Source organism: Pedobacter segetis (assembly GCF_016623585.1).
GTDB lineage: Bacteria > Bacteroidota > Bacteroidia > Sphingobacteriales > Sphingobacteriaceae > Pseudopedobacter > Pseudopedobacter segetis.
The window spans coordinates 1-171071 of sequence record NZ_JAEHFY010000008.1 but is presented as its reverse complement, the minus strand read 5'-3'; the positions used below and the strand labels follow the sequence as shown (position 1 = coordinate 171071).

Genomic DNA, 171071 nt, shown 5'->3' with positions numbered 1-171071 from the left:
GCTGTTCTTCGCATCCTAGAACAGCTTCTTTTGCTATTTATCCTTGGGTACGCAATTAGGCACTTTTTTGCCATCTTTTTTCTTGGTACCTACTTGGTGGTAATCTTTCCAACAAGGGTCTTCTTTCTTTTTTTCTTTGTGCTTCGTTTTACTCATGGCTTTTGATTTATCAAATCAAAAACCAATTTTGTGCCATTATTTCTTTGCGGAAGTTTTTGCCATACTTTCTGCCAATTTAATGGCATTATAGGTATTAACCACACCGCCAGAAATACAAAGATCGCTAAACGGAACAGTTTTCTTATCTTTTCCTATCATCAGTTCTACAGGGTGGTTTACCTTCACAACTGATTGCATGATTGCGTTTTTTACTTCTGGGGCCGTTAGTTTTGGGAAATAACTTCTTATTAAAGTAGCCAAACCAGCAACAACCGGCGATGCCATACTGGTGCCGTCTTCTTCTGTATAGGTACTGTTTGGGGTGGTAGAATAAATACGTTCTCCTGGTGCAAAAACATCTACACTTGTTTTGCCATAATTAGAGAAACTTGCTTTCAAAGAGGCATCATCCGTTGGCCCAGAAGCACCAACTTCTATCCAAGAAGGAGCAGCGGTACCCGTTTGATCTGCATAGATCCTGTTAGGGTAGTTCTTGCTGCTTTCTAGATCCAGGTTCATATCATCGTTACCTGCAGCATGCACCAAAAGCACATCTTTAGAAACGGCATACTTTACGGCATCGTCAACCACATCTTTATGAGGAGAATATCCCTTACCAAAACTCATGTTGATTACTTTTGCGCCATTATCAACAGCGTATCTAATGGCATTGGCAACATCCTTATCTCTTTCATCGCCATTGGGCACAGCTCTTACAGACATGATAATAGCATGGTTGGCAACCCCTTTTATACCAAGGTTGTTATCTCTATTGGCACCAATTATTCCGGCTACGTGTGTGCCATGTAAGGCATCTGGGCCGGTTACATCGTTATTACCATAGATTTTTTGTCTAGGATCGTTCTCGTCATCCCCAACAATATCCCTTGGATTGTAATCTATATTGTAGTTATAATCTACTTGTTCTTTAAAATGATCAAAAGCGGCATCTATTTGTTCTTTCTTAAATGTTGCGAAATCTGGCTCTTCTTTCATCACGTTCAACATCACTTTTTTTACTTGTGCTTCGCCCCTTTCGGTTGGTTCAAAAGCTTCAAAATCTGCTAAAGCAGGGTTTTCTTTACCCATTTTCTTTACCATGTTTTCTAAAACGGTTTTAAAACCATAAATGCCGTTGAGGTTATTTTTGGCCTCGGTCAGTTTTTGGTTCAGTTCGTTTTTCATATTTAGGTATTTCAGATACTCGGCTTCATTTGTTTTAGAAAGGCTATCGGTACTTTTGTTCTCGTATTTAGGGTTTAATGCTCTTATCTGCCTTACCAGTTCCAAGGTCTCAAACTCAACATCGCCCTTTGGGCCACCCAAAAAATCCCAACCGTTAATATCATCTATATAACCGTTTTTATCATCGTCTTTACCATCTAACTTCTCTTTAGGGTTGGTATAGATAACGCTTTTTAGGTCTTCATGAGAAATATCTACCCCGCCATCAATTACCGCTACTACCACATTCACCGCTTTCTTGTTTTTTAAAAGCTCTTGATAGGCTTTTTCTGTACTAATGCCAAAAGTGGTATCAGAAACAAGATCTAGATTTTGCCAATTGGCTTTATAAGTTAGATTTTGTGCTTCGCTAATGAATGGCCCCATGGCCAGAGCAAGGGCAATGAAAAGATATTTTATTTTATTTTTAAACATATTATCTGTGTTTTTATTTTAGATTTTAATATTAACAATTTTTAAGTAGATTGAAACGAGATGCGTTATTTTTTATTTCGATAAATAACAAATCCAACAAAATGTTTACAATAAGATCAAATATTTTAAACCTTTTGATTAAAAAACCGCAAATTTGCGATTGAAATTATACCCATGATCAAAGCGAAAGATTTCTTATCCAAACTGGTTTACAACAAATTTTTATGGCAATTGGTTTTGGGCATTTTCATGATCGGGATGGCCATTTTCTTTATCAGGCATGAGCATATAGAAGTGCTGAAAATCAAAGATCAATTAGCTTATTGCAGCCCGTTTTATATTATCATAGGCATCTTGCTTACGTTAATTTACATAGCCGTACAAGGCTTAATGTATGTTTTTAGCTTTAAATCTTTAAATAAAAAGCTTTCTTTCTTTTTAGCTATCACGCTTTTTTTAAAGCGGAATTTTGTGAGCGTTTTTTTACCCGCAGGGGGCTTTTCTTCATTGGCCTTTTTCACAAAAGATATAGAAAACAAAGGGGTTACCAAGTCTCAGATACATTTGGCAAGTACCATATTTGGCTTTTGCAGCATTTTATCTGTGGTTTTAGTGGCTGTACCGGTTTTGGGCATAGCATTGCTTTTTACCAAGTTAGGCCTTGCAGAACTTCTTGGCTTTGTGTTTTTGTTGGTATTGACTGGTTTCTTCATCTATCTTATCTACTCGATCTCTAAAAAAGGGAAGGCCTACCAGTGGCTATCTAAAGTAAAACCATCCTCTGTTTCTATGATGGATGAGATGTTGGAAGAAAAAATCAACAGGAAAAACTTTTACCTCACGTTGGCAACTTCTATTTTGATCGAACTGATTGGCATTGCACACCTCTATATTTGTATGCTGGCTTTAGGTTTCGATGCGAGTTTACCGGCAGCCATAATTGGTTATATCGTAATGGTGATCTTATTGATAGCCTCTCCGTTTTTAAGGGGTTTGGGTGCAATTGAAGTTTCCCTTACCTTAGTATTACAACAATTTGGTTTCCCTATAATTGCCGCAGCTACCATTACCCTATTATTTAGGTTTTTCGAGTTTTGGCTTCCGTTGATCGCCGGTATCCTAAGTTTTATTACCAAAAAAGATAACATCTTATTAAGGATCCTGCCTGCCTTTATCATCCTGATTTTGGGCGTGGTCAACATCATATCGGCCATTAGCCCTGCAATACCCAGCAGGTTAAGGTTAGTGAAAAACTTATTACCAGAAGAATTAATAGTAACCAGCAACTCTATGGTTTTAATCTTCGGGCTAATTTTGGTTATCCTGAGCGTTTTCTTGCTACAAGGTTCTAAAAGAGCTTGGTACATGGCATTATCTCTTACCCTGTTTTCTGTAATTGGCCATTTACTAAAGGCCGCTGATTATGAAGAGGCCATATTGGCATTTGTGGCGGCAGCTGCCTTAATTTACACCAAAGGTTCTTATAAGCTAAAGCCACATCCTAAACTTGCTTATTTTAATATCTGGATAGTTTTTTATGCCGTTATAGCTTTTATAGCTTATGGTGTCTTAGGTTTTTATTTTATAGATAAACGCCATTTTGGTATAGATTTCACTTTTATAAATGCCTTTAGATCTGTATTAAAAATTTTCTTTTTGTTTGATGATAAAACCATTGTACCGCTAACAAAATTTGGTGCCCGTTTTATAATTTCCATTTATGTAGCAGGAGGCAGTGTGATATTGTTTTTGCTTTACTGTTTGCTGAGCCCTTATTTTTCTAAGCCTTATAATACGCCAGAAGAGTTTGAAGAAGCAAAGGATATTTTAAAGAAATGTGGCGTTTCTGCATTAGATTATTTTAAAACCTATCCCGATAAATTCTTGTTTTTTAATCACGATAGGACAGCTTTTATCAGCTTTAAGCTAACCAGGCATTTTGCCGTTGTTTTAGAAAACCCCGTAGCTATCAATGATGAGGAAAGAAAAAATATGCTGGTATTATTTGAGGCTTTTTGCGAAGAAAACGGCTTTATAAGCACCTATTACCGTGTTCCGCACCAATCTTTGGATCTTTATAAATCATTAAAGAAAAAAGCGATACCTATTGGTGAAGAAGCTATTTTAGATCTAGAGACCTTTAAACTAGAAGGTGGGAAAATGAAAACCACCAGAAGCGCTATAAGCAGGCTAAGCTCAGAAGGTTATGATTTTAAGGTTTATAAAGCCCCCATTAAAGATGGCTTACTACAAAAATTAGAAAAGGTATCTGATAATTGGTTAACCGAATTGGGCAAAAAAGAAGTTGCTTTTACCCAAGGTATCTTTGATACTTCTATTTTAAAGCACCAAACTATTTTAACCATAGAAGATCAAGAAGAAAAAGTATATGCCTTCTTAAATATCATCCCTGATTTTGCGCCCGGAGAAGCTACTTATGATCTGATCAGGAAAGTTAATGACGCACCAAATGGCGTTTTGGATATGTTACTGGCAAAAACTTTTATTTACTTACAAACCGAAGGTTTTAAATCTGTAAATATGGGCCTAGCACCAATGAGCGGCATGGAAAACGTAAACATAACGCAGAAAACCATCAAATACGCTTATGAAAACTTAAGGGCTTTTGGAGCTTTTAAAGGCCTAAGAAAGTATAAAGAGAAATTTTATCCATCGTGGGAAAAGAAATACCTCATTTACAATCATAATTACCATCTTTTCCAAGTGCCATCTGCTTTAAAAAGGGTTTCTGAAGGAAGTTAAATGAGTTCATTGGTTGTCAGTTTATTAGTCAATGGTTGATAGTTGATGGTCAATAGTGCGCAGTTAGGATGTATATTAATTTTGGCTCTTGTTTCTTAACTCTTGTTTCTTAACTCTTGCATCTTGTTTCTTAACTCTTGTTTCTTGCATCTTGCATCTTGTTTCTTGCATCTTTGCTCTCAAATCTTGATACTAATTACTTAACACTCAATAAAACCGTCCTTAATACCAAAGAAAAATCATCGTTATAATGGTGGTTGCCTTTGATTATTATTTTATGGATAGTTTTTGTTTCCTTTAATGCCGGTTTAAAATCACTATCGTCATCGCTACCAAAAACACAAGTTACCGGAAAAGCGATTTTTAAAAGTTCTGGGTAAACCTTATATTTTTCTTTATTAGAATCGCCTCCGCTATTTAACATATCCATCAGTTTAATTTCAAATGAAGTAGAAAAGCTAGGCGAAAGCAACACCATAGATTGGATGTTTTCTTTTAAAGATGGGTCCAAGTTTGATGGCAAAAATGAGCCAACATCGGCACCAAAAGAATAGCCTATAATGATCAGGTCCTTTTTGTTCCATTCTTTTTGATAGTAAACGATGGCCTTTTGCAGGTCTTGGGCAAATTTAGTGGGCGTTTTTTTACTCCAAAAATATTTATGGCTATCCAAACCCAAAACAGCCAATCCGTTCTTGTTTAAACCGTTAACCAATTGGGTAGAGAAATCGTTCCAGCCGCCATCTCCAGAGATATAAACCACAAGCGCTTTATTGCCAGTGCTTTTTAATAGCTTAAGGGGTAAATCGGGCAATTTATCTTGAGCCGTTGATCGTAAAAAAAATAACAGAACAAAACACACTAATAGACTACTGATAAGCTTAATTTTATTTTTTTCGCACATAATGTTTGATAAGGTTTTTCACGATGGTAGGGATAGCATCTTCGGTGTATTTATGCCCCCCGTTTAGTTCATATAAATGGAAACGCCTCTTATTAACGCCACTTAAAGGTTTTGGTTCTTCCTCTTTACCATAATAACAGCTAATGGGTAGCCTTATTTTTTCTACCTCTTTGGCAACTTTAAATTTACGGTTATCGCCTCCCAAATTTAAAAGATCGGCAGTATAAACCACAAAATCTGTAGAAGCAAAAGGCGATAGTAATATCAAAGACTTTACCCTGATTTTTTCTTTAAGGTTTAGGTTGCTATAAATAAACGGTACAACATCTGCACCAAAAGAATAACCGCATAAAACCACATTCTTACAATCAAAATTCTTAAGATAAACCTGTATTAAGGCAGATAGATCTTTACCTATTTGTTTTGGCGTTTTCTTATCCCAAAAATAAGACCTAGAATTAAAACCAAGGGTATTAAATCCATTCTCAGAAAAAGCCACCGCTAAATTATCATCAAAAGTTAACCAACCGCCATCCCCAGATAAGAAAACGATCATTGTTTTGGTGTTTTCTACTTTGGTAGGATATACGATAATGGGAAGATCAAAATCGGCCTTTGGGATACCCCTGTTTTTTGTAACCCTGTTTTTATTGAGGATGGCACAACCAGACGAAGAAATAACCACGGCAAACAGGCAAAAGAAAAAAATCTTCTGATGAAACGCATTGTTAACAGAGGCACCTATTTTTATCATTTTAATAATCCAAATATCATGATAAGCGATGATTATTTTAAGCGGATAGACCTTTTAATCAAAATTTAGTTTAACAAGAACACATTTATGACATCCTTTTGATAAGTACAATTGCCCAACAAAATTGAATACTTTACTTTTGTAGTGCTGTTGAATGTAATAAGTTTAGAAACTTTTAACAATCAACTTTTTACTTTTAATTTTAATAAAGATGTATCCAGAATATTTAGTTGCCCCAATGCGTACTGATTTAACCAGTGCCGGTTTTGAAGATTTAAAAAATGCGGAAGATGTTACCAAAGCCATAGAAAGCGAAGGGACTACTTTTGTGGTTGTAAACTCTGTATGCGGTTGTGCTGCTGCAAATGCCCGCCCCGCCGCAAAAATTGCCGCTGCCAACTCTAAAAAACCCACCAAGTTGATTACCGTTTTTGCAGGAATGGAAAAAGATGCCGTTGATGCGGCAAGGAACCATATGTTGCCTTACCCTCCGTCTTCACCATCTATGGCTTTATTTAAAGACGGTAAATTGGTCCATATCATAGAGCGTCATCAGATTGAAGGCCGCCCTGCACAAATGATTGCCGATAATTTGATCGGAGCTTTTGAGCAATATTGTTAGTTAGGCAGAAAGCTTAAAGCCTAAGGCTGAAAGCAAATATCTAATTTAATAAAAGTCGATTTGGTAATCCCAAATCGGCTTTTATTTTTTGAAATGCAAACAAAATATTTGGTTCTGCTACTTTCTCCGTTTTCACAAGAAACAAAATTCCCCCATTAAAGGTTAGTGAAGAAACTAACCAACATGGTTAAAACCGCATAAAGCAGAACAGTTTGTTATGCTGAGCGGATTAGAAGCATAAAGCCTAACGCCCCCCCTTCGACTCCGCTCTGGGTGACATTCCTTCGACTCCGCTCTGGGTAACATTCCTTCGACTCCGCTCTGGGTGACATTCCTTCGACTTCGCTCTGGGCGGCATTCCTTCGACTTCGCTCTGGGTGATGTTCACTTCCACTCCGCTCTGGGCAGCATCCCTTCGGCTTCGCTCTGGGTAATGTTCACTTCCACTCCAATCAGGGTAGCACACCTCCAATTGTGAATAATCGAGCTTTTTACCTTAAGCTTTTAGCTCTTTAAAACCCCAATCTTTACAAACTTCTCAAAAACCTTTTCGGTATGTGGCGCATCTTTTAGTTCATCGGTTAAATCTTGCCCTGCCCAATGTTCGTAATGCTTACCATCTCGCCATAGCCGGCTTTCGCCCACATCATAAATAAAGCCTAAATAAGCCACCCAAATCTGGGGTTTATCTTGTCCGTTTCGCAAAGCGAGTTGAGATCTGGTATATTCAGGAAGCGGTTGCATGTGTTTTTTTGTTCCTGAAATATTCAAAGAAAATAAGGTTTAACAATATCAAAGACATAGAATAAAAATGATCTTCAAAAGGGACGGTGCCCACCCTAAAACCCATATTTTCTGCATTATTATAACTCACAATGGGTATAGCGGTTAAAATACCATTTACGATATAAAACGGGATCAATGAGACCAGATAGGCAACAAAAAATTTACCCATATCCAATTTCATATCCTTCAATAAAGTAAAAACCAAGATGATGGCTAAAGTGCTAAAGTTGATCAGGCTGTACAACCGATCGTGATAAAGAAATACTAAAACAATGCAAAGCAATAATAAAATGTAACTTATCATTTTACTGATGTTTCTCGAAATATACAGCTTGAAGTAACAAAGCAAGCACTCGTAAATAAAAATGCAAGCGAACGGGACGGTAATAAAGAATAGGATTTCTTCTAGCGGAAGGCCAAAAAATTTAATGCCTAAAATATAATCGGGGTTAAAGGACCATACCTGGTTAATAGTAAACAAATAATCCCATAAAAGATAGAGCGATCCAGAGAGAAACATCCCAGGAAGAATAAATTTCCACTTTTTAAAAAAGCTTACTTTTTTATCGAACGATAAAAAAATGGGGAATAAAACGGTTAGAACATTGATCAATAAATAGGTATAATGTTTATCCATATAGTTTAAACTAATACCTTCTTTAAAACGGCGATCTCTTCGGCGTTACATTTTTTGCTATCGATCATAAAATTGACCATGTTTTTCAAAATATCGCCATCAACATCTAATTTAGAGGTATGGGCATTTCTTAAAATAGATATGATCTTGTTCTTGTCGTTTATTAAATTCTTACTGTAACCCAAAAAAGCAGGCACATAATATTGAAGACTAAACCTTAAAAAACGCACCTCTAATTGATTGGGGTCCTTTGCTACGGCTTTGTTAATAGTTCCAAAACCTTCTTTGAGATAGCTCATCTTGCTTACCGGGTTCCAAGCATGTTTTGCTTTTATGGCCTGTACAGAACCCAAATAAGCCATAATCAAAGCACTAGGATTTTTAATTTCTTCTAATTGATTGCATAATTTATCGGCCATATCGCTATCATTAATAGATGCAATATAATCTTCACGGATTTGATCTAGATTACTTGCTTGTGCAAATAAAGAGCTAGAAACGGTAATCAATAATATGATGAATAAATTTTTCATTTTCTGCTGTTTGGTATCTTCATTAACGAGAAATACCTAAACATAGTTTAGTTTATTTTTTACAATAGCCTGGGCCATCAAAATTAACTTTTGGCTATCAGAAACCCTAATCCTCTTATTAGAAATGATATTTGCGGGCGTATTTTTTATCTTTTTAAATAGTTCTAAGTAATACAAATAGGCAATATAAACGCCTAATTTAGAACCGTTTGGCAAATTTTTTATGCCTTCAAAAGCATCATCAAAATCTACCTTAATGTCTGCTTCAATCTCTTGCTTATCTTTTTCAGAGAAATTCTTAAAATCTACTTTCGGGAAATAAGTGCGTCCCCTTTCATCAAAATCGGCTTTGATATCCCTTAAGAAATTGATCTTTTGAAATGCCGAACCTAAGCTCCTGGCCTTTGGCAATAATTTTTGATAATTGGCATCATCGCCCTCACAAAATATCCTTAAACACATTAAACCAATCACTTCCGCCGATCCATAAATGTATTCTTTATAGCTTTCATCGGTATAGGCGGTTTTATCCAAATCCATTTCCATAGATCTTAAAAAGGCATCGATCAGCTCATACTCAATATGATATTTATTAACTACTATTTGAAAAGATTGTAAAACAGGATTTAAACTTATTTTCTGTTCTATGGCTTCTTGGGTATCATCCCTAAATTTTTTAATAAGATACGCCTTATCTTTATCGTGAAAAGTATCTACAATTTCATCGGCAAAACGCACAAAGCCATAAATAGCGTAAATAGGATATTGAAATCTTAGATGAAACGCCTTTATGCCCAAGCTAAAAGAAGTGCTGTATTTATTGGTAATGATTTTACTGCACTCTAAACAGGTTTCATTATAAAGATCCATAAAGGCTTAAACGTTTTTTTAGCAAATTAAGGTTTTTTAGCTCAAATTGTTTTCAAAAGCTACAAACAAAATCTTTAATTTCGGATTTTAAGAACATGCAACAAAATTTTAAAGTACATATCATAGGTTCGGGTTTTTCTGGTTTGGCAGCGGCGGCGGTTTTAGCAAAGCAAGGTTATGGCGTTACCATCATCGAAAAAAATAACCAAGCAGGTGGCAGGGCCAGGTTATGGAAAAGTGAGGGTTTTACCTTTGATATGGGCCCAAGCTGGTATTGGATGCCCGATGTTTTTGAGAATTATTTTGCCTTGTTCGGGAAAAAAGTAAGCGATTTTTATGATCTAAAAAGATTAGACCCCGGTTACAGGGTTTATTTTGGCAAGGATGATTTTATGGATATCCCTGCCAATATGGAACAATTGGAAGCTCTTTTTGAAAAATATGAAAAAGGGAGCAGCATTGGTTTAAGAAAATTTATGGATCAAGCGGCTTATAAATATAAATCTGCCATGGGCGATTATGTTTTTAGGCCTTCCCACTCCATTACCGAGTTTATAGATATTAGGTTATTGATAGAAAGCATAAGGATACACATGTTGAAACCCATGAGTAAACATGTACGCCAGTATTTTACCAATCCGAAGCTCATACAACTCTTAGAATTCCCGGTACTGTTTTTAGGTGCAACGGCACAAAAAATCCCGGCTATGTACAGCCTAATGAACCACGCAGATTTAGCCCTGGGAACTTGGTACCCCATGGGCGGGATGTATGAAATTGTTAAAGCCATGGTAAAGGTTGCAGAAAGCCAAGGTGTAAAAATAATGCTCGATACAGAAGTTAAAAAGATTGAAATAGAGAACGGAACGGCCAAAAAACTGATCACCTCTAAAGGTAATTTTGAAACCGATTTTGTGGTTGCCGCTGGCGATTATCATTTTATAGAACAAAACCTGATAGAGAAAAAATACAGGAATTACGATAAAAAATATTGGGACAGCAGGGTAATGTCGCCTTCTTCTCTACTATTTTATATCGGTTTGGATAAAAAAATTGAAGGCATACAACATCATAATTTATTTTTTGATGAAGATTTAGACCAACACGCAAAAGAGATCTATACAGAACCACAATGGCCCAGTAAACCCTTATTCTATGTTTCTTGTGTTTCTAAAACAGATCTAGATGCTGCTCCGGAAGGGAAAGAAAACTTGTTCTTTTTAATCCCCTTAGCTCCCGGATTAAAAGATACCGAAGAATTGAGGGAGAAATATTATCAGATCATGATGGATAGGTTTGAGAAAATCACAGGGCAAACCATACGTGGGCATGAAATTGTAAAACGCAGCTACGCCATGAATGATTTTGTGAACGATTATCACTCTTTTAAAGGAAATGCTTACGGTTTGGCAAATACCTTATCTCAAACAGCTTTTTTTAAACCATCTATGAAAGCTAAAAAAATCGATAATCTTTTATATACCGGCCAATTAACCGTTCCTGGCCCAGGTGTTCCCCCCTCAATAATTTCTGGCCAAGTGGTGGCTAAAGAAGCGGGTTTGATCTTGAAGAAAAGATAGATTTTGAATCAGAACACCTCTTGCCCTCGCACCTCCATCATGCTGATTACCATTGTTATGATGAAGGTTAATATATTTTAAACAACGTTAAACCTCATAATTTAATGAACAATTAAAGGAGGTGTTGCCCCTGAGCGAAGTCGAAGGGGAGCGAAGTCGAAGGGGAGCATAGGGATATTTAAGCAAAAATGTAATCTACTCTAAAACCTTATCCACATAATCAGAGTTCATGATCCCTAAAACGCCCATATACTTTAGCTTAAAGCTGATGGTATCCCCAACTTTATAACCCGCATCATTCTGATGCACATCTAGCACCAACATATCAGAGCTTGCTTCAATTATGGTAATGTTTTCATCATCGGGAATCAAATATTGAGGATTGCAATCTAACAAACCTATATCTAAAATGGCCCTGTAAGAATGTTTCCCATAATCTTCTTTTGGGTAATTTGGTGTTTCTCCGGCTACGTTAAAACCTTGGTCGCCGGAGGGCACTTTGGGCTTTTCATACAGTTCTATAATCTCGGTATATAACCTAAAAACATCGTTGTTCATCCCAACTATGGTTTGGTTGGTAAATAAATCGAGGCCGAAGAACAACACCTCTCCCACCCTAAAATGATTGATTTGTTTTGGTAATTGCTCCTTTATCAATAGCGGAACGGTTACGCTTGTTCCGCCAGAGATCCATGGGATCTTTATATTAAATTTTGCCTCTATCAATTGTTTGTACAAACTCAGTTGGATCAATTTGTCTTGCGATGGCAAGATGCCGTTTAAACAGTTCAGGTTTGTGCCCAAGCCTACAATATTTATGTTTGGCGAATGGATAACTTGATCGTAAAAATCCAACAAATTTTCGCCAACCACACCTTCCCTAAGATCGCCCATTTCTATCATGATAATGATCTTATGCGTTTTATTTTGCTTTACCGCTTCTGCGCTTAGCATCTTGATTGTGGTATAATCAGTATTAAAACTAACATCTGCATATTTGATAATGCTTGGGATAGTCCGTTTTGCGGGCGGTTTGATATAAACCGTTTGGGCTTTTGGTGCCACCTTTTTGATCATCTTTAAGTTGCTTATCCTGGTATCATGAAACTCGGTAACGCCAAGTTTAACCAATTCTTGCAAATATAACTGATTGCCGCACAATAATTTAGACACAACTCCCCACTCCACATCATTATCTGTAAACCATTTTTCTAGCATCGAATAATTGTGCGCTAGTTTTTCTTTATATAATTTTAAATATGCCATTAATCTAATATTGTTCTTGGGATATCATAAGGTAAACGGGTAAGTAATTCGTAGTTCAGCTGATCGCTCATATTCCCAAATGATGCCACAGAAATGGTTTTGCCTGCTTGAGAGCCAATCAAGATAACATCATCGTTAATCTTAACATCATCAATATGAGAAACATCTACACAGAGTGCGTTCATGTTTACGATACCACAAATTGGTGCTTCCTCTCCTCTTATTAAAACTTTACCGCTGTTGCTCAAACTTCGGCTATAGCCATAAGCATAACCAACTGGTATTACGGCTAAAGTCATATCGGCGTAAGCCTGAAAACTGGTGTTATAACCCACGTAATCGCCCTTTTTTATTCGTTTAAGCGTCATCACTTTACTGCTCCAACTCATCAAACGGTTTAAAGTACCGTCATTTTCCCTACTATTTCCGTTATACCTGATCAAGGTTTCTTCATTTGGCCAAAACCCATATTGCATGATCCCGATCCTTACCATATTACTGATGGTTTCTGGGTAGTTCATCATTGCGGCAGAACAAGCACTATGAATATATTTGGGCTTTAAGGCCGATTGTAACAGCAGATTTTGCGCTTCGGTAAATAAATTAATCTGCTCCCGAACCCGAAAATCGTTTACCAAACTTTCTGCACCTGCATAATGAGTTGCAAAACCAGTTAGTTCAATAAAGTTTGAATGTTGTTTTATAAAGTTAAAAACCTCAGTTAATTCGCTGATTAAAAAACCGGTCCTATTCATCCCTGTTTCTACTTCTATATGGATTTTAGCTTTTTTATTTAGTTGAGAAGCGATTTTTAAAGCCAATTTTAGTTTTTCAAAATCGAAAATAAAAAACTCTACAGCATTGGAGATTGCCCAATTCAAAGAGTTTTCATCCGTCATCCCCATAATGATTAAATCGGCATTGGGCAGTGCATTTTTTATCTCAAAAGCTTCTGCTGATGAATAAACCGCAAAATAATCTACTCCGTTTTGATAAGCCATCTTCACAAAAGGCACCAGGCCATGCCCATAAGCATTCCCTTTTACCACGCTGCAAAAACGTACGCCATCGCCACAGCGCTTTTTTATAAAAGCTATATTGTTTTGATATGCAGAACTGCTGATGCTTAAAGCTGATGTTTCAAACATTTATCCTAACCTTTCTTTGATGATGCCCTTAAAAATATTTATCCCGGTTTCTATAATCTCATCGGGGAAATCATAATCGGGATGGTGTAGTGCGGGATGCTCTTTACCTGCACCTAAACCAAATAAGCACCCTTTATATTTTTTTGTGAAATACCCAAAATCTTCTCCCCATTTAAAAGGGAAATCATTTTCTAAAAGTTGCAAACCCAAATTATCGGCTGCTTTTCTTACTATACCTACACTATTTTTATCGTTAATGTTTGCGTAAAAATTCTCTAAGAAAAAGTGTTTGGCTTTAAGCCGATGATTTGCAGCAACGCTGGCTACAATATCTAAAATATCGGATACCAGATCATCCAGATTTTCATTGCTCCAACTTCTGGTGGTGTAATGTAGCTCTGCATCGGCAGCAGAGACTCCGTAAGCCATGCTTCCGATATTTACATAGATCAGGGTTGCTAGTTTAAAATTATCATCCTTTGGATGGTTAAAGTTTAAAGCCTCTACTTTTTGCAAAATATCGGCCACAGCCAAAGCTGGGTTAATTCCGTTTTCTGGTTCGGCGGCGTGTGCGGTTTTGCCTTCTAGTTTTATCACCATGCTTTTTACGGCGGCCGTAAAAGCATTCTCTTTTACCACGATGGCTCCATAATCATATCCGGGCAAATTATGGAGCGCAAAAACCTCATCAAATTTAAGATTAGCAAATTTTTTGTCGGTGATAACCGCGGTTGCGCCCTCTCCGGTTTCTTCTGCAGGCTGAAACAACAAACTTACTTTACCTTTTTGTATGGGATGTTTAGTCAAAAACAAAGCTAGCCCCAATAAAATGGTCATGTGCCCATCATGCCCGCATTGATGCCCTTTACCATTTATGGTAGATTTATAAGGGAGTTCTGAAGTTTCTTGGATAGGCAAACCGTCTAATTCTGCCCTAAATAATAAAGAATCGCCCTCAATTTTGCTATCAAAAACTACCAAAAAGCCAAATCCCGCTATTTTTTCAATAATTTCTGAAGTGTTCAACTTTATAAATTCCGTTAAAAGAAATTCCGAGGTTTTTTCTTCAAAACCAGAAATATCGGGGTTTTGGTGCAAGTGCCTTCTTACAGATACAAGATGATCTAAAACTAGATTCATCGTTTTAAACGCATTTCTAAATACTTATTGGTAAAGCCTAAACGCTCATATAATTTTTTTGCAGGGTTATCTGGCTCCACATGCAAGGCAATGCTTCCTTTAGCATTTTCTATGGCTTTTTCCATCAATTTACTGCCCATGCCCTTCCCTCTCTGGTTTTCATGTACGGCAATATAAACCAATATGTTTTCTGGGATGTAATCTTTCATCCCGGTTTCGTTGATCACAACCGCACCAATGATCTGTTGGTTATCGATAGCTAAAGTAATTGCACCTCCTTTATCGAAAACATAAGCAATACATTTTAAAATATCGGCTTTTTTATCGCCGTAACGGCCCAAATGAAGTTCTAAAAACGATGCAATGGCATCATTGCTAAAGCTTTCATCTTCTTTTGTTGATTTATTTATGATCTTAAATTCCATTTAATTAATTTTTAAGGCTGGTTTTTTTTGTGGGAAAACCATTAACCCTATGAAGAACAACAATAATGACACCGTAATCCCAAACAGGTTTGGGTCTAAGCCTAATGGCAGGTTTTTAATAAATAAAGTAAGAAATAGGGTAGTAAAGCCACCGCCTAGCATTGCCATCAAAGCTGCTTTTGAGTTTGTTTGCTTAAAAAATACCGCCGCTATCAACGGAATTAACAAACCCGAAACCATAAACGCATAACTATAAAGCATCATATTAAGTACATTTTCCATCATAGAGGCTAAAACAATAGCTATTATACCTAAAACAAAAGTTAACAATTGGGAAAGCTTCAAAAGATGACCATCGTTTAAAGGCTTTTTCCTCAATACAGAAATTATATCTGTTAAAACATTACCTGATGCAGCCATTAAACAACTATCTGCCGTTGATAAAATCGCAGAAAAATAAACCGACATCATGATGCCCAACAAACCAATGGGCAATATTTGTTTCAATAATAAGGGTAAACCCATTTCTGGATCCATAGCATTTGCAGTAGCGAAGCCAATACCGGCAAACATTCCATTTTCTGCTGCTACTCTTGCAAACAATCCTAACAAAACGCCCATAAAAGCCATAATTGGCCATTCAAAAAGCCCAGCTATAAACCAAGCTTTTTTAGCTTCTTTTTCGCTTTTACTGGCATAAATTCTCTGATAGAGTGTCATCCCCACAAACCAAATAGGGATAATGGTTACTGTCCAATTAACAACGGTTTGCCAAGATACATTGGTCAAAGAGAAAAATTCTGGTCTTAAAGTTTGGGTAATGGTTTCATAACCGCCCACTGCATAATAGGCTAAGGGTAAACCAACAAAAAATAATCCGCCAATTAATACGATCCATTGAATGGTATCAGTATAAATTACTGCTTTCATACCACCCAAAACAGTATAGCCAACGGTAATGCCACCCATAATCAACAAAGCTGTGGTCATGCTTAATCCATCAAAAGATGCCGAAGCCAGTTTTGCGCCTGCTAATATTTGCGAACTTGTAAAACCTAAATACCCTATTGCAGAAATAATGCCCGCAATAAAAGCAACTTTTCTATTAAAAAAGTGATTGAAAACTTGAGGGAAAGTCATGAATTTGCTCTCGCTTCCTAGCTTATAAATTTTAGGAATAAGGATAACGGCACTTAACCATGCACCAATTAAACCGGTAAATAACATCCAAGAACCTGAAAGCCCCGTCATAAAACCCAATCCTCCTAAACCTATAGAAAACCCCCCACCAACATCAGTTGCAACCACAGAAAGACCAATATGCCAGCGGGTCATGTTTCTTCCACTCACAAAATAATCATCAGCATCCTGATTTTTCCTCATGAAGTGAAAACCGATAGCAACAAGGCTTATCATATAAAGTATAAAAATGCTGGCATCTATCCAGTGCATAATATTTTTTTGATTTTTAAAAAGAAACAATGCCCTCTAAGACCAGACGGCGTGAAGTAAGCAAATTTAAGAAAATAATTTAATTATTAATTACTTAAAATCCAATTCTATAACCATTAGATAATTGCTGCAATCAAAATATAAGCATCATAATCCTAAAATTCGTTTATCTTAGCATTTGCAGTAGCAGATATTTTATGACTACATATACCATATTAATACTTCTTAGCGGACTGGTGATTTTCTCTTACCTGTTTGACATGATTTCTAAAAAAACAAAGATCCCCTCTGTTTTATTATTGCTTTTTTTAGGGATCGGATTAAAGCAAATAGTTACCTATTTTCAATTAGAAACATTTGATTTTTTAAAGATATTGCCCACCTTGGGCACCGTAGGCCTTATACTTATTGTTTTTGAAGGTGCATTAGACCTAAAGTACGATAGTGATAAAAATAAGCTGATCAAAAAAGCATTTTTCTCTGCGGTTATTATTTTATTGGTAACCGTAGCCGCAATAACTTTCATACTTCATCAGGTTACTTCCTATTCTTATTATCTTTGTTTTATCAATGCCATCCCGTTCAGTATCATCAGTTCGGCCATTGCCATACCTTCTGTAAGTAGTATCAATAAGGCACAAAGGGAGTTTGTTATTTATGAATCTTCCTTTTCTGATATAGCGGGGATTATCCTTTTCAATTTTGCCATCAGCAATGATACCTACAATATTGCTGCCTTTACCAATTTAGGGATAGAGCTAGTGTTGATCATTTTATTTGCAATGCTTTCTTGTTTGCTGCTGTTATACCTTATCGGTAGGATCAGCCATCATGTAAAGTTCTTTCTCATCATCTCTATTTTGGTTTTGGTTTATGCCATCGGGCAAAGTTTCCATTTATCTGCCTTGATCATTGTTTTGGCTTTTGGCCTATTCTTAAATAATGCAGACGAAATTAGAATTCCGTTTTTCAGAAAATATTTTATCTACCCTAATATCTCTAAAGATTTAGTACAACTACATCAACTCTCTGCAGAAAGTGCCTTTATCATCCGTACTTTTTTCTTCGTGATATTTGGGTTTACCATTATTATAGAGCAGTTTCAAGATTTTACCTTGATACAATATGGTTTGCTAATTTTAGGGGCAATTTACCTCATCAGGCTGCTTTATCTAAAATTTGTTGCCAAAATGCCGCTCTCCCCTTCTGTTTTTATCACGCCAAGAGGGCTGATCAGCATTTTATTATTTTACAATTTACCAAAAGAAATGAGGATAAACGGCGTAGAAACCGGTTTACTCTTCTTGATTATTTTAGCTACTAGCATTGTAATGAGCTTAGGTTTGTTGGGCGCTAAGAAAGAGGGGGAAGTAGTTAAGAAATAATAAATTGTTGCTATTAATAAGTGGTTTGGAGTATGATGCAATTTATATTCTTAATCTATTTTCTATATCTTTGCAACGATCAAAAAAGCATAGTAAATATGTGATAATGACCAACACCTTACATGAATATTAAATTTCAAATCATTAAAAATCAAATATTTAAGAATAAATCTTCAAATGATTTAAGGTGCATTTTAAATCCATTGATTATTCACACTTCAAAAATATTTAATAAACAATGTTAAATCTTTGGAGGTTCATCAGTAAGTTTAACGCCTTTTTCTTTTTGATCATTTACCTGGTAATTTCCATCACGCTTTTGGTAAAAAACAACGATTTCCAGAGGGCAAGTGTTTATAACAGTTCAAACGAGGTAATTGGCAGTATTTATCAAAAAGTAAACATCATAAATAAATACCTAAACCTCTCTTTGGTAAATGATAGTTTGGCCAAAGAGAATGCACATTTGAGAAACCAATTAAAGTCTTCTTTTTTGGATGATAGCCTGATAACAAAAACAGTTGATGATACCATTAACAAAGTAAAATACCAGTATATTTTGGCCGAAGTTGTCAATAAATCCATTACAGCAAGAAACAACTATATCACAATAAACAGGGGAAGCAAAGAAGGAATAAAAAAAGGAATGGGCGTAATTGGGCCAAATGGTGTGGTTGGCATTGTTTGGAACGTATCAGAAAACTTTTCATCCATACAATCCATTTTGCATGAAGACACCAGGATAACATCATCAATTGAGGGCACACCTTATTTTGGGCCTTTAATCTGGGAAGGAAAAGACCCAAGCTTGGTAACATTAACAGACATCCCCAACCAACTTAATCTAAAACCTAAAGCAAAGGTGGTAACATCTGGCTTAGGCGTTATTTTCCCTAAGGGGATATTGATAGGTACGGTAGAAAAAGCTGGCGTAAAGGGCGGAGGAAGTTTTTTAGATATTTCTGTAAAGCTTTCTACCAATTTTTATGCGCTAGAATATGTATATGTTATAAAGAACAATTTCCAAACAGAACAACAAGATCTAGAGTTGGATAATAAGGAGAGCGTTAATGATTAGGATATTAGTAAATATTTTACGCTTTGTGGTATTGGTTGCGATACAGGTGTTTTTATTAAAGAACATGGTAATTTATGGTTTAAACGTTCCTTATCTCTATATTTTATTTATCCTCTTACTCCCGTTTGAAACACCAAATTGGCTGTTATTTTTACTGGCATTCTTGATAGGGATTTCTGTGGATCTATTTAGCGATACTTTAGGTTTACATGCCACTGCCTGTGTGATTATGGCTTTTTTTAGAACAGTGATCATTAGGGTAACCGTACAAGAAGATAATTATGATAGTGATCCCGAACCAACATTAGGAATAATGGGATTTAGATGGTTTTTCTTTTATGCGCTCATTTTAACGCTGATCCATCATTTTTTTCTTTTAAATTTTGAGGTTTTCAAATTTTCTGAGATCCCGAACATACTAAGCCGGGTTTTAATTAGTTCATTATTTACATTGGTTTTAATTTTTATCACAGAATTGGTTTTCTTTAGAAAGAAACAACGTAAATGAACAGCTTTTTCAAACGCCGGTATATCATCCAAGGAATTTTCATTTTAGTTGCGCTCATCCTCTTAGGCAGGCTTTACTACATCCAGGTTGTTGATGATCGTTATAAGCTATCGGCCGATAATAATGTATTGAGAAAATTGGTCATCTATCCCGCTAGAGGAGTTATTTTGGATAGATTTAGTAAAGTTTTAGTACAAAACGAACCCGTTTATGATTTGATGGTTATCCCTGGGCAGGTTGAAGAAATGGATACCTTAGAATTTTGTAAACTGATAAAGATTTCTAAACCAGCTTTTGACAAAGCCTTTAAAAAAGCCAAAAACTATTCGTTATACAGGGCTTCTCTGTTTCAAAAACAATTATCTGCGGTAACATACGCCGCTTTTCAAGAGAAACTTTTTGAATACCCGGGTTTTTATGTGCAAAACAGATCGGTAAGGTTTTATCCAGACTCTACCGCTGCGCAATTTCTTGGTTACATTGGGGAAGTGAATGATAGAGAGATAAAAAAGTACGATGGTTTTTACAGCCAAGGAGATTACATTGGTAAAACGGGGATAGAAAAATCTTATGAAGAGCTTCTACGTGGGCAAAGAGGAGTAAGAAACATCATGGTTGATGTTCACAACCGTGATCAAGGGAGTTTTTTTGATGGAAAATACGATACAACCGCCGTTGCCGGAGATAACCTCATATCATCTTTAGATAAAAAGCTGCAAATGTTCGGCGAAAGTTTGATGGTTAACAAAATTGGCAGTATAGTAGCCATAGAACCATCAACCGGAGAAATTTTAGCTTCCATTAGTAGCCCTGGGTATGATCCCAACATGATGGTTGGCCGTGAAAGAGGTAACAATTACATGAAATTGTTGAACAACCCATTTAAACCCATGTTCATTAGGCCAATACAGGCAGAATACCCTCCTGGATCTATCTTTAAAGTAATTAACGCACTTGTTGCCCAAGAAATGGGCGTTATAGATGCAAACACTTATTTTAATTGCCCCGGAGGCTATAAATACGGTAGAAACGGTTGGATGGGCTGTACTCACGTACATGGAACCATAAATTTAGAACAATCTATAGAAGAATCTTGCAATACCTATTACGGTAATACCTTTAGCAGAATGATAGACCACTCTGGGCTAAGGCCTGTAAATGCCTACACAAGGTGGCGAAACATGGTAATGAAATTTGGGATCGGCAATGCCTTAGGTATTGATCTGCCCGCAGAAAGAAACGGTTTGATACCAACTGCCGATTATTATACCAAACGATTTAAAAACGATAAATGGACATCGAGCTTTAACATTTCTTTATCCATTGGGCAAGGAGAGCTGGGGATCACACCATTGCAAATGGCAAACGTAATGGCTATTGTTGCAAATAGGGGTTTTTACTATAAACCACATCTAATTAAAGCCATAGGCGATAAAAAAATAATCAAAGAAGAATATACCATAAGAAACGATGCCGGTATAGAAGCTAAATATTTCGATCCTGTGATACAAGGGATGAGCAATGTGGTAAATGCCCCAAACGGTACAGCATACAATGCTAAAATAAACGATATAGAGATTTGTGGCAAAACAGGTACGGTACAAAACCCCCATGGCGATAATCACTCGGTTTTTGTAGCTTTTGCACCTAGGGAAAACCCTAAAATTGCGATAGCCGTTGTGGTAGAAAACGCAGGCTATGGTGCAACATGGAGTGCCCCTATCGCAAGCTTAATGATAGAGAAATATTTGAGGGACAGCATTACCCGGCCAAAATATTATATGGATAGGTTACTTAATGCAAACCTCTTGCCGGGGCAAAAAAAACTGTATAACAAACCATCGGTTAAAAAAGATACCATCATCCCTATTAAAATGGAAAGCACAAAACCCGTTTCTATCATAAAGCAAACCATCCACTAAATAAGATGAGCAACCAAAACAGAAGTTTTTTCTTTAACGTGGACTACATTACCATATTCCTTTACATTTGCTTAATGGCTATTGGATGGTTTAACATTCATGCGGCTGTTTATAATGCAGATGAATCCATCATCAACCTAACAAGTAATTCTGGTAAACAACTCATCTATATAATAGTTGCCCTAATTGTTGCAATTGCTATTTTATTGCTAGATTCTAAATTCTTCTTTACGTTTTCGCCTGTTTTTTATGGGATAACCATTTTACTGTTAATGGCGGTTTTGGTAGTTGGGAGAAATGTGGGAGGAAACCAAGCTTGGATACCGATCGGGAGCTTTAGGCTTCAACCCTCAGAATTTGCAAAATGGGCAACAAGCCTGCTTTTGGCAAGGCAATTAGGCGTTGTAAACACCAAAATATCAGAACTTAAAACCTTATTGCCAACTTTGGCCGTTTTAGGTTTCCCTATATTGCTCATCATATTACAGCCCGATGCAGGATCTGCCTTGGTGTTTATATCATTAATTTTTGTGCTTTACCGCGAAGGTTTATCGCCGTATTTTTTGATCGGCGGCTTTATAATGGTGCTGCTTTTTATACTTACCCTGCTCTATCCAAAACTATACATCATCATGGTTATGGTGCTTCTGGTTGCTTTTTTATCCTATCAATTTAGAAAAAACAGGAAAATGATAACCGTGTTTTTATCTGGCCTTATACTTTCCCTGCTGTTTGTTTTTAGTGTAGATTTTGTTTACAACCATATTCTTAAACCTCACCAAAAAGTAAGGATAGATCTAATTTTGGGGAAAGTAAGCGATTTAAGAGGCGTTGGTTACAATGTTAACCAATCTAAAATAGCTATCGGTTCTGGTGGCTTAATCGGCAAGGGGTATTTGCAAGGCACTCAAACAAAGTTCGATTTTGTGCCAGAACAAAGTACAGATTTTATATTTTGCACCGTTGGCGAAGAGTGGGGCTTTATAGGAAGCTTTATAGTGATCGGATTATACGTTTTCTTACTGTTGCGCATCATTCATATAGCAGAAAGGCAAAGGGCGCCCTTTGGCAGAATTTATGGATATGCCGTTGCCTGCATTATCTTTTGCCATTTTTTTGTGAACATTGCCATGACAATTGGCTTGATGCCGGTAATCGGTATCCCGCTTCCGTTCATAAGTTATGGTGGATCATCCTTGTTGAGCTTTACGATCTTGCTTTTTACCTTGATCAAACTCGATTCTAACAGAATGGGGATTGTTTAAAACTATAAAAGCAACAATCCGTTTTCTCTCAAAACCTTAATAGGTTTTGAATGCCAAAACAACTCGAAATTTTCTAAGTCGCTCTCAAAATCAGCTTTAAGCTGATGAAATGTTAAATGGTTTTCTTGGTAAACAGATAGTTTCTCTAAAGCTTTTACCAGCCAATCTCCTTTGTCTTTATCCAAAGCTATCTCAAAACTGGCTCTCTTATCATTAAAAATGAGCTGGATCATTTCCCAAGAATTCCCTTTCTTAGATTTTGTAAAATAGCTTGCTTCTGGATCATTGCCCAGCCAAACAACTTTGGAGTTGGGTTTTGTACCCAAATTATCATCCAAGATTAAAGAATTTTCTATAAAGTTTTTATTAATGGTAGTTTTTGGAATCTTAAAATCGAACCATTCTTGTAGGGGCAAATCAAAACAGATCCCATGCATATAATTGAAGAGCGATTTTTTTAATCCGTAACTGAATTTATCATGGTGGATGCCCGTTTTATCTTTAAATTGTATATCGTTATGGGCAAAGCCGATGGGTTGTTGCTCGGGGATTATCCCATATTCTGCAGGGCTTAAACCAACCGGGCTATGGGCCGTTAAAGCAAATTGGTGCCAAAAACCCGATTGTAGGATTTCCAACTCAAACATTTGCCTTACCATTTCTAAACTATCTACCGTTTCTTGCACCGTTTGCGTAGGATAGCCATACATTAAATAAGCATGCACCATTATCCCGGTTTCGGTAAAATGGTTGGTAACTTGGGCAACTTGTTTAACCGTTACCCCTTTTTGTATCAAGGCCAATAACCGATCAGAAGCAACCTCTAAACCTCCAGAAACCGCAATACAGCCAGAATTTTTTAATAAAACGCATAAATCTTTGGTAAAGCTTTTCTCAAACCGGATGTTTGTCCACCACGTAACCTTTAACTTTCTTTTGATGATTTCAATGGCCAAAGATTTCATTAAGGCGGGTGGCGCAGCTTCATCTACAAAATGAAAACCATTTTCTTTGGTTTGGGCAATAATTTCTTGCATCCTATCAACCAATAAACTGACCGCAATAGGTTCATAAAGTTTGATATAATCTAAAGAAACATCGCAAAAAGTACATTTGCCCCAATAGCAACCATGTGCCATGGTAAGCTTGTTCCAACGGCCATCGCTCCATAAACTGTGCATTGGGTTTGCCAACTCTATAACAGAAATATAACTATTGAGCGGTAAATCAGAATAATCTGGGGTACCCAATTCGCTTTGTTTATAATCTTTTCTTAACGAAAGGTTGTTATAAAAAACCTCTCCCTCTTCCATTAAAAAAGTTCTTTTAAACAGATGCGTTTCAATAGGTTTTGATAAAGATTCTACCAGAAGCTCAATGGGTAGCTCACCGTCGTCTAAAGTGATATAATCGAAAAACTCAAATACCCTTTTATCTTTTAAACCCCTTAATTCTGTATTTGGAAAACCACCACCCATTGCAATTTTGATAGTTGGGAATTTTGCTTTGATATTTTTTGCGCTTCTAAAGGCACTGTATAAATTCCCTGGAAAAGGAACAGAAAAACAAATCAGTTTTGGATTAACGGTTCGGATGGTTTTATCCAATAAACCTAAAGTGATCTGATCTATATAAGTTGGTGGTTGCTTTAAAGCTTCGTAAAGTTCGTCAAATTGGTTTGCGCTTCTGCCCAAACGTTCGGCATATCGGCTAAAGCCAAAGTTCTCATCAACACATTCAATGATATAATCAGATATATCTTCTAAAAACAAAGTTGCCAAATGCTTTGCCTTATCTTGCACACCCATATTACCAAAAGCCCATTCTAGATCATCTAAGGCTTTAAACCTGGCAGCTTGCGGCAAGCAACCGTGGGTGCAAATTTGCCTTGCAAAAGTTTGGTTCTTACCCTGTAAAAAAGAAATTACCTCATCAATATTTTGTAGGTAATCGTCCTTTAAGGCAAAGATCCGTTTGGCGTTATCAGAATGTGTTGCATTTTTAGAAAAATCGAAGATATCTTTCAATCCGTTTTTAGAGAATATCTCTAAGATTACTTCCATCCCCAAATCCATTTGAAATGCAGAAATGTTTTTGGTGTTCAAAAAACCTTTTAAATATGCCGTTGCAGGGTATGGCGTATTTAATTGCGTAAAAGGCGGAGTGATCAAAAGTATATCTTTCAAAAGATTACAAAGTTATCGAAAAATATGATTAACCGGATATGATTAGAAATTGATAAGCTAAATCATCATTATAAATGAATACCATTATCTTTGCACCACATGCTTAGTCACAAACAATTATTCTTATTAAATACTGCACAAACATCAGACTTTCCACGCCTTTTAGAAATTGAGAAGGCCGAGGGTTGCTATTTGTATTCCCCTGCCGGGAAAAAGTATTTAGATCTTGTTTCTGGTTTTGCGGTTAGCAATTTAGGCCACAGGCACCCAAAGGTGGTAAAGGCCATCAAAGATCAGGTTGATAAATACCTTCATGTAACTGTTTACGGCGAATATATTCAAGCTCCACAAGTTTTGTACGCACAAAAATTGGCATCGGTTTTACCCCAAAGCTTATCATCTGTTTATTTTACAAATTCTGGGGCAGAGGCAACGGAAGGTGCATTGAAATTAGCTAAGAAATATACCAATCGTTCTCATATCGTATCTTTTAAAAACTCTTATCACGGCAGCACACAAGGTGCTTTAAGCGTAATGGGGAACGAAGAATATAAGCAAGCTTATCGTCCGCTTTTGCCAGATATTAGTTTTATCAAACTTAATGCTTACGCCGATTTAGACATTATTACCCGCCAAACTGCCGCCGTTATTTTAGAAACCATACAAGGTGAAGCGGGGGTAAGAGTGCCTGATAAAGATTACCTAAAAGCACTTCGTAAGAAATGCAATGAAACAGGTGCTTTATTGATTTTTGACGAGATACAAACTGGTTTTGGCAGAACCGGAAAATTATTTGCTTTCGAGAATTTTGGGGTAATACCAGATATTTTGTTAATGGCCAAAGGTATGGGAGGCGGAATGCCGATAGGTGCTTTTATAGCTTCAAAAAGTATTATGGATGTGCTAAAAGACAATCCCATTTTAGGGCATATTACCACTTTTGGCGGCCACCCGGTAAGTTGTGCGGCAGGTTTAGCCACTTTAGAAACAATCTTATCAGAAAATTTAATAGCTCATGTTGAAGAAAAAGAAAAACTTTTTAGGTCTTTGCTAACCCATCCAAAAATCAAAGAGATAAGAGGTAAAGGATTAATGCTTTGCATTCAATTAGATTCTTTTGAACAGGTTGAAACCATCAGCAAGAAATGCGTAGAAAACGGCATAATCATAGATTGGTTTTTACATTGCGATACCGCACTGCGCATAGCACCGCCCTTGATCATAAACAAAAAAGAGATTGAGCTTGCCTGTAAGGTCATTTTAGAGGCCCTCTCCTCTCTATAGCTTAATAATTTACCTCAATTTTGTTTTTTTTGCAGAGTTTTTGTACTATATTCTAAAATTAACGATAACAAATTTTAAAATATGAATTTCTTAGATCAAGCAAAAGTGTTTTTAGCAACAAAAGGGGTAGATTTTGGTATCACATTAGTGAAAGCCGTATTGGTTGCTTTTATTGGTTGGCAAATAGTTAAGTTTTTATCTAAAGCATTTGGTAACTTATTGATCAAAAAAGAGATAGACCCTTCTTTAACTGTTTTCTTAAAAAGTTTAGTACACAACGGTTTACTGATCTTGTTGATTTTTAGCGTACTCTCCACTTTAGGAATAGAAATGACTTCTTTCATCGCAATTTTAGGGGCGGCCGGTTTGGCAATAGGCTTAGCTTTGCAAGGTAGTTTGGCAAATTTTGCAGGAGGCGTTTTAATATTGGTTTTTAAGCCCTTTAAAGTGGGCGATGTAATTGAGGCGCAGGGCGAGGTTGCTTCTGTTTCTGAAATACAGATTTTCCACACGGTTTTAAAAACATTTGATAATAAGACCATTATTTTGCCAAACGGTAATCTTTACAATAACAAAATCATCAATTACAGTACAGAGCCTGCCCGTAAAATGCAATGGGTTTTTGGCATTGGTTACAATGATGATATTGATAAAGCAAAACAAATTATTAAAGATGTGATTTATGCCGATGAAAGAATACTTGACCGCGATACGCCTTATATCTATGTTGATAGTTTGGGGGATAGCTCTGTAAACATACGTTGCAGGGCCTTGGCCAGTAATGCCGATTTTTGGGACATCTATCTTTCTAAACAAGAAGAGGTAAAAAAAGCGTTCGATAAAGAAGGTATTTCTATCCCTTTCCCACAAAGGGATGTACACCTTTACCAGCCCAAAAATTAATTTCCGGTTATTTTGGGATAATCATTAACCCAGGCAAATTTTTCTCTCATAATTTGCTCTTTATTGGTTTTTACAAATTCTAAAAAAGCATTTGCTACGGGCGATAGGTTCTTGTTTTTTAACCAAATCATGTTCCACTCTGATAGTATAGGGAATCTTTTGATGGGGATAATCTGAAGTACGTTATTTTTTAATTCGTTTTTGATACCAATAATTGGCATAATAGAATAACCCAACCCAGCAATTACAGCTTGTTTAACCGCTTCGTTAGAAGTTAGTTCCATTTTTTTGATCACATGTAGGTTGTTGCCCTTAATAAATTGTTCCATGGTAAAACGTGTGCCAGAGCCAGCCTCTCTGTAAATTAATGGCAGCTGCTCTAATACATCAATGTCGTAAATTTCTCTATCAAATAACTCATCGGTGTTGCCAACCAAGTACAATTGGTTTTTCATTAGGCTCACAGACTCTATTTTTAATTGCTCTGGTAATATAGAAACCAAAGAAAAATCAACTTCATTTTTCTCTATGCTTTCTATCACTTTAGCTTTATTGGTTACATCCATAACCAATTCTACACCTTCATTTTGTTTTAAAAAATTGGTAAGAAAAAAAGGCATCACATATTTAGCCGTAGAAACCACAGATAGTTTTAACCTGCCCGTTAATTGGTTTTTAAAAGCCAAAGTTTTAAAATTTATGGCATAAACCTCATTCAATATGTTTTCTGCTGCTTGCGCAATCTCTTTTCCAAAATCAGTTACGTAAAGTTGTCTTCCTACAACCTCTGTTAGCGGTATGGCAAATTGATCTTGTAAATTTTTGAGCTGTATAGAAACCGCCGGCTGCGTTAAATGCAATTCTTCGGCCGCTTTTGTGATGCTTTTTGTTTGGGTTATTTTTAAGAATACCTGTAATTGGTGTAACGTATAATTCATAAATACATTTTATTGAAAGCATAACAAATATAAATAAAAAATGATGCTTTGATTTTAAGATTTTTGCCTAATTTTTACCAAAATTATCATGATGATAAGTACTGATCTAAAAAAAGCGATAGCGGTTTTAAATAACGATGATATAATTGGTTTCCCTACAGAAACAGTTTATGGCCTAGCCGGAAACATATTTAGTGAAACCGCGATAAAAAAAATATACCAACTTAAAAAGCGGCCATTATTTAATCCTCTGATAGTGCATATTAAATCTATAGAGGGTTTGGATAATATTGCAAGGGATATACCGACCTCGGCACAAAAATTAGCTAAAACATTTTGGCCCGGCCCGCTTACGCTCTTATTAAAAAAGAAAGAGATCATACCAGATTATATAACGTCTGGAAATAAAACCGTAGCGGTAAGGATCCCCAACCATGCGGTTGCCCTTGCGCTATTGCAGCAGCTAGAATTCCCTTTGGCCGCCCCAAGCGCCAATCCATATACCCGCATAAGCCCTACATCTGCAAAACATGTAGAAGATTATTTTGGGAAACAATTAAAGGTTATCTTAGATGGTGGCCATTGTAAATCGGGCGTAGAATCTACCATTATAGGCTTTGATGGCGAACAACCTATCGTTTACAGGTACGGCGCTATTTCCCAAGAAGATATAGAGGCGGTTGTTGGAAAAGTGAAAATCATCAACAAAAACGAAAAAAAACCAGAAGCCCCTGGCATGGCTTTAAAACATTATGCCCCTAGATCATTACTTCATTTAACAGATCATATCTTAGACGACTTAAAACTATTCCCAAATAAAAAAATAGGCTTTTTGTTGTTTAACAAAGCTTTAGCATCTGTTAATGAAGACCATCAAATTGTACTCTCTGCTTCTGCCGATTTAAAAGAGGCCACAAAAAATTTATATGCCGCTCTGCATAAGCTAGACAGTAAGGGTTTTGATGTGATCATCGCAGAGCGTTTCCCCAATAATAACCTAGGCAAAACCATAAATGATAGATTAGAAAGGGCGATGGTAAAGGTTTAACAAATCCTTTATCATTTCATAAGATATCGATAGCAAAAAAGAAGATTTTGAATCAATAGCTTTATAACTTTAAGGAAAAACCAATATTAAATTTGAACAAAAAAAAAACCGGTTCCTAATCAGAAACCGGTTCTTAAAATTAATTGTCAACCTTAATTACTTTGGCATCAAAACCGAATCGATTACGTGTATAACACCATTTTTTTGGTTTACATCTGCAATAGTAACGTAAGCAGTACCACCCTTAGCATCCCAAAGTTTAACTTTTTTACCATCCATTGATGCGTATAAATCCTCACCTTGTACAGTTTTAAAAGTTGCTTTTCCGTTTCCTTTTTTAATGGCAGCCATAATATCTTTTGCACTGTATTTACCAGATAAAACGTGGTAGGTTAAAATTTTAGTTAACAAAGCTTTGTTTTCTGGCTTTACTAAAGTTGCAACTGTACCTGCAGGCAATTTATCAAAGGCTTCGTTTGTTGGTGCAAATACCGTAAATGGCCCAGCACTTTTTAAGGTTTCTACCAAACCGGCAGCTTTAACGGCCGCAACCAAAGTGGTATGATCTTTAGAATTTACCGCATTATCAACAATATCTTTAGTTGGGTACATTTCTGCACCACCTACCATTGGGTTAGACATTTTTTGTGCGAAAGCTTGAGGTGCGAATGCGATAGCTACTAAGGCAAATGCTGCTACGAATAATTTTTTCATTTTTTTAGTTTTCTTTATTTGGGATGATTAACGCAGAAAAATTAAGCTTGGATTTTAGAAAAATGAAAAAATATTAAGTTTAACAATTTGTTAATGTTAATTGGAAATAGATTCTTATTTTTGATTATGACTACTATAATAGCTAACATACCCAATAACTTAAAAAGTACTGTTAAGAAGTTTATTGAAGAAATTGGCGGAGAAATTATTTCAGAGAAAGAAGTAAACAAACTTACCGTTTTAAAAGATTTAGAGGAAGCTTTTTTAGAAGCTAAACAAATAAGGGATGGTAAAAAAGAAGGCTACACACTTAAAGAAATTTTAAATGGCAAATAAGGTTTTAGCAACCTCTGTATTCAAACGTAAAGTAAAATCATTACTAAAAAAACACAAAACACTTTCTATTAGCTTGTTAAAATTAGAAGATCAGCTTCTAGAAAATCCTTATTTAGGCGTTAATTATGGATCTAATATTTATAAAATAAGATTAGCGGATACATCAAAAGGGAAAGGGACAAGCGGTGGATTTAGAATTATAACTTATTTAATTAATGAAGAAGCGAATTCTATTACTATCCAATTAATTACCATTTTAAATAAATCAGAAGAGGATTCAATCACAAAAAAAGAAGTATTGGATTTAATAAAAAAATGCGATTTGTAGTTATTACCCAACACGATCAATATTTTTTTCAATAAATAGAAAGCCCGTTTACACCCAAAATTAGATCATTTAAGATTGGTGGAATTCAACGCTTAAACAACCTTCCGCTTTCTGATCATTTTAGAAAAATAGCCCGGGGCAAATCGCTTCAGATAAACGCCATAAGTTTCTTTACCCCCTATCAAAACCTCTTCTTTGTTTTTATCTATTGCTTTTAAAATCTGTTGGGCACAATCACTAGCCGTCATCCCGTTTTCTTGGTTTTGATCCATCTTTCCATATTTTTTGCCGTTTTCTGTAACAGAATTAATGGTGATATTGGTTTTTATAAAACCCGGGCAAATAATATTTACATGAATTCCTTTATCAAAAACTTCGCAACGTAAAGAATCAAAATAACCTTCTAAAGCATGTTTAGAGGCGGCATAACTACTGCGGAATTGTGTGCCGAACTTCCCAACTATCGAGCTTAAAACCACTAAGTTACCACTGCCTTTTTCTATCATCTTTGGTAGCAATGCCTTGCTTAAATTTACGGTGCCCCAATAATTGATGTTCATTATTTTTTGCTCAACGGCACTTTCTGTTTCTAAAACGGTGCTGCGTTGGCTAATTCCACCCGCATTGATCAAAATATCAATTTTGCCGTATATTTTCCAAGCGTCATCTGCTTTAGTAAAAAGTGTTTCGGTTTGCTCTAGATCCAATGGCAAAACATGTACATCTAAGGGGTTTTTCTTGCACTTTTGCTTTACTTGGTAAAGTGCATCTGCTCTTCTTGATGATATGATCAATTTTGCCCCTGTTTGGTTTAATAAATAAACCAAAGCTTCGCCTATACCAGAAGAAGCGCCCGTGATCCAAACAATTTTATTCTTGAAATCCATTTTCTGAAATAAATAATTCTGATGCAATCAAATCTGCGTAAAGTTTTCCTTTATGCGTTAAAATCAATTTTTCATCGGCCAAAGCCAACCAATTTTTATCCAAATATTCCTCGGCGCAAGCCATTAAATTATTTTTTTGATCTGCCCCAAAGTTCTCTGTAATTTTTGATAAATCTATTCCCCATAGTGTGCGTATGCTTGTCATGATGTATTCGTTATATTTATTTTCTAAGGTTAGTTTTTCTACCTCGAAGGGGATTTGTCCCTTTAACATTTCGGCCAAATATTTTGCATTATTGGCTACATTCCATTGCCTGTTATTGCCGTTAAACGAATGTGCAGAAGGGCCAACTCCCAAATAATGTACGCCACGCCAATAATTGGTATTGTGTTTAGAATATTGGTTTGGCCTTGCGAAATTAGAAATCTCGTAATGTTCGAAATCATTTGAAGTCAATTCTTCCATCAAAATTTGGAATTGTGCAGCACTTTGCGCCTCATCCATCGGTTTTTGTTTTCCCTTGTTGATAAATGTTGCTAAAGCTGTTTGCGGCTCAACCGTGATGCCGTACGAAGAAATATGGGGAATATCGAAATCTAAAGTTTTTTGAATGTTATGCTTCCATTTATCATCGCTTAAAAGCGGATAGCCATAAATTAAATCTATGGTGATATTCTCTAAGCCAAAATCTTGTGCCCTTTTAATGGCTGTTTCTGCTTCTTGAGCTTTGTGCGCCCTGTTCATCCATTTTAAATCCTCATCAAAAAAAGATTGAACGCCAATACTTAACCTGTTAATTGGTGTATTTCTCAAGTCTTTTTGCTTTTCGATGGTCAAATCATCAGGATTGGCTTCTAGAGTAATCTCGGCAGTTTTATCAACCTCAAAATTGGTTTGGATTGTGGCTATCAATCTGGATATTTCATTGGTGTTTAATAAAGATGGGGTGCCGCCGCCAAAATAAATGGTTTCTATTTTTTGATCATTTAGATAGCTTTTTTGAAGTGCTATCTCTTTGTGGATGGCACCGATCATCTCATCTTTGTATTTTAAGGAAGTGCTAAAATGAAAATCGCAGTAATGGCAGGCTTGTTTACAAAAAGGAACATGAATATAGATGCCTGCCATTTGGCAAAAGTAAGGAAATAGATCTTTTATTTCTTTACAAACGCTTTATAACCGAAACGGATAAGCCAATTTTCGAAAATTATCGTTTCTTTTGTTGATATGCTCAGGTTCTATTTTATAACCATATTTTTATTTGCATCCCAAATCGGCGTAAGCCAAACAAAAAATATAACCTTAGTTATTAACGGTTTACCAAAAAAAATTGAACGTGGCAATGTGCAGTTTCCAGACTCGCTTTCTGCGGCCAAAGATCTTAAAAGCCAGATCAGATCGCTAAAATTAAATGGCTACTTCAATTTAAGATTAACCGATCATCGTTTTAAAAACGACACCTTATTTGCCGAAATAACGACCGGAAAAATATATGAAGGTATTTATTTAGGGAACGGGAATGTGCCCCAAGAATTGGTTTATCAGCTTGGTTTAAAAGATCAGTTCAAAAAAGAAAAGCCTTTGCAACTTAAATATTTCCAAAAATTATATCATACTATCTTAGGTTTTTATGAAGATAACGGATATCCGTTTGCCGCACTCTATTTAGATAGTTTAGAGGCATTTAAACAAAATTTTAAGGCGCAACTATTTATAATCCCCAATAAAAACATTAGCATCGATACCATAAGGCTGATAGGTTCTGCAAAATTGAACAGCGGTTTTTTAAACGCTTATCTTGGGATAAAAGAAGGGCAGGATTATAACGAGGAAAAAGTTAAAAACATTGATAAAAGATTAAGGGATTTATCTTTTGTGAGTGTCCCCAAAACTTACGAGGTGGTTTTTAATGGCGAAAAAGCCGCTATTAATCTGTTTTTAGATAAGCAAAACGCCAACCAGTTTGATGGGATTATCGGTTTTTTACCTAATTCGCAAACCGGCAAAATTCAAATAACCGGTGATTTTAAGCTTAATTTAAAGAACGCCTTAAAAAGTGGCGAAACTATCGATTTTAATTACAGAGGCTTACCTGCACAATCGCAAGAGTTGGCCTTAAACTTAGCTTATCCTTATATATTTAAAAGCCAGTTGGGGGTAAACGCCAATTTTCAATTATTTAAGCAGGATAGCAGTTTTTTAAACCTCAACACAAGGTTAGGCTTCGATTATAGTTTTACCACTACCCAAAAACTGAGCTTTTTTATAGAAAACTTTAAGGGCAACCAAGTTGCTACCGATAGTTTAACTAGTTCTTCTATCCCAAATTTTGCCAACATAAAATCTACTTTTTACGGTATTGCGGGTAATTATAAGAAACTCGATAATAGGATTACGCCTTTAAAAGGTTATGATTTAACGCTACAAGCTGCCGTTGGGAGCAGAAAAATAAATCCTTCAGAAAACTTTAGGCCCGAAGATTTTTTTACCGCACAAACCAGCCAGCAATTCAAATTACAGGCAGATCTTAAATACTACCTAAAAACTGGTTTAAGGTCTGTTTTGTTTTTACATAATAATGCCGCGATCTTAACAGGGCAAAACTTGTTCGAAAACGAGGCTTTTAGAATTGGCGGGGCAAAAACTTTGAGGGGCTTTGATGAGCAATCACTTAACGTCAATAGCTTTTCTATCCAAACCCTAGAGTTTAGATATTTGATAGAGCAAAATTCTTTCATCAATATATTTTATGATCAAGCTTATATCAACCAGCAATTTGTGAACAAAAGCTCAACAGATTATCCTTTAGGGGTTGGGCTTGGCATTACGTTTCAAACCAAGGTTGGCATTGCATCTTTAAGCTATGCTTTAGGGAAACAAAAAAATAATCCATTAGATTTGCAGAAAGGAAAGATCCATTTTGGTATTGTTAGTTATTTTTAAATGAAGCGCTTCTCTATTTTAATCTTGTTTTGTTTGTTTTACCAACAAACAGTTTTAGCGCAAAACATCCCAGATTCTTTGGCCAATAATTTAGATACCACCCTAAAACACCAAAAAACATATTATCCCATCATAGATTCGGCTGCTTTGGCAAGAAAAAACTTTGTTAGGGATTCTGTTACCAACCATTATTTAAAACCAGATCCAAAAAGGGCAAACCCTTATTTTGATAAATTGATAGCTGATAACTTGGTAACAGACCCGTATTTGCTCTCATTGCCCAAAAACATAAAAATAGTTAAATCTAATTACGGCCTCGGCCATTTCTTAAACAAAGGGCCAATTTGGTTTTTATTGGCAGTTATGCTGATCTTACTTTGCTTTGGGATATTAAAAGCTATATTTTCAAAAGAGATCACGCTATTATTTAAGGCTTTTTTTGATACCAGAACCCTTGCCCAGATCAATAAAGAAGATAATGCTTTGGTATCTTGGCAGTTTTTTTTCTTATATATATTGTTTTCCCTAACACTTGGCCTCTTTATCTGTATTTCGCTTTATAAAATAAAAGGTTCTGCACCTGCCAAAAACATAGAAACTTATTTGGTGATATCCGGATTGGTTTTTATATTTTTTGCCATAAAGATATTTATACTAAGATTTATAGGTTTTCTATTTCAAATACAACGTTTGGTAAAAGACTACCTAAATTTGATCTATCTAAGTTATTTTAATTCTCTTTTTTTATTGATGCCAATTACGTTCTATTTGATACTAACCAACAACTTTAATAGAAATATGATTTCAAATATATTATTGATTATATTTTTAGGGATAATAGGTGTGCAGTTTGCAAGGATCGCGATTAAAATTTTATTAAATTACAGGCTATCAAAATTTTATTTAATTCTTTATCTTTGCGCTCTTGAAATTTGTCCGATTATTTTGATCGCAAAAACAATTAGTACTAGTTTATAGTGAATATGGCAATTAATTTGGAAGAGAGAAAAACTAAAGTAAAAAGCATACTTGTAACCTTACCAGAACCCGAAGGGGAAAAATCTCCTTATTTTGATCTAGCTGCATCTTTAAATTTGAAAATAGATTTTAGATCTTTTATTCATGTAGAGGGTGTACCAGGAAAAGAAATAAGAAAAGATAAAATAAACTTATCTGATTTTACTGCTGTTATCCTAACCAGTAGAAACGCAGCCGATCATTATTTTAGAGTTTGCGAAGAGCTTAGGTATGAAGTACCAACCGATATGAAGTATTTCTGCTTATCAGAATCTATAGCACTTTACCTGCAAAAATATATACAGTACAGAAAGCGTAAAATATTTTTTGGCAAACAAACAGCAAGAGATTTAGCCGAGGTATTGAAAAAACACGGTGCAGAAAAATTTTTATACCCCTGTTCTGATGTTGCCGCAGAATCTACAGAAACCCTATTAAAAGCACAGGGTATAGATTTTACGCCAGCGGTACTATTTAAAACGGTTGTATCAGATCTTTCTGATCTTGCAAATGTGTTTTATGACATCATCGTTTTCTTCAGTCCTTCTAGTGTGCAGTCATTATTCGTTAATTTTCCAGAATTTAAACAAAATAATACCAGGATTGCAGCGTTTGGGAAAACAACGCAGCAAGCAATATTAGATGCTAACCTAATTTTAGATATCCCCGCTCCATTGCCAGAAGCACCATCCATGACAATGGCTTTAGAGCAGTATATAAAATCTATCAAATAGTAGCATACAAGAAATATGATAAAGCGACCTGAACTAGAGGTCGCTTTTTTTTTGAAACTTTTATAAAACCAAACCGTAATAGACTAAAAATTCAAACCAAAAAATACCTAGTAGTTGGTATTGAAATGAGAATTTTAAGATTGTATTTTTATGTTTTTCGTAAACCATTAACAGATTAATTTACAATTGAAAAATAATTTATTTGAAAATGTTGAATTTCTGTATATTAGACACGTTTTTTACACAAGAAAAACACAATAAAACTTGTATAGCACATGAAGAATTTATACGTATCAGCTCTGATATTGATTTCTATTGCCTTTTCTAGTTGTGGAAAAGGAGATGGAAGAGGAGAATTAGTTGGTGTTAAAACCAAAACGGTTAAGCAAGAATTACCTTACGGGATGGTTTATATCCCAGCTGGTACTTTTGTTATGGGCCAAGTAGATCAAGATGTAACCATTTCTCAGTTCCCTCAAAACAAACAAGTTACCATATCTGCATTTTACATGGATGAAACCGAGATATCTAACAGTGAGTACAAGCAGTTTGTTAACTGGGTTAGAGATTCTATTGCTTTTTACCAAGTTGGCAAACCCGCCAAATACCTCTTAAAATCTAAAGGCGGTAAAGCAAGTACCTACATCAATTGGAAAGCTGTAAATTCTAAAAAAGGTTTGTGGGGCGATAAAACATTGAAAGATAAACTAGAAAAAACCATGTATTATGATGGCAACGAAAAGTTTTTCAATAAAAAAGAATTAAAGGTAGAGCAATTAAAATATGAATATGCTTGGGTTGATTACAAAAAAGCCGCTGCATACAGGGGAGCAAGGGATCCTAATTTAAACAAAAATGGGATTTCTGTTGGCAGAGATGAGTTCATCGTTAAAGAAGAAACTTATGTTTACCCTGATACCTTGGTTTGGATATCTGATTTTACGTACGCCCAAAACGACCCAATGGCGAAAGGATATTTTTCTCATCCTTCATTCGCAAATTACCCTGTTGTAGGCGTAAATTGGGAGCAAGCAAATGCCTTTAACATCTGGCGATCCAGGTTAAATGAATCTTATAAAGACTCTAAAAAACTTACCAACAAAAGATTAGACTATGAACTGCCAACAGAGGCACAATTTGAATATGCCGCTAGAGGTGGCAGGGTGCAAACAAGTTACCCATGGGGAGGCCCATATATCAGAAACGCCAAAGGATGTTTGTTAGCCAATTTTAAACCGGGAAGGGGTAATTATATTGATGACGGGGGAGCCTTTACAGTTTACGTAAAATCTTATTTCCCTAATGATTACGGACTTTACAATATGGCGGGCAACGTTGCAGAATGGACAAGTTCTATTTACAGCGATGCAGCAACCGCTTATGTAAGTACCATTAACCCTTCATTTAATAAAGCAGTAAAAAAAGGCGATCCAGACTATAACAAGAAAAGAGTTGTAAAAGGTGGCTCTTGGAAAGATATAGGCTACTTTCTACAAAATTCCGCAAAATCTTACGAGTATCCAGATTCTGCAAGGTCTTCTATCGGTTTTAGGTGTGTAACCCCTTTCTTGGGAAGAGACATCAAAGACAAACCAGGAAGAATGAAACCTTAAACACTTAACAGCACAATAAATAACACGATAAAACAAAAATCAAAACGTTCAAAAAATGGCTCAAAAAAAGAAATTCAAAATAACCCTTGATGCAATTATATCTTGGGGCGCAACAGTTGTAATCATCGGTGCAATGTTTAAAATCCTCCACTTACCTGGGGGCGAGATGATCATTGGTATTGGTTTGGGTACTGAAGCATTATTATTCTTTATTATGGGTTTTGTACCTCCACATAAAGATCCTCATTGGGAAAAAGTATATCCTCAACTTTCAGAAGATTTTGTAGGAAACCCAATAGATATGAATAAACCGGTTAAACTGAACGAATTGGAGATAAAAGGTTCTGCTGGCGGCGGTTTCCCTGATTTAAAAGTTGGTGATGATGTTGTAGCCAAAATTAAAGAAGGATTAGAAAATTTCAGCAATAAAGTAGGTGCTATCTCTAATTCTGCAGATGCTACCATTGCCACCAATGAGTTTGCGGCAAACGTAAAAACCGCTTCTGCTAAAGCTTCTGGCTTAAGTACTGCTTTTGATCAAGCTACGGCGGGCGTTACAGAAATTGCAAATGCTTCTACCGGATCTAAAGAATATCATAACCAAATAAGTAATTTGGGTAAAAATATCTCTGCATTAAATGCTGTGTACGAATTAGAATTACAAGATTCTAGCGCACATTTAAAATCCATGAATAAGTTTTACGCTAACTTATCACAAACCATGTCTAATTTTAATGAATCGATGGATGATTCTAAGCAATTTAAAGATGAAGTTGCTAAGCTATCAAAAAATCTATCAAGCTTAAACGCTGTTTATGGCAATATGCTTTCTGCCATGAACCAACCTAGAGCTTAACTAACTCATTATTATTTTATTTAAACAAGCTTAAAGATTTAAGATATGGCAGGCGGTAAGGAAACCCCAAGGCAGAAGATGATCGGTATTATGTATTTGGTGCTAATGGCAATGTTAGCGTTAAACGTAAGTAATACCGTATTGGATGCCTTTAAAACAGTAAGAGATGGTTTAGAAAAAAGTAATGATAACATGAACGATCGTTTAAAGTTTATCATGACGCTTTTCAAGAATTATTATGATAACGCTCCAAAAAAAGCAGAAGTAAACTACAATAAAGCAAAAGATGCCAAAAACATAGGCGACGGTATTGTTGCAGAAATTGAAAAAGTAAAACAAGAATTAATTAAAGAAACCGATGGTTTAGATGCCAATGGCGATTTAAAAAAGAGAGACGACCTGGGTATTTCCCATAAAGAACTGGTAGAAGGTAAAAAAGGCGATGCTTTACAGAAAAAAATAGAAGAAGCTGCTAAAAAATTAAGTGCCTTGATAGGCCAGAGCCCAAAAGGTATCGGTTTAGAACTAGAATGGCCCAAAATAAACAAAAGTACAGGTACAAGCCAATCTTGGGCCGATTATAATTTTGGCGAAGGAAAACCATTAACATCAACTATTACCCTTTTATCCAAGTTTCAAAACGATGCAAAAAACGCGGAAGCTTATGTAATTAACAAATTATACCAAGAAACAACAGGTGGTGGTGTGGTAGATTCTTACAGAGCTGTTGCGGTTGCGAAAAGCAGCTATATATTAGCTGGCCAAACCTATGAAGCCGATGTGTTTTTAACCGCTGGTAGTTCTAGCATTCCTATTACCGCAACCGTAAACGGAGCTACTTTACCTAACGAAGGTGGCGTGGGCAAATATAAATCTGGTGGCACAAAAGAAGGTGTTTATAAATGGACAGGTACCGTTTCTTTTAAAGATCCTACAAGCGGAGAAATCAAATCTTTCACAACCGATCCTATAGAATATCAAGTAGCAAGGCCTTCTGCGGTTGTTTCTCCAGATAAAATGAACGTTTTTTATATGGGAGTTGCCAATCCGGTATCGGTATCGGCACCAGGTATCCCTAAAGAAAATTTAAAAGTAAGCATTAGTGGTGGTTCTATTTCTGGAGCTAACGGAAGTTATATTGTGAAGGTTAACGGTGGAACCGAGGCAACCGTTACCGTTTCTGCAGAAATAGAAAAAGGAAAAAACCAAATTTTGGGTTCCACAAAATTTAGGGTAAAAAGAGTACCAGATCCAATTGCAACTTTTGCGGGTAAGGTTTCTGGTAGAGTTCCTCTATCTACGCTAAAATCAACAAATAGATTAGAGGCAGAACTGAAAGATTTTGATTTTGACCTAAAATTTACCGTAACAAAATTTACCGTTCTATTTTCTAAATACAGACAAGATCCTATCATCCTTCAATCATCAGACGGTAGTTTTACTAGCGATATCAAAAGGATTATGAATACTTTAACTGCTGGGGATATTGTTACGTTTCAGAATATTGAAGCACATGGCGAAGATAACACAACCAGAAAATTAGATAATGTAGTATCAGTTTCAGCAAATTAATTATGAAAAAGATTTTAATTTACTTAACGCTAATGTTTGTTGTAAGTTTTGCATTTGCGCAAAACCCAACCGTTACTCCGGTAGCAAGTGGTACGGCAGACACTATTAAAAAACAAGTAAAACCTATTTATTCCATCTTCCAACAATCTGAAGAAGATAAAGCTGCGAGGGAAAAAGATATGGGCAAATCAGAAGTTAAATGCGCCCCTGCTTTGCCTCGCGTAAAAAGTGATGATGTTATCTTTGCCAAAAGGATCATTAGGGATATTTACTTTGCAGATCCAGCAAACCGATATTTAGTGCCGGCAGATATGGAAAAGAATTTCATAGATGTTTTAATGAGGGGCGTGGATGGTTTCAAAATTGAAGCTTACCAACAATGGGATAAAAACGTTGGGCAATTAAAAGAACCTATACCACAAGAAGCAGATGCCTTAAAAGGTATCTTAGATAGTAAAGTTGGTTCTTTTGGCCCAAGGCAGTACGGAGACATGAAGGTAACTTCAAAATTAGCTTTAAGGGTAATTGAAGATTGGTATTTTGATACCAATAGATCAGAATTCAAATCTTTTATCATTGCAATGGGTATCGTTTATCCCGGAAACAATATTTTGGCTACTTTAAGTCCAGAAAATAAAAATTTGGCAGATCCACAAATAAAACTGGGAGAAGTAGGTGCAGATATGACTCCTTTATTTTGGGTAAATTACCCAACCGTAAGGGATTATCTATGCAAATTCACTGTTTATCATCCTAACGAAAAAATCAGATATACTTTTGACGATGTATTTCAGTTAAGATATTTCTCTAGCGTAATTGTAGAAGAATCTAACCCAGAGGGTAATAGCTTAGCCACAAGACCAGATTTAAAATCGGGTTTGGATAAGTTATTAGAATCTGATCGGATTAAAAAATCTTTGATCCAATATGAACAAGATATGTGGAAACAATAAAGCTACTAAAACCCAAAAGAAAGCCCTTTCTATTCGGAAGGGCTTTTTTGATGGAAGAAATCCAATATCGCTTTTGCTTGTTTAGTGTTTACGATTTCTAAAAGCTCTTTTTCTGTTGCTTCTTTTATTTTTTTTACCGATTTAAAACGGCTCAATAGTTTTTCTGACGATGTTTTACCTATTCCGGTAATTAATTCTAGTTCTGTTTTTAATGTTCCTTGGTCTCTTTTTTTTCTATGGAAGGTAATACCAAACCTGTGTGCCTCATCCCTTAATTGTTGGATGATCTTTAAAGTTTCTGATTTTTTATCCAAATATAAAGGATATTGATCGCCCGGATAATATAGTTCTTCTAAGCGTTTGGCAATACCAATTATCGCAACCTTATCATAAATACCCAAAAGTTTCAAGCTTTTTACAGCAGATGATAATTGCCCTTTCCCTCCATCTATAACAATAAGTTGGGGCAATGGCGATGTTTCTTCTAACATTCTTCTGTACCTTCTAAAAACAGCCTCCTCCATCGTTGCAAAATCATTTGGGCCTTCAACAGTTTTTACGTTAAAATGCCTGTAATCTTTCTTTGATGGTTTGGCATCCTTAAAAACTACAATGGCAGAAACTGGGTATTTTCCTTGAAAGTTGGAGTTATCAAAACATTCTATATGCCTTGGAAGTTCGCTCAACCTCAGATCTTTTTGCATCTGCGTAAGCAAACGATCTGTTCTTAGATCGGGGTTTAGCTTTTCGTATTGTTCTATCCTATCCTTTTTAAAAAACAATACGTTTTTTTGTGATAGTTCTAAAAGCTTCTTTTTCTCCCCTTGCTTCGGTACGGTAAATTTTACGTTTTCATCTTCTATATCCATTTCAAAAGGGACTATGATTTCTTTCGATTGGCTTTGAAAACGCGACCTAAATTCTGAAATGGCTATCGAAAGCAGGTCTTCATCAGACTCGTCTAATTTTTTCTTTATCTCTATGGTTTGGGTTTGGATGATGGTACCATGCATCACCTTTAGGTAATTTACAAAACCAAACTTCTCATCAGATGCGATACTAAAAACATCCACCTCTGTGATAGAAGAGTTTACAACAGTAGATTTGCTCTGATATTTCTCTAAAAGTTCGTATTTACGCTGTAAGTGATGGGCGGTTTCGAAATTTAATTCACTAGCAGCCTCATTTATCTTATCTTTTAACTGCTTTAAAACCTGCCCCGTTTTACCGTTAAGTATATCTTTGATTTCTTCTATAGATTGATTATAATCTTCTTCATTTTGATGGTTTTCACAAGGCCCTTTACAATTGCCGATCTGGTATTCTAAACATACCTTAAACTTTCCGGCCAGTATATTTTCCTCATTTAAGGGCAAACTACAAGTACGCAACTGGTAGGTTTCTTTGATCAAACCTAAAATAGAGTGCATCATACTAACAGATGGGTATGGGCCCAAATATTTCGAGCCATCTTTAACCAGCCTTCTGGTCCATTGTATGCGTGGAAACTTTTCGTTTTTGATAACAATCCATGGGTAGGTTTTATCATCCTTCAGCATGATATTGTACCTAGGTTGGTGCTTCTTTATCAAACTGTTTTCTAATAGCCAAGCGTCAATCTCGGTATCAACAATGGTAAAACTGATATGATTGATCTTACTTACTAAAACCTTTGTCTTTGCGTTTACCTTGTAGGTATCGTTATTAAAATAAGAAGCAACTCTATTTCTTAGATCTTTGGCCTTGCCGATATAGATCAATTCTTTGTGCGCATCATAATATTGATAAACACCTGGTTTATGCGGGATATTTTTAAGTGCAGCTTTATAATCGAACATAAGATCTACAAAAATAAAAAGGATGTATTCTCAAATATAGAATTTGTCATGCTGAACTTGTTTCAGTATCTCAATTGCAGATTAGCAGACAATGTGAGAACTTATTCTGATGAGATTCCGAAATAAATTCGGAATGACAATTTCGCAAAACAGTCTTAGCAAATACTAATATTTTTTAAAACCCTAGCCGTTCATCTAAATCTGAACCGGTTGACTTAGGGTTGCCATTGCCTTGATTTTGATTAGGTGCTTGGTATTGGTTACAATCTAAGGTGATATTTAAACCGCCCTTTGGTGGCTCAAAGTCTCCCTTTTTTATCCCTAAAGAAGGATCGGCATAAACTTTTTTCATAAAAAGCGCAAATATGGGCAATGCGGTGTTTGCCCCTTCGCCCAAGTTTGTGGTCCTAAAATGGATGGCCCTATCCTCGCAACCTGTCCAAACACCTGCAACCAATTGTGGGGTAATCCCCATAAACCAACCATCAGAGTTATTTTGTGTGGTTCCTGTTTTACCCCCGATCGGGTTTGTTAAACCATATTTATACCTCAACCTCACACCGGTTCCTTCTTCTACAACCCCTTTTAACATATAGGTCATTACGTAAGCATGTTGATCATTTAAGGCTTGTACAACTTTAGGTTTACGGCTATATAATTCATTTCCGTTTTTATCCTCGATCCTGGTTAAATAGGTTGGCTCTGTCCAAACACCATGGTTTACAAAAGCACTATATGCACCAGTCATATCATAAACAGAGGCTTCAAAAGATCCCAACGCAATTGAAGGGTAAGGTGGCACAGGCGATGTAATGCCCATTCTTTTAATCAGATTAGCAACTTCTGTGGGGCCAACTTGCTGCATTAACCAAGCAGTAATATAGTTTTGGGAATTTGCTAATGCTTTGCGCAGTGTTAAAATGCCGGGAATAGACCCATAGCCATTTGGTGTCCAAGGTTCGCCATAACCTGTTACCGTAAATGGCACATTATTTACCTCGTAACAAGGCGAATAACCATGCTGAATGCCTACGGCATAAGTAAAAGGTTTTGCGGTTGAGCCAACTTGCCTTGTACCCATTTTAACTTGATCGTATTTAAAATGCTCGTAATCTATCCCTCCTACCCAGGCTTTCACATCCCCGGTTTTGGGGTCCATTGCCATCATAGAGTTACGCAAGATCATTTTATAGTATTTTATAGAATCCATCGGGGTCATGGTGGTATCAATATCGCCTTTCCAGGTAAAAAGGCTCATGCTTACCGGTGTATTAAAACTTTCCTTTATCTCTTCATCAGATTTACCGGCTTCTTTTAAAGCGGCGTACCTATCTGATCTTTTCATCCCTTGGATCAACAATGCCTCATTACCTTTAAAAGGATTTCTACCTTTCCAATGTGCGTTAAATTGCTTCTGTAAATCTTTCATATAATCCCTTTGGGCTTCTTCCGCATATTTCTGCATCTTAGAATCTATGGTGGTATAAATTTTTAAGCCATCGCGATCTAGATCATATGGGGTTCCGTCTGCCTTGGTAATGGATAGATCATTAAAGGTTTTTTGAATGTCTTGTTTTAAGATTGTTCTGAAATAGGTTGCCAAACCTTCGTTATGGTTTGTTGGCCTAAAATGCAAATCTAAAGGGAGTGCTTTTGATGTCTGATAATTTTCTTGAGTGATATAATTTTGATCGGCCATTTTGCTCAAAATCAAGTTTCTGCGCCCTAAAGAACGCTCTGGATTTCTGGTTGGCGAGTACAAAGTGACACCTTTTAATATACCCACTAGGGTTGCAGCTTGGGAGGCGCTTAAATTTGCTGGCGAGACATTAAAATAAGTGTGGGCTGCCGCTTTAATACCATAAGAGTTGTTACCAAAATCTACCGTATTAAGGTACATGGTAATTATTTCTTCTTTTGTGTAGTTACGCTCTAATTTGATTGCAACAATTAGCTCTCTTAGTTTTTGAGGTATGCGCTTAAAAGCAGATTTTGCCCTTGGTTCGCCAGAGAATAAATTTAAAGCCAATTGTTGTGTAATGGTACTTCCACCTTGTTTTTTACCGATTAAATTATAAAAAAAGATGGTAAAAGTTCTTTTAAAATCTATCCCAGAATGCTCTTTAAACCTCACATCTTCTGTAGAAATTAAAGCATTAATTACATTGGGAGAAATCTCTTGATAGCGAACATTAGATCTATTTTGAACAAAATAATTGCCCAGCTCATTTTTATCAGCGGTATAAATAATGGATGCTTGGTTGCTTTTTGGGTTTTCTAAATCTCTAAAAGACGGCAGTTCTCCAAATAAGCCAAAACTAGTAGCTAAGATGATCAAAGTGAAAAACAGAAAAAACCCTAAAATAGTCTTCCAAAAAATCCCGGTATATCTCTGTATATCACTATTGGTTAGTGTTTCTTTCTTTTGCATTATTTCGAAATAAATTTTAAGTACTGATCAATGGCATCCTTACTTACCAAAAGCTTTAAATTACTTTCAGACACCACAAACTTTTGATAAAGGTTTGTTTGGCCTTCCATAATTTTAGGCAAACTACTGTTTAGATCATCAGAAACAGTTTGTACCTCTTGTTGGGTGTAAAAATCGCCACTGATGATGATAAACTTTTCTGTACCTCCAACAACCCTGATCACCAGCCTTACAGATGAGGGGTCAAATTTAGAATAAAAATATTGAGATAGCTTAGAAAACGGCTGGGCAATATTTTGTTTTGGGTCAGAAATATCTATCACAATAAAGTATTTCTGCCTGGTATTATCCGTAAACTCAATAGCTTTGGGCTTTTCTGGCACTATTACCTTTGGTTCTTCTGCTACCGGTACCGGTTTTAATACTTCAGGAACGATTGGAGCCTCTTTACCAACTTCGTTATTGGGAATTGCTATTGCCGGGTTTTCAATTTTCGTAACCTGTTCTACTGGTTTTATCTCCTCTTTAGGTTCTTCCTTTTTGGGTTCTGTTACTTTTGGCTTTTCCTGCTTGGGCTCATCAACTTTTTTTGCTTCGGCAACAACTTTAATAGGTTCGGGTTTTTTATCCTCTATTTTAGGAATATCTACAAAAACAGGTCGATCTAATAAATAGTCATTTCCGTCTTGATCTATCAAAGCGGTAGGTCTTAAATTAAAAGCTGTTTGGTTTGCCTCAATAAAGCTGATCTGCTTTTTAACCCTTGGTGTAACCTCAGCATCATTAGGATAGTTGGTAGCTATTTCATTTAAACTAGCCAAAAATACGGGTGCTTTTTGTGTATGGCCAATAGCCAACGATTTTAAATAGGCGTATTTTGCATCCATCTCTTTAAAGTCATCAACTTTAGCTTTTAAATCATCTATTTTTTTTAATACCTCATCGTACTTCTTTAGTTTGTATGTTTCATAAACAGCATCATAATAGTCTTTGATTTTCTGTTTTAAAAGTTCGGCATCTTTACCATAATTTGGGTCCAAAATTGTTTTGGCATATATAGAGCCTGGATATTTTTCTAACAGTTCTTGTTTATATTTTTCAGAAGTGTTTTTATCCATAGCGGCCGTTAATCTATATAGTTGATAATATATACTGGCAGCATTTTCTTGATTGGGATAATTTAAAACGATAGCTTCATAAGCTTCTACAGCCTCCAAATTGTCTTTCAAAACATCTTTGTAGAAACCGGCAATCTCATACAAGGCTTTAGCGATCTTATTATTAGCTTGAAACTTTTGGTAAGGGCTGTAAGGAATTGTTCTGATAAACCTCGCTTTCAAAGAATCTACATTTTCGCCAATGGTAGAAATATCTGCATCAACCCCGGTTCCTAGGTTACTGGGATAATTCCCGTTTTTTGCCGCCTCTGTTGGCAAGCTCACATCGCTAATACGCCAATTATCCGCCAACTTTCTGTTTCCCCATTTTTGTTTAAACGATGATAAACCCTGGCTTAATGCCGCATTATTATAAAAATAAAAAGTGCCCGCTGTTTTGTTAGAGGCAGAAAAATCTTGTATGCTTGTTAAAGCCCCGCTATTTACAATACTGTTTTGATTTGGGTCTAAAGCTGTTTTCACTACAAATTTCTGATCCAATTTTTTAGCCAGATCATCTTCAGAAAGATTAGAAAGTTGCAACAGTTCTTTTTGATCGTCTATAATGTTTAATCTATCTGCCAAATATTGAAGATTGTTTGCTTTAACGGCTATCTCGTTATAGCCCGGATAGGTTTTAGGCAAATATTGCAAAGTACTATCATAATAGAGCTGAGATTTCTTGTAATCCTTTAATTGCTCAAAATTGATCTGTGCTAATTTAAGGTAACTCAAGCCTTTTTGCTTAACCGTACCCGGAACCGTATGGGCAGAAGTAGAATAAAAAAGATCGGCATTTGCCAAGTCATTTTTGTCTGCGTAGGCATTTCCGATCTGGTAATAAATTTGCTCTTTAAATTCTTGGTTCTTATCTTCTTTTAATAACCTTTTTAAAGTAGCGATCTTATCAAACTCTTTTCCTTGTTGGTTTTCCGTAATCCTAATTTTAGATAAATTGGCATTAAAAGATATTTCAAAGGCCGCATTGCTTTTTGCGATTTTATCATAATTGAAGGCTGCTTTATCGGGTTGTCCGTTTTTCTCTTGCAATTGTGCTAAAATATATCTCCATCTTGTTTTTAGATATTTTTCTTTGGTTTGCCCTACGGCTTTTGAAAGATGGTCAATAGCCTCTGGTAGGTTGTTTTTACGTAACGCAAGCTCTGCTTGTGAAGCCTCTAATTCATCTTGTTGATATTTAAAATTTAAGGCTTTAGCTAATTTTAAAACAGAATCTGCCTCATCGTTAAGGTCTAGCGCAAAATCACTTTTTACCTGCCCCAAATAAGCCGCAATTTTATTCTTTTTCTCATCAGGGAAAGTAATGCTTACATAGCTATCGTACTCAATTGCGTTATAAAAGTCCCTTTTTAGGTACTCAGCCTCAGCCAACAACAAAAATGAATCATCTAACCATTTGCTATCATATTTTTCTACCGCTATTCTATTAACTTTAGTAATAACGGTATTAAGGTTTTCTTCTTCATTTGCAGATGATGACTCGTCTGGCAATGGGAAAATGGACAAGGTTTGGCTAAAATCATCTTCTCTTGAGTTTCTTATGGTTAGTTTACTTTCTTTTAGCTGCTCGCGGGCATTAAAATAAATGTTATAATGCGCCGTTACATTTTTCATAAATTTAGTTTTCTTACCGCTTTTCTTTTTAGAAGAACAACTAATTGTGATCATGCAAAATAACACACTCAAAAAAACAAGAAATCCCTTTTGTGATATTTTCAATATTTTAATTTTAGGCGTTGTAATTTAATACGGGCAAAATTATTTTATATTGCCGATAATAACGAATTAAAGATATTAATTAAGATAAGATTTTTATCCCCAATAAATGAGTAAGAGAAAAAAACTCATAGAAAAGCTTAAAGAGAAATACAAATTGGTCATTTTAAATGACGATACTTTTGAGGAGAAAGCTTCATTTAATGCTTCATTATGGTATTTAATTATTGGTGCTGCGGCTTTTGCCATTTTATTCATATTTCTAACCATTACCACTATAAGATTTACTCCCTTAAAAGAATATTTGACAGGGGTTACGGATGCAAGTTCAAAAAAAGACATCGTTGCTGCCTATTCTAAAGTAGATTCTTTAGAACAACTGGCAAAAGCTAACGATGCTTATTTGAAAAATCTAAAAAATGTAATTGATGGAAACATTGGCACCAAACAACCAAAAAAACCAGAAACCGATAATTCAAAAGCAACGGATAGCATAGTTTTAAATCAGAAAATCTCTAAAGAGGAAAAAGACCTAAGAAAAATGATAGAATCTGAGGGGAAATTTGATTTGAACGATGACAATGACAAAGTAAAAACAGGGATTGCCTCATATACTTTTTTTAGCCCGTTGAGAGGGCAAATAACCCAAGATTTTGATCCTAAAAAGCAGCATTACGGGATCGATGTTGCCACAAGGAAAAACGAAAACATCAAAGCAACTTTGGAAGGAACCGTTGTGTTTTCTAACTTTACTTCAGAAACAGGTTATGTAATTGTTTTACAGCATAGCAATAACCTCTTATCAATATATAAACATTGTTCTGTACTATTGAAAAAGGTGGGGAGTTTTGTGAGGGTAGGTGAGGTAATAGCTATCGTTGGAAACACTGGTGAGTTTTCTACTGGCCCGCACCTTCATTTTGAACTTTGGTTTAACGGGGCGGCCGTTAACCCAAAGAATTATATGACATTTTAAAACAATAAACATGTTTAAAAACAGAAAAACTGAAATTACCGATAAAGAACTAAAGGCAGGCTCTATCAATATTGTAGGTTTAGGTACAGAAATTAAAGGGAACTTAAACACCAAAGGGGATGTGAGGATTGATGGTAAAATTGAAGGGAATATTATCTCTAAAGCCAAAGTTGTAATAGGTAGTACGGGCGAAGTGATCGGGAACATCAATTCTGAAAGTGCCGAGATTAACGGGAAGGTTAATGGCAACATCTGTACCGCAGAAATATTGTTCTTAAAGGCAACTTCAAGTTTAATTGGCGATATTTCATCTAATAAATTGGTGGTAGAAAATGGCGCTAATTTAACAGGCCAGTGCCAAACCGGGATTTCACAAACAAAATCTATTCACAAACCAATTTTTAATGGACCAGAAGCAATCGGAAAAAGAGAGGCAACGGCTTAATTCATATGCCAAATATTCTTCCCTAGGGTTTCAAATGGTAGGTATTATCGGCGTTTTTACTTTTATAGGCTACAAGATTGATGAAAGTACGCAAAACCAAACCCCTTACTACACAGCAGGCTTTAGTTTGTTAGGGGTTGCCATCTCCTTATATTTTGTTTTTAAAGCTTTAAAATAACATTGACACTTAAAATTTTTTCTTTTCTCTATATAATGCTGGTTATTTTGGCGGCATTGGGTTATTGGACCATAGACTATCTATATTTTCCAAACCATTTTTTGATACCGCATTTTTGGGTGGTTTTTTTTTACATGGCATTTATTACGCTATTGGTTTATTTGTTCTCTTACATAGGCTTAAAAAAAGGCGGCGATCAGCAAAGCAGCATTTTGCTAGGGGCCATTGTAATACGCTTAATTTTAACATTGGCGTTTATCCTTATTTACACGCAAAAAATCAAGGTAGATAGTGTTTTATTTATGCTCAACTTTTTTTCTGTTTATTTATTGTTTACAACCTTTGAAATTTATTGTTTGTTACGTAACTTGCGCCACCAAATCAAGAAGTAAAAAACACGTAATAAATGGATTTTAGCCACTTTTTAAATTATAAAAATTCATCAATAAAGGCTGTATTCGCTTTTTCCATGCTATTTTTATCGTTTAATTCTTATGCCCGCCAACAAAATCAAGATATTCAAGAGGTGGTTAAAGAAGAAGTAACCACGGGAACACATGAAGAGAAAAGCGAGAAATTTGATCCAACAGTTGTTATTTTAGAACACATCGGCGATTCGCACAGTTGGCATCTATGGGGGCATACCTCTATTCCGTTACCCGTTATTTTATTTACACCTTCTGGTTTAGAGATTTTTTCTTCTGCCAATCTTCTTAATGAGCATCATGAAGCTATCCCTTATAAAGGGAAAAACTACACCTATCTTAATGAAGAAGAACACATTGTTGTTTTAGGCAATGATGGTAAAGTTAATGAAGAGGTCTCTTCTAAAATAATCGATTTTTCAATCACAAAGAACGTAGCGGCATTATTCATATCTGTTATCGTTCTGGTTTTGATATTTACCAAAGTTGCAAATTCTTACAAAAATAGAATTGGGAAAGCCCCAAAGGGTTTACAATCTTGGATAGAGCCGATAATCATTTTTATTAGGGACGATATTGCGAGGCCTAATATTGGCTATAAATTTGAGAAATTTATGCCTTTGTTGTTAACCGTGTTTTTCTTTATCTGGATCAATAACTTAATGGGCCTAGTGCCTTTATTCCCAGGAAGCGCAAACGTAACCGGTAACATTGCCGTAACCCTGGTTCTATCGGTAATTATCTTAATTGTTGTGAACATCAACGGCAACAAATATTATTGGGGGCACATATTTAAACCAGACGTTCCTTTTTGGTTATTGCCCATCATGTGGGTAGTAGAGGTTATAGGTATATTTTCTAAACCCTTTGCCTTAATGATCCGTTTATTTGCAAACATAACCGCCGGGCATATTATAGTATTGAGTTTAATCTCATTGATATTTATATTTAAGACATTGGCCATGGCCCCTGTTTCTATTTCATTTGTAATTTTTATGGATGTTCTGGAATTATTGGTTGCCTTTTTACAGGCCTTTATTTTTACGATGCTTGCCGCCCTATTTATAGGTATGGCGGTAGAAGAGCATCATCATTAATTAGAAACATTTTGTTTAACAATCATATATAAATTAAAACAGTTATGGTAGGTTCAATCGCTGCAATTGGTGCAGGTTTAGCAGTTATCGGTGCAGGTATCGGTATTGGTCAAGTTGGTGGAAAAGCAATGGAAGGTATTGCTCGTCAGCCAGAGGCTGCTTCAAAAATTCAAACTGCTATGATCATCGCAGCAGCCCTTGTAGAAGGTGTTGCTTTGTTTGGTGTGGTAGTAGCTCTTTTAGGTAACAACGTAGGAGCTTAAGAATTAAACCAGAAATGTAACGATTGGTTGCATTTCTGGTTTTTAAAATGATTAACATAAAATTAGTATAGCAATAAGATGGATTTAGTAACCCCAAGTATTGGATTGGTTTTTTGGACAGCAGTTTCTTTTTTGATACTTATAGTACTATTAAAAAAGTTAGCCTGGAAACCTGTATTAGGTGCCATTCATGAGCGTGAGCTCTCAATTGAAGATGCTTTAAATAAAGCAGATTTAGCAAGAGAAGAGATGGCTCGTTTATCTAACGAGAACGAAGCTTTATTAAAACAAGCTAGAGTGGAGCGTGATGAGATTTTAAAAGAAGCTAAAGAATTGAAAGACCAAATTGTTGCCGATGCAAAAAATGCAGCGCAAGAAGAAGGTGCAAAAATGATCGAAAAAGCAAGAATAGAGATCAATAACCAAAAAATTGCTGCTTTGAGGGAAGTTAAAAACCAAGTAGCTAGCCTATCTTTAGATATTGCAGAGAAAGTTTTACGCAAGCAATTTGACGATAAACAAAAACAAGATGCCTTGGTAGGAGACTTGTTGAAGGATGTGAAGTTAAACTAGTATTTTGGTGAAATGTAGTCGGTAATCGGTTTTTAGTAATCGGTAATCTGTAAAACAAGTAATCAGTAAAAAGACTAATGCACTATTTCAACTAATGAACTAAAAGATATGTCAGAAATTAAAGTAGCATCACGGTATGCAAAGTCTCTTTTAGATTTAGCTTTAGAACAGAAAGCGCTAGAGGAAATCAAAGGCGATATGCAACTTTTTGTGGATACATTAAAGCAGAACCCACAATTACAAGCGGTTGTGAAAAACCCTATCATTCCGCTGGGCAAAAAAAACGCCATCATAAAAGGGGTTTTTGGAGATAAGATCCATAAGGTTACCGCTGCCTTTTTAAAGATTGTGGTTGATAAGGGTAGGGCCGAGATTATTTACGGTGTTGCAAAAGAGTTTTTAAGAGAATATAACGTATTCAAAAATATTGTTACGGCTAAAATTATATCGGCAGCACCTTTAAATGATACGGCTAGAAAAGAAATAATAGAGAAAGTGAAAGCGGTAACCGGTGGCGAGGTTAAGTTAAAAGAATCTGTTGATGCAGGCCTTATAGGTGGTTTTATTTTGACCGTTGGCGATAAACAGTTTGACAGCAGTATTGCAAGTAGTTTAGCGAGGGTTAAAAAGGAGTTTTCTAAAAAGATGGTTGCCTAAGTTTAATATACCGGATAGCAGCGGATACCGGCCTGTGAACAATGCCATGTGGAGTATGAGCGAATAGCCGGGCCGGATTGAGTTAATAATTACAGAAATTAGTTTTTCAAAAAATAAAAAATCTTAAATAAAAAAAGATGGTAGAAGTAAGACCAGATGAAGTTTCAGCGATTTTACGTCAGCAATTGTCAGGCTTTAAGTCAGAAACTGAATTAGAGGAAGTTGGTACCGTACTGCAAGTTGGTGATGGTATTGCCCGTGTTTATGGTTTAACAAAAGTACAGGCTGGTGAGCTGGTTGAATTTGAATCGGGTTTACAAGGTATTGTTTTAAACTTGGAAGAAGATAACGTTGGGGTGGTTTTGCTAGGCCAGTCTGATGAGATCAAAGAGGGCGATACCATTAAGCGTACAAAACGTATTGCATCTATTAATGTAGGTGAGGGTATGTGCGGACGTGTGGTTAATACCCTAGGGCAGCCAATTGATGGGAAAGGGCCAATTGCCGGAAAAACTTACGAGATGCCTTTAGAGCGTAAAGCCCCGGGCGTAATTTACCGTCAGCCGGTTACAGAACCATTACAAACTGGTATCAAAGCTATTGATGCGATGATCCCGATTGGACGTGGACAACGTGAATTGGTTATTGGCGATAGACAAACGGGTAAATCTGCGGTTTGTATAGATACCATCATCAACCAAAAAGAATTTTACGATGCAGGCCAACCTGTATTTTGTATATATGTTGCCATTGGGCAAAAAGCAAGTACCGTTGCCAACGTTGTTAAGGCGTTAGAAGAAAAAGGTGCAATGGCTTACACGGTTATTGTTGCTGCTTCTGCGGCCGATCCTGCCCCTATGCAATTCTATGCTCCATTTGCAGGTGCTGCTATTGGTGAGTTTTTCCGTGATACCGGAAGGCCAGCTTTGATCATTTATGATGATCTTTCTAAACAAGCCGTTGCTTACAGAGAGGTTTCTTTATTATTGAAACGCCCTCCCGGACGTGAGGCTTACCCGGGTGATGTGTTTTATTTACACAGCCGTTTATTAGAGAGAGCTGCAAAAATCAACCAGAATGATTCTATCGCTCAACAAATGAACGATTTGCCAGAGTCTATCAGAAGTATAGTTAAAGGTGGTGGATCTTTAACCGCATTGCCAATTATAGAAACCCAAGCAGGCGACGTTTCTGCTTATATCCCAACTAACGTGATTTCTATTACAGATGGGCAGATATTTTTGGAATCTAATTTATTTAACGCAGGTGTTCGCCCGGCAATTAACGTAGGTATTTCTGTATCTCGTGTGGGTGGTAACGCTCAAATTAAATCGATGAAGAAAGTTGCAGGTACGCTTAAGCTAGACCAAGCAAGTTACCGCGAATTAGAGGCTTTCTCTAAATTTGGTTCTGATTTGGATGCCTCTACTAAATTGGTATTGGATAAAGGAGCTAGAAACGTAGAGATCCTAAAGCAAGGCCAATTCTCCCCTGTTACGGTAGAAAAACAAGTGGCTATAATTTATGCAGGTGTTAAAAACCTGATGAGGAATGTACCCATTAACAAGATAAAAGAATTTGAAGCAGAATATACAACACAGTTAGAACAACGTCATCCAGAAGTTTTAGCGGCTTTAAAAGCTGGTAAATTTGATGATAGCCTGACCAGTGTATTAGAAACTGTTGCTAAGGAATTATCAGCGAAATATTAATTTTAGTATTGAGTAGTGCGTATAGTGTATTGAGTTCTCAATCGCAATACTAACTACTCAATTCTCAATACTAGAAAATGGCAAATTTAAAAGAAGTAAGAATCAGGATATCTTCGGTAAGTTCTACACAGCAAATTACCAAGGCCATGAAAATGGTATCGGCGGCTAAATTAAAAAGAGCTACCAATGCTATTATTCAATTGCGCCCTTATGCCAATAAATTAAAAGAGATCTTAGCCAATCTTTCTGCCAGTTTAGAAGATGGCGTTTCTGTTTACACCCAAGAACGTGAAGTTAAAAACGTTTTAGTGGTGCTTGTTACCTCTAACCGTGGTTTGGCTGGTGCTTTTAACATGAACGTGATTAAAACCACCAACAACCTGATTGCCGAAAAATATAGTGCTTTTCATAAGAGCGGAAATCTACATATTGCAGCTATTGGTAAAAAAGGGCAAGATTACTTCGAAAAGCGTAAATATAATATGATTGGAAACAATAACGATATTTACAATCATTTACATTTTGAAGACGTTTCTAAAATTACAGAATCTATAATGCAAGGTTTTGTTGATGGAAAATACGATAAAGTAGAGGTAATTTATAACCAATTTAGAAATGCTGCTGTACAAATTTTAACCACTGAGCAACTTTTGCCAGTGCCAAAGGCAGAAAAAAAGGTACAGGTTTCTAGTAATCAAATAGATTATATCTTAGAACCATCAAAAGCAGAGATTGTAGAAGAATTGATCCCTAAAAACATCAAACTTCAGTTATATAAAGCAGTTTTAGATTCACATGCCTCTGAACATGGTGCTAGAATGACCGCAATGGACAAAGCAACAGATAATGCGGGTGATTTATTAAAGAAATTAAAATTGGCTTATAACCAAGCCCGGCAAGCCGCAATTACAACAGAACTTTCTGAAATTGTAAGTGGTGCCGCGGCATTATCAAATGGATAACAAAAACATTTAAACAAAGGGATAAGCCTCCACTTTTAAAAAGTGGAGGTTTTGTTTTTAATAACCTAATTTTTCTTCTGTTTAGGAACTTTTAATCCTTCCTCTTTAGCTTCAGAAATCCCGATTGCAATTGCTTGTTTTCTATCTGTAACTTTATCGCCAGAGCTGCTTTTTAATTTGCCGTCTTTAAATTCGCCCATTACCTTTCCTATCTTTTCTTGAGCCTTTTTAGAATATTTAGCCATATCTTTTTTCTCCTTTATTAAAAAAAGAAAAAACAATGCCAAAAAAAACATCCATTGCTTTTGCAGATGGATGCTTTAGGGTCAATCAATTAATATAGGCAGCTATATTTTTAAGGTAATAAGTGTAGGGCCGTTATTAGTAAAAGAATTAACAGAATTGTTTACTTCTAATCCTGTTAGTTCTAAAGTTCCGCAACAATCGGTTTTGGTAAATTTGGTTTCCAGTTTTAAAACAGCTGTTTTAAGTTTACCCAAAGAAATATTAAGCTCATCAGAAGCTGTAATGCTTAAAGCAATAGATGTTTGCTTAATGCCCGAACTATCCACTTTAAAATCAATATCTTTTTTTAACCTTGTGCTATAAATCTCAATATCCTTTAAACGGTATTTGCTATTTGAACCAAACAACAGGTCGGTGCCGGTCTGCTTATCCTCAAACTTCAATCTTAAATCTATAAGGGGTGTGGCACATCTTACATTAGCGCAATTGTTTAATTTTTCTGATTGTTTGCAAGCAGAGGCTAAAACCAGACTAATACAGAACAGAAAGGGTATTCTTAATTTTAACATCAAACATAATTACGTGGGCTTTAGCAATATTGATACAGTTTTGTTTTTTTATCTCAAAGATTTTAGAAATTATGGGGCTTATTTCAACAATAGTTTTATTTTTGCAGAACAAATCAATTTAAAATAAGATGGTAAACGCAAACAACCCTTCGCATTATAAGATCATTATCCTTGGAGTATTTATTGGATTGTTTGGCATTTATGTAAAGCAGTTTGTTTATCACTCTATGTTGGTTGATATGATCGGCTGGGCTATTACCATTATTGGTGCAGCAATTGCGATTAGCGGGGTAATGAGGGTTTTAAAAGATTAATTAACAAACTGGTAAATATTTTGAAGGCGTTAATTAGGGATAACGCCTTTTTCTTTTATCTCGATCTGGTTTTTTAGTTCGTCTATCCGCTTAAGTGTTTCTTCATGGGCAAGCCAAAAAATCTCTTCTGCTCGCTTAGTATCAAATAAGCTTGTTTCGCCAAGTGCATTTGGCTCTATTAAAAAATCAACCCCTTTTAATTTTTCTTCCATATCAGAATTGATAGAAAGTACTGCGGCTCTTTCAAAAACATGTTTAATGTTCCTAAACTTATCAAGTTCTGGCAAATGATTGCAACTAGAGCCAATCACAAAATCACAATTTTTTAAAAGGGGCTCAATTGGGAAATTGTTTAATACGCCGCCATCAACATAATACTCCCCCTCGATCATGATAGGGTTAAAAACCCCCGGGATACAACTAGAGGCCAATACTTTTCTTATTAGGTCTCCGTCTTTAAAATAAACCAGCTTTCCTTTGTTAAAATTTGTTGCAGTAATTATTAAAGGGATTTTTAGGTTTTCAAAAGAATCATGGGGTAAATATTTTTTAAACAATGGGATGGTAGATTCTAAGCTTAACAAAGCCGGAGAGCGAAATGCCGGCCTAAGAAATCTCAGAAGTTTTGTTTCTTGAAATATTTGCAAAGCCTGGTACGGATCAATATCATTGGCAAACAAAGCTCCCGCAATTGCACCGGCACTTGTACCGGTAATCATAGAAATAGGGATTTTTTTATCCTTCACAGCTTTTAAAACACCCAGATGTGCTATTCCTCTAATTCCTCCTCCACTTAAAACTATTCCTATTTTCATTTTGTGATCATTTATTAGAAGGACGGTATTTTGCCAATCTTAGTACTTTTTGGGCATCTTTTTCTAACATCAATTGCTTCAAGGTAACTTTTGGGTTTTCTTCCATATATTTTCTGACTATTTGCCATCCAATATATAAACCCAATTTTGGGGCAGAATCATTTTTATCTCCTAAACCAGGGGTAAACGGAGCTTCAGAGATATATTTCTGGATCTTAAAATAATCTGTCTCGTACAATAAATCTTGATCCAAAAAATAAGCCCAGGTATCAGATTCAAAATCATTAGCCCATTCCATTTGCTTTTTAGAGTAACCAATTAAAGTACTATCTGCTATCTCTGGTTGTATCTGCTTCATAAAATAAAGCAATTTGCCATTGTAAACCATTTTGGCGAGTAAACTCTTATCCTTATCCAACTCTGGGAACAGATCTTCCCTTGTTATTACCTCAACTACTCTGGGTGTAATATTTTCTGGCGTAAATCTTCTACTGATGTATCTTGGTACGGTTTCTACCAATGCGGGATAAAATTTAGAATCTTTGCCTAAAAACATATCTAAACCAATGCCTACATACCCTGTGCCAATTGGCGTTTGCACTTGAAAACCAGATATATAGGTAATTAATTTGGGTACTTTCCACTCTGGATAATAATATTTTATCCTTTTGAAGGCCTCTGTAAGCTCTGGCCTTTGCTTATCCATATCCGGATAAACCTGGTTGGTTTCTTCTTGCAAATCTCTAAATGGTTTCCCTTCTAAAATCTGTTGTACCGTTGCAATATATTGCCCATTATCAGTTGGGCCAACATTTAGGATTTTCTGAAAGTAATCATTATAAAAATTACCGTATTTCTTTTTGAGTTGGGGCAATTTTTGGTACAACTCAGAAGTTTTTATATCAGATAGGTCTTGATCAAATCTTTCTATGGTAAGGTTTATGTTGATATTACTGGTATCAATTCTATTTTGCCGCTGACAAGCCATCATCAAAAATGATATTATAAAAAAAAGAGTAATTTTGGCGCAATTAATAGTTTTCATCATCACAAATTAACGCAATTTATTAATCTCATTTTATGAAAAAGATATTTTTAGCTATTGTACTTTGCTTAGGTACAACATTGATTTTTGCACAACAGCAAGATACTTTTAAGGGTTTTAAACTGGGTTTAACCGCTCATCCAACTTTTGGCTACATCAAATCAGACATACAAGGGGTTGATGGCGACGGCCTAAGAGCTGGTTTCACTTATGGTTTATTGGGCGATTTTTATTTTGCCCAAAATTATGCTTTTAGTACAGCGTTAAAATTAACAACCATTAATGGCCAAACAAAAGAAACGGCAACAAATGAGCAAAAAATCTACAAACTGCAATATATAGAAATTCCTGCGACGGTTAAACTATGTACGTCTGAAACCAACGGACTAAAGTTTTTTGGCCAGTTTGGGCTAGGTAACGCATTTAATGTTAGGGCTAAACAAGATATTAAAGGCCTAAGCAGCGAACCTGTACAAACAGATGTGGATATCTATAAAAATATTTCTTTTTATAGGGCTTCTCTTATTATAGGCGCAGGTGCCGAGTTTGCCGCTGGCGAAAAAACAAAATTGGCCGGGGGCCTTACTTTTGATAACGGCTTTACCGATATTAAATCTGGATCTGGTACTTTAAAAAGCTCTTATATTGGTCTAACCCTTGCGGTTTATTTTTAACCTACCTTTAATACTTGATGAAAATAGCTTTAGCACAATTGAATTACCATATTGGTAACTTTGAGGCAAACGTTAAAAAAATTATCGATACCATAAACCAGCAAAAAGCAAACGGTGTTGATTTGGTTGTATTTGCCGAGCTTTGCATCTGCGGTTACCCTCCTAGAGATTTTTTAGAATATCCAGAATTTATAGAATTGTGCATGGCTTCTGCCGATGAAATTGCAAAAGCCACCACAAATATGGCTTGCATTATTGGTTTACCCATTGTTAACCCAGTAATTGAAGGAAAAGACCTTTATAACGCCGCACTTTTTATTGCCGACGGTGAAATCAAACAAATAGTAAAAAAGGCATTATTGCCTACTTATGATGTTTTTGATGAATATCGATATTTTGAACCTGCCCACGAGTTTAAATGTATAGAATATAAAGGGCATAAAATTGCCTTATCCATTTGCGAAGACCTTTGGAATTTAGGAGATAACCCGCTTTATAAAACCTGCCCCATGGATGAGTTGATCAAAGAAGAACCAAATCTTATGATCAATATCGCCGCTTCTCCGTTTGCGTATAACCATGATGAAGAAAGAATCTTTATACTTTCGCAAAACTGCAGAAAATATAATTTGCCGTTATTTTACGTAAACCATGTTGGTGCACAAACAGAACTCATTTTTGATGGAGGCTCTTTAGTTTTTGATAAAGCTGGGGATTTGGTTTCGGAACTAAAATATTTTGAGGAAGATATTAAGGTTTTTGATGTAGAACAGATACAAAGTGCTATTATTTTAAACAAAGAAGATAAAAGAGCCTCGGATACCGAGCAGGTTTACCATGCCTTAATTCTTGGGATTAAAGATTATTTCAGAAAATCTGGCTTTTCTAAAGCAACTTTGGGCCTTTCTGGCGGGATAGATTCGGCCTTGGTTTGTGCTTTAGCCTGTGAAGCTTTGGGTGCAGATAACGTGATGGCTGTTCTAATGCCTTCTAAATATTCTTCTGATCATTCTATAAAAGATGCCGAAGACCTGGTTAAGAACTTAGGATGTAGAAGTACGGTTATCCCTATAAAAAACATTGCCGAAACTTTTGAAGATACTTTAAAAGAAGAGTTTAAGGGTTTAGAGCAAAACATTGCCGAAGAAAACATTCAAGCTAGATCACGGGGCTTACTATTAATGGCGATGTCTAACAAATTTGGCTATATATTACTAAACACTTCTAATAAGAGTGAATCTGCCGTGGGCTACGGTACTTTATATGGGGATATGTGCGGGGCAATTTCTGTAATTGGAGATTGTTATAAAACGCAAGTTTATCAGTTATGTGAATATATCAATAGGGAAAAAGAAATTATACCTATTAATACCATTATTAAGCAACCTTCTGCGGAATTAAGGCCAGATCAAAAAGATTCTGATTCTTTGCCAGATTATGATATTTTGGATAAAATTTTATTTGAATACATAGAGATGAAAAAAAGCTCAAAGGCCATTATTAAAGATGGTTATGATGAGGCTTTGGTAAACAGGATACTTAAAATGGTAAACAAAGCAGAGTTTAAGAGATACCAAACCCCTCCTATTTTAAGGGTTTCGCCAAAAGCATTTGGCATGGGCCGTAGGATGCCGATAGTTGGAAAGTACCTTTCTTAAATATTCTTTTAGTTTATGGCAACTTAGCCAAATCTAATAACAGAAACTTTATTAAAGCATATCAAATCCATAATACTTAAGAACCGAATAGCTCTTTAGCAAAACGCTACTGGTTCTTCAAGATGTTTTCAGATTTCACGATTACATTTATCGTAAACAAAAAAAATAGTTATGAAAAATTTGATTTTAACGATCGCAGCTTCCGTAGCACTTAGTGCTACCGCTTGCGCACAAGTAAAAGTACCCGATGCCGTAAAAAGCAGTTTTAACAAAGAGTACCCCGGCACCAAAGTAAAATGGGAAAAAGAGGGCGCAAATTACGAAGCCGGCTTTGAACAGATGGGGCATGAAATGAGCGTAATCTATTCCTCTAATGGAACTTCTCTAGAAAAGGAAATGGAGATCAAAGTTTCTGAATTGCCAAAGGTGGTAACAGACAATGTGATGAAAATGCACAAAGGCGCAAAAATCAAAGAGGCTGCAAAAATTACCAAGGCCAATGGCGAGGTGCAGTATGAAGCAGAAGTGAACGGTAAAGATATGCTGTTTACAGAAGCCGGTAAGTTTATCAAAGAAGCAGCGGGCGATTAATATCAGTCTTGGTATTGATCTTGAAGGAAGGAATCTTTAATCAGATTCCTTTTTTTGTTTTCATAAATGCCATTATTTTAATGTTAGCGGTCATTGTGAACGACACACCATACAGGCAATTCAACCTCCAAATTTCCAGATTAAATTAAAATAAAAAAATTCCTAAAAATAAATCGCATTTATTGTTTTACAACAAATATTTATTACTTTAGCATAATATTTTAAATCAAAAAAAATGAAACGATTTTCAATAATATTTCTCAAAGCAGTTCTTGTGCTTATCGGCATAGTTGCCTTGTTGTTTTTAATTATTATGCCGTCAAAAGAAGGACGAGCCACAAACTTAAATTTGATTAGTATCTATACCGACCCATTCATCTTATATGGTTATGCAACATCAATCGCTTTTTTTGTCGCATTGTATAAGGCGTTCAAATTACTTGGCTACATCGGAAAAAATAAAATATTCTCACCAAATGCTGTCGAAACGTTAAAGAGCATCAAGATTTGTGCTATTGTGCTAAGCGTTTTTATTATGGTAGCAGGACTAATCATAAGGTTTACTCATAATAAAGAGGACGACCCAGCGGGTTTTCTTGCGATATGTATTGTAACTACTTTTGCCTCTGTTGTAGTGGCAACAGCTGCCGCAATATTTGAAAAGCTCCTGCAAAATGTAGTAGATATGAAATCTGAAAACGACTTAACCATTTAAGCTATGCCTATTATCGTAAACTTAGACGTGATGATGGCAAAGCGAAAAATGTCATTAAACGAACTTTCAGAAAAAGTAGGATTAACACTTTCCAATCTTTCAATTTTGAAAACAGGAAAAGCAAAAGCAATTCGTTTTAGTACGTTGGAAGCCATTTGCGAAGTTCTGAACTGTCAACCTGCCGACATTTTAGAATATGCAAAGGACAATAATGCTGACAAATAATATCCATAATAAACCGAAATAATAGACAAACTGAAATGATACGAACGAAAGAAATAACAAGGAACCGCTAACAATGTATATAAAAAATAGACGAAATAGTAATAAAATCAAGGGTTATAGCTCGTATCAAACTTTGTGTTTAACCGAAAGTTTTGTGCTTCGAAACCGCCTACTTTTCATATACAAAACTGTTTAAAGTAACATAACGGCCAATATTATTTTATGTTTATTGATCGCTATAAGGGAGTGTAACCTAAATTTCTGTAAAGCATTATCTATTGCGAAGAAAATTGAAATAACTTTAACTTTGTAAAACATCATCTCATTGGGGGTTTTGTTACATTAGATCAAATTTTACCTAAATGATGCTAATTTTTTTATTTCAAAGACCAACAACCTAAACAAATTAAATAAATTTATAGTTGTTTAAAATTCAATCGATGATTGATCTTACAAACGGTCTTAAACACTTCTACTAATAATAGCACATATTAATAAAAGCGTAATAAAAATGCCAGAAAAATACACCATCCCCGATCAAACCAGAATTGGGCATATCCATTTAAAAGTTGCAGACCTTGATCGCTCTTTAGCTTTTTACCGTGATTTATTGGGTTTTGAACTAACCATGATGTATGGCAACCAAGCCGCATTTATTTCTGCAGGAGGCTATCATCACCATATTGGCTTAAATACTTGGCAAAGTAAGGGTTTTCCTCCTGCACCCCAACAAGGTGTAGGCTTATATCACACCGCAATAGTTTATCCCACAAGAAAAGATTTAGCTTTTGTCTTCAATCGTTTAGTAGAAGCAAATTACCCGCTAACAGGCGCAAGCGACCATGGTGTTTCAGAAGCTATTTATCTTAACGATCCTGATGAAAACGGAGTAGAATTATATTGGGACAGACCAAAAGAGCTTTGGCCTAAAACGGAAGACGGCTTATTGGAGATGTTTACCAACCGCTTAGATTTACAAGATTTATTGGATTGTTTAAATAATGATTGAAAAAATTGGTTTTGGAGGGGGCTGCCATTGGTGTACCGAGGCTTACTTTCTATCGTTAAAAGGTGTTGAAAAAGTAGATCAAGGTTGGATAAACTCTGTTGCCCCAAACCATTCTTTTTCTGAAGCGGTAATTGTTTATTTCGATCCCAATATCATTTCTATCAAAACGTTGATCAGCATACATCTTCGTATCCATGCGTCCACAAAAAAACATGGCTTTAGAGAAAAGTACCGTTCTGCAGTTTATGTATTTGATGAAAAAGTCGAAAAAGTACAAATGTTGATTACAGAAAATCAAATCGATTTTAGCGAACGGATTATTACGCAATCCTTGCCTTTTTGCCAATTTAGATTAAATACAGAAGAGCAACTCAACTACTATAAAAAACATAAAGAAGGTGTTTTTTGCGAGCGGTATATTTCTCCTAAATTACAAATGATAAAAAAGGATTTTACCAAACATTACAAACAAATTTGATAATTAGTTGGTTTCTTAGGTTGATATGGAGGTTGCAGAATCAAAGCCTTATATTAGATTATTTTATTGAAAATCATCAAGAAAAATAAGGGTTAAGCAGGGCAAATTTCAATGATGGTAGAAATATCAAAATATTTGACGAGGAATTGGGCGGAAAAATTTTACCATTTAAACTATTATCTCACAAAAAAAAATCGAAATCTTTTTAAAAAAATGTGAAATGCCCAAAGAAAAAGCGTTGGCTTTTTCAGAAAACTTCACGTAAAAAAAGGGGTTTAGGTAACAAAATCATTTATAAAAAACAAAGTAAAAAATATGGAAAATCAGAAAAAAGCGTACATAGCCGGCGGCTGTTTTTGGGGAATGGAAGATCTATTTAGAACACAGCCCGGCATTTTAGATACCGAAGTTGGTTATTTAGGCGGCGAGAACGAAAACCCCACCTATCGCAACCATCCGGGCCATGCCGAAGGGATTGAGTTAACCTATGATCCAGAAAAAACGAGCTTCAAGAAAATATTGGATTATTTTTTCAGGATACACAATCCATCAACTATCAATCAACAAGGAAACGATATCGGTTCTAGCTACCGCTCGGCTATATTTATCCAAAATGAAGAAGAAAAAAACATAGCCGAAGAAGTAATAAAAATCGTAAATGACGCTAGAAGATGGGACGGTAAAGTAGTGACCCAAATAGAGCCTTTTACCAAATTTTGGCCCGCAGAACCAGAGCATCAAGATTACCTAAAAAGAATACCGAATGGTTATACCTGCCATTTTGAACGTTTCGGCACTTTTTTGTAGCCAAAAAAAATTCTTTTTTAAAATTTTAGAATAATTAGGGTTATTGAAAACTTGTATTGTTTGCCATAGCGAGGTTTATTTTAGGTAAAACCAAAAAATCTACGGAAAAACATTAATAGATATAAGGCAATAAAACCCTAGTTTAATTAAAATAAAAAAACCTTGTCTATTTTGAAAAAGTAAATTCTTCTCTTTGTACAGGTATTTCTTTAAAAACTTTGTTAAACTCTTCAATAGAATTAAATTTAAGCTGTTCTACAACTTTATATTCGTAAAAAACCTTGAAATTATTGTTTTTAAATACCCAAGGTTCAACACAAATTTCATTTTTTCCTTTGTAAAAAACCTGGTTCATATCGCCATCAGGGCTTCGGGATATTTCCATTTTTCGGCCTTCGGGCTGTATCTCATCCATACAAATAAGCAATGAAAAAGCATCGCACCATTCTACAAAACGGTATAATCGCTCGGCATATTTCTTATCGATGTTTAGATCTTTTAAAATACGCTTTCTGTTTATATCTTGATCATTTAAGAACTTTTCTAGTTTTTTATCCTTTTCCTCTTTATCCCCAAACAAAAAATTAATATGCATAGAGGTTAATAGCGCATTTAATTGGCTTTTTGAACTCGCTATTTCCATCACATTAAATTGCTGCTTTAAATTAGATTTTTTTGACTCATTGCTAAGCATAAAATGGCGAGGTGCGCCTGCATCGGTGAGGCTTTTATCATCTGCGGTTTCCGCTATCCCATCATCATGCTCTGCAATGGCAATAAGCGTAGGCACAATGATTTCATTGGGTAAATCTATATCGTATTGATAAGCTAACATGGCGGCCAAAAGCCCATGAGCGTGTTGATTAATTATTTTCCATCCTTTTGAATGTGAGATTACGATCATTGTTTACTATATCTTAGATTAATTTTTAGGTATAATTGATGAAACCCTTCGCCCAAAAATTGTTCCAACAGGTAAATAAATCGCTTGCCTAAAATCTTAAAAACCAAACTATTCATCTTAAAGCATAAAATTAATTTGAAGTAAAAGGCAGAATAACCTTTACCGATTTTTTTTAGCCGTATTGTTCAAAGTAAAAAGCCTGTAAATTTCCTATTAAAATCTTTACAAAACCGTCAAATAAAATATGATACATTTGAGGTTAACATTAAATATAACCGATAACATAAACATAACTTAAATGAAAAAACAGATCTTGATCATCTGGTGCTTAGCTTTTGCTGCATGGGCAAATGCGCAAGATAAAACCGCGATGAAATATGCCGCAACAATTACCAAAGAAGATGCTGCTGTAAGATTAAACATTTTAGCGGCAGATGATATGCAAGGGCGTGAAACCGGCAGAGCAGGTGCACAAAAAGCAGCAGCTTATATTAAAAGTCAGTTTCAAGATCTTGGTTTGAAAGGCCCTGTAAATGGTTCTTCTTATTTTCAGATGTTAGATTTAAAAGAAAGAACAATAGCACAAAGAAACCTTTGGATAAACGGCAGACCGCTAAAATTTTTAAAAGATTACTATATTTTACCTGGCACTTTTAATGATACCAAAGCAGATTATAAAGAGTTTGTATTTGTTGGCTATGGCATTGCATCAGATAAATATGATGATTTAAGCGCAACAGATTTAACAGGCAAAGTTGCCATTATTTTAACCGGCGAACCCATCATAGATGGGAAATCTTTAATAACAGGTACCACAAAAATGTCTGATTGGACAACCAGCCGAACTAAAAAGATAAATGCCATAAAGGCGAAAAACCCCATAGCTATTATCACTTTAAGTGAAGATATAGAAAGAATGCAAAGCTATGCGTCTTATTTTGATAGGCCTATTTTAATATTAGGTAAAGAGGATACAAAAGAAAATACGCCAAACCTATATTTTAGTAAACAGCAAATTGATGATCTAATGGCCGCTACTAAAAAAAACATTGATGATCTAAAGAATAAGATAAAAGAAACTGCCAAACCTGTAACTTTTGGGTTCTTTTCTGATTTGAAGATAGATATACAAAGCACATTAAACCCGCTAGAAGCAAAAAACGTTTTGGGATTTTTGGAAGGTGCTGATCCAATACTTAAAAAAGAGATTTTAGTGGTTACAGCCCATTACGATCATTTGGGAATTGGCCAAGATGGCGATGTTTACAATGGCGCAGATGATGATGGATCGGGTACAACGGGCGTTTTGGAAATTGCCGAAGCTTTTTCTAAAGCTAAAAAAGAAGGCAAAGGCCCCAAAAGAAGCATTTTATTTATGACAGTAGTGGGCGAGGAAAAAGGCCTTTTAGGTTCTGAATGGTATTCTGAAAACCCTGTTTTCCCATTAAAAAACACCATTGCCGATCTAAATATTGATATGATAGGACGTGTTGGCGAGTTATACAAAGGCAAGGCAGATTCTGCTAACTATATTTATGTGATCGGTTCTGATAAGTTAAGTTCTACCCTAAAAGAAATTAATGAAAAAGCCAATGCTACTTATACAAATATGACTTTAGATTATAAATATGACGATCCAACAGATCCAAATAGGTTCTATTATCGATCTGACCATTATAATTTTGCAAAACATGGCATCCCGATTATTTTTTACTTTAACGGGGTACATGAAGATTATCATAAAAAAACCGATGAGGTTAAGAAGATCAATTTCCCCTTATTGGCAAAAAGAGCCCAACTGGTTTTCTTTACAGCCTGGGATTTAGCCAATAGAGCCGATAGGCCAAAGGTTGATCGTGAAAACGATATGCCAAGCGATAGGTAAGAAAATAAGATCTTTTGCTTTAAAATCTGTTTAAGCAGGTCCTAAATTATCGGTTTACAAAAATCCTTTAAAAGGAAAAAGCGAAGTCCTTTAAGAACTCCGCTTTCTCTAATCTAAATTAACGCTCTCATGTATTTTTACGAGATGGGTTACTTAAAGGTTTCAAAAAAAAACAATATTTTTTTACTTTTCGTAACACCCTAAAGATGAGGGAAAAACTCTATTTTTCCCGGTTAAATCTTTACTCAAATAATCGGTAAAATAAAAATTTGATGTTAGATCTTTTCCCAAACCGTTAATTGGGCTATTAGAAACTATCTGATAATTTTCTCTCCTAGAATCTAAAAATAAAGGATCGCTATTGTAAATATTAGAAGTACCCAAATCTTGGTTATCGGTTTTAATATCGTTGTTTTGGAAATCAAGTGCAAAACCCAAGTTCCCGATTTTATCAAAACCTAGCTCTTTGTTTAAGCTTCCGTAAATGATATTATTGTAAAATTGCGTGTTTAGCGCATAAACTTTATTGGCATCGCCATTCAAATTATCATTAAAATAAACCGAAGGCGTTTTACGAGGAAAATTATAATTAAAGTTTGCCAATGTATTTTGATAAAACCTATAATCGCCCCCGTATAAACCTACAACCAAATATTGGCCGCAATTGTACATTAAATTATTGATGGCAGTAATACTGGCGGTATAGCCTAACACACCGGCAACTTCATGGTTTTTGATTATAGAATTGCTAAGCAGGAGTTTTGGATTGGCGTTATTGCTCAAAGAATCTACCCTTATACCCGCCAAGGCATTTTTTACAACCGCATAATTTATTTTATTGTTGATGCTAGGTTTTAATATATGGATCCCCTCCCACTGCCCTGGCTCATCGTCATAGATCCTTTCTGTTCTATCGCTGGTAAAGGTGATGCTATCGGTTAATGCCCCCAAGGCATTCAAAGTACCAGAAACAAGTATTTTTGCGTCTTTATGGAAGTAAAGCCTGGCACCCGGGTTTATCGTTAAAACCACATTTGGGTTAACTATTGCATAATCATAAATGATATAAGGTTTGCCTTTTAAAAATGTGGTATTGGTAGCAATTACCGTTTTGTTCAAATAAACAGCGTTTTGCCCGTAGGCAGCGATCGGTATTTTTTGTTCGTTTCCGTTAAGTGTAATCTGCAACTCATCTTCTACCAAAAAAGGAGAATCTGCATTATTTGGATCAATAAAGGCCTTCACAAATACGTAAATAGAATCATTGCCCTTAATTTTTATATTTTGCAAAGCATCGGCGGCAACGCCATTTATATTAATTTTAAACGGCGAATTTGCGCCACCTGCAAGTTTTAGATCAGAGATCACAACGCTGTTTTTATTATAGTTGAAGATTTTAAGCACCCTATTTGTTGTGCCGCTACTGGTAAATACGGTATCGAAAAGTAAAGAATCTGTAGAAAATTGAAGCCTAAGGTTGGTACCTGTATCAATTTTATCATCCTTTCTACAAGACAGAACAAAAAGGCTTAAAACTAAAAAAGATAAAAGAGTAATTCTCATTTCTGGCAAATATGGGCTAATATAATTATTCTGTGAAAGCGATCCCCACAATATTTATCTTTTTTATTCCGATGCTTTGTAAAACTAGGGCGCAGCTTTCTAAGGTAGCTCCGGTTGTAATGGTATCATCAACCAATAAAATGTTATTTAACGCCAAATTTGGTTTTTCTGCTTTAAACACGGCTTCCATATTATCAAAACGCAAAGTTCTGGATTTCCCTGTCTGGCTTTCTTTCTCTAGATCCCTGTAAAGAATTTGGTTATAAACCGGTATCTTCATTATTTCTGATAGGCCAATGGCAAACTGTTCACTTTGGTTATAACCCCTCTTTTTAAACTTTTTGGGATGCAGCGGAACAGGTATTATTGCTTCTATATTATTATAATGAAACTCTTTAACCAACTCTTTCCCGTACATTTTACCCAACTCTACACCAACTTGGGGCTGGTTGTTATATTTTAACTGGTGCATCATGTTCTGTACTTTACCCGCTTTGTTAAAGTATAAAAAAGCTGCCGCCGATGCGATATCGAGCCTTCCCCAAAACTGTTTGGCTAGTTTATTATTTTGATCAAGATGATATTTGGTATATGGCAATTGATAAATGCAAATGGTACAAAAACAGCTTTCTGTTTTTACCAAAGAGCGGCCGCAAGATTGGCAAACCCTAGGGAAAAATAGTGCATCAAAATCTTTTAGATATTGTTTTATAGATGCTAACATGATGCTATTGAGTTTCTTTTACTGCCAATTGTCCGCAGGCGGCATCAATATCTTTGCCCCTGCTTCTTCTAAGGTGCGTATTGATGCCTTGTTTCTTTAGATAATTGGCAAAAATCTCTGTTTTATCTACATCGGCATTGGTATAGTCTGCAAACGAGATAGGGTTGTATTCAATGATGTTTACTTTGCAAGGTACATGTTTGCAAAACTTGGCCAAATCCATGGCATCGGTCAAACTATCGTTTACGCCATCAAAAATTATGTATTCATAAGTAACGGGGTTTTTGGTTTTTGCATAAAAGTACTTTAAAGCTTCGGCCAAAGCCTGCAAAGAATTTTGCTCGTTTATGGGCATAATTTCGTTGCGCTTTGTATCATCTGCTGCATGTAAAGACAAGGCCAAATTAAATTTTACCTCATCATCGCCCAATTTTTTGATCATTTTAGCAATGCCGGCGGTAGAAACCGTAATTCTTTTAGAGGCCATATTTAAACCATCTGGCGATGTAAGCCTATCGATAGATCTTAATACATTGGCGTAATTTAAAAGGGGTTCGCCCATTCCCATATATACGATATTAGAAAGCGGGATGCCGTAATTCTCTATCGCTTGGTTATTGATTAAAACTACTTGATCGTAAATTTCATCGGCGTTTAGGTTGCGTTTTCTTTCCATATAGCCCGTAGCGCAGAATTTACAGGTTAGGCTACAGCCCACTTGTGAAGAAACACAGGCGGTCATCCGTTCTGTGGTGGGGATCAAAACGCCTTCAATTAAGTGGGTATCATGTAAAGAAAAAGTGTTTTTTATGGTTTTATCGGCACTAAACTGAGTACTGTTTATTTTAACGGCATTGATCACAAAATGAAGTTTAAGCTGTTCCCTTAAATCTTTAGAAAGGTTGCTCATCTCATCAAAATCACGGGCAGCTTTTTTCCATAGCCATTCATAAACTTGTATTGCCCTAAAAGATTTTTCGCCCATTTGTGCAAAAATTTCTTTTAACTGATTTAAGTCTAAACCCCTAATATCCTTTTTTACAATGCTTTCCATAAACTATGCGCAAAATTAGCATTATTAAACGGGGCGCAAAAATTTTAAATTTTATCGTCAATAAATTGACCTTTTTTTGTTAAATAGTACCCATTAAATATTTTTAGATAAATTGAGTTTCTAGGTTTTTTTAAAACAAGTAAACCTAAAACCTATTTACCATTACACAAGATTGATAAATGAGGCGCTTCAAAGCAGATTATATCTACACCATAACCGGGGATATCATCCCTGATGGGATAGTAGTAACCGATGATCATGGAAAAATTTTATCCATAACAGATGAAAAGATTTCTTTAGACCCCAACATAGAAAGATATGAGGGTATCATTACCCCGGGATTCATTAACACCCATTGCCACTTAGAACTTTCCCACCTTCATCAAAAAATAAAGCAAAAAACCGGGCTGATACAGTTTATAAAAGAGGTGATACTTACCAGAAACTACCCCGAAGAAATTATCCTTTCTGCCATACAAAAAGCAGATGAAGAGATGTGGAAAAACGGTATCGTTGCCGTTGGCGATATTTCTAACCAAGCTATATCTGCAGAGATCAAGCATAAAAGCAAAATAAGGTACCATACATTTATAGAAATGATCGGTATTGAAGAAGCAAAAGTTAAAGAAATTATGCAAAATGCTTCTATTTTAAAAAATCAGTTCAAAACCCCTGCTTCTTTGGCCTTGCATGCCCCATATTCTATTTCTATAGAGTTGATAAAAGAGTTGAGAAGATACTGTAAAGGGAAAGAAAATAAAATATCGATTCATCTGCAAGAGAGCAAACACGAGACAGAATTATTCATGACTAAGACCGGCCCTTTTATCGGTTTCTTCAAAGATTTGAACATTAATGCAGAATCTTTTAAAGCAAAACAAAAAAACGCAATACAATCTATTGTCCCCTTTTTGCCCAAAAAGCAAAACATATTATTTGTACACAACACTTTTACCAGTTTAAAAGACATTTATTTGACCAAAAGATTTGATTTACAGCTATTCTGGGCCTTTTGCCCAAGCGCAAATTTATACATAGAAAATACTTTACCATCTTTAGATTTCTTTAAACAAACCGATTTTCCCATTACCATAGGTACTGATAGTTTGGCATCTAATGATAGTTTGGATATTTTGAGCGAAATGAAAATATTGAAAAAGAACACCAATTGTTTTGCTACCGCCGATATATTGAAATGGGCAACCCTAAATGGTGCTATGTTTTTAGGTTTACAAACCGATATGGGCAGCATTGAAGTAGGAAAAACCCCAGGTTTAAATTTATTGCAAAATTTAAAAGATGGAGAAATTTGCGAAGCTACCACGCTTAAGAAATTGATCTAATTTCTTGCTGTTAATATTATCTTTCATTCCTAAATTTTAAAAATCCTATTTTTGCCATCTTTATCGATAGCTTTAACACCATCATAAAAAATGAAAGCATTAAGAATAACAGTTTTTGGCAGGGTGCAGGGCGTTTTCTTTAGGGCAAGCACCAAAGCCGTTGCCGATCAAATTGGTGTAAAAGGTTTTGTAAAAAATTTAAAAGATGGTTCTGTGTTAATAGAAGCCGAAGGCGAAGACATTTTTATGCAAGATTTTTTAGATTGGTGCAAATACGGCCCTGATGATGCCCGTGTAGATGATGCAATTGTGGAAGAAATTGAAGTGCAAAATCATCAGAATTTTAACATCCTAAAAAAATAATATTGTCAACAATAAAAAAATTTGCAGGCGAAACGGCTATTTATGGGGTAAGTACCATTGCTTCTCGCATATTAAATTTTTTTCTGACCCCAATTTATACCAAAGTTTATTCTAGGGCGGTTTATGGCATTTTTACAGAAATGTACAGCTATGCTTCAATTTTAAACGCTTTGCTCTCTTTTGGTATGGAGACTACTTTTTTTAGGTACCTTAATAAAAAGGAAGGACAAAAAGAGGTGATCTACAGCAATACATTTATGATGATTGCTATCATGAGCGCACTATTTTTGGTAACCTGCTTTACATTTATACATCCCATTGCCGTTTGGATACAAGATGGCAGGCCAACCCCCCTCTCGGATTATATTTTATACATCAAGTTTTTTTTGGTGATATTGGTGATAGATGGTTTAAGCGTTGTCCCGTTTGCAAGGTTAAGGGCCGATGGCAAACCGGGGAGATATGCCACTCTAAAACTCATCAACATCATCACTTTTATCTGCTTAAACCTGTTCTTTATTTTCGCCATCCCTTTTATCATAAAAAACAACCTTCCTTTAGCTAATTTTTTTGCTGGGTGGTATAGGCAAAAATGGGTGGGCTATGTTTTTATATCAAATTTAATAGCCAGTTCTTTAACCATAATTTTACTTGTCCCAGAATTAATAAAATTAAGGTTTAGGCCACAGAAAAAGCTGATACAAGAAATGCTTGTATATAGCTTGCCTATTTTTGTGGCAAACCTTTCTTTCATAGTTAATGAAAATCTGGATAAAATATTCTTGGGGCATTTATTACCCCCATCTATTAGCGAGGCACAAGTGGGTATTTATGGTGCTTGCTGCAAAATAGCCATATTCCTAAGTATTTTTATCAATGCTTTTAGGCTAGGTGCCGAACCTTTCTTTTTCTCACATGCCAAAAACGAAAACGCCAAACAAACCTATGCCACCATTATGAACTATTTTGTTTTGGTTATCAGTTTGATATTTGTTGGGGTAGTTGCCAACGTAGAAATACTAAAACATTTTATCGGTAAAGAATTTTGGGAGGGCTTAAACGTGGTGCCTATCTTGCTTTTTGGCTATGTGAGTTTGGGTATTTACATGAACCTTTCTATCTGGTACAAATTATCCGATCAAACAAAATATGGTTTGTATATCTCTGGTGCGGGGGCAATCATTACGATCATTTTAAACCTTATTTTTATCCCGTTTTATGGATATATGGCCTCGGCCTGGGTTTCTTTAATTGCTTATACCAGCATGATGGTTTTATCTTATATTCTTGGGCAAAGAAATTATGCCATCCCTTACCATCTCAAAAAAAATGTTGCCTATTTAATCTCTTCTATCGTTATAGTTTGGTTTTCATTTGTGTATTTCAAAAGAGACCTAATTATGGGCAACGCCCTTTTCGTTATTTTTGGATTAATAATTTTATACCTTGAACGTCATCAAATAAAAAAAATAATTGCCAGTTTATGAAGATAAATATCATCAATCAATCAAAACATCCAATCCCTGGTTACAGTACAGAAGCGTCTGCCGGTATGGATCTTAGAGCTAATTTAGAAGCTGATGTAACTTTAAAAACATTAGAAAGAAAACTGATACCCACAGGTTTATTTATAGAATTGCCTTTAGGGTATGAGGCACAGATAAGGCCAAGAAGCGGTTTAGCCTATAAACACGGTATTGGTTTAGTAAATTCTCCGGGTACAATTGATGCAGATTACAGAGGCGAAATAGGTATTTTGCTGGTTAATTTATCTAATGAAGATTTTACCATTAAAGACGGGGACCGCATTGCCCAAATGGTAATTGCAAAACATGAAACCGCAGAATTGATAGAAGTTACCTCACTATCTGAAACTGTGCGTGGCGCAGGCGGTTACGGACATACGGGCGTTAAATAATAAAATGGGCAAGCAGAAAATCTTCTTCTTTTTCTTATTCCTATCAGTATTTTCTGCTTTTGCACAAAAAAACAAAAAGCAAGAGCTCATTATCATTACAGGTAAAGAGCTTACACCAGAAGACAGCAACAAGGTTACCCAACTTTTTTATTCTGGCTTGCGAGAAAAAGTGGTGCAAAACCAAACCTTGGCCATAGATTATTTTAATCAGATATTACAGATATACCCCGCAAACCATTTCGCCCTGTATGAACTGGGGATGATCTACTTTAAGAAAGGAGATTTAACCCAAGCCAAAGATTACGCCCAAAAAGCGGTAACCATAAAAACAGATAACGAATGGTATTGGCTATTAAACGCCAACATCTACCAGCAACTACAAGATTTTTCATTATTAAATTATGCTTTAGATGAGCTGATAAATTTAGCCCCCTTAAAAACAGAATATCGTTTTGATAAAGCAAATGCTTTGTTTATGATGGGCAGGGCCGATGAGGCATTAACGCTTTATAACAAACTGGAAAAAGAGGTTGGTTTAACAGATCAGGTTTTACAAGGCAGGCAACGCATTTATCTTAAGAAGGGAGATATTAGTAAGGCTTCCGCCGATTTAGGGCAACTGATAAAAAACAACCCAACAGATGTAAGGTATTATCTGTTTTTAGGTGATCTGTATTACTCTAACCACATGGCCGATCAAGCTTTAACCGTTTATCAAAAGGCTAAAGAAATAGATGGCAACAATCCTTTTACAAGAATTGCTATCGCACAAATATTAGAATCGCAAAAGAAAACAGATGAGGCGTTTGAGGAAATCAAAGCGGCATTTAAACAAGAAAGTTTAGGGATAGATCAAAAAGTAAAAATCATCATCAAATATTTTGACTCCTTTCCTGATACTTTAGCCTTAAAAAAAGCACAGGAATTATCTTTGATATTAACCCAAGTACATCCAAGCGATCCAAAATCTTTTTCTTTGTATGGCGATGTCCTTTATCAAAAAGGAGATTATAAATTGGCGCAAATGCAATATGAAAAAGCTTTAGATCTAAATAAAAACATATATGCCATTTGGGATCAATTATTAAGGATTCAGCTATATTTTAATGATGGCAAAGGATTAGTGGCTAAAGGAGAAGAAGCATTATCGTATTTCCCAAACCAATATCAACTTTATTTTTACACCGCATTTGGATATTTACAAGAAAACAACGCCAGCCAGGCCATCAATTATTTTAACAACGCCTTAAATTTCGATATTGATAATGCGGGCATTAAAGCACAAATTTATAGTGGCCTCGGAGATGCCTATCAATCGGAAAAAAAATATAAGGAATCTGCCAATGCCTATGAAAAAGCATTGGCAATAGAACCAAAAAACACTTACGCCTTAAATAATTATGCTTATTATTTATCGTTAAGAAATGATGATCTGGCAAAAGCAGAGAGAATGTCGGCCTTATCAAATAAACTAGCGCCTGGCAATGCTTCATTTCAAGATACTTATGCTTGGATATTGTTTAAGCTAGAAAAATATGCAGATGCAAAGGAATGGATGCTAAAAGCCATAGAGAATAATCCTAAAAGTGCTTTACAATTTGAACATTTAGGAGATATCTATTATAAATTGAACGATGTAAACAATGCTTTGATCAATTGGAAAAAAAGCTTATTGCTAAATAGTAAAAACTCGCTACTTCAGAAAAAAATAGATGGGAAAAAATATATCGAATAATATCATATTGCTGCTTATCGCAATATTACTTTTCTCTTGTAAATCAAAGAAAAACCTGATAGCTAAATCTGCAAATGCTATAACCTTAAAAGCAGATTTCTCTAAAATTGATGCAAAACAGGCAGATTTTTCGACCTTTACGACCAAAGCTGCAACTGCTTTAACCATTAATGATAAAAGTTTTGATGTTACCCTAAACATCAGGATAAAAAAAGGAGAGGGTATTTGGGTATCTGTTACCTACATTGCGGGATTAGAAGCGGCAAGGGCATTGATCACGCCCGATAGTTTAAAAATAATGGACCGTATCAATAACAATTACATCAAAAAACCTTTTGCTTTTATCCATCAGTTTAGTAACGATGATATAGATTATAACGCTTTAGAAGCGGTTTTGGTGGGCAACTGCTTACCTTTTGCCTTAAATGATAAAACCAGCATCAACCAAAAAGATGGTGCCATTACTTTAACGGGGCAAACCAATCAAATGATCTATCAAATCGGGCTTGATCAAAATCTAAAACCTAAATCAACTATTTTGGTTTCTGAGCTGCATAATCAAAAATTAGAGTTAAATATTACAGCATTTCAAGAGATTTTAAATCAATTGGTAACAAAAACAAGCACTTTATCATCACAAGCTGGCAATAAAAAAATTACGTTGGTAATGGATTATGATAAAACACAACTGAACCAACCGGTAGATTTTCCTTTTAATGTGCCCAAAAGATTTTCAGTGATTGACTAAAATAAATACCTTTGCCAAAATGAAGTATTTCAAATCTATTCTAATTCTGCTGCTGGTATTTTTAGGTGCCCAAACTTTTGCCCAATCACGTTCTGAACTAGAAAAAAGAAAAGCCCAGTTGAACAAAGATATTGAAATGACCAATAATATCTTGAACAAGACTTCAAAAGATAAAAAAGTTACCTTAAAACAATTAAATCTACTAAGGGCGCAAATAAGGTTAAAAGAAGAAAAGATCAATACCATCAACTCAGAAATTAGGTTGCTAGATGGGCAAATTAACGACAATGTTAACCAAGTACGGTCTTTACAGGCACAACTTACCCAACTTAAAAAAGATTATGCGGCCATGATCAGGTTCGCACAAAAAAACCAAGGGTCTTACAGTAAATTGATGTATATTTTTGCGGCTAAAGATTTTAACCAAGCCTACAAACGGATGAAATATTTGCAGCAATTTGGGGAATATCGGCAAAAGCAGGCCAAATACATAGAAGATACCCAAAACGCCATCAAAAATAAATTAGCACAATTAAACAGAAACAAATTAGATAAAGATCATTTATTAAATGATCAAGAGAAAGAAAAAAACACATTAGGTACGGCGCAACAAAAACAGGCTAAAGCAGTAAGCAGTTTAACCTCACAAGAAAAAAAATTAAAACAAGACCTGGCCAAAAAGCAAAGGGATGCACAAAAATTAGATCGGGCCATTAAACAGGCCATCGCCAGAGAAATTGAAATTGCAAGGAAAAAAGCAGAAGAAGAAGCAAGGATTGCAGCCGCAAAGGCAAAAGCAGAGGGAAAAGAAGCCCCGGCAGCAAAAACAGGCTCTTATTTAAACGCAACGCCGGAGGCCGCCAAGTTATCTGCAGATTTTGTGAATAACCGTGGCAGGCTACCTTGGCCAGTTGCCAGTGGAGTAGTTACCCAGTATGCAGGGAGAGAGAAATATGGCGTAAACGTGGTGGTTGAAAATACCGGTTGGAAATTAAGAACAAACGCCGGAGGAAATATCAGAGCTGTTTTTGAAGGTACGGTTACCTTAATAACCGATGTGGCAGGCTCTACCACTGTTTTGGTAAGACATGGGCAATATTTCACAGCCTACGTAAACCTTGCAACAGTAAGTGTATCCAAGAACCAGAAAATTAGCACAAAACAAGTTATAGGTACAGCCGGTAGTGATGGCGATTTTGAATTTCATTTATACAAATCAGACAATTCATTGGTAGAACAAGATCCAAAATATTGGTTGGCACCTAACTAAAACTATTATCATCATATAAACGTTAATGATATAAAAATAAAAGAATTATATTTGAACCGTCTTAGCATAAATAAAAAATGTTACATAATACATTACTGTTTTTAAACCTTGGCACACCAGAAATAGTTTTGGTTTTATTTGCTGTCCTTCTTCTGTTTGGAGGCGAGAAATTACCCGAATTAGCCAGAGGATTAGGAAAAGGGATTAGGGAGTTTAAAGATGCCTCTGATGATGTTAAAAGGGAAATACACAGAAACATCAATCAGCTTACGGCTGATGAAGAATTGAAAAGAGAAGAAAAAGCAGAACATAAAGAAGCCCTACCAAGTGTAGAAGCTCAAAAAACGGAAGTTTTACCTAACGGAGAAACAATTGAAACCGTTAAAACTCCAGAAGAAAAACAAAATTTATAAACAATTTAAATAAATAAAAAAATGGGTTTAGGTGCTCCAGAAATTATTTTGATCGTATTGGCATTATTGCTTTTATTTGGTGGTAAAAAAATACCAGAACTAATGCGAGGAATGGGAAAAGGCGTAAAAGAATTTAAAGATGCCCAAAATGGTGTCGATAAATCAGATTATGAAAAACCAGTAGATAAAACTGAAGAAAACACGAAAAATATTTAATTAATCCTGATTTATTTAGGGTTCTATTAACCTTGAATGGCTGAAATTATTAATTTCGGGGATTCAAGGTTTTGTTTTATAGAATGGTTACACAAAAAATCCAGTTATACTCTCAATTCTCAGATTTACAGCAAGCTCTTAAAAGCAAACAAATCAAGGTTATTGATTTGGTAGAACATTATTGTTCAAGAATTGAACAATATGCCCATCTTAATGCTTTTTTAGAGGTTTTTAAGGTTGAAGCCCTTTTAAGGGCAGAAGAGATCCAAAAGAAAATTGATGATGGTACAGCCGGAAAATTAGCGGGGATGATCATTGGCTTAAAAGATAATATTTCTTTTAAAGGCCATGAGATGACGGCCTCTTCTAAAATTTTGGAAGGCTACCAAGCGGTTTATTCTGCCACGGTAACCAAAAAGATCTTAAACGAAGATGCCATTATCATCGGTAGGCTAAATTGCGATGAGTTTGCGATGGGCGCATCTAACGAAACTAGTTTTTTTGGCCCCGTAAAAAACTTTGCCGATCAAACAAAAGTATCGGGAGGCTCCTCTGGAGGCTCTGCCGTTGCGGTACAAGCAGGTTTATGTTTTGCGTCTTTAGCCTCTGATACTGGCGGATCTATAAGGCAACCTGCCGCTTTTTGTGGCGTTGTAGGCCTTAAACCAACTTATTCAAGGGTCTCTAGGTATGGTGTTGTAGCTTATGCCTCTTCTTTTGATCAGGTTGGCCCAATAACACGATCTGTTGATGATGCCGCTTTAATTTTAGAGGTTATAGCAGGTAACGATATTCATGATTCTACCTCTTCTAATGTAAAAGTTTTTGAATACTCAAAATTATTAGATGATAAAAGGAAAAAGAAAATTGCCTACATAGAAGAAACCCTCCATTCTGAAGGATTAGACCCAGAAATCAAAAATAACATCCTCGCCCAGCTCCAAAAACTTAAAGATAACGGGCATACCGTTAAACCCGTTTCATTTGAATATCTGGACCACGTTGTGGCAACTTATTATATTTTAACAACTGCCGAAGCATCCTCAAATTTAGCAAGATATGACGGCGTACATTATGGCTATCGCAGCCCAGATGCCAAAGATTTGATAAGCACCTACAAAAAATCCAGATCAGAGGGTTTTGGCGAAGAAGTAAAAAGGCGTATCATGTTAGGAACTTTTGTTTTAAGTGCCGGTTATTATGATGCGTATTACTCTAAAGCACAAAAAGCAAGGAGGTTGATCAAAGAAAAAATGGATCATATTCTAGAGGATTATGATTTTATTATAACACCCACTACACCAACACCCGCTTTTAATATTGGGGAAGAAATTACCGATCCCGTAGTGATGTACTTAGCAGATATTTTTACGGTTGGGGCATCTTTAGCAGGTTTGCCAGCCATATCCATACCTTCGGGAGAAACCGAAAGCGGATTACCGATTGGTATGCAAATTATTGGAAAAAGATTTAAAGAAGAAGAACTTTTAGCTTTTGCTAAACATATTTAATATTAATTTCTCCGGTCATTTGCATCGGTTTAAAGCTTAAAAAATGAGAAAAATTGTTGTGCTAACCACCAGTTTTATTTTTTTAATAAACTTATCAACCTTTGCTTTTAAATCAGATACCTTAAAAAAGATCAAGCTTAACGCAAAGGAAGCAAGGCTCATTAAACAACTCATTAAAACCGATACCTTATTTGACCCGGCAAATGTTAACCTTCAATTAGAACTTTTTAAATATAATCCCAACCTAGTTTATAAGTATCGTTTAGATTCACTTCATGCTTCCATTCCTCTAGATTACAATTCTTACGTTCAAACCTATATAGATATATTTTTAAGCAAGAGAAAAGAAGAAGTTGGGCACATGGTAAATTTAGGAAAGTACTATTTTCCTATTTTTGAAAAAGCATTAGCCGCTTATCAGGTACCGTCAGAGTTCAAATATTTGCCCATTATCGAATCATCTATGAACCCTATGGCTGTTTCTAGGGTTGGCGCTACGGGTATGTGGCAATTTATGTACACCACGGGCAGGGTTTATGGATTAAATATCGATAATTATGTTGATGAGCGTAAAGACCCTATTGCCGCTAGCTATGCTGCCGCTGCCTATTTAAGGGATGCTTATAATGAGCTTGGCGATTGGCTATTGGCCTTGGCTTCTTATAATTGTGGTAAAGGAAACGTAACCAGAGCAATTGAAAAAGCGGGAGGCTCAAGAAATTTTTGGGAAATACAAGGTTACCTACCCAGCGAAACAAGAAATTATGTCCCTGCGTTCATAGCCGCAAATTACATTATGAATTATTATAGCAGGCATCCACAAATAATGATAAATGACGATGATAATATCTTAAAAACAGATTCTATTTACATTAACAAGTACATATCATTTGATAATATTGCTTCTGCATTAAATTTAGATGAAAAAGATATTCAAAACTTAAATCCATCTTATAAAAAACAACTGATAAACGGAACCAAAGAAAGCCCAAAAAGATTGGTGATCCCAAAATTGACCTATAACGATTATACCCACTTTTTCGACGCATTAAATGCGGATGAAGATCAAAGTATCAAAGTTATAGATGCCATACAAAAACCCACAAAACCTTTTAAAACAATTACGCATATTGTACAAAAAGGAGAAAACCTCAATAAAATTGCTGATAGTTATGATGTGGAAGTTCAGGATATTAAGGTTTGGAACAATTTGCCAAATTACACCATCGCCATTGGGCAAAAACTGGTAGTTAACAAACCTGTTGATGAGGTAAAACAACCCATAAAGAAAAAGCCAAGTTACATTGCTTACAAAGTAAAAGCCGGAGACACGCTTTCTGCCATTGCAGAACGATTCGAAAATACAACTATTGAGCGTATTAAAGAATGGAATGGGCTAAAATCTAGTATCCTTACCATAGGGGCAATTTTGAGGATTAAACTATAACCTCGAAAACCGATCGTTTAATTGAATTTTAATCTTCTTTAATTGATTTGCTATCTAAAGTTTTAGCGCTGTTCAATAAATTCAGCTTCATCTCAGATAGTTTTTCTCCACCTTTAATTCCAAAATCCAATGTCCTTATCGGGAATGGGATCATGATGTCGTTATTATCGAAGGCTTTCTTGATCAAGATAATTGCTTCGCTTTTGGCATTCAAATAATCTGCTTGTTCTACAGAATTAAGCCAGATCCTCAATTTAAAATTGATGGAGCTATCGCCAAATTCATCAAAATAAACTTCTACTTCTTTTTCTTTTAATCTATACTCTAAATCGGTTAAACAAGCTACAACTAAACCTCTTACTTTTTCTAAATCGTCCCCATAAGAAATACCGATAGAAAAATCTAAACGCCTTTTACCTGTAGATGAAAAATTCTCTATTGAATTTTGAAACACGCTTTTGTTAGGGATAATCAAACGTTGACCTTGAAGGGTAATTAACGTGGTATCCCTTAAATTAATAGCTTCTATCCTTCCCATTTTATCATTAACGGTTACCAAATCGCCAACATCAAAAGGATGCCTAAAAGACATAAAGATACCCGACATAAAATTAGCCGCCACATCTTGAAAAGCAAAAGCCAAGGCCAAACCCAAAATACCAGCACCCGCTAAAACCGTGGTTACGGCCTTATCTAAACCAATTATATTTAATGCCGTAAATATGGCGATCAGTATAAAAATCACGTACATGAAAGAAGAAAAAAGCTTATTGATAGTTTGTATAGAAGAGAATTTCTGTATTATTTTAAAAGAATATTTTCTAATCAGCTTGGCTACAAATACCCCAATTACCAATACTACGGCTGCTAAAACAATATTTGGTAGTAATTTAACGGTTTCGGCAAACCAAGTTTGTAACTTACCAACTAACAGGTTATAGGCTTTATCAAAATTCATATTATTCTTTAAAGTGTTAACTTAATATCTTTAAAATAGCAATAATTTAACCAATTTTTTATGATGGTTAGTAAATTTTTCTATTATGGCTACGAAATAAATTAATTTAATGATTTTTACTTTACAGATTGCAAACCATATTCAGAAACATTAATTATTTTTAACCTCTACAAGTTATATTTATCATTTATGAAGAGTTTATATCAAGTTTATCTATCACATCCGAAGGTTTGTACAGATACACGCAAAATAATTAAAGATTGCCTGTTTTTTGCTTTAAAGGGAGAGAACTTTGATGCAAATACCTTTGCCCAAACTGCTTTAGAAAGCGGTGCTGCTTATGCTGTGATTGATAATCCCATCTATAAAAAAAATGATCGATATATTTTAGTTGATGATACCTTAATTGCATTACAAGAACTAGCCAAACATCATAGAGAACAACTGACTATTCCGGTAATTGGCCTCACAGGATCTAACGGTAAAACAACCACAAAGGAGTTGATCAATAGCATCCTCTCCCAAAAATTTAACACTTTGGCAACTTCTGGCAACCTTAACAATCATATTGGCGTACCCTTAACTCTGCTTGAAATAAACAAAACCCATGAAATTGCGATAATTGAAATGGGTGCAAATCATCAAAAAGAAATTGAAATGCTTTGCGAAATATGCCGACCTAATTATGGCCTAATAACAAATATCGGCAAAGCTCATTTAGAAGGCTTTGGTGGTGTGGAAGGCATAAAAAAAGGTAAAGGTGAGCTGTATGATTTTTTAGAAAAAACCAACGGAACGGCATTTATCAATAAAGATAGTGATGCGCTTACCCAAATGGCTGCCCAAAGAAATATTAACCACAAAATTTTTTATGGTAAAGGTACAGATAACCAAGTTTTTGGCGAACTGGTTTCTAACCAACCTTTTTTAGGTATCAAATGGATTTACCAAAACAAAAGCCATCAGGTTTTAAGCGGGTTAACCGGTGCTTATAATTTCGAGAATATTTTAGCCGGTATCGCAATAGGCTTAATTTTTGGGTTTTCGCCCGATGAAATAAACAATGGAATAAAGTGTTATCAACCTCAAAACAACCGTTCCCAAATCGTAAAAACCAAAAATAACACCGTTATTTGCGATTTTTATAACGCCAACCCCAGCAGTATGTTGGTGGCCATAGAAAACATTAATCAGCTTAAAGCCGATAAAAAAATATTGGTTTTGGGAGATATGTTTGAGTTAGGTGTTGAAACAGAATTAGAACATCTAAATTTGATAGTAAAAACCTTGTCCTATCAATTTAACGAGATTATATTCATCGGGAAATATTTTTTCCAACAAAAAAGGGATGATCAGCACCTAAAATTTTTTGAATCTACAGAACAGGCAAAAAATCATTTAAAAAACCAAAAAATAAAAGATGCTTTGGTTTTGGTAAAAGGATCAAGGGGCATGAAATTGGAAAGTTTGATGGGATTTTTATGATTTACAGACTTATATTAATCCATGGCCCCATCAATAAATTCAAAGCTCCTTAATTCTTTAAATTCTCTTCAAACAATTTATAAATTCTAGAATATTCATCTCGCCAACTTGTTGGCTCTACAAACCCGTGGTTTTCTATTGGGTAAACGGCCAATTGCCAGTTATCTTTCTTTAATTCTATCAAACGCTGGCTTAAACGCACAATATCTTGAAAATGGACATTCAAATCTAACATACCATGGCACATCAATAAATGTCCTTTTAAACCATCGGCAAAATTGATTGGGGAACTTTGCTGATATGCTTTTTCATCGTTATAAGGTTCGTTTAAAATATTAGAAGTATAACCGTGGTTATAATGTGCCCAATCTGTAACAGACCGTAAGCCCGCTCCGGCAGCAAAAACACCCGGCTGGGTAAACATGGCCATTAGGGTAATAAAACCGCCGTAAGAACCGCCGTAAATACCAATATGTTTAGGATCAATCCCATATTTCTCTGTCAGCAATTTTGCGCCATCAACCTGATCGGTTAAATCTTTACCGCCCATGTGCCTATAAATGCCAGTCCTAAAATCTCTGCCATAGCCCGCACTTCCGGTATAATCAATATCTAAAACGGTATAGCCATTATCGGCCAAAAAATTATGGAACATATATTCCCTAAAATAATCGCTCCATTTATAATCGACATTTTGCAAATAACCCGCCCCGTGAACAAATATTACGGCAGGTTTTGCAGCATCAGGATTACTTGCTTGATATAAACGGGCATAAATTTTTGTCCCGTAGCGATTATTGAAAGTGATCATTTCTGGATCTCGCCACGGGTAAGATTCAAATTCTTTTGTGGTAGAGTGCGTGATTTTTTGTGCCTTTGCTCCATCCTTATTAGCTTGAAGGTACAATTCCCATGGTTTATTAGAATAGCTATATCTAATGGCCAAATATTTTTCATCTGGCGAAAGGCTTACTTCATTTGCACCTTTCATACTCGTAAGCCTAATCAAATTTCCACCAGAAACAGGTATTTTATAAAAATGGATAATGCCCGGATGCGCTATATTTGCGGTAAAATAAAAAGTTTTTTTATCTGCCGAAAGGTCTAAAGATTGAACTTCCCAATTACCGCTGGTAATTTGTTTCTTTGTTTTTGTTTGGGTGTTAAAAGTGTAAATATGGGAATAGCCAGAAGCCTCGCTCTGGAAATAAATGGTCTCATCATCGATCCAATCTAAATTGCCCCCGCCATAAGAACCACCAACGCCAGGGCCACCGATCCAAGCTTCATCACGTTGCCTATCCAATAAAGTTAAAGTGCCATTTTGCGGGTTCAACTCCATTATCCAACGGTCTTTATTATCTTGAGAATAGATAGCTACTACTGCTTTTGTACCTTTTTGGTTCCAAATTGGTATGCCAATATTTACTGCCCTATCGGTATTTTTCTTTTGCCTTTCGGCGAGTTGTGCTGGATAATCCTTTACATAATCTGGAAGGTCTTTAATACCCGGAATAGTTGTGGTATTTATTTTTATAACGGTCTCCTTTTTAATATCATATATATAAGATACGGAAGTTGATTGCGGCGCACCCACTTTTGTACGTGTGCTTATTGAAGTTGTAAAACCAGTAGAATCTACAAAATCAGGAACGTTTGCTATTTTACCTTCTCCTCTTTTTATCAACCGATAGGTAATATAATCTCCGTTTGGGCTAAGTTGCAAACCATTCAATAAAGCTTCATCAATATTGATTTGTTTGGGTCTTTTTACCTTCTTAAAATTTGTCTCCAAAGTGTTTTCAAGTTCTTCTTTCTTTTCTTTCTTAAGAATATCGAACAAAGAAAACTGCTCATCTTTTAACCATTTTTCTTGGTCGTTTAATTTTGGTTCTGGTTTATCCCTATTTCTTGTGAAGTTGCTAAGCTGAGTTAACTCCCCGTTCAATAATGATTGCTGATAAAGATTATCCCCTTTTTGATAAATAACTGCAGTTTCATCATTATTAAAAGCAACACCCGTTTCCCTATCTATCGTGTTGGTAAGTTGTTTAGACTTTCCTGATTTAATATCCAACAGAAAAATATCTCCGTTCTTTTCGTATAATTTTTGGTTTTTGGCTTTATTTAAAACCCCCGTAAATGAAGGTAAATTTTTCTCTTGCTGCTTATTTAGCTTTTGTGGATTGAGGTTTGAAGTAGTAATAAAATAGGTTGAACTTTTACCCTCCGCTTCTGGGTTCCATTGAAAATAAATGGTTTTACTATCTGCACTCCACTGAATTTCCGTTGGCGAAGTTCCCATCCAAACGGGGTTTCTCATAATTTTATCAACCGTAAGTTTACCTAGTTCTTGCGCTTGGGAAATTGCAATAATGGCAAAAAAAGAAATGGCGAGTAAATATTTTTTCATATTGATTATTTGAGGATAAGCAATTTAAAATTAAATAATTTTAGATGCTAATGGGTAACAGAAAAATGGCAATTTTCTATTACAAAAAGATCGACCAAATTTTAATCTAATACTTTTTATAAAGATTGTACAACACACATTTATCCCAATCGCCCATTGTTGGGTTTAAATCTATTTGTACAAAATGCCTTTTAAAAGCGATGATTGCTGCAGGCAAATCACTGGTATCATAACCAATCCTCCTTAATGCGTTTTCTATATCAAAATCTGCAGACGGGGGCATATCTGGTGTTTTATACCACAGGCCAAAACCATTATCTGCCAGTTTTTTCCAAGGGAAAAGAATGCTTGGGTCTTGTTTTCTTTTTGGGGCTACATCAGAATGGCCAATAAAATTAGCCGTTGGGATGTTGTAAGTAGTTTTAAGTTTTGCGAGTAAAATCATTAAGCTATTTATCTGTGGATCAGAAAAAGGTTCTAATCCATTATTATCCAATTCTATCCCTATAGAACAAGAATTCATATCCACGTTGTTTCCCCATTTACTTAGGCCGGCATGCCAGGCCCTTAATTCGTCGTTTAACATTTGTACCACCTGCCCGTCTCTACCAATTACATAATGTGCGCTTACTTGGGTGCGCTCTAACGTAAAGGTTTTTATGGTAAGTGCCAAAGAATCTTGTGCGGTATGGTGTATGATAACGAAATCTGGTTTACGACTGCCGAAATTTACCGTAGGGATATAGCTTGAAGGAATGGTATTTCCAAGGGAATCAACCAAAACTGGAGCTAAATTAACGTCCATTTTCTGTGCCACCTGTTGCACTTTTTCTTCTTGGATTTTTTTTGCCTCTTGATAAGGTTTTGGGGAACAGGCTACCAATAAAGCCGATAAAGAAATGAAAAGAGAATAGTGGGTTTTCATAATAATATTTACAATAAAAAACTTACGAAGCTTAAAAAGCTCGTAAGTTTTAATTTATACTTTATAAAAAAATTAATAAAGATTATTTTAAAGAGCCAACCATATCCTCTGGTTTAACCCATTGTGTAAACTGCTCTGAAGTAAGCAAGCCACTTTCAACCGCTGCTTCACGCAAAGTTTTGTTTTCTTTATGCGCTTTTTTAGCAATCTTGGCAGCATTTTCGTAGCCAATATGAGGGTTTAAAGCCGTAACCAACATTAAAGAATTTTCTAAATGTTTTTGGATTTCTGGCAAATTAGGGAGTATTCCTTTAGCGCAATTATTGTTAAATGAAACGCAGGCATCGCCAATTAAACGGGCAGATTGCAATACATTAGCAGCAATAACGGGTTTAAAAACATTTAATTCAAAATGTCCAGTAGATCCACCGATAGAAACCGCAACATCATTACCCATCACTTGTGCACAAACCATTGTTAATGCCTCTGGCTGTGTTGGGTTTACTTTGCCCGGCATAATAGAAGAACCTGGCTCGTTATCTGGGATGATGATCTCCCCAATTCCACAACGTGGGCCAGAACTTAACATCCTTATATCGTTGGCAATTTTCATCAATGAAACTGCTGCCCTTTTTAAAGCTCCAGACATTTCTACCATGGCATCATGTGCGGCTAAAGCTTCAAACTTATTTGGAGCCGTTATAAATGGCAAACCTGTAAGTTGGGCAATGTATTTAGCAACCAAAACATCATAGCCTTTTGGCGTATTTAATCCCGTACCAACCGCTGTACCACCCAACGCTAATTCCTTAACCGCTTCTAAAGCGTTATTTATAGTTTTGATAGAATTTGTTAATTGTTGTGCATAACCAGAAAATTCTTGTCCCAAGGTTAGTGGTGTTGCATCCATAAAATGGGTGCGGCCGGTTTTTGTAATCTTCGCAAACTCTTCAGATTTTTTGGTTAATGTATCTCTCAATAAAGTTATACCGGGCAAAGTGATCTCTACCACTTGTTTGTAGGTAGCAATGTGCATGGCCGTTGGGAAGGTATCGTTAGATGATTGTGATTTATTAACATCATCATTAGGATGCAGAACTTTTTTATCATCCGTTAAAGACCCACCGTTCATCACGTGTGCTTTATTGGCTATCACTTCGTTGGCGTTCATGTTAGATTGTGTACCCGATCCCGTTTGCCAAATTACCAATGGAAATTGCCCATCAAGCTTGCCGGTTAAAATCTCATCGCAGGCTTTGGCAATTAAGTCCCTTTTTTGGTCGGTTAAAACCCCTAATTCTGTATTGGCCATGGCAGCTGCCTTTTTTAGATGCGCAAAAGCATGGATAATTTCTTTAGGCATAGAGGCCTCTGGCCCAATTTTAAAGTTATTTCTTGATCGTTCGGTTTGGGCCCCCCAATATTTATCTGCGGGAACTTTAACCTCTCCCATGGTATCGTGTTCTATCCTGTATTCCATTTTTATTATGATTTTTATTGATATTGCTAAATTAAGATTTTACAATTGGTAATTATCTTATTAAAGATTTTATTGTTGTAGAGCGATTTTTATTTGGGCGTTTTAAAACTCCGCCAACTGGCGGATATATCTTTTTGGCAGAAAAAGCCAAAAAGGATGCCGCTTCAATCGTTAACGCAAAAAGAGAAAATAAAAATTTTATGCTTTTGCAACATAACCGATACGTTTTAAAATTGTTTAAAACTCCTTTAATTATATCCTGATATAATTTATAATTTTCCGCTTCGTTACAATCAAAAACAAAAAATGATCAGATTTAAGCTGCCGATTCTCCTTCTTTCAATTCCTTTATTTTTATCAGCCTGCTCTTCAAGTAGTTCAAAACAAAAAGTTGAAGAAAATAAAATCGATCCCAAAAGAGATAGTCTTCTATTAATTTATAATCCGGCAAAGGCCGATAAAAAACTTGATGAATATTTTACCGATATACATAAAAAAAGGAATTTTAACGGGAATGTACTCATCGCAAAAAAAGGGAAAATAATTTATGAAGGGCATTTTGGCTGGGCAGATTATCTTCATCGCGATTCTCTAAAAATGGGTTCGCAATTCCAACTGGCTTCCATTTCCAAAACCATGACGGGTACAGCGGTATTGATGTTAATGGAACGTGGAAAATTGAAATTATCACAAACAGTTGATGAGTTTTATCCCGAATTTCCTTACAAAGGCATTACCATAGAAATGCTACTGAGCCATAGATCAGGCTTAAATAACTATGTTTATTTTACTGATGGCATTTGGAAAGACAAGTATAAAGCGATGACTAACCAAGATGTGATTAAACTTTACGCTCAATATAAACCGGCCCCCTATTTCCCGCCTAACCGGCAATTTCATTATAACAACACCAATTTTATGCTATTGGCCGCAATTGTAGAAAAAATAAGTGGTGAGGACTTTGATATTTTTATGAAACAAAATGTTTTTAACCCTGCCGGGATGAAACATACCGCAATTTACAGTACTGCTAAATATGAAAAAATACCTGTTGATGTGGTGGGCCATGATAGGGTTTGGAGAAGATCTGTTAGGCAAAATTTTTTAGACGGCCCTACCGGGGATAAGGGAGTTTATTCTACGGTAGAAGATCTATTTTTATTTGATAGGGCTTTAAGGGATGGTTTATTACTAAAAAAATCAACTTTAGATTCTGCTTACACACCTCACAGTAAATTACAAAATCAATATTTTGGGTATGGTTTAGGCTGGCGGATGTTTGTAGATTCTACCAAAAATGAGCAGGTAATCTATCACACAGGCTGGTGGCATGGTTTCCGCCATATCTTCTTAAGGGATATGAAAAGAGACATTACCATTGTTATCTTAAGTAACTTGGTAAACGGTAGCATTAACCAAATTGATGATATGTACAAGATATTAGGAATGCCAGTAATCAGAAGAGGTGTAAGCGATGAAGATTGAGATAGGATAAACAATTTGATCATGGGTATTCTGATCGATAAACTGCCTGTGGATTAGAATATCAATTTTTGATGTAAGCATAAATTATCCCCAATGTTACTCCTATCTGACCAATCCAAAATAGAAACATCCATTTGATGATTTCTGCTTTTGTATTCACTAAATCCTCTTTGGTTGCTAACGAATCTCTTTTGGCATCAAACTCGTCTTTGACTTTAGTTTCGATAAATGACACCAACTGCTCAGCTTCTTTTTCTCCAAGCTTAGTTTTTAGTATCTGAAATAATTGTATTTCTGTAAAAGTCATTTTTAAAACTTTAATGTAAAAATACCAAAAAAAGAAATAAAAAAGGTCTACAATTTCTTGCAGACCTTATATTTTGAATTTAAGTATGGAAATTAGTCTTGTCTCTAATTTCTTACATCAAAAACTAAGCTTCAACTTCTTCCTCTTCTTCTTTAGAAGCCATTAATTTATCATATTCTTCTTGAGAACCAACAATGATTCTTTCGTAATCACGTAAACCTGTACCAGAAGGGATCAAGTGCCCAACAATTACGTTCTCTTTCAAGCCTAATAAATGATCACGTTTACCAGCAATTGCAGCTTCGTTCAACACTTTGGTTGTCTCTTGGAAAGATGCCGCAGAAATGAAAGATTTAGTTCCTAAAGAAGCCCTGGTGATACCTTGCAACATTGGGCTTGCAGTAGCTGCTCTTGCCTCTCTTGCCGTAACCAATTTCAAATCTTTACGTTTTAATTGCGAGTTTTCATCACGTAATTTACGTACAGAAACTATTTGGCCTTCTTTTAAAAGGTTAGAATCTCCCGCATCTTCCACTACCATCTTATCGTAGATTTCGTCGTTCTCAATAGAGAAATCAAATCTATCAACAGCTTGTTTTTCTAAGAAAATAGTATCTCCCGCATCTTCAATCAGCACTTTCTGCATCATTTGATGAACGATGGTTTCAAAATGCTTATCGTTAATTTTCACACCTTGTAAACGGTAAACCTCTTGGATACCATTCACTAAGTATTCTTGAACCGCCGCTGGGCCTTTGATTGATAAAATATCTCCAGGAGAAATAGCACCATCAGATAACGGCATACCCGCTTTCACAAAGTCATTATCTTGTACCAAGATATGTTTAGAAAGAGGCACTAAGTATTTCTTAACCTGCCCATCTCTAGATTCTATAGTTACCTCACGGTTACCACGTTTGATACCACCTAAAGTTACAACTCCATCAATCTCGGTAACAACGGCAGGGTTAGAAGGGTTTCTAGCTTCAAATAATTCAGTTACACGAGGCAAACCACCCGTAATATCCCTAGTTTTTCCGGTTGTACGAGGGATTTTAACTAATATTTCTCCCATTTTAACTTCATCACCTTCATCAACAGCAACGTGGGCACCTACCGGAACGTTATATTCCCTTATAGAACCACCTTTTTTATCAACGATTTTGACAACAGGGTTTTTAGTTTTATCTCTTGTATCTATAATTACTTTTTCTCTGTGGCCGGTTTGCTCATCAGATTCTTCACGGAAAGTTACACCTTCAATTACGGCCTCAAATTCTACCTTGCCAGTAAATTCTGAAATGATAACCGCATTGTATGGATCCCAAGAACAAATCTTATCGCCTCTGGTAACCTTATCGCCTTCTTTAACGAAGAGGAATGCCCCGTAAGGGATATTGTTTGTCATGATGACTCTTCCAGATGCAGCATCGGTAATTTTAAACTCACCAGAACGCCCCAACACAACTTCGATAGAACCTTCATCTGTTTGTTTAGTAACTGTTCTTAAGTTTTCAAATTCTATGACGCCATCAAATTTTGCATTTATTTGAGATTCAGCAGCAATGTTAGATGCAGTACCACCAACGTGGAAAGTACGTAATGTTAATTGCGTACCAGGCTCTCCGATTGATTGGGCAGCGATTACACCAACAGCTTCTCCCATTTGAACTGGCTTACCAGAGGCAAGGTTACGCCCATAGCATAAAGCACAAACCCCTCTTGGAGCCTCACAAGTTAATACAGAACGTATTTCGATCCCTTCTAAAGCAGAGTCTTCGATTTTTCTTGCGATTTCTTCTGTAATATCATGATCTGCTTTAACATATAATTCGTTCGTAACTGGATCATAAACATCATGCAAAGAAGTACGACCCAAAATTCTATCATATAATGGCTCAACTATATCCTCTTGATCTTTTAATGCAGTGGTAAACATGCCTCTTAATGTACCGCAATCATGGTGTTTAATTACCATATCTTGTGCTACATCATGCAAACGACGGGTTAGGTAACCCGCATCGGCGGTTTTTAAAGCCGTATCCGCTAAACCTTTACGGGCACCATGGGTAGAAATAAAATATTCTAATACCGATAAGCCCTCTTTAAAGTTAGAAAGGATCGGGTTTTCGATAATCTCACCACCCGAGCCAGATTTCTGCGGTTTTGCCATCAATCCCCTCATTCCACATAACTGGCGGATTTGCTCTTTAGAACCACGGGCCCCAGAATCCAACATCATGTAAACAGAGTTAAATCCTTGGTTATCATTGGTTAACTGCGTCATCACGTGAGAGGTTAATCTATTGTTGATACGTGTCCAAATATCTATGATCTGATTATAACGCTCATTATTAGTGATGAAACCCATGTTGTAATTGTTCATTACATCGGCAACTTCATTACGAGCTTGCTCCAATAGGGTATGTTTTTCATCCGGAATATTCAAATCTTTCAAATTGAAAGATAAACCACCCCTAAATGCAGATTGGAACCCTAAAGTTTTAATTTCGTCTAAGAAATTAGCCGCACCCGCCATACCTGTAACTTTCACCACCTCACCAATGATATCACGTAGTGATTTTTTGGTTAATAATTCGTTAATGTAACCAACTTCTTTAGGCACCACCTCATTAAACAACACTCTTCCAACAGTTGTATCGATAATTTTCTCTACTAAGGCACCATTTTCTTTAATATGTGCTTTAACTTTAATGAAAGCATGTAGATCAATTCTTTTTTCGTTGTAAGCGATATTTACTTCTTCAGAAGAGTAAAAAGTTTGTCCCTCTCCTTTTACAACGTTCCCTTCTTCACTTTTGCGGCCCTTGGTCATATAGTATAGACCTAAAACCATATCTTGAGATGGTACTGTTACTGGAGTTCCGTTAGCCGGATTTAAAATATTGTGGGAAGCTAACATCAAAATTTGGGCTTCCAAAATTGCAGCGTTACCTAGTGGTACGTGAACTGCCATCTGGTCACCGTCAAAATCCGCGTTAAACGCAGTACAAACTAATGGGTGTAATTGTATAGCTTTACCTTCTACTAATTTTGGTTGGAAAGATTGGATACCTAAACGGTGTAATGTTGGTGCCCTGTTTAAAAGAACTGGGTGTCCTTTCAAAACATTCTCCAAAATATCCCAAACCAAAGGGTCTTTTCTATCAACAATTTTCTTCGCAGATTTTACTGTTTTAACTACCCCACGTTCAATCATCTTACGAATAATGAACGGTTTGAAAAGCTCAGCGGCCATATCTTTAGGCAAGCCACATTCGTGTAGTTTCAAGGTTGGCCCTACCACAATTACAGAACGTCCAGAATAATCCACACGTTTACCTAGTAAGTTTTGGCGGAAACGACCTTGTTTACCTTTTAAGATATCTGACAAAGATTTTAAGGCCCTGTTACCTTCAGTTTTAACAGCATTCACTTTACGTGAATTGTCGAATAATGAATCCACAGCTTCTTGCAACATACGCTTTTCATTACGCAAGATTACCTCTGGGGCTTTAATTTCCATCAACCTTTTTAAACGATTGTTACGGATGATCACTCTTCTGTATAAATCATTTAGATCCGATGTAGCAAAACGACCACCTTCTAGAGGTACCAATGGACGTAATTCTGGAGGTATAACAGGAACGATTTTAACAATCATCCACTCTGGGTTGTTCTCTATGCGTGTTTTAGCACCACGGAAAGCCTCTACAACTTGAAGACGCTTTAAAGCCTCATTTTTACGTTGTTGAGAAGTTTCATTTGCTGCTTGGTGACGCAAATCATAAGATTGTTGATCCAAGTCTAATCTCTTCAATAAGTCTTCTAATGCTTCTGCACCCATTTTGGCGATGAATTTATTAGGGTCTTTATCATCAAGATATTGATTGTCTTTAGGCAACTTATCTAAAATATCAAGGTATTCTTCCTCTGTTAAGAAATCCATATAATTGATTCCTTCATCTGTCATCATACCAGACTGGATTACTACATATCTTTCGTAGTATATGATAAGGTCTAATCTTTTTGTTGGTAAACCTAAAAGGTAACCAATTTTGTTGGGCAAAGATCTAAAATACCAAATATGTGCAACAGGAACTACCAAGTTAATGTGTCCCATACGCTCACGACGTACTTTTTTCTCAGTTACCTCAACCCCGCAACGGTCACAAACAATCCCTTTGTAACGGATTCTTTTGTATTTGCCGCAATGGCATTCATAATCTTTAACCGGGCCAAAAATTCTTTCACAGAATAAACCATCACGTTCTGGCTTATAAGTTCTGTAATTGATGGTTTCTGGTTTTAACACTTCGCCACTTGATCTTTCTAAAATTGCTTCTGGAGAAGATAAACTGATGGTAATTGAAGTGAAATTACTTTTTATTTTACTATCCTTTTTGTAAGACATATTCTTTTTTAAGGTTAAAAGGCTTAAGGCTTAAGGCATAAGGTTTAAACCCTATACCTTATACCTTTAACCCATTTTAGTCTAATGTAATATCTAATCCTAATCCTCTTAGTTCGTGAACCAATACATTGAAGGATTCTGGAACTCCTGGAGTTGGTAAGTTTTCGCCTTTTACGATTGCTTCGTAAGTTTTAGCTCTTCCTACAACATCATCAGATTTTACGGTTAAGATTTCTTGCAAGATGTTTGACGCACCAAATGCCTCTAAAGCCCAAACTTCCATCTCACCAAAACGCTGACCACCAAATTGTGCTTTACCACCTAATGGTTGTTGTGTAATTAATGAGTAAGGCCCTATTGAACGAGCATGCATCTTATCATCAACCATGTGACCTAATTTCAGCATGTAGATAATACCTACGGTTGTTGGTTGATCAAAGCGATCTCCGGTAAGTCCGTTGTACAAATAAGTTCTTCCAGATTCTGGTACACCTGCTTGCTTAACGTAATTCTCTACCTCGTCATGAGAAGCACCATCAAAAATTGGCGTTGCGAATTTCATTCCCAATTCTTTACCTGCCCAACCCAAAACAGTTTCGTAAATTTGCCCTAAGTTCATACGAGAAGGTACACCCAATGGATTTAGAACGATATCAACTGGCGTTCCATCTGCCAAGAAAGGCATATCTTCATCTCTTACGATACGAGCAACTATACCTTTATTTCCATGGCGACCTGCCATCTTATCTCCAACCTTAAGCTTACGTTTCTTAGCAACGTAAACTTTAGCCATTTGTACAATACCTGATGGCAGTTCATCTCCTACGCTGATCGCAAATTTATCTCTTCTGTATGCTCCCAATTCTTCATTGGTTTTGATACCAAAGTTGTGCAACAAGATTTTTATCAGATCATTTTTATCATCATCAGTAGTCCACTTTGTAGGGTTGATGTGGTTATAATCTAATTCCATTAATATCTTTTGGGTAAATTTTACACCTTTAGCTATTAATAGCTCTTTGTACACATTATAAACTCCTTGAGAAGTTTTACCGTTTACGATAGTGAATAATTTATCAACCAAACTTTCTCTAAGCTCTCTTACGGCTTTCTCATGTTTAGCGTCTAATTTTTCAATCATTGCCTTCTCTTCGGCTTTAGAGGTTTTCTTTGCCCTAGAGAATAATTTTGTATCGATAACAACACCTTTAATAGATGGAGGAGTTTTTAAAGATGCGTCCTTAACATCACCAGCTTTATCACCAAAGATTGCCCTTAATAATTTTTCTTCTGGAGATGGGTCTGATTCTCCTTTTGGAGTAATCTTACCAATTAAGATATCACCTTCTTGTACATCGGCACCTACCCTGATGATTCCATGCTCATCCAAATCTTTGGTAGCTTCCTCAGAAACGTTAGGAATATCTGGTGTCAATTCTTCTTCTCCACGTTTGGTATCGCGAACTTCTAGTTCGAACTCTTCAATGTGAAGTGAAGTGAATATATCCTGTGAAACAACTCTTTCAGAGATTACGATCGCATCCTCAAAGTTGTATCCTTGCCAAGGCATGAATGCAACTTTTAAATTGATACCCAATGCTAATTCCCCGTCTTGTGTTGCATAACCTTCGCATAATACTTGTCCTTTTTCTACCTTTTGGCCTTTTTTAACGATAGGCTTTAAGTTGATACAAGTACTTTGGTTGGTTTTTTTGAATTTGATTAAATCGTAACTTTTAGATTCGCCTTCAAATGAAACCAATCTATCGTCGTCATTTCTTTCGTATTTGATGGTAATTTTGTTGGCATCTACATATTCAACAACTCCGTTACCCTCTGCATTGATCAATGTTCTAGAATCGCGAGCAACCCTACCTTCTAAACCTGTACCAACAATAGGAGCCTGAGGACGCAATAAAGGAACGGCTTGCCGCTGCATGTTAGAACCCATCAATGCTCTATTCGCATCATCATGTTCTAGGAAAGGAATTAATGAAGCTGCAATTGAAGTAATTTGGTTTGGGGCAATATCAATGTAATCCAATTTTTCAGGATCGATTACAGGAAAGTCGCCTTCATATCTTGCTTTTACCTTATCTTCTTCAAAAACACCCTTATCGTTATATTGTGCATTTGCTTGCGCAATAGTCATACCGTCTTCATCTTCCGCACTTAAATAAGTAACCGGCTGATCTACAACAACTTTACCATCATTAACTTTACGGTAAGGAGTTTCGATAAAACCTAGGTTATTGATTTTTGCGTGGACACAAAGTGATGAAATCAATCCAATGTTTGGCCCTTCCGGAGTTTCAATAGTACACAGCCTACCATAGTGGGTGTAGTGAACGTCTCGAACCTCAAAACCTGCTCTCTCACGTGATAAACCACCTGGACCTAATGCAGACAAACGACGTTTGTGAGTAATCTCTGCCAATGGATTGGTTTGATCCATGAATTGAGATAACTGATTAGTTCCGAAGAAAGAGTTGATAACAGATGATAAGGTACGAGCATTGATTAAATCGGTTGGTGTAAACACCTCGTTGTCGCGGATGTTCATACGCTCACGGATTGTTCTGGCCATACGGGCTAAACCAACACCAAATTGCGCATATAACTGCTCACCAACGGTTCTTACCCTTCTGTTTGATAAGTGATCAATATCATCCACATCTTCTTTAGAGTTGATTAATTTGATCAAATATTTCACAATCGCAATAATGTCTAGCTTGGTTAAAACCTTGGTTTCAACTGGGGTATCCATCTTTAATTTACGATTGATCCTGTAACGACCTACATCGCCCAAATCATAACGCTTATCCGAGAAGAACAAACGATCGATGATACCACGAGCGGTTTCCTCATCAGGTGGTTCGGCGTTACGCAATTGCCTATATATATGTTCTACCGCTTCTTTTGCAGAATTGGAAGTATCTTTTTGTAACGTATTGTAAATAATCGTATAGTCTCCAGAGTTGCTATCTTCTTTAGAAAGGATCAAGGTTTTAACGCCCGCATCAACAATCATATCAATATGATCATCTTCTAAAATAGTTTCACGCTCTAGTATAATTTCATTACGAGGGATAGAAACTACTTCTCCTGTATCCTCATCGACAAAATCTTCTACCCAAGTTTTTAAAACCCTGGCAGCCAATTTACGACCGATATATTTTTTTAATCCCGATTTACTAACCTTAACCTCATCAGCTAGGTCAAATAACTCAAGAATATCCTTATCAGAATCATAACCGATCGCTCTCAATAAAGTAGTAACCGGGAATTTTTTCTTACGATCGATGTAAGCGTACATTACGTTGTTCACATCGGTTGCAAATTCTATCCATGATCCTTTGAAAGGGATAACACGGGCAGAATATAGCTTGCTCCCATTGGTATGACGGCTTACGCCGAAAAATACACCTGGAGACCTGTGTAACTGAGAAACGATAACACGCTCGGCACCATTGATCACAAAAGTGCCTTTGGGAGTCATGTAAGGGATAGTTCCCAAATAAACATCCTGTACGATGGTTTCAAAATCCTCATGCTCTTCATCATTACATGATAAGCGAAGTTTTGCTTTTAATGGAACGCTGTAAGTTAATCCACGCTCTATACATTCTTGAATGTCATAACGAGGTGGATCGATAAAGTAATCAAGAAATTCGAGAACAAAAATGTTTCTTGAATCAGAAATCGGGAAGTTTTCAGCGAAAACCTGAAATAAACCTTCTGTATGACGGTTATCTGAGGTTGTTTCTAGCTGAAAGAATTCCTTGAACGATTGGATTTGTACATCCAGAAAATCAGGATAATCTAACACATGCTTGCTTTGAGCAAAGTTTATCCTTTGATTGTTTTTGTTTGCCAAGGGTCTTAAATTTTAGTTAAACCGAAAATTCGATTAAAAAACTGAATCTGTATTCAGCATTGTACTGGTGATATACACCAAAAGCCGTAAACTCCTTTCGCCGGTTGGCGAAGGAGTTTATGGCTATTTTTTATTGAGGGTAATAAATTACTTGATCTCAACAACAGCTCCAGCTTCTTCAAGCTGCTTTTTCAAAGCTTCTGCTTCGTCTTTAGCAACACCAGCTTTCAATTCTTTTGGTGCGCCATCAACTAAATCTTTAGCTTCTTTTAGTCCAAGACCGGTTAAGTCTTTCACTAATTTAACTACCGCTAATTTAGAACCACCAGCTTCTTTCAAGATTACGTCAAAAGTTGATTTTTCTTCAGCAGCAGCTTCGCCACCAGCAGCAGCTGGCCCAGCAACTGCAACTGCAGCAGCAGCAGGCTCTATACCATACTCATCTTTTAAGATTTGAGCTAACTCATTAACTTCTTTAACAGTTAAGTTTACTAATTGTTCAGCAAACGATTTTAAATCCGCCATTATATTTAATTTTTAATTTTTTACTAATAATTTACTATCAAACTTAAGGTGTTTGAATTAACCTTCTCTTTCTTGTAAAGTTTTGACAATCCCTGCCAATTTGTTTCCGCCAGACGATAATGCTGAAATAACATTTTTCGCCGGAGATTGTAATAACCCAATGATTTCGCCAATAAGTTCCTCTCTTGATTTAAGGTTAACTAAAGCCTCTAATTGGTTATCGCCTATGAAAACAGTCGAATCTACATACGCTGCTTTTAAAACTGGTTTCTCTTCTTTTCCTTTTCTCAACTCTTTGATTAGCTTAGCCGGAGCGTTAGCATTGGTTGAGAACATGATAGAGGAGGCACCTTTAAGAACATCGAATAAAGGAGTTACATCGCCACCTTCTAGTTGCTCAAGAGCTTTTTTGATTAAGGTGTTTTTAACTACTTGTATTCCGATTTGGTTCTCGAAACATTTACGGCGAATATTATTGATTTTTGCAACCGTAAGGCTCGAGGTATCGGTAATATAAAAATTACCAGATTCTTTCATTCTCTCGGTTAAAGCAGAAACAACTTCGTGTTTTTCTTCTTTTCTCATAATATTAAATTCCCGCTACTGATTTAGTTTCAATATTTATTCCTGGAGACATAGTAGAAGAGATGTTGATACTCTTAAAATATGTTCCTTTTGCAGCTGATGGTTTTAATTTAGAAATGGTTTGAAGAACTTCCAAAGCATTTTCATAAATCTTATCAGATGGGAAAGATACTTTACCTATTGAGCAATGTATGATACCGGTTTTATCAACTTTAAAGTCGATTTTACCACCCTTAACATCTGTTACCGCTTGTCCCACGTTCATGGTTACGGTACCTGATTTAGGATTTGGCATCAAATTACGAGGGCCTAAAATACGACCTAACTTACCTACCTTAGCCATACAGCTAGGTGTAGTAACGATAATATCGACATCTGTCCATCCACTCTCAATCTTAGCAATATACTCATCCAAACCTACGTAATCAGCTCCTGCTGCTTTTGCTTCCTCTTCCTTATCAGGAGTTACTAAAGCCAAAACACGAACTGTTTTACCGGTACCATGTGGCAAAGTTGCGATACCGCGAACCATTTGATTGGCCTTACGGGGATCTACACCTAAACGAACATCAATATCTACTGATGAATCGAATTTTGTGGTGGTTATTTCTTTTACCAAGGCAGCTGCATCTTTTAAAGAATAAGCTTTACCGTCTTCAAGTTTGGAAAGTGCCGTCTTTTGATTTTTTGTTAATCTTGCCACTTGTCTTTTACTTAATGTGTTAATTAATTTGTCCAGGGTGCATCACCTGTAACGTTTATTCCCATACTGCGGGCTGTACCAGCAACCATCTTCATGGCAGATTCTACTGTGAAAGCATTCAAATCAGACATCTTATCTTTAGCGATCGCTTCTACCTGTTCCCAAGAAACCTTGGCAACTTTTTTACGGTTTGATTCTGCCGATCCACTTTTTAAATTAGCCGTTTCCAATAATTGGATAGCTACCGGTGGATTTTTAATGATAAATTCGAAAGACTTGTCTGCATAAACAGTAATCACAACAGGAAGTACTTTGCCTGCTTTCTCTTGGGTACGAGCGTTAAACTGCTTACAAAATTCCATAATGTTCACACCTTTTGCTCCTAATGCAGGACCAACCGGTGGAGATGGATTTGCAGCCCCTCCTTTTATTTGTAATTTGATTAACGCACTGACTTCTTTTGCCATTTTTTATTTATTTATTTCTCAACGTTAATAATGTGGAAGCATTTGTAACATTTAAGATTTTTATAGATATGAGTAGAGAGATGTGAGATTTGAGAACCAAAAAGTCTCATTTCTCAAATCTAACATCTCAAATCCGATTATTCTTTTTCTACCTGCATATAGTTAAGCTCTAAAGGAGTTCTACGTCCGAAAATCTTAACCATAACTTTTAATTTTTTCTTTTCCTCGTTTACCTCTTCAATAACCCCAGAAAAACCGTTGAAAGGGCCGTCCATAACCTTGATGTTTTCCCCTACATAGAAAGGCACATTCATGGTTTCGCCTTGTTCTGCCATTTCATCAACCTTGCCTAAAATCCTATTTACTTCGGCAGGTCTTAGAGGAACTGCATTGCCGGCCTTATCTCCTAAAAAACCGATAACACTATTTACGGCTTTAATGATTTGCTCTAGCTCTGCATTTAAAGCCGTTTCTATTAAAACATATCCAGGATAATAATTTCTCTCTTTGGCTATCTTTTTACCATCACGCATTTGATAGTATTTTTCCATCGGTATTAACACCTGAGGAACCAAATGAGTAAGACCTAAACGACTTATCTCTGCATCAATATATTGCTTAACCTTTTTTTCTTTCCCACTTACCGCCCTTACAACATACCATTTCAACTGATCACTCATTGTTTATATATTATGCAAATGATTTGTACATTAACTTTAGCAAGTTACCGGCAGATTCATCCATCGCTAAAATGATTAAAGCAATAATTAAAGAAGCCACTAAGGTAATAACAGCACTATTTTGAAGTTCGCTCCAAGTAGGCCAAGTAACCTTTTCGGTTAGCTCTGTATAAGATTCTTTTATATATTCTGCAATACCAGCCATTCTTATTATCTCGTTAGCACGGGAACAAGGATTCGAACCCTGATCAAAGGTTTTGGAGACCTCTATTCTACCGTTGAACTATTCCCGTTTTTTTTAATCTCTAAATAAAGACCAAGACTTTTATTTAGATAAAAAGTACTTAGGGAAAAATTCCCTAAGTACTCATTTATTTTAACTCTTAAAACTGATTAGTTTAAGATTTCGGTTACCTGGCCAGCACCTACTGTTCTACCACCTTCACGGATAGCGAAACGTAAGCCTTTTTCCATTGCGATTGCGTTGATCAACTTAACGGTAATTGTTACGTTATCACCCGGCATTACCATTTCAACACCTTCTGCCAATGTAATCTCTCCGGTTACGTCTGTAGTTCTGAAGTAGAATTGAGGACGGTATTTGTTAAAGAATGGTGTATGACGACCACCTTCAGCTTTAGATAATACGTAAACCTCGGCTTTGAAATCTGTATGAGGAGTTACTGAACCCGGCTTACAGATAACCATACCACGACGGATATCGGTTTTCTCAATACCACGTAACAATAAACCTACGTTATCACCAGCTTCACCTCTATCTAAGATTTTACGGAACATCTCAACTCCGGTTACCGTAGATTTTAAGTTTTCAGCACCCATACCTAGAATATCAACAGCTTCACCAGAGTTAATAACACCTCTCTCGATACGACCTGTGGCAACTGTACCACGACCTGTGATTGAGAAAACGTCTTCAACTGGCATTAGGAAAGGAAGGTCTGTTAAACGTGGAGGAATTGGAATGTAATTATCTACAGCTTCCATTAGTTCCAAGATTTTTCCTACCCATTTTTCATCGCCATTTAATCCACCTAGAGCAGATCCTTGGATAACCGGGATATCATCACCTGGGAAATCGTAAAATGATAATAATTCACGAATTTCCATTTCAACTAGTTCTAATAATTCTGGATCATCAACCATATCCACTTTATTCATGAACACAACTAATGAAGGAACACCAACCTGACGAGCTAACAAGATGTGCTCACGAGTTTGTGGCATTGGCCCATCTGTAGAAGCAACCACGATGATAGCACCATCCATTTGGGCAGCACCAGTAACCATGTTCTTCACATAATCCGCGTGACCTGGACAGTCAACGTGTGCGTAGTGACGGTTAGCAGTTGAATACTCAACGTGGGCCGTATTGATAGTGATACCTCTTTCTTTTTCTTCTGGAGCAGAGTCAATAGAAGCGAATGAACGAGCTTCTGAATAACCTGCATCTGCTAAAACTTTAGTGATAGCCGCAGTTAATGTAGTTTTACCGTGGTCAACGTGACCGATTGTACCGATGTTAAGGTGTGGTTTACTACGGTCAAATTTTTCTTTTGCCATGATTTTATACTTATTACTAGGTTAATTTTTATATTTAATTCTATCTATTACCTTTTGAGCCAAAGATGGGACTTGAACCCACGACCTCTTCCTTACCAAGGAAGTGCTCTACCGCTGAGCTACTTCGGCTTATTTTTAGTTCGTATTGTTCAATAATAAAATAGTCCATTAGAAATCTAAGAACTATTTAAGAGAACTTTTTAAACCACAAAACGCTCTTTTAAAGGAGCTCAAATGAGCGGAAGACGAGGTTCGAACTCGCGACCTATAGCTTGGAAGGCTATCGCTCTACCAACTGAGCTACTTCCGCTTTTTTAATTGTTGAATAGTGAAGTTTGTAATGATAGAATGTTTCTACCGTTGAAAAATTTAACTTTCAATCATTATCCAAGTGGGGGGAGAAGGATTCGAACCTTCGAAACCGAAGTAACGGATTTACAGTCCGTCCCATTTGACCGCTCTGGAATCCCCCCATCTCTAAAAAGCACTCAGGCCATCTAGATGAGCCTCCTATCGGGATCGAACCAATGACCTACTGATTACAAGTCAGTTGCTCTACCAGCTGAGCTAAGGAGGCTTTTTTTATTACTTTAATGAACTATTTGTTTACGCCCCTTTTTCTCTTTTGCCTAAGGGACTGCAAAACTACGAAAATTAATATTTGAACAAAATTTATTTCAAAAAAAAATCAATGAATTTTTAACTCACTGATTTTTGATAATTGTTGCCAATATTTTTTATGGCTAATTAAATTGAAACCGGTTGATTTGCTAAATCTTTATGGCTATTTTCATGAGAGCGGATTTTATCTTTATGTTTATTGATTTGCTTCCTCAAACACTCAATACATAAATCTGTGGCTTCTTCAAAGCTCTTGCACTCTTCTTTTGCAAATAAGGTACTCCCTGGGATCATTAATTTTATCTCTGTAGTCTTATTCGTTTCTTCAGAAATGTTCCCCACTTTTAGATAAACTTCTCCGCTGATAATCTGATCATAAAATTGATCTAACTTGTTTACCTTTTTTTGAATGAATGCCAATAACTTTTGATCAGCATTGAAATGGATAGATTGAATTCCAATTTTCATTTTTCCTCCTTTTTTAAGCCTTTGGATGAGCTTGTTTGTAAATTGATTTTAGTCTTTCTATTGAGTTATGGGTATAAACCTGCGTGGCCGCAAGATTTGAGTGCCCCAGTAAATCCTTAATTGCATTAATATCTGCTCCTTTATTTAGCAGCGCAGTAGCAAAAGAGTGGCGTAAAACGTGTGGACTTCTTTTGCTTTGCGTTGAAACGTAAGTTAGATATTTTTGAACCAACCTGTATATAAATTTAGAATAAACCGCCGATCCGGTATTGGTAACGATCAATGTTTCGTTATTCCCAGAAAAAACTTGTTCTGCCTTTAAGGCCAGATATTGATCTAATAAGTTTGATAACGATAGATGAATAGGAATTATTCTTTCTTTATTGCGTTTACCCAAAACTTTAATGGTTTTTTCTTTTGGGAGATAATCTTTAACTTTTAGCCCAATGAGCTCGCTTAATCTAATACCGGTACCAAAGAGCATCTCTATTACCAGTTTATCCCTGTTCCCAGCAAAAGAACCCTCAAAAAAGTCTGCATCTAATAATTGTGCTATTTTATCTTCATTGATAAAAGTTGGGAGTTTTTTGGCAACCTTGGGCGCCGTTATTTTGATGATTGGATTTTCTTCAATCAAACTCTCTTTTAACAGGAATTTATAAAGAGACCGTAAAGCAGATAATTTTCTGTTCACAGAACGGGAGTCCATCTCATCATCCATCAAACTTACCATCCAAGCCCTAATAAAGTGATGGTTTGCTTGTAAAATATCTGTTTCTAAAGAGGTTAAGTGTTGGGAATATTGCTGTAAATCTGTTTTATAGGCAATTAAGGTATGTTTAGAATACCTTTTTTCATATTGTAGATAATTGTAAAAACGCTCTAAAACCATAAAACTACTTGCACATTCACTAAAAGTGAATATACAAATAGTTTATATATTGAAAGAAATAATCTAAAAAGATTATGCTTCTTGGTTCATTCCTTGAACGTAAATTGCGTGTTTCACTTCCATACGGCGAGCTACAGATTTTTTCTCATAAGCTTGACGGCTACGAAGTTCTCTTAAAACACCGGTTTTCTCGAATTTCTTTTTAAAGCGTTTTAATGCTCTGTCAATTGATTCGCCATCTTTTACATTGATAATGATCATTTATTAAATACCACCTTTCTATCCCTTTTTAAAATTCTGTTGGGGCTGCAAAGATAGAACAATTATTGTTAATGAGAAAAGATTTTGGTAGTTAAGGTTTTACAAAGTTTAAAAAAGTGCTACTTTTTGATCGAGAATGAGCGGCCGTAATTGTAACCTTCATTAAATCCTTCTTTAAAATAGGTCCAATTTAGAATAACTCCGATAATAAATGTAAAAAGAATACCTAAAAAAAAGAATTTGATGTCGCGTTTAGTTAAGTCTGTTTTTTTTCATACTCAAATTTATTTAAAAACTTGAATATTACGAATAGTCTTATTCCTTAAATTTATTTTGATCCAAAGCTTGAGAAATTGAAATGGCCTCGTCAATTATACTTTTTGGATATTGATTGACCTCTAGAATTTTGATGGCATTTCTGTTGATGAGTTTCCCTTTTTTGATTTGATAATCAAAATCTACGGATTGATTTCCAACGCTTTCACTAAAATGATATAGATCGTATTCATCTATCAGTAAATCTGCTAGTTCAATATCATGTGTGGAGACGAAAACTTGGTTGTTGTTTTTTGCAAGATAGGATAAAACAGCTTTCCCCGCCGCTATCCTCTCAACGGTATTTGTGCCCTTAAAAATCTCATCTAACAAAAAAAGATGCGGCTCAGTGTCTTGGCTTTCTTCTATCATTTTTTTTATGGAAAGCACTTCTTCAAAATAATAGCTTTTATCGTTCAGCAGATCGTCGCTTATCCTTATCGCCGAATAAAGCTTGAGCCGAGGCATGGAGAAATCTTTAGCAAAACAGGTGTTTAACGTTAATCCGGTTAAAACATTGATTCCTATTGCCCTGATAAATGAAGATTTCCCCGACATATTAGAACCCGTTAACAGTATAGATTTATCAGTTAATGCAATGTTATTTTTTACGCAGTCTTTAATGAGGGGATGATAAATCTCATTTGCCAAAATTTGAGGATTAGGGATAATTGTGGGGATACAAAAACACCCTAAACCGTGTCTTAACGATGCTATGGCGCATAAGCTGTCTATCTCGCCAACAAAGTCGAAAATTTCTTCTACTTCTTTTCTCTTATTATCCAAACGGGTTAAAATACCGAAAAGCATCATAGGTTCCAACAGAAACATTATTTTTAAGAGTTCTAAAAAAGCCCAAACAATTACCGCAAGATCGCCTTGAACATTATTCTCCATACGAAAAATGATCATGCGTTTTTTTAGACCCCCAACCGAATTGAGCGCTTGCTGAAGGTTGAGGTTTATTTTTTGGAAATTACTGTTCTTAAACAATGTGAAAGCTACTTGGTGCAAGTTGAGTAACTGAGGCAATGAGGCTAAATAAGCGTTCAGATTGCTTTTATTCCAATAATGCACTCCTAAATTGATGATAAAAGTAGCTAAGAAAACAAAAAACAGATGTGCATTAAAGAACATCAAAACAAAAGAGGCCAAACTGGTAAAGGCCAATAAATTGACCATGGGAAACCATTTTGGCCGTTCTATGTGTTGATCTTGAAATAAGTTGCTGATATAAAAAGAGTTATCGTTTTTTAGTTTGGAGAGTTGCATCTGCACATCTAGCCTAAAACTTGGGCGTTCTTTTAATAAATAAAGTATTTCTTCTCTAGTCTTTATTTTTTCTGATGGGTGTTGAGGGATTGTTCTTAAAAGATGATAATAATATTGCTGCCCAACTTTGGAGGTTGTTCTATCTAAGGTTATAAATAGATCTTGAAAATCTAGATCGTTACAGGTTTTATCACTTAAAACTTGGTAAGCTCCTGTTTGGTCTTTTTTTCTGAAATACTTTTCTATTTGGCTAAAATTGAAATAATCATCTTTGATCTTACCAAAAGAGTTATTCAGGTTTTCTCTTACTTTACTTTTCAATGGGGTTAAATTATATCCTGTAAAAGCTAAAATTGTATCTTACTAAGGAGATGGTTTCCTTTATTTTGATTTCGATGCAAATTACTTGATTTAAAGCTTCAAAAGAAAAATAAAATGTTTTAAAGGAAAGCGGTTTCTATTGGTAAAGGTATAAAATCAAAAAATCTTAGTTTTTTAACCTTTATTAAAAAGTAATGGCAGAAGTTGATAAACCTGATTGTACGGAAAGCCCGCAGGGGAGTGCGAGCGGACTTGGAGGGAAAGCAGGACTGACATTGTTATGAAAGCCAGCCCCTGCTTTTCAAATTTATCTTAATATTTCCCTGGCTATTACCACTTTTTGTATCTCGCTTGTGCCTTCGCCGATGGTACAGAGCTTACTATCGCGATAGTATTTCTCTACGGGGAAATCTTTTGTATAACCGTAGCCACCAAATATCTGTACGGCTTCTGTTGCCGCTTTTACGCAAACCTCTGAGGCGAAATATTTTGCCATGGCAGATTGTTTAGTGACGTTTACACCTCTGTTTTTCATATCGGCAGCTTGATAAATCAACAATTCTGATGCTTCTATCTCTGTTGCTAGATCTGCCAGTTTAAAAGCAATTGCTTGAAAACTGGAAATGGGCTGGCCAAATTGGTGGCGTTCTTTTGAGTAATCTAAAGCGGCTTGGTAAGCTCCCTTTGCAATACCTAAAGAAAGTGCGGCAATAGAGATCCTACCTCCGTCTAATATTTTCATGGCTTGCTTAAAACCATCTCCTTGGTTGCCCAATAGGTTTTCTTTGGGTACTCTTACATTATCAAAAATTAGTTCTGTGGTTTCTGAAGCCCTCATCCCCAATTTATTTTCTTTCTTACCTGCAGAAAATCCTGACGTTCCTTTTTCAATAACTATTGCAGAAATCCCTTTAGAATCTCCTTTTTCTCCGGTACGCACCATTACTACGGCAATGTTACCAGATTTACCATGGGTAATCCAGTTTTTAGAGCCGTTAACAATATAATGGTCGCCTTGTAAAACCGCTGTGGTATTCATCCCCAAGGCATCAGAACCTGTATTTGCTTCGGTTAAGCCCCAAGCCCCGATCCATTCTGCAGTAGCCAGTTTGGGCAGCCATTTTTTCTTCTGTTCTTTGTTGCCAAAGGTTAAAATGTGCCCTGTACACAAAGAATTATGTGCCGCAACCGATAAGCCGATTGAGCCACAAACTTTGGCAACTTCTTCTATTACTTTTACATATTCTAAATAACCAAAGCCAGAACCGCCATATTCTTCTGGCACTAAAACACCCATTAATCCTAGTTCGCCTAGTTTTTTAAAAAGCTCTATGGGGAAAGTTTGTGCCTCATCCCACTCCATTACGTGGGGTTTAATATGTTTTTGGGCAAAGTCCCTAACCATTTGGGCAATCATGGTCTGGCTTTCTGATTGGGTAAAATTGTATCCTTGTTGTGCTTTATTATCGGTCATAAAATATTTGGTTAACCCTCAAAGTACCTATAAATTAGGTAATTCTTTGTATCAATTTTATGTACGAATTAAAGCCGATTTGGTTTTTAGTCTAAATATTTAGCGGATATTATTTAAAGGTATTTTATTGATAGCGGGCGAGCGATAAATTATTTTCAGAATATTTTTCCAATCTTTCGTTTCCGTTCAAAAAATCTAGGCTGATCAAAAAAGAATAGCCTGCAATTTTACCTTCCATTTTTTCTATGAGTTGTGAGGTTGCCACAACGGTTCCTCCAGTTGCCAATAAATCATCGTGGATTAGGATTTTTGCGCCTTTTTCAAAAGCATCTTCATGGATTTCTATGGTTGCCGTACCGTATTCTAAATCATAAAATTGTTGGATGGTTTTAAAAGGCAGTTTCCCTGCTTTCCTTATCGGGATAAAAGGTTTGTTTAATTTGTTTGCCAACATCAATCCAAATAAAAAACCCCGGCTTTCTATACCTGCAATTGCATCAAAATCTAGGTCTTGGGTTTGTTTTACCAAGGCATCAACTATATCGGTACAAAGTTTTTGGTCTTTTAAAATCGGGGTGATGTCTTTAAATATGATACCCGGCTTTGGGAAATCTGGAATGTCTCTGATGGCATTTTTAATTTGGTTTTCTAACATTAGAATTTGAGATATGGCGTTATTTTTTGGATTATTTCTGGGTTTAGGATTACAATCTTACTCAAATCATTAGCGTTTTTATAATTTCCATGCTGCTTTCTGTAGGCAATGATGGCATTAGATTGCTTATAATTGAGATATGGGAAATTTTTAAGCCCATCAAAAGTACACTCGTTGATGTTAATAAAAGTGAGATTACTATCATCAACCTTTATTTGTGGCTTAATTTGTTCAAATTTTAGAGAATCTAGGCCATAAACTTCTCTTAATTGGTTGATATTTATGAAACCGCCTAATTTATTTCTGTATTTGATGATGCGTGATGCAAAAGATGGGCCTATCCCGCTGATAGTTGTTAAAGTGGTAGAATCGGCAGTATTGATTTCTACCATTACACCTTGTTTATGTTTTTGTGGATAAGCTGGTTTAGAACCGGGATAATCAAAAGATTTTACGGTGTTTTGATCTTCAGGGATTTTAATATAAGGTTCTATTTCCTCAAACTTTTCTGCCGATATCACAAACATCTTTTTAACATCTGCTTTGCTTCTAAACTTACCGCCTTTAGCTTCATAGCTTTTTATACTGTTTGCCTGTTTTTCTGATAAACCAAGCTTCATCCAATTTTGTACGGATAGGTTGTTTGGATTAAAATTGAAAAGATCTGCTCTATGCTTTCCTATTTCGGCATGATCACCATCATTACTATATAGATCGTTTTTATCCTTAAATTTTTCTATCTCTTTAATTTGGGGCCGTAAATTTTCTACCGTAACCTTTACAGGTTGATAGGTAAATTTTTCCCAAACATAGGGGGTAATATAAAAAAGTGCCATTACAAAAAGAAAAACTACCAAGCCTCTCATCTCGCCGGGCGTAAACTCAAAAAATCCTTTTACTTTTTTATTCACTAAATTGTGCTTTATTTTTCCTAATGTACCAACAATCCTATAAATAAGTAAGTTATGAAGTAAAAAAATTAATTTGTTTAAATTTGAAGATCATCTAGTATTTTTACCTTTTAGTTAAGACCAATTTTAGCTCAATTTTTTTTAATGAAGATCATTACCTCAGAAGAATTTGCAAAAGCAACCAAGCTAAATAAATTAAGAATGCCCGGGCTTGCTTCATTGTTGATGGAGATTATGAAGATAAACGACATTAACGATACTTTTGAAGCAGCCGAGAACTTTGAAGGTGTTGAGTTTGTAGATGAAATACTTAGATTAGTTGGCGTTAAAGTAGAAATTAGCGAAAACGATTGGAAAAACATCCCATTAGAGGGTGCTTTTACTGCAATAGCCAATCATCCTTATGGAGGAATAGAAGGGCTTATTTTAATTAAGGTTTTGTGTACCATTAGGCCAGATGCCAAGGTAATGGCCAATTTTATCCTCAAAAAGATCCCTAACCTTAGCGATTTTTTTGTAGCGGTAAACCCTTTTGAAAATATAGAGCATTCATCAAGCATCAGTGGTATTAAAACCACATTGGGTTTATTAAAATCGGGCACTCCTATTGGTATTTTCCCCGCGGGCGAAGTTTCTACGTATAAATTGGGCCAACAACAAGTTACAGATAAACTATGGCACCCGGTAGTGGGCAAAATAATTAACAAGGCAAAGGCTCCGGTGCTGCCCATTTATTTCCACGGCAACAACGGCTTGTTATTTAACCTATTGGCATTGATACACCCAACTTTAAGAACCGCAAAATTACCTTCTGAATTGTTTAATAAAAAAGGACATACCATTAGAGTAAGAATTGGGAAGCCAATAGCTTTTAACGACATTCCGGATAATACCAACAATACCAGCATGTTAGCCTATTTAAGGGCTAAAACCTATGCTTTAGGTGCCGGTTTAGAAAATGAAAGAAAGATCTTTAATCACCAGAACCTTTTTAAGGTTAATAAACAACCTGATGATTTGGCCGAGCCTATTTCACAAGAACTGATTGAAGGCGAAGTAGAAAACCTAAGAGAAAACTACCTAGTTTGGACAGAGAAAAACTACGAGGTTTTTATAACCCCTACCATCCATATTACCAATATCATCAAAGAAATAGGTAGGTTAAGAGAAATTACTTTTAGGGAAGTTGGCGAGGGAACCAATAAATCATCAGATCTGGATGCTTATGACATTTACTATAACCATCTATTTATATGGGATTTTGAGGCAAAAATGATCGTAGGTGCCTACAGAATTGGTAAAGGCGATGAGATTTATTATAGCTACGGGAAAAAAGGGTTTTACACTTATGAGCTTTTTAAGATCAAAGAACAATTTTACCCAATTTTAAGGCAAAGTTTAGAATTGGGAAGGTCTTGGATCAGAAAAGAGTATCAGCAACGCCCCCTGCCTTTATTTTTATTGTGGAAAGGGATCTTAAAATATTTGATCGATAATCCGAAATATAAATATCTGATCGGCCCGGTTTCTATAAGCAATGCTTTTAGTAAATTCTCAAAATCTTTGATTGTCAACTTTATTTATCGCAATCATTTTGATGCGGAGATGGCGCAAATGGTAAAACCCCGTAAACAATTTAAGGTAGATTTTTCTAAAATAGATGCCGATATTTTGACGGCGAGCAGTAGCTCTTTAAAAAATTTAGATAGCCTTATCGGCGAGATTGAAACATCGCACATCAAAGTGCCCGTTTTGTTGAGGCAATATATCGCATTAAATGCAAAAATAATCTGCTTTAACATAGACCCCAAATTTTCTGATTGTTTAGACGGATTTTTGGTTTTAGATCTTGAAAGCGTACCCACCGATATGTTGGAGAAACTAGGGAAGAATCTTTAGGTTGAGGTTGAGGTTGGGGTTGGGGTTGGGGTTGGGAGATAAAGCTTAAGGTTTGGAAAAAGAAAAATATATTATCGTTATTGGTGTTTCTGGAAGTGGTAAAACGCTAATTGGCAAAATGTTGGCGAAAGCATTAGCTATCGAATTTATGGAGGGCGATGATCTTCACCCAAAAGCGAACATCGATAAAATGAAATCTGGGATTGCTTTAAATGATAGTGATAGATGGCCTTGGTTAAATATCATCAAAGAAAAAATATCTGCTAAAATAGTTGCTAAAAAAAGTTTTGTATTAAGCTGTTCTGCCTTAAAGGTTGCTTATAGAGATTTATTGAGAGAGGCTGGGAACATTCGGTTTTTATTTTTAAATGTTTCTGAAGAAGAGGTTGCAAAACGTTTAAAGCATAGGGAAGATCATTTTATGCCTTCCTCGTTGTTGCACAGCCAAATAGAAGCTTTAGAAAATCCATCATCTCAAGAAACCGATGTGATTTTTATAGATGCCGGTAAAAAACCAGAAATGGTGGTTAGTGATTGCATTTCCAAATTATAGATTGAGTTTTCTGTTACAACAAAAAAAGGAAGCCGTTTGGCTTCCCTGTATTTTAAATTACTGTTATAACTTAATTAAATTTCGCTCCGGTGGCAGCAGAAGAACCTGTTTTTAATGTGAAATTAGGTGCTGTTAAACTAAAAGGTGAGTTTAATAAAGTCTGGGAAGTAGCCTCGTTTATATTCAAATTACCCTTAGAAGTAAAATAAGATTTCAATAGATCAACCGAAGCGAATGAAGGAATTGAACCTGATGCGATTATATCTAAATTAGGGACATAAGATTGGTAAATATTATTGGTGATCAAAGATGAACCATCGGTTAAAGCATCTCCGGTTTCCTTATCACGAATATTTAAACCGTATTTGAAACCTATAAAGATTGAATTTCCTAGGATCATTTTAGAACCCCTTCTCCAAAGATTTGCATGCTCATGTTTTGGATCAACCGAAGCCAAAGCCGCTGAACTTGAAACCGGGCCAATAATGGTCATGTTTGAAATAACCGGGCGAGTTCTTGGTGTTGTGGTAAAAGCAGATTCAGAATTGTCTGATTCGATACCATTGGATTGCCCTGCTTGGTCTGCTAATTGGGGATCTCTTTGGCCTACGCAGAATTGCAGCTTACCAACAAAGCCGTTATCAAAATCAAAAGAATCATCTACATTAGAAACAGAAATTAGGTGCTTACAATTAACCGTACCGCCAAACCATTCATAAGAATCGTCACCAGAAAAAGAAACTTCAACGTAATCTATCGTGGTTCCCGTACCAACAGAGCCAAACGTTAATCCATTTATTTCATTGTTTGGTTGAAAAGCGATGCCAGGGAACTCGATACGAACGTATTTCATAATCCCAGAGTTATCCGCAGGATCTGTACCACCATGGTTACCTTCGGTAGTAACGTTTACCCCTCCTTCAATCACGCCAACACCACCTGGTATATTGTTAGGTGCTTTACCTAATAAAATAACCCCTCCCCAATCACCAGGAGACCTTGAACCTTTTGCCAAATTTGAAGTAAATATAATTGGTTTAGAGGCTGTACCTTCGGCAGCAATTTTAGCACCCTGTTGTACAATGATGGTTCCTTTACTAGATTTGTCGCCTCTTAAAATAGTACCTGCCGGGATAGTTAAGGTAACGCCAGATTTTACGTAAACAAATCCGGATAATAAATAAACCTTAGAAGCATCTAAAGTGGTGTTTGTAGTTATATTTCCCGATAATGTTGCATTTGTAGCTGGATAATCAGTATTCTGAGGATTGTAATTAGCCCAACCAGAAGTCCAGTCTGTATTACCAAAAGCACCTTTATAATTCACTCTCTCAAAGAAAGAACTATTTAAACTTTCAGAATTATCACCTATGATTACTGGGTCGCCACCACTTGAGGTTTTTTTACAAGATGCAAATACAGAGATCCCGATTACAGAGGCTAAGAAAATTTTCGATTTAAAGTTTTTCATTTTTTCGTCTTTGTTTTTTTTTGTAAAAATATCCTAGCTAAATTACCTTAAGGTTATTTTAAGATTAAGAAACCTGTTACTTTTGGTTAAGCCAATGTTAAGCTTTATTTAAAAGTATAGGCAAAGCTCAAAGACACACTAGATCCATATCTCTCCGAGATATTTATATAATCAGAATTTTTATCAAAGCTTCCGTTTTTATTGGCATCCTGATAAAAAATACCTTTATTGTTTAGTATATCGCTATAATTTATCTTAAACTCTCCTTTAGAATTAGCCACCTTTTTTGAAAGTTGGAAATCTAAAATATTACGTGGGTTCTCATAAATATCCCCATCTAGGACATTTCCTACGGCATAAATCCTTTTCCCTATCCTATTATACAATAAACTAAGGCCAAAGGGATTAATTGAAGGCGAAATATATTGTAAACCGGTATTTATCAGATATGGCGACTGGCCTTGAAGCGGTCTAAAACCATCTTTATTTACCAACTTTGATACAACAACTCTAGATTTGATATATGAGGCATTTGCGCTAAATGTTATGTTTTTAAATCTGTCGCCAATAAAACCTAAAGATTTCCTGATTTCTGCTTCTACTCCAAAAAGCGTGGCAGATTTAGCATTTGAATACCCAACCGTACGCCCGCTGGTGCCCAATTGCAAAGTTTGCTCTATGGGCAAATCAAAACTTTTGAAAAACGCCGATATAGAAAATGTTTCTCCGTTGTTGGGATAGGTTGCAAATCCAAGATCTAGATTGATAGTACTTGATTGTTTTAGTTTAGAATTTCCCTGTACAGAAATATTTTTATTGAAATCGTAAAAAGAAAAAGGCGCTATTTCCCTAAACTCTGGCCTTCCAATTGTTTTTGACCCAGATAACCTAAAATTAGATTTTTCTGTTAAATTATAGATCAAGTTAACAGAAGGAAGCACATTTACGTAGGTGGTATCAACTATAATAGGTGTGTATGAATTATCGGCACTTGTAAGTTGTTGCCTGTAAGATTCAAGCCTTACACCTGCCCCCACCCTTAATTTTTCCTTCACAAAGCCATCAAACATTACATAACCGGCATTTAACAAAGATCTAGAATCATAGGCGTCGCTCCCGTTTGTTATCTCATCTAAAACAAAACCTTTAGGCCTGATGTTATCGGCAGCAAATATCTGATCTTGCGGTAATGATAATGCAGCGTTATCATCAAAATTAACATCCTTAATAAAACCTATTACCCTTGCTTTAAAGTTTCTTTTTCTTAGCTGGCCAAAATATCCGAATTTTAGCTTATTGTTGTCTCTAAACCATTTTACAGGAAAAACAACGTTTGTTGCAGCTCCGTAAGAGTTTTCATTTAATAGCGATGAAAAGTTACCCCCCAATCTTGGATCAGAAGATCCGTTTGGCACCGAAGCTATACCCTGTGAATATTCCATCCTTTTAAACCCAGGTTCTTTCCTATCTGTATTTGCATAGTTAAGGTTCCAATCTAATTTTACCTTTCTTGCTTCAGAAAGCAAATGTTCGCCGCTAAGCTGGTCGCTAATCAATGAACGCTGTAATAAATAATTCGCAGTTCTAGAAAACGGCTGACTACTTTCATCTACACCGATCCTATTGGTAAATTGACTTTCTAAAACTCTATTGTATAGATTTTTTAGGGCAATTTTGTTGTTCCCCCATGAATACGCAAAGTTTGCCAGCCCGCCGATATTGGTATTATAGCTATAAACTTGGTCATTAAACTTGTCTCCCACGTTTTGCCCTGTGTAAGCTATTTGGTTAACGTCTTTTAAACGCTCGTCATAGCGATAAGAAAGAGACAAGATCGTCCCGAATTTATTATTGTTATCGTAAATCTTGCTGTTCCCATAATTTGCCTGGAAAATTGGCCCTAATTTAGAAGTTACATTATTGTAGCCCCAATTATTTTTAAAAGCTCTTGAAAGTTCAAATCGCTCTGGCCCTTGGCTCGGTAAAGCCAAATACTCGGCTTTTGAAGGAAAGCTTGAAGGAATATCCCTGCCTTTATCATAAAAACCAAAAATTTCGTTTCCGCTTTTAGGAGCGGTCAAAAAATCTTTAAAAGTTGATTGCGTGTTGTAAGAAGTACCTAATGAAAGATTTAGGAACTTTGAATCGGGGAAATCTTTAGTGGTTACCTGAACAACACCACCAGAAAAATCACCCGGAATATCTGCCGATGCGGTTTTGTTAACTACAATTGCATCAATTAAATTTGAAGGGATGATATCGAAAGAAAATGCTTTTCTATCAACTTCCGTATTTGGCAACACGGCATTATTTAGCATGGCAGAGTTATACCTATCAGATAACCCTCTAACTACTATAAATTTATTATCCTGAATTGATGCACCGCTTACTCTTTTTAGAACTTCTGAGGTGTTTTTATCAGGCGATCTTTTAATGATGTCTGATGAGATGCCGCTTGAGATACTAATATTGTTTTTCTGTTGTGCATACAAAGCCCCAACAGAAGCCTTTCTGTAAGAAGCGGTTACCACAACTTCGTTTAAGGCTTGCGTAGCAGCATCTTCCATGATAATGTTTAAGCTTGTTACCGCACCTGATTTCACTTCTACTCCAGTAATGCTTTTGGTTTGGTAACCTATGTATCTAAAAGTTACATTGTATTTACCAGGAATAAGATTAGGGATAACAAACCTACCCTCCACATCGGTAGCGCTGCCTTTATTTGTCCCTTCAATACCAATACTTAAACCAATTAAGGTTTCACCTGTTTTTTTATCGGTTACTTTACCCGCAATTTTGCCTGTTTGCGAAAAAACAGACGTTGTAATCAAAATTAGAACAATACTGATTTTTATAGATTTTAGAAAGAACTTTTGTTTCACTTTTGCATGTTTTAGTTGCTGCAAAAGTATTAGGCTAATGTTACGGGCTTGTTATGTAAAGATTAATTAACCATCACTACAATGTTAATTTAACGTTAATTATACACTTTAATAGCTGATTTTCAATCTTTTCAAGATAAAGTGCATCAGCCAAAGCGGCCCGATCAATAAAAATTTCAAATCATCCAAAAAAGAAGGTTTTTTTCCCTCAATTTTATGCCCGATGAATTGCCCGATCCAGGCTAAAACAAAGATAATTAAGCTTACCTGCCACAGATCTGGCCCACCGGCTTTTTCTAAATGCTCTAACTGTACAATAAAGAAATAACAAATTGCAAAAAAGAAAAGCATGAGGTAAGATAATATCGGCGAAAGCCTTAAATAATAATAAATAGTAGCTGCCATTACCAAAGAAAACCAATTTAAAAACATATTGTATTTCCCTAAGAAAGCTATATGGGGGAAAGGGATAGCGGTAATTAAACCGATGATGCTAAAAACTATCAATGGCACACAAACCCAATGGATGATTTTATTGGTCGGGTTTTGATGACTTTCAGAATACTTATCGAAAAGGATGTCTATTTTTCTTTTTTCTTCTATTTTCATATTATCTCTTAACTTTTTTAGCATAATTGAAACCGAAACAAAGGTAATATTAAATTTATGTGCATTGATGTTGAAATTGAGCTTGATTATCTTCATCGTTTGAGACATAGGATTCTGTATGAATGTTATGAAACTTTCTTGAATACGATTAATTTAAAAATCAAAGATTTAAGCGATCTAACTAAACAAAAAAAGCGATGAAAAACCATCGCTTTTAAAAATATTTAGGGAAAGTGATTATTTGAGCATAAAATTGAAGATAGCCAATACAGAACCGATAATAGCTAAAAACTGAACTAAACCAACTATAAAAATTGATTTATGCACATTAGTAATTTTATCTGACAGAGAAATTTCTGCTTTTTGTATCCTATCAATTAATTCGACTTTATCTTTTTGAGTAAGAAATAATTCTTTGCTTACTTCAAATTTTTGATGTTGCCTATCATCAATCTCATCCAATACTTCAGAAATAAAACCAGCATCTTCGTTTGAAAATTTATACCTCACAAAAATCTCTGAAACTTTTAATTTTAATGTAGCGTCCATAATTTCAAAATCTATTTTTAAAGATAGCAATAAGTTCTCAAACCTACTGTCTCAAATATATTTCTTTATTTAGCGTAAGCTACACTCCTGGTTTCCCTAATCACGGTTACCTTAATCTGTCCAGGATAGGTCATTTCTGTTTGTATGCGGTTAGAGATATCGGCCGCTAAGATTTCTGATTGCGCATCGGTTATTTTTTCGCTCTCTACCACTACACGTAATTCTCTACCAGCTTGTATGGCAAAGGTTTTTTCAACACCGGGGTAAGATAACGCCAAACTCTCTAGCTCTTTTAACCTTCTAATGTAGCTTTCTACCACTTCACGTCTTGCGCCCGGCCTTGCCCCAGAAATAGCATCACAGGCCTGGATAATTGGCGAGATCATAGAAGTCATCTCAATTTCATCATGGTGTGCACCAATGGCGTTGCAAATCTCGGGATGTTCTTTATATTTCTCTGCCAGTTGCATCCCTAAAATTGCGTGAGGCAATTCTGGGTTATCATCTGGCACTTTACCAATATCATGGAGCAAACCAGCCCTTTTTGCCATTTTAGCATTTAAACCCAGCTCAGATGCCATGGTTGCGCAAAAATTGGCTACCTCCCGAGAGTGTTGCAACAAATTTTGGCCATAAGAAGAACGGTAACGCATCCTGCCAACCATCCTGATCAATTCTGGGTGCAAACCATGTATTCCAAGATCTATAACCGTACGTTCGCCGATCTCTACTATTTCTTCTTCAATCTGTTTTTGCGTTTTGGCAACAACTTCCTCGATCCTGGCCGGGTGGATACGCCCGTCGGTTACCAAACGGTGCAGCGCCAAACGGGCAATCTCTCTTCTAACCGGATCAAATCCCGATAAGATAATTGCTTCTGGCGTATCATCAACTATAATCTCGATCCCCGTTGCAGCTTCTAAGGCCCTAATATTTCTACCCTCGCGGCCAATGATCCTTCCTTTGATCTCATCGTTCTCTATGTTAAAAATAGAAACTGTATTTTCAATTGCAGATTCTGTTGCGGTACGTTGTATGGTTTGTATAACCACTTTCTTGGCTTCTTTTGCGGCTGTTAACCTTGCATCATCAACAATATCTTTAATAGATGCCATTGCGTTTGTGCGGGCTTCTTCTTTTAAATTTGATACCAATTGCTCTTTTGCCTCATCAGCAGATAAACCAGCAATAGCCTCTAATTGTACAATATGCTGACTTTTTAATGTTTCAGCCTCTTCTTGTTTGTTCTTTAAGATCTCGGCTTGTCGCTCGAAATTTTCCTTTGCTTTTTCTAATTCCTGCTCTCTTTTTGCAGCATTATCGATCTTTGCGTTTAAAGATTGTTCTTTCTGTTTTAAAGTGTTTTCCCGCTGTGCGGCGGCAACATTCTTTTGGTTGATCTCTTGCTCATGATCGGCTTTCATTTGCAAAAATTTCTCTTTTGCTTCTAAAAGTTTGTCTTTTTTTAGTATCTCGGCCTTGCTTTCTGCCTCCCTTAAAATCTTTTTAACTTTATTCTGCGCCGCAACTTCCTGCTGCTTCAAAAGTTGTCTTAATAAAAATCTTCCTATCACAATACCTAGCCCTAGGGCCACTATTGCAATAATCAAGTAAATCAATATTTCCATAAATCGTAATTAAAATTGTAAAAAAAAACCGCATTAAATTTTAGACCTCATGTATCGTAAACTTATCGATCACGTTTAGGGTTTAAGCCGTAAACAGATGGCAAATGCCAAATGAATGATGCTTTTGTAACCCTTCTTTATATCGAAGTGTTAAGTTTTTTAATAGTGAAACCTAAAATCTAACACGGTTAGATCTTATATGCTTATATAAAGAACGTTATTTTGCGTCGGTAAAAAAATCGTTTAACAAGCTATCTAATTGGTAAACCTTCTCTGCTACATCCGTATCTTCATTACTCGCCTTCTTTTCTGCATGTATGCTTGCAGAGGCGTAATGTAACACACACATAGAAAGCAAGTCCTGTTTATCTTTAACCGCATACTTCTCTTGAAGTTCTTTAATACGGTCATTGATCAATTTGGCAGCTCTCCTCACCACTTCTTCCTCTTCCATGTTGATCTTTAAGGGATAAACACGGTCGGCAATATTTATTTTTATCGAGATTTCTCCCATCTTAGCATTAGGTTCACAATGTATCACTTATTAAGCAATACAATACACTTATCTATTTCCCGCACAAATTCGTTAATTTTTTGCTTTATGTCAAATGTTTTCTCACTAGTTCCCTCTAAACTTTTTGCTATCTTCAAAACCCGCAGCTTTTCTTCCAGATCTTTTCGCTTATTTTCACTGGTTTCCAAGGCTACTTTCAAGCTCTCGTTTTCCAGATTTAACAAGTCGTTATGCTCTTGTAAAGCTTTAGACAAATCTACCAGCTTTTGGGTGCGATCCAACACCTGATCTAATTTCTTAGCAATTACAGACATTTATTTTATTTGAATTTTATTTTTTGTTGGTTGATATTATTATTTCTTTTTTGTTGTTTTTATTATCGGTTTTATCTTTTCGTTTCGGAAATAATAAAATTAAGCTTTCTACTTTTCTAATACTCGCTTTTTCAGCTATTTTCAATTGAGAAGAGTATATTATCTTCACTTTTAATCTTTAGTTTTTATAATTATTTGTGCGTTTTAACACGCTATCCACTATATCTTTTTTTGCTATTTGCTAAGTGACAAGAGCAAAAAAAGGATGCCGTTCCTATCGTTAACGCCTTATATTGTCGCAATATAAATCTGTTATTTATTTATAAATTCTAACCAATAAATCATTAATGAGCATTAGAACTTACACCTTTAAGTCTTCTGCGAAAATCTATCTTATCTCCGCTCCCGCCTCTTTACCGAAGTTAGCAATTAATTTTTTCATAATACCGTCAATCTGTGAATCTGTTAAGGTTTTCTCTTCATCTTGGAGGATAAAACTCAAAGCGTAAGATTTTTTTCCTTCAGGTAATTTATCACCTTGGTAAACATCAAAAACGTTTACTTCTTTCAATAAACTCTTTTCGGTTTTTATGGCAATGCGTTTTAAATCCTCAAAATTAACGGCCTTATCCAATAACATAGATAAATCCCTTCTTACCGCTGGGAATTTAGAAACTTCTTGATAGCTTATTTTATTGTTTTTTACCAACATCAATAACATATCCCAATCAATATCCGCATAAAAAACAGGTTTGGAAACATCGGCCTTTTTCAGTTCTTTTGGAGCTACCGCACCAAAACTAACCAATGCTTTAGCACCTTTTCTGTAAGCAATCCCGTAAGAAAAACCATCACTTTCAATAGTATCGGATTGTAATTTATCAATGTTCAATCTTTTCAGAATTCCATCAACAACTGCCTTTAAATGATAGAAACCGATTGTTTTACCGGTTTGGTTCCATTGTTCTACCTCGGCCTTGCCACTCATAAAAACAGCAAGATGGTTGGCTTCCTTATACTTTCCGTTTTCTGTTTGATATGTTTTGCCAAACTCGTAAAACTTCACATCGGCGGTTCTTCGGTTTTGGTTATAAGCAACCGCTTCTAAACCAGAATAAAGCATACTTTGGCGCATCACGTCTAAATCAGAACTTAAGGGGTTTAAAATTTTAACGGCCTTATCAATATCTTTAGAGTAAGAAGATTTTGTTAACGAATTAGACAGGACCTCATAAAAACCGTTTGCAGTCAACATATCTGCAATGGTATTTTGTAGGGTTTCTTTATCAGGTTTTGGCGAAACGTTCAAAGACGCATTCACTTTTTGGGGAATTTCGATGTTATCATAACCATAAATCCTCAATATCTCTTCGATCACATCAACAGGGCGGGTAACATCTACCCTGTAAGTTGGTACTTTTAATGAAAGTACATCGGTAGTTTCTTTTATGATATCAATATCCAAAGATTTGATGATAGAAATAATTTCCCCTTTAGGAATGGCTTTCCCAATCAGTTTTTGAACGCGGTCAAAAGTCAGCTCAACTTCAAATGGAGCAACCGGATTTGGGTAATGGTCAAAAATATCGGAACTGATTTCCCCACCTGCAATTTCTTGGATCAAAAAAGCCGCCCTTTTTAACGCAAAAACTGTCATTTCTGGATCGGTACCTCTTTCAAAACGGAAAGAGGCATCTGTTTTTAAGCCAAACCTTTTAGAGGTTTTTCTTACCGATACCGCATTAAAATAAGCGCTTTCTAAAAATATATTCTTGGTACTTTCTTTTACCCCAGAACCTACCCCACCAAAAACGCCGGCAATACACATCGGTTTTTCGGCATCGCAAATCATCAGATCATCAGCGGTAAGCGTTCTTTCTACCTCATCTAAAGTGGTAAATTTTGTGCCTTCTGCACATTTTTTAACGATTACTTTTTTACCGATAATTTCATCGGCATCAAAAGCGTGTAAAGGCTGCCCAAGATCATGCAGCACAAAATTGGTAATATCAACGATATTGTTTATCGGGCGCAAGCCAATTAAAGCTAACTTTTCTTTTAACCATTTTGGAGAATCCAGAACGGTAACGCCAGAAATGGTTACGCCAGAATATCTTGGAGCGGCATCTACATCCAAAACCTCAACTTCAATTTTATTATTTTGGTTTGCAACTTTAAAAGCATCAACCGAAGGTTTGATGATATTGGTCTTTAAATAAGCCGCCAAATCTCTGGCAACACCTAAGTGTGAGGCTGCATCGGCCCTGTTTGGGGTTAAACCAATCTCGAAAACAAAATCATCGTTAAGTTTAAAATAATCTTTGGCTAAAGTTCCTATCGGCGCATCTTCTGATAAAACCATAATCCCATCATGCCCTTTGCCCAAGCCAATTTCATCCTCGGCGCAAATCATCCCTTCAGAAACTTCGCCCCTGATCTTGGATTTGTTGATCTTAAAAGGCTCGCCATCTGTTGGGTGTACATCGCAACCTACTGTGGCAACCACCACTTTTTGGCCAGCGGCTACATTTGGTGCGCCGCAAACGATCTGTAAATCCTCTCCACTGCCAATATCAACTTTTGTAATGCGCAACCTATCTGCGTTGGGGTGTTGGGTACATTCCTTAACATAACCTATTACCAAACCTTCTAACCCACCGGGTATGGCTTGCACTTTATCTAAACTTTCTACCTCCAAACCTATTGCAGTGAGTATCGTAGAAATTTCGTCTTGGTTTTTATCTGTATTTAGAAAGGTTTTAAGCCAGTTATAGGAAATCTTCATGTAATTTTATTCTGAAAGGCAAAAATAAGAAATAGATTGGATTTTGGAGCAACCACAGGAGCTTGCAGAGTTTTTGCAAAGAAAAAACAGAGGTGGATGATGAGTTTATTCTAGTACAATTAAATTCTATAACTCTAGATTAAGACATTTTTTATTAACCGCTGAAGACTCAAATTTCACACAGCTAGATGGATAAAATATTTTTACGTTAAAATCCTGTTTATCTCAACATCCTATAAACCCTGATTAAAACAATTTATTTAACTGCAGAGACGCAAAGTTATCAAAGCTAAACGACAAGAAAGAAGGAAAGCATTTAAAACCTGTCTCATTCTAAGAAACTAATCTTGGTTAAAAATATCTTCTATTTTTAATTCAAAGCCAGGCAAAACTGCTGTTGTTAAGACATTCCCTTCTATAAAAGGACGATTGGCATAAAAAAGACCATCGGGATGTAGAATATACTTAACTAAATTTTTTTCAATCGGGCTTACCATCCAATATTCTTTTACACCATGTTCTTGATAAACATCAAATTTATTGCTCATCTCCTTTTTACTGTTGCCAGGAGAAAGAATTTCGATTACAATATCCGGTGCACCAATGCAACCTCTTTCATCTAACTTTGATAAATCACAGATTACACAAATATCTGGCTGTAACACGGTATAAACTTGCTTATCAGACTTAGATTCTTTCGGGAAACGAACATCAAAAGGCGCAATGTAAACCTTACAAGATTGATGTTTTAAAAAATTGTAAATAGAATAATATAAAAAACCTGTATAATCCTGATGAAATCTGTTAGGCACAGGTGTCATTTTAAAGATTTTACCTTTGATCAATTCCAAACGCTCGTCAAACCTCCATTTAAGATAATCTGCATAAGAATATGTTTTGTCTAAGTCTAAATCTGAGAATTGCATAATAAAATCTCTAATCAAAAATACAATTAATTAGCTAAAGTATGCCCTCGTCTGCAAAACTATAAAAACCATCATCAGTGATGATCACATGGTCCAAAACACCAATATCCATTAGCCTACCCGCCGCAACCAGTTTTTTTGTTAAAGATATATCGGCTTGGCTAGGTTTTAGGTTACCCGAAGGATGGTTATGGCTCAAAATAATATTGGCCGCATTATTATCTAAAGCTGCTTTAAAAACTATTTTTGAGTCAACGATAGTTCCGGCTTGCCCACCTTTAGAGATCAGGATCTTATGTGTCAACTTATTTGATTTTGCCAAGATCAAGATCCAAAACTCTTCATGCGTTAGATCTTTGTAATAAGGCAATAGCACATTAAAAATATCCTTAGATGTGTTTATTTTTTGGATGGGCGGCAATTCAATTTCTTTTCTCCTTCGCCCCAGTTCTAAAGCAGCAATAATTGAAATGGCCTTGGCCTCACCGATGCCTTTAAACTTACAAAGTTCCTGTACCGATAATTTGCCGAGTAAATTAATATCGTTTTGGCAAGAATGGAGAATTCTTTTGCTGAGTTCTACCGCCGACTCGGTTGTAGAACCCGAACCAATTAAAATGGCGATCAGCTCTGCATCGGATAGTGTTCTTCTGCCGTGTTGCAAAAGCTTTTCTCTTGGCCTGTCTTCTTCTGCCCAAGCTTTTATGGTAAACTTCTGTTGGTAAGGGAAATCCATAAACCAAGGTAGATAAAAAGACGGGGATTTTAAAGTAGCGGATTAGGGGGTTCTTGGTTTTAAATAATAACTTTACATAAAAACAGGAACACCGACCGCCGATTTTTCATCGTTACTATTGTGGTTAGCCATCCGCCGGCTGGCGTAAACGTCCAAATTCTTGCAATAAAAAAAGCAGGACACTTTTAAGAATCCTGCTTTTTTAAAATGTTTTTGAGAACCTATAAAGAGTTTACGAACTTAGTAAGTTTAGACTTATTATTAGCTGCTTTATTTTTATGGATTACATTTTTCTTTGCCAAGCGATCTAGCATAGAAGTAACTTTTGGCAATAAAGCAATTGCTTCTTCTTTAGAAACCGCATTACGCAACCTTTTGATAAAAGTTCTGGTAGTTTTTGCTTGATACCTGTTACGTAAACGTTTAGTAGCGTTAGCTCTGATTCTTTTTAATGCCGATTTATGATTTGCCATTGTAAGCTTTTTATTCCTTTGATTAATATCCCTTTATTAGGGGATGCAAATATAGGTTGAATAATTTTAAATACAAATTGAAAATTAAAAAAAATTAATGCTTTTTTTGTCCGATATATGAATAGCTTAGTTTAATTTTATAACATGAAAATTAGAAATTGCTTTTTATTGCTTTTAATACCTTGTTTAATGCTTTTTTCTTCTTGGGGCTTTTTTGCCCATATGAGGATCAATAGATTGGCGGTTTTTACCCTCCCGGGCGATTTGATAGGCTTTTACAAAAGCAACATCAATTACATTACAGAACATGCGGTTGATCCCGATAAACGCCGTTATGCCGATTCTTTAGAGGCCCCGAGACATTATTTAGATGCAGACCATTACGGCAAAGAGCCTTTTAAGGTAATCCCTAGAAATTGGAAAGAAGCGGCCGCAAAATTATCTGAAGACACTTTATATGCTTACGGAATTGTTCCTTGGCAAATACAAAGAACTTATACCAAATTGGTTTATGCCTTTAAAAATAGGGATTCTATTCTGATACTAAAATATTCTGATAATCTGGGGCATTATATTGCAGATGCCCATGTGCCTTTGCATACATCAGAAAATTATAACGGACAAATGACCAACCAAGTTGGCATACATGGTTTGTGGGAAAGCAGGTTGCCAGAACTTTTTGCAGATGATTATGATTATTTTGTAGGGAAGGCAAAATACATCAATGATCCTTTAAATAAGGCTTGGGACATTGTGGAGCATACCAACACAATGCTAGATTCTACCCTTACCATAGAAAAAAACCTTAGCAAAAGTTTCCCCGCCGATAGGAAATATACTTTTAACGAACGCAACAACCGGGTAATTAAAGAATATTCTATCGCATACGCCAAAGCATACCACGACGCATTGAATGGCATGGTAGAAAGGCAAATGCGCAGCTCTATTTTAGACGTGGGGAGTTTTTGGTACTCTGCCTGGGTAGATGCCGGGCAACCAGATATGAAAAACCTGATCAAAGAAACCATCACTTTAGAAGAGAAAAAGAAGACAGAGAAAGAAGAGCAACTTTACCTTAAGGGAAAGGCCTTAGGCAGGCCAGAAAATTAGATTAAAATAAAACATTTTATATAACCTAACATAACCCATTAACGTACAATGGCCAAATATCTATTGTATGAAAATAAGATTTTACCTTCTAAAACCGGTTATTTTATTCTTTTTTTTTCTCGGGTTTAATTCTTCTTACGGCCAAACGGTTGATCAAAAAAGCGGATACGTATTTGTAGGTTTGGACATCAATGTGGCTACTTTATCGTCTGCAACCAGCATAAAAACATTAATGGGCGTAAATTTTGGTTATAACAAAAAGATAGCAAACCATTTATATGCAGGTCCGCAAATTAATGCCGTTTTCATAAAATCTCCTGTTAACAAAGGGGCCAGGCTATCTTTATTTGCAGGGCCATCTACAGAAATGGAAATTAAAAGAATAGGTAAAAACCCATTAACGGCATCGCAATCTTTAAGCAATAGATTAAGTTGGGTTTTCCCTCTCAATCCAAAATCTAGCGATTTTACCTATACCGATTGCTTTAGCGTAAGCACATCTTTAAGCAATGACGAGTTCTTTGGTTTCAATAAAACTTCTGTTGATATAGGTATTGATTTTCAAGGTTATGACATAGGTTTTTACAACGGTTTAAGCCGCATGATAAGCATCAGTTCTGGAACAAGGACTTCTTTTTAATCAACTATTTTCTTTAAAATAAATCCTCATTTTTTAGCAAACATTCAACTCTATGCTATATTTGCAGCATCATGGCAAATAATAACGAAGAAATTTTCAAAAATGTAATCTCCCACGCTAAAGAATACGGTTTTGTTTTCCAAAGCAGCGAAATATATGACGGTTTAAGTGCCGTTTATGACTATGGGCAACTAGGTTCCGAACTTAAGAACAACATCAAAACTTATTGGTGGAAAGCCATGGTACAGATGAACGAGAATATAGTGGGCATTGATGCAGCGATATTTATGCACCCAAAAACTTGGAAAGCCAGCGGCCATGTGGACGGATTTAACGATCCTATGATCGATAACAAAGATTCTAACAAACGCTACCGGGCAGATCAATTATTAGAAGAAAAGATTTCTGCTTATGAAACGGAAGGAGAGGTACAAAAAGCCGAAAGCCTACAAACAGAAATGGATAATGCGCTTAAAGCGGAAGATTTGCCACGGTTAAAAGAATTGATAGAAGAGCACAAGATACAATGCCCAATTTCTAAAACCTGTAACTGGACAGATGTACGCCAATTTAATTTGATGTTTGCCACCCAGTTTGGTGCCATGGCAGAAGGTGCCGAAGAAGTTTACCTACGCCCAGAGACGGCCCAGGGTATTTTTGTTAACTTTTTAAACGTTCAAAAATCTGGCAGGATGAAAATCCCCTTCGGGATTGCACAAATTGGCAAGGCTTTTAGAAATGAAGTGATTGCCCGCCAGTTTATTATGCGTATGCGTGAGTTTGAACAAATGGAAATGCAATTCTTTGTTCGCCCCGGTACAGAAATGGAATGGTATAACAAATGGAAAGAAACGCGTTTAAAATGGCATTTGGCTTTAGGCACAGAGCCTTCCAACTATAAATTTCATGATCATGCAAAATTGGCGCATTATGCCAATGCCGCCGTAGATATTGAGTATGAATTCCCTTTTGGTTTTAAAGAAGTTGAGGGCATACACTCAAGAACAGATTTTGATCTGAGCCAGCACCAAGAATTTTCTGGCAAAAAAATGCAATATTTTGATGCAGAAGTAAACCCCCAAACCAATAAGCCTTATGGCAATTATGTGCCTTATGTAATAGAAACCTCTATTGGTTTAGATCGTTTCTTTCTAGTAACCTTGATTAACGCTTTTGAAGAGCAAGATTTAAGCACAGATGAAAAGCAAGATTCTCGGTCTGTTTTGAAACTACACCCTGCATTATCGCCGTACAAAGCGGCTGTTTTACCTTTAACCAAAAAAGACGGATTACCAGAAAAAGCCCGTGAAATTATGGATCAACTAAAGCTTGACTTTAACATGGCTTATGACGAGAAAGATTCTATCGGCAAACGCTATCGCCGGCAAGATGCCATTGGTACTCCTTTTTGCATTACCGTAGATTATGAAACATTAGATAACAACACGGTTACCATACGCCATCGCGATAGTATGGAGCAAGAAAGGGTTGCCATTGCAGATTTACAGCAGATAATTGGTAATCTAGTAAGTTGGAAAAATCTATTGACCACAAATTAGAGAAACTTTATAAGCATCGAAATTAAAAGGTAAACGAAGGCAAAAATATGTCCTTTTTTTTACCTTTTTTTATTTATAAATCATAGAAACTATAATTTTAGGGCAGTTATTTTGAGTTTTGAAAAATCTATTTAGATCAAAAATTAAATTGATGTAACCTTCTAAGACAGCTATCGTAGAGTATAAAGTTAAATTTAATTTTATGTACCGATACAGGGCTTTAATCTTTACTTTATTGATAGGATCGTTAATCAATGTGATCGCTTCATTTGGTTGCTCTCTTTTAGTTAGAACTATCCTGCTAGAATTGAGCTTGATAGCTTTTTTTCTGGCTTTGTTCTCTAAAAGGAAGAACAGAGAAGAAGGAACAAAAAATCATCACCATGATGATCTGAAGATCCATTTTTAAGTTTATAATAAAGGCCGATTTTAAACGTATAATAAAAAGGTTTAAATAACAGCTCTTCTTATGACTTTAATACACATCGTTTTAAACAAAATTTTTGATGTTCTAAAATCCATCTACGAAGGAATAAACATCGATCATCATCAACCCTTACCTCTCTTTTTAAGAATAAAGAATTAGTAACCAAATTCATTAAATTTTTTAGGGATGTTTGATTTATGTCATGATAAAGGTTTAGAAGGTTACTAATCCTATTTTATCGTATTTATAAACAAACAACCCATCTTCTACCCTTTTAAAACAAATTTTATGTTCAAAAGAAAAAAAAGATTAAAAGTTTATTCCATTACTAGCGTTTTAAGCATTATCCTATTATTTACCTTTTTAAACATCAGTTGGAAAACCGCTAAGGATCCCATTTTAGGTATATCGAAAGACGAAATCACGCAGTTAGATTCTACTGGCACCATTCTTCATAAAGACATCCTGTTTTCTAATTACGTTACAGATATTTATGAAAAAGCAGGCTTAAAAGAGGCTAATTTAGCCTTGCCGGTATTTGAAAAAGCACTGATCGGTTTTTTAAATTTAAAAAATAGCCATGCCTTAAATGAAGATAAGCAGATTTTAACCGTAATTGATTTTAACCAAGCAAGTACTTCTAAAAGAATGTGGATCGTAGATTTACAGAATAAAGAACTTTTATTGAACACTTATGTAGCGCATGGGCAAGGAAGCGGTTATGATTTGGCTACCGAGTTTTCTAACCAAGCAGAATCGCATAAAAGCAGCCTAGGTTTTTTTATAACCAATGAAACCTATTTTGGGAAACATGGCTTATCTCTAAAATTAGATGGACAAGACAAGGGGATCAATGACTTGGCAAGAGAAAGAGCCATTGTAGTGCATGGGGCAGATTACGTAAGCGAAAACTTTATCAAACAAACAGGTAGATTAGGAAGAAGCTTTGGCTGCCCTGCCGTACCACCAGAACTTAACGAGAAAGTGATCAACCTGATAAAAGATAAAACCTGTTTGTTCATCAACGGAAAAAGCGAAAATTATCAATCGGCTTTGCTGGATCAAAAGAAGATGTTAGCCACAATAACAAATTTCCCAACTTCTTAAATTATCGCTGTAAAGAATATCTATTGAGCTTTTCAAACAAAAGGCAATAGTTATAGATATATCTATATCAGCGTATGCGTAAAAATAAGGTTGTAAATCAGCTTTAGCGCAAAAATAATGATGATAATACCTGCGATCTTATTTAGGTTTTGCAAGCTCCTCTCTTTTATCTTATATCTCATTTTGTGGGCTAGGTAAGCTTTTAGGCTATCCATAGAAAAAAGAGTAATCAATATAGCACCAAAAAAAGGGATTATTTGTTTGCTGGTAAGTTCGCCATATACAGAATATACGCCGCTAGAAACACTGATCCAGTACAAAAGGATAAAAGGATTAAAAATGCACATGAAAAACCCTTTAAAAAAATAACCGGCATGCTTTAGCCTAGATGGCTCATCTTTATAGTTTATCTTTATTTTTTTGAATAAGTAGTAAAAACCAATACCCAATAAAATGGCACTTCCCAAAATGCCAATTGGCATACGGTAGGTACTCTCAAAACTTAATAGCGAGGTACCAAAAAGGGTAATGGTCATGTATATAAAATCACTGATTACCACCCCACTTGCAAGTGCAACCCCAGCGTAAAATCCTTTTTCTATACTTGTTTTAATAAGGGCAAAAAATACGGGGCCTGTTAAGAAAGACAACACAATCCCTAATCCAATTCCCGAAACTATAAGTTCTAGCATGTATAATTTATTGGTATCCCTTCATTGCGAATATGCAATTTTAAGAAGCAAAAACATAGATATTTATTTAAAACGTAGAAATTTGAGGGATGTTTCTATCAATCATCGAAATGATAAATTTTAAATGTTAGAGATTTTAATATTGATTTTTATAGGTTACTTTGCGCAACATCAGAAAATAATGTTATCACATGAATTTGAGTTTTAACCAGATATACATGAATTTGGCCGCTGATTTGGCCAAACGCTCTCATTGCGTAAAAAACCAAGTGGGCGCAGTTTTAACAAAAGATACCCGTATAATTTCTATTGGCTACAACGGCCCACCTGCAAACACCCATAATTGCGACGAGGAATGGCCAGAAAAAGGATGCCCAAGAGATTCTAGAAACAGTTGTTCTCTGGCGTTACACGCCGAGGAAAACGCTATTTTATATGGTATAAAAAACGGCACACAAATACAGGGCGCAACTTTGTACACCACCTTGTCTCCCTGTATCGCTTGTGCAAGGCTGATCCTCTCTTCGGGGATAAAAGAGGTGATGTTTAGACATTCTTATGCAGAATACAAAGGTTTACCAAATGATGAAGGCGTAGAATTTTTAAACAAATTTGGTGTTAGGTGCTTTAAGTTAACAGAATAAAATTAATCCCTTAATTATGAAATATCTATTTTTTATCGTTTCCATTTTTGCCGCAACCTTTTCTTACGCACAAGAATATCATCTTCAAGATAAAAACATCAACGAGCTTTCGGGATTGGTTGTTTCTACTAAAAGCGATGATCTTTTGTGGGTGCATAATGATAGCGGCGACAAAAGTTATGTTTACCTCATCAATAATAAAGGAGAAAAAATAACTACGATAGATTACCATAAAGACGTTAAAGATTGTGAGGACATTGCATTATACCATGCGAAAAATGGTAAACCAGAAATATTTGTAGGAGATATTGGCGATAATAAAGCTAAACGTGAGTACATCAGCTTGTATAAATTTGAAGAGCCAAATACGCATAAGACCAAAGATAAAATCGATATCAAAAATGCAAAAGAAATAAAATTGAAATATCCAGATGGGCCAAAAGATGCAGAATGCTTGATGATTGACCCACTGGATAAAAAAATCTATATCGTTTCTAAAAGAGAGGATAGCGTAAAAGTTTATTCTGCAGCAATAGATACCCCACCTAATAAACCTACCACATTAAAAAAAGAAGCAACTTTGTTTTTTCCGGGAGTTATCCATTTAAAATGGATTACTGCCGGGGATATTTCTAGAGACGGGACCCAGGTTTTAATTAAATCTTATGGTAATATATTTTATTGGAACAGAAAAACTAATGAAAGTTTTATAGATTGTATCAAAAAACCTTATAAAATAATACCTTACAAACCAGAGCCACAAGGCGAAGCGATAGGTTTTACAAAAGATGCCAAACACTTTTACACCATTAGCGAGGGTAAAGAAGCAGTGATATTTTATAAAGATCTGAATTAATTTCTCACATCGTCCTCATCTTCTGGTAAAATAAAATCATCACCAAACTGCTCGTTAACATCATGCGCCCACTCTTCTTTATTGGTGGCTTCATGCACATTTTCTGTTTTTTTATTTACAGTTTTATCATCGACATTAGTTATTTTCACATCGCCTGCATTATTCTTTAAGTCTTTTGGGCCTTTAGGGTTTTCCATAATTGGTTTTTAAATAATTTTATCAAAAAGCTTACCGAAATTAATTTGGGGCTTCCCCAGCTTAGAAAAAAAGCTGGGTCGCGTCGTCCGCTATATTTTTTTACCGCCAATTGGCGGTAAAAAAGATGCCGCTTCCACCGCTAAGCCAAATAGCAGCGTTAAAACCCTTGCCCAGGTTAAATATTTATTTGATCAGATACTGTAAAGTTTAACCATTTCTTCGGTCACTTCTACCCCTCTACCGGTTTTAAGATCAATCATCACAAAATCAAACCAGCCATCTGTATTGGTTTTTTTTGTTTTCTTACTGGTAATCTCAAAAGTAACACGGCAACCTTTCCTGTTGATGCTTTGAATACCGGTTTCAACAATAAAAAAATCGCCTAAGCCCAATGGCCTTTTATAATCTATCATTACAGTTTTTACCACCCAGCCAAAACCCATCTCCAAAAATTTTTCCATGCTCATGCCGTAAAAAAGCTCCATTTGCTCATAACGGGCATTTAGCACATAATCAAAATATTTGCTGTTGTGCACATGGTTAAACATATCGATATCATCGGGCCTAACTTTATGTTCTGTTTTAAATCTGCTGTAAGTTGGGATCATGGTTTCTTATATACAATGGTGATACCGCTTTTCATTTTTTTGGGGATGATGGCTTTAAAGGAACGGTAAAATTTTGATAAAACTGATGGATATTCAAAATATTCATCGTAAATAATTCTGTTTATTTCTAAACCCCCGTATTCTCCAAAGTTGATCAATTCTTTAGCCGTGTATTCTCTAAAATGCCCTGGGTTTTGCAAGTTTTGCCGTGGTATCTCAAAAGGATTATTCCCGAAAAGCATAGCCAAGCGTTTTCTTAAAGCCACGGCATTTGGCGTTTGGATAATCAATAGACCGTTCTTGTTTAACAGGCTGCTCAAACTATCAAATAATTGAAATGGGGAAGTATAAAGATGCTCCATCACTTCGGCACAAACAATCAGATCATAGGTTTTAAAAACATCGGCCTTGGGCCCAAAAAAATTAAGATCTTGTTTGATGAGTTTTGTTTTGTTCAAAATAGAAGAACTGGGTAAATGCCCACCCTCGCTTTCTTCCCCATCAAAGCCTAACAGCGTTAACCTATTGCCAAATTTTTGAAACAACAATTCGCTCAAAAAAGAAGGGCCAATATCTAAGATGGCGTTAAATTCTTGGTGGCCTAAGATGTTTAAAACAGTTTCAAAACGTTTAGCATGAATTTTTAGGTAATCTCTTTTCTCTTGATCAAGTTTAAAATTCTGTTTAAAATATGTTTTGATAGCCTCTTTTTTCATCAATAACCATTAATTTTTAGCAATATAAAATTAAAAGAATGTTAGCTTTAAGCCCTAATATATGACGTATTTTTTCTTTTACCATCTTTTAAAAATTACCTGCAAGCTTTATTTCAAAAAAATAAAGGTTTATGATTATGAAAACGTAAGCCCAAGTAAACCTTTGATTATTTGTGCCAACCACGGAAATTCATTTATGGACGCTATTTTAATGGCCGTGATATTTAAAAGAAAACTTCATTTTTTGGCCAGGGCCGATGCTTTTAATACACCTTTTAAAAAATGGTTTTTAGGTAAAATAAATATGATGCCCGTTTATAGGATCAGGGACGGCAGGGAAGTGCTTAAAAACAACGATGCGATTTTTGATAAGTGCCAAAGTATTTTAGAGAATAACGGTGCGATTTTAATTTTCCCGGAAGGGAATTGCGTGGTAGAGAAACGTTTGAGAACTTTTAAGGCCGGGTTTTTACAAATGGCCTTTGCTTGTAAAAAAACAGATTTGCAGGTTTTACCTGTAACCATCAATTACTCTAAACCTTTAGAATTTTATTCCCAAGTATCTTTAAAGTTTCAAAAGCCAATAGCTATTCAAATTATTAAAGAACAAACCCAAAACGATTATATATCCTTTTCTAAAGTTTTATTATCCAAAACTATTGAAGGCATCAGTAACGATATGTTGATAATACCTGAAGGCGAGGACAGGTTTTATGAACAAGCATTAGAAATTAACCTAACCGATCTAAAAGTTGGTTTTGTTTCTTCACAACTAAAATTAATTGAAAGATTAAACGAGATCAAAGAGCAAGACATTGAGCGATTTAATGAATTGAAAATTAAGACCGCTTTCTATTTTGCCCAAATAAACGCCCTTAAAATTAGCGATGAAATGATGGTTATGTACAATAAAACAAATAAATTCTTTGTTTTTTTATCAATACCGTTTTATTATTTGGGGGAAGCGATACATTATTTGCCAACAACCTTGATCTCTGGTTTGATAGATAAGAAAATTAAACAATTGCAATTTAAAGGCGCTGTAAGGATGATCTTTGGAATGTTTGTTTACATTATTTATGTTCCAATTATTTTGTTTATTACCTATTGCTTTTTTGGTTTAAAGTGGATGGCGCTAATGATCATAATCTTTTATATTACAAGATCTGATTATAAAAAATTATCATTTCAAGGTTTTTTGGTTAGTAAAAAAATGCCCGAACTTATCAAACTTAGAACAGAAATTAAGGTATTGATAAATCTGTTGTAATTATTGCGCTAACTTCTTTGCTTTAAGCATTTGGCTTTATGCTTTCAGCCCAAATCAGTCTTTAACCTTGGTTAAGCCCAATAATTTTACCATCCAATCTGGCAAATTTTTGTCCCTATTTCTTCTTTTCATGTTTAGATATATACCCCATTTCTTTAAGATCGGTACTTTATGGGTTTCCACAAATTCTATCAGAGTGCCATCTGGGTCTTCGATATAAGAAAAATGACCTGCCGCTTTACCCATATCAAAACTGTTTTGGCTATCAACGGTAAAATCAAATCCGGCAAGGGCACATTCTTCCTTCAACAAATTCATCCCGATAACATCAAAACAAACGTGTATATAGCCTGTATCTCCCCAAAACCTATTTTGGTATATTTTAGTCCCGGCTTTATCTTTTCTCTCTATCAGCTCAATTTCTGTATGCCCAAATAGTTTACTAAACCCTCCTGTATTTTCTTTAGAGTGCCTCAATAAAACTCTTCTAAAATCAGTATCGCCTTTATTTAACGATCCTAAATCTTCAAAACTTTCTGTTTTATCATAAACTATCACATCATAGTCTAAAATATCTTTATACAATTTTAAAGAAACATCAATATCAGAAACACCAATGGTTATCCCACAAGTTCCCCCTGTTAAATCGTCATTTACAGAAAACCAGTTATCGCTTTCTACGATCTCAAATAAATTCTGGTAAGGATCCATCAAATAAAAATGGAGTTTCCCTTCTGGCGATTTAACAATCCCTGTTTTTAGATCAAGCCCTTCAGATTGATAGAAATGATACGTTTTAGAAATATCCTTAGTTTTTATTTTAACGATGTTGATGCCATAATCCCCGATTTTTATCGGGTTGTAATTATCAACCGGCTTACGGTCTTTAAACTGCCAAAGTTCAAAACCTCCTCCTCCCTGCATATTCATGGCCAATATGGCATAACGCTGATGAACTTTGTTCCCGGTATATTGGTACATTAAAGCTGCCTCGGCGGTATCCTCAAAAACGGGGACATTCATCCCAAAATATTTACGATACCACCTCCAAGATTCTTTGATGTTGCCATAACCTATGCCCACCTGCTGAATGCCACAAATTTTCTTTTTCATAAATCAATATTTCAGCTCGCTATTTTTATGGTTTAACGTTTTTCTATAAAATTTGATGATTTTATCGTGATCTACCTTTGCATAAAACATCATAAAAGCAACAAAATTTGCGTAATTGACTTTAAGATAGCTGTTATAGTCATATTTTCTGGCAGAAACGATTACGTCTTTTGGGATAATCTTAAATGGATGCTTTTTTCTGGCCCTCCTAATAATATCGTAATCTTCCATTACTTTATGGTTTTCACAATAACCGTTTAGTTCATCAAATAATTTTCTGGTAATAAATAATGATTGATCGCCGCCCCTGCACATTAGCCTATCAAAACGGGTAAAATATGCGTTAACCTTTAATATCCTTTTATCAGAATTAAACTTAAAACGATAGCAACCAATCGGGAAACCCTCTGCTAAACAATACTTTATATCTTCATAAAAAGATTTGGGTGGCAAGGTATCGGCATGTACAAAATAAAGGACATCGCCTTTTGCTACTTTTGCAGCGGCGTTCATTTGTTTTGCCCTCCCTTTTTCTTGGGAATTTAAAAGAATCACGTTTTGATGTTGCTCTATAAGCTTTTGGGTCCCATCTGTGCTGCCTCCATCGCTCACAATTATTTCTATATTTCTGTGGCTTATTTCTTGTAAATGGAGTAACAGTTCTTGAATATTTTCACTTTCATTAAAGGTTGGTATGATAACGGTTAAAAACATAAATCTTGTAAAGTAGATTAATTTAAAGAAAAAAAATTATCGATAAATCAATCAATTAAAAATCTAAACTAACATAAATTACGTCTTTTAAATAAAATAAGATTTAAAATAAAAATCATGAACATAACAAAAATGAAAACTTTAACGCTGATTACCTTCATCTCTATATTTGCTGCAAGCTGTGGGATTAAGAAACCACAAAAGCCTAAAAATGCAGATGTGAAATCTACTATGTATAACGATTTATCAGAGAAAATGGTAGAGGATCTAAAGGCCGGTAGATCTGTTAAAGATATCCAGGATAAGTTTGCCAACGTAAGTGAGGAGGATTTACGAAAAGGTTTACCTGATGATGCCAATAGAAAATCGTTTTGGATCAATGTTTACAATGGGTATATCATTGCCATTTTAAAGAAAGATAAAAGCCAGTATAAAGATAGGAACGCTTTTTTTGCTAAAAAACAAGTAAAGATTGCTGGCCATACTTTAAGCTTTGACGATATAGAAAATGGGATGATACGTAAATCACAGTATAAATTTGGCTTAGGATATATACGTAAAATTTTACCTTCTGCCTTTGAACGTCATTTAAGGGTAGATGATAGGGATTTCCGTATCCATTTTACCATTAATTGTGGTGCAAAAAGTTGCCCGCCTGTGAGGGTTTATAAACCAGACGGCTTATACGATCAATTAGAAAATGCCGCCAAAGCTTATTTAACAGATCATACAAAATACTATAAAGAGAAAAACCAGGTGGAAAGCAGCGTGTTAATGAGTTATTTTAGGGGAGACTTTGGCGGAAAATCTGGTCAGAAAACTATCTTAAAAGATTTTAAATTAATACCAGAGAATAGTGACCCTAAAATTACCTACGGCCCTTATGATTGGACATTGGATATAGATAACTTTGCCAAATAAATACTTTTGATTAATAAATAATAATTGTACTTTTGCAGCCTTATTAATTATTTATTTAACACTTTAATATTATTCAAGAATGTATTTAAGTACAGAAAAGAAGAAAGAAATCTTCGCAAAACACGGAGGTGCTGAAACAAACACCGGTTCTGCCGAAGGCCAGGTTGCATTATTCACTTATAGGATTGCACACCTAACAGAACATTTAAAACAAAACAGAAAAGATTTTGGCACTCAATTGTCTTTACAAAAACTGGTGGGTAAAAGAAGAGCCTTGTTGGCTTACCTTTACAAAAAGGACATTGAAAGATACAGAGCGATTATCAAAGATTTAGGATTAAGGGATATCATCAAATCTATCTAATCTAAATAGATTTTATTTAAAAGCCATTTTCTGATAAGGGAAATGGCTTTTTTTGTTGATGATAAATGTTATACCATTGAAAACAAAAAAAGCCAACCTTAATTAAAAGATTGACTTTTGATTTATGCGATCGAAATGTTTACCTAAACATCAATCTTGGCATATTTTGCATTTTTCTCTATAAACTCTCTACGAGGGGCAACTTCATCGCCCATCAACATAGAAAAAATATGATCAGATTCTGCAGCATTATCTATGGTAACTTGTTTTAATGTCCGGGTTTCTGGGTTTAGGGTTGTTTCCCATAATTGTTCTGCATTCATCTCCCCCAAACCTTTATAACGTTGTACATGTACGCTATCTTCTTTCCCTGCACCTTTTAAACGTTGTATGGCGGTATCACGTTGAGCATCGTTCCAGCAATATTCAAAATCTTTACCTTTTTTAACTTGATACAAAGGAGGTGCGGCGATATAAACGTTACCAAACTCGATCAAATCTTTCATATACCTAAAAAAGAAAGTTAAGATTAAAGTTGTAATGTGGGAACCATCAATATCCGCATCCGTCATGATGATGATTTTATGATACCTTAATTTATCAAGATTTAAAGCTTTATCATCTTCCTGCGTACCGATACTTACGCCCAATGCGGTAAATATATTTTTTATCTCATCGTTTTCGTAGATTTTATGTTCCATGGCTTTTTCTACGTTCAAGATTTTACCTTTTAAAGGCAATATAGCTTGAAAATCGCGATTACGGCCTTGTTTTGCAGTGCCACCTGCCGAGTCTCCCTCCACAAGGTAAAGCTCGCAAGCGTAAGGATCTTTGTTGGCACAATCGGCCAATTTCCCCGGTAAGCCAGAACCGCCCATCACGTTTTTACGCTGTACCATTTCCCTGGCCTTACGGGCGGCCGCCCTTGCTGTTGCAGCAAGTATCACCTTGCCAACTATCAGCTTTGCTTCTTTTGGGTTTTCTTCTAAAAAGTTACCTAAGGCTTCTCCAACCGCAATATCAACGGCTCCGGTAACTTCGTTGTTTCCTAACTTAGTTTTGGTTTGCCCTTCAAATTGTGGTTCTTGTACCTTTACGGATATAACCGCAGTTAAACCTTCTCTAAAATCGTCTCCCGTGATCTCTATCTTAAGATTTTTTAATAAGCCAGATTTATCTGCATAAGATTTTAAGGTACGGGTTAAACCACGCCTAAATCCGGCAATATGTGTACCGCCTTCAATGGTGTTGATGTTATTTACATAAGAATGTACATTCTCGCTATAAGAATTGTTGTAGGTAAAAGCTAGCTCAACCGGTATTCCATTTTTTTCGCCCTCAATGTAGATTGCTTCTGGGATTAAAGGAGTGCGTGTATCATCTAAATATCTTACAAACTCTTTCAACCCACCTTCGCTATAAAAAAACTCTGAAAGATAAGAGCCATCATCGTTGGTCTCACGCTCATCCGTTAAGGTTAATTTGATACCTTTGTTCAAATAAGCCAACTCTCTTAACCTGCCTGCCAAGGTATCAAACTTGTATTCTGTAGTTTGTGTAAAAATAGAATCATCTGGGGTAAATGTTACAATTGTACCGCTATCAGTGGCGGTGCCGATTTCCTTTACGGGATATAATGGCTTGCCACAAGAGTATTCTTGTTTAAATATTTTCCCTTCACGATGGACTTCGGCAACCAAAAGCGTAGATAGTGCATTTACGCAACTTACCCCAACTCCGTGTAAACCGCCAGAAACCTTATAAGTATCTTTATCAAACTTACCGCCGGCGTGTAAAACCGTCATCACTACCTCTAGTGCAGATCGTTTTTCTTTGGTGTGCATGGCCGTTGGGATACCACGCCCGTTATCTTTTACGGTAATTGAATTATTTTTATGTATGGTTACGAATATATCCGTACAATAACCTGCTAAGGCCTCATCAATAGAGTTATCAACAACTTCATAAACCAAGTGATGTAAACCTTTAAAACCTGTATCGCCAATGTACATGGCAGGGCGTTTACGTACTGCCTCTAAACCTTCTAAAACCTGTATATTATCGGCAGAATAATTTGATTTGTCTTCTTTTTCTTCGCTCATTTTCTATTTAAGTCTTACCCGTAAAAATACGCTTTTGCCCGCATATATAGAAACTTGTGGAGAAAATAATAAGCAGGGGCAAAAGGCAATTAACGGTTGCCCAGCTAACCGATAATCAATCTTTGTGTCGGAAATTATCGAGGTAACCAAATCAACAGGATCATCGTACAAACACCCAACAATAAAATTTATATCATCCATTAAGCACAAAAAATTACCCAAAATGAAAAAGCAATTTTACTTTTTATATTTTATGATGGCCGTTTTGGTCACGGCCTGTAATACAGAACAATTACCAGGGGTTTCTCCATACTCATCTGAAAAGCAATTAATAGAATTGAGCTTTTTAAAGGTTAATAACCCAAGTTTAGATAAAGATTACAGCGCAACTATTGAGGGGCAAAATGTAAACATCGCAATGCCAAAGGGAATTAACCTTAGCAGTATGATCCCCTCTTTCAAAATCTCTGATAAAGCCACGTTGAAGATCGGGGATGTAGAATTAATAAGCGATAAGACACCGATAGATTTAACCAAAAGCATAGCTTTTACTGTTTTGGCGCAAAATTACAAGCTTACCCAAAAATATTTCCCTAGCGTAATCTCAATCGGGATTACCCCTAATGAAAACATAAACGCCACAACGTCTTATCAAAACTATGTAAATAATAATTTATACGTTGATCTATCTTATGCCATACCAACTACTATTTTTAAAACTGGTTATACCAAAGAATCTTACGTAGCTAGGGCCTACGCCGATTTTGATAAGGATGGCGACATGGATATTATTGCCGCTGCCGCAAACCCTTACGGAAATTCTGGTGTTGATGTGGAATATTTTAAGAATAACACCTTTCAGTTTGATAAAGACCAGAGCGTTTTTACTGGCGGTGCGCCAAAAATGTTAAACGCTAAAAAAATAATAGTTGCCGATTTGAATAAAGATGGTTGGCTAGATGTTGTTATTGCCGGCACAGGTTTTGACAAAAGCCCTTTCTCTGGCGAGACGATCAAAATTTTGATGAACAGAAACGGGAAGTTTGAAACCAAGGATCTGGGATTAAAACCGGAATATTACGGTTCTGTAACCGCTGGGGATATTGATAACGATGGAGATATAGACCTATTTGTAACCACCAACCAATCAACCAGTAAGTTTATGCTAAATGATGGTAACGGCAACTTCACTTACGCTAGTGATATTTACCCAAATTCATTTTACAACCAAAGGTATTTTGTATCTGAACTATATGATATTAACGGAGATGGGTATTTAGATTTAGTAAATGCAGGCAACGAGCAATTGGGCGCAAAAAGCATGGTTTTATTGGGTAATGCCAGTGGTAATTATATTACCGATAGAATGGCAAACTTACCCAAGGTAGAGGGTTTTGGAGTTGTTTTGGATATAGATTTTATAGACTATAACAAAGATGGCAAAATAGATTTATTGCTAACCCGTACCGGTGATGGTGGAGGATCACAACCTTATTATAAAGGTTATTATTTACAGTTATTGCAAAATAACGGAAATAGCTTTGAGGATGTTAGCAAAACTGCCTTATCAGGAAATAGCGATGCTTCAGCAAATTACATTAACTGGGTTAGGGTACAAGATGTAGATAATGATGGCGATCTAGACATTACCACAGATGATAAATCTTACGGTTTGGAATGGATCAACAATAACGGATTGTTTAATAAAAAGTAGTTAAGAGCCAAGTATCAAGATGCAAAAGCAAAGAACTTGTTTGGTGATAATATTGGGTTAATACTAAAATTATCACCAAACAAATGTTAATTACCTAATGCTTAGAAAAAACTAACTATTTATCCAATTGATTATAAATAAGCTCTTGCGTTCTTACCTTCCATCCAGTTCATAAAAGCTCGGTTAACCACTTTGTTTCCTCCGGGTGTTGGGTAATCCCCAGAAAAATACCAATCGCCCAAATGATTTGGACAAGCTTCATGTAAACCCTCTAAAGTTTGATAGATTACTTCTACTTTTGCGGAAATCTCTTTTGGGGTAATGATCTGAGCAATCTTATCTGAGATTTCTTCTGGTGTAAACGGAGCGTAAATCTCTTTAACATGATTGATTACTTCCTCTTTTGGGGCATTGGCCTGGTCTTTACATTTGTTATAAACGGCAGTGATTAAATCGTCCATTTTACGTTCCCGCAATAAAGAGATCGCTGCCTCAAAGGCCACAAACTCTCCCATCCTACTCATATCGATCCCGTAACAATCTGGGTAACGTATTTGTGGTGCCGAAGAAACAATAACTATTTTTACTGGACCAAGGCGATCAAAAATCCTCAATATGCTTTGCTTTAAGGTTGTGCCACGTACAATAGAATCATCCATGGCCACCAAGGTATCCACATCTCTTTTTATCAGGCCGTAGGTGGTATCGTAAACATGGGCAACCATATCGCTACGTTCTGCATCTTGCGTAATAAAAGTACGCATCTTCACATCTTTTATGGCCAGTTTTTCTACCCGTGGGGTTATTCTCAAGATGCGGTCTAGTTCCTCATCTGTTAGGTTATCCCTACTGTGCACCAAAGCATCTCTTTGTGTGTTTTTGGTGTAAGCGTGTAAACCCTCTACCAGTCCATAAAAAGAAACTTCGGCGGTGTTTGGGATATAAGAAAATACGGTATGTTCTAAATCATGGTTAACATGATCTAATATTTTAGGGCAAAGCAGCCTTCCTAATTTTTTGCGCTCTTTATAGATATCGGCATCGCTACCTCTAGAAAAATAAATCCTCTCAAAAGAACAAGCTTTCTTTTCTACTGGTTCCCTAAACACCTCATCAGAGATGGTACCATCTTTCTTTATGATCAAAGCATGACCGGGTTCTATTTCCTTAACCTGCCCAATTTTTATATTGAAAGCGGTTTGCAAGGCAGGCCTTTCAGATGCTGCTACAAAAATTTCATCATCATGGTAATAATATGCGGGCCTAATACCTGCCGGGTCTCTCAAAACAAAGGCATCACCATGGCCAAAAATACCTGCTATGGTATAACCGCCATCCCAAGTTTTTGCAGATTTTTGTAAAATCCGGTTCACGTTTAAATGATTGCCAATTAATTGGGAAATCTCATTATTATCATAACCTTCTCTTTTAAATTTATTGAACAAGAACTGGTTTTCATCATCTAAAAAGTGGCCTATTTTCTCTAAAACGGTAACCGTATCTGCTCTTTCTTTTGGGTGTTGGCCAAGGTCATATAACTGCTGTAAAAGCTCATCAACGTTGGTCATGTTAAAATTACCAGCGATCATCAGGTTACGGGTCATCCAATTATTTTGGCGCAAAAACGGATGGCAGGCTTCTATACTGTTGTTACCATGCGTACCGTATCTTAAATGCCCCAATAAAACCTCGCCTGTAAAACTTACGTTTTCTTTTAGCCAATCGGCATTTTTCAGAAGTTCTGGATGCTCACTTTCTATAGCGGCAAACTTGCGCATCACATAAGAAAAAATATCCTGGACGGCATTTTTCTCCATAGACCGATGGCGGCTGATATATCGGTTACCGGGTTTTACATCTAATTTAATGGTAGCGATACCAGCACCGTCTTGCCCACGGTTATGCTGTTTTTCCATCAACAGGTACAGCTTGTTTAGGCCATAAAGAGATGTGCCGTATTTTTTTTGGTAAAATGATAGTGGTTTTAACAATCTGATGAATGCGATACCGCATTCGTGTTTGATTTGATCGCTCATTATAGTTTTTTAATGAAGCTCACAAAATTAATAATTAATGTGTTTTTGAGAAATTTAATCGGTCATTAGGGTAACATTTCTTTTGGTAGCTTACCAACATTAAGTAAACTTAAAGAATATAGAAATGCCCAATCAAGGGCTTTGCCATTTGTGTTGGAGGGGTTTGCTTTATCCAATTTGTAAGCTATCAAGAATAAAAATTGTTTCTTGCTTTAAAACAGAAAAAATTATATTGATCATCCATAAAAAAGTTTTGGATACAAACGGTTTAATTCTAAGGGTTGATCACTCCTTAGATTTTCTCTATCACATAAGCATTCATTTTGGTTCTTTCTTTAAACCCCAGCTTCTCATAAAGTTTAATAGCCCCATAATTATCTTTTTTTACATGTAAAAACGGAATGTTACCTGAAGCTAAAATCCTTTTGATCTGCTCTCTGATGATTGCATGAGCATAGCCTTTCCCCAAATGATCTGGATGGCAACAAACGGCGGAAACTTCTACATAATTGAATGGATGAAAACGATGACCTGCCATGGCTACCAATTTATCATCTTTAAAAATACCTGTGTAATTACCTAAGGCGATGGTATTGATTAAAAACGGGCCAGGTTGGGTAAGGTTTACCAGTTCTATCATCTTTGGTACATCATCTTGTTTCAAATCTACGATCGGTAAATCATCGCCTTTAGGCAAAAATGAATGATCATAAACAAACTGACGCATTTCTAGCTTTCTGGTAAGCTTAAATTGTTGGGGAATATTTAACTCTGCCGGATGAAATAACACAAAGAATTCTGGTAATTGTTGGTAAAGCTTGGCAAAACTACGTTCATCATAAGTTTGCATCCCGGCAAAAGCAGCTATATCTCTTTGGTAAAACATTGGGCCTTCAATTGCACCAGAAAATTGGGTATGATTAGAAATTAAAGCGTTATAAATAGGGTTGTCGAGAAGGTGAGCCAATTTTAAATTTAAAAAAAGAAAGTAAATAAGTTAATTAAAAAGGATATCCGATTGCCAAATTAAACACTAAATTTTGTTTTCTCCATGCTTTATCGCCAAATCTAATATCATTGATTACCCATCTATCCCCTTTAGGCAAATAAGGTTGCCTTAACGGAAACGCTAGATCTAATCTTAATATTAAGAAAGATAGATCTAACCTTAAACCGGCCCCTGCATCAACAGCTAATTCACTTAAAAACTGATTGCTAAATTTTGCGCCGGGTTTGCCCGCATCTGCATTTAATAACCAGATATTACCTGCATCTGTAAATATTGCACCTTTAAATATCGATGTGAAATCATAACGATATTCTGCGTTTAGCTCTAATTTTATATCTCCGGATTGATCGGGCAAAAAAGAACTCGCATCTACGTTTTCTTTGAAAGTGCCGGGGCCAATGGACCTTGCCCTAAAACCCCTTAAACTATTTGTACCGCCTATAAAAAATTGCTTGATAAAGGGCAATTGCCCAGAATTACCATAAGGCAAACCTATACCAGCAATGATCCTAGTTGCAATGGTAGATTTATATCCAATCTTAAGATAATCCCTAAAATCGCTTTCTACTTTAGCATATTGGCTAAACGGTACTTGAAATATCCTTGAAGTATCTCCATTTAAAACATCTCCCTTATTAATTAAACCTGCTAGGGTACCTGCCAAATCTACTTGGCCTTTATAGTAAACGGTGTTTTTTCTTTGTGCCTCGGCAGTTGTGGTATAAGTATAGCTATAAGAAGGGCCAAAGATCAATTGCTTATCAATTACCCTTTGCAAACTTGGCACCGTATCTGCCTGTGCCTGGTATTCTGCTGAAATGTTAGAAGAGTTGGTGTAAGTAATTTCAGTTAGTTTTAACTGGTGCTCTTTTCTGGTGTTTTCTTTCCATAAATAACCAAAAGAACCTCTAAAAGTATTTAAAGAATATAATTTAGCCCTGTTCTGATACTCGAAACCTAAAGTTGCCACCGTTTTTGGCGTATAAGCCCCTACCGAATTAAAATGAACAAATGGAGTGATGAACTTTGGCCAGGTTAAGCTTGCATCACCACCAAAACGCAAAACATTATAACCGCTGTTTTGCCCAGAAACTTGGGTCTCTATTCCACCAAAAGCGGTAACGGTAAGTTGCTCTGCACCCCTAAAAGCATTTCTATTTGTCCAATTCAGGTTAATTTCTGAACCTGTATAATTGGCAGAATTTGTTTTTCCCAAAAGCTCTAACCTGATGGATTTTTTGGGCAAAGGCGTTAAATAATAATAAGCGTCTAAAGCGCTTTTTAAAGAATCTGATGGTTTAAACTCGTTTTTCACAAATTTAAAAGCACCCACATTTACCAATCTGTTTAAAGAAAGGTTATGGTTGGTCCTATTATAAATATCGCCTTTGTTAAACTGTAAAGCCCTATCAAAAATTTGGGGTTTAAATTTTTTCTTTGGGTCCTCTATGATCAAATCTTTATAAACCGTGGCAGAATCCAAGTTTTTTTGTGCGCTATCTTTTCTTAAACTATAATCTGGGTAAACATAAATATTGCCTATGGTATATACGTTTGCCGCTTGCTGCGGAGTTTGGTTTTTAACTTTAAGGATAATATCAACCTGATGTTTACCAACCGTACTATCTACCTGCGCCAATAAATAATCTGGGCCAAAGTAGAAAAAACCTTGTTCTTTCAATTTTGCATCTATCCTTGTTCTTTCTGCCTTGATCTTATCCAAATCATAAGGTTCGCCGGGTTTAAAATAACTGCTTTCCTTCAAAGCGGTAATCGCTTTTCCTAATTTGCTAGAATCTGTTGGGTATTTTACGTTCCTTATTTTATATTGGAAATTTGGTGTAACGGTATAAATAGCCGTTGCCCTTTTGTTTTTGGAGGTAGAATCTGCAATTGCTTTTCCTTTAAAATAACCTCTGTTATCCAACCTGTTCTCAATCAGTTTTACGTTATAATCTAAATCTACCTTAGAAAAATAAACCGGGGCTTGCCCAAGCTTGGTATTTAGGTAATGTTTCAATCCTTTTTTCTTGTCTGTTTTGGTGATGTTATAGATGTATAATTTTGGGCGTAAACCTAAAATGGAAGAGTTTGGGCGAGGTCTTAAGATACTCTCAAGTTCTGCATCCAAAATAGATTTCTCTCTTTTGGTAACGCTGTCTCCTTCTATCTTTATTTTTGCGCCCACATAAAGCAACTCGCCTTTGGGCAAATATTTGGTATTGCTACATGAGGCAATAAATACAGCTAAAGTTATGGTGTATATAATTTGCTTAAATTTCATGTTATTTGCCCTCTGTGTTTTATTGTTCTTTATCTTTTTTCTGTTGTTTCGATTTCTCGAACAGTTGTTTAAACTTGTTATAATCCATAGTGATGATAAAGCCCAAGCCTGTTTCTATCACTTGCCCTTGTAACGCCACTTGGTATTGGTTTTTACGATAAGCCCTCAGCAAATACCTACCGTCTTTAGATAACGAGTAATCTACCGAAACATCGCCAGCAATATTATTTGATTTTTGGTTGCTTTGTTGCGGCCCTTCTAATCCAAAACTACTGCCAATGGTTACTTTTAACCGATCATTTAACAAACTTTTAGAAAGCCCAACGTTTAAATCGGTTCTGTTTTGGCGGTTCCCTGTTGAGTAATCATTAGTAGATTGCAAATCAAAATTCAGGTTTACGCCGCCGATCAAATCGCCGGCAAGATCATTCAATTGTTGCGAGATAATTTTACTTACGCTTTGCCTTACCAAAGTTTGCGCCCCGCCAGAACCTGCTTCGCTTGCAAACGGATTCTCGCCAATAAACCTGTTCAATAATAAAAGTGCAAAAACCTGTTTGTTCAATTCTGAAGGTTGTTCCCTTAGTTGCGCCAATTTGGTTCTTGAGGTTGATAGAACATCTGTTGGGACATTATAATTACCATCTGGCAGGGTAACATCAAAAGAAATCTCGGGCTTTAATAATTCGCCTTTCATCATCAATAACACATTGAAAGGCAGTTTTTGCTTATAGGTATTTCTTTGTGCTTGATTTTCTGAACCTAACTGATCGCTAACTAGATCTATGGGTGCGGTTTCAGCTACGTAAATTGCGGTAACATCTAAATTTGCGGATAGTGGATCGCCCGTCCAAAGAACGGTGCTTCCTTTCTGGATCTGGAACTGACGTTTGATAAAATTGAAAGACATTTCATAAAAACCCTCTTGCAATTCATATTTACCCGTTAAGCTTATTTTACCAGATGGATCAATGCCGGCACTTAAATTAGCCTGCCCCCTTAATTTCACAAAATCTCCGTTCCCTTTATCTATTACCACGGTTAGCTCTGCCTCAGGATCAACTTCTATGTTCATGGATAGATTGATCCCGGTAACCTTGGTTTTATTTAAAGAATCTGGTAAAACAAAGGCTTTGTTAAACGCTGGATCATCTTGATCAATAAATTCTACTATCCCTTCCCTATCTGCAATGCCCGGATCAGACTGTGGCAGCACCAAGGTAAGTTTAGTGTCTTTATTGATTTTCAAATTCCCATCAATCAAAGGGTTGTTCAAATCTCCTTTGATGCGCAATTTGGTATCAAAAAACAGTTTACCATAATAAAGGTCGTTATCCTTTTCGGTAGAATTTACGGCCATAAAGTTTTTTGCCTTAACCTCTAGGTTAAACCTAAAATCTGTGAATGTTTTGGTATAAATGGCTCCGTTAAGCGATAGTTTATTATCGGCAGAATCTGCCAAAGAAAATTGATTAAACAAAATCCCATCCCCATTAAAAACGATCTTATCTGTGCCAACTTTAAAATAAGAATTTAGCGGGGTTACCCTAAAAGCGGCATTATTAAAAGCCACATCCCCTAAAACTTGCGGTGCGGTTGTAGTTCCTTTTATGGTAAAAGCACCGTTTAAAAAACCTTTGGCATCCGTGATGTTGCCCAAGGTAAAGCCTTGTATGCTTTTAAGGTTTAGCCTTTGCATATCCAAATTCATATCAAAACTACTGCTGCTGGTGTTGTATAAACCGGTTAAATTTACTTGGTTTCCGTTACCGGTAATGGCAACATCGGCGTTGAATACGTCTGGAGTATTGTTGTTCACTTTTACGGCAACATTACCAACGGTATCCGTCATAAAATTGAAATCCTTGATGTTCAAATCGGCATTGAAAGTTGGTGTAGCAGCTAAATTTTTAGCTACAATATTCCCGTTGATAACCCCACCCGCCAATAAAGAATCTTTTGAAATGATGTTGGTGATGGTTTCTATCTTGAAATTGCTTAGATCTATGGCCAAAGGCGAGTTTGCCGATGTTTGTTGCGATTGTATTTTTATAGACTGACCCGCATTGCTAAGCACAAAGTTATTGGCATTGATCCCGTTTGCACCAAATTTTATCACATTATCATTACTTACTTTCCAAGGTTGATAGTTCAATTTTAAACCATCTAAATTTAACCTAAACTCGCTATCGCTATTTGGTAATGCCTTTAAATTTCCGGCAATTAAATATTGCTCTTTATCGGCTTTGTCCAATACCTGTAAACGATAATCTAATAGGTTGTTTTTAAGCTGGCCAGTTAAACTTGTTTTATTCAATTGTAACGAAGCGCTTTTAATCTGATCAAACAACAAACTATATTTTAAAGCAGAACTATCAGTTTTAATATTTAATCTTCCGTTGGTAACGGTGTTCCCGGCGTAAATAATTTTAGGCATGGTACCGTTTACCGTCAAGGTATCGCCTCTGCTGTTGTACCTTCCTTTTATTGCAATAGGTTGTATCCTGGTTAATGATGGCACCAAAGAATAAAGAATAGGATCGTCTGATACGTTTAATGTAAAAGCAAATTGTTGCGCTTTTAAAGTATCGGGTTTGGTAGTGGAAGTCCCGGTATCGTAATATTTAGATATCGTATTGCTTAAAGCAGTTCCTACCTCGGTCAACTGATATTTGCCTTCTAAACTTGCAGATAAAATCTGTGAAGTAAGCTTTAAACTGTTTTTGTTGGCCGTAGCCGATGATATTACCTTCACAGAATCTAATTGATAACGTTGTTTATCGTCTGCGATCAGTAATTTTGTCAAATAAATACTTCCGTTCAAATAATTGGGGTCGGCAGTTTTTATATCAGCATCAACAACACCCCTCACTTTAAGCGGGGTGCTATATAAGTTTAATGCCTTTAGATCTACGCTATCCAAGTTCAATTTCATCTTTACAGCCGGATATTTCCCTGTAAAACTGCCGTTTGCAGCTAAATCAAAATAAAGATTGGGGTCCTTCATATCGGCGGCAGCCTTAAACAAACCGTTTGCGATATTCCCTTTTAATGCTAAATTTTTATAGGTGTATTTATTGTATTCGGCTTTTATCAGTGTACCGTTTAAAGTAGCGTTGGCAGTTTTTGGGTCAAGCCCGATGCCTTTTATATTGGCTCTTAAACTGATTTTACCGATAGAATCATTCTTTATCAATTTACCAACATCAAAATTATTAATATCGGCAACAGCCTGGTATTTTTCGCTGTTCTTAACCCGCTGATCAAAACTTGCTTTAATTTTGGCAGATCCATAACTACTTGCCAAAGCCAAATTGGTATTAAAATTATCGATACCTCCCTTAAAAAATCCCTTCGCACCAAATGAAGATGGCAATTGGATATTAGTGGGGATAGTTCCTTTTGGCACAAAGGCATTGATATCTTTTGCGGTAGATCTAAAGTCTTTGATCTGTAAGTCAAAATAAGCTTTATTAACATCGGGCAAACCCTTAATGTTGCCACTTGCCGCAATCCTCGTGTTCCCGATGCCAGAAATCTCTAGTTTAGGGATATGTAAATCTTTAACCTTCCCAATTACTTTGCTATTGATACGCATTACCGCGTTGGGCATGGTATTAAAAGGGGCAGTTGTAGATAATGTTGGCACCAACAATAAAATATCTTTAAAGCCCAATTTACTTCCGTTGATGTTGGCATCTATGTACAGGTCTCCAGGGGTTTTAGACAATGCCGCAACAGAAGGATATTTAACAATTATTTCATCCTTCAATAAAGTTTGGGGTGTTTTTAAGTATAGATTTTTAAGGAAAGCATTTTTAGGCCCGTAATAAAAATTGGTTTTTAACTCCTGAACATTTAAACCACTTTTATCTTGCATCGTAAATTTATTGATACCGCCAGAAATGGTATCTAAACTGTAATAAAAATTATCAGCACTTAAATTGATGTTCTTTAGATCTAAGTGCATAAAATCCATTCCTTTCTTTTGGCGTGGGGCATTCATATCGTCAAAAGCGAAAGCGATATTACTGAAATCGGCGTTGTTTAGGTTTACTTTCCAATTAGCGTTTGTTGCTTGGGCAGAAGTACCGGCCGAGATTGCATTTTTTACTGCTGCTTTTTCTTCTTTGCCCAAAATCAAATTACCTTTAGTATCGGTAAATTCAACAGATTTAATATCTATTAACTGTTTTTTAAGATTGATCTGGTTAAAATTGACCAGTAATTTTCCAAGGTTTAAATTGGTGATCAACTTAGAACCTGCATTGTTGTAAGCCAAAACAATTTTTTGCAGATCAACTGTGCCAATATCCAATTTCAAATCTGGCGAAGAAGCCGCAGAATCTGCCACGGCAACGGTTATTTTTGCAGTTTGCGCCACTAACCCTTGTTTTAACTTAACATTTAAACCGCTTAAAGTGATTTTAGGGATTTTAAAATCCATGCTATCAAGATCAAATTTTTTGATGTTGGTATCAAAATGGTTCAAATAAACGTCCACATTATTTTTGGTGATGGCATCATTAAAACGAACCCTAATTTTATCGAGATTTATTTTATTGATAGAAAACTTCATGGCTGCCGAAGTATCGGTTGGTGCGGCAGGTTTGGTTTGGCCGCTCACAAAAGCCTTTATCATGTAATCAAAATTGAAAACAGAATCTTGGTTTCTTTTAATATTGGTTACAATGCCTTCTAGGTCTAGAGAGTTGATCTCGATTTGATTGTCCAGTATTTTGAACAATGAAATATCTACCGCCAATTTATCCCCGGCCAACAAGGTATCTTTGGTTTGGCTTTCAAAGTAAAAGCCGCGAAGCACTAACTTTTTAGGCAAGCCAATTTCTATCTTATCAATTTTTACGGGAGTTTTAAATTTACCTTCTAAAAAGGTTACCACCTTGTTTTTGATGATGTTTTGAAAAGCAGGGACTTGTATCAACACCACTATCAACAGAAAAAGCCCAATGATGGAGCCTACGATCCAGGCAAATATTTTAAGACTTAGTTTTAGGTATTTGTTCAATGATGTGCAATTTAGATCAAATAAATCAAAGGTTGCGCCAAAAACAATAGTCTAATACTATTTGTAAATCGCTTTTATCTATTTGGTGGGTTAAACTAATGGCGTTATATTTGAACATCATTTTTTAAAATTTATATCATGGCATTAGAAATAACAGACGCTAACTTTGATGAGTTAGTTTTAAAATCAGATAAACCCGTACTGGTAGATTTTTGGGCAGAATGGTGCGGCCCCTGCAGAATGGTTGGGCCAGTTGTAGAAGAATTAGCTAAAGAATATGATGGGAAGGCCGTTGTTGGGAAAGTAAATGTAGATCATAACCCTCAAATATCTATGAACTACGGTATTCGCAATATCCCTGCTTTATTGTTCTTTAAAAACGGCGAAATTGTAGATAAGCAAATTGGGGCAGTACCAAAATCTGTTTTAGCTGGTAAATTGGATACCCAATTAGCATAATTTTTCAAAAGCATTGGTAAAGGCCCTGGTAAAAACTAGGGCCTTTTTTTATGGCCATCATTTGTTGCCATTAATAATTTATGCCTTAGCGATGTTATTATGCTCTTACCACGTAGTATTGAAAGGTTTCTATAATAAGTTAGCTCAATTGCTATCCCAACCTACTCGATTTACCTAATAAACTATTGATTAATGAACTATTGAACAAATGATTATATTTGCGCAAAATCAAAATATCAAATGAATAAATTTTTTTTAAAAATTGGCAAGGCTGGTGTAGGATTAACTTTAATTATAGCCGTTGCAGCTTGTAACAAACCAGTGCCTAAAACAGCAGACGCTTCTAAACCCGAAGCAAAAGAAAATGCAGTAAGTGCCACAGGTGGTATCGTATATGTTAATTCCGATTCGTTATTAACCAATTATGAATATTTTAAAGAGATCAAAGCTAAGTTTGAAGGAAAATCTAAACAAGCAGAAGCAGATTTAAAAGATAAAGGAACGGCATTTCAACGTGAGGTTGCGGCTTACCAACAAGGTGCTAAAGATATGAGTGCCGACCAGAGACAGCAAACAGAACAACGCTTGGCCCGTAAACAACAAGAATTACAAACCTACCAACAAAATGCGGGTTCTGCCTTGCAAAATGAAGAAGCACAAGAAAACGAAAAGTTGTACAATAAAGTAGCCGAATACCTAAAGGTACATGCAAAGGATAAAGGATACAAAATGGTGTTAACTTACTCTAAAGGAAACAGTACCATCTTATTTGCCGATGAAAGCTTAGACGTTACCAAAGAAGTAATTGCTGGCTTAAACGAGGCTTACAAAAAAGAAAAAAAATAGTTTTGTAGCTGATAATTTTAAAAGTCTAGCAAGAGCTAGGCTTTTTTTTTGAATTTTAATTATGGAAAAACATCAAGAGTTTATGAGGTTGGCCATAGCGCTATCACATGAAAATGTAGAAAAAAGCCTAGGCGGGCCATTTGGGGCGGTGATTACAAAAAACGGAGAAATTATTGCCAAAAGCGCTAATACGGTTACCACTACAAACGATCCAACCGCCCATGCAGAAGTTGCGGCAATTAGGTTGGCCTGTAAAAAACTGAACACTTTTAATTTAGAAGGCTGCATTATTTATACCAGCTGCGAACCCTGCCCAATGTGTTTAGGTGCAATTTATTGGGCCAGGCTAGATAAAATGTATTATGCAAACACAAAAAGAGATGCCGCAAAAGTTGGTTTTGATGATGCTTTTATCTACGATGAGTTAGATTTAAAACCTCAAGACAGGAAATTGAAATCTGAACAAATTCTCGCAAGCGAAGCCATTGAAGCATTTAATCTATGGGAGAAATGCGTGAATAAAGTGGATTATTAGGTATAAGGTTTTAGGTTGAAGGTTTTAGGTATAAGGTTGAAGGTTTTAGGTTGAAGGTTGAAGGTATAAGGTTTTAGGTTGAAAGTTCAAAGTTTTAGGTTAATCTATTTTCTTCTTGAATCTCGATACTTGAATCTTGATTCTTAATTCTCGCTTCATCATCTTGATACTAGATACTCAAATCTTGATACTAAAAAACAAAACATGGAAAATATAACTTGGGGAATATTGGGTTGCGGCGATGTAACCGAGGTAAAAAGCGGCCCGGCTTTTAACAAGGTTGCCAATTCTAAAATTGAAGCGGTAATGCGCCGCAATGCAGAAAAAGCTGCTGATTACGCCAAGAGGCATCAAATAGAAAAATTTTACGCTTCCGCTGATGATCTGATGAATGATGATAAAATCAATTCGATTTATATAGCAACACCCCCATCCTTTCATAAAGAATTTGCCATACAAGCGATGAAGGCCGGTAAAAATGTTTACATAGAAAAACCAGTAGCGTTAAATGTTGCAGAATTAAACAGAATGATCGAGGTAGAAAAACAAACTGGCAAAAAAGTTACCGTGGCTCATTATAGAAGAGCTTTACCCCTATTTATAAAACTAAAAGAACTTATTGATCATCAAATAATTGGCGATGTTAGGCTGATAGATTTAAAACTTTTGCAAAAACCCAATTCTGAGATGATCGCCAAAACAGATGAAAATTGGCGACTGAACCCAGAGATTTCTGGCGGTGGTTTGTTTTATGACCTGGCTCCGCACCAACTAGATATTTTGGTACAAATATTTGGTGCCCCAGAAAAGAGTTTTGGGTTTTCTGTAAACCAGACCAGAAAAACCGCTGCTGATGATGTAACCATTGGGCAAATGCTTTTTAAAAAAGATATTGTTTTTAATGGGATTTGGAATTTTAACGCTCATCCTGATAATGAGATTGAACAATGTGAGATTATTGGGAGCCAGGGGAAAATAATATTCTCTTTCTTTGGTAATGAAATGGCTTTGGTAAAAAACGGGCAAACGGAAGTTTTTAGTTTTGAAAACCCATATCATATACAACAAAATATGATTAAGAAAACAGTAAAGCATTTTTTGGGCAAAGAAGAAAATCCTTGTTCTTTAAAAGATGCGTTATTAAGTTTAAAAATTATGGAAAGCTTTACTACGTAAGGGATAGCAGCAGAAATCACCGCCTGTTTTTAGGGCAGGCTTTTTGTTTCTAACAAAAAGATTGATTGTATAGCCCCACCCCAATTTTTCATCACGGTTGCGCCCAAAACACAGGTTTATTATATCACATTTTTTAATCTTCATCATCCCCAAAAAAACCATCACTTAACTCGTCAATATCACGGCGGTCTTTTTTAGTTGGCCTTCCGGTGCCCCTATCTCTTTTTAATACCGGTGAGTGGAACATCGATTTATATTTTGCGGTTTCTTCTGGCGGCGTTAAATCGGCGTAAGCCAAAACCGCTTTTTTTGCATCTACACGGCTTGGCAACAATTCTAAAACTTTGATGGTTTTCTTTTCTATGGCCTTAGAAACCTGGTAAACCTCACCAACTTTTACTTCATGGCTCGGCTTTATATTGGTGCCTTCTTTTTTAACCCTTCCTGCTTTACAAGCATCGGTAGCTAAAGAACGTGTTTTAAATAATCTTATCGACCATAAATATTTATCGATCCTTAATTTTTCTGCCATTGCATCCAAAAATAAAGCAAAATTCCCTTCATTGGCAAAAAAACCTTTAATTTGCACCAAAACAAAAAATTAGCATGATAGCCGAATTAAAAAAAGCCGTTGAAGAAGCATGGGACGATAGAAACCTGCTCAATTTTAAAGAATATATTGATACCATAGAACGCATAATTTATAGATTAGACATTGGCGAACTTAGGGTTGCAGAAAAGGTAGGCACCATTTGGCATGTAAACGATTGGATCAAGAAAGCCGTAATCATGTACTTCCCTATCAGAGAGATGGAAGAGATTAAGGTTGGCCCTTTTGTTTTTTATGATAAAATGAAATTGAAAACCGATTTCAAAAAAACGGGCGTTAGGGTTGTACCGCATGGGTTAGCCCGCTATGGCGCATATTTGGCAAAAGGGGTAATTATGATGCCTTCTTATGTAAACATTGGTGCTTATGTAGATAGCGGAACCATGGTTGATACTTGGGCTACCGTTGGTTCTTGTGCGCAAATTGGCAAAGATGTACATTTGAGCGGTGGCGTTGGTATTGGCGGCGTTTTAGAGCCTGTGCAAGCTGCACCTGTTATTATAGAAGATGGCTGTTTTTTAGGCTCTAGGGCCATTGTTGTAGAGGGCGTTAGGCTAGAGAAAGAAGTGGTTTTAGGCGCAAACGTAGTATTAACAGCTTCCACAAAAATTATTGATGTTACCGGCCCAGAACCGATAGAACATAAAATGGTAGTGCCAGAACGCTCTGTTGTTATCCCTGGTTCTTATACCAAAAAATTCCCTGCCGGCGAGTACCAAGTGCCTTGCGCCCTGATCATCGGGAAAAGAAAGGAATCAACAGATAAAAAAACCTCACTTAACGATGCTTTAAGAGAGCATAATGTGGCAGTTTAAATAAGATATTTGGTGTAAGGTAAAAGGTTTAAGGTTTTGAACGCCTTAGATCTTAAACCTTTTACCTTTCTCCATAAAATACATGAAAATCGGATTTGAGGCTAAAAGGGCTTTCCAAAATTTTACTGGTTTGGGTAATTATGCTCGTTTTGTGATCAAAACTTTGTCTGATCATCAACCTCAAAACAAATATTTTCTTTACGCACCAAAAGCCGCTAACAACCTACGGACAAGTGTTTTATTCGGTTTAAAAAATGTGCGCATCAGAACTGCGCCAATCAGTTTTCTAAGATCTTATTGGCGTAGCAAAGGCGTTGTAAAAGATTTGATTAAAGATAAAATTGAACTATACCATGGTTTAAGCCATGAATTGCCTAAAGGTTTAAAGCAAGCAAATATCAAATCTGTTGTTACCATACATGATCTTATTTTTTTGCGCTTTCCTCACTACTTTAAATATCTGGATAGAAAAATCTATGGTCTTAAATTTCGGTCTGCTTGTAAAAATGCCGATAAGATTATCGCCATAAGCGAGCAAACAAAAAGAGACATCATCCATTTTTTTGGTACGGATGAGCAAAAAATAAAGGTAATTTACCAAGGTTGTGATCCTGCTTTTTATGAGCCAATATCAGCGGAAGCTAAAAAAACAATTACCGTAAAATACAATTTGCCTACTGATTTTTTGTTATGCGTTGGCACTTTAGAAGAACGTAAAAATCAACTCTTGATATTAAAATCATTGAAGCAATTGCCAAAGAGTTTTCAGTTGGTTTTAATTGGGAAAAAAACAGGGTATTTTACAACGATCAACAATTTTATTGAAAAAAATCAATTGCAAAATAGGGTTAAGATATTGTGTGATGTACCTTTTAATGATTTACCTAGCATTTATCAATTAGCCAAGATATTTATTTATACTTCACGCTTTGAAGGTTTTGGGATACCTATTTTAGAAGCTCTAAATTGCGGAATACCCGTAATTGCCTCTACAGGTTCTTGTTTAGAAGAAGCTGGCGGAAACCATTCGATTTATGTTTCCCCAGATAACGAAACCGAATTAGCCAAAGCCATTTTAAAGGTTTGGAACGATGAAATACTACAAGAAAAAATGATCTTAGAGGGCAAAGAATATGCTTTAAACTTTAGGGAAGAAAAAATTGCCGAAGACCTGATGCGGCTTTACAAAAACATTTGATTTCTAAAATTGTAATGCTTTTTTAAAATACCAAAATGAAACTAACCGTATGGGGTGCTGCCGAACAAGTTACGGGAAGTATGCACCTTTTAGAAATAGATAGCTATAAGATCTTGATTGATTGCGGCCTTGATTATGAGGGCGGCGTAGAATTGGGCCAAAACGAAAATTTCCCGTTTAATCCTTCAGATATCGATGTTGTGGTTTTAACCCATGCCCATATAGACCATAGCGGCAATTTACCAACCTTGGTAAAAAACGGTTTTGAGGGACAGATTTTATGCACCTACCCCACTGCAGATCTAACCCAACTATTACTTTCAGATTCTGTGAATATTTTTATGAGAAAGCAGGACAAATCTAAGCGTCACAGAAAATTCCATCGCAATAAAAACAGGGCTTTCAATAATGTGCAACCTCTTTATTTACAAAAACACGTAAATGATACCGCAGAAAGGTTTATAACCATCCCTTTTAATAAAGCTTTTGAGATCAATAAAAACATTACGCTTAAGCTGATACCAACTGGGCATTTATTGGGTGCGGCAGCGGCCCATTTTACCATTACAGAAAACGGAAAAACTAAAACCATTGCCTTTACAGGCGATATTGGCAGAAAGGACTATCCTGTTTTAAACGATCCAGAATATTTGCCAGAAACGCAGTTTTTAGTATGTGAATCTACTTATGGTGGGCGTTTACATTCTGATAAAGAAAAGTTAAGGGATGTTTTAATCAAAACTATTAAAGAAGCTTGTATTGCCCAAAAAGGCAGATTGATTATTCCTGCGTTTTCTGTTGGGCGTACGCAATCTTTGGTGTTTTCTTTAAACAAAATTTTTACCGATAGAGAGTTGCCCCCCATCCCTGTTTTTGTTGATAGCCCAATGGCAACCATGGCCACACAGACCTATAGAAAGCACCACAGATTTGTGAGCCAAGAATCCCGTTCTTTTTATAAAGATAAAGGCGATGGGTTTGAGTTTGAAAACCTCAGCTATGTTAAAGAATTAAAAGAAAGCAAAGAAATTTCTGATCATTTTGAGCCTTGCATCATTATTTCCTCTGCAGGGATGTTAGAAGGCGGGAGAATACAAGATCATTTGTTTTACAACATCCAAAATTTTTATGCAACCATTTTTTTTATCGGTTATTGTGCAAAGGGAACCTTAGGGCATAGATTATTGCGTGGAGATTCCATCGTAAATATCAATGGGAGAGAGCTTTCTGTTTTTGCAACCATCAAAAAAACCGATCTATTAAGTGGCCATGGCGATCATCAAGATTTACTTGATTATGTTACCGCTATTCCAAATAATTATCTAAAAAAAGTGTTTTTGGTACACGGCGATCCCGATAGCATGGATGCTTTAAAACAAAGCTTAGAGGAGAAAAATTTGGAGGTTATTATCCCTAAAAAAGGAATGATTTTTGAACTATAGCTGTTATGAAGTTTGTTTTTAAAGCCCTTAACAACCTAAATAAGAAAGTTTTACCAAAACTTTCTAAAAAAGACCCTTTAAAACTTACCAAAATTGAACAAGCTTTAATTGCTTATAGGTATTGGGTTTTATTAAAGTCTTTGGATTAATCAATCTCATGCGTTACCAAACCTGCTAAAAATTTAGGTTCAAACCAAGTTGATTTTGGTGGCATTGTACCCCCTAAATTAGCAATTTGTATCAGATCATTTACAGAAGTTGGATAAAGGAAGAAAGCCAGATCAAATTTTCCGCTATCGATCATTTGCAAATGAAGCTCTATATCTATTTTGCCTCCCAAAAAATAAAGCTTTTCGTCTTCACGTGGGTCTTCCACGTTAAATAGTGGCTTCAAGATCAATTCTTGTAAAAGGCTAACATCCAAATCATGCAAAATATTTTTGTTTAAAAAACTATTTAGATTTACCTGATAAGCTTTTTGCTGATAGTAAAACCCAACTAAATGTTCTTTTTTGGGGATGATATCCCGTTTATCTATCTCTTTGATCTCGAAATTTGCCTTAAGAAATTCAAGTATTTCTATATGGTCAAATAGATGGTTTAGTTTCAGGAAACGATGAAATGGGAGGATCTCTAACTGATCAGCGCTAATGTAAACTGATGAAAAATAATTATATTCCTCTGTGCCTTGATGTTTAGGGTTTAATACCCTACGCTGCTGGCCAAAGCTGCAGGCCGCTGCGGCCCTATGATGCCCATCAGCAATATAAGTTGCTGGCATTTGTGCAAAAATTGATTGGATCTCAAGAACAATATCGCTATCACAGACCTTCCAGATTTGATGCTGTTCATCAGTTATAAAAAAATCTAGATCAGCAGGTTTTAATTTTTCCTTTTCTATAATTTGGTCTAAATCATCATTTTTAGCATAGGTAATCAAAACCGGATTTGCATCTAAACCAGTTTGCTGCAAATATTCTACTAAACCTTTTTCACGTTCTATGCGTGTTAATTCATGCCTTTTGATATTGTTAGAAAGGTAATCCTCTATGTTAGAGACTGCCCAGATCCCTGTTTTAGTCTTGCCTTTATAAGTTTTAGCATAAATATAAATAGATTCTGTACGGTCTCTCACTAATGTTCCGTTTTGGATAAAATCATCAAAGTTTTCTGCTATTTTCTTAAATGCTATCTCTTGTTTAGAGCCTCGCAAATAATAGTTCTCAATCTTTGGGACCAATAAATGCACAAAACTAGAGGGGTTTAAGGCACCTATTACCTTTGCAGATGAAATTGTTAAGTTCTCTAGCCCTATCACAACATCTGCCGCTTTGTTTTGAGGAGGTAAAATTGCTTTAAAAGGTTTAATATTGGGCATATTTGCTATATAGGTAACTCCAAATGTAAATAATTTTTAGTTGAGGGCTATACGATACTAAAATTAATTGATCTGTATTCTAATGCGCTATGCTATATTTGCAAATGGCAATTAAACAAGTTCCCGTAACTATTTTAACTGGTTTTTTGGGTGCGGGTAAAACCACCCTGCTAAACCATATCATCAAAGAAAACCCCAATATCAAATTTGCGATAATTGAAAATGAGTTTGGAGAAATAAATATTGATAGTGAGCTGGTTATAAAAACCGATGAGAATATATTCGAACTTTCTAATGGTTGTATATGTTGCTCGTTAAACGGAGATTTGTTTGAGGTTTTAAACAAGCTGGTTACCGGAAAATACCATTACGACCATTTAATTATAGAAACCACGGGTATTGCAGATCCAAGTGCCGTTGCAGCAACTTTTATGAAAGATTTTAACGTACAAACTGCCTTTAAATTAGACGGGACGGTTTGTTTGGTAGATGTAAAGAACGTTTTGGATGTTTTGGGTGTTGATGAGGAAGCCAATAAACAAATTGCTTTTGCAGATTATATGGTGTTTAATAAATGTGCAGAGTTTGACAAGGGTTTTATCCATAATGTTAAAAAGATTATACAACAGGTTAACCCATTTGCGGCAACCGCTTTTACAGATTTTGCCAAAATCGATACAAAAGAACTGCTAAATTTAAAAGCTTATGAAAAAGTAAAAAATCCTTTTCGCTTGGGCATCGGCTCATCAAAAAAACCAAATATCCTTGCTGCAAAGCTAGAAAATCACCACAACGAAATCGCTTCACAAAGCTTTATTATTAAAGAAAGCTTTGATCTGATAAAATTGAGGCATTATTTAACGGTAATGCTATTTATACAAGGAGGCTCTTTTTATAGGATAAAAGGGATATTAAATATTGAAGGTTTAACCAAGAGATTAATCGTACAATCAGTAAAAGCCGCACCGGTTTTTATTGATGGGGATGAATGGCAGGATAATGAAACAAGAGAAACCAAACTGGTTTTTATAGGAAAAAAATTGAGAAGGGATATTTTAGCAAAAGGATTAAACCAATGCCTTTTTAACTAAAGATCGCAACAAATGCCCAATCAAGTTTTTTTATCTAAAAAGAGATTTTTTTTATATCTTGATAAAACAAAAAAACCTACTTAGTGTAATTTGTACAATAAGAAGATTTTGTTAATTTAGACCACCTAATAAATTTAAAATGATTTTAATAGCAGACGGCGGCTCCACTAAAACAAGTTGGTGCTTAATTGATGAAAGCGGTAAAAAAATAATGTTTCATACCGAAGGTTATAACCCCTATTTTTCTGATACAGAATATATTATAGATTCTATGAATAAAAATATGCCTTCAGATTTACCCATAGATAAAATCACAGAGGTGCATTATTATGGCGCAGGTGTACATAATGAAGAAAAAGCAGAAGTTGTTGCCAAAGCGATGGAAGTTATATTTAAAAAAGCAAAAGTACATATAGACCACGATCTAATGGCCGCAGCAAGAGCATTACTAGGGAACAAAAGGGGTTTTGCTGCAATTTTAGGCACCGGCACAAATACTTGTATCTATGATGGGGAAGGATTAGAGATGAACATAGATTCTTTAGCCTATATCTTAGGAGATGAGGGAAGCGGTTGTTACATCGGCAAAAAATTATTGAGCGATTATTTAAGGGGTTATATGCCCAAAAACGTTAGGGATTCTTTTTGGGAAACCTTTAAGCTTACCCCGGATGATATTTTAGAAGCTATCTATAAAAAACCATTGCCCAATAGATTTTGCGCAAGTTTCAGCAAATTTGTTTATGATATTACGGTAAATATAGAGTACTCTAGAAACATAGTAAAAACATCATTTAAAGATTTTTTCGAGAATTTAGTGAGCCATTACCCCAACTACCAAGATTACGAATTTAATTGCATAGGTTCTGTTGCTTATAACTTTAGAAACGTTTTAGAAGAAACCGCCCTAGAGTACGGAATGAAAATGGGTAAGATTTTACGCACCCCTATTGATGATCTAGTGATTTATCACCAAGAACATAAAGTATAACTTAAGATTGAAATTTATCCGTTTTGGATAAAATATAAAAAACTCAAAATCAATATTTTAAATCGGTTTTGGGTTTTTTTTTGATTTATGGTTTATTAATTGTTAAATCAAAATTCAAATCTTTAGAATTACATGAGCATAGCCATAGTCTTAGGATTATTAGTTTTAGCAATAATCCTTTTTGCCACAGAAATAGTAACCGTTGATGTGGTTACCGTTTTTATCCTAATTGCGCTATGCCTCTTCAAAATCATCACGCCACAAGAAGCTTTTGATGGTTTTTCTAGCGATTTCATCATCATCCTTGCCGCCATATTCATTATGGTTGGTGCGCTAAAGAAAACCGGGGTTATTGATACTTTTATAGCCCGATTGGTAAATTTCAAGAAACATTCGCCAAAGCTTATCTTATTCTTTGTGATGATTGTTTCTGCCCTCACTTCGGGGTTTATGAACAACACCACAATAACCGCCTTAATGTTAAATCCCACCATTGGGATGTCTAAAATGTCTGGCATTGCCCCTTCTAAGATGCTGATGCCTTTATCATTTGCCTCTATTTTGGGTGGCACTTGTACTTTAATTGGCACTTCTACCAATGTTGCCGTAAGCGGCTATATCGCCGAGCAAGGTTTACCAAGAATTGGAATGTTCGATTTTTTACCCATCGGCCTCGTACTTTTAGGCGTTGGCATTTTATATATGATGACAATTGGCCAAAGTTTGTTGCCAGTTAATTCTAAAGAAGATCTAGAGGATGATTATAGCGTAAGAAAATATTTGAGCGAGGCCGTAGTTTTAGAAAAATCGCCAATGATAGGGCAAAAGATAGCAGATTCTGATATCTCGAAACAAGGTTTTACGATTGTTTCTATCATCCGTGATAAACAGAATTTTGTCCCCAATATGTTTACCAAGATAAATGTAAACGACGTAGTTTTAATCAAAGGAAATGTTGATGATCTTCTAAAGATAAAAGATCTAGAAGGTGTAGAAATTAAAGCAGATCTATTAGGCCTAGATAGTGAAGAAAACGAATTGCATCTAGCCGAATTAATGGTAGTTGGGGGATCCGAAACTTTAAGAAACACTATAGAGCGCATCAATTTTAGGCAACGCTACGGCCTGGGGATCTTGGCCATTTACAGAAAAGGGAAAACCATGCGTGAAAAAATTGGTAAACTAAAGCTAAAGGTTGGAGACCTAATTTTGGTACAAGGCCAAAAAGAAAGCATAGATCTAATAAGGACCAACGAAGACGATTTTATTATTTTAGAAGATTATAAACCAAACCTTCACTTAAAAAGAAAAGGGATCTTTACACTTCTGTTCTTCGCCTTATCCATAATTTTAGGTACAACCGGCATGCTTCCTTTATCTATATCATTTTTGATAGGCGCATTGTTAACCGTGGCCTTTAGGTGCATAAACCCAGAAGAAATTTACGATGATATAGATTGGCGTTTGCTGGTTTTAATTGGTGGGATGAGTGCCTTTGGAATTGCCATGACAAAAACCGGAGCAGATAAATTTGTTGCAGACTATATCATCGCTATTTTCCAACCTATGGGCACTTATGGTATTTTAAGTGGCTTTATAATCCTTACCGTGTTACTTACCCAACCCTTAAGTAATGCTGCCGCGGCTTTAGTAGTGTTGCCCATCGGTTTACAAACTGCACACCAATTGGGTGTAAGCCCACTCACTTTTGCCATTGCCATTATGCTTTCCGCATCGGTATCTATGCTTACCCCTTTTGAACCTTCCTGTATTTTGGTATATGGCCCAGGCAAATACAAATTTTTTGATTTTGTTAAGGTTGGGGGTATTTTAACCTTTATATTAATGGCAATTTTAGTGGTTATTATACCTTTCTTTTTCCCCTTTAAAGGATAAAGTTTTGCTAAAGCTTAAAATTGAAAACACGGTAAAATGGAATTTATGGGAATAACAGAGGCCAACAAAAAAGCCCCAGATCTAACGATTGAGGCTTTTTTTGTGGTGCCTGCTGGGATCGAACCAGCGACACAAGGATTTTCAGTCCTTTGCTCTACCGACTGAGCTAAGGCACCCTACCATTCCCTAATGGTAATTGTTAGGGATTGCAAATGTAGGCTCTTTTTGTTAAAAAGCAAATTCTTTTATCAAAAATCACGGCTTCAAAACAAGCAAAAACTCAATTAATTAAAAATCAACCAATTAAATTCTATACTAATGCTAATTTTGAATTAAATAAAAAATATTATGCTTGCATAGTAAATTTTCTAATCTTGTTTCTTTATCTTAGCTACCCATAAAGCCAATATATGATAAGCCAAATTATTTTTTCTTTAATATTTATTGCTGCCGTTGTATGCTTTACGCTGCAAGTCAGAAAAATCATACGCAACATCAACTTAGGGAAAAGCATCAATAGATCAGATAACCCTAAAGAAAGATGGCGTATAATGGCTAAAATAGCCTTGGGCCAAAGTAAAATGGTGGTTCGGCCTGTGGCAGGGATCATGCACATATTTGTATATGTTGGTTTTGTCATCATCAATTTAGAAGTATTAGAAATCATCATCGATGGGATATTTGGCACACATCGCATATTCTCATTTTTGGGCGGTTTTTATAATTTCCTGATCGGTTCTTTCGAGATTTTAGCCTTGCTAGTTTTAATTGGGGTACTGGTGTTTTTAGCCAGAAGGCTAATAATTGGCTTAAAAAGATTCTCTGGGGTAGAAATGACAGCTTGGCCAAAATCAGATGCCCTCTATATTTTATTGATAGAAGTATTGTTAATGTTAGCTTTCTTAACCATGAATGCCGCCGATCATAAATTACAAATATTGGGTTACTCTCATTATATTAAAGCGGGCAGCTTTCCTATTTCTGGTTTTTTAGTTGGTTTGTTGCCCAATTCGGCATCGTCTTTAGAAATAATAGAAAGAAGCTGCTGGTGGTTCCATATCCTAGGCATATTGGCTTTTTTAAACTACCTACCTTTCTCAAAGCACTTCCATATCATTTTGGCATTTCCCAATACTTGGTACAGCAACCTTAATAATAAAGGCAAATTCAATAATATGGATGCCGTAACCAATGAGGTCAAAGCCATGCTAGACCCTTCTTTTGCGCCTCCTCCAGCAGATGCTATCGGACGTTTCGGGGCAAAGGATGTGCAAGATTTGAATTGGGTGCAACTAATGAATGCTTATACCTGCACAGAGTGCGGCAGGTGTACTTCCGTTTGCCCTGCAAACCAAACCGGCAAATTGCTCTCACCTCGTAAGATTATGATGGATACCAGAGACAGATTAGATGAAGTGGGCAAAAACACAGAAAAGCATGGCAAAGGTTATGATGATGGCAAAACATTGTTAGATGATTTTATTTCTAGGGAAGAAATTTGGGCTTGTACTACCTGCAACGCTTGCGTAGAAGCTTGCCCTGTAAATATTGATCCGCTTTCTATCATCATAGATTTGAGAAGGTATGCGGTAATGGAAGAATCTAAGGTAACCGGCAGTTTGAACGCCATGTTCTCTAATGTAGAAAATAATGGGGCTCCATGGAAATACTCTCCAGCAGATAGATTAAACTGGGCAGAAAAGGAATAGAATTTGGGCGTTTTATCCACCAGCTGGCGGATTACACTATATCTCTATTGCCATTTGATAAATGATAAAAGGCAAAAAAGCCTGCCCGAAAAACAGGCAAGGATGCCGTTCCAATCGTTAAAGCAAATAACTAAAAACAAATAAACTCATCTCAATAGTGATAAACGAACTTTTTTACTGATTAACTTAAATAATAGTGAACCAATGAACTCAACTATAAAAATACCAACAATGGCAGAAATGATGGCCGCCGGAGAAAAACCAGAAATACTTTTTTGGGTTGGTTGTGCTGGTAGTTATGATGAAAGGGCGCAACGCATTACCAAGGCTTTCGCTAAGATATTAACCCATGTAGGTATTAAATTTGCCGTTTTAGGTACCGAAGAAAGTTGCACTGGCGATCCAGCAAAAAGAGCAGGAAACGAATTCCTTTTCCAGATGCAGGCAATGGTTAATATCCAAGTTTTGGATGGTTACGATGTTAAAAAAATAGTAACCGCTTGCCCGCATTGTTTTAACACCATTAAAAATGAATATCCGGGCTTAGGCGGTAATTATGAAGTTATCCATCACACGCAATTGATCCAAGAACTGATTAATGATGGAAAACTGAAAGCAGAAGGTGGGAATTTTAAAGGGAAAAAAATAACTTTTCACGACCCATGTTACTTAGGGAGAGGAAACGGTGTTTATGAAGCACCCCGAAAAGCATTAGAGATTTTAGATGCCGATTTGGTAGAACTTAAAAGATGTAAATCTAACGGTTTGTGCTGCGGTGCGGGTGGCGCACAAATGTTTAAAGAACCAGAAAATGGTAAAAAAGATGTAAATATTGAACGGATGGAAGATGTTCTTGAATCTAAAGCAAACGTTTTGGCAGTTAGTTGTCCGTTCTGTATGACCATGATGAACGATGGCGTAAAGCATTTTAACAAAGAACAAGAAATAGAAGTGTTAGATATTGCAGAAATTACCGCTAAAGAAAATAATTTGTAATTACCTGCTGATCGGGTTAGGCTTATATTTTTAAACCTTAAAGCAGCCTCGTGATTAATATTGTTATTATGGATGACCATAAGCTATTTGCTTAAGGTTTAGCAAACATCTCCTTAATGATGATGGGGATTTAAACGTTAAAGCTATTTTTAATGATGTTAATCTTTAATAGATTATATCTGCAACTTAACCGCAGATATTGCTGTCATAGAGTTGGATATGCCACAATTTGATGGTAAGAGCATTCTAATAAAACTTCAAGGGAGTAAAATCGAAGCTTGAATTCAAGTAAAAAATGGGTGTTTTCTATTTATGCAGAAAAAATCTACTTTATGTAATATCAAAAAATCGCTGAAAAGCTATTTCTTTCTACTTTCACGATAGATACGCACAGAAATAATATTATCAAAAAAATTGAGGTTAAGAATACTGCGGAATTGGTAAAATTTGCGATTGAGCAAAACTTAGACTGATGGAAAGGCTCACATCAATCATCTTTAAATAAAAAGAATTCAAGATCTTGATGTGAGCCAGTATTTTACTACTTTAGTACAAATTCTTTTACAAATACCTGATGCCTTTTTAAAAGGGAATCGGTATATCTATCATTGCTGGGATATAATTTTATACTGTTTTTAGGGTAAAAAACATTGTTGTTTTTATTATCCTCGCTTGCTTTAACTTTTTTTTCATTAGCCAACATCGTACCAAGAATTACTGTATGGGCAGCCAAAATGATAAACATTCCAAATAAATAATATGATTTAAGTGTTTTCATTTTCTACTCTGTATTGCTAGCCACAAGGTATCAATTAAAAAACAAAATGCAAACACCAAAAATTAGGTGCCTGCTAAATCTTTCGAAAAAATTGACTTGCTTTTAGCCAGATATAGCCCCAATAATATCATATTGGGTAATAATTTCTATTTTCCCGTCAATATCTTCTACCAAAACTGCAGAATTCTCCTTATTTATCAGTCCAGATATTTTATCGATAGACGTATTTAGATCTACAAAAGGAAAAGACGCCGTTTGGATGCTAGATACCTTAGATGATTTTATAGCAGGATTTTCTAACAAGGCATTTAAAATATCGCTTTCTGTAACTCGCCCAATAACCATCCCTTTTTGTGTAACGGGTATTTGAGAGATATACAACGCTTTCATGGTATTAATTGCTTCTAAAACGGTTTTCTCACTATCAATGGTAACCATTTCTTGAGGCTCTCTTTTGGCTAAAATAGATTTTGCGGTAAGCTTTTCATCTTCTAAAAAACCGCGTTCTCTTAACCAATCGTCATTAAACATTTTTCCCATATACCGCGAGCCGTGATCATGAAAAATTACCACTACCAAGTCTTGGGGCTTTAAATGCTCTTTTAACTGCAACAAACCGGCAATTGCGGCACCGGCAGAGTTACCGGCAAATATTCCTTCTTTACGGGCAATTTCCCTTGTCATTAAGGCAGCATCCTTATCAGTTACTTTTTCAAACCTATCGATCAAATCAAAATTCACGTTTTTGGGCAAAAAATCTTCTCCTATCCCCTCGGTAATATAAGGATAAACCTCTTTCTCATCAAAAATACCTGTTTCTTTATATTTCTTAAATACCGATCCGTAGGTATCAATCCCCCAAAGTTTGATATTGGGGTTTTTCTCTTTCAAATATTTTCCGGTTCCAGAAATTGTACCCCCGGTACCCACCCCAACTACTAAATGTGTAATTTTCCCTTCGGTTTGCTCCCAAATCTCTGGCCCTGTTTGTTCATAATGTGCCGCAGAATTTGAAAGGTTATCGTATTGGTTTGGTTTCCAAGAATTTGGTGTTTCTCGTTCTAAACGTGTGGAAACCGAATAATAAGAACGGGGATCTTCTGGTTCCACATCTGTTGGGCAAACAATTACCTCGGCACCAAATGCTTTTAAAGCATCTACTTTTTCTTTAGATTGCTTATCTGTGGTTGTAAAAATACATTTATACCCTTTTATTACGGCTGAGATGGCCAAGCCCATTCCGGTATTTCCAGAGGTACCTTCAATAATGGTTCCGCCGGGTTTTAATTTGCCATTTCTTTCAGCATCCTCTATCATTTTAATGGCCATTCTGTCTTTTATAGAATTCCCAGGATTGGTAGTTTCTATTTTAGCGAGAACAGTTGCCTCTATATCTTTGGTTAATTTATTGAGCTTTACCAAAGGAGTGTTCCCGATCGTTTCTAGAATATTATTGTACCACATATTGTAAAGTTACGCAATTGCAGGCTTTTTGTTGTTCTTTATAAGTTAATTGGTATAGAACAAAAATTGTTCTAACATTAGAGAACATTAGAGACTTGTTTTTTGAAACAAAAAAAAGAGCCTGATTAAAGTTTATCAAATAATTTGCGCAGAGATCTAAAACAAAAAATACGCTATAAATTTTAAAAAGAAGCTTTACCCATTATTTTTTGGGTATTTTTTGATAATTAATTCAAGTTGCTAGTTAATTGCTTTGCTTAATTGCAAACCAAAAACAAACAGGGTTAATTTTATTAGAAA

General features: G+C 35.9%; 157 protein-coding genes and 6 tRNA genes. 80 read left to right on the top strand and 83 right to left on the bottom strand.

The window, feature by feature from the left end:
* Positions 1–33: 33 nt before the first annotated feature.
* Both I5M32_RS16840 and I5M32_RS07430 read right to left on the bottom strand, forming a co-directional pair.
* Positions 34–156, bottom strand: a complete 123-nt coding sequence (locus I5M32_RS16840; protein ID WP_262895591.1) for a hypothetical protein — start codon at positions 154–156, stop codon at positions 34–36.
* A 39-nt stretch (positions 157–195) separates the two neighbouring features.
* Positions 196–1818 carry a S8 family peptidase gene (locus I5M32_RS07430; RefSeq protein ID WP_200585561.1) on the bottom strand — a complete coding sequence of 541 codons (1623 nt, stop codon included), beginning with the start codon at positions 1816–1818 and terminating at the stop codon, positions 196–198.
* Between the two features lie 174 nt (positions 1819–1992).
* Here I5M32_RS07430 and I5M32_RS07425 point away from each other — a divergent pair, with 174 nt between their 5' ends.
* Positions 1993–4581, top strand: a complete 2589-nt coding sequence (locus tag I5M32_RS07425) for a phosphatidylglycerol lysyltransferase domain-containing protein (RefSeq protein ID WP_200585560.1) — start codon at positions 1993–1995, stop codon at positions 4579–4581.
* Positions 4582–4777: 196 nt separating this feature from the next.
* On the opposite strand, the gene I5M32_RS07420 is transcribed toward I5M32_RS07425, so the two are convergent.
* Together I5M32_RS07420 and I5M32_RS07415 are read right to left on the bottom strand one after the other, a co-directional pair.
* Positions 4778–5395: an alpha/beta fold hydrolase gene (locus I5M32_RS07420; protein WP_200585559.1), complete on the bottom strand. Its 618-nt coding sequence runs from the start codon at positions 5393–5395 to the stop codon at positions 4778–4780.
* 73 nt (positions 5396–5468) lie between these two features.
* The gene (locus I5M32_RS07415) at positions 5469–6239 is read right to left on the bottom strand and encodes an AcvB/VirJ family lysyl-phosphatidylglycerol hydrolase (RefSeq protein WP_200585558.1); all 771 of its coding nucleotides are present in this window, start codon (positions 6237–6239) and stop codon (positions 5469–5471) included.
* Between the two features lie 211 nt (positions 6240–6450).
* Between I5M32_RS07415 and I5M32_RS07410 the strand changes: the two genes are divergently transcribed.
* Complete coding sequence (locus I5M32_RS07410; protein ID WP_200585557.1) at positions 6451–6861, top strand: BrxA/BrxB family bacilliredoxin; 411 nt, start codon at positions 6451–6453, stop codon at positions 6859–6861.
* Positions 6862–7365: 504 nt separating this feature from the next.
* Here the strand turns inward: I5M32_RS07410 and I5M32_RS07405 are convergent.
* The 4 genes from I5M32_RS07405 to I5M32_RS07390 are packed head-to-tail and all read right to left on the bottom strand — an operon-like array spanning position 7366 to position 9687.
* A complete protein-coding gene (locus I5M32_RS07405; protein WP_200585556.1) occupies positions 7366–7605 on the bottom strand; it encodes a cytochrome b5 domain-containing protein in 240 nt (79 codons plus the stop codon).
* The gene (locus I5M32_RS07400) at positions 7589–8284 is read right to left on the bottom strand and encodes a lycopene cyclase domain-containing protein (protein ID WP_200585555.1); all 696 of its coding nucleotides are present in this window, start codon (positions 8282–8284) and stop codon (positions 7589–7591) included. The genes I5M32_RS07405 and I5M32_RS07400 overlap by 17 nt, the downstream gene beginning before the upstream one ends.
* A gap of 5 nt (positions 8285–8289) precedes the next feature.
* Positions 8290–8817 (bottom strand): hypothetical protein, encoded by a 528-nt coding sequence (locus I5M32_RS07395; protein WP_200585554.1) that lies wholly within the window; start codon positions 8815–8817, stop codon positions 8290–8292.
* Positions 8818–8853: 36 nt separating this feature from the next.
* Positions 8854–9687: a phytoene/squalene synthase family protein gene (locus I5M32_RS07390; protein WP_200585553.1), complete on the bottom strand. Its 834-nt coding sequence runs from the start codon at positions 9685–9687 to the stop codon at positions 8854–8856.
* 95 nt (positions 9688–9782) lie between these two features.
* On the opposite strand from I5M32_RS07390, the gene I5M32_RS07385 reads away from it, so the two are divergent.
* Positions 9783–11267: a phytoene desaturase family protein gene (locus I5M32_RS07385; RefSeq protein ID WP_200585552.1), complete on the top strand. Its 1485-nt coding sequence runs from the start codon at positions 9783–9785 to the stop codon at positions 11265–11267.
* Between the two features lie 195 nt (positions 11268–11462).
* Here the strand turns inward: I5M32_RS07385 and I5M32_RS07380 are convergent, their stop codons facing one another.
* Genes I5M32_RS07380 through I5M32_RS07360 form a run of 5 tightly spaced genes read right to left on the bottom strand, consistent with a single transcriptional unit; the run spans position 11463 to position 16698 of the window.
* Entirely contained in the window at positions 11463–12533 is a 1071-nt protein-coding gene (locus I5M32_RS07380; protein WP_200585551.1) for an alanine racemase, read from the bottom strand.
* Positions 12533–13681, bottom strand: a complete 1149-nt coding sequence (gene alr, locus I5M32_RS07375) for an alanine racemase (protein WP_200585550.1) — start codon at positions 13679–13681, stop codon at positions 12533–12535. The genes I5M32_RS07380 and alr overlap by 1 nt, the downstream gene beginning before the upstream one ends.
* Positions 13682–14821 (bottom strand): amidohydrolase, encoded by a 1140-nt coding sequence (locus tag I5M32_RS07370; protein WP_200585549.1) that lies wholly within the window; start codon positions 14819–14821, stop codon positions 13682–13684.
* Positions 14818–15246 carry a GNAT family N-acetyltransferase gene (locus I5M32_RS07365; RefSeq protein WP_200585548.1) on the bottom strand — a complete coding sequence of 143 codons (429 nt, stop codon included), beginning with the start codon at positions 15244–15246 and terminating at the stop codon, positions 14818–14820. The genes I5M32_RS07370 and I5M32_RS07365 overlap by 4 nt, the downstream gene beginning before the upstream one ends.
* A complete protein-coding gene (locus I5M32_RS07360; RefSeq protein WP_200585547.1) occupies positions 15247–16698 on the bottom strand; it encodes a sodium:solute symporter family protein in 1452 nt (483 codons plus the stop codon).
* Positions 16699–16895: 197 nt separating this feature from the next.
* Here I5M32_RS07360 and I5M32_RS07355 point away from each other — a divergent pair, with 197 nt between their 5' ends.
* The 5 genes from I5M32_RS07355 to rodA all read left to right on the top strand — a co-directional run bounded on the left by I5M32_RS07355 (position 16896) and on the right by rodA (position 22856).
* Positions 16896–18083: a cation:proton antiporter gene (locus I5M32_RS07355; RefSeq protein WP_200585546.1), complete on the top strand. Its 1188-nt coding sequence runs from the start codon at positions 16896–16898 to the stop codon at positions 18081–18083.
* 238 nt (positions 18084–18321) lie between these two features.
* A complete protein-coding gene (mreC, locus tag I5M32_RS07350; protein WP_200585545.1) occupies positions 18322–19161 on the top strand; it encodes a rod shape-determining protein MreC in 840 nt (279 codons plus the stop codon).
* Positions 19154–19669, top strand: a complete 516-nt coding sequence (gene mreD, locus I5M32_RS07345) for a rod shape-determining protein MreD (protein WP_200585544.1) — start codon at positions 19154–19156, stop codon at positions 19667–19669. The genes mreC and mreD overlap by 8 nt, the downstream gene beginning before the upstream one ends.
* Positions 19666–21591: a penicillin-binding protein 2 gene (gene mrdA / locus I5M32_RS07340; protein WP_200585543.1), complete on the top strand. Its 1926-nt coding sequence runs from the start codon at positions 19666–19668 to the stop codon at positions 21589–21591. Before mreD ends, mrdA begins: the two co-directional genes overlap by 4 nt.
* Positions 21592–21596: 5 nt before the next feature.
* Positions 21597–22856, top strand: a complete 1260-nt coding sequence (gene rodA, locus I5M32_RS07335) for a rod shape-determining protein RodA (RefSeq protein ID WP_200585542.1) — start codon at positions 21597–21599, stop codon at positions 22854–22856.
* A gap of 2 nt (positions 22857–22858) precedes the next feature.
* Here the strand turns inward: rodA and I5M32_RS07330 are convergent, their stop codons facing one another.
* Positions 22859–25042 carry a B12-binding domain-containing radical SAM protein gene (locus I5M32_RS07330; protein WP_200585541.1) on the bottom strand — a complete coding sequence of 728 codons (2184 nt, stop codon included), beginning with the start codon at positions 25040–25042 and terminating at the stop codon, positions 22859–22861.
* A 99-nt stretch (positions 25043–25141) separates the two neighbouring features.
* On the opposite strand from I5M32_RS07330, the gene I5M32_RS07325 reads away from it, so the two are divergent.
* Both I5M32_RS07325 and I5M32_RS07320 read left to right on the top strand, forming a co-directional pair.
* Positions 25142–26326: an aspartate aminotransferase family protein gene (locus I5M32_RS07325; protein ID WP_200585540.1), complete on the top strand. Its 1185-nt coding sequence runs from the start codon at positions 25142–25144 to the stop codon at positions 26324–26326.
* Positions 26327–26407: 81 nt separating this feature from the next.
* Entirely contained in the window at positions 26408–27229 is an 822-nt protein-coding gene (locus I5M32_RS07320) for a mechanosensitive ion channel family protein (protein ID WP_200585539.1), read from the top strand.
* Here the strand turns inward: I5M32_RS07320 and I5M32_RS07315 are convergent.
* Positions 27226–28167, bottom strand: a complete 942-nt coding sequence (locus I5M32_RS07315; protein ID WP_200585538.1) for a LysR family transcriptional regulator — start codon at positions 28165–28167, stop codon at positions 27226–27228. The two genes, I5M32_RS07320 and I5M32_RS07315, sit on opposite strands and share 4 nt — an antisense overlap.
* Before the next feature lie 88 nt (positions 28168–28255).
* On the opposite strand from I5M32_RS07315, the gene I5M32_RS07310 reads away from it, so the two are divergent.
* Entirely contained in the window at positions 28256–29215 is a 960-nt protein-coding gene (locus tag I5M32_RS07310) for an L-threonylcarbamoyladenylate synthase (protein ID WP_200585537.1), read from the top strand.
* A gap of 156 nt (positions 29216–29371) precedes the next feature.
* Here the strand turns inward: I5M32_RS07310 and I5M32_RS07305 are convergent, their stop codons facing one another.
* Positions 29372–29929: a fasciclin domain-containing protein gene (locus tag I5M32_RS07305; RefSeq protein ID WP_200585536.1), complete on the bottom strand. Its 558-nt coding sequence runs from the start codon at positions 29927–29929 to the stop codon at positions 29372–29374.
* A 126-nt stretch (positions 29930–30055) separates the two neighbouring features.
* Here I5M32_RS07305 and I5M32_RS07300 point away from each other — a divergent pair, with 126 nt between their 5' ends.
* Complete coding sequence (locus tag I5M32_RS07300; RefSeq protein WP_200585535.1) at positions 30056–30265, top strand: hypothetical protein; 210 nt, start codon at positions 30056–30058, stop codon at positions 30263–30265.
* The gene (locus tag I5M32_RS07295; RefSeq protein ID WP_200585534.1) at positions 30255–30593 is read left to right on the top strand and encodes an addiction module toxin RelE; all 339 of its coding nucleotides are present in this window, start codon (positions 30255–30257) and stop codon (positions 30591–30593) included. The genes I5M32_RS07300 and I5M32_RS07295 overlap by 11 nt, the downstream gene beginning before the upstream one ends.
* Positions 30594–30685: 92 nt before the next feature.
* Here the strand turns inward: I5M32_RS07295 and I5M32_RS07290 are convergent, their stop codons facing one another.
* Together I5M32_RS07290 and hemW are read right to left on the bottom strand one after the other, a co-directional pair.
* Entirely contained in the window at positions 30686–31480 is a 795-nt protein-coding gene (locus I5M32_RS07290; protein WP_200585533.1) for an SDR family oxidoreductase, read from the bottom strand.
* The gene (hemW, locus tag I5M32_RS07285; protein WP_200585532.1) at positions 31464–32609 is read right to left on the bottom strand and encodes a radical SAM family heme chaperone HemW; all 1146 of its coding nucleotides are present in this window, start codon (positions 32607–32609) and stop codon (positions 31464–31466) included. The genes I5M32_RS07290 and hemW overlap by 17 nt, the downstream gene beginning before the upstream one ends.
* Positions 32610–32708: 99 nt before the next feature.
* Here hemW and I5M32_RS07280 point away from each other — a divergent pair, with 99 nt between their 5' ends.
* The 7 genes from I5M32_RS07280 to porN all read left to right on the top strand — a co-directional run bounded on the left by I5M32_RS07280 (position 32709) and on the right by porN (position 41169).
* Positions 32709–34424 (top strand): ShlB/FhaC/HecB family hemolysin secretion/activation protein, encoded by a 1716-nt coding sequence (locus tag I5M32_RS07280; protein ID WP_200585531.1) that lies wholly within the window; start codon positions 32709–32711, stop codon positions 34422–34424.
* Positions 34425–35402: a DUF4271 domain-containing protein gene (locus I5M32_RS07275; protein ID WP_200585530.1), complete on the top strand. Its 978-nt coding sequence runs from the start codon at positions 34425–34427 to the stop codon at positions 35400–35402.
* A gap of 5 nt (positions 35403–35407) precedes the next feature.
* Positions 35408–36175: a uroporphyrinogen-III synthase gene (locus I5M32_RS07270; protein WP_200585529.1), complete on the top strand. Its 768-nt coding sequence runs from the start codon at positions 35408–35410 to the stop codon at positions 36173–36175.
* Between the two features lie 275 nt (positions 36176–36450).
* Positions 36451–37788, top strand: a complete 1338-nt coding sequence (porK, locus tag I5M32_RS07265; RefSeq protein ID WP_200585528.1) for a T9SS ring complex lipoprotein PorK/GldK — start codon at positions 36451–36453, stop codon at positions 37786–37788.
* 55 nt (positions 37789–37843) lie between these two features.
* A complete protein-coding gene (gene porL, locus I5M32_RS07260; RefSeq protein ID WP_200585527.1) occupies positions 37844–38644 on the top strand; it encodes a type IX secretion system motor protein PorL/GldL in 801 nt (266 codons plus the stop codon).
* Positions 38645–38689: 45 nt separating this feature from the next.
* Complete coding sequence (gene porM / locus I5M32_RS07255) at positions 38690–40216, top strand: type IX secretion system motor protein PorM/GldM (RefSeq protein ID WP_200585526.1); 1527 nt, start codon at positions 38690–38692, stop codon at positions 40214–40216.
* A 2-nt stretch (positions 40217–40218) separates the two neighbouring features.
* Entirely contained in the window at positions 40219–41169 is a 951-nt protein-coding gene (gene porN / locus I5M32_RS07250; protein WP_200585525.1) for a type IX secretion system ring subunit PorN/GldN, read from the top strand.
* A gap of 29 nt (positions 41170–41198) precedes the next feature.
* Here the strand turns inward: porN and uvrC are convergent, their stop codons facing one another.
* The 3 genes from uvrC to porW form a co-directional block, all read right to left on the bottom strand.
* A complete protein-coding gene (uvrC, locus tag I5M32_RS07245; protein ID WP_200585524.1) occupies positions 41199–43007 on the bottom strand; it encodes an excinuclease ABC subunit UvrC in 1809 nt (602 codons plus the stop codon).
* Between the two features lie 175 nt (positions 43008–43182).
* The gene (locus I5M32_RS07240) at positions 43183–45438 is read right to left on the bottom strand and encodes a penicillin-binding protein 1A (RefSeq protein WP_200585523.1); all 2256 of its coding nucleotides are present in this window, start codon (positions 45436–45438) and stop codon (positions 43183–43185) included.
* Positions 45438–48284 (bottom strand): type IX secretion system periplasmic lipoprotein PorW/SprE, encoded by a 2847-nt coding sequence (gene porW / locus I5M32_RS07235; protein WP_449580852.1) that lies wholly within the window; start codon positions 48282–48284, stop codon positions 45438–45440. Before porW ends, I5M32_RS07240 begins: the two co-directional genes overlap by 1 nt.
* Positions 48285–48441: 157 nt before the next feature.
* On the opposite strand from porW, the gene I5M32_RS07230 reads away from it, so the two are divergent.
* The 10 genes from I5M32_RS07230 to atpG all read left to right on the top strand — a co-directional run bounded on the left by I5M32_RS07230 (position 48442) and on the right by atpG (position 55620).
* On the top strand, positions 48442–49308 hold the full coding sequence (locus tag I5M32_RS07230) for a M23 family metallopeptidase (RefSeq protein ID WP_200585521.1): 867 nt from the start codon (positions 48442–48444) through the stop codon (positions 49306–49308).
* Positions 49309–49318: 10 nt separating this feature from the next.
* Positions 49319–49753 carry a bactofilin family protein gene (locus I5M32_RS07225; protein WP_200585520.1) on the top strand — a complete coding sequence of 145 codons (435 nt, stop codon included), beginning with the start codon at positions 49319–49321 and terminating at the stop codon, positions 49751–49753.
* Positions 49713–49931, top strand: coding sequence for an AtpZ/AtpI family protein (locus tag I5M32_RS07220; RefSeq protein ID WP_200585519.1), 219 nt, complete (start codon positions 49713–49715; stop codon positions 49929–49931). Before I5M32_RS07225 ends, I5M32_RS07220 begins: the two co-directional genes overlap by 41 nt.
* A gap of 35 nt (positions 49932–49966) precedes the next feature.
* Positions 49967–50323, top strand: a complete 357-nt coding sequence (locus I5M32_RS07215; RefSeq protein WP_234461888.1) for a hypothetical protein — start codon at positions 49967–49969, stop codon at positions 50321–50323.
* A 14-nt stretch (positions 50324–50337) separates the two neighbouring features.
* Positions 50338–51453 carry a F0F1 ATP synthase subunit A gene (atpB, locus tag I5M32_RS07210; protein ID WP_200585518.1) on the top strand — a complete coding sequence of 372 codons (1116 nt, stop codon included), beginning with the start codon at positions 50338–50340 and terminating at the stop codon, positions 51451–51453.
* A gap of 44 nt (positions 51454–51497) precedes the next feature.
* On the top strand, positions 51498–51716 hold the full coding sequence (gene atpE / locus I5M32_RS07205) for an ATP synthase F0 subunit C (RefSeq protein WP_149075669.1): 219 nt from the start codon (positions 51498–51500) through the stop codon (positions 51714–51716).
* Between the two features lie 78 nt (positions 51717–51794).
* A complete protein-coding gene (locus I5M32_RS07200) occupies positions 51795–52289 on the top strand; it encodes a F0F1 ATP synthase subunit B (RefSeq protein ID WP_200585517.1) in 495 nt (164 codons plus the stop codon).
* A 108-nt stretch (positions 52290–52397) separates the two neighbouring features.
* Complete coding sequence (atpH, locus tag I5M32_RS07195; RefSeq protein WP_200585516.1) at positions 52398–52946, top strand: ATP synthase F1 subunit delta; 549 nt, start codon at positions 52398–52400, stop codon at positions 52944–52946.
* Between the two features lie 137 nt (positions 52947–53083).
* A complete protein-coding gene (atpA, locus tag I5M32_RS07190) occupies positions 53084–54658 on the top strand; it encodes a F0F1 ATP synthase subunit alpha (protein ID WP_200585515.1) in 1575 nt (524 codons plus the stop codon).
* 77 nt (positions 54659–54735) lie between these two features.
* A complete protein-coding gene (gene atpG, locus I5M32_RS07185; protein ID WP_200585514.1) occupies positions 54736–55620 on the top strand; it encodes an ATP synthase F1 subunit gamma in 885 nt (294 codons plus the stop codon).
* A 65-nt stretch (positions 55621–55685) separates the two neighbouring features.
* Here the strand turns inward: atpG and I5M32_RS07180 are convergent, their stop codons facing one another.
* Positions 55686–55865, bottom strand: coding sequence for a DUF6496 domain-containing protein (locus I5M32_RS07180; protein WP_200585513.1), 180 nt, complete (start codon positions 55863–55865; stop codon positions 55686–55688).
* 102 nt (positions 55866–55967) lie between these two features.
* Positions 55968–56435, bottom strand: a complete 468-nt coding sequence (locus I5M32_RS07175) for a hypothetical protein (protein WP_200585512.1) — start codon at positions 56433–56435, stop codon at positions 55968–55970.
* Positions 56436–56563: 128 nt separating this feature from the next.
* On the opposite strand from I5M32_RS07175, the gene I5M32_RS07170 reads away from it, so the two are divergent.
* Positions 56564–56749, top strand: a complete 186-nt coding sequence (locus I5M32_RS07170) for a hypothetical protein (protein WP_200585511.1) — start codon at positions 56564–56566, stop codon at positions 56747–56749.
* 29 nt (positions 56750–56778) lie between these two features.
* On the opposite strand, the gene I5M32_RS07165 is transcribed toward I5M32_RS07170, so the two are convergent.
* Positions 56779–57564, bottom strand: coding sequence for a patatin-like phospholipase family protein (locus I5M32_RS07165; protein WP_200585510.1), 786 nt, complete (start codon positions 57562–57564; stop codon positions 56779–56781).
* Between the two features lie 7 nt (positions 57565–57571).
* Positions 57572–58609, bottom strand: coding sequence for a gliding motility lipoprotein GldB (gene gldB, locus I5M32_RS07160; protein WP_200585567.1), 1038 nt, complete (start codon positions 58607–58609; stop codon positions 57572–57574).
* Positions 58610–58644: 35 nt separating this feature from the next.
* Here gldB and I5M32_RS07155 point away from each other — a divergent pair, with 35 nt between their 5' ends.
* The 8 genes from I5M32_RS07155 (at position 58645) to msrA (ending at position 64766) form a co-directional block, all read left to right on the top strand.
* Positions 58645–59283 carry a porin family protein gene (locus I5M32_RS07155; RefSeq protein ID WP_200585509.1) on the top strand — a complete coding sequence of 213 codons (639 nt, stop codon included), beginning with the start codon at positions 58645–58647 and terminating at the stop codon, positions 59281–59283.
* Between the two features lie 17 nt (positions 59284–59300).
* Positions 59301–60941 carry an NAD+ synthase gene (locus I5M32_RS07150; RefSeq protein WP_200585508.1) on the top strand — a complete coding sequence of 547 codons (1641 nt, stop codon included), beginning with the start codon at positions 59301–59303 and terminating at the stop codon, positions 60939–60941.
* Between the two features lie 171 nt (positions 60942–61112).
* Positions 61113–61532 (top strand): PepSY-like domain-containing protein, encoded by a 420-nt coding sequence (locus I5M32_RS07145; protein WP_200585507.1) that lies wholly within the window; start codon positions 61113–61115, stop codon positions 61530–61532.
* A 235-nt stretch (positions 61533–61767) separates the two neighbouring features.
* Positions 61768–62247 carry a DUF2975 domain-containing protein gene (locus I5M32_RS07140; protein ID WP_200585506.1) on the top strand — a complete coding sequence of 160 codons (480 nt, stop codon included), beginning with the start codon at positions 61768–61770 and terminating at the stop codon, positions 62245–62247.
* A gap of 3 nt (positions 62248–62250) precedes the next feature.
* A complete protein-coding gene (locus I5M32_RS07135) occupies positions 62251–62472 on the top strand; it encodes a helix-turn-helix domain-containing protein (RefSeq protein ID WP_200585505.1) in 222 nt (73 codons plus the stop codon).
* Between the two features lie 511 nt (positions 62473–62983).
* Entirely contained in the window at positions 62984–63481 is a 498-nt protein-coding gene (locus tag I5M32_RS07130; protein ID WP_200585504.1) for a VOC family protein, read from the top strand.
* Entirely contained in the window at positions 63474–63959 is a 486-nt protein-coding gene (locus I5M32_RS07125) for a peptide-methionine (S)-S-oxide reductase (RefSeq protein ID WP_200585503.1), read from the top strand. The genes I5M32_RS07130 and I5M32_RS07125 overlap by 8 nt, the downstream gene beginning before the upstream one ends.
* Before the next feature lie 315 nt (positions 63960–64274).
* The gene (msrA, locus tag I5M32_RS07120) at positions 64275–64766 is read left to right on the top strand and encodes a peptide-methionine (S)-S-oxide reductase MsrA (protein WP_200585502.1); all 492 of its coding nucleotides are present in this window, start codon (positions 64275–64277) and stop codon (positions 64764–64766) included.
* 166 nt (positions 64767–64932) lie between these two features.
* On the opposite strand, the gene I5M32_RS07115 is transcribed toward msrA, so the two are convergent.
* On the bottom strand, positions 64933–65670 hold the full coding sequence (locus tag I5M32_RS07115) for a DUF3891 family protein (protein WP_200585501.1): 738 nt from the start codon (positions 65668–65670) through the stop codon (positions 64933–64935).
* A 298-nt stretch (positions 65671–65968) separates the two neighbouring features.
* Between I5M32_RS07115 and I5M32_RS07110 the strand changes: the two genes are divergently transcribed.
* On the top strand, positions 65969–67555 hold the full coding sequence (locus tag I5M32_RS07110; protein WP_200585500.1) for a M28 family peptidase: 1587 nt from the start codon (positions 65969–65971) through the stop codon (positions 67553–67555).
* Positions 67556–67738: 183 nt separating this feature from the next.
* Here I5M32_RS07110 and I5M32_RS07105 read toward each other — a convergent pair whose 3' ends face one another.
* From I5M32_RS07105 to rlmN, 3 genes are read right to left on the bottom strand one after another with little or no spacing between them, the layout of a single operon-like run.
* Positions 67739–69118, bottom strand: a complete 1380-nt coding sequence (locus I5M32_RS07105; RefSeq protein ID WP_200585499.1) for a hypothetical protein — start codon at positions 69116–69118, stop codon at positions 67739–67741.
* Between the two features lie 25 nt (positions 69119–69143).
* Positions 69144–69842, bottom strand: a complete 699-nt coding sequence (locus I5M32_RS07100) for a ComF family protein (RefSeq protein ID WP_200585498.1) — start codon at positions 69840–69842, stop codon at positions 69144–69146.
* Between the two features lie 4 nt (positions 69843–69846).
* On the bottom strand, positions 69847–70896 hold the full coding sequence (gene rlmN, locus I5M32_RS07095; RefSeq protein ID WP_200585497.1) for a 23S rRNA (adenine(2503)-C(2))-methyltransferase RlmN: 1050 nt from the start codon (positions 70894–70896) through the stop codon (positions 69847–69849).
* A gap of 179 nt (positions 70897–71075) precedes the next feature.
* Here rlmN and I5M32_RS07090 point away from each other — a divergent pair, with 179 nt between their 5' ends.
* The 11 genes from I5M32_RS07090 (at position 71076) to I5M32_RS07040 (ending at position 81860) form a co-directional block, all read left to right on the top strand.
* A complete protein-coding gene (locus I5M32_RS07090; protein ID WP_200585496.1) occupies positions 71076–72239 on the top strand; it encodes an amidohydrolase family protein in 1164 nt (387 codons plus the stop codon).
* Between the two features lie 90 nt (positions 72240–72329).
* The gene (locus I5M32_RS07085; protein ID WP_200585495.1) at positions 72330–72602 is read left to right on the top strand and encodes an acylphosphatase; all 273 of its coding nucleotides are present in this window, start codon (positions 72330–72332) and stop codon (positions 72600–72602) included.
* A 2-nt stretch (positions 72603–72604) separates the two neighbouring features.
* Positions 72605–74089, top strand: a complete 1485-nt coding sequence (locus tag I5M32_RS07080) for a lipopolysaccharide biosynthesis protein (protein ID WP_200585494.1) — start codon at positions 72605–72607, stop codon at positions 74087–74089.
* A complete protein-coding gene (gene dut / locus I5M32_RS07075; protein ID WP_200585493.1) occupies positions 74086–74520 on the top strand; it encodes a dUTP diphosphatase in 435 nt (144 codons plus the stop codon). Before I5M32_RS07080 ends, dut begins: the two co-directional genes overlap by 4 nt.
* 4 nt (positions 74521–74524) lie before the next feature.
* The gene (locus I5M32_RS07070; protein WP_200585492.1) at positions 74525–76255 is read left to right on the top strand and encodes a tetratricopeptide repeat protein; all 1731 of its coding nucleotides are present in this window, start codon (positions 74525–74527) and stop codon (positions 76253–76255) included.
* On the top strand, positions 76233–77003 hold the full coding sequence (locus I5M32_RS07065) for a DUF4292 domain-containing protein (protein ID WP_200585491.1): 771 nt from the start codon (positions 76233–76235) through the stop codon (positions 77001–77003). Before I5M32_RS07070 ends, I5M32_RS07065 begins: the two co-directional genes overlap by 23 nt.
* Before the next feature lie 19 nt (positions 77004–77022).
* Entirely contained in the window at positions 77023–78273 is a 1251-nt protein-coding gene (locus I5M32_RS07060) for a murein hydrolase activator EnvC family protein (RefSeq protein ID WP_200585490.1), read from the top strand.
* 77 nt (positions 78274–78350) lie between these two features.
* Positions 78351–78686 (top strand): Sec-independent protein translocase subunit TatA/TatB, encoded by a 336-nt coding sequence (locus tag I5M32_RS07055; protein WP_200585489.1) that lies wholly within the window; start codon positions 78351–78353, stop codon positions 78684–78686.
* Between the two features lie 21 nt (positions 78687–78707).
* Positions 78708–78902, top strand: coding sequence for a twin-arginine translocase TatA/TatE family subunit (locus tag I5M32_RS07050; RefSeq protein WP_200585488.1), 195 nt, complete (start codon positions 78708–78710; stop codon positions 78900–78902).
* An 83-nt stretch (positions 78903–78985) separates the two neighbouring features.
* Positions 78986–80413, top strand: a complete 1428-nt coding sequence (gatA, locus tag I5M32_RS07045) for an Asp-tRNA(Asn)/Glu-tRNA(Gln) amidotransferase subunit GatA (protein ID WP_200585487.1) — start codon at positions 78986–78988, stop codon at positions 80411–80413.
* A gap of 43 nt (positions 80414–80456) precedes the next feature.
* Positions 80457–81860 (top strand): lytic transglycosylase domain-containing protein, encoded by a 1404-nt coding sequence (locus tag I5M32_RS07040; RefSeq protein ID WP_200585486.1) that lies wholly within the window; start codon positions 80457–80459, stop codon positions 81858–81860.
* A gap of 28 nt (positions 81861–81888) precedes the next feature.
* Here the strand turns inward: I5M32_RS07040 and I5M32_RS07035 are convergent, their stop codons facing one another.
* Positions 81889–82818 (bottom strand): mechanosensitive ion channel family protein, encoded by a 930-nt coding sequence (locus tag I5M32_RS07035; protein WP_200585485.1) that lies wholly within the window; start codon positions 82816–82818, stop codon positions 81889–81891.
* Positions 82819–83007: 189 nt separating this feature from the next.
* Here I5M32_RS07035 and I5M32_RS07030 point away from each other — a divergent pair, with 189 nt between their 5' ends.
* Positions 83008–84303 (top strand): UDP-N-acetylmuramoyl-tripeptide--D-alanyl-D-alanine ligase, encoded by a 1296-nt coding sequence (locus I5M32_RS07030; protein WP_200585484.1) that lies wholly within the window; start codon positions 83008–83010, stop codon positions 84301–84303.
* Positions 84304–84352: 49 nt separating this feature from the next.
* Here the strand turns inward: I5M32_RS07030 and I5M32_RS07025 are convergent, their stop codons facing one another.
* The 3 genes from I5M32_RS07025 to fumC form a co-directional block, all read right to left on the bottom strand.
* Positions 84353–86716, bottom strand: coding sequence for a S9 family peptidase (locus tag I5M32_RS07025; RefSeq protein WP_200585483.1), 2364 nt, complete (start codon positions 86714–86716; stop codon positions 84353–84355).
* A gap of 106 nt (positions 86717–86822) precedes the next feature.
* Positions 86823–87641, bottom strand: coding sequence for an N-acetylmuramoyl-L-alanine amidase (locus tag I5M32_RS07020; protein WP_200585482.1), 819 nt, complete (start codon positions 87639–87641; stop codon positions 86823–86825).
* Between the two features lie 82 nt (positions 87642–87723).
* Positions 87724–89121: a class II fumarate hydratase gene (gene fumC / locus I5M32_RS07015; RefSeq protein WP_200585481.1), complete on the bottom strand. Its 1398-nt coding sequence runs from the start codon at positions 89119–89121 to the stop codon at positions 87724–87726.
* A 306-nt stretch (positions 89122–89427) separates the two neighbouring features.
* On the opposite strand from fumC, the gene I5M32_RS07010 reads away from it, so the two are divergent.
* Positions 89428–90606, top strand: coding sequence for a serine hydrolase domain-containing protein (locus I5M32_RS07010; protein ID WP_200585480.1), 1179 nt, complete (start codon positions 89428–89430; stop codon positions 90604–90606).
* Positions 90607–90667: 61 nt separating this feature from the next.
* On the opposite strand, the gene I5M32_RS07005 is transcribed toward I5M32_RS07010, so the two are convergent.
* The 22 genes from I5M32_RS07005 to I5M32_RS06900 form a co-directional block, all read right to left on the bottom strand.
* Complete coding sequence (locus I5M32_RS07005) at positions 90668–90913, bottom strand: hypothetical protein (protein WP_200585479.1); 246 nt, start codon at positions 90911–90913, stop codon at positions 90668–90670.
* Between the two features lie 124 nt (positions 90914–91037).
* Entirely contained in the window at positions 91038–95327 is a 4290-nt protein-coding gene (gene rpoC, locus I5M32_RS07000; RefSeq protein ID WP_200585478.1) for a DNA-directed RNA polymerase subunit beta', read from the bottom strand.
* Positions 95328–95403: 76 nt separating this feature from the next.
* Positions 95404–99204, bottom strand: coding sequence for a DNA-directed RNA polymerase subunit beta (gene rpoB, locus I5M32_RS06995; RefSeq protein ID WP_200585477.1), 3801 nt, complete (start codon positions 99202–99204; stop codon positions 95404–95406).
* 147 nt (positions 99205–99351) lie between these two features.
* Positions 99352–99729, bottom strand: a complete 378-nt coding sequence (rplL, locus tag I5M32_RS06990; protein ID WP_200585476.1) for a 50S ribosomal protein L7/L12 — start codon at positions 99727–99729, stop codon at positions 99352–99354.
* A gap of 57 nt (positions 99730–99786) precedes the next feature.
* Positions 99787–100314 carry a 50S ribosomal protein L10 gene (rplJ, locus tag I5M32_RS06985; protein ID WP_200585475.1) on the bottom strand — a complete coding sequence of 176 codons (528 nt, stop codon included), beginning with the start codon at positions 100312–100314 and terminating at the stop codon, positions 99787–99789.
* A 4-nt stretch (positions 100315–100318) separates the two neighbouring features.
* Positions 100319–101017, bottom strand: a complete 699-nt coding sequence (gene rplA / locus I5M32_RS06980) for a 50S ribosomal protein L1 (protein ID WP_200585474.1) — start codon at positions 101015–101017, stop codon at positions 100319–100321.
* 23 nt (positions 101018–101040) lie between these two features.
* Complete coding sequence (gene rplK, locus I5M32_RS06975; protein ID WP_200585473.1) at positions 101041–101484, bottom strand: 50S ribosomal protein L11; 444 nt, start codon at positions 101482–101484, stop codon at positions 101041–101043.
* A 137-nt stretch (positions 101485–101621) separates the two neighbouring features.
* The gene (gene nusG, locus I5M32_RS06970) at positions 101622–102164 is read right to left on the bottom strand and encodes a transcription termination/antitermination protein NusG (protein ID WP_200585472.1); all 543 of its coding nucleotides are present in this window, start codon (positions 102162–102164) and stop codon (positions 101622–101624) included.
* A 10-nt stretch (positions 102165–102174) separates the two neighbouring features.
* Complete coding sequence (secE, locus tag I5M32_RS06965) at positions 102175–102369, bottom strand: preprotein translocase subunit SecE (protein WP_200585471.1); 195 nt, start codon at positions 102367–102369, stop codon at positions 102175–102177.
* 17 nt (positions 102370–102386) lie between these two features.
* Positions 102387–102457 (bottom strand) — tRNA-Trp (locus I5M32_RS06960).
* A 100-nt stretch (positions 102458–102557) separates the two neighbouring features.
* Entirely contained in the window at positions 102558–103745 is a 1188-nt protein-coding gene (tuf, locus tag I5M32_RS06955; RefSeq protein WP_200585470.1) for an elongation factor Tu, read from the bottom strand.
* Positions 103746–103802: 57 nt separating this feature from the next.
* Positions 103803–103874: transfer RNA gene (locus I5M32_RS06950), tRNA-Thr, on the bottom strand.
* 108 nt (positions 103875–103982) lie between these two features.
* A tRNA-Gly gene (locus I5M32_RS06945) sits at positions 103983–104055 on the bottom strand.
* Between the two features lie 82 nt (positions 104056–104137).
* Positions 104138–104218: transfer RNA gene (locus I5M32_RS06940), tRNA-Tyr, on the bottom strand.
* Positions 104219–104249: 31 nt separating this feature from the next.
* Positions 104250–104322, bottom strand: a tRNA-Thr gene (locus I5M32_RS06935).
* 170 nt (positions 104323–104492) lie between these two features.
* Complete coding sequence (hpf, locus tag I5M32_RS06930; protein WP_200585469.1) at positions 104493–104834, bottom strand: ribosome hibernation-promoting factor, HPF/YfiA family; 342 nt, start codon at positions 104832–104834, stop codon at positions 104493–104495.
* Positions 104835–104847: 13 nt separating this feature from the next.
* Complete coding sequence (locus I5M32_RS06925; protein ID WP_200585468.1) at positions 104848–105726, bottom strand: tyrosine-type recombinase/integrase; 879 nt, start codon at positions 105724–105726, stop codon at positions 104848–104850.
* Between the two features lie 72 nt (positions 105727–105798).
* Entirely contained in the window at positions 105799–105987 is a 189-nt protein-coding gene (gene rpsU, locus I5M32_RS06920) for a 30S ribosomal protein S21 (protein WP_200585467.1), read from the bottom strand.
* 315 nt (positions 105988–106302) lie between these two features.
* Positions 106303–107895, bottom strand: a complete 1593-nt coding sequence (locus I5M32_RS06915) for a MutS-related protein (protein ID WP_200585466.1) — start codon at positions 107893–107895, stop codon at positions 106303–106305.
* A 307-nt stretch (positions 107896–108202) separates the two neighbouring features.
* A complete protein-coding gene (locus I5M32_RS06910) occupies positions 108203–109369 on the bottom strand; it encodes an acyl-CoA dehydrogenase (protein WP_200585465.1) in 1167 nt (388 codons plus the stop codon).
* 124 nt (positions 109370–109493) lie between these two features.
* Positions 109494–110024, bottom strand: coding sequence for an adenine phosphoribosyltransferase (locus I5M32_RS06905; protein WP_200585464.1), 531 nt, complete (start codon positions 110022–110024; stop codon positions 109494–109496).
* Positions 110024–110935: a ComEA family DNA-binding protein gene (locus tag I5M32_RS06900; RefSeq protein WP_200585463.1), complete on the bottom strand. Its 912-nt coding sequence runs from the start codon at positions 110933–110935 to the stop codon at positions 110024–110026. Before I5M32_RS06900 ends, I5M32_RS06905 begins: the two co-directional genes overlap by 1 nt.
* A 144-nt stretch (positions 110936–111079) precedes the next feature.
* On the opposite strand from I5M32_RS06900, the gene I5M32_RS06895 reads away from it, so the two are divergent.
* Both I5M32_RS06895 and I5M32_RS06890 read left to right on the top strand, forming a co-directional pair.
* Entirely contained in the window at positions 111080–112834 is a 1755-nt protein-coding gene (locus I5M32_RS06895) for a lysophospholipid acyltransferase family protein (RefSeq protein ID WP_200585462.1), read from the top strand.
* A 52-nt stretch (positions 112835–112886) separates the two neighbouring features.
* Positions 112887–113387, top strand: a complete 501-nt coding sequence (locus tag I5M32_RS06890; RefSeq protein WP_200585461.1) for a gluconokinase — start codon at positions 112887–112889, stop codon at positions 113385–113387.
* A gap of 70 nt (positions 113388–113457) precedes the next feature.
* Here the strand turns inward: I5M32_RS06890 and I5M32_RS06885 are convergent, their stop codons facing one another.
* The 12 genes from I5M32_RS06885 to rpsT all read right to left on the bottom strand — a co-directional run bounded on the left by I5M32_RS06885 (position 113458) and on the right by rpsT (position 126274).
* A complete protein-coding gene (locus I5M32_RS06885; protein ID WP_200585460.1) occupies positions 113458–114858 on the bottom strand; it encodes a hypothetical protein in 1401 nt (466 codons plus the stop codon).
* Positions 114859–114962: 104 nt separating this feature from the next.
* The gene (locus I5M32_RS06880) at positions 114963–117764 is read right to left on the bottom strand and encodes a TonB-dependent receptor (protein ID WP_200585459.1); all 2802 of its coding nucleotides are present in this window, start codon (positions 117762–117764) and stop codon (positions 114963–114965) included.
* Between the two features lie 84 nt (positions 117765–117848).
* A complete protein-coding gene (locus I5M32_RS06875) occupies positions 117849–118349 on the bottom strand; it encodes an Mpo1 family 2-hydroxy fatty acid dioxygenase (RefSeq protein ID WP_200585458.1) in 501 nt (166 codons plus the stop codon).
* Positions 118350–118586: 237 nt separating this feature from the next.
* The gene (locus I5M32_RS06870; protein WP_200585457.1) at positions 118587–118898 is read right to left on the bottom strand and encodes a hypothetical protein; all 312 of its coding nucleotides are present in this window, start codon (positions 118896–118898) and stop codon (positions 118587–118589) included.
* A gap of 65 nt (positions 118899–118963) precedes the next feature.
* On the bottom strand, positions 118964–120526 hold the full coding sequence (rny, locus tag I5M32_RS06865) for a ribonuclease Y (protein ID WP_200585456.1): 1563 nt from the start codon (positions 120524–120526) through the stop codon (positions 118964–118966).
* A gap of 217 nt (positions 120527–120743) precedes the next feature.
* Positions 120744–121040, bottom strand: coding sequence for a cell division protein ZapA (locus tag I5M32_RS06860; RefSeq protein ID WP_200585455.1), 297 nt, complete (start codon positions 121038–121040; stop codon positions 120744–120746).
* A 23-nt stretch (positions 121041–121063) separates the two neighbouring features.
* A complete protein-coding gene (locus I5M32_RS06855) occupies positions 121064–121354 on the bottom strand; it encodes a hypothetical protein (protein WP_200585454.1) in 291 nt (96 codons plus the stop codon).
* Positions 121355–121370: 16 nt separating this feature from the next.
* The gene (locus I5M32_RS06850; protein WP_200585453.1) at positions 121371–121523 is read right to left on the bottom strand and encodes a hypothetical protein; all 153 of its coding nucleotides are present in this window, start codon (positions 121521–121523) and stop codon (positions 121371–121373) included.
* 219 nt (positions 121524–121742) lie between these two features.
* Positions 121743–124139 (bottom strand): phenylalanine--tRNA ligase subunit beta, encoded by a 2397-nt coding sequence (pheT, locus tag I5M32_RS06845; protein WP_200585452.1) that lies wholly within the window; start codon positions 124137–124139, stop codon positions 121743–121745.
* A gap of 341 nt (positions 124140–124480) precedes the next feature.
* A complete protein-coding gene (locus tag I5M32_RS06840; RefSeq protein ID WP_200585451.1) occupies positions 124481–125065 on the bottom strand; it encodes a Uma2 family endonuclease in 585 nt (194 codons plus the stop codon).
* Positions 125066–125099: 34 nt separating this feature from the next.
* Positions 125100–125801, bottom strand: coding sequence for a RadC family protein (radC, locus tag I5M32_RS06835; RefSeq protein WP_200585450.1), 702 nt, complete (start codon positions 125799–125801; stop codon positions 125100–125102).
* A 221-nt stretch (positions 125802–126022) separates the two neighbouring features.
* Positions 126023–126274 (bottom strand): 30S ribosomal protein S20, encoded by a 252-nt coding sequence (gene rpsT / locus I5M32_RS06830; protein ID WP_200585449.1) that lies wholly within the window; start codon positions 126272–126274, stop codon positions 126023–126025.
* 144 nt (positions 126275–126418) lie between these two features.
* On the opposite strand from rpsT, the gene I5M32_RS06825 reads away from it, so the two are divergent.
* The 5 genes from I5M32_RS06825 (at position 126419) to I5M32_RS06805 (ending at position 131117) form a co-directional block, all read left to right on the top strand.
* Positions 126419–127384 carry a zinc dependent phospholipase C family protein gene (locus I5M32_RS06825; RefSeq protein ID WP_234461887.1) on the top strand — a complete coding sequence of 322 codons (966 nt, stop codon included), beginning with the start codon at positions 126419–126421 and terminating at the stop codon, positions 127382–127384.
* Between the two features lie 67 nt (positions 127385–127451).
* Entirely contained in the window at positions 127452–128024 is a 573-nt protein-coding gene (locus I5M32_RS06820) for a hypothetical protein (protein ID WP_200585448.1), read from the top strand.
* A 71-nt stretch (positions 128025–128095) separates the two neighbouring features.
* Positions 128096–129583, top strand: a complete 1488-nt coding sequence (locus I5M32_RS06815; protein ID WP_200585447.1) for a glycine--tRNA ligase — start codon at positions 128096–128098, stop codon at positions 129581–129583.
* Between the two features lie 202 nt (positions 129584–129785).
* Positions 129786–129992 (top strand): hypothetical protein, encoded by a 207-nt coding sequence (locus I5M32_RS06810; RefSeq protein ID WP_200585446.1) that lies wholly within the window; start codon positions 129786–129788, stop codon positions 129990–129992.
* Positions 129993–130298: 306 nt separating this feature from the next.
* Positions 130299–131117, top strand: coding sequence for a murein L,D-transpeptidase catalytic domain family protein (locus I5M32_RS06805; protein WP_200585445.1), 819 nt, complete (start codon positions 130299–130301; stop codon positions 131115–131117).
* A gap of 62 nt (positions 131118–131179) precedes the next feature.
* On the opposite strand, the gene I5M32_RS06800 is transcribed toward I5M32_RS06805, so the two are convergent.
* A complete protein-coding gene (locus I5M32_RS06800) occupies positions 131180–131809 on the bottom strand; it encodes a LysE family translocator (RefSeq protein WP_200585444.1) in 630 nt (209 codons plus the stop codon).
* 191 nt (positions 131810–132000) lie between these two features.
* Here I5M32_RS06800 and I5M32_RS06795 point away from each other — a divergent pair, with 191 nt between their 5' ends.
* On the top strand, positions 132001–132453 hold the full coding sequence (locus I5M32_RS06795; RefSeq protein WP_234461886.1) for a deoxycytidylate deaminase: 453 nt from the start codon (positions 132001–132003) through the stop codon (positions 132451–132453).
* Positions 132454–132469: 16 nt separating this feature from the next.
* On the top strand, positions 132470–133309 hold the full coding sequence (locus tag I5M32_RS06790; RefSeq protein WP_200585443.1) for a hypothetical protein: 840 nt from the start codon (positions 132470–132472) through the stop codon (positions 133307–133309).
* Here I5M32_RS06790 and I5M32_RS06785 read toward each other — a convergent pair.
* From I5M32_RS06785 to I5M32_RS06775, 3 genes are all read right to left on the bottom strand, one after another.
* Entirely contained in the window at positions 133306–133506 is a 201-nt protein-coding gene (locus tag I5M32_RS06785) for a hypothetical protein (protein ID WP_200585442.1), read from the bottom strand. The genes I5M32_RS06790 and I5M32_RS06785 overlap by 4 nt on opposite strands.
* Positions 133507–133698: 192 nt before the next feature.
* Complete coding sequence (locus tag I5M32_RS06780; RefSeq protein WP_200585441.1) at positions 133699–134115, bottom strand: acyl-CoA thioesterase; 417 nt, start codon at positions 134113–134115, stop codon at positions 133699–133701.
* A complete protein-coding gene (locus I5M32_RS06775) occupies positions 134112–134831 on the bottom strand; it encodes a methyltransferase domain-containing protein (RefSeq protein WP_200585440.1) in 720 nt (239 codons plus the stop codon). Before I5M32_RS06775 ends, I5M32_RS06780 begins: the two co-directional genes overlap by 4 nt.
* A 61-nt stretch (positions 134832–134892) precedes the next feature.
* Here I5M32_RS06775 and I5M32_RS06770 point away from each other — a divergent pair, with 61 nt between their 5' ends.
* Positions 134893–136101, top strand: a complete 1209-nt coding sequence (locus I5M32_RS06770) for a 1-acyl-sn-glycerol-3-phosphate acyltransferase (protein ID WP_200585439.1) — start codon at positions 134893–134895, stop codon at positions 136099–136101.
* 54 nt (positions 136102–136155) lie between these two features.
* Here the strand turns inward: I5M32_RS06770 and I5M32_RS06765 are convergent, their stop codons facing one another.
* A complete protein-coding gene (locus I5M32_RS06765; protein ID WP_200585438.1) occupies positions 136156–137214 on the bottom strand; it encodes a VOC family protein in 1059 nt (352 codons plus the stop codon).
* Between the two features lie 3 nt (positions 137215–137217).
* Entirely contained in the window at positions 137218–137928 is a 711-nt protein-coding gene (locus I5M32_RS06760; RefSeq protein WP_200585437.1) for a TIGR04283 family arsenosugar biosynthesis glycosyltransferase, read from the bottom strand.
* Positions 137929–138045: 117 nt separating this feature from the next.
* On the opposite strand from I5M32_RS06760, the gene I5M32_RS06755 reads away from it, so the two are divergent.
* Positions 138046–138849 carry a DUF547 domain-containing protein gene (locus I5M32_RS06755; RefSeq protein WP_234461885.1) on the top strand — a complete coding sequence of 268 codons (804 nt, stop codon included), beginning with the start codon at positions 138046–138048 and terminating at the stop codon, positions 138847–138849.
* A 79-nt stretch (positions 138850–138928) separates the two neighbouring features.
* On the top strand, positions 138929–139213 hold the full coding sequence (gene rpsO, locus I5M32_RS06750; protein WP_200585436.1) for a 30S ribosomal protein S15: 285 nt from the start codon (positions 138929–138931) through the stop codon (positions 139211–139213).
* A 143-nt stretch (positions 139214–139356) separates the two neighbouring features.
* Here rpsO and gyrB read toward each other — a convergent pair whose 3' ends face one another.
* Positions 139357–141315, bottom strand: coding sequence for a DNA topoisomerase (ATP-hydrolyzing) subunit B (gene gyrB / locus I5M32_RS06745; RefSeq protein WP_200585435.1), 1959 nt, complete (start codon positions 141313–141315; stop codon positions 139357–139359).
* A 223-nt stretch (positions 141316–141538) separates the two neighbouring features.
* On the opposite strand from gyrB, the gene I5M32_RS06740 reads away from it, so the two are divergent.
* Positions 141539–143029: an FG-GAP repeat domain-containing protein gene (locus I5M32_RS06740; protein ID WP_200585434.1), complete on the top strand. Its 1491-nt coding sequence runs from the start codon at positions 141539–141541 to the stop codon at positions 143027–143029.
* Between the two features lie 131 nt (positions 143030–143160).
* On the opposite strand, the gene I5M32_RS06735 is transcribed toward I5M32_RS06740, so the two are convergent.
* From I5M32_RS06735 to I5M32_RS06720, 4 genes are all read right to left on the bottom strand, one after another.
* Positions 143161–145065, bottom strand: coding sequence for an amidophosphoribosyltransferase (locus I5M32_RS06735; RefSeq protein ID WP_200585433.1), 1905 nt, complete (start codon positions 145063–145065; stop codon positions 143161–143163).
* Positions 145066–145357: 292 nt separating this feature from the next.
* Entirely contained in the window at positions 145358–146032 is a 675-nt protein-coding gene (locus I5M32_RS06730) for a GNAT family N-acetyltransferase (protein ID WP_200585432.1), read from the bottom strand.
* Between the two features lie 34 nt (positions 146033–146066).
* On the bottom strand, positions 146067–148358 hold the full coding sequence (tamL, locus tag I5M32_RS06725; protein ID WP_200585431.1) for a translocation and assembly module lipoprotein TamL: 2292 nt from the start codon (positions 148356–148358) through the stop codon (positions 146067–146069).
* A gap of 19 nt (positions 148359–148377) precedes the next feature.
* Positions 148378–153387 (bottom strand): translocation/assembly module TamB domain-containing protein, encoded by a 5010-nt coding sequence (locus tag I5M32_RS06720; RefSeq protein WP_200585430.1) that lies wholly within the window; start codon positions 153385–153387, stop codon positions 148378–148380.
* Between the two features lie 138 nt (positions 153388–153525).
* On the opposite strand from I5M32_RS06720, the gene trxA reads away from it, so the two are divergent.
* The 4 genes from trxA to I5M32_RS06700 all read left to right on the top strand — a co-directional run bounded on the left by trxA (position 153526) and on the right by I5M32_RS06700 (position 156403).
* A complete protein-coding gene (trxA, locus tag I5M32_RS06715) occupies positions 153526–153846 on the top strand; it encodes a thioredoxin (RefSeq protein WP_200585429.1) in 321 nt (106 codons plus the stop codon).
* A gap of 240 nt (positions 153847–154086) precedes the next feature.
* Complete coding sequence (locus I5M32_RS06710) at positions 154087–154692, top strand: OmpH family outer membrane protein (protein ID WP_200585428.1); 606 nt, start codon at positions 154087–154089, stop codon at positions 154690–154692.
* A 61-nt stretch (positions 154693–154753) separates the two neighbouring features.
* Positions 154754–155227 carry a nucleoside deaminase gene (locus tag I5M32_RS06705; protein WP_200585427.1) on the top strand — a complete coding sequence of 158 codons (474 nt, stop codon included), beginning with the start codon at positions 154754–154756 and terminating at the stop codon, positions 155225–155227.
* Between the two features lie 204 nt (positions 155228–155431).
* Positions 155432–156403: a Gfo/Idh/MocA family protein gene (locus tag I5M32_RS06700; protein ID WP_200585426.1), complete on the top strand. Its 972-nt coding sequence runs from the start codon at positions 155432–155434 to the stop codon at positions 156401–156403.
* A gap of 133 nt (positions 156404–156536) precedes the next feature.
* Here the strand turns inward: I5M32_RS06700 and I5M32_RS06695 are convergent, their stop codons facing one another.
* Positions 156537–156935 (bottom strand): RNA-binding S4 domain-containing protein, encoded by a 399-nt coding sequence (locus I5M32_RS06695; RefSeq protein ID WP_200585563.1) that lies wholly within the window; start codon positions 156933–156935, stop codon positions 156537–156539.
* Positions 156936–157009: 74 nt separating this feature from the next.
* Between I5M32_RS06695 and I5M32_RS06690 the strand changes: the two genes are divergently transcribed.
* The 4 genes from I5M32_RS06690 (at position 157010) to I5M32_RS06675 (ending at position 160617) form a co-directional block, all read left to right on the top strand.
* Entirely contained in the window at positions 157010–157828 is an 819-nt protein-coding gene (locus I5M32_RS06690) for a 2,3,4,5-tetrahydropyridine-2,6-dicarboxylate N-succinyltransferase (protein WP_200585425.1), read from the top strand.
* An 82-nt stretch (positions 157829–157910) separates the two neighbouring features.
* Positions 157911–159026: a glycosyltransferase family 4 protein gene (locus tag I5M32_RS06685; RefSeq protein WP_200585424.1), complete on the top strand. Its 1116-nt coding sequence runs from the start codon at positions 157911–157913 to the stop codon at positions 159024–159026.
* A gap of 35 nt (positions 159027–159061) precedes the next feature.
* Positions 159062–160468 (top strand): MBL fold metallo-hydrolase RNA specificity domain-containing protein, encoded by a 1407-nt coding sequence (locus I5M32_RS06680; protein ID WP_200585423.1) that lies wholly within the window; start codon positions 159062–159064, stop codon positions 160466–160468.
* Between the two features lie 5 nt (positions 160469–160473).
* The gene (locus I5M32_RS06675; RefSeq protein WP_200585422.1) at positions 160474–160617 is read left to right on the top strand and encodes a hypothetical protein; all 144 of its coding nucleotides are present in this window, start codon (positions 160474–160476) and stop codon (positions 160615–160617) included.
* On the opposite strand, the gene I5M32_RS06670 is transcribed toward I5M32_RS06675, so the two are convergent.
* Positions 160614–161846: a DUF1015 domain-containing protein gene (locus I5M32_RS06670; protein WP_200585421.1), complete on the bottom strand. Its 1233-nt coding sequence runs from the start codon at positions 161844–161846 to the stop codon at positions 160614–160616. The genes I5M32_RS06675 and I5M32_RS06670 overlap by 4 nt on opposite strands.
* A 104-nt stretch (positions 161847–161950) precedes the next feature.
* On the opposite strand from I5M32_RS06670, the gene I5M32_RS06665 reads away from it, so the two are divergent.
* From I5M32_RS06665 to I5M32_RS06655, 3 genes are all read left to right on the top strand, one after another.
* Positions 161951–162937: a CobW family GTP-binding protein gene (locus I5M32_RS06665; RefSeq protein ID WP_200585420.1), complete on the top strand. Its 987-nt coding sequence runs from the start codon at positions 161951–161953 to the stop codon at positions 162935–162937.
* Positions 162938–163076: 139 nt separating this feature from the next.
* On the top strand, positions 163077–163928 hold the full coding sequence (locus I5M32_RS06660; protein ID WP_200585419.1) for an N-acetylglucosamine kinase: 852 nt from the start codon (positions 163077–163079) through the stop codon (positions 163926–163928).
* 132 nt (positions 163929–164060) lie between these two features.
* Positions 164061–165824, top strand: a complete 1764-nt coding sequence (locus I5M32_RS06655; RefSeq protein ID WP_200585418.1) for an SLC13 family permease — start codon at positions 164061–164063, stop codon at positions 165822–165824.
* 103 nt (positions 165825–165927) lie between these two features.
* On the opposite strand, the gene I5M32_RS06650 is transcribed toward I5M32_RS06655, so the two are convergent.
* Positions 165928–166000, bottom strand: a tRNA-Phe gene (locus I5M32_RS06650).
* 234 nt (positions 166001–166234) lie between these two features.
* Here I5M32_RS06650 and I5M32_RS06645 point away from each other — a divergent pair.
* The 3 genes from I5M32_RS06645 to I5M32_RS16995 all read left to right on the top strand — a co-directional run bounded on the left by I5M32_RS06645 (position 166235) and on the right by I5M32_RS16995 (position 169002).
* Complete coding sequence (locus I5M32_RS06645; protein ID WP_200585417.1) at positions 166235–167533, top strand: (Fe-S)-binding protein; 1299 nt, start codon at positions 166235–166237, stop codon at positions 167531–167533.
* 204 nt (positions 167534–167737) lie between these two features.
* Positions 167738–168529, top strand: a complete 792-nt coding sequence (locus tag I5M32_RS06640; protein WP_200585416.1) for a (Fe-S)-binding protein — start codon at positions 167738–167740, stop codon at positions 168527–168529.
* A 347-nt stretch (positions 168530–168876) separates the two neighbouring features.
* Entirely contained in the window at positions 168877–169002 is a 126-nt protein-coding gene (locus I5M32_RS16995) for a LuxR C-terminal-related transcriptional regulator (RefSeq protein ID WP_200585562.1), read from the top strand.
* A 68-nt stretch (positions 169003–169070) separates the two neighbouring features.
* On the opposite strand, the gene I5M32_RS06630 is transcribed toward I5M32_RS16995, so the two are convergent.
* Positions 169071–169307, bottom strand: a complete 237-nt coding sequence (locus I5M32_RS06630) for a hypothetical protein (RefSeq protein WP_200585415.1) — start codon at positions 169305–169307, stop codon at positions 169071–169073.
* Between the two features lie 102 nt (positions 169308–169409).
* The gene (locus tag I5M32_RS06625) at positions 169410–170771 is read right to left on the bottom strand and encodes a pyridoxal-phosphate dependent enzyme (RefSeq protein WP_200585414.1); all 1362 of its coding nucleotides are present in this window, start codon (positions 170769–170771) and stop codon (positions 169410–169412) included.
* Positions 170772–171071: the final 300 nt, after the last annotated feature.

Bases quoted from the DNA above. Each gene is read 5' to 3' on its own strand.
- porM (WP_200585526.1), top strand. From the start codon at position 38,690: ATGGCAGGCGGTAAGGAAACCCCAAGGCAGAAGATGATCGGTATTATG.
- I5M32_RS06775 (WP_200585440.1), bottom strand. From the start codon at position 134,831: ATGAAAAAAGAGGCTATCAAAACATATTTTAAACAGAATTTTAAACTT.
- I5M32_RS06780 (WP_200585441.1), bottom strand. From the start codon at position 134,115: ATGATCCCAACTTACAGCAGATTTAAAACAGAACATAAAGTTAGGCCC.
- rny (WP_200585456.1), bottom strand. From the start codon at position 120,526: ATGGAAATATTGATTTACTTGATTATTGCAATAGTGGCCCTAGGGCTA.
- I5M32_RS07035 (WP_200585485.1), bottom strand. From the start codon at position 82,818: ATGAATTTTGATAAAGCCTATAACCTGTTAGTTGGTAAGTTACAAACT.
- I5M32_RS07400 (WP_200585555.1), bottom strand. From the start codon at position 8,284: ATGGATAAACATTATACCTATTTATTGATCAATGTTCTAACCGTTTTA.
- atpG (WP_200585514.1), top strand. From the start codon at position 54,736: ATGGCAAATTTAAAAGAAGTAAGAATCAGGATATCTTCGGTAAGTTCT.
- I5M32_RS06860 (WP_200585455.1), bottom strand. From the start codon at position 121,040: ATGGGAGAAATCTCGATAAAAATAAATATTGCCGACCGTGTTTATCCC.
- I5M32_RS06870 (WP_200585457.1), bottom strand. From the start codon at position 118,898: ATGGACGCTACATTAAAATTAAAAGTTTCAGAGATTTTTGTGAGGTAT.
- I5M32_RS07370 (WP_200585549.1), bottom strand. From the start codon at position 14,821: ATGAATCTAGTTTTAGATCATCTTGTATCTGTAAGAAGGCACTTGCAC.
- I5M32_RS06690 (WP_200585425.1), top strand. From the start codon at position 157,010: ATGATAGCCGAATTAAAAAAAGCCGTTGAAGAAGCATGGGACGATAGA.
- I5M32_RS07430 (WP_200585561.1), bottom strand. From the start codon at position 1,818: ATGTTTAAAAATAAAATAAAATATCTTTTCATTGCCCTTGCTCTGGCC.
- secE (WP_200585471.1), bottom strand. From the start codon at position 102,369: ATGGCTGGTATTGCAGAATATATAAAAGAATCTTATACAGAGCTAACC.
- I5M32_RS07225 (WP_200585520.1), top strand. From the start codon at position 49,319: ATGTTTAAAAACAGAAAAACTGAAATTACCGATAAAGAACTAAAGGCA.
- I5M32_RS07040 (WP_200585486.1), top strand. From the start codon at position 80,457: ATGAGAAAAATTGTTGTGCTAACCACCAGTTTTATTTTTTTAATAAAC.
- I5M32_RS06795 (WP_234461886.1), top strand. From the start codon at position 132,001: ATGAATTTGAGTTTTAACCAGATATACATGAATTTGGCCGCTGATTTG.
- I5M32_RS06735 (WP_200585433.1), bottom strand. From the start codon at position 145,065: ATGAGCGATCAAATCAAACACGAATGCGGTATCGCATTCATCAGATTG.
- I5M32_RS07135 (WP_200585505.1), top strand. From the start codon at position 62,251: ATGCCTATTATCGTAAACTTAGACGTGATGATGGCAAAGCGAAAAATG.
- I5M32_RS07380 (WP_200585551.1), bottom strand. From the start codon at position 12,533: ATGGCATATTTAAAATTATATAAAGAAAAACTAGCGCACAATTATTCG.
- I5M32_RS06805 (WP_200585445.1), top strand. From the start codon at position 130,299: ATGTTCAAAAGAAAAAAAAGATTAAAAGTTTATTCCATTACTAGCGTT.
- I5M32_RS06925 (WP_200585468.1), bottom strand. From the start codon at position 105,726: ATGGTTTTAGAGCGTTTTTACAATTATCTACAATATGAAAAAAGGTAT.
- hemW (WP_200585532.1), bottom strand. From the start codon at position 32,609: ATGGCAGGCATCTATATTCATGTTCCTTTTTGTAAACAAGCCTGCCAT.
- I5M32_RS07325 (WP_200585540.1), top strand. From the start codon at position 25,142: ATGCTTAGTCACAAACAATTATTCTTATTAAATACTGCACAAACATCA.
- atpA (WP_200585515.1), top strand. From the start codon at position 53,084: ATGGTAGAAGTAAGACCAGATGAAGTTTCAGCGATTTTACGTCAGCAA.
- I5M32_RS07105 (WP_200585499.1), bottom strand. From the start codon at position 69,118: ATGAGAATTACTCTTTTATCTTTTTTAGTTTTAAGCCTTTTTGTTCTG.
- I5M32_RS07230 (WP_200585521.1), top strand. From the start codon at position 48,442: ATGAGTAAGAGAAAAAAACTCATAGAAAAGCTTAAAGAGAAATACAAA.
- I5M32_RS07110 (WP_200585500.1), top strand. From the start codon at position 65,969: ATGAAAAAACAGATCTTGATCATCTGGTGCTTAGCTTTTGCTGCATGG.
- alr (WP_200585550.1), bottom strand. From the start codon at position 13,681: ATGTTTGAAACATCAGCTTTAAGCATCAGCAGTTCTGCATATCAAAAC.
- I5M32_RS07290 (WP_200585533.1), bottom strand. From the start codon at position 31,480: ATGGATTTCAAGAATAAAATTGTTTGGATCACGGGCGCTTCTTCTGGT.
- I5M32_RS06685 (WP_200585424.1), top strand. From the start codon at position 157,911: ATGAAAATCGGATTTGAGGCTAAAAGGGCTTTCCAAAATTTTACTGGT.
- fumC (WP_200585481.1), bottom strand. From the start codon at position 89,121: ATGGAATACAGGATAGAACACGATACCATGGGAGAGGTTAAAGTTCCC.
- I5M32_RS07240 (WP_200585523.1), bottom strand. From the start codon at position 45,438: ATGCAAAAGAAAGAAACACTAACCAATAGTGATATACAGAGATATACC.
- I5M32_RS07150 (WP_200585508.1), top strand. From the start codon at position 59,301: ATGAAAATAGCTTTAGCACAATTGAATTACCATATTGGTAACTTTGAG.
- atpH (WP_200585516.1), top strand. From the start codon at position 52,398: ATGTCAGAAATTAAAGTAGCATCACGGTATGCAAAGTCTCTTTTAGAT.
- porK (WP_200585528.1), top strand. From the start codon at position 36,451: ATGAAGAATTTATACGTATCAGCTCTGATATTGATTTCTATTGCCTTT.
- rpsU (WP_200585467.1), bottom strand. From the start codon at position 105,987: ATGATCATTATCAATGTAAAAGATGGCGAATCAATTGACAGAGCATTA.
- I5M32_RS07220 (WP_200585519.1), top strand. From the start codon at position 49,713: ATGGACCAGAAGCAATCGGAAAAAGAGAGGCAACGGCTTAATTCATAT.
- I5M32_RS07010 (WP_200585480.1), top strand. From the start codon at position 89,428: ATGATCAGATTTAAGCTGCCGATTCTCCTTCTTTCAATTCCTTTATTT.
- I5M32_RS07305 (WP_200585536.1), bottom strand. From the start codon at position 29,929: ATGAAAAAATTATTCGTAGCAGCATTTGCCTTAGTAGCTATCGCATTC.
- I5M32_RS06630 (WP_200585415.1), bottom strand. From the start codon at position 169,307: ATGAAAACACTTAAATCATATTATTTATTTGGAATGTTTATCATTTTG.
- I5M32_RS07140 (WP_200585506.1), top strand. From the start codon at position 61,768: ATGAAACGATTTTCAATAATATTTCTCAAAGCAGTTCTTGTGCTTATC.
- I5M32_RS07100 (WP_200585498.1), bottom strand. From the start codon at position 69,842: ATGTTAGCATCTATAAAACAATATCTAAAAGATTTTGATGCACTATTT.
- rodA (WP_200585542.1), top strand. From the start codon at position 21,597: ATGAGCAACCAAAACAGAAGTTTTTTCTTTAACGTGGACTACATTACC.
- I5M32_RS07165 (WP_200585510.1), bottom strand. From the start codon at position 57,564: ATGAAAATAGGAATAGTTTTAAGTGGAGGAGGAATTAGAGGAATAGCA.
- I5M32_RS07125 (WP_200585503.1), top strand. From the start codon at position 63,474: ATGATTGAAAAAATTGGTTTTGGAGGGGGCTGCCATTGGTGTACCGAG.
- I5M32_RS06875 (WP_200585458.1), bottom strand. From the start codon at position 118,349: ATGAAAATAGAAGAAAAAAGAAAAATAGACATCCTTTTCGATAAGTAT.
- nusG (WP_200585472.1), bottom strand. From the start codon at position 102,164: ATGAGTGATCAGTTGAAATGGTATGTTGTAAGGGCGGTAAGTGGGAAA.
- rplL (WP_200585476.1), bottom strand. From the start codon at position 99,729: ATGGCGGATTTAAAATCGTTTGCTGAACAATTAGTAAACTTAACTGTT.
- rplK (WP_200585473.1), bottom strand. From the start codon at position 101,484: ATGGCAAAAGAAGTCAGTGCGTTAATCAAATTACAAATAAAAGGAGGG.
- I5M32_RS07030 (WP_200585484.1), top strand. From the start codon at position 83,008: ATGAAGAGTTTATATCAAGTTTATCTATCACATCCGAAGGTTTGTACA.
- rpsT (WP_200585449.1), bottom strand. From the start codon at position 126,274: ATGGCAAATCATAAATCGGCATTAAAAAGAATCAGAGCTAACGCTACT.
- I5M32_RS06790 (WP_200585443.1), top strand. From the start codon at position 132,470: ATGAAATATCTATTTTTTATCGTTTCCATTTTTGCCGCAACCTTTTCT.
- I5M32_RS16840 (WP_262895591.1), bottom strand. From the start codon at position 156: ATGAGTAAAACGAAGCACAAAGAAAAAAAGAAAGAAGACCCTTGTTGG.
- I5M32_RS06895 (WP_200585462.1), top strand. From the start codon at position 111,080: ATGAAGATCATTACCTCAGAAGAATTTGCAAAAGCAACCAAGCTAAAT.
- I5M32_RS07085 (WP_200585495.1), top strand. From the start codon at position 72,330: ATGAAAGCATTAAGAATAACAGTTTTTGGCAGGGTGCAGGGCGTTTTC.
- I5M32_RS06855 (WP_200585454.1), bottom strand. From the start codon at position 121,354: ATGTCTGTAATTGCTAAGAAATTAGATCAGGTGTTGGATCGCACCCAA.
- trxA (WP_200585429.1), top strand. From the start codon at position 153,526: ATGGCATTAGAAATAACAGACGCTAACTTTGATGAGTTAGTTTTAAAA.
- I5M32_RS07115 (WP_200585501.1), bottom strand. From the start codon at position 65,670: ATGATCGTAATCTCACATTCAAAAGGATGGAAAATAATTAATCAACAC.
- uvrC (WP_200585524.1), bottom strand. From the start codon at position 43,007: ATGTTCGATTATAAAGCTGCACTTAAAAATATCCCGCATAAACCAGGT.
- I5M32_RS07295 (WP_200585534.1), top strand. From the start codon at position 30,255: ATGGCAAATAAGGTTTTAGCAACCTCTGTATTCAAACGTAAAGTAAAA.
- I5M32_RS06710 (WP_200585428.1), top strand. From the start codon at position 154,087: ATGAATAAATTTTTTTTAAAAATTGGCAAGGCTGGTGTAGGATTAACT.
- mreC (WP_200585545.1), top strand. From the start codon at position 18,322: ATGTTAAATCTTTGGAGGTTCATCAGTAAGTTTAACGCCTTTTTCTTT.
- I5M32_RS07060 (WP_200585490.1), top strand. From the start codon at position 77,023: ATGAAGTATTTCAAATCTATTCTAATTCTGCTGCTGGTATTTTTAGGT.
- I5M32_RS06810 (WP_200585446.1), top strand. From the start codon at position 129,786: ATGTACCGATACAGGGCTTTAATCTTTACTTTATTGATAGGATCGTTA.
- atpB (WP_200585518.1), top strand. From the start codon at position 50,338: ATGGATTTTAGCCACTTTTTAAATTATAAAAATTCATCAATAAAGGCT.
- I5M32_RS07365 (WP_200585548.1), bottom strand. From the start codon at position 15,246: ATGGAATTTAAGATCATAAATAAATCAACAAAAGAAGATGAAAGCTTT.
- porN (WP_200585525.1), top strand. From the start codon at position 40,219: ATGAAAAAGATTTTAATTTACTTAACGCTAATGTTTGTTGTAAGTTTT.
- I5M32_RS06670 (WP_200585421.1), bottom strand. From the start codon at position 161,846: ATGCCCAATATTAAACCTTTTAAAGCAATTTTACCTCCTCAAAACAAA.
- gyrB (WP_200585435.1), bottom strand. From the start codon at position 141,315: ATGAGCGAAGAAAAAGAAGACAAATCAAATTATTCTGCCGATAATATA.
- rplJ (WP_200585475.1), bottom strand. From the start codon at position 100,314: ATGAGAAAAGAAGAAAAACACGAAGTTGTTTCTGCTTTAACCGAGAGA.
- I5M32_RS06700 (WP_200585426.1), top strand. From the start codon at position 155,432: ATGGAAAATATAACTTGGGGAATATTGGGTTGCGGCGATGTAACCGAG.
- pheT (WP_200585452.1), bottom strand. From the start codon at position 124,139: ATGAAGATTTCCTATAACTGGCTTAAAACCTTTCTAAATACAGATAAA.
- I5M32_RS07360 (WP_200585547.1), bottom strand. From the start codon at position 16,698: ATGCACTGGATAGATGCCAGCATTTTTATACTTTATATGATAAGCCTT.
- I5M32_RS06910 (WP_200585465.1), bottom strand. From the start codon at position 109,369: ATGACCGATAATAAAGCACAACAAGGATACAATTTTACCCAATCAGAA.
- I5M32_RS07070 (WP_200585492.1), top strand. From the start codon at position 74,525: ATGGGCAAGCAGAAAATCTTCTTCTTTTTCTTATTCCTATCAGTATTT.
- I5M32_RS07200 (WP_200585517.1), top strand. From the start codon at position 51,795: ATGGATTTAGTAACCCCAAGTATTGGATTGGTTTTTTGGACAGCAGTT.
- I5M32_RS07175 (WP_200585512.1), bottom strand. From the start codon at position 56,435: ATGTTAAAATTAAGAATACCCTTTCTGTTCTGTATTAGTCTGGTTTTA.
- I5M32_RS07390 (WP_200585553.1), bottom strand. From the start codon at position 9,687: ATGGATCTTTATAATGAAACCTGTTTAGAGTGCAGTAAAATCATTACC.
- I5M32_RS07050 (WP_200585488.1), top strand. From the start codon at position 78,708: ATGGGTTTAGGTGCTCCAGAAATTATTTTGATCGTATTGGCATTATTG.
- gatA (WP_200585487.1), top strand. From the start codon at position 78,986: ATGGTTACACAAAAAATCCAGTTATACTCTCAATTCTCAGATTTACAG.
- I5M32_RS07155 (WP_200585509.1), top strand. From the start codon at position 58,645: ATGAAAAAGATATTTTTAGCTATTGTACTTTGCTTAGGTACAACATTG.
- I5M32_RS06695 (WP_200585563.1), bottom strand. From the start codon at position 156,935: ATGGCAGAAAAATTAAGGATCGATAAATATTTATGGTCGATAAGATTA.
- I5M32_RS07315 (WP_200585538.1), bottom strand. From the start codon at position 28,167: ATGAATTATACGTTACACCAATTACAGGTATTCTTAAAAATAACCCAA.
- I5M32_RS06765 (WP_200585438.1), bottom strand. From the start codon at position 137,214: ATGAAAAAGAAAATTTGTGGCATTCAGCAGGTGGGCATAGGTTATGGC.
- I5M32_RS07310 (WP_200585537.1), top strand. From the start codon at position 28,256: ATGATGATAAGTACTGATCTAAAAAAAGCGATAGCGGTTTTAAATAAC.
- I5M32_RS07320 (WP_200585539.1), top strand. From the start codon at position 26,408: ATGAATTTCTTAGATCAAGCAAAAGTGTTTTTAGCAACAAAAGGGGTA.
- I5M32_RS07425 (WP_200585560.1), top strand. From the start codon at position 1,993: ATGATCAAAGCGAAAGATTTCTTATCCAAACTGGTTTACAACAAATTT.
- I5M32_RS07090 (WP_200585496.1), top strand. From the start codon at position 71,076: ATGAGGCGCTTCAAAGCAGATTATATCTACACCATAACCGGGGATATC.
- I5M32_RS07355 (WP_200585546.1), top strand. From the start codon at position 16,896: ATGACTACATATACCATATTAATACTTCTTAGCGGACTGGTGATTTTC.
- I5M32_RS06755 (WP_234461885.1), top strand. From the start codon at position 138,046: ATGAACATAACAAAAATGAAAACTTTAACGCTGATTACCTTCATCTCT.
- mrdA (WP_200585543.1), top strand. From the start codon at position 19,666: ATGAACAGCTTTTTCAAACGCCGGTATATCATCCAAGGAATTTTCATT.
- atpE (WP_149075669.1), top strand. From the start codon at position 51,498: ATGGTAGGTTCAATCGCTGCAATTGGTGCAGGTTTAGCAGTTATCGGT.
- dut (WP_200585493.1), top strand. From the start codon at position 74,086: ATGAAGATAAATATCATCAATCAATCAAAACATCCAATCCCTGGTTAC.
- I5M32_RS06665 (WP_200585420.1), top strand. From the start codon at position 161,951: ATGGCAATTAAACAAGTTCCCGTAACTATTTTAACTGGTTTTTTGGGT.
- I5M32_RS06815 (WP_200585447.1), top strand. From the start codon at position 128,096: ATGGCAAATAATAACGAAGAAATTTTCAAAAATGTAATCTCCCACGCT.
- I5M32_RS07065 (WP_200585491.1), top strand. From the start codon at position 76,233: ATGGGAAAAAATATATCGAATAATATCATATTGCTGCTTATCGCAATA.
- porL (WP_200585527.1), top strand. From the start codon at position 37,844: ATGGCTCAAAAAAAGAAATTCAAAATAACCCTTGATGCAATTATATCT.
- I5M32_RS06705 (WP_200585427.1), top strand. From the start codon at position 154,754: ATGGAAAAACATCAAGAGTTTATGAGGTTGGCCATAGCGCTATCACAT.
- I5M32_RS06760 (WP_200585437.1), bottom strand. From the start codon at position 137,928: ATGTTTTTAACCGTTATCATACCAACCTTTAATGAAAGTGAAAATATT.
- I5M32_RS07280 (WP_200585531.1), top strand. From the start codon at position 32,709: ATGCTCAGGTTCTATTTTATAACCATATTTTTATTTGCATCCCAAATC.
- I5M32_RS06885 (WP_200585460.1), bottom strand. From the start codon at position 114,858: ATGAAAAACTTTAAATCGAAAATTTTCTTAGCCTCTGTAATCGGGATC.
- I5M32_RS07300 (WP_200585535.1), top strand. From the start codon at position 30,056: ATGACTACTATAATAGCTAACATACCCAATAACTTAAAAAGTACTGTT.
- I5M32_RS06785 (WP_200585442.1), bottom strand. From the start codon at position 133,506: ATGGAAAACCCTAAAGGCCCAAAAGACTTAAAGAATAATGCAGGCGAT.
- I5M32_RS07130 (WP_200585504.1), top strand. From the start codon at position 62,984: ATGCCAGAAAAATACACCATCCCCGATCAAACCAGAATTGGGCATATC.
- I5M32_RS06905 (WP_200585464.1), bottom strand. From the start codon at position 110,024: ATGTTAGAAAACCAAATTAAAAATGCCATCAGAGACATTCCAGATTTC.
- I5M32_RS06740 (WP_200585434.1), top strand. From the start codon at position 141,539: ATGAAAAAGCAATTTTACTTTTTATATTTTATGATGGCCGTTTTGGTC.
- rlmN (WP_200585497.1), bottom strand. From the start codon at position 70,896: ATGGAAAGCATTGTAAAAAAGGATATTAGGGGTTTAGACTTAAATCAG.
- I5M32_RS07275 (WP_200585530.1), top strand. From the start codon at position 34,425: ATGAAGCGCTTCTCTATTTTAATCTTGTTTTGTTTGTTTTACCAACAA.
- rpsO (WP_200585436.1), top strand. From the start codon at position 138,929: ATGTATTTAAGTACAGAAAAGAAGAAAGAAATCTTCGCAAAACACGGA.
- hpf (WP_200585469.1), bottom strand. From the start codon at position 104,834: ATGAAAATTGGAATTCAATCTATCCATTTCAATGCTGATCAAAAGTTA.
- I5M32_RS06655 (WP_200585418.1), top strand. From the start codon at position 164,061: ATGAGCATAGCCATAGTCTTAGGATTATTAGTTTTAGCAATAATCCTT.
- I5M32_RS07170 (WP_200585511.1), top strand. From the start codon at position 56,564: ATGGTAAACGCAAACAACCCTTCGCATTATAAGATCATTATCCTTGGA.
- radC (WP_200585450.1), bottom strand. From the start codon at position 125,801: ATGGATTTCCCTTACCAACAGAAGTTTACCATAAAAGCTTGGGCAGAA.
- rpoC (WP_200585478.1), bottom strand. From the start codon at position 95,327: ATGTCTTACAAAAAGGATAGTAAAATAAAAAGTAATTTCACTTCAATT.
- I5M32_RS07385 (WP_200585552.1), top strand. From the start codon at position 9,783: ATGCAACAAAATTTTAAAGTACATATCATAGGTTCGGGTTTTTCTGGT.
- gldB (WP_200585567.1), bottom strand. From the start codon at position 58,609: ATGAAAACTATTAATTGCGCCAAAATTACTCTTTTTTTTATAATATCA.
- I5M32_RS07215 (WP_234461888.1), top strand. From the start codon at position 49,967: ATGCTGGTTATTTTGGCGGCATTGGGTTATTGGACCATAGACTATCTA.
- I5M32_RS07180 (WP_200585513.1), bottom strand. From the start codon at position 55,865: ATGGCTAAATATTCTAAAAAGGCTCAAGAAAAGATAGGAAAGGTAATG.
- I5M32_RS06645 (WP_200585417.1), top strand. From the start codon at position 166,235: ATGATAAGCCAAATTATTTTTTCTTTAATATTTATTGCTGCCGTTGTA.
- mreD (WP_200585544.1), top strand. From the start codon at position 19,154: ATGATTAGGATATTAGTAAATATTTTACGCTTTGTGGTATTGGTTGCG.
- I5M32_RS07145 (WP_200585507.1), top strand. From the start codon at position 61,113: ATGAAAAATTTGATTTTAACGATCGCAGCTTCCGTAGCACTTAGTGCT.
- I5M32_RS07055 (WP_200585489.1), top strand. From the start codon at position 78,351: ATGTTACATAATACATTACTGTTTTTAAACCTTGGCACACCAGAAATA.
- I5M32_RS07025 (WP_200585483.1), bottom strand. From the start codon at position 86,716: ATGAAAAAATATTTACTCGCCATTTCTTTTTTTGCCATTATTGCAATT.
- I5M32_RS07395 (WP_200585554.1), bottom strand. From the start codon at position 8,817: ATGAAAAATTTATTCATCATATTATTGATTACCGTTTCTAGCTCTTTA.
- I5M32_RS06640 (WP_200585416.1), top strand. From the start codon at position 167,738: ATGAACTCAACTATAAAAATACCAACAATGGCAGAAATGATGGCCGCC.
- I5M32_RS07415 (WP_200585558.1), bottom strand. From the start codon at position 6,239: ATGATAAAAATAGGTGCCTCTGTTAACAATGCGTTTCATCAGAAGATT.
- I5M32_RS06675 (WP_200585422.1), top strand. From the start codon at position 160,474: ATGAAGTTTGTTTTTAAAGCCCTTAACAACCTAAATAAGAAAGTTTTA.
- I5M32_RS06800 (WP_200585444.1), bottom strand. From the start codon at position 131,809: ATGCTAGAACTTATAGTTTCGGGAATTGGATTAGGGATTGTGTTGTCT.
- I5M32_RS06825 (WP_234461887.1), top strand. From the start codon at position 126,419: ATGAAAATTAGAAATTGCTTTTTATTGCTTTTAATACCTTGTTTAATG.
- tamL (WP_200585431.1), bottom strand. From the start codon at position 148,358: ATGAAATTTAAGCAAATTATATACACCATAACTTTAGCTGTATTTATT.
- I5M32_RS06840 (WP_200585451.1), bottom strand. From the start codon at position 125,065: ATGCAATTCTCAGATTTAGACTTAGACAAAACATATTCTTATGCAGAT.
- I5M32_RS06770 (WP_200585439.1), top strand. From the start codon at position 134,893: ATGACGTATTTTTTCTTTTACCATCTTTTAAAAATTACCTGCAAGCTT.
- I5M32_RS06820 (WP_200585448.1), top strand. From the start codon at position 127,452: ATGAAAATAAGATTTTACCTTCTAAAACCGGTTATTTTATTCTTTTTT.
- I5M32_RS06680 (WP_200585423.1), top strand. From the start codon at position 159,062: ATGAAACTAACCGTATGGGGTGCTGCCGAACAAGTTACGGGAAGTATG.
- I5M32_RS07270 (WP_200585529.1), top strand. From the start codon at position 35,408: ATGGCAATTAATTTGGAAGAGAGAAAAACTAAAGTAAAAAGCATACTT.
- I5M32_RS07410 (WP_200585557.1), top strand. From the start codon at position 6,451: ATGTATCCAGAATATTTAGTTGCCCCAATGCGTACTGATTTAACCAGT.
- porW (WP_449580852.1), bottom strand. From the start codon at position 48,284: ATGATCACAATTAGTTGTTCTTCTAAAAAGAAAAGCGGTAAGAAAACT.
- I5M32_RS07020 (WP_200585482.1), bottom strand. From the start codon at position 87,641: ATGAAAACCCACTATTCTCTTTTCATTTCTTTATCGGCTTTATTGGTA.
- msrA (WP_200585502.1), top strand. From the start codon at position 64,275: ATGGAAAATCAGAAAAAAGCGTACATAGCCGGCGGCTGTTTTTGGGGA.
- I5M32_RS07405 (WP_200585556.1), bottom strand. From the start codon at position 7,605: ATGCAACCGCTTCCTGAATATACCAGATCTCAACTCGCTTTGCGAAAC.
- I5M32_RS06625 (WP_200585414.1), bottom strand. From the start codon at position 170,771: ATGTGGTACAATAATATTCTAGAAACGATCGGGAACACTCCTTTGGTA.
- I5M32_RS07005 (WP_200585479.1), bottom strand. From the start codon at position 90,913: ATGACTTTTACAGAAATACAATTATTTCAGATACTAAAAACTAAGCTT.
- I5M32_RS06660 (WP_200585419.1), top strand. From the start codon at position 163,077: ATGATTTTAATAGCAGACGGCGGCTCCACTAAAACAAGTTGGTGCTTA.
- tuf (WP_200585470.1), bottom strand. From the start codon at position 103,745: ATGGCAAAAGAAAAATTTGACCGTAGTAAACCACACCTTAACATCGGT.